The sequence below is a fragment of the Burkholderia humptydooensis genome (assembly GCF_001513745.1).
Classification (GTDB): domain Bacteria; phylum Pseudomonadota; class Gammaproteobacteria; order Burkholderiales; family Burkholderiaceae; genus Burkholderia; species Burkholderia humptydooensis.
The window spans coordinates 2,056,197-2,286,882 of the sequence record NZ_CP013382.1; the positions used below are offsets into that span (position 1 = coordinate 2,056,197).

At 64.6% G+C, this 230,686-nt stretch carries 150 protein-coding genes and 21 pseudogenes (2 of these 171 only partly in view); 61 read left to right on the forward strand and 110 right to left on the reverse strand.

Translation table 11 applies throughout. The features are described 5' to 3' along the window. From tssC to scpC, 4 genes are all read right to left on the reverse strand, one after another. On the reverse strand, positions 1–1,037 hold the 5' portion of the coding sequence (gene tssC / locus AQ610_RS28075; RefSeq protein WP_006029764.1) for a type VI secretion system contractile sheath large subunit. 466 nt of this gene lie to the left of the window's left edge; only the first 1,037 of its 1,503 coding nucleotides appear in the window; its start codon is at positions 1,035–1,037; its stop codon lies beyond the left edge, outside the window. A 2-nt stretch (positions 1,038–1,039) separates the two neighbouring features. After that, the gene (tssB, locus tag AQ610_RS28080; protein ID WP_009914448.1) at positions 1,040–1,591 is read right to left on the reverse strand and encodes a type VI secretion system contractile sheath small subunit; all 552 of its coding nucleotides are present in this window, start codon (positions 1,589–1,591) and stop codon (positions 1,040–1,042) included. A 33-nt stretch (positions 1,592–1,624) separates the two neighbouring features. Beyond that, positions 1,625–2,551: a type VI secretion system protein TssA gene (locus AQ610_RS28085; RefSeq protein ID WP_006029766.1), complete on the reverse strand. Its 927-nt coding sequence runs from the start codon at positions 2,549–2,551 to the stop codon at positions 1,625–1,627. 1,313 nt (positions 2,552–3,864) lie between these two features. After that, complete coding sequence (gene scpC, locus AQ610_RS28090; protein WP_006029767.1) at positions 3,865–5,379, reverse strand: succinyl-CoA:acetate CoA-transferase ScpC; 1,515 nt, start codon at positions 5,377–5,379, stop codon at positions 3,865–3,867. Between the two features lie 363 nt (positions 5,380–5,742). On the opposite strand from scpC, the gene AQ610_RS28095 reads away from it, so the two are divergent. The 8 genes from AQ610_RS28095 to AQ610_RS28130 all read left to right on the forward strand — a co-directional run bounded on the left by AQ610_RS28095 (position 5,743) and on the right by AQ610_RS28130 (position 14,278). Then, entirely contained in the window at positions 5,743–6,432 is a 690-nt protein-coding gene (locus AQ610_RS28095; protein ID WP_006029768.1) for a CDP-alcohol phosphatidyltransferase family protein, read from the forward strand. Then, on the forward strand, positions 6,429–7,202 hold the full coding sequence (locus AQ610_RS28100; protein ID WP_009914447.1) for a HalD/BesD family halogenase: 774 nt from the start codon (positions 6,429–6,431) through the stop codon (positions 7,200–7,202). The genes AQ610_RS28095 and AQ610_RS28100 overlap by 4 nt, the downstream gene beginning before the upstream one ends. Further along, positions 7,199–8,200, forward strand: coding sequence for an HpnL family protein (locus tag AQ610_RS28105; protein ID WP_006029770.1), 1,002 nt, complete (start codon positions 7,199–7,201; stop codon positions 8,198–8,200). The genes AQ610_RS28100 and AQ610_RS28105 overlap by 4 nt, the downstream gene beginning before the upstream one ends. 41 nt (positions 8,201–8,241) lie before the next feature. After that, positions 8,242–9,009 (forward strand): phosphocholine cytidylyltransferase family protein, encoded by a 768-nt coding sequence (locus AQ610_RS28110; protein ID WP_006029771.1) that lies wholly within the window; start codon positions 8,242–8,244, stop codon positions 9,007–9,009. Beyond that, entirely contained in the window at positions 9,006–10,694 is a 1,689-nt protein-coding gene (gene aepX / locus AQ610_RS28115) for a phosphoenolpyruvate mutase (RefSeq protein ID WP_006029772.1), read from the forward strand. Before AQ610_RS28110 ends, aepX begins: the two co-directional genes overlap by 4 nt. Next, positions 10,691–11,872 carry a phosphonopyruvate decarboxylase gene (gene aepY / locus AQ610_RS28120; protein WP_006029773.1) on the forward strand — a complete coding sequence of 394 codons (1,182 nt, stop codon included), beginning with the start codon at positions 10,691–10,693 and terminating at the stop codon, positions 11,870–11,872. The genes aepX and aepY overlap by 4 nt, the downstream gene beginning before the upstream one ends. 14 nt (positions 11,873–11,886) lie before the next feature. Next, entirely contained in the window at positions 11,887–12,954 is a 1,068-nt protein-coding gene (locus AQ610_RS28125) for a 2-aminoethylphosphonate aminotransferase (protein WP_006029774.1), read from the forward strand. Positions 12,955–13,204: 250 nt separating this feature from the next. Then, complete coding sequence (locus AQ610_RS28130) at positions 13,205–14,278, forward strand: FUSC family protein (protein WP_009914437.1); 1,074 nt, start codon at positions 13,205–13,207, stop codon at positions 14,276–14,278. Between the two features lie 30 nt (positions 14,279–14,308). On the opposite strand, the pseudogene AQ610_RS37720 reads toward AQ610_RS28130, so the two are convergent. Then, a pseudogene (locus tag AQ610_RS37720) lies at positions 14,309–14,541 on the reverse strand (MFS transporter); the annotation flags it as partial. 161 nt (positions 14,542–14,702) lie between these two features. Here AQ610_RS37720 and AQ610_RS37970 point away from each other — a divergent pair. The 3 genes from AQ610_RS37970 to AQ610_RS28145 all read left to right on the forward strand — a co-directional run bounded on the left by AQ610_RS37970 (position 14,703) and on the right by AQ610_RS28145 (position 16,538). Next, positions 14,703–14,831 carry a hypothetical protein gene (locus AQ610_RS37970; RefSeq protein WP_006029776.1) on the forward strand — a complete coding sequence of 43 codons (129 nt, stop codon included), beginning with the start codon at positions 14,703–14,705 and terminating at the stop codon, positions 14,829–14,831. Positions 14,832–14,997: 166 nt separating this feature from the next. After that, on the forward strand, positions 14,998–15,810 hold the full coding sequence (locus AQ610_RS28140) for a DinB family protein (protein ID WP_009914434.1): 813 nt from the start codon (positions 14,998–15,000) through the stop codon (positions 15,808–15,810). After that, the gene (locus AQ610_RS28145) at positions 15,807–16,538 is read left to right on the forward strand and encodes an alpha/beta fold hydrolase (protein ID WP_006029778.1); all 732 of its coding nucleotides are present in this window, start codon (positions 15,807–15,809) and stop codon (positions 16,536–16,538) included. The genes AQ610_RS28140 and AQ610_RS28145 overlap by 4 nt, the downstream gene beginning before the upstream one ends. 156 nt (positions 16,539–16,694) lie before the next feature. Here the strand turns inward: AQ610_RS28145 and AQ610_RS28150 are convergent, their stop codons facing one another. Next, positions 16,695–17,900 (reverse strand): multidrug effflux MFS transporter, encoded by a 1,206-nt coding sequence (locus tag AQ610_RS28150; RefSeq protein ID WP_009914432.1) that lies wholly within the window; start codon positions 17,898–17,900, stop codon positions 16,695–16,697. Between the two features lie 105 nt (positions 17,901–18,005). On the opposite strand from AQ610_RS28150, the gene pdxR reads away from it, so the two are divergent. Next, entirely contained in the window at positions 18,006–19,586 is a 1,581-nt protein-coding gene (gene pdxR / locus AQ610_RS28155) for a MocR-like pyridoxine biosynthesis transcription factor PdxR (protein WP_009914430.1), read from the forward strand. On the opposite strand, the gene AQ610_RS28160 is transcribed toward pdxR, so the two are convergent. The 7 genes from AQ610_RS28160 to AQ610_RS36555 form a co-directional block, all read right to left on the reverse strand. Beyond that, positions 19,535–20,563, reverse strand: coding sequence for a transglutaminase family protein (locus AQ610_RS28160; RefSeq protein WP_015603888.1), 1,029 nt, complete (start codon positions 20,561–20,563; stop codon positions 19,535–19,537). The two genes, pdxR and AQ610_RS28160, sit on opposite strands and share 52 nt — an antisense overlap. Beyond that, positions 20,554–23,163 (reverse strand): circularly permuted type 2 ATP-grasp protein, encoded by a 2,610-nt coding sequence (locus AQ610_RS28165; RefSeq protein WP_231749076.1) that lies wholly within the window; start codon positions 23,161–23,163, stop codon positions 20,554–20,556. Before AQ610_RS28165 ends, AQ610_RS28160 begins: the two co-directional genes overlap by 10 nt. Positions 23,164–23,436: 273 nt before the next feature. Further along, positions 23,437–26,853, reverse strand: a complete 3,417-nt coding sequence (locus AQ610_RS28170; RefSeq protein WP_006029783.1) for a transglutaminase family protein — start codon at positions 26,851–26,853, stop codon at positions 23,437–23,439. 113 nt (positions 26,854–26,966) lie between these two features. Further along, on the reverse strand, positions 26,967–27,932 hold the full coding sequence (locus tag AQ610_RS28175; protein WP_006029784.1) for a transglutaminase family protein: 966 nt from the start codon (positions 27,930–27,932) through the stop codon (positions 26,967–26,969). Between the two features lie 8 nt (positions 27,933–27,940). After that, positions 27,941–28,882: an alpha-E domain-containing protein gene (locus AQ610_RS28180; RefSeq protein ID WP_009914420.1), complete on the reverse strand. Its 942-nt coding sequence runs from the start codon at positions 28,880–28,882 to the stop codon at positions 27,941–27,943. 92 nt (positions 28,883–28,974) lie between these two features. After that, a complete protein-coding gene (locus tag AQ610_RS28185; RefSeq protein WP_015603545.1) occupies positions 28,975–30,390 on the reverse strand; it encodes a circularly permuted type 2 ATP-grasp protein in 1,416 nt (471 codons plus the stop codon). A gap of 22 nt (positions 30,391–30,412) precedes the next feature. Then, a complete protein-coding gene (locus tag AQ610_RS36555; protein ID WP_144411873.1) occupies positions 30,413–31,039 on the reverse strand; it encodes a hypothetical protein in 627 nt (208 codons plus the stop codon). Here AQ610_RS36555 and AQ610_RS28190 point away from each other — a divergent pair. The 3 genes from AQ610_RS28190 (at position 31,029) to AQ610_RS28200 (ending at position 33,751) form a co-directional block, all read left to right on the forward strand. After that, on the forward strand, positions 31,029–31,652 hold the full coding sequence (locus AQ610_RS28190; RefSeq protein ID WP_006029787.1) for a nitroreductase family protein: 624 nt from the start codon (positions 31,029–31,031) through the stop codon (positions 31,650–31,652). The two genes, AQ610_RS36555 and AQ610_RS28190, sit on opposite strands and share 11 nt — an antisense overlap. 70 nt (positions 31,653–31,722) lie before the next feature. Further along, positions 31,723–32,214 (forward strand): hypothetical protein, encoded by a 492-nt coding sequence (locus tag AQ610_RS28195; protein WP_006029788.1) that lies wholly within the window; start codon positions 31,723–31,725, stop codon positions 32,212–32,214. 439 nt (positions 32,215–32,653) lie between these two features. Continuing rightward, positions 32,654–33,751 (forward strand): lytic polysaccharide monooxygenase, encoded by a 1,098-nt coding sequence (locus tag AQ610_RS28200; RefSeq protein ID WP_006029789.1) that lies wholly within the window; start codon positions 32,654–32,656, stop codon positions 33,749–33,751. 618 nt (positions 33,752–34,369) lie between these two features. On the opposite strand, the gene AQ610_RS28205 is transcribed toward AQ610_RS28200, so the two are convergent. From AQ610_RS28205 to AQ610_RS28230, 5 genes are all read right to left on the reverse strand, one after another. After that, a protein-coding gene (locus AQ610_RS28205; protein WP_374189343.1) for an IS3 family transposase occupies positions 34,370–35,505 on the reverse strand; the annotation gives its coding sequence in 2 pieces (ribosomal slippage) (positions 34,370–35,241 and positions 35,241–35,505; 1,137 coding nt in all). A gap of 111 nt (positions 35,506–35,616) precedes the next feature. Further along, the gene (locus AQ610_RS28215) at positions 35,617–37,845 is read right to left on the reverse strand and encodes a hypothetical protein (RefSeq protein WP_231749003.1); all 2,229 of its coding nucleotides are present in this window, start codon (positions 37,843–37,845) and stop codon (positions 35,617–35,619) included. Continuing rightward, complete coding sequence (locus AQ610_RS28220; RefSeq protein ID WP_144411872.1) at positions 37,800–39,458, reverse strand: hypothetical protein; 1,659 nt, start codon at positions 39,456–39,458, stop codon at positions 37,800–37,802. Before AQ610_RS28220 ends, AQ610_RS28215 begins: the two co-directional genes overlap by 46 nt. A gap of 52 nt (positions 39,459–39,510) precedes the next feature. After that, on the reverse strand, positions 39,511–40,788 hold the full coding sequence (locus tag AQ610_RS28225) for an IS256 family transposase (protein WP_006026243.1): 1,278 nt from the start codon (positions 40,786–40,788) through the stop codon (positions 39,511–39,513). A 108-nt stretch (positions 40,789–40,896) separates the two neighbouring features. Then, positions 40,897–43,359: a hypothetical protein gene (locus AQ610_RS28230; RefSeq protein ID WP_006029793.1), complete on the reverse strand. Its 2,463-nt coding sequence runs from the start codon at positions 43,357–43,359 to the stop codon at positions 40,897–40,899. Positions 43,360–44,182: 823 nt separating this feature from the next. Here AQ610_RS28230 and tnpA (AQ610_RS28235) point away from each other — a divergent pair. From tnpA (AQ610_RS28235) to AQ610_RS28245, 3 genes and pseudogenes are all read left to right on the forward strand, one after another. Further along, on the forward strand, positions 44,183–44,611 hold the full coding sequence (gene tnpA, locus AQ610_RS28235) for an IS66-like element accessory protein TnpA (protein WP_231749004.1): 429 nt from the start codon (positions 44,183–44,185) through the stop codon (positions 44,609–44,611). Further along, entirely contained in the window at positions 44,608–44,898 is a 291-nt protein-coding gene (tnpB, locus tag AQ610_RS28240; protein WP_043283433.1) for an IS66 family insertion sequence element accessory protein TnpB, read from the forward strand. The genes tnpA (AQ610_RS28235) and tnpB (AQ610_RS28240) overlap by 4 nt, the downstream gene beginning before the upstream one ends. Before the next feature lie 30 nt (positions 44,899–44,928). Beyond that, positions 44,929–45,717 (forward strand): annotated as a pseudogene (locus AQ610_RS28245) (IS66 family transposase); the annotation flags it as partial. Between the two features lie 23 nt (positions 45,718–45,740). On the opposite strand, the gene AQ610_RS28250 reads toward AQ610_RS28245, so the two are convergent. From AQ610_RS28250 to AQ610_RS36565, 5 genes and pseudogenes are all read right to left on the reverse strand, one after another. Continuing rightward, the gene (locus AQ610_RS28250; protein ID WP_043283406.1) at positions 45,741–46,775 is read right to left on the reverse strand and encodes an IS481 family transposase; all 1,035 of its coding nucleotides are present in this window, start codon (positions 46,773–46,775) and stop codon (positions 45,741–45,743) included. A 39-nt stretch (positions 46,776–46,814) separates the two neighbouring features. Next, positions 46,815–47,186: pseudogene (locus AQ610_RS28255) on the reverse strand (helix-turn-helix domain-containing protein); the annotation flags it as partial. A gap of 75 nt (positions 47,187–47,261) precedes the next feature. Further along, the gene (locus AQ610_RS37975; RefSeq protein WP_080595291.1) at positions 47,262–47,444 is read right to left on the reverse strand and encodes a transposase; all 183 of its coding nucleotides are present in this window, start codon (positions 47,442–47,444) and stop codon (positions 47,262–47,264) included. Between the two features lie 108 nt (positions 47,445–47,552). Next, positions 47,553–47,987 carry a transposase gene (locus AQ610_RS28260; RefSeq protein ID WP_059213620.1) on the reverse strand — a complete coding sequence of 145 codons (435 nt, stop codon included), beginning with the start codon at positions 47,985–47,987 and terminating at the stop codon, positions 47,553–47,555. Positions 47,988–48,292: 305 nt separating this feature from the next. Then, a complete protein-coding gene (locus tag AQ610_RS36565; RefSeq protein ID WP_009917408.1) occupies positions 48,293–49,711 on the reverse strand; it encodes a hypothetical protein in 1,419 nt (472 codons plus the stop codon). A 355-nt stretch (positions 49,712–50,066) separates the two neighbouring features. On the opposite strand from AQ610_RS36565, the pseudogene AQ610_RS36570 reads away from it, so the two are divergent. Then, a pseudogene (locus tag AQ610_RS36570) lies at positions 50,067–50,207 on the forward strand (IS701 family transposase); the annotation flags it as partial. A 105-nt stretch (positions 50,208–50,312) separates the two neighbouring features. Here the strand turns inward: AQ610_RS36570 and AQ610_RS28270 are convergent. The 7 genes and pseudogenes from AQ610_RS28270 to AQ610_RS28295 all read right to left on the reverse strand — a co-directional run bounded on the left by AQ610_RS28270 (position 50,313) and on the right by AQ610_RS28295 (position 67,667). Then, positions 50,313–52,004 carry a hypothetical protein gene (locus AQ610_RS28270; RefSeq protein WP_006029827.1) on the reverse strand — a complete coding sequence of 564 codons (1,692 nt, stop codon included), beginning with the start codon at positions 52,002–52,004 and terminating at the stop codon, positions 50,313–50,315. Positions 52,005–52,157: 153 nt separating this feature from the next. Continuing rightward, positions 52,158–52,357 (reverse strand): annotated as a pseudogene (locus AQ610_RS38530) (IS6 family transposase); the annotation flags it as partial. A gap of 252 nt (positions 52,358–52,609) precedes the next feature. Continuing rightward, positions 52,610–54,637 carry an immunoglobulin-like domain-containing protein gene (locus tag AQ610_RS28275; RefSeq protein WP_144411871.1) on the reverse strand — a complete coding sequence of 676 codons (2,028 nt, stop codon included), beginning with the start codon at positions 54,635–54,637 and terminating at the stop codon, positions 52,610–52,612. 20 nt (positions 54,638–54,657) lie between these two features. Then, positions 54,658–57,873, reverse strand: a complete 3,216-nt coding sequence (locus AQ610_RS28280) for an RCC1 domain-containing protein (RefSeq protein WP_144411870.1) — start codon at positions 57,871–57,873, stop codon at positions 54,658–54,660. A 101-nt stretch (positions 57,874–57,974) separates the two neighbouring features. Beyond that, on the reverse strand, positions 57,975–60,881 hold the full coding sequence (locus AQ610_RS28285) for an RCC1 domain-containing protein (RefSeq protein ID WP_231749005.1): 2,907 nt from the start codon (positions 60,879–60,881) through the stop codon (positions 57,975–57,977). A 12-nt stretch (positions 60,882–60,893) separates the two neighbouring features. Further along, positions 60,894–65,516, reverse strand: coding sequence for an RCC1 domain-containing protein (locus AQ610_RS28290; RefSeq protein ID WP_006029831.1), 4,623 nt, complete (start codon positions 65,514–65,516; stop codon positions 60,894–60,896). Positions 65,517–65,720: 204 nt separating this feature from the next. Beyond that, entirely contained in the window at positions 65,721–67,667 is a 1,947-nt protein-coding gene (locus AQ610_RS28295) for a hypothetical protein (RefSeq protein WP_099975922.1), read from the reverse strand. Positions 67,668–68,733: 1,066 nt separating this feature from the next. Here AQ610_RS28295 and AQ610_RS28305 point away from each other — a divergent pair. Next, the gene (locus AQ610_RS28305; RefSeq protein ID WP_231749006.1) at positions 68,734–70,881 is read left to right on the forward strand and encodes an autotransporter outer membrane beta-barrel domain-containing protein; all 2,148 of its coding nucleotides are present in this window, start codon (positions 68,734–68,736) and stop codon (positions 70,879–70,881) included. Between the two features lie 175 nt (positions 70,882–71,056). Beyond that, a pseudogene (locus AQ610_RS35210) lies at positions 71,057–71,280 on the forward strand (integrase core domain-containing protein); the annotation flags it as partial. A gap of 46 nt (positions 71,281–71,326) precedes the next feature. Here the strand turns inward: AQ610_RS35210 and AQ610_RS37730 are convergent. Beyond that, positions 71,327–71,602 carry a hypothetical protein gene (locus tag AQ610_RS37730; RefSeq protein WP_156436743.1) on the reverse strand — a complete coding sequence of 92 codons (276 nt, stop codon included), beginning with the start codon at positions 71,600–71,602 and terminating at the stop codon, positions 71,327–71,329. 444 nt (positions 71,603–72,046) lie between these two features. Next, positions 72,047–73,267 carry an ISL3 family transposase gene (locus tag AQ610_RS28310; protein ID WP_045554815.1) on the reverse strand — a complete coding sequence of 407 codons (1,221 nt, stop codon included), beginning with the start codon at positions 73,265–73,267 and terminating at the stop codon, positions 72,047–72,049. Between the two features lie 74 nt (positions 73,268–73,341). On the opposite strand from AQ610_RS28310, the gene AQ610_RS28315 reads away from it, so the two are divergent. The 5 genes from AQ610_RS28315 to AQ610_RS28335 all read left to right on the forward strand — a co-directional run bounded on the left by AQ610_RS28315 (position 73,342) and on the right by AQ610_RS28335 (position 80,156). Continuing rightward, complete coding sequence (locus tag AQ610_RS28315) at positions 73,342–75,984, forward strand: ATP-binding protein (RefSeq protein WP_144411869.1); 2,643 nt, start codon at positions 73,342–73,344, stop codon at positions 75,982–75,984. Between the two features lie 193 nt (positions 75,985–76,177). Next, positions 76,178–76,885, forward strand: coding sequence for a response regulator (locus tag AQ610_RS28320; protein WP_043283410.1), 708 nt, complete (start codon positions 76,178–76,180; stop codon positions 76,883–76,885). A 769-nt stretch (positions 76,886–77,654) separates the two neighbouring features. After that, the gene (gene istA / locus AQ610_RS28325; protein ID WP_043283420.1) at positions 77,655–79,184 is read left to right on the forward strand and encodes an IS21 family transposase; all 1,530 of its coding nucleotides are present in this window, start codon (positions 77,655–77,657) and stop codon (positions 79,182–79,184) included. Beyond that, a complete protein-coding gene (istB, locus tag AQ610_RS28330) occupies positions 79,144–79,944 on the forward strand; it encodes an IS21-like element helper ATPase IstB (RefSeq protein WP_043283419.1) in 801 nt (266 codons plus the stop codon). Before istA ends, istB begins: the two co-directional genes overlap by 41 nt. Continuing rightward, positions 79,941–80,156 carry a hypothetical protein gene (locus AQ610_RS28335; RefSeq protein WP_006029858.1) on the forward strand — a complete coding sequence of 72 codons (216 nt, stop codon included), beginning with the start codon at positions 79,941–79,943 and terminating at the stop codon, positions 80,154–80,156. Before istB ends, AQ610_RS28335 begins: the two co-directional genes overlap by 4 nt. Positions 80,157–80,610: 454 nt before the next feature. Here AQ610_RS28335 and tnpC (AQ610_RS28340) read toward each other — a convergent pair. From tnpC (AQ610_RS28340) to AQ610_RS37735, 10 genes and pseudogenes are all read right to left on the reverse strand, one after another. Continuing rightward, positions 80,611–81,621, reverse strand: a pseudogene (tnpC, locus tag AQ610_RS28340) (IS66 family transposase); the annotation flags it as partial. Between the two features lie 30 nt (positions 81,622–81,651). Continuing rightward, positions 81,652–81,942: an IS66 family insertion sequence element accessory protein TnpB gene (tnpB, locus tag AQ610_RS28345; RefSeq protein WP_043283433.1), complete on the reverse strand. Its 291-nt coding sequence runs from the start codon at positions 81,940–81,942 to the stop codon at positions 81,652–81,654. Continuing rightward, the gene (gene tnpA / locus AQ610_RS28350; protein ID WP_009917387.1) at positions 81,939–82,343 is read right to left on the reverse strand and encodes an IS66-like element accessory protein TnpA; all 405 of its coding nucleotides are present in this window, start codon (positions 82,341–82,343) and stop codon (positions 81,939–81,941) included. The genes tnpB (AQ610_RS28345) and tnpA (AQ610_RS28350) overlap by 4 nt, the downstream gene beginning before the upstream one ends. Before the next feature lie 300 nt (positions 82,344–82,643). Then, positions 82,644–83,197: pseudogene (locus AQ610_RS28355) on the reverse strand (IS5 family transposase); the annotation flags it as partial. A 55-nt stretch (positions 83,198–83,252) separates the two neighbouring features. Continuing rightward, a pseudogene (locus AQ610_RS35215) lies at positions 83,253–84,070 on the reverse strand (IS5 family transposase). 395 nt (positions 84,071–84,465) lie between these two features. Next, the gene (locus AQ610_RS28360) at positions 84,466–85,563 is read right to left on the reverse strand and encodes a cupin-like domain-containing protein (RefSeq protein WP_043283345.1); all 1,098 of its coding nucleotides are present in this window, start codon (positions 85,561–85,563) and stop codon (positions 84,466–84,468) included. 137 nt (positions 85,564–85,700) lie between these two features. Further along, positions 85,701–85,922, reverse strand: coding sequence for an MbtH family protein (locus tag AQ610_RS28365; protein ID WP_006029593.1), 222 nt, complete (start codon positions 85,920–85,922; stop codon positions 85,701–85,703). Then, positions 85,919–87,529: a cyclic peptide export ABC transporter gene (locus tag AQ610_RS28370; RefSeq protein ID WP_043283344.1), complete on the reverse strand. Its 1,611-nt coding sequence runs from the start codon at positions 87,527–87,529 to the stop codon at positions 85,919–85,921. Before AQ610_RS28370 ends, AQ610_RS28365 begins: the two co-directional genes overlap by 4 nt. A 2-nt stretch (positions 87,530–87,531) precedes the next feature. Further along, positions 87,532–96,813, reverse strand: coding sequence for a non-ribosomal peptide synthetase (locus AQ610_RS28375; RefSeq protein WP_080595278.1), 9,282 nt, complete (start codon positions 96,811–96,813; stop codon positions 87,532–87,534). Continuing rightward, positions 96,810–97,187, reverse strand: coding sequence for a phytanoyl-CoA dioxygenase family protein (locus AQ610_RS37735; RefSeq protein ID WP_231749007.1), 378 nt, complete (start codon positions 97,185–97,187; stop codon positions 96,810–96,812). The genes AQ610_RS28375 and AQ610_RS37735 overlap by 4 nt, the downstream gene beginning before the upstream one ends. Before the next feature lie 59 nt (positions 97,188–97,246). Here AQ610_RS37735 and AQ610_RS37740 point away from each other — a divergent pair, with 59 nt between their 5' ends. Next, the gene (locus tag AQ610_RS37740) at positions 97,247–97,702 is read left to right on the forward strand and encodes a hypothetical protein (RefSeq protein WP_231749008.1); all 456 of its coding nucleotides are present in this window, start codon (positions 97,247–97,249) and stop codon (positions 97,700–97,702) included. On the opposite strand, the gene AQ610_RS28385 is transcribed toward AQ610_RS37740, so the two are convergent. The 9 genes from AQ610_RS28385 to AQ610_RS28425 all read right to left on the reverse strand — a co-directional run bounded on the left by AQ610_RS28385 (position 97,696) and on the right by AQ610_RS28425 (position 122,754). Next, the gene (locus tag AQ610_RS28385; protein ID WP_231749009.1) at positions 97,696–99,288 is read right to left on the reverse strand and encodes an amino acid adenylation domain-containing protein; all 1,593 of its coding nucleotides are present in this window, start codon (positions 99,286–99,288) and stop codon (positions 97,696–97,698) included. The two genes, AQ610_RS37740 and AQ610_RS28385, sit on opposite strands and share 7 nt — an antisense overlap. Beyond that, entirely contained in the window at positions 99,272–102,658 is a 3,387-nt protein-coding gene (locus AQ610_RS28390) for a non-ribosomal peptide synthetase (RefSeq protein ID WP_006029588.1), read from the reverse strand. The genes AQ610_RS28385 and AQ610_RS28390 overlap by 17 nt, the downstream gene beginning before the upstream one ends. A gap of 159 nt (positions 102,659–102,817) precedes the next feature. Then, the gene (gene asnB / locus AQ610_RS28395) at positions 102,818–104,710 is read right to left on the reverse strand and encodes an asparagine synthase (glutamine-hydrolyzing) (RefSeq protein WP_009917097.1); all 1,893 of its coding nucleotides are present in this window, start codon (positions 104,708–104,710) and stop codon (positions 102,818–102,820) included. A 24-nt stretch (positions 104,711–104,734) separates the two neighbouring features. Continuing rightward, positions 104,735–107,992 carry a non-ribosomal peptide synthetase gene (locus AQ610_RS28400; protein ID WP_006029586.1) on the reverse strand — a complete coding sequence of 1,086 codons (3,258 nt, stop codon included), beginning with the start codon at positions 107,990–107,992 and terminating at the stop codon, positions 104,735–104,737. Then, the gene (locus AQ610_RS28405) at positions 107,989–108,969 is read right to left on the reverse strand and encodes a nitroreductase family protein (RefSeq protein WP_006029585.1); all 981 of its coding nucleotides are present in this window, start codon (positions 108,967–108,969) and stop codon (positions 107,989–107,991) included. The genes AQ610_RS28400 and AQ610_RS28405 overlap by 4 nt, the downstream gene beginning before the upstream one ends. A 3-nt stretch (positions 108,970–108,972) precedes the next feature. Next, the gene (locus AQ610_RS28410) at positions 108,973–109,434 is read right to left on the reverse strand and encodes an antibiotic biosynthesis monooxygenase family protein (protein ID WP_006029584.1); all 462 of its coding nucleotides are present in this window, start codon (positions 109,432–109,434) and stop codon (positions 108,973–108,975) included. A gap of 57 nt (positions 109,435–109,491) precedes the next feature. Further along, positions 109,492–111,033: a serine hydrolase domain-containing protein gene (locus AQ610_RS28415; RefSeq protein WP_006029583.1), complete on the reverse strand. Its 1,542-nt coding sequence runs from the start codon at positions 111,031–111,033 to the stop codon at positions 109,492–109,494. After that, positions 111,030–111,635, reverse strand: coding sequence for a c-type cytochrome (locus AQ610_RS28420; protein WP_006029582.1), 606 nt, complete (start codon positions 111,633–111,635; stop codon positions 111,030–111,032). The genes AQ610_RS28415 and AQ610_RS28420 overlap by 4 nt, the downstream gene beginning before the upstream one ends. 1 nt (position 111,636) lies before the next feature. After that, positions 111,637–122,754: a hybrid non-ribosomal peptide synthetase/type I polyketide synthase gene (locus AQ610_RS28425; RefSeq protein WP_006029581.1), complete on the reverse strand. Its 11,118-nt coding sequence runs from the start codon at positions 122,752–122,754 to the stop codon at positions 111,637–111,639. Between the two features lie 324 nt (positions 122,755–123,078). Here AQ610_RS28425 and AQ610_RS28430 point away from each other — a divergent pair, with 324 nt between their 5' ends. After that, complete coding sequence (locus tag AQ610_RS28430) at positions 123,079–123,456, forward strand: VOC family protein (RefSeq protein ID WP_015602511.1); 378 nt, start codon at positions 123,079–123,081, stop codon at positions 123,454–123,456. A 129-nt stretch (positions 123,457–123,585) separates the two neighbouring features. Beyond that, positions 123,586–130,188 (forward strand): MupA/Atu3671 family FMN-dependent luciferase-like monooxygenase, encoded by a 6,603-nt coding sequence (locus AQ610_RS28435; RefSeq protein ID WP_006029579.1) that lies wholly within the window; start codon positions 123,586–123,588, stop codon positions 130,186–130,188. Here the strand turns inward: AQ610_RS28435 and AQ610_RS37745 are convergent. Further along, positions 130,166–131,512, reverse strand: coding sequence for a hypothetical protein (locus AQ610_RS37745; RefSeq protein ID WP_231749091.1), 1,347 nt, complete (start codon positions 131,510–131,512; stop codon positions 130,166–130,168). The two genes, AQ610_RS28435 and AQ610_RS37745, sit on opposite strands and share 23 nt — an antisense overlap. On the opposite strand from AQ610_RS37745, the gene AQ610_RS28440 reads away from it, so the two are divergent. The 3 genes from AQ610_RS28440 to AQ610_RS35220 are packed head-to-tail and all read left to right on the forward strand — an operon-like array spanning position 131,441 to position 139,266. Further along, complete coding sequence (locus AQ610_RS28440) at positions 131,441–136,285, forward strand: non-ribosomal peptide synthetase (RefSeq protein WP_231749078.1); 4,845 nt, start codon at positions 131,441–131,443, stop codon at positions 136,283–136,285. The genes AQ610_RS37745 and AQ610_RS28440 overlap by 72 nt on opposite strands. Before the next feature lies 1 nt (position 136,286). Next, the gene (locus AQ610_RS28445; protein ID WP_006029577.1) at positions 136,287–137,582 is read left to right on the forward strand and encodes an NAD(P)/FAD-dependent oxidoreductase; all 1,296 of its coding nucleotides are present in this window, start codon (positions 136,287–136,289) and stop codon (positions 137,580–137,582) included. 10 nt (positions 137,583–137,592) lie between these two features. Next, the gene (locus AQ610_RS35220; protein ID WP_006029576.1) at positions 137,593–139,266 is read left to right on the forward strand and encodes a formyltransferase family protein; all 1,674 of its coding nucleotides are present in this window, start codon (positions 137,593–137,595) and stop codon (positions 139,264–139,266) included. Between the two features lie 22 nt (positions 139,267–139,288). Here the strand turns inward: AQ610_RS35220 and AQ610_RS37890 are convergent, their stop codons facing one another. From AQ610_RS37890 to AQ610_RS28455, 3 genes are all read right to left on the reverse strand, one after another. Further along, positions 139,289–139,843, reverse strand: coding sequence for a thioesterase II family protein (locus tag AQ610_RS37890; RefSeq protein ID WP_080595277.1), 555 nt, complete (start codon positions 139,841–139,843; stop codon positions 139,289–139,291). Continuing rightward, positions 139,774–140,058, reverse strand: a complete 285-nt coding sequence (locus AQ610_RS38460) for a thioesterase II family protein (protein ID WP_080595276.1) — start codon at positions 140,056–140,058, stop codon at positions 139,774–139,776. The genes AQ610_RS37890 and AQ610_RS38460 overlap by 70 nt, the downstream gene beginning before the upstream one ends. A 139-nt stretch (positions 140,059–140,197) precedes the next feature. Then, positions 140,198–141,304 carry a FecCD family ABC transporter permease gene (locus tag AQ610_RS28455; protein ID WP_050802903.1) on the reverse strand — a complete coding sequence of 369 codons (1,107 nt, stop codon included), beginning with the start codon at positions 141,302–141,304 and terminating at the stop codon, positions 140,198–140,200. A 621-nt stretch (positions 141,305–141,925) separates the two neighbouring features. Here AQ610_RS28455 and AQ610_RS35230 point away from each other — a divergent pair. Continuing rightward, positions 141,926–142,704: pseudogene (locus AQ610_RS35230) on the forward strand (helix-turn-helix domain-containing protein). Positions 142,705–142,923: 219 nt separating this feature from the next. Here AQ610_RS35230 and AQ610_RS28465 read toward each other — a convergent pair. The 11 genes and pseudogenes from AQ610_RS28465 to AQ610_RS38255 all read right to left on the reverse strand — a co-directional run. Next, a complete protein-coding gene (locus AQ610_RS28465; RefSeq protein WP_009914221.1) occupies positions 142,924–143,907 on the reverse strand; it encodes an ABC transporter substrate-binding protein in 984 nt (327 codons plus the stop codon). Next, positions 143,900–144,757 carry an ABC transporter ATP-binding protein gene (locus tag AQ610_RS28470; protein WP_006029573.1) on the reverse strand — a complete coding sequence of 286 codons (858 nt, stop codon included), beginning with the start codon at positions 144,755–144,757 and terminating at the stop codon, positions 143,900–143,902. The genes AQ610_RS28465 and AQ610_RS28470 overlap by 8 nt, the downstream gene beginning before the upstream one ends. Continuing rightward, positions 144,754–145,794 (reverse strand): FecCD family ABC transporter permease, encoded by a 1,041-nt coding sequence (locus AQ610_RS28475; protein ID WP_006029572.1) that lies wholly within the window; start codon positions 145,792–145,794, stop codon positions 144,754–144,756. The genes AQ610_RS28470 and AQ610_RS28475 overlap by 4 nt, the downstream gene beginning before the upstream one ends. Beyond that, complete coding sequence (locus tag AQ610_RS28480) at positions 145,791–146,798, reverse strand: FecCD family ABC transporter permease (protein WP_009914223.1); 1,008 nt, start codon at positions 146,796–146,798, stop codon at positions 145,791–145,793. Before AQ610_RS28480 ends, AQ610_RS28475 begins: the two co-directional genes overlap by 4 nt. Positions 146,799–146,836: 38 nt before the next feature. Next, positions 146,837–148,213 carry an MATE family efflux transporter gene (locus AQ610_RS28485; RefSeq protein WP_006029570.1) on the reverse strand — a complete coding sequence of 459 codons (1,377 nt, stop codon included), beginning with the start codon at positions 148,211–148,213 and terminating at the stop codon, positions 146,837–146,839. Positions 148,214–148,290: 77 nt separating this feature from the next. Then, positions 148,291–150,783 (reverse strand): TonB-dependent receptor, encoded by a 2,493-nt coding sequence (locus AQ610_RS28490; RefSeq protein WP_231749010.1) that lies wholly within the window; start codon positions 150,781–150,783, stop codon positions 148,291–148,293. A gap of 352 nt (positions 150,784–151,135) precedes the next feature. After that, the gene (locus tag AQ610_RS28495) at positions 151,136–152,149 is read right to left on the reverse strand and encodes a FecR domain-containing protein (protein ID WP_009914225.1); all 1,014 of its coding nucleotides are present in this window, start codon (positions 152,147–152,149) and stop codon (positions 151,136–151,138) included. Between the two features lie 3 nt (positions 152,150–152,152). After that, positions 152,153–152,680: a sigma-70 family RNA polymerase sigma factor gene (locus AQ610_RS28500; protein ID WP_006029567.1), complete on the reverse strand. Its 528-nt coding sequence runs from the start codon at positions 152,678–152,680 to the stop codon at positions 152,153–152,155. 805 nt (positions 152,681–153,485) lie between these two features. Then, positions 153,486–153,965, reverse strand: a complete 480-nt coding sequence (gene bfr, locus AQ610_RS28505; protein ID WP_006029566.1) for a bacterioferritin — start codon at positions 153,963–153,965, stop codon at positions 153,486–153,488. A 195-nt stretch (positions 153,966–154,160) separates the two neighbouring features. Further along, positions 154,161–154,556, reverse strand: coding sequence for an HpcH/HpaI aldolase family protein (locus AQ610_RS37750; protein WP_231749093.1), 396 nt, complete (start codon positions 154,554–154,556; stop codon positions 154,161–154,163). Further along, positions 154,553–155,169, reverse strand: a pseudogene (locus AQ610_RS38255) (IucA/IucC family C-terminal-domain containing protein); the annotation flags it as partial. The gene AQ610_RS37750 and the pseudogene AQ610_RS38255, both read right to left, overlap by 4 nt. A 114-nt stretch (positions 155,170–155,283) precedes the next feature. Here AQ610_RS38255 and AQ610_RS28520 point away from each other — a divergent pair. From AQ610_RS28520 to AQ610_RS28535, 4 genes and pseudogenes are all read left to right on the forward strand, one after another. Then, positions 155,284–155,673, forward strand: a pseudogene (locus tag AQ610_RS28520) (porin); the annotation flags it as partial. 135 nt (positions 155,674–155,808) lie between these two features. After that, complete coding sequence (soxC, locus tag AQ610_RS28525) at positions 155,809–157,068, forward strand: sulfite dehydrogenase (protein ID WP_043283352.1); 1,260 nt, start codon at positions 155,809–155,811, stop codon at positions 157,066–157,068. Continuing rightward, positions 157,061–157,618 (forward strand): c-type cytochrome, encoded by a 558-nt coding sequence (locus AQ610_RS28530; RefSeq protein ID WP_006029561.1) that lies wholly within the window; start codon positions 157,061–157,063, stop codon positions 157,616–157,618. Before soxC ends, AQ610_RS28530 begins: the two co-directional genes overlap by 8 nt. 107 nt (positions 157,619–157,725) lie before the next feature. Further along, complete coding sequence (locus tag AQ610_RS28535; RefSeq protein ID WP_009916984.1) at positions 157,726–158,925, forward strand: LLM class flavin-dependent oxidoreductase; 1,200 nt, start codon at positions 157,726–157,728, stop codon at positions 158,923–158,925. A 2-nt stretch (positions 158,926–158,927) separates the two neighbouring features. Here the strand turns inward: AQ610_RS28535 and AQ610_RS28540 are convergent, their stop codons facing one another. The 20 genes and pseudogenes from AQ610_RS28540 to AQ610_RS28635 form a co-directional block, all read right to left on the reverse strand. Then, a complete protein-coding gene (locus AQ610_RS28540) occupies positions 158,928–160,280 on the reverse strand; it encodes an LLM class flavin-dependent oxidoreductase (RefSeq protein ID WP_006029559.1) in 1,353 nt (450 codons plus the stop codon). Positions 160,281–160,345: 65 nt separating this feature from the next. Beyond that, positions 160,346–160,967, reverse strand: a pseudogene (locus AQ610_RS28545) (acyl-CoA dehydrogenase family protein); the annotation flags it as partial. A 173-nt stretch (positions 160,968–161,140) separates the two neighbouring features. Next, the gene (locus AQ610_RS28550) at positions 161,141–162,028 is read right to left on the reverse strand and encodes an ABC transporter permease (protein ID WP_006029557.1); all 888 of its coding nucleotides are present in this window, start codon (positions 162,026–162,028) and stop codon (positions 161,141–161,143) included. Further along, the gene (locus AQ610_RS28555) at positions 162,025–162,969 is read right to left on the reverse strand and encodes an ABC transporter ATP-binding protein (RefSeq protein WP_374189338.1); all 945 of its coding nucleotides are present in this window, start codon (positions 162,967–162,969) and stop codon (positions 162,025–162,027) included. The genes AQ610_RS28550 and AQ610_RS28555 overlap by 4 nt, the downstream gene beginning before the upstream one ends. Positions 162,970–163,096: 127 nt before the next feature. Next, the gene (locus AQ610_RS28560; RefSeq protein ID WP_006029555.1) at positions 163,097–164,152 is read right to left on the reverse strand and encodes an ABC transporter substrate-binding protein; all 1,056 of its coding nucleotides are present in this window, start codon (positions 164,150–164,152) and stop codon (positions 163,097–163,099) included. A gap of 44 nt (positions 164,153–164,196) precedes the next feature. Beyond that, entirely contained in the window at positions 164,197–165,126 is a 930-nt protein-coding gene (locus AQ610_RS28565; protein WP_006029554.1) for a TauD/TfdA dioxygenase family protein, read from the reverse strand. Between the two features lie 78 nt (positions 165,127–165,204). Continuing rightward, on the reverse strand, positions 165,205–165,468 hold the full coding sequence (locus AQ610_RS28570; protein WP_006029553.1) for a hypothetical protein: 264 nt from the start codon (positions 165,466–165,468) through the stop codon (positions 165,205–165,207). A 10-nt stretch (positions 165,469–165,478) separates the two neighbouring features. Continuing rightward, entirely contained in the window at positions 165,479–166,549 is a 1,071-nt protein-coding gene (locus AQ610_RS28575) for a substrate-binding domain-containing protein (RefSeq protein ID WP_006029552.1), read from the reverse strand. Positions 166,550–166,715: 166 nt separating this feature from the next. Further along, positions 166,716–167,771 carry an ABC transporter permease gene (locus AQ610_RS28580; RefSeq protein ID WP_006029551.1) on the reverse strand — a complete coding sequence of 352 codons (1,056 nt, stop codon included), beginning with the start codon at positions 167,769–167,771 and terminating at the stop codon, positions 166,716–166,718. After that, on the reverse strand, positions 167,768–169,321 hold the full coding sequence (locus AQ610_RS28585) for a sugar ABC transporter ATP-binding protein (RefSeq protein ID WP_043283338.1): 1,554 nt from the start codon (positions 169,319–169,321) through the stop codon (positions 167,768–167,770). The genes AQ610_RS28580 and AQ610_RS28585 overlap by 4 nt, the downstream gene beginning before the upstream one ends. A gap of 105 nt (positions 169,322–169,426) precedes the next feature. Further along, the gene (locus AQ610_RS28590; protein WP_043283337.1) at positions 169,427–170,809 is read right to left on the reverse strand and encodes an LLM class flavin-dependent oxidoreductase; all 1,383 of its coding nucleotides are present in this window, start codon (positions 170,807–170,809) and stop codon (positions 169,427–169,429) included. A gap of 26 nt (positions 170,810–170,835) precedes the next feature. Next, entirely contained in the window at positions 170,836–171,603 is a 768-nt protein-coding gene (locus AQ610_RS28595; RefSeq protein ID WP_006029548.1) for an ABC transporter permease subunit, read from the reverse strand. Further along, a complete protein-coding gene (locus tag AQ610_RS28600; protein WP_006029547.1) occupies positions 171,600–172,331 on the reverse strand; it encodes an ABC transporter permease in 732 nt (243 codons plus the stop codon). The genes AQ610_RS28595 and AQ610_RS28600 overlap by 4 nt, the downstream gene beginning before the upstream one ends. A gap of 4 nt (positions 172,332–172,335) precedes the next feature. Then, complete coding sequence (locus AQ610_RS28605; protein WP_006029546.1) at positions 172,336–173,139, reverse strand: transporter substrate-binding domain-containing protein; 804 nt, start codon at positions 173,137–173,139, stop codon at positions 172,336–172,338. Next, positions 173,136–173,579, reverse strand: a complete 444-nt coding sequence (locus tag AQ610_RS28610) for a hypothetical protein (RefSeq protein ID WP_006029545.1) — start codon at positions 173,577–173,579, stop codon at positions 173,136–173,138. The genes AQ610_RS28605 and AQ610_RS28610 overlap by 4 nt, the downstream gene beginning before the upstream one ends. Positions 173,580–173,918: 339 nt before the next feature. Next, on the reverse strand, positions 173,919–175,067 hold the full coding sequence (locus tag AQ610_RS28615; RefSeq protein WP_009917538.1) for a porin: 1,149 nt from the start codon (positions 175,065–175,067) through the stop codon (positions 173,919–173,921). A 155-nt stretch (positions 175,068–175,222) separates the two neighbouring features. Further along, positions 175,223–176,728: an amino acid permease gene (locus tag AQ610_RS28620; RefSeq protein WP_009917539.1), complete on the reverse strand. Its 1,506-nt coding sequence runs from the start codon at positions 176,726–176,728 to the stop codon at positions 175,223–175,225. Positions 176,729–176,947: 219 nt separating this feature from the next. Continuing rightward, positions 176,948–178,375, reverse strand: coding sequence for a gamma-aminobutyraldehyde dehydrogenase (locus AQ610_RS28625; protein WP_009917540.1), 1,428 nt, complete (start codon positions 178,373–178,375; stop codon positions 176,948–176,950). A gap of 77 nt (positions 178,376–178,452) precedes the next feature. Next, positions 178,453–179,262: an ABC transporter permease gene (locus AQ610_RS28630; RefSeq protein WP_009917542.1), complete on the reverse strand. Its 810-nt coding sequence runs from the start codon at positions 179,260–179,262 to the stop codon at positions 178,453–178,455. Further along, the gene (locus tag AQ610_RS28635) at positions 179,252–179,809 is read right to left on the reverse strand and encodes an ABC transporter permease (RefSeq protein ID WP_006029539.1); all 558 of its coding nucleotides are present in this window, start codon (positions 179,807–179,809) and stop codon (positions 179,252–179,254) included. Before AQ610_RS28635 ends, AQ610_RS28630 begins: the two co-directional genes overlap by 11 nt. Positions 179,810–179,918: 109 nt before the next feature. Between AQ610_RS28635 and AQ610_RS28640 the strand changes: the two genes are divergently transcribed. Continuing rightward, positions 179,919–181,139 (forward strand): ISL3 family transposase, encoded by a 1,221-nt coding sequence (locus AQ610_RS28640; protein ID WP_045554815.1) that lies wholly within the window; start codon positions 179,919–179,921, stop codon positions 181,137–181,139. Here AQ610_RS28640 and AQ610_RS28645 read toward each other — a convergent pair. From AQ610_RS28645 to AQ610_RS37060, 5 genes are all read right to left on the reverse strand, one after another. Further along, entirely contained in the window at positions 181,102–181,527 is a 426-nt protein-coding gene (locus tag AQ610_RS28645; RefSeq protein WP_045554725.1) for an ABC transporter permease family protein, read from the reverse strand. The genes AQ610_RS28640 and AQ610_RS28645 overlap by 38 nt on opposite strands. A gap of 2 nt (positions 181,528–181,529) precedes the next feature. Then, complete coding sequence (locus tag AQ610_RS28650; RefSeq protein ID WP_009916928.1) at positions 181,530–182,555, reverse strand: ABC transporter ATP-binding protein; 1,026 nt, start codon at positions 182,553–182,555, stop codon at positions 181,530–181,532. Positions 182,556–182,657: 102 nt separating this feature from the next. Next, positions 182,658–183,818 (reverse strand): ABC transporter substrate-binding protein, encoded by a 1,161-nt coding sequence (locus tag AQ610_RS28655; RefSeq protein WP_230479310.1) that lies wholly within the window; start codon positions 183,816–183,818, stop codon positions 182,658–182,660. 400 nt (positions 183,819–184,218) lie between these two features. Further along, positions 184,219–185,136, reverse strand: a complete 918-nt coding sequence (locus tag AQ610_RS28660; protein WP_009916926.1) for a LysR family transcriptional regulator — start codon at positions 185,134–185,136, stop codon at positions 184,219–184,221. A 201-nt stretch (positions 185,137–185,337) separates the two neighbouring features. Further along, on the reverse strand, positions 185,338–185,943 hold the full coding sequence (locus AQ610_RS37060) for a hypothetical protein (protein WP_197417882.1): 606 nt from the start codon (positions 185,941–185,943) through the stop codon (positions 185,338–185,340). Between the two features lie 358 nt (positions 185,944–186,301). Here AQ610_RS37060 and AQ610_RS35250 point away from each other — a divergent pair. Further along, positions 186,302–186,460, forward strand: a pseudogene (locus tag AQ610_RS35250) (extracellular solute-binding protein); the annotation flags it as partial. A gap of 664 nt (positions 186,461–187,124) precedes the next feature. Beyond that, positions 187,125–187,430, forward strand: a complete 306-nt coding sequence (locus AQ610_RS32045; protein WP_009916980.1) for an H-NS histone family protein — start codon at positions 187,125–187,127, stop codon at positions 187,428–187,430. Positions 187,431–187,727: 297 nt separating this feature from the next. Here the strand turns inward: AQ610_RS32045 and AQ610_RS28665 are convergent. The 3 genes and pseudogenes from AQ610_RS28665 to AQ610_RS37980 form a co-directional block, all read right to left on the reverse strand. Next, positions 187,728–188,909: pseudogene (locus tag AQ610_RS28665) on the reverse strand (DUF4158 domain-containing protein); the annotation flags it as partial. A 30-nt stretch (positions 188,910–188,939) separates the two neighbouring features. Beyond that, positions 188,940–189,110: a hypothetical protein gene (locus AQ610_RS37065; protein WP_006029533.1), complete on the reverse strand. Its 171-nt coding sequence runs from the start codon at positions 189,108–189,110 to the stop codon at positions 188,940–188,942. Positions 189,111–189,251: 141 nt separating this feature from the next. Further along, positions 189,252–189,374, reverse strand: coding sequence for a hypothetical protein (locus tag AQ610_RS37980; protein WP_009916978.1), 123 nt, complete (start codon positions 189,372–189,374; stop codon positions 189,252–189,254). Positions 189,375–189,904: 530 nt separating this feature from the next. On the opposite strand from AQ610_RS37980, the gene AQ610_RS28670 reads away from it, so the two are divergent. The 8 genes and pseudogenes from AQ610_RS28670 to AQ610_RS38535 all read left to right on the forward strand — a co-directional run. Beyond that, positions 189,905–192,691, forward strand: coding sequence for a type VI secretion system Vgr family protein (locus AQ610_RS28670; protein WP_045554724.1), 2,787 nt, complete (start codon positions 189,905–189,907; stop codon positions 192,689–192,691). 35 nt (positions 192,692–192,726) lie between these two features. After that, complete coding sequence (locus AQ610_RS37070) at positions 192,727–194,664, forward strand: Tle4 family T6SS lipase effector (RefSeq protein WP_006029531.1); 1,938 nt, start codon at positions 192,727–192,729, stop codon at positions 194,662–194,664. Positions 194,665–194,738: 74 nt separating this feature from the next. After that, the gene (locus tag AQ610_RS37075) at positions 194,739–195,698 is read left to right on the forward strand and encodes a T6SS immunity protein Tli4 family protein (RefSeq protein WP_080595272.1); all 960 of its coding nucleotides are present in this window, start codon (positions 194,739–194,741) and stop codon (positions 195,696–195,698) included. Between the two features lie 11 nt (positions 195,699–195,709). After that, positions 195,710–195,997 (forward strand): PAAR domain-containing protein, encoded by a 288-nt coding sequence (locus AQ610_RS35265; protein WP_009916304.1) that lies wholly within the window; start codon positions 195,710–195,712, stop codon positions 195,995–195,997. 11 nt (positions 195,998–196,008) lie between these two features. Beyond that, positions 196,009–196,581 (forward strand): hypothetical protein, encoded by a 573-nt coding sequence (locus tag AQ610_RS28685; RefSeq protein WP_009916307.1) that lies wholly within the window; start codon positions 196,009–196,011, stop codon positions 196,579–196,581. 106 nt (positions 196,582–196,687) lie between these two features. Then, complete coding sequence (locus AQ610_RS28690; protein WP_006029529.1) at positions 196,688–198,313, forward strand: AcrVA2 family anti-CRISPR protein; 1,626 nt, start codon at positions 196,688–196,690, stop codon at positions 198,311–198,313. A gap of 91 nt (positions 198,314–198,404) precedes the next feature. Beyond that, on the forward strand, positions 198,405–198,701 hold the full coding sequence (locus tag AQ610_RS28695; RefSeq protein WP_006029528.1) for a hypothetical protein: 297 nt from the start codon (positions 198,405–198,407) through the stop codon (positions 198,699–198,701). A gap of 88 nt (positions 198,702–198,789) precedes the next feature. Then, positions 198,790–199,427: pseudogene (locus AQ610_RS38535) on the forward strand (transposase); the annotation flags it as partial. A gap of 72 nt (positions 199,428–199,499) precedes the next feature. Here the strand turns inward: AQ610_RS38535 and AQ610_RS36590 are convergent. The 6 genes and pseudogenes from AQ610_RS36590 to tnpA (AQ610_RS28730) all read right to left on the reverse strand — a co-directional run. After that, a pseudogene (locus AQ610_RS36590) lies at positions 199,500–199,619 on the reverse strand (transposase domain-containing protein); the annotation flags it as partial. A gap of 43 nt (positions 199,620–199,662) precedes the next feature. Continuing rightward, positions 199,663–200,940 (reverse strand): IS256 family transposase, encoded by a 1,278-nt coding sequence (locus AQ610_RS28710; protein ID WP_006026243.1) that lies wholly within the window; start codon positions 200,938–200,940, stop codon positions 199,663–199,665. A gap of 120 nt (positions 200,941–201,060) precedes the next feature. Then, positions 201,061–202,497, reverse strand: a pseudogene (tnpC, locus tag AQ610_RS28715) (IS66 family transposase); the annotation flags it as partial. 142 nt (positions 202,498–202,639) lie between these two features. After that, a complete protein-coding gene (gene ltrA, locus AQ610_RS28720; protein WP_009916752.1) occupies positions 202,640–204,004 on the reverse strand; it encodes a group II intron reverse transcriptase/maturase in 1,365 nt (454 codons plus the stop codon). A 446-nt stretch (positions 204,005–204,450) separates the two neighbouring features. Continuing rightward, positions 204,451–204,783, reverse strand: coding sequence for an IS66 family insertion sequence element accessory protein TnpB (gene tnpB, locus AQ610_RS28725; RefSeq protein WP_045554722.1), 333 nt, complete (start codon positions 204,781–204,783; stop codon positions 204,451–204,453). Beyond that, the gene (gene tnpA / locus AQ610_RS28730; protein WP_231748938.1) at positions 204,780–205,223 is read right to left on the reverse strand and encodes an IS66-like element accessory protein TnpA; all 444 of its coding nucleotides are present in this window, start codon (positions 205,221–205,223) and stop codon (positions 204,780–204,782) included. Before tnpA (AQ610_RS28730) ends, tnpB (AQ610_RS28725) begins: the two co-directional genes overlap by 4 nt. 31 nt (positions 205,224–205,254) lie before the next feature. Between tnpA (AQ610_RS28730) and AQ610_RS28735 the strand changes: the two are divergent. Further along, positions 205,255–205,832: pseudogene (locus AQ610_RS28735) on the forward strand (transposase); the annotation flags it as partial. 104 nt (positions 205,833–205,936) lie between these two features. Here the strand turns inward: AQ610_RS28735 and AQ610_RS36595 are convergent. Continuing rightward, entirely contained in the window at positions 205,937–206,077 is a 141-nt protein-coding gene (locus tag AQ610_RS36595; protein WP_009916038.1) for a hypothetical protein, read from the reverse strand. Positions 206,078–206,200: 123 nt separating this feature from the next. Then, a complete protein-coding gene (locus AQ610_RS35275) occupies positions 206,201–207,112 on the reverse strand; it encodes a LysR family transcriptional regulator (protein ID WP_009916037.1) in 912 nt (303 codons plus the stop codon). Positions 207,113–207,257: 145 nt separating this feature from the next. Here AQ610_RS35275 and AQ610_RS28740 point away from each other — a divergent pair, with 145 nt between their 5' ends. From AQ610_RS28740 to AQ610_RS32050, 3 genes are all read left to right on the forward strand, one after another. Then, positions 207,258–208,562 (forward strand): MFS transporter, encoded by a 1,305-nt coding sequence (locus AQ610_RS28740; RefSeq protein ID WP_006027786.1) that lies wholly within the window; start codon positions 207,258–207,260, stop codon positions 208,560–208,562. After that, positions 208,559–210,037 carry a M81 family metallopeptidase gene (locus tag AQ610_RS35280; RefSeq protein ID WP_006027787.1) on the forward strand — a complete coding sequence of 493 codons (1,479 nt, stop codon included), beginning with the start codon at positions 208,559–208,561 and terminating at the stop codon, positions 210,035–210,037. Before AQ610_RS28740 ends, AQ610_RS35280 begins: the two co-directional genes overlap by 4 nt. Positions 210,038–210,565: 528 nt before the next feature. Then, complete coding sequence (locus tag AQ610_RS32050; protein ID WP_009916035.1) at positions 210,566–210,871, forward strand: H-NS histone family protein; 306 nt, start codon at positions 210,566–210,568, stop codon at positions 210,869–210,871. Between the two features lie 255 nt (positions 210,872–211,126). Here AQ610_RS32050 and AQ610_RS35285 read toward each other — a convergent pair whose 3' ends face one another. Then, the gene (locus tag AQ610_RS35285) at positions 211,127–211,567 is read right to left on the reverse strand and encodes an NADPH-dependent FMN reductase (protein WP_080595144.1); all 441 of its coding nucleotides are present in this window, start codon (positions 211,565–211,567) and stop codon (positions 211,127–211,129) included. A 249-nt stretch (positions 211,568–211,816) separates the two neighbouring features. Between AQ610_RS35285 and AQ610_RS28745 the strand changes: the two genes are divergently transcribed. The 4 genes and pseudogenes from AQ610_RS28745 to AQ610_RS35290 form a co-directional block, all read left to right on the forward strand. Continuing rightward, positions 211,817–214,642: a non-ribosomal peptide synthetase gene (locus AQ610_RS28745; protein WP_080595145.1), complete on the forward strand. Its 2,826-nt coding sequence runs from the start codon at positions 211,817–211,819 to the stop codon at positions 214,640–214,642. A gap of 61 nt (positions 214,643–214,703) precedes the next feature. Next, a complete protein-coding gene (locus AQ610_RS28750) occupies positions 214,704–216,041 on the forward strand; it encodes an LLM class flavin-dependent oxidoreductase (RefSeq protein ID WP_009916032.1) in 1,338 nt (445 codons plus the stop codon). Positions 216,042–216,113: 72 nt separating this feature from the next. After that, positions 216,114–216,683 carry a methyltransferase family protein gene (locus AQ610_RS28755; protein WP_099975895.1) on the forward strand — a complete coding sequence of 190 codons (570 nt, stop codon included), beginning with the start codon at positions 216,114–216,116 and terminating at the stop codon, positions 216,681–216,683. Between the two features lie 85 nt (positions 216,684–216,768). Continuing rightward, positions 216,769–216,909: pseudogene (locus AQ610_RS35290) on the forward strand (chromo domain-containing protein); the annotation flags it as partial. Positions 216,910–217,692: 783 nt separating this feature from the next. Here AQ610_RS35290 and AQ610_RS35300 read toward each other — a convergent pair. Next, the gene (locus AQ610_RS35300; RefSeq protein ID WP_231749011.1) at positions 217,693–218,790 is read right to left on the reverse strand and encodes a multidrug effflux MFS transporter; all 1,098 of its coding nucleotides are present in this window, start codon (positions 218,788–218,790) and stop codon (positions 217,693–217,695) included. A gap of 130 nt (positions 218,791–218,920) precedes the next feature. Here AQ610_RS35300 and AQ610_RS35305 point away from each other — a divergent pair. From AQ610_RS35305 to AQ610_RS28775, 3 genes and pseudogenes are all read left to right on the forward strand, one after another. Next, positions 218,921–219,214: pseudogene (locus AQ610_RS35305) on the forward strand (transposase); the annotation flags it as partial. Between the two features lie 424 nt (positions 219,215–219,638). Next, the gene (locus AQ610_RS28770; protein ID WP_009916024.1) at positions 219,639–220,178 is read left to right on the forward strand and encodes an MFS transporter; all 540 of its coding nucleotides are present in this window, start codon (positions 219,639–219,641) and stop codon (positions 220,176–220,178) included. 180 nt (positions 220,179–220,358) lie between these two features. Then, positions 220,359–221,054 (forward strand): TetR/AcrR family transcriptional regulator, encoded by a 696-nt coding sequence (locus tag AQ610_RS28775; protein WP_015603725.1) that lies wholly within the window; start codon positions 220,359–220,361, stop codon positions 221,052–221,054. 224 nt (positions 221,055–221,278) lie between these two features. Here AQ610_RS28775 and AQ610_RS28780 read toward each other — a convergent pair whose 3' ends face one another. The 6 genes from AQ610_RS28780 to AQ610_RS37760 form a co-directional block, all read right to left on the reverse strand. Beyond that, on the reverse strand, positions 221,279–222,781 hold the full coding sequence (locus AQ610_RS28780) for a DHA2 family efflux MFS transporter permease subunit (protein WP_006027793.1): 1,503 nt from the start codon (positions 222,779–222,781) through the stop codon (positions 221,279–221,281). Between the two features lie 488 nt (positions 222,782–223,269). Continuing rightward, positions 223,270–224,649 carry an MmgE/PrpD family protein gene (locus AQ610_RS28785; protein WP_006027794.1) on the reverse strand — a complete coding sequence of 460 codons (1,380 nt, stop codon included), beginning with the start codon at positions 224,647–224,649 and terminating at the stop codon, positions 223,270–223,272. Then, a complete protein-coding gene (locus AQ610_RS28790) occupies positions 224,646–225,467 on the reverse strand; it encodes an ABC transporter ATP-binding protein (protein ID WP_009916022.1) in 822 nt (273 codons plus the stop codon). Before AQ610_RS28790 ends, AQ610_RS28785 begins: the two co-directional genes overlap by 4 nt. Then, positions 225,467–226,492 carry a FecCD family ABC transporter permease gene (locus tag AQ610_RS28795; RefSeq protein ID WP_009916021.1) on the reverse strand — a complete coding sequence of 342 codons (1,026 nt, stop codon included), beginning with the start codon at positions 226,490–226,492 and terminating at the stop codon, positions 225,467–225,469. The genes AQ610_RS28790 and AQ610_RS28795 overlap by 1 nt, the downstream gene beginning before the upstream one ends. A 112-nt stretch (positions 226,493–226,604) precedes the next feature. Continuing rightward, a complete protein-coding gene (locus tag AQ610_RS37755; protein ID WP_231749012.1) occupies positions 226,605–227,579 on the reverse strand; it encodes a TonB-dependent siderophore receptor in 975 nt (324 codons plus the stop codon). Beyond that, positions 227,543–228,871, reverse strand: coding sequence for a TonB-dependent siderophore receptor (locus AQ610_RS37760; protein ID WP_231749013.1), 1,329 nt, complete (start codon positions 228,869–228,871; stop codon positions 227,543–227,545). The genes AQ610_RS37755 and AQ610_RS37760 overlap by 37 nt, the downstream gene beginning before the upstream one ends. A 342-nt stretch (positions 228,872–229,213) precedes the next feature. On the opposite strand from AQ610_RS37760, the gene AQ610_RS37765 reads away from it, so the two are divergent. Both AQ610_RS37765 and AQ610_RS28810 read left to right on the forward strand, forming a co-directional pair. Further along, positions 229,214–229,495 (forward strand): hypothetical protein, encoded by a 282-nt coding sequence (locus AQ610_RS37765; RefSeq protein ID WP_009916018.1) that lies wholly within the window; start codon positions 229,214–229,216, stop codon positions 229,493–229,495. After that, a protein-coding gene (locus AQ610_RS28810; protein ID WP_006027798.1) for an AMP-binding protein crosses the window boundary here: on the forward strand, positions 229,495–230,686 show its 5' portion. Its footprint extends 431 nt past the window's final position; only the first 1,192 of its 1,623 coding nucleotides appear in the window; its start codon is at positions 229,495–229,497; the stop codon falls past the right edge of the window. Before AQ610_RS37765 ends, AQ610_RS28810 begins: the two co-directional genes overlap by 1 nt.

Consider the following 230,686-nt stretch of genomic DNA (forward strand, 5'->3'; position numbering starts at 1 on the left):
TCCGACAGCTCGTGCTCGCGGCGGTCCGAGATCGCGATTTCCGTCGGGCAGTGCAGATCGACTTCGCGATCCTGCGACGGCAGCACGAACTTCGGCAGCACCTCCACCGCGCCGCCCGACTCGACGCCGCGAATCTTCGTGCACCAGCCGTAGGTCTTGAATGCGCGCGTGATGTTCGCGCCCATCGCATAAGCGGAGTTCGCCCAGCAAAAGTCCTCGGCGCGGTTCGGATCGACCTTCTCCTCGAAACCGAACTCTTCGACGGGCTGCGTCTTCGGGCCATACGGCACGCGCGCGAGGAAGCGCGGCAGCGTGAGCGCGAGATAGCGCGAGTCGTTGCTCTCGCGCAGGCGCCGCCAGAATGCGTATTCGGTCGCGGTGAAGATCTTCGACACGTCGCGCGGATTCGACAGCTCGCTCCAGTCGTCCATCTGCAGGAGGCCGGGCGCGGCGGCCGCGATGAACGGCGCGTGCGCGGCCGCCGAGATCTTCGACATCTCGGTGAGGATCGACACGTCCTGCATGCTGTGGTCGAAATAGAAATCGCCGATCAGGCAGCCGAACGGCTCGCCGCCGAACTGGCCGTACTCCTGCTCATAGATCATCTTGAAAATCGGACTCTGGTCCCACACGACGCCCTTGAAGCGCCGCAGCGTCTTGCCGAGATCCGCTTTCGAGATGTTCAGGTAGCGGATCTTCAGGTTCTCGCTCGTGTCGGTGTTCGACACGAGGTAGTGCAATCCGCGCCACGCGCCTTCGAGACTCTGAAAGCGCTTGTTGTGCAGCACGAGAGTCAGTTGCTCGGAGATCTTCTTGTCGAGCTCGGCAACCAGTTGCTCGATCGTCTGCGCGACATCCTCGCGAACCACGACCCGGCTGCGCCGCGCATACGTGAGCAGCGTTTCGACGGCGTTCTGCACCGCCTCGGCGGCTTCGTTGGTGCGCGGCCGGAACGAGCGGCGCAGGATGTCCTTCAGATCCTCGTTGACGTTCTGATCGACGACCACCTTCTCGGCAGACGATTCAAGCTGCTGCATACTCATTTCGCACCCTCTTCCGGTTGATGGTCTCCACCCTCACCGGCGCTGCCGGATTGCCCCGGCGCCGCGTCGGCCTCGTTCGCCCACTGCGGGCTCTTCAGCAATTCCTGGATCACGTCTTCCGCCGCCGCCTTGCCGTCCATGTAGGTCAGCAACTCCTTCAGGCGGTTGCGGGCCTCGAGCAGCGTCGACAGCTCGGGAATGCGCTTGACGACCGCCGCGGGCTCGAACGATTCCATCGACGAGAACGTGAGATCGATCGGAATCAGCGTGCCGTCGTTGGTGAGCACGTTCTTCACGTGATAGCTGAGCGACGGTGCGATCTGCGCCATCCGCTCGTCGAAGTTCTCGACGTCGATCTCCTGAAAGCGCCGATCCTCGACGGGACCGAGCGGCTCGACGTTGTCGCCCGACAGGTCCGCCATCACGCCCGCGACGAACGGCAGCTCGACCTTCTTCTGCGAGCCGTACACCTCGACGTCGTATTCAATCTGCACGCGGGGCGCACGACTCTCCCCGATGAATTTCTGTCCATCCTTTTGTCGAACCATGATGAGCAAACCCTCTACACGAAGTTGTTCACGTTACTTGATGGAGCTCTGCGGCCGGTTCAGTTGGGCCACGAGAGATGCCGCCTCGGGATAGAGCTCCGCCATCACTTCCTCGAAACCCGCCCCCAGCATTCGTTGAATCCGCGACAGGAAGATCGGCGCCGGATGGCTCGGCTCGTGCAAGCGGAAGTATTCGACGATCCGCTCGAGCGCCGCGCCGACTTCCTGCCTCGACCTCAGCCCGCCGCCCGGCCTCGCGGCGGGCTGCTGCGCGCCGGGCGCCGCATCGGCCGGCTTCTCATCGGCGACGCTTGCGGTTGCCTCGCTCTCCGATCCCGTTTGCGCGAGCCGCGACGCCGCGACGCTCAACAGGTCGAGCGCGCGAGAGAGGTTGAGCTCCTGCTCCACCACTGCAATCGATTTCCTGATTCGCGATAAGGAATCCTGAATGTCATGTACAAGAGTATTCGCTCTATCGCGATAGTCGCGATCCTCCACGATCGCGGCGGCGCGCCCGCCGATCAGGTCGTTGAGCGTCGCATCGCGGTCTTCGAACCGGGAACCGCCGAGTTGATGCAGAAACTGCGGCCCCGCAAGCCAGCCGAGATGAATCAGGAGCGTCTCGCCCGGCGATTCGTCGGGCAGCGCGCGAGGATGCAATGCCTCGACGGGCGCGCTCATCAGATCGGCCAGCAATCGAACGCCGTCGGCCAACCCGCTCAATCCGCGCCGCGCGATACATGCGCGCAGATGCCAGATGGCGACCCGAACGTCCTTCGCCTTTTTCAATAGCGCGAGACAAGCCGTTTCGACGGACGCCCACTGGAACGCACTCTCTCCCTTGCGTTGCGGCGCATAACCGACGGAATCGTATTCGCAGATGGCTGCGTCGATTTTGATAAAATCCTCGTCGAAATCCAGCAAATCCGGCGAATGGCCCGGCAGTGCATCGTCGTTCATGGTCTGTCCACAAATCACAGGCGTCAGGTACCGACTGCGCAAAACCAGATTAGCTTGCGCTTTGTCAAAATACCCGAATTTATTTCTTCGAATGTATTAGCGACCACATAACTCGATGCCGACCATCAGTCAAAGCGGCTTGGGGAATTAGATTGGCAATCGCCGACAAAGGCAAACAAACGGCCGTGGGTTTCAGGAATATATTCCACGGAAACCGTTTACGCTGCTGTTTTTTCTCAGCGGCATTACCCCCCCTTCCGCCCAGCCCAATCCCTGCGAACCGGCATGCGCCGGCTTTCCGCATCGGTAATCGGTAAGATGCGCTTCCGTTAAATCAAATACAGCGTACACATAAATCAATACGCCGTTGCGATTGCGGCGGAAACAGCATCCAAGCATCGGGTTTTATCTGAAGCGTCACACCTTAGCGGCCCTCAACGACAGCGGCGTGACAATCGTTCATATCGTTACAGTCTACGCTGTAAACTTATAGAACGCTCGTGAATTTGGCAAGTGGAAATAATTTTTTCTTACAAACGGGACTGTAAGTTTGATTCAATGAATTTGAAATAAGAGGATTCTCTCCGATGCGGAGCGAGTGTCGAACGGCGCGGAGATTTTTATCTTGGGTGATCCTTCCGGCGACATTTCCTCGCCTGGCTGCCAATTTACTCAATCACTACTTCATAGCGCCCGGCCTGATTTCTCAGACTACTTAATATGTATTCGCAATCGTTTGCGCGGCCTGTTGTCCCACAGTAATCCCACCTCGAAGTAATTGCAATCCGGTTGAAAATATTCGCCGCATGCGAGCAGAAGCCGGCCGGGCGAGCGGAGAGTCCGAATGCACGCCGGAACGTCGGGCGAAACATCTTTGTTACATCAGGTTCATTTTAACTCGCACAAGAGACAACTTTTCTGCATGTCCCATCATATGTCCGCTCAATAATCGAAATCGATGCAATAACGATTGAATCGACCAGACAGACGAGCCGTCCCGGTCGATGCCTGACGAATCGATGCCCGCTCGCCGCGCAACGGCAGCGCCATCCATTCGACGAGAGCGGCCGTCACCGCATTCAGTAGTATCACGAACTGTTTTTAAGAAGACTGTGCATCCGCAGTTTCTCGACGGAACCGAGTACATCCTCGAGACTCCCTCGCCCGAACTCGACACCGCGCCAAGCCTCTACGCACAACGTTCCACAACGGCGCCACAACGAAACGGCGCGGCCACCTTCCGGTGCCGCGCCGTTTCATTCGCCTGTCCGGGCGGGAGCTGCCGCCCGCCCGGCGCCTTGCCGTACCGGAAGTCAGGCTTTCATCGAGCCGGTCCGCACGTAGCGCTCGTGCCACGACAGCGCTTCGCCGAGCAGGTGCGGCGTCTGCTTGCCGAAGCTCTCGCGGCTCGCACGCTCGAAGTAGTCTTCGAGCATCGGCCGGTAATCGGGGTGCGCGCAGTTCGCGATGACCTTGCGCGCGCGCTGCTTCGGCGACAGCCCGCGCAGATCCGCGAGCCCCTGCTCGGTCACGACGACCGCGACGTCGTGCTCGGTATGATCGACGTGGCTCGCCATCGGCACGATCCGCGAGATCGCGCCGCCCTTCGCGGTGCTCGCCGACATGAAGCACGACAGATAGCCGTTGCGCGCGAAATCGCCGGAGCCGCCGATCCCGTTCTGGATCTTCGTGCCCATCACGTGCGTCGAGTTCACGTTGCCGTAGATGTCGGCCTCGATCATCCCGTTCATCGCGACGATGCCCAGACGCCGCACCAGTTCCGGATGGTTGCTGATCTCCTGCGGCCGCAGCACGATCTTCGAGCGGAACGTGTCGATCTCGTCGGCGAAGCGCTTCACCGCGTCCGGGCTCAGCGACAGCGCGGTCGCCGACGCGAAGCTCAGCGTGCCGTTCGCGAGCAGATCGAGCATGCCGTCCTGGATCACTTCCGTATACGCGGTCAGGTTCGAGAAGCCGCCCTCGCCGAGGCCGGCGAGCACCGCGTTCGTGATGTTGCCGACGCCCGACTGCAGCGGCAGCAGGTTTTCGGGCAGGCGGCCGCGCTTGATCTCGTGGCGCAGGAAATCGATCAGGAGTCCGGCGATCTGCTTCGACGTCTCGTCCGGCGCGGCGAACGCGTTGCTGCGATCGGGCGCGTCGGTCTCGACGATCGCGACGATCTTCTCGGCCGGGCAGCGCAGATACGGCTCGCCGATCCGGTCGTCGCTCTTCACGAGCGGAATCGGCTTGCGGTTCGGCGGCAGCGCGGTGCCGTAATAGATGTCGTGCATCCCGTCGAGGCCGAGCGGCTGCCGCGCGTTCACTTCGAGGATCACGCGCTTCGCCTGGTCGAGCCACGTCTTGTTGTTGCCGACCGACGCCGACGGAATCAGGCGCCCGTCCTCGCGAATGCCCGCGACTTCGACGATCGCGACGTCCAGCTCGCCGAACAGACCGAACCACGCGTACTGCGCGACGTGGCTCAGGTGGATGTCCTGGTAGTCGAGCTCGCCCGCGTTGATCTTGTCGCGCAGCGTCGGATCGGACTGGTACGGCAGCCGCATCGAGATGCCGTCCGCCTTCGCGAGCGCGCCATCCAGTTCGGGCGCGGTCGATGCGCCCGTCAGCACGTTGATGCGGAAGTCTTCGCCGCGCGCGTGGGAAGCCGCGATCCGCGCGGCGAGCGCGGCCGGCACCGCTTTCGGATAGCCGGAGCCGGTGAAGCCGCTCATCGCGACGGTCATGTTCGGGCCGATCAGCGCGGCGGCCTCGTCGACGGTGCGGACGAGGGAGCGCAGACTGGGGGCGAGGATACGAGAAGTTGGCATGGCTGAATGTCGAACGGTTGTATTAGATCTGGCGACGCAGCGCCGCAGGGGTGTCTCCGGAGTGGCGCGCGCTCCCGGCGCCGGCGGCAGTCGTGGCCGGGTAGCGGAAGCACGGCCGGAGTATCGCAGACCGCACCGCGGCATAGTGTCCGCCCCGTGCAAAAGTAACTTGCCGGATTTGCTGGCTATTTGCCCGAAATCAAATCCGTGCGCGACTTGCGGCGCAGCCCGCTCGACGTTCGAGGGTCGGCGGCGGCCTCGGCGAGACGGCACGGAACCTTACACTTTTCTTTCTGTTGCGCGCAATCTGCACGTTCCAGTCATGAAAAAGCAACAAATTACAATTCCGTATATATTTCGCCGATGGACCCAAGAAAAACCGCCGCCAACCGTATTTCGAGCCCGCCGCCCCGCACCTGGGACGCCCGGCTCGCGCGTCGGCTCGTTACGCCGCTCGTCGGCACGCCGGTCACGCCGAACCACCTCACCACGCTGCGCCTCGCGATCGGTCTCGCCGGCGCCTGGTGTCTCGCGCAGCCGGGCTTCGGCTGGATCAACGCCGGCGCGTTGCTGATCGTGCTGTCCAATTTCGTCGATCACACCGACGGCGAGCTCGCGCGGATCAGCGGCCAGTCGAGCAGGCTCGGTCACTTCTACGATCTCGCGAGCGACGCGCTCGTCACGATCGCGCTCTTCGTGAGCATGGGCGCCGGCGTCGTCGCGGCGGGCGGCCAGATGGCCGCGTCGCCCGTGCTGCTCGGCACCGTCGCGGGCGCGGCCGTCGCGCTCATTTTCTTCCTGCGGATGCGCATCGAGTCGCTTGCCGGCAAGGCCGGCACGAAGCAGGCGTTCGTCGGCGGCTTCGAGACCGAGGACGTGCTGTATCTGCTGCCCGTCGTCACGCTGCTCGACGGCGTCGAGCCGTTCCTGCTCGCGGCAGCGATCGGCGCGCCGCTCTTCGCCGCATGGGTCGTGATCGACTATTGGCGCATCGTGCGCCGCGGCGCCGCCGCTGGCGCGCCCAACTCAACCGAAATCCAGCCCTCGAAATGACGATGGACCTCGAAGCACCGGCGGCGCACGGTTCGGCTGACGCTGCCGTCGCCGCGCGCGTGGCCGCGCTCGACCGCGCACGGCTGCGCGACGACTTCGCCCGCCAGGATGCGTTCCTCTATCTGGACGAATTCCTGCCGAAGGATCTCGCCGGCCGCCTCGCCGACTGCGCCCGCGCGCTCCTGCCCGACATCAACCGCAACTATCTGCCGGGCCACAAGCAAGGCGGCAGCGTGAGCCGCCACACGATCGACGAAAAGGCGCCGCTCATCGCCGAGCTGTACCGGTCGAAGGCGCTCGTCGGCCTCCTCGAGACGCTGACGGGCGACAAGCTGCTGCCGTCGCCGGACGACGATCCGCACGCGTACGCGCTGTACTACTACACGAAGCCGGGCGATCACATCGGCTGGCACTACGACACGTCGTACTACGACGGCCGCCGCTACACGCTGCTCTTCGGCGTGATCGACGATTCGACGAGCCGGCTCGACTACGAGCTGCACACGCGCAATCCGGACGCGCCCGACGAGCCGGGCTCGGTGCAGATCGCGCACGGCGGCATCGTGCTCTTCGACGGCGACAAGCTGCGCCATCGCGTGACGCCGCTCGGCGAGAACGAGATTCGCGTGTCGCTCACGTTCGAGTACGTGACCGACCCCGGCATGCGCCCGTGGAAGCGCTTCGTGTCGAACATGAAGGACGCGATCGCGTACTTCGGCTTCCGCCAGGTATTCAGGCAAACGGCAGCACGCCGCCCGTCGCGCTCATGACGCGCACCGGGATGATCCTGCTGTCGCTCGGAACGGCGGCGTTCGTCGCCCTCCTCGCATGGCAGGGCCTCGGCGCGGTCGCGGCGACGCTCGCGTCGGCCGGCTGGGGGCTCGCGCTCGTCGCGGCGTTCCATCTGGTGCCGCTCGTCGTCGACGCGACGGCGATCGCGGTGATGTTCCGGCCCGGCGAGCCCGGCAGCCGGCTCGGCGACGCGCTGCGCGCGCGCTGGGTGGGCGAGGCGGTGAACAGCCTGCTGCCCGCCGGGCAGATCGGCGGGCCGGTGCTGATGGTCCGCTATCTCGCGCAGCGCGGCGCGCGCCTGGCCGACGCGGCGGCCGCGATCACGGTCAGCACGACAATGCAGGCGCTCGCGCAGATGGTGTTCGCGCTCGTCGGCATCGTGGCGTTCAGCGCGTACGCGACGCACGATGCCGCCTCGCATCTGCGCACGCCGGCGCTGGTCGCGACCGCGGTGCTGGGCGGCTGCGCGGCGCTCTTCTATTTCGCGCAGCGCCGCGGCCTGTTCGGGCGCGGGCTGCGCGCGGCGTCGAAGCTGCTCGGCCCGCGCGACTGGTCGTCGCTCGCGACGCGCGCGGACGCGATCGACGACGCGCTCGGCCGGCTGTACCGCGAACGCGCGAAGGTGCGCACAACGTTCGTGCTGAGCTTCATCGGCTGGGTCGTCGGCACCGCGGAAGTGTGGCTCGCGCTGCGCTTCCTCGGCCACCCGGTGAGCTGGCTCGACGCGCTGCTTCTCGAGAGCGTCGGGCAGGCGATCCGCGGCGCGGCGTTCGCGATCCCCGGCTCGCTCGGCGCGCAGGAAGGCGGCTATCTGCTGCTCGCGCCGCTCGTCGGCCTGCCGCCCGACGCGGCGCTCGCGCTGTCGCTCGCGAAACGCGCGCGCGAGCTCGCGCTCGGCCTGCCGGGCCTACTGTACCTGCATTTCAGTGAAAGAAACTGGCAGCGGCGGCGCGCGCCGCAGCCGATCGCCGATTGATCCGACGACGAGACGGTCGGCGTCCTTTGCGTGGAGAACTCATGCGAGCCATCATTCTTGCGGCGGGCCTAGGCCTGCGCCTGCAACTGCCTCCCGAGGCTCAATTCCCGAAGTGCCTGCTGCGCTTCGACGACACGTCGCTCCTCGAGCGGCACCTGCGCGTGCTCGACGCGGCGGGCGTCGACGAGATCGTGCTCGCGCTCGGCTTCCAGTCCGAGAAGGTCGAGGCCGAGCTCGCGCGGCTGAACCGCAGGGCCGAGATCGTGCTCAACCCGCGCTACGACCTCGGCAGCGTGCTGACCGTCCACACGGCCGCCGGCGCGCTCACGCGCGGCGGCGACGTGCTGCTGATGGACGCCGACGTGCTCTACGACGACGCCATCCTGCACGCGCTCGTCGCCAATCCGTCGCGCGCGATCGATCGCCTGCTGATCGACCGCGATTTCGAAACGGGCGACGAGCCCGTCAAGCTGTGCGTGAAGGACGGCGTGCCGGTCGAGCTGCGCAAGCAGCTCGCCGCGGGCCTCGAATACGACACGATCGGCGAATCGGTCGGCTTCTTCCGCTTCAGCGAAGGCGCCGCGCGGCGGCTCGCCGAGATCGTCGCGGGCTACGTCGACGGCGGCCGCGCGAACATGCCGCACGAAGAGGCGGTGCGCGACCTGCTGCTCGAAGGCGGCCGCACGTTCGACATCGCGGACGTGACGGGCTCGCCGTGGATCGAAATCGACTTTCCGGGCGACGTCGCGCGCGCGTGCGACGAAGTCCTGCCGCACATCCAACAACGCACGATAGGGGCCATCCGATGAATGCACGCGAACCGAACTTCACCGAATCGCGCAGCGCGCGGCTGCGGCGGATGCTGACGAGCCCGTCGCTCGAATTCCTGATGGAGGCGCACAACGGCCTGTCCGCGCGGATCGTCCGCGAGGCGGGCTTCAAGGGCATCTGGGCGTCGGGGCTCGCGATCTCCGCGCAGTTCGGCGTGCGCGACAACAACGAAGCGAGCTGGACACAGGTCGTCGACGTGCTCGAATTCATGGCCGACGCGAGCGACCTGCCGATCCTGCTCGACGGCGATACCGGCTACGGCAACTTCAACAACGTGCGCCGGCTCGTGAAGAAGCTCGAGCAGCGCGGCATCGCCGGCGTGTGCATCGAGGACAAGCAGTTCCCGAAGACCAACAGCTTCATCGACGGCGAGCGCCAGCCGCTCGCCGAGATCGACGAGTTCTGCGGCAAGATCAAGGCCGGCAAGGATTCGCAGAGCGATCCGGATTTCTCGATCGTCGCGCGCGTCGAGGCGCTGATCGCCGGCTGGGGGATGGACGAGGCGCTGCGCCGCGCGAACGCGTATGCGCAGGCCGGCGCCGATGCGATCCTGATCCACAGCAAGCTGTCGCGCCCCGACGAGATCCTGCAGTTCGCGCGCGAATGGAGCGGCCGCGCGCCGCTCGTGATCGTGCCGACCAAGTATTACAGCACGCCGACCGATGTGTTCCGCCAGGCGGGCATCAGCACCGTGATCTGGGCGAACCATCTGATCCGCGCGTCGGCGTCCGCGATGCAGGCGGTCGCGCGCGAAATCCAGGACAGCGAAACGCTCGTCAACGTCGAGGAGCGCGTCGCGAGCGTCAACGAGATCTTCCGGCTGCAGGACGCCGACGAATACTCGGCCGCCGAGCGGATCTATCTGTCGTCGAGCGCGCGCGCGTCGAGTGCGGCGCTCGTGCTCGCGGCGAGCCGCGGCAAGGGGCTCGAGGCCGTCACCGAGGACAAGCCGAAGGTGATGCTGCCGATCGCCGGCAAGCCGCTGTTGCGCTGGCTCGTCGACGGCTTCAAGAAGCAGGGCGTGAACGACATCACGGTCGTCGGCGGCTATCGCGCCGATGCGATCGACACGTCCGGCGTGAAGCTCGTCGTCAACGAGCGGCATGCGCAAACGGGCGAGCTCGCGTCGCTCGCGTGCGCGGCCGAGCGCATGACGGGCGACACCATCGTCTCGTACGGCGATCTGCTGTTCCGCAGCTACATCCTGCGCGACCTCGCGGAGAGCGAGGCGGAGTTCAGCGTCGTCGTCGACTCGTCGCAGACGCAGCCGTCGAACCAGAGCGTGCGCGACTTCGCGTTCTGCTCGGCCGCCGACGACCGCGGGCTGTTCGGCCAGAAGGCGCTTCTGCGCCGCGTGTCGAGCGACGCGAGCGAGGCCGGGCCGCACGGCCGCTGGATCGGCCTGCTGAACGTGCGCGGCGCGGGCGTCGCGCGGCTGAAGGCGATGCTCGACACGCTGAAGGCGCGCGACGATTTCGATGCGCTCGATCTGCCGGCGCTCCTGAACGCGCTCATCGACGCGGGCGAGCAGATCGAGGTGCAGTACGTGCACGGCCATTGGCGCGGCGTCAACGATCTCGACGACTTCCGCCGCGCGGGCGATTTCGCGCACGGCCAGACGCCGTATGCGGAGCAGAACGCGGGCAACGGGGACGCGCGATGATCGAAGCCGCACAGTTCGTCGAGGCGGCGCGCGAGCGCGGCTTCGACTGGTACGCGGGCGTCCCCTGCTCGTACCTGACGCCGTTCATCAATTACGTGCTGCAGGATCCGGCGCTGCATTACGTGTCGGCGGCCAACGAAGGTGATGCGGTCGCGCTCGTCGCGGGCGCGACGCTCGGCGGCCGGCGCGGAATCGCGATGATGCAGAACTCGGGGCTCGGCAACGCGGTGAGTCCGCTCACGTCGCTCACGTGGACGTTCCGGCTGCCGCAACTGCTGATCGTCACGTGGCGCGGCCAGCCGGGCGTGCCCGACGAGCCGCAGCACGCGCTGATGGGCCCGATCACGCCCGCGATGCTCGACACGATGGAAATTCCGTGGGAAACGTTTCCGACGCAAGCCGACGCGATCGGTCCGGCGCTCGACCGCGCGATCGCGCACATGGACGCGACGGGCCGCCCGTATGCGCTCGTGATGCAGAAAGGCAGCGTCGCGCCTTACGCGCTCGAACACGCGGCGATGCCCGAGCGTCGCGCGCACGTCGCCGCGCGCGCGACGCCGCGCGCCGCCGCGCCCTCGGCATGGCCGACGCGCCATGACGCGCTCGCGCGTATCGTCGCGCGCACGCCGGCCGACTCGACGGCCGTGCTCGCATCGACGGGCTTCTGCGGCCGCGAGCTGTACGCGCTCGACGATCGCCCGAACCAGTTCTACATGGTGGGCTCGATGGGCTGCGTGACGCCGCTCGCGCTCGGCCTCGCGCTCGCACGGCCGGACCTGACCGTCATCGCGCTCGACGGCGACGGCGCCGCGCTGATGCGCATGGGCGCATTCGCGACGCTCGGCGCGTACGGGCCGTCGAACCTCGTGCATCTGCTGCTCGACAATGGCGCGCACGAATCGACGGGCGGCCAGGCGACGGTATCGCAATACGTGTCGTTCGCGAACGTGGCGGCCGCGTGCGGCTACGCGACGGCGATCGAGGGCGACGACCTCGGCGTGCTCGACGCGGCGCTCGACGCGGCGCGCGCGGGCGCGCAGGCGGCGAAGCAAGGCGGCGCGCACTTCGCGCGCCTGACGATCCGCGCGGGCGTGCCCGACGGCCTGCCCCGCCCCACCGTGACGCCCGTCGACGTGAAGACGCGCCTGATGCGCCACCTCGGCGCGACGCCAGCCTGAGAAGGAGTACGAAGATGCTGTTGCTGAACCCCGGTCCCGTCACGCTGACGGAGCGCGTGCGCAAGAGCCTGCTGCAGCCGGACCTCTGCCATCGCGAAAGCGAGTTCTTCGATTTGCAGGACGAGGCGCGTGTGCGGCTTGTCGCCGCGTACGCGCTCGATCCGGCCGAGTGGAGCGCGGTGCTGATGACGGGCTCCGGCACGGCCGCGGTCGAGAGCATGATCGCCGCGCTCGTGCCGGAAAACGGCAAGCTGCTCGTGATCGAGAACGGCGTGTACGGCGAGCGGATCACGCAGATCGCGACGCAGTACCGAATCGCGCACGACGTGCTGAAACATGACTGGATGCAGGCGCCGGATCTCGCGCGCGTCGCCGGGAAGCTCGACGCGGATCGCGCGATCACGCACGTCGCGGTGATCCATCACGAAACGACGACGGGCCGCCTGAACGACCTCGCCGCGCTCGCCGCCGTGTGCCGCGCGCGCGGCGTGCGGCTGCTCGTCGACGGCGTGAGCAGCTTCGGCGCGGAGGCGATCGATTTCGCGGGCGGCGACATCGACGCGGTCGCCGCGACCGCGAACAAGTGCCTGCACGGCGTGCCGGGCGCGGCGTTCGTGATCGTGCGCCGCCGCGCGCTCGCCTTGGCCGAGAGCCGCACGTATTACCTCGATCTCGGCCGGCTCGCGAAGCTGCAGGACGCGCGCAACACGCCGTTCACGCCGTCGGTGCACGCGTACTACGCGCTCGTCGAGGCGCTGCGCGAGTTCGACGAAGCGGGCGGCTGGCGCGCGCGCCACGCGCGCTACGCGGCGCTCGCCGAGCAGGTGCGCGCGGGCCTCGCCGCGCGCGGCATGCCGCTCGTGCTGCCGGACGGCGAATCGTCGGTCGTGCTGCGCGCGTACCGGCTGCCCGCCGGCGTCACGTACGAGCAACTGCACGACGGCCTCAAGGCGCGCGGCTTCGTGATCTATGCGGGCCAGGGCGGGCTGTCGAGCGCGTTGTTCCGCGTGTCGACGATGGGCGCGATCGAGCCCGCGGACGTCGAACGGCTGCTCGACGGATTCACGGCGCTCACGCGCTGACGCGCCTCCGTCGCCGGGCGGCGCCTCGCTCGAACCCCGCGGCACCGCTTTTTTCGCGAGCGGTGCCGCGCCGCGCGGTGCCGGCTGTCGCGCCACGCATCGATGACGGCCGGCCCGCGTGCGAACGATCCGCGGCACTGCGTGCTCATCGCGATGGACAGCGCATCATGCTTAGGTTAGCGTAACGATCGATCCCGCCGCGGCGCGCATCGCGTGCGGCGGTCAGCGTTTTCGCCCACTCCGCTGTTTCATGACGTCGACCTTACAATCCCGCCTGCCCGGCTTCGCCCGCAACGCGTTGCGTCCGGTGCTCGATCCCTATCGCCGCTATCGGCACGCGAAACTGATCCATGCGGCGCGCGTCGCGCTGAGCGTGCTCGCCTCGATCGCGCTGACGACCGGCCTGCACGTTCCGCACGGCGAATGGGCGACGATCACGGTGCTGATCGTGATCGGCGGGCTCCAGCATCACGGCAACATCCGCAAGAAGGCCGCCGAGCGCGCGCTCGGCACGCTGATCGGCGCGATCGCCGGCCTGTCGCTGATCCTGCTGCAAACCACCGTGCATCTGTCGCCGCTCACGTTTCTCGTGATGAGCGTCGCGTGCGGCGTCTGCGCGTATCACGCGATCGGCAAGGCCGGCTACATCGCGCTCCTGTCCGCGATCACGATGGTGATCGTCGCCGGCCACGGCGACAACGAGATCGCCGACGGCCTCTGGCGCGCGGTCAACGTGCTGGTCGGCATCGTGATCGCGCTCGCGTTCTCGTTCGCGCTGCCGCTGTACGCAACCTACTCGTGGCGCTACAAGCTCGCCGATGCGCTGCGCGGCTGCGCGGCCGTCCACGCGCGGATCGCGGACGAGCGCTACGTGAGCGACAACGAGCACCTGAAGGACATGGCGAAGCTCAACGCGCTGCTCGTGCAGCTCCGTTCGCTGATGCCGTCGGTATCGAAGGAGATCTCCGTGTCGATGCCGCAGCTCGAGGCGATCCAGCGCGGCCTGCGGCTGTGCATGAGCTCGCTCGAGATCCTGTCGAACCTGCAACCCGGCGAGGACGACGAAGCAGGCAGACGCTTCGTCCAGATCCAGATGAAGGCGGACAACCGGCGGGTCCAGGAAATGCTCGTCGGCGCCGGGCGCGCGCTGAAGTTCGGCACGCCGAGCCGGCTCGGGCCGCCGCACCGGCAGGCCATGCCGGCCGGCGAGCAGGTGCCGCCCACGCACTTGTCCGGCTACGTCTCGCTGACGGCGAAGCTCTCGCACGAGGTCGAGCAGCTCAGGCAGCGTCTGCACGACACCGCGCCGCAATGGAATATCTGAGCGCGCCGTCACCGCCACGGCGCGCCCGATCAGGCGTCCGAGCACGAAGCACACGCCGATCGCGCCGCTGAACAGGCCGAGCTGCGCGCTCGTGTAATGGAAACGCGTTTGCAGCAGCAGCATGATCGTCTGCAGATGGAGACCGTGCCGACCTGCATCAGAAAGAATACGGCCGACAGAAACGCGACGCTCGGATGGATCGCCGCCTGATGGATCGCGCGCAGCGGCATCAACGGATCGACGCGCAAGCGGCCGTCTCGCGCGGCGGCTCGGGCACGTGTCGCGCGTGCTCGCCGCGCATCCGTTCATCCGCGTGCTCGGCCTCTTCGACGCTCGAGCGATTGCGCCTCCTCGACGCGAAGCGCTCGAGCGTTGATGCGCCCGATCGACGCCGCGATCGGCACGAGCCATTGGCCGCCGGTCTATGAGCTGCTGCGCGCCGGCGGGCTTCGATCTGCATGCGCTCTATCCCGCCGCGCGGCCCGTGCCCGCGAAGACGCGGATGATGCTGTCGATGCTCGGCAGGCATTTGCCGGAGGCGATCGTGCGATGAGGCGGCGAGGCGGTTTCGGCGCGCGGCGTTACGAAACGCCGCGAGTGAATACCGAGCATCCGAGCGCCCGAGCGCCCGAGCATCACGACCGTCGAAAATCCGGGTTGACCGACATCCGCCTCATAACGTATCGTTTTGATACGTTACATCGCCGGGTACGCCGCCCATGCATTCCCGTTTCGACCGCTTCAGAACCACCCCGCTCGGACAGCAGCTCGCAGCGTTGATCGAGCAGCCGGAGCGTTACATCGAATTCGCCGCGCTGTCGCGCGTCGGCATTGCCGCGATCGCCGCCGTCGCCGACGAAATCGCGCGGAAATTCCCCGAGATCGAGCACGATACGACCGCCAGGCAGTTTTGCGGCGCGATGGTCGCCGACGTGATGCGCCGCCACGGTCACGAGGTCGTTCAAGCGCGGGGGCGCGTCGGCGGCGCGTTGTTCAGCTACGGCGCGGTATTCGGCCCGCAGCCGAATCGGCCGCCGTTCGCGGAAGTCGTCGGCCTGCTCGCACGGATGCCGGCGGCACTCGCCGATGCGATCGCACGCATTCCAGCCGAACAGCGTGCGCAACGGCCGCCCGGGACCGGCTTCGCGCTCGTCGAACACGCATGCCACCTGCGCGACCTCGATGCGATCTTCGCCGAGCGGATTCGCGCGGTCCGGACCACGCCTCTGCCGGCGATCGAATCGGTCGACGGCACGGCGCTTGCCGAGCAGCGCGGCTATCTGCGGGAGAATCTCGACGAAGCCGTTCGCGCATTCCGCGAGTCGCGACAACGCCTGTGCGCGTCGCTGCGAAAGCTGCGGCCGGATCAACTGACGCGCTGCGGCATCCGCGACGGCGTGCGACGAATGACGCTCGAAGAACTCGTGCGCGAGTGGCTCGACCACGATCGCACGCATTGCCTCGAACTCGACGAACTCCGTGCGGAGCTGAACCAGGCCGCCGCGCCTCATCGGCATCGGGAACGCTCATGAACGCCTCGCCGCCCGTCGTCTTTGTCCACGGATTCATCGGCCGCCTCGGCACGCATGGCAGCGCGTCGCAGCGCACCGCGCCCGATCTGCTCGGTTACGGCGAGCATCGCGCCGCGCCGCCCGAATCGATCACGCTCGGCGCACAAGTCGAGCATCTGCGCGCGTTCGTCGATGCGCATGCCGGCGGGACGCCCGTCGACATGGTCGGGCACTCGGTCGGCGGCGCGATCGCCATGCTGTTCGCGCACGCCCATCCGGCACGCGTTCGGCGCATCGTCAACGTCGAAGGCAATTTCACGCTGGCCGACGCGTTTTGGTCGGCGTCGGTCGGCCGGATGAGCGAGCCCGACGCGCAAGCGATGCTCGACGGCTTTCGCGCCGATCCGCTCGGATGGCTCGGCGGCGCGGTCGATGCGCCCACGCCCGCGATGCGGGAGACGGCGATCCGCTGGCTCGATCATCAGCCGGCGTCGACGCTTCGCGCGATGGGGCGATCGGTCGTCGAAACGACCGGCGACACCGGCTATCTCGCTGCGCTCGCGCAGGTGTTCGAACGCCATCCGGTGCATTTGATCGCAGGCGAACGCTCGCGCGCCGGATGGAACGCGCCGGATTGGGCGCTCGCGCAATGCGCAGGCCACCACGTCATCGACGGTTGCGGCCATCTGATGATGATCGAGCGGCCCGATGCGTTCTCGACATTGATCGATCGATGTCTCGCGTCCTGACGATCGCGACGTCACGCCACGCGCCGCCGCTCGCGACGAATGTCCGTTCGCCGCTCGATGCGCGGAATTCGCCACGGACGTTCAGTTCGTCACGCGCATTCCTTCGGATTGCTGACCGCGCATTCGCGCATTTCATAGCCTGCGACGCCGGCAATGTCATGCCGCCCGCGGCAAAGAGCGGCGACAGCGCACCGCGGCGGCCATGAACGCCGCGCTCGATGCGGCGGTGACGACGGCCATCGGTCGCGCGGAGCCATCGGACAGCCCGCTCAGCATCCCGCCGCATGCGGCCGTCATCGCCATCTGAATGAAGAAGAACAATCCGGAAGCGGTGCCCGCGATCTTCGCGAACGGCTGCAGCACCGCAAACTGGCAAGCCGGAATCGAGACGCCGACCGACACCATGACGACGAACATCGGCAACGCTATCGACCAGACGGACGGCGATGCGGCGGACGTCCAGATCCACAGCGCGGCCGCGCCGCACAGATTGACGACCGCGGCCGACGCGACGATCGCGTCGATTCCGAATCGCCCGCTGGCTCGGCGAAACACGCTCGAACCGATCAGGTAGCCGAGCACGGTGATTCCGAATATCGCCGCATAGACGGCGCCGGATACGTGAAGCGTCCGTTGAAACAGCGCCGACGATTCGGCGATGAACGGAAAATACGTGCAATAGACGAAGCCGATCGCGAGCGAGTAGCGAACGAACCGGCGGTCGCGAAGCAGCGACAGGTAAGTCTTCGGCAGGCTCGCATCGCGCTCGCTGCTCGTCGCGCGCACGCGCGTCTCCGGCAGGTAGCGATGCACCATCAGCGCGGCCGCCGCCCCGCCGAACGCGAGCAATGCGAAGACGCCGCGCCAGCCGAGCCAATGCGCGACGCATTGCCCGGCAAGCGGCGCGACGACGGGCGACAACGCCATGCCCGCTGATATCCGGCTGAGCATCGTCGCCTGCATCGCCGCATCGAAGCGCTCGCGAACGATCGCGCGGCCGATCACGGCGCCGCTGCAGCCGCCCAGCGCCTGGCAGACTCGCGCGACGACGATGGCCGGCATGCTCGTCGCCATCGCGCACGCGACGGTCGCGCCGAGATACACGAGCATGCCGGCGAGCAGCACCGGCCTGCGCCCGTAACGGTCGGACAGCGGGCCGGACACCAGCATCGACAGCGCGTAGCCGACCATGTACATCGTCAGCGTCAGTTGCATCTGCGCGTCGGTGCCGTGAAGCGCGTCCGCCATCGCGGGCAGCGACGGCAAGTACGCGTCGATTGTCGCGCGCGGCAGGCAGACGACGAGCATCAGCAAGCATGGCCAGCCCCAGTCGGGCAGTGTGTTTTTGTCGGTCGCGTTCATTCGGGCAAGGTCCACGCGGCCCGGATCGAATGGCCGCAGGCCAGAATGTAAAGGCGATGTGGTATAAACCGAAGAACCACTTGATCGAAACCTGAATAGACCACTATGACGCGAGGGAAAACCGCGATCCCGCTCGACCTGCCGCGCCCGCCCGGCTTGTCCGAGCGCTCCGCGCAATCGAAGCAGGACTGCATCGGCGACGCGCTGCGCGACGCCATCTTGCGCAAGCTGTTGCCGGGCGGCAGCCTGCTGCCTTCCACCCGGACGCTCGCCGCGCGATGGGGCGTCGCGCGCGGCACGGTCGAGGCGGCGTTCGACCGCCTCTGCGCGGAAGGCTACATCGCCCGCGCGCACGGCTCGGGCACGCGCGTGAGCGCCGTCGTCCCCGACGACTATCTGGCGCCCGCGCAACGTCCGGCGAAGCACGCGTCCCGTCCGCGCAGCGAGCCGGCCGGCAAGATCGCGCGAAGCCGCGCGGCCGAACCGGCCGGTCCGGATGGTCCGGTCCGCGCCGGCGTGCCGTTCGTCGCGCGTCTGGCCGACCCCGCCCTGCTGCCGATGCAAACCTGGAAGCGGCACGTCGGCAAAGGGCTGTCCGAAGCGACGCCGGCCGAGCTCTGCGCGTTACCGCCGCAGGGCGCCGAGCCGCTGCGCGCGCGGATTGCCGACTATCTCGGCCAATATCGCGGCATCGCGTGCGGCGCGGCCGACATCTTCATCACGACTGGCATCCGGCATTCGATCGATCTGATTGCCCGCACGATCGCCGGCAACGAGAGCCGGATCGCGATCGAGGATCCCGGCTATCGAACCGCGCGGCGAATTTTCGAGCTGGCCGGCGCCGAATCGATCTGCGTTCCGGTCGACCCGGAAGGCATCGACACGAACGCGTTGAGCGCGCATCGCCGTGTCGCGGCCGCGTATGTGACGCCCGCGCATCAATCGCCGCTCGGCGTGACGATGTCGGTCTCGCGGCGTCTCGACCTGCTCGACTGGGCGCATGCGCGGCGCGCGTGGGTGATCGAGGACGACTACGACGGCGAATTCGGCTATCAGTCCGCGCCGCTGCCTGCGCTGAAATCGCTCGACGTGCGCGATCGCGTGATCTACTGCGGCTCGTTCAACAAGACGCTTTTTTCGGGAATTCGCGTGGGCTTCATGGTCGTGCCGGCGGCGCTGCGCTCGGCGATGTCGGCGCTCGCGCAAGCCGTCGGGCGCTCGGTCGGCACCACGGAGCAACTCGCGCTGGCGAGCTTCGTCGGCAGCGGCGATTTCGCGAAGCATCTGCGGACGAGCCGCCACGCGTACCTGCAGCGCCGCGATGCGGTGCTCGAGCAGCTTCGCCGGCACGCGCACGGCCAGTACGCGATTTCCGGCGAGCATGCCGGATTTCATTTCGTGCTGTGGCTCGGACACGGAATCGACGAACGCGCGTTCGTCGCGGATGCGGCAAAAGCCGGCCTCGCGCTCGAGCCGCTGCACGCGTTCCGCACGCGCGCGGCGCTGCCCGCGGGCGTCGTCGTCGGCTATTCGGCGTTGAGCGTCGCGCAAGCGCGTTACGCGGGGAAAAAGCTCGGGCAGTTGCTCGCCGGCATGCGGCGCGACGCCGCTGCGCCGCGCACCCTTCGCGCGGATCACGACGCCGGATCGAGCGGCTCCACCGTCACGCCGACGGTCAGCACCTGATCGGCGCCGCCGCCGCGAATGACCCCGCGCAACGGCGTCACGTCCGCGTAATCGCGGCCGATCGACAGCATCACGTAATCGTCGCCGGGCGCGCGATCGTTGGTCGGATCGAGCTGCAGCCAGCCGGCGTCCTCGGGCCAGGCCGGATCGTAGACCTCGACCCACGCATGCGACGCGTCTGCGCCGATCAATCGCGGCTGCCCCGGCGGCGGCTGCGTCAGCAGGTAGCCGCTCACGTAGCGCGCGGCGAGCCCGAGCGAGCGCAGCGCGCCGATCATCACGTGCGCGAAATCCTGGCACACGCCCTGGCGCAGCGCGAGCGCGTCGAGCGCGGTCGTGCCGACGTCGGTACTGTCCGGCGTATACGCGAAATCCGCGTGAATGCGGCGCATCAGCTCCCACGCGGCCTGCACGAGCGGGCGGCCCGGCGTGAAGCTCGCCGCCGCATAGGCGGCGAGATCCGGATGGCATGCGACGTGCGGCGACGCGAACACGAATTCGCTCGCCGGATCGAACGGCCGCCCCGCGCGAAACGTCAGGCACTCGCGCACCACTTCCCACGCGCTCGCGCATCCGTCGCTCGGCGCAGCGATCGCGGGCGGGGGCTCGCCGCGCTTGCCCGCCGACAGCGCGGGCGGCGCGACGCGCACGACGCTGCGGCTGCGCACGAACAATGCTTCGTGCGGCTGATTGAGCGCGAACGACGTGCGCTCGTTGCCGAACGAATCGGTATCGACGACGAGCCCTTCGGCGCGCGGATCGATCTCGAGCGAGAACTCGAGCACGCGCTGCCGCGGCGTCTCGAGCGGCCGCAGACGCGCCTGATGCTGCGCGGATTCGACGCGCGCCGCATAGCGATAGCGCGTGTCGTGCGTAACGCGCAGCAGCGCGCCGCGCGCCGGCTCCGCGCGCACGGCCGCCTTGCGCGCGCGGGCGCCCGTCTTCGCGTTCGCAGGCGATTGCTTCGTCATCCCCATAGCGACCTGCCCGCGTCGCGCACGTGGCTGAAATAGCGCTCGCCGATTCGGTTCGACACATCCCGCGCCGCCTTGCAGCACGCTTGCAGGCGCGCGAGCAGCGCCGCGTGGCGGCCGTCGCCGTCCGTCTCGCACAGCACATGCAGCGGCCAGCCGGCGATGTCCGGAATGCCGTCGGCAAGCTCCGACAGCGCATAGCCTTCGCTGCGCTCGACCTTCGACAGCCGGCCCCGCAGCGCCTGCGCGACCCACGCGAGCGAACGCGGATTGTCGGTATCGAGCACGACGAGCGACAGCAGCGGCGCGACATCGAAGCAGCGCTGGAAGCGCGAGCGGAACGTGATGCCGCTGTCGAACAGCTCGAGCACGAGCTCGAAGCCCTCCTGCTTGTGGATCGCGCCGCCGTCGAACGCGTGGCCGAGCACGTCGCCCAGGAATTCGAGGCGATCGATCTGGCGGCCGATCGACAGCAGGCGCCAGCCGTCGTCGCGCGTCATGTTGTCGGTCTGCGCGCCCGTGATCGCCGAGAGCAGCAGATTCAGCCGCTCGAGACGCAGCAGCGCGTCGTTGCCGAGTTGTTCCTCGGGCTCGGCGGCGGCGTCGCCGGCTTCGTCGAACAGTTGCGTCGCGTCGTCGATCAGGCGCCACTGCTCGCGCGACAGCCGCTCGCGTATCGCCGCCGCCGCGCCGCGCATCCCGAACAGGCACGACGCGATCCCCGTCGAGCGATCCGCGCGAGGCGTGAGCGAGAGCGTCAGCGCCTGCTGGAACGCGCGCGGCGCATCGACGGCCGACGGCGCGTCGGCAGGCAGCAGGCCGTTGTCGCGGCACAATGCATCGAGCAGATGCAGGTGGATGGGCGTCTCGACGTCGTCCTCGCCGCGCAGCCGCTCGAGCGCCGCGCGCGCGAGCCGCGTCAAATTCGTCGCGCGCTCGGTATAGCGGCCGAGCCAGAACAGGTTCTCGGCCGCGCGGCTCGCTATCGCGCGCGATCGCTCCTGCAGGTCGTCCGGGCCCAGGTGCGTCTGCAACAGCGTCGTCGGATCGACCGCGCCTTCCGTCATCACCCAGGTATCGACGCTGCTGCCGCCGCGCGGCATCGGCGCGTTGAACAGTTCGTCGCGCGTGCCGACGCGCGCGAGGCCGCCCGGCAGCACGCGCCACGAGCGCGCGCCGTCCGCGAGCGCGAACACGCGCAGCAGCAGCGGCCGCGGCACGATCCGCGCGCCGCCGTCGCCCATGCCCGCGCCCCCCGCCCATGTCGGCGCCAGCGACGGCGGCAGGTCCGCCTGGATCGTGTAGTGCGCGGGCTGCGCGGCGATCCGCGCGCGCCATTCGGCGAGCTGCGGCGGCGCAAGCCGCGCGCCGATCACCGGCTCGAACACGCCGCCCACTTGCACGCTCGCGGGAAATGTCGGCTTCACGATGCCGCGCGCGAGAAGCGGCAGCGCTTCGTCGCACGCCGCCTGCTCGCCGCACCACCACGACGGCACAGCGGGCAGCGACAGCGTCTCGCCGAGCAGGCTCTGCGCGAGGCGCGGCAGGAAGCCGAGGATGCCGGGAGATTCGAGGAAGCCCGAGCCCGGCAGGTTCGCGAGCAGCACGTTGCCCGCGCGCACCGCCTGCATCAGCCCCGGCACGCCGAGCAGCGAATCGGGGCGCAGTTCGAGCGGGTCGAGCCATTCGTCGTCGACGCGCCGCAGGATGCCGTGCACCGGCTCGAGCCCGCGCAGCGTCTTCAGATAGACGCGCTGGTCGCGCGCCGTCAGGTCGCCGCCTTCGACGAGCGTGAGGCCCAGGTAGCGCGCGAGATACGCGTGCTCGAAATAGGTCGCCGCGTGCGGGCCCGGCGTCAGCAGCACGATGCGCGAGTTCTTCCGCGCGGGGCTCAGCGCCTGCATGCTCTGCAGCAGCGCGCGATAGCTCGCGGCGAGCCGCTGCACGTGCAGGCCGCGAAACGCGCGCGGGAAGAGCCGCGACACGATCAGCCGGTTCTCCAGAAGATAGCCGAGCCCCGACGGGCCTTGCGTATGCTGCGCCATCATCCGCCACGCGCCGTCCGGCCCGCGCGCGAGATCGAACGCGACGACGTGCAGCCACGTACCGCCCGGCGCGCGCGCGCCGCACATCGGCCGCAGATAGCCCGGATGCCCGGTGACGAGCGCGGGCGGCAGCAGCCCGCGGCGCAGGATCGTCTGTTCTCCGTAGAGATCGGCGAGGATCGCGTTGAGCAGGCGCACGCGCTGCAGCACGCCGCGCTCGATGGCCGCCCAGTCGTCGGGCGCGACGATGAGGGGCAGCAGGTCGAGCGACCACGGCCGCACCGCGCCGCCGCCCGCCGCCCGCTCGTGCGGATGATAGGCGAGCCCGTTCTCGCGCATCCGGCGCTGCAGCGCATCGGCGCGGCGGTCGAGATCGGCGAAGCCGACGCTGCCGAGCTGCGTGAAGAACGCGCGCCACGCGGGCGCGAGCGATGCGCTCGACAGCGCGGCCGCGCCGCCGCGCAGTTCGTCGTAGCGGCCCGTGACCGCGGGCGCGGCGAGCGCCGCGCCGAGCTCGGCCGCGTCCTGCTGCGAACCCGTATCGAATAGCGTCTGCATCGCGTCGGCGGTCAGATCGTCGTCGGAGGAAAGTGAAAGCACGATTCGATTTTTCAAAGGCGGCGACGCCGGGCCGCCGTCGCGTCGCGAACGCCGCGCGCACGCGGCGCGCGCCGCCCGTCGATGTCGAATCCTAACATTCCTGCCCGGTACCATATGCCCGGCACGCCTGGCGCGCTACGTCCGCACGCTGCGCGTCGCGGCGACGCGGGCGCCGTTGCCGCGGCCTTCGACGCGCCCCGCACCCGCACCCGCACGCGCTCGCGCATCCGCTCAGCCACGCCGCAAATCCAGCGTGAACGGGAACTCGCGGCTCGGTGCGGCCGGCTCGACCGTCATCGTGCCCGGCGTATGCCCCATCGACACGAAGCGCGCGAGTCGCCGGCTCTCGGCTTCGTATGCGTTCACCGGGAACGTGTCGTAATTGCGGCCGCCCGGATGCGCGACGTGATACCGGCAGCCGCCGAGCGAGCGCCGCATCCATGTGTCGACGATGTCGAACGTGAGCGGCGCGTGCACGCCGATCGTCGGATGCAGCGCCGACGGCGGCGCCCATGCCTTGTAACGGACGCCCGCGACGTATTCGCCGGCGGTACCCGTCGGCTGCAGCGGCAGCGCGCGGCCGTTGACGGTCACGACGTAGCGGCTGTCGTTCAGCCCGCTCACCTGGACTTCGAGCCGCTCGAGCGACGAATCGACGTAACGCACGGTGCCGCCGATCGCCCCCTCCTCGCCCATCACGTGCCACGGCTCGAGCGCGCCGCGCAGCGCGAGCGCGACGCCGCGCGACGCGATCCGCCCGAACAGCGGAAAGCGGAATTCGAGGTGCGGCGCGAACCACGCCGGATCGAACGCGAAGCCCGCGTCGCGCATCTCGGTCAGCACGTCGTCGAAATCCATCCCGACGAAGGTCGGAAGCAGGAAGCGATCGTGCAGCGCGGTGCCCCAGCGCGCGAGCGGCGTCGTGTACGGCGCGCGCCAGAAGCGCGCGATCAGCGCGCGCAGCAGCAGTTGCTGGACGATGCTCATCCGCGCGTGCGGCGGCATCTCGAACGCGCGCAGTTCGAGCAGGCCAAGGCGCCCCGTCGCCGAATCCGGCGAATAGAGCTTGTCGATGCAGAATTCGCTGCGATGCGTGTTGCCCGTCACGTCGATCAGCAGATTGCGCAGCACGCGGTCGACGAGCCACGGCGGCATCTCCTCGCCGTGGCGCAGTTTGTTGCGGCGGATCTCGGCGAACGCGACGTCGAGCTCGTGGAGCTGATCGTCGCGTGCCTCGTCGACGCGCGGCGCCTGGCTCGTCGGGCCGATGAACAGGCCCGAGAACAGATAGGACAGCGACGGATGGTTGTGCCAATACGCGATCAGGCTCGCGAGCAGATCGGGACGGCGCAGGAACGGGCTGTCAGCGGGCGTCGCGCCGCCGAGCACGAAGTGATTGCCGCCGCCCGTGCCGACGTGCCGCCCGTCGACCATAAACTTCTCGCTCGACAGCCGCGATCGATACGCGGCGTCGTACAGGAATTCGGTGTGCTGAACGAGCTCGTCGAAATCGTGCGCGGGATGGATGTTCACCTCGATCACGCCGGGATCGGGCGTCACCTGCAGCATCTTCAGCCGCGCGTCGCGCGGCGGCGGATAGCCTTCGAGCACGAGCTTCGCGTCGAGCGACTCGGCGGTGAGCTCGATCGCGGTCAGCAGATCGAGATAGTCGTCGAGCGCCGCGATCGGCGGCATGAACACGTAGAGCACGCCGTTGCGCACCTCGACGCACAGCGCGGTGCGCGTGATCCACGCGGCGGATTCGAAGCGCTGCGGATAACGTGCGGCGTCGGCCGCGCTCACCGCGCCTGCATGCTCGCCGGCGCGCGCCTGCATCACGGTCCGCGCGGGCGCCGCGGCATCGCGCGCGGCCGCGCCCGGATCGCGCGGCACGCCGTAGCCGCCACCCGCATAGCGGGCGCGCAGTGCGCTCGCGTCGGGCAACGCGTCCTGCGGCGCGAACGGATCGCGCTCGACGAGATACGGATAATCGCCGCGGCTCACCCAGGGCAGCGAATCGAGCGGCAGACGATAGCCCATCGGCGAATCGCCCGGCACGAGATACATCCGCTCGTCGCGGAAGAACCACGGGCCCGTCTCCCAGCGCGGCCCCGCGAGCGCGGGGTTCGGCGCGAGCGGCTTGAGCGGCAGCACGTAGCCGATCACGCTGTCCAACTGCTGCGAAAACACCTTGCGCAGGCGCGCGCGCTCGAGCTCGTCGTCGAGCCGCGCGTCGAACGGATCGACGTTCACGGGCAGCCGCCGCTCGCGCCACAGGTAGTACCAGACGTCTTCGTAGCCTGGCGTCACGTAGTCGCTCGTCAAGCCGAGACGCGCCGCGAGCGCGCGGATGAAGCGCCCGGCGTCCGCGGTCGTGTACGCGGCGGGCTCGCGCTCGTCGGCGAAGCGCGCCGGATCGCGCCAGACGGGCTCGCCGTCCGCGCGCCAGAATACGGACAGCGCCCAGCGCGGCAACTGCTCGCCCGGATACCACTTGCCCTGGCCGAAGTGCAGGAAGCCGCCCGCGCCGTACTCGGCGCGCAGCTTCTGCACGAGCGACGTCGCATAGCCGCGCTTCGTCGGCCCGAGCGCATCCGTGTTCCATTCGGCGCCGTCGCGGTCGTCGATCGACACGAACGTCGGCTCGCCGCCCTGCGTGAGGCGCACGTCGCCCGCGTTCAAATCGGCATCGACCTGCGCGCCGAGCCGCAGCACGCGCTGCCAAGCTTCGTCCGTGTACGGCTTCGTCACGCGCGGCGATTCGTGGATCCGCATCACGCGCATTTCGTGCTCGAACTCGACCTCGCATTCGTCGACGAGCCCCTCGACGGGCGCGGCGCTCGTCGGCTGCGGCGTCGCGGCGAGCGGGATGTGCCCCTCGCCCGCGAGCAGCCCCGACGTCGGGTCGAAGCCGATCCAGCCCGCGCCCGGCAGATACACCTCGCACCATGCATGCAGATCGGTGAAGTCGACCTCGGTGCCGCTCGGGCCGTCGAGCGACTTCACGTCGGGCGTCAGTTGAATCAGATAGCCGGACACGAAGCGCGCGGCGAGGCCGAGATGGCGGCAAAGCTGCACGAGCAGCCAGCCGCTGTCGCGGCACGAGCCCGACGCGAGCGCGAGCGTCTGCCCGGGCGTCTGCACGCCCGGCTCGAGCCGCACGACGTAGCGGACGTCGCGCTGCAGCCGCTGGTTCAGCGCGACGAGGAAGTCGACGGTGCCCGCCGGCGCGCGGTCGATCGATTCGACATACGAACGAAACGCGTCGGACGCGCTCGTGTCGGGATCGCACGCGAGATACGGCGCGAGCTCGCGGCGCAGCGCGCCGCCGTAGTCGAACGGAAAGGTTTGCGCATGCTCTTCGAGGAAGAAGTCGAACGGGTTGTAGACCGACATCTCGGCGACGAGATCGATCGCGATCTCGAACGTGCGCGTGCGCTCGGGAAACACGAGCCGGGCCATGTAGTTCGCGAACGGGTCCTGCTGCCAGTTGACGAAGTGCTGCACAGGATCGACCTTCATCGAATACGAGAGGATCGGCGTGCGGCAATGCGGCGCGGGCCGCAGGCGCACGATCTGCGGCCCGAGATGGACGAGCCGGTCGTAGCGATAGCGGGTGACGTGGTGAAGCGCGACGTGAATGGACATGACGTGGGCCGTTCGGTGCGGTTGCGGGGACGGTCGGGTGCGACGCGCGGCGGCGCGGCGGCATCGCGAGCCACGCGCCGCCGTTGGCCGCGCCGCTGCGCGCGGCGCGCGCGTCAGACGAGTTCCGGGGACTGGATCACGCTGATCTCGACGCCGACCGGCTTCGCGCCCGGACCGTACACCGGCATCGCGTCGCGATAGTCGAGACCCGCCGCGAGGCGCACGTAGCGCTCGTCCGGGCAGCGGTTCATGAACGGATCGAAGCCGACCCAGCCGAGCCCTTCGACGTACGCCTCGGCCCACGCATGGCCCGATTGCGGTTGCGTCGCGACCGCGGTTTCCTGCATCGCGACGCTCGTGCGGCGCGATGCATCGCCCGGCGCCTCGTGCACGCCATCCGCGCCATCCGCGTCATCCGCATCGTGCCGCATCTGCATCGCCTGCTGCGCGACGCCGCTCGCCTGCTGGAGCGCTTCCGCGATCCGTCGCATCGGGCCGTCCGTCAGCAGATAGCCGGACACGTAGCGCGCCGGAATCTGCAGCGCGCGCACCGTGGCGACGAACACGTGCGCATGATCGCGGCTCGCGCCGGCGCCGCTTCGCAGCGCGGTCTCCGCGTCGCGCGGCGCCGATTGCGCATGCGGCTCGTAGGCGACGCGGCTGTGCACCTCGGTCATCAGCCAGTGCAGCGCGTCGAGGCTCTTGTGCTCGATCGGCAGCGCGTCGGCGAGCGCGCGGATCGCGTCACCCGCGCGCGTCAGGTCGGTCGTGCGCTCGTAGATCCAGGGCGGCGCATACGAGACGACGTTGCCGAGAATGCCGGCGCGATCCTGCGTCTCGACGACGCCCGCCGCGACGATCGCGAACTCCGGCTTGTCGCGCTCGTGCCGCACGAGGTCGACATGATTGCCGAGGCCGTCCGCGTAGGTGAGCGTCGGCTCGACGCCGTCGATCGTCACCTGCCACGCCCGCACGGTCTGGCATGGGCCGCTTTGCGGGCGCAGCCGCAGGCGCTGCAGCACGTGCGGCGCGTGTTCATCGAATTGGAAGCGCGAGATGTGGCGGATGGCAAGGCGCATGGCTGACCTCAATCGAAGTTGTAGGCTTGGGCGATTTCGAGGCCGAGACTGTTGTTCTTGGCGATGAAATCCGTCAGAAACTCGTGCAGTCCGCTCTTGAAGACACGTTCGACCGTGTTGCCCTCGAGCGACTGCCTGATTTTGGCGGCGGTTTCGTGACAACCGTGCGTGAGCCCGTAATCTTTCGCGAGATGCTCGAGGCTCGACACGACACGCCCGTAGCAGTAGCGCAGCGAGCGCGGCATGCGCCCGTTGAGGATCAGATAGTCGGCGATGTTGAGCGGCTTGTACTGGACGTCGTAGACCCAGCGATACGACCGGTGCGCGGCGACGCAGCGCAGGATCGATTCCCACTGGTAGTTGTCGAGGATCGTGCCGACGTGCGACACCGACGGCAGCAGCAGGTGATATTTGACGTCGAGAATCCGCGCGGTGTTGTCCGCGCGCTCGACGAACGCGCCGATCTGCGCGAAATCGAAGATCTCGTTTCGCAGCATCGTGCTGTAGAAGCTGCCGAGGATCAGCGCGGTCTCGCGCTTGATCTCGTCGAGGATCGCGGGCAGCGCGCTCGCGCGGATCGGCTGCGCGAGCGCCCGCTTGATCGCGAGCCATGCGCCGTTCACGCTCTCCCACGCCTCGCGCGTGAGCGCCGTGCGCACCATCCGCGCATTCGAGCGCGCGTACTCGATGCACGAGAGCACGCTCGACGGATTGTCGCGATCGCGCAGCAGATAGTCGGCAACCGTGTCCGCCGCATATGTTTCGTACTTCTGTCGATAGCCGTCGTCCGCGCCCGAGCTGACGAGCACCGACGACCATTCCGCGGGCGCGTCCGACGTGCGCGTGAGCGCCATCCGCAATCCGGCGTCGACGATGCGCGCGGTGTTTTCCGCGCGCTCGATATAGCGGTACATCCAGTAAAGACCGCTTGCTGTGCGTCCGAGAAGCATGTTTGCCGTCCACTCCGATCGTTGTTCGGTGCGGCGCGCGCGAACGCGCGCCGCAAGCGCGTGCGTTCGCATGCGCCGTCTTGCGCGTGCGTTCAGTCGGCGAGCACCCAGGTGTCCTTGGTGCCGCCGCCCTGGCTGGAGTTGACGACGAGCGAACCCTCCTTCAGCGCGACCCGCGTGAGGCCGCCCGGCGTGATGCGAATCCGGTCGGACACGAGCACGAACGGCCGCAGATCGACGTGGCGCGGCGCGAGCCCCCGCTCGGTCAGGATCGGCGTCGTCGACAGCGCGAGCGTCGGCTGCGCGATGTAGTTCGACGGCTTCGCGCGCAGCTTCGCCGCGAACGCGTCGCGCTCGGCCTTCGACGCCGCGGGGCCGACGAGCATCCCGTAGCCGCCCGAGCCGTGCACCTCCTTCACGACGAGTTCCTCCAGATGCTCGAGCACGTACTTGAGACTGTCCGCTTCCGCGCAGCGCCAGGTCGGCACGTTCTCGAGCATCGCGCGGCGGCCGGTGTAGAACTCGACGATCTCCGGCATGTACGAATAGATCGCCTTGTCGTCGGCGATGCCGGTGCCGGGCGCATTCGCGATCGTCACGTTGCCCGCGCGGTAGACGTCCATGATGCCGGCCACGCCCAGCACCGAATCCGGCAGGAACGTGAGCGGATCGAGGAACGCGTCGTCGAGGCGGCGGTACAGCACGTCGATCGGCCGGAAGCCTTCGGTCGTGCGCATCGCGACGCGATCGCCGATCACCTGCAGGTCGCTGCCCTCGACGAGATGCACGCCCATCTGGTCGGCGAGGAACGCGTGCTCGTAATACGCGGAGTTGTGAATGCCGGGCGTGAGCACCGCGACGGTCGGATTGTCCGCATTGCCGCCGGGCGGGCAGACGGCCGCGAGCGACTGGCGCAGCAGTTGCGGATATGTCTCGACGGGCCGCACCTTCACCCGCTGGAACAGCTCGGGGAAGAGCTGCATCATCGTCTCGCGGTTCTCGAGCATGTACGACACGCCGGACGGCGTGCGCGCGTTGTCCTCGAGCACGTAGAACTGATTTTCCGCGGTCCGGACGATGTCGACGCCGATGATGTGCGTGTAAACGTTTCCGGGCGGCCGGAAATCGATCATCTCCGGCAGGAACGCATCGTTGTGCGCGATCAGGTGCTTCGGCACGATTCCCGCGCGCACGATCTCCTGGCGGTGATAGATGTCGTCGAGGAACGCATTGAGCGCCATCACGCGCTGCTCGATCCCCTGCGACAGCCGGTTCCATTCGCTTGCCGAAATGATCCTCGGCACGATGTCGAACGGAATCAAGCGCTCGGCGGCCTCGGCGTCGCCATACACGGCGAACGTGATGCCGGTCTTGCGGAACACGCCTTCGGCGTCGTGCGCCTTCTGGGCGAGGCTCGCGGGATCCTGCGTGTCGAGCCATTGCTTCAAGCGCTCATACGGCGCCCGTACAGTATCGCCGGGTTGCAGCATTTCGTCGAACGGCTTCATCGAAAAATTCTCCATCCATCATTCACTCGGCATCTCTCCATGCCGAACCGGCGCAATGTCTGATGAGCAAAGAGCGTGCCTTGCTGGAATCCTCCGGCCTCCCGTCTGATTTGGCACTTTTGCGCGGCACACCGCACCACGAAGGTGCGAAGGCCGGCGGCCAGCATGTGCCGATTCGGCGCAGCCGGTGTCGCCCGCGTGGCAGATTTCCCGCGCGTCTGTCTATGCGGGCGATCACTTCGGTATCCGATCGAACCATCGGCTCTTTCTGGATTAACCGGATAGTTATGACTGCGCGAACCTCGGCATCGAGGGCGCTCGAACCGCTTTCCGCGCGGCAGCCCGGCGCCGCGATAACACACTGCCAGGAATCGATCAGCCGATGCATCACCCCGAAGCTTCCTGGCGTGCACGAATTGAGAACGCGCGCTGCAAGCGGCCGGTTCGGGGGAATCGATGCACGCGCCTTGCTCGCCGCCGGAATCCCGCGAACCGCACGGCCGCCGGTGACGCGCTGCCCCACCCGAATCGTCACGCGGCCCTCGAATCGCCTCATTCGCAAATGAGAATCGTTTGCATTTAAAGCGAATCTGTTCGATGATGTATTCCGTTCATCGCCCGATACCGGAACCTCGACCATGAATGCCATCGCCTCCGCGGCGCCCGCGCGCGCCGCCGTATCCGACGACCCGCGCGGCCCGCTGCGGGGACTGCTGTCGCGCCGCTCCCGCTGGCCGCTGACCGAACCCGCGCCCCGCCCGCGCGAGCTCGACGCAATCTTCGACGCCGCTCTGTGCGCGCCCGATCACGGCAACCTGCGTCCGTGGCGATTCGTCGTGATCCGCGGCGCGGCGCGCCACGCGTTCGGCGATCTGCTCGTCGAGCTCGCCGATGCGCGTGCGCCCGGCGATCCGCCCGGCTCGCACGAGCACCGCCGAGCCAGGGCGCTCGCCGCGCCGCTCGTCATCGCGCTCGGCGCGGCACTGAATCGCACGTCGAAAGTACCGGAGGTCGAACAGTTGCTTGCTGTCGGCGCAGCAGCGATGAACATGCTCAACGCGATCCATCAGCTCGGCTACGGCGGTTTCTGGGCAACGGGCGTCGATTCGCACGAGCCGGCGATGCACGCCGCGCTCGGCTTCGGCGCCGACGAGCGACTCGTCGGCTTCCTGTTCGTCGGCACGCCGGCCGCGCCCGCGAGCGACGCGCGACGTCCGGATCGCGGCGCGCACGTGCGCGAATGGCTCGGCCCCGCACGCTGACGGCCGCGCCGACCGACATCCATGCGCGGCCCGCCGCTTGCGTGCCGCATCGAACTCCGGAGGTTCCGCCATGCATTTCCCTCACGCCGCCCCGAACGGCGCACCGCTCGCCGAAGCCGACGTCGAACCGCGCGATGCCGATGCGGCGCGGATCGTGCTGACCGCGATCCGCAGGTGGCTGCATCCGTCCAAGGTCGCCGCCGACGACACGCGATGCCGCCGGCAATCGTGGCGCGACGTGCTGACCGCGGCCGGCTTGCGCGCCGACGGGCTCGTGCATTTCGACATGCTGATGCGCTTCCTCACGTGCAACACATGCCACCCGCTCGACACGCACTGCCGTTGCGCGTGCGGGCCCGCAAACGACGAGGCGCAGCTTCTGCAGGCGCTCGCCCACCTGCAATCGGCGCGCAGCGAAGCGGCGCTGCGCGCGCTCGCCGACTGGCTGCCGCGCTGTGCGGACAGCGGCGTGCTGAAGATCGCCCGCTGGTTTTCGATCGCGCTGCTCGACGCAGGGCTTGCGATTCGCACGCCTACGCAGCCCGCCGCGTATCTGCATTGACGCGCGCGTCGAACGCGCGGCCGCTTGACCGCTTGACCGCACGCGGACGAGGACGAGCGGGCGAGCGAATGAGCGCGCGCCCGGTTCGACCGCCGCCGCGCGATCGTCGCGCGCCTCGCCGGTCAACCTCCCAAGTTTCGTGGTAACGCCCACCTCCGCACTGGCGATAGGCTGCGATCTCTTTGCTTGCGACGCGCCCTCTTCGAACGGATCGGGCAGACAGAAGGCCGCCTGTCGCCCCGAACGCCCGGCATCGCGCGAATTCGCCGCGCCTGCCATTTTTGGTAGGCCGTGCTGGCGTGCGACGTCATCTACCATCGTGACGGAATCCTCGGAAGAAAGCGCCAACGCCGTACATTTCGACATCCAAAACAATCGACGCATCTCCATCACGCTGCGGAACGCGAACCGTGTCATTTCTCACCAGGAGGAACGCTACATGAAGTCGCTCTTCGATGCGCCGTCACCCCGTCAGCGCGTGCGCGCCGCAGTCGCGCTCGGTGCCGCCGCCACGCTGGCCGCTTCGCTCGCCGCGCTGCTCGCGCCCGCCGACGCCGACGCGCACGGTGCAGTCGGCTTCCCGATCGCGCGTCAATATCAATGCCGCCTCGAAGGCGGCTACTGGGACCCGCCCGACGGCTCGGCGATCCCGCACGACGACTGCCGCGCCGCCTATCGCGCCGGCAACAATTCGGCCTACCCTTTCACGCAATGGAACGAGGTGTCCGCGAATCCGGTCGGCCAGGGCAACGATCTCGCGCAACTGAAGGCCGCGGTGCCCGACGGCCTGCTGTGCGCGGGCGGCGACACGTCGAAGGCGGGTCTCGACAGGGCGCCGACGACGGTTTGGCGCAAGACGCAACTGACGCCAAACAACGGTCATGTCGAACTTCAGTGGGAAAACACGACGTCGCACAATCCGGCGCGCATGCGCGTGTTCATCTCGAAGCCGTCTTACAATCCGTCGCAGCCGCTGCGCTGGGACGATCTGCAACAGATCTACGACGCGCCGGCTCCCGCACCCGTCCCCGCGAACGGCGCGGGCCATCTGCCCGGCTCGATCCAGTCGTTCTACACGCTCGACGTGACGCTGCCCGCCGGCCGCACCGGCGATGCTGTGCTGTACAGCTACTGGCAGCGCATCGATGCCGGCAACGAAGGCTTCTTCAATTGCAGCGACGTGACGATCGCCGCCGACGAGCGCGCATCGGGCTTCCCGTGGGTCGCGACGCGCGCGTTCGTCGAGCCGGGCATCGCGCCGCAAGCCGGCCAGCAGGTTCGCTTCCGCGTGATGGGCGCGGATGCGCGCGGCGCGGAAGTCGTCGACGTGCGCCAGCCGATCACTCCGTACAACGCCGATCGCGGCGTGTGGGCGAAACAGCTCGCCGATCAGGTCAACGGCCGTTACGGCAACGTCGCGAAAATCGGCGTGCGCTCGGGCAACACGATCTATTTCGACACGACGAACCTGAACGCGAACAAGGTCTGGCTGCAGCCGAACTACAGCAGCGCGCTCGGCGTCGTCGGCGCAAAATAGCCAACTGACGGGCGACGCGCGCGGCACACCGGTGCGCGCATCGCCTCACATAGCGTGCTTGCGGATATTCCCTCGATATCCGCATTGGGCGACGCATCTCGATCCTCGATGCGCCGCCTTTTTTTTGGATCTCCTCGCAATAACGTGACTGCCATCTTCGCCGGATGGATGCTCGGTGTCGCCTTCGAGTCCGAGATATCTCACCCTGGCAGCCTTTGCTGCACGCAATTTAGTCACTGGCACCATCGGCCGCGATGGCAGACATCACAGCACCAAATACCCCCTCCGACGTGCTCAATGAGCAGGAACTCCTGGTCGCAGCTGTTAGTTTCGCCCCGGTCTTCGCGTCCCTCGTTGACTACCCGGATATGACCATATGAACACGTTTTGTCGCCGGCATGGCACGGCACCTCCAACGGCGTACTCGGAGGCGCGATCGGTGTTTTCGCATTCATCGTCCCGAGCTTCGAGACGGCGAGCAGCTACGCCTAACCGCGCTTGGCAAAGAGCAGGCCCCAAGCAGCCCCCCTTGACGGCATAGCTTGCGACCTGCAGACAGAGGTGGCTTCGCTCGTTCGGACAGTCTTCTGAGATTTTTAAGTGGAACGTCCGAGGCAATTATGCTGCCGATTTGATCGCAGGCAGCGTCGCGAAGTATGCCTCATCCGGCGTCTGATCCGCCAGGCTCGAATGGGGCCGTTTCCGGTTGTACAAGCTGATGTACTCGCCGATGGAGCGCCGGGCATGGCTGACCGACTCATACGCCTTCAGGTAGACCTCTTCGTACTTGATGCTCCGCCAGACCCGTTCGACGAATACGTTGTCGCGCCAGCTTCCCTTGCCGTCCATCGACAGCCGGATGCCCCGACTGAGTACCGCCTCGGTGAACGCGTTGGCCGTGAACTGACTGCCCTGGTCGGTGTTCACGATGTCCGGCCGCCCGTAGCGGGCGAACGCTTCTTCCAGCGCCTCGACAGCATGTACGGCTTCCAGCGTGATCGCCACCCGATGCGCGAGAACCTTGCGGCTCGACCAGTCCACCACCGCCGTCAGGTACACGAAGCCTCGTGCCATCGGAATGTAGGTCGTGTCGAGTGCCCACGCCTGATTCGCCCGGTCAATCTTCATGCCGCGCAGCAGGTACGGCCAGATCTTGTGCTGCGCGTTGCGACGGCTCGTGTTCGGCTTGCAGTACAACGCCTCTACGCCCATGCGCTTCATCAACGTCCGCACTCGGCGACGGCCAACCTCATGGCCTTCCCGACGCAGCAGGCGCGCCAGCATCCGCGCCCCGGCAAAGGGAAACTCCATGTGCAATTCGTCGATCCGTCGCATCAGCAACTGATCCGCTTCACTCACCGGCTGCGGTCGGTAATACACGCTCGATCTCGCCACGCCGACGAGACGGGCCTGCTGCGAAATCGGCAAAGCGTGCTTACGGTCGATCATTTCTTTGCGCTCAGCAATCCCGCCTTGTCGAGCGCGCCGCTTAAAAAATCATTTTCCAGCGTCAGTTGCCCGATCTTCGCGTGCAGCGATTTCAGATCAACCGGCGGCTCGTTCGACGGCGCACCGCCCACGCCGAACACGTCCGCCGCGCGCTCCTGCAATTGCCGTTTCCATTCCGTGATCTGGTTCGGGTGTACATCGAACTGCTGCGCCAATTCGGCCAGCGTCCGCTCGCCTTTGACCGCTGCCAGTGCCACCTTCGCTTTGAACGCCGCTGAGTGCGTCCGTCGGGTTCTCTTCGTCATCTTCCAGGTTCCTTTGCCGGCATTATCGCTGGCTCAGGCCCCGGTCGCTCCACTTATCCGACTGTCCAAATTCGCGCAGCCACATCTGACTTCATGCTTGCGACGCAGATTTCAGTTTTCGAGTGCCAAGCGGGCCAACTTCTCGAGTACGCTCATCTTCGAGTTACCGCCACCGACCAAGACCCCGTTGGTCATTGTATGCAGATACAACTGAACGAGCGGCAAATCTAGCAGCCCTGCGCGCGTTGGCGCCCCATCGGCCCCATAGTGCATGAGGTCACGCATCCCCGACATGGCGTCTCCAGACCCGGCAATTCCCCCCTCTGGCGGCACGAATATTCGAATGAACGCCCCACAGTCCTGGATCGGCATCTTCGATCCGATACGCTCACCGCGCACAGAATGTTCCGGCTTGAACATGGAGATGTAATACGGGAGCAGGTTGAACTCACGCCCCTTTGACAGATATTTTCCCTTGCTCCCCTCTTCACGACGTGCGGCCAAATAGCTGTCCTGCACACCGATTGCATGTTCGATGCCTTCGTAAGCGTCACTCAAGATGATTTTGGGCACGAATGTGCCAGCCCAAACTGTCAATCGCTCTCCAGAGCTTGGGTCGAGGACCCAGAATTGCCCATCGCGTATAACGTCCTTGCCCTGTTCCCGCAGGAACTCATATTCGAAGACAAAATCGAGCACCGCTTCACCGCTACCCCACGGCGTACGCCGTACCCGGATGACCTCGATGGAGCTGCCCTCAACGCGAACATCCACGGCCGCGATACTCTGTTCCGGAGCCGCGCGACCTGGCATACGCGCGCGACGCGTGGCCAGCAGCGTTAGGTGGACTGGAATACTGTCAGGTATGGCTGGGACCGCTATCGCCTTGTGCCCGAGCAAAGCCTCCTTCAGCGACATCTCGACCAGGCACCGCTTAAGTGCCTCCTGCAGTTGCCTATTTTCGCCCCCTCCTGCTTTACCTGGGCGCAGTAACGCCAAAGAGTTGGGACCATAATCCAGGCCCTGCGTCGACACTTTGAATCTGTCTTGCGCAAGCAGATGCCGGTACTTCACTTCCGTATAAGGGTCAGTTCGCCCCTCACCTTTCGAAAGGGCTAGGTACGCTACCAGCGGCGTCACGGCTTGAGATTCCGTTGATCCACCTTTTGCCAAGCGGACGCTCCCTGATTCATCGTCCCCTTTGCCATTCAAAAACAGGTAGTTCACTGCAGAATCAAGTTGTTCTGGCACTACCGATACGGCCCTAACGTCGGGGGCAGGAAAGTGCACCTTCTTGTTACCGGCCACGTGATAACCAGGAAGGTACTCGGGAAACCGCACTAGCGGGGCGAGGGCATCATGGTCCAACGGCTCCTTGGTCGTGTTCACGACAATAATGGGATGCTTCAACTGGGCCAAGGGCTCGAGAGGAATATATGCGTCGTCGACAAAATGCGTAGCTGCGAATGTCTCACGTGCGAAGGGCACTCTAGCCTTTGTGAAGAGTCGCATCGCAAATTCGGTCAGCAGGTTCAGGTAGTAGAACCGGGTACGCCGAACCTTGTTGAGGTCTAGACTCAGGCCATCCATCGGAAATTTGCGTCCGTCTTGCTCGTGGAAGTCGTCTGGCACGATGCGAGTGACACCAACCAGAAATCCCTCGCCCGCATTCGCTAGTCGCGTTGCAGAAGCATTCTCCGCGGAAGTCTTCAGCTTGCGCGAGAAGCGCTTAGCAGTCATGTCACACAGCAGGAATCCATGTTTCGAATTGACCGTGTACTCAACCTCAGCAAGTTGGAGGTGGCGTTTTGAAGCCTGGCTGGCGCTCCCTAGGTAAACGCCCGGTCCAAATCCCCCACCGACAAATGTGTCCTCCGCATCAATAGCTGACGACTCAATCAACTCCTTCAGCAACATGAGTTCGATAAACTTGGCGGGACTGGCAGCAACTGCGTCGAGCATGCTCTGAGCGTCCAGTTTCGGACGAGGTCCAAGGTACCACGCATCCTTCCAGGTCATTGTGAACGACAATTTCAAGGCAGCGTCGCCCACGAGTCCCAGTTCCTGGGCAATCTGGGCGCGAACTAGCTTTGCGCGATGGCGAAAAAAGCTAACGCCCTTCGGAGAGCCTTCAGTAGCTTTTGGAAGCGGCATCGCCATCGGAACAAGCAGACCGCCTTGATCTACCTGCCAGTTGGCGAGCGCGCGCGCCGCTTCTGCTACTGGTGCTGTGAATCGAAGTGCATTCAATCGACCGTGTGCGACAGTTTTGGAATCGAGACTACGGATCGGCATCAGTTCCCCAAAATAGATTCGCGCAGGTTCGTATTCGGCATCCACATGTCTGTGCCGGTATTCGGCACATATAGGGACATGAACCGAATAGTCCCTGTCGGTGGTTTTGCGACAGTGAACTTATGCGCACCGTACAAGTTCACATAGAGCGCATGTATGGTCTTGTCTGGAAACAGCTCTCGCAGACGCTGATGCTTCTTCTGCGCCCCCATTTGAAGCTGGTGTTTCTTGAGGCTGTCCGTGCTTCGTGCCCAGTTCTTCAGGTCCACTGCCACTAGCACGTTCGGCCGCGGCACTAGATAGTAGTCGAACAACTGGTACAGATCGGGATACAGCGGATGCTCAGTCACCTGAAGGTACTCTACAGGATAACCGCCTAGCGCATTCTTCCGAGGCCAGACGTTAAATTGATTACCCACGTACTCCTCAAACTCCAGTTCAGCGATGTATCCCTTCATGATTTCGGTGACAAACCATGGCTGGGGAACGAGCTTCGTCGCCTTGTCAACCAATTTGAATCCGCGTGACTCCTTCAGAAGATCTCGCGTAGGAGACGAGAGCTGGCTAATAAGCCCTTCGGGTGCCACCATGCCGATCCAATTGTACGCGTCAGATCCATCCGCAGCATCCGTGATGACGCGCTCGAGTATCCCAGCCGCACCAAATTCAACAGTATAGGTATCAGCATTCGCAGGCACTTCGGTGAAGCATCCGTCACAGTAGTCTAGTGGAACTCCTGCCGCAGATAGCTTTCCCAGGTATTTGAGCGGGTCACGGAACATCATCGCGTCGAACAACTTGTCCCATAGACTGCGAGCTCCCGCGTCGGAGCGAAACCGCGCCGGAGTCTGGCTAGTGAAGCGACGGAGCGCAACTGCCCTTTTTAGACTCTCTCGATGATGCATTTGCCGATCTCCATCCGATCGGAAAATACTTACATCAATATTATGCCGAGCAATCGCGGCGAGCACGGCCCGTTGCGCCGGCGAAGCACGCCTACGTAACTCTGGCGCATGACCCAAACCTAGATGGACCATACGCGCCGCCTCCGAGCTAACATAGAGATGTTGTGTCGACATTTGCGTTTCCGGCCGTCGCTCGCCACGGCCCAGTGCCTGGAACACCGTTCGAGTAATATCAATGAAATGCTCTTTTCTCAGGCGCTTCCATTTGTTGCGTGAGTACTCGAACAGCAGGTCCCCCTTAGACATAGACGCCCAGTTCTCGTTTTCGTCGCGCAGCACCTGAGCAAAGCTCTGAAACATCTCCATGGAGAAACCGCTGGAGCTCAGCCGGGTGTGTTGCGTGTAGTATGGGTCGTTCAACAAGCAAAACAATTCGAAATCACGCTGTACCCCGTGCTGCCGAGTAAGAAAATTGATACCGCGCGAGGCTGACTTATAAGCGCTCCATAGCAGCAGCTTCTTTTCACTAATGTCCAGTGCGTCCTCTAGGTCACTACTGAACTGCCCCTTGTCGTCGTCCTCGTCCAACACCCCCGTCTTGGTGCGATCGCGCTTACGAAAGCGTGAGGCGGAATAAAGTACCACCATAATGTCTTCGGTCACCCCAAACTCACGGTAGCTTGGAAGCGCTTTCGGGCTGACAACAAACAGCTCACCCGTAGTGTCCATTTGGGTAACGAATCGGGTATTCATGTTCGACAAGGAGCAGTTGTCAAATCTGGTGTATCAGCAGTCGGCGGCATGATCAGGCGGCGAGCGGTTGCTGAGCCGGTGTGCTTTCGATCACCGGGGTACCATCCTTGAAGGGAATGCCCTTCATGAGCTGTTCGATCTTGTCCACGCCGCGGATACGGCGCCACGACTGTTCAGCCGATTCGATCAGCTTGAATGCCAGACCAAGGAAGGTCGCGCGCGACAGACAGTTGCGCGTACGCGTTGTGCGATGACGTACCGTCGCAAACGTCGATTCGATCGGGTTGGTCGTTCGCAGATGCTGCCAGTGTTCAGCTGGAAAGTCGTAGAACGCGAGCAACTCGTCGCGGTCCTTCGTGACCTTCTCAGCGGCCTTGGGATATTTGGCCGAATACGTCGCAACGAACTGGTTGAACGCGACGATGGCCTCGGCTCGCGTTGCCGCATTCCAGATTTCAGACAGGGCAGCCTTGGCGCGGCCGTGCTGCGATTTCGGCAGAGCGTTGAGCACGTTGCCGATCTTGTGGAACCAGCAGCGTTGTTGCCTGGTCTGCGGGAACACTTCTTCAAGCGCCGCCCACAGGCCCATCGCGCCGTCGCCAGTAGCCAGCAGCGGGCCGGCCTGCAGCCCGCGTGCCTTCAGGTCCAGCAACAGGTCACGCCACGAATCCTTCGATTCGCGATAGCCGTCGGCGAGCGCCACGCGCTCCTTGCTCCCGTCCGGCTTCACGCCGATGATCACCAGCAGGCACTGGCCATCGGAGTCTTCGCTGCGCGCGCCGGTGTGAATGCCATCAGCCCACCAGTAGACCCAGCGCGAGCCCGACAGGTCGCGTTTGTTCCATCGCTCGAACTCGTCGGCCCATTGCGCCTTCAGGCGCACCACGACATTGGGCGAGAGGCCTTTGGCTTGTTCGCCGAGCAGCACGCTGAACGCTTCGCTCATGTCGCCGGTGGAAACACCGCGCAGGTAAAGCCACGGCAGCGCCGCGCTCACCCGGGGCGACTTGCGCACGTAGGGCGGCACGATGTTCGAGTTGAACTTCACGCCCGAGCCCGAACGGTCACGCACCTTGGGCACCTGAACCGGCACGGGCCCGACTGCCGTGACGACCTCGCGTTCGGGCAGATAGCCGTTGCGCACGATCGCGCGCCGTCCGTCCAGCGTTTTCACGTTCGAATACTGCTCGAGCAATGCCGCCAATTCCGCCTCGATCGCCTGCTGGATAATCTGCCGCGCGCCCTGCTGGATCAGGTCGTCCAGACCGGGCAGGCCCTTCACTTCCGTTGCTGCTTGACTGCCGTTTGTTTCCTGCGTACGTTTCGCCATGGTGGTGGAGTTCGGTTGCTGGGTGTTACCGTGGAAAGCAACATTTTCAGCTAACCGCCACCGCCTTCTCATTTCCCGCCGACCACCCGCCGTACACCAAATTCGACATTAGCTCTTCGACAAGCGCATCAGGCACTTGCGTACATGCTGGGTCGTCTGACACAGCACAAGGCCTGAACGCATCGACGTTGAAAGCAACTTGTCCAGACTAGCTACCAAGCCAGCAAGCTCGCAGCGTTTGTAGCTGTTCATCTGTGCATAGTCGGATTCCTCCTTCGTCGGCCTGGCATCTTCAAAGGTTTGGAGAAGACCTTTGAAGCTCTTAGATACTTCGAAGGTACGCGCCGGGTCGCGGTCATCCAGAATGACGACCTTGCGTTCCCGTTTGCCCATTAGTTTTTCAGATTGAGAAGAAACAACCTGCAATTCATTCTCAGTCATATCGCTAAAATAGCCGCCACGGGACTCCAGGCAACGCTTGAGATACCGCGTATTAAACGCGCCTGAGGACGCTGATGCCAAACCGCCCGTTGCGCTCATCAGGTACACGCCGTTCGATCGCCCAAGCGCACGAACGATGTCTTCTTCCGGGGTGGCACGAAGGGACGTGATCGTCAGCGTCAGGCTGACATCAGCAGTCATATTGTATTCTTCAGCTTGGTTTCGGCTTTCCTCGAGAGTCACGACGTTCTTCGTGTCCTTGAACAGGAACGTGTCGGTCAGGAGCTCCCTATCACTGGTCTCTGCGGCCAAACCCTCCTCGGTTGCACGCCCGTCAAATAATCGCCGGACGTCCGAGCGAAATTGGTCGAGGCTGGGATACCGTTCCTGGTCCGCCTTCGACATCTCGATGGCGTTGTCCCCTGCTGTCACCGCTAGTACGGACGCCATGAATACGACCAAATTCAGGTAATCCAATAACGTGAACGCGTCGGCCGGCACATCGCTATCGTGGTACTCAAGCCGGATGGTCTGATGCGCCGTGTCACGCGACATTTCCACTCGGCGCAGGAACTCCGTATCCATGACACTGGCGGATTCAGTAAAGAATGTCTGCCCAGGCTGATCCAACACCTCGCCATACGTGGAGCGACTCATGGTGAAGTACTTCTTGTTTGCCACTAGCTCGTGCAGATCGCGAAAGGTTTCGTAGGTTGTACTTCCACGGCGAGTGATGCTCAGGACGTAGTCGCGCATTCGCCTGAGTACTCCGGCCTTCTGCCGAAAACGCTTGAATGCGGCATGCACATCACTACGGTCATGCAACTGATTTAGGATGATCAAGAGCTCCGCGTCATCGAAACGCTTCGCCGTTGTCGGAAACTGGTCGGATAGATGACTACGCAGAATTTCTGCCCGACGGGTATCGTTAATGTACTTGGCACCAGTTCGCGATACCTCAAGCAGAAATTCATCCTCTACCGCCTTGCTCACCTTCGCGAAATCTTCGAGATGTTCGTAGACCTTCGTTGCCAATGCGAGGTCCGTGGGGCCGTCACGGCGGAGCTTTTCGAACGCCATCGGCCAGCGCAAATCGAAGTACTGAAAAAACTCCGAGATGACGTGATTAAGGTCACTGTCACCATCCGAATTCACTATCGACTTACGCCGCTCAAATAGATACCAATAGGAGTCTTCCTCTTCGTCGATAAACGTGACTACGCGAGCCGAATCCGGCCGGCGGGAGACCATGCGTCCGAACGGACTCCCATCACTATTGAGTTCTTCGAGGAACAGTGGCAAATTCTCGAACTGATGCTCTTTAAAGCCATTTTTTCCATCAGAGCCGTAAACCTTGTGCCCCACCTGCGCCTTCGAGGCGGTACAGACGATGACGCCTGGATTATCCAGGAACTCTTGAAGGGGGTGAAGCCGACGAACAAGCTCAGCGACTTCGTGGACGCGCATGAACCGATGAGCTTCCTGCTTCAGGTGACGACTGTCAACGTCTAGCTTGATGAGGCGCCAGACCAAGCTATCAGCCAGACTACGTGCCCGCCGGGCGGCCTTTACGTAAGCCGCCCTAGTGTCTTCGTACGTGTCGTCAGTGGTTGCCATCATGAGGAAGTTGGATTCCGCACAATAGGTTGCCTTTTGGCGCAGCTCAGTCACGCGAGCGCGAACGCTCTTGTCGGTGTCCGCAAGCTTGGTCGATACCTCCATACTGATATGAGGGTGGCGCTCTAGCCAACTGACGAAGGCCAAGCAAGCCTGGAAGAAGCTTCTATCGTTCAGGTGATACTCAATGGAGTAAAGACGATGCACCGGAACGGCTGCGCCACGGGCCCGGATGGCATCTTCGATTTCGTCCGCGTATGCGCCGGCCTTCTGATGCTTGTGTATTTCATCGGTGAACCCTGATACCAAGGACTGGAGGGGCGCAATGAATACGGGAATGACATCGCAGTTGATATACAGATCAATGCTGAACGCCGCAGCGTTATATGTCTTACCGAAGCCGGTGTACCAATTCAGAAGTTTGATGAATGGTCGCCCATCGGAGCATAGATATGGCTCTTTAAATCCTTCGAGAAATATCGATGTTGCGGTGCGGGATTGCTTTTTTGTCATTGGTCAAGCGCCTCAGAATCGTCTAAATGCTTCTCGCAAGCTATATGCTCGCACCCACATTCGCTGCACGGAGCCGGTCGATCCTCGACAGAAAAGTGACGAGGGCATACGCCGTGAGATACGCGCAGAGACCTTGGATGTCAGTCGCATCATGCCCCCTCCGCGCGGCAATCAATGTCAATATAGATGCTGTGACAGCCAAGGTGAACTTCCCTTTCGGCACCGCTGTCGTGCGCTTACGGGCGCACCTATGCGAATAGCCAAGAACGCGGGAGGCGATATCCGGATCTGATATGTGCTTAAGGGAGACGCCAACGTCGCTCAGTGCCTCGCGCAATCGTTTGGCGAGCGCTTTGTTATCTTTGTCGGGCCTTGGTTGCGATCGCTCGACTAACTTTGGCGCGGTGCCCGAGGTGAAACGCGTTACCTTGAGATGGACGAACGTCCGGAGGATTGCTGTAGAGGCCTGCAAGTCTCGGGAAGAAGCGTCGCGCGACGACGGCGCACTAGTGGCTGCCATTGATGAACTCGCATCGAAGGACGGCACGCTCTGTCCGGCTCTCCAATTAGAGGCCATCAAGTCAAGAAAGAGTCCCACAAGCAAGACTGGCGTCGCCGTCCCGGCAAATGTCTGGTGCGTACACCGAGGGCTGCCAGTTTGCCCAGGATTCGACTTAAACCGCACGCAAATCGTAAGCTAACGCGTCGAGAAGTGTCAACCGCCCCAATACAACGAATTCCGACCAGCTCAATCTAAGAGCCCGTTTGGAAAGTAAGCACCTCACGACGGCCGTCGTAGACGGCGACGAGGAGCGACATCAAAGTGGTGGCCATCATTTTCGATTTGATGGACATCACGGTGACAGAGGCGGAAGCCAAGCCGGGTAGCCGCAAGGGACGCCCGAACCATGATCCTGAGTTTCGGCGCCGACTGGCGGCCGCGGCCTGTGAGCCCGGTGTGTCGGTCGCAAAGCTGGCGCGGGGGAATGACATCAACGCAAACATGCTGTTCACCTGGCATAGTCGGTATCGCGCGCAATTGCAGGCCGAAACGACATCCCTGATTCCGGTGTCGGTGGTTCATGAGACGCCGCCGGCACGGGTAGCGATGCCACCGGACGCACCCGGCGTCGGCCATCCGACTCCGCGAACCGGGACGATCGAGATTCGGATCGGCGGCGTAGTCGTCAAGGTCGACGGCGTTGTTGACGCCGAGACGCTGCGGACCGTACTGGGGAGCTTGCGATCGTGATCTCTCTGCCCACGGGTACACGCGTCTGGCTGGTGGCGGGCGTCACCGACATGCGCTGCGGGTTCCAGGGGCTGGCGGCGAAGGTGCAGACGGCGCTCGACGAGAATCCGCTGGGCGGCAACGTGTTCATCTTCCGCGGTCGTCGCGGCGATCTCGTGAAGGTTCTGTGGGCGAGCGAGGACGGGCTCTGGCTTCTCGCGAAGCGGCTTGAGCGTGGCCGCTTCGTCTGGCCACGGGCCGACGGCGGCAAGGTCCATCTGATGGCGGCACAACTGTCGATGTTGTAACCCGCGAGGAAGGCTCGTAAACTGCGCCACATGTCGAACGGCGCGGAACTTCCTGATGATGTTGAAACGCTGCGGGCCTTGCTGAGCGAGGCCCGTGCGCAACTTGCCGAACGCGACCTTGAGATTGAGCACCTCAAGGTGCAAATCGACAAGCTCAAGCGCATGCAATTCGGACGCAAGTCCGAACAGTTGGATCGAGAGGCTGCGCGACTCGAGACGCAGCTCGATGATGTGACGGGTGGGCGTGGCGTCGCTGATGTGCGACGCGCCCGCCAATCGAGCGCGCGCACGCCGGTCAGCGACGCGTCGCCGAAAGAGGCGCTGCCGCCGCATCTGTCACGCGAAGAACGTGTGCTGGACGCTGATGCGACCTGCCCAAAGTGCGGCAGCGCCATGCAGCCACTCGGAGAAGACGTGTCCGAGCAACTCGCCCGGGTCGCGGCGGTGTTCAAGGTGATTCGCACGATCCGGCGCAAGACAGTCTGTCCGTGCGGGCACCATGTCTCGCAGTCGCCGATGCTGGGCTTGCCGATCACGCGCAGCATCGCCCATCCGAGCCTGCTGGCCGATATCCTCGTCTCGAAGTACGCGGACCACACGCCGTTGTACCGGCAGTCGCAGATTGCCGCGCGCGACGGCGTGAAGCTCGATCCGGCCAGCATGGGCCGCTGGGTCGGCCAGTGCGAGGCGCTGACCGAGGCGTTGCGCCGCTACACGATGGCACCGTCCAAGCTGCACACGGACGACACGCCGATCCCGGTGCTCGCGCCGGGCAACAAGAAGACGAAGACCGGACGGCTCTGGGTGTATATGCGCGACGTGTGCGATTCATAGACATCGTTTCACTTTTTGGGGCGCCGTTTTCGTTGCGTGTTGGAGTTCGCGTCTCCGGTGGGAGATGCGAACTCCAACACGCGCCGGTGATGCTCGGCGAGGGCTTTGTCGACGCGCCATTCGCGGTGCCGAATTCGCTCTTTCGTTTCCTCGTAGGCACTTTCCACCTTCTCTGCGAGAGGTGTGATTTCGGTCAGTTCCGCGATACGATCGACGGGCGTCTTGCCACCAAGTGAGCCGTGCGGCCGCCGCCAGTTGTAGCTGAACTGCCACTCCTCAATTCGTTCGCTGATCGCATCCTCTGTCGGCTGATGATGCATCCAGAATTCGTTTAAATCGGTGAGCTGTGAACGCTCGACTTTGCCATTGAGGTGTGGCGAACGCGGCGGAATCGGCCAGAACTTGATGCACTCGCTCATCAAGCGCCGTTGTACCGCTTCGGCGAAGAACTCGCCGCCTCGGTCGGTCTGGATGCGCTGGATTCGGAACGGCATCTCCTCGATAACGCGATCAAGAAAGAGCAGCGTATTTCGGGCATTTCTGCGTGGATAGAGCGCTAGTACCCGGAACCGCGAGCAGTCGTCGATCGCCGTGTACTGATACACACCTCGAGCGATCTTCATCGTGTCCATCTGGACGCGGTCTCCCGGCACCGGCCGGCTGTAGCGTTTCGGCTGCACCGGTCGCCTGGATCGAATCAATGGTTTTACACACGCCTCGCTCAAGATCTTGTGAATGGTCGCGAGGGACAGTTCTCGTTGCTCGTGCAGTCGCAGTTCATTTTGGATTCGCCGCGCGCCTTTGTGCTCGGTACGCAATCGAAGGATCGTTGCCCGATCGGCGTCGGAAACCTTCCGGTTTGGGCTGCGGAGTGGACGACGACTTTGGGACTGGAGGCCGGCTTCACCGGCCTCCTGATAGCGACGCAGCCATTTGCGAAGCGTCGGTCGGGATATGCCACACCTCGCACACACGAGACCGGCAATGCCGGTCTCGTGATACATGCGCACCCACCGTAATCGCGCGGCGATCTCTCGATCCATCGCCTCATTCTAGTTGAAACGATGTCTATGAATCGCACACGTGAGGTTCATCTCACGGGCCATCGTGCGCGTGCTCCAGGGAGTGGCCCCGGCTGGCACGCTCTCAAGCGTCTTCGCAATGACCGCATCAACGCGGCTGTCGTCGATCGTTCTGGGTGCGCCGGGCCGCGGCGTATCGAGCAGACCATCCAGCCGATCGGCAACGAAGCGCGCACGCCACTTCGAGACCGTTTGCTGTGTGACTCGCTGCTTCGCCGCGACCGTCTTATTGTCCATACCCTCGGCACAGGCCAGCACGATGCGCGCTCGCAACGCCATCGCTTGTGCGGTCTTGCGGCGCATGGTCAACGCCTTGAGTTGTTCGCGCTCCGATTCGCTCAGCACCAAATCCGCCTTTGGTCTTCCGCTCATTGTCGCCTCTCGTATCCGTGCAATTCCATCACACAGTACTACAGGCGACCAATAATTCAACGAATTTTTAACTCATCACACTAGCTTGCCTTCACGATATTGCTTACGCCAGCCGAACACCACGTTGGCGTTGATGTCATGCCGTCGAGCAACAATCGACACCGACATACCGGGTTCCAACGTCTCTCTGATCACCTGCTGCTTGAATTCCCGCGCATACGTGCGACGGGGATGGGCTCGGCCCGCTGAATTCGACATGGATGATCGTCTCCGTCAATCTGATCGCGCCCATCATGCGTCGGCGCAATCAGCAGTGGGGGACGACCATACCGAGCCGCTTACCCATTTACCAACCCAAGTCAGCACCTACCGCTTGACAAAACTCATAGCCCCCAGCAGCCACGTTACACAGTCGCTCGCGGCCGACAGTGGCCAGCGCACCGTGATTGCCCTCGCGCCCCTGCGCACTTCGATCTCGATGTGCGTCGCCCCTGCAACATCAACACCATTCTGCATCTGCAGCAGCACAAATTCCGGCGACGAGACATTCAATTCCTGTCGGGCCGCCTCAGCGGCATCGCGTTCCTCCTGCGCTGCAACCCGGCTGCGCAGCAGGTTGGCGTTCAACCGGTAATGCAGTGCCATGGCCGCAATCGATACGTTCGGCTGCATTGCCGCACGAATGACCGTCTCCTTGAATTCCTTGCTATGCCGCCGGCGCCGGTTCGGCTGAACCACATCCTGGACAACCTCGACTTCGTCCATCATGTATACCTGTCCATTTAAAATTTGAATGGACATGATCATCGGTCGGCACGACTTATCGATCAAGATGCCTTAGCCAGGTGCTTACATTAAAAGTTGTTGATGGACACGATGCTCGCGTCAGAACTCCCGCGCTTCAAGGCGTCTTCGCCGGATGCTTACGTATCGCGACTAACACCCGCCGACCATCGGGTCGACGCGTACTCCCGCGACACAATCGCAGACCAATCTCGGCCGCCGCGATGCGGCTACGCTCGTCCATTCGTTGCATGCCACGCCTCATGAGGTATGCGAAATTGCGCGGTTCCGATCGACCGGTCCCAACATCTGCGCCAATCGATCTACCAGCCGGGATACGGCCCACCGTCGCCCGGGATGGCAAATACCGACCCCGGCTGTATGGCGCCATTCTGATCGGCGGGGTTGTACGTAAAAATCGAGCCTGCGGGCTTCGTCAGATCGACCGACAGAATCGGCATGAAGCGGCCCGTGGTCGCCATGTAGTCCTGCTGGATGTACTCTGCCCCGGGCTTGGCGCTTGCTGCCGGGTAAAAGAGCGCCTCGAGAGGTATCTGCACGGGAATGTCTTGCGGCCAGGCAGCGATGATGACTTCGTTGTGTCCTGCGGTTAGCGTCTGACGCAGGTCGACCAGAACACCAAATTGCGCCACGGTCGGTGCCAGACCGCAGGCGATGTTGGAGTTGCTGCCAAACGCCGCTTGCCATTGCGCCGCAGTGTTGATCCCTCTCGCATCACACAACCGATGGTCGCTCGCGACGTTGCAACTGTCCGAGCGGCCCGACGTCGCGGCGTTCTGTGGAAACGCGCAGCGCCATTCGAGCGGATGCGCGGTGGGCGACTGCAACTCCCGCATGACGACGCCCGGCCCGCCGCTGACCGTCGTCGTCATCTTCATATCGATACGCGCGAACGAAAAGGAAACCCCGTTGCGCGATACTGAATTCGGACTCGGGTTCCACGACTTGAAAGTGGTGCCATAGCCCGTCACACGGATGAGTACACCAGAGCAGTTGTAGGCCGGCGTATTGCCGGGACAGGTCATGCGCGTATCAATGTAGCGAGCTTCGAGATTTCTTGCGACCGTGTAGCCCCAGTCGAGCTGATCGCGTTCATCGAAGCCGAATACGGTCGCCAAACCAGCACCAAGCTGCGATCTGAGTATTGGTACCCACTGCCCCGCTCCGTCGAAATATTGCTTCTGATAGCGCAATGCCTGCGCAAGTTGGCCGCCATGCGCGACATCATAGTAAATTGCTTGCACCGCCAGTGTCCCCGGCATGTTGACGTCCCACAGGCTCACACCGACTGCATCGGGATTCGACGGGCAAGGTGGCAGATTTTGGCCCTGAGCGAGCCCGCCGCACGTCAGTTGATACGGCCGTCCATCCCCCGCCGCCGTCGGCCTGTCGGCCAATATGAAGCCGACCGAATCAGGCGGACTTACGGGAGGTAAGTCGGTCCGCGCGTAACTCAGTTCCGCATACCCGGCATCCATCTCCGCCGGACTCAGCCGCCAGAAGCTCGTCCCGGTACCATCACGCGGCGCGGTGCGCAACAGCACGCCCGCACACTCATACACTGGACTGTTGACGAAGCACTTTTTCGCTGTTTTTTGATAGCGCTGGTTGATGAGATACGCCGTGTCGGCGCCGGAAAGCGCGTGAGCGGGCAATGGCAGCAAACATAGCCAGGCGGTGACCACCGTGAGCGTCTGGGTCAGAAAGCGACGGCAGAACATGAGTTACCTCATCAGAAAAAAAGAGATTCGCAAGCATTGGCTGTATTTCATTGTTGTGCGGGCCACGTCGTATCGGACGGTGGCGGCGCGCCAAGTGCGCCATTGAGCTTAAAAGACTGCGCCGTCGGCGATAGACGAACGCCTGCGCACCCTGTGCAGCCCCGACTACGACCTCGATTCGGGGCATCAATCGCCCAGTCGTTTGCAGATACTTTGATTTCCGCTTCCGCTGCTTGACTGCCGTCCGCTTCCCGATTACGTTTCGCCATGGTGGCAGATTGACTGCTGTGTTTGTTACCTTGGAAGGCGGAATTCTCCTGCAATCACCACCGCCTCCCTCCGTTTCCGCTCCTGACTTGCTGCCTACGGGTTTCTTGTTGCTCAACACCTCATTCAAGGCGACAGTAAAAAAGACTCCGCGATCCGCGACTCATTTGCCCTACCCTCGGATTACGTACCACGCGGTTCCCCAGCGTGCGCAGCGCCACGTGGCTGATTCCATCACCACGCTGCGCTGGCGCATCGCTGCATACATCGCGCGCCGGCTCCAGCGATGTCCGTTTTGTTCAGCGGCCAATGCTGATTTATTGACACAGTAATATTAGTAAGATCTCCCTGCGACGCCATATCCCGACGGCGCAGGCACGCTTCCCACTCGCGGGGTCTGCTGATCGTCGGGCCGATACGTGAACGGCTTTCCGGTCGGGGACATCTCATTGACACCCACTATAGGCAGAAAACGGCCCGTGGTCTGCATATAGTCCTGCTGGATGTATTGCGCACCAACAAGAGACGACTTCGTGTAGAAAACGGCTTCGATCGGAATTTGGAGCGGTACATCCTGCGGCCACGGTGCAATGATCAGCTCGTTCCACATCTCTGTTCTGATGGTCTGGGGCGTTGGGAGTGTCCTGCGTGCCTCAATGCTGAGGTTGAACGCTGCCGCGTCCATGCCAAGCGAGCATGACTGGGACCATCCGGTCTGGTTATAGATGGCACGCCACTGGTCGACCGTCGTCACACCCTGCTCTGCACAGGGACGGCTCAGTGGGTTGGTGCGAATACCGCATTTGTCGGCCCTGCCGTCAGTGCCGGCGTCAGTCGGATATATGCAGCGCGCAATGATAGGGGTCTGCGTGGGCGCGCCCAGCTCGCGCATGATCAAGCCCGCACCGCCCTCGTAAGCGACCGCGGTAAAATTCGCATCGGCCCGCATGTACGAGAACGACACGCCATTGAGCCTGATCGCTGTCGGGCTCGGATTCCACGAATGGAATCCCGCGCCGTATCCGGTCACGCGAATGATGACACCGTTGCACATATACGCGGCAGCGTCACCGGGGCAAGGTGCTGTGTCCTGAAAGCGCGCGTTGAGCAGGTCCGCAACGGTGAAGCCACTGTCGAGCTGGTCGGTCTCGTCAAAACCAAATGTGGCACCACTCGCCGGCACGAACGCCATGCGCAGAATCGGCACCCATTGTCCGGTGGCGTCGAAATACTGCTTCTGATAACGCTGCGCCTGGCTCAATTGGCCGCCGTTACCGACGTCGTAAAACAAGGCTTCGATCGGTATCGTCGCAGGCTGCGACGGGTCCCACGCAGCCACCAGGACTGTCGTGGGTTGATTGGAAAACGTCGGCGACACTTGCTCGTGTGCTTCAAGACTCGCTCTGAACTGCGCTGCGACCTGCGCGCTCAGGGAACACTGGCGCTGCACGTCGTTGTCCTCTCCTGCAAAATGTGCGACCCAAGATGCGGCGTCCGTCACACCCTGCGTGCTGCACGAACTCAAGTCCGGCGGATTCCGTGTAGCGCCGCCAGCCAGATCGCAGCCATGACTCCCTGTCGTCGCGCCTGGCTGCACTTCGAATGGATACGCACAACGCACCTCGTATGGCTTACCTTGTCCGACGGCGCTCAAGGCATCCGCCAAAATATAGCCTGCGCTCGACGACAGCGCGTTTGTACTCAGATCACGCCGCACGTAGGCGAACGGCACCGACTGCAAGGCGGTCTCAGTGGCGTCGAGCTGCCAGAAAGTCTGCGCGGAACCGCCCGGCAATGCCCGCATTAGTACCCCAGAGCAAAACCAAGCCGGCTTGTCCACGGCGCACTTTTCGGATGCCTGTTGATAACGTTGATTGACAAGGTACGCAACGTCGGCCCCCGTCAGCGCCAATGTCGGCGTGGCTGACAAGCCCAACCCTGCCGACAAGGCAAGGACGGCGGCATATCGGTGGCCCAAGCCGCGAACGCGGAACAAGATTGCAGAACAAGTGGCTAGCCAACGCATGATGTTTCCCCTAAGGAGTGTCCAACGGTGCTGTCAAGTTGTTCGATGGGCGGGTGAGCGATGGTGATTGGAGGTGGCAAGCGATCGCCTTAAGCACGCATACCGGCGCACGACGCCCTCTCTCAGACCGCAAAGGCCTGGGGTGCCCACCTCGCGTTTGTGTTGAGCATTGCGGTTGTAGCGGCACGCCATGAACAGATTCGCAACCTGCCCGTGAATCAAGGCGAATCGCTGAAGCGCCGCATCACCTTCTTGCGCACCCGTGTGGGCTGGTGGGAATTTTCCGCACGCTTGTTCAGCCCTTTGCGCTACCGATGCTCGACGTTCAGGCCCAGTTCGGTATTTGCCACCGCCACAACCGCACCGCTGACCTTCAAAGTAACGGCTGGCGCGGCCTGCGCCATACGCGCGGCGACAAAGACGTTAGCGGCCGCAGGTGTGCCATTCCATGTGCACCCCGCTAAAAGCCACACTTCGCAGCACTGCGCAGCCCCCCGTTTCTGGTCCGCATGAAACACGTCCCAAGTAAGTTCGCGAAGGAATGCGCCGGTCCCTCTCCCAAGGGGGATTGGGCGCCATTGGCAGCGCAAGCGTTCAACCCGGCATCACGGGGCGATACCAACCACCTGCAGGAAGTCCGCCTCGTTGCGCCCTATGGCGTTGCCCTGCTCCGACGCGCCGTTCAGGTCGTACGCGTAGGCGGTGCCGGCGCCAATCTGCGTGCCCGTCCAGAAGAGGTAGCCCAGCCACCCCATGTAGCCCGCCACCGGCCCCGTGCTTGGGAAGTACCCGCGCCAGAACGATTTCATCTCATCGAGCGTGACAGTGCGCAGCCCTGCGGCGGCGCAGGCGGCCTGTGCGCCGGCGAAGTTCGCCGAGGCGCTCACGAAGAACAATTGCTTCACACCCTTGACAGTGATCGGGTAACTCCGGCCGACGCCGAGACTGTCGGTCGCCGAAATGGTCGCCGTGCCGTTGCCGGTCGCCACCACACGCCCCGTGTTGTCCACGGTAGCAATCGACGCGTCGTCCGTCGCGTACGTGTAGGGCTCTGTCCCGAACTTGGCCTCGCGGGTATAAGAGCCGAAGTCAGGCACCACCAGCGGCGGCTTCTCGGCCACGATGTAGTCCTTGCCGGTAGCGTCGAGCGTTGCCGCGGCCTCGAAGGGCGCACCGATGTATAGCGTGAGATCGCCCGAGGGCTTTGCCGGCGCACCGCCGCGCACCACGGTGTACGAGAGAATGGCCCACTTGTCGATGTTCTGATCGACATGCGCGCGGGGCACCTCGAACACGTAGTCCTGCTGCGGGATGGCACCGACCGTCTTCACATCGGTAAAGGGGGCGGGGGTGCCGCTCGTATTGCGCCACGTGAACGTAATCACATCGCCCTCGGCAATGCCCTGATACGGCTTGACGACCACTTCCACTGTGGGCGTGACCACCTGTTCCGGGTCAAGTGCATCGCCATCGGCGAGCGGCACGATCACTTCGGGCAAGGCACCGACCGGCTCCAATATGCGGAACTTCACCTCGTTCGAGCGAATGGAATCGCCGCCCGACGCCGGAATCACGGTCGTTCGCATCGACACTTCACGCCCCGAGAACATTGCCAACACTTCGCGTGGAATCGTGAACGCGACCGGCTGTCCAATCTCAGCCTGCGTGGCGATCTGCTTGCCGTCCTCCCATTCGCCGCCGTTGATGTCGATGAACACCACGTCGTAGTGGGCCATGCCCTCGTATGCCGCCACCGTGGCGGGCGCACCGCCCGCCGGCACGTTCTCCAGATTTAGCACCCCGTTTTGCACACCCTCGACTGCCGGGGGATCGACGAGCCCTGGCTCACCCGCCTGCTCACCGACCTCCAGCATGATATGGATGGAGCCGTCGTTGCTGCCATTCGCGCGGGCGGCCTCGTAGTACACCTCAACCGTCGTCCGGTTGTTGGCGGCGATGTATTGACCATCGACATAGAACCGGATCACGCGCCCCTGATTGGTTGACGTCACCCGGAAGCTGTCGTTAGTCGAACTCGCGGGGTCCTTGCCGACCCAGTACATCGTCACCACGTCGTTCGGGGCTTTGCCTGCATAGAGCGGCACGACAACGGTCCCCTGATCGAGCGTCGGGTCCAGTTTGTTGCCGACGGACTCCTCGACGGTCGGCTCTTCGAGCGTCGCCGCGGCGTCTCGCCTGCTGCCCGAGTCTTGATCCAGATACATGGTTGTGCTCCGGTAATGTCGTCTGCGTTTGCCGATGGAGAGCTTCAGCGGCGCCGAGTTGCGAATGGTGCCACCGCTTCCTGGCTGAATCACGTAGTCAACGTCCACGTGGCAACCCGCAGCTGCCGCAACGGCGTCCTTCGGAACCCAAAGGACAATGTCCTTGCCAGCCCAGCCCTCGGTCACATTAAACTCGGCCGATGCTTCGTTCGGCCCGCGTACGTCGAATCGCAGCGTGATGAAGTCCCCCTCGACCATGCCTTGGTACGCGCGGACCACGAAGCATGCGCCATGCACGTCGAGCTGCACACCGTCGAGCACGCCCCCGGTGGCATCAAGGCAATCCGGCGGGGGGGCGCCGGCATCGCTGCCGCCGGCCTCCCCTCCCTTGCCGTGGCTGTCATTCACGCCGTTCACTTCCGCGCCCGTCACAGATGCCGCGCCGCCAATGCTCGGCCGCGCACCGCCGCCGTCGCCTCGTAGGTCAGGCCGGTATCGAGAATCGGCTTGACCAACGAGCTGTCGCCGCCGCCAGCAGGCACGCCCCAGGTTACGACACCGCCCGTGCCCAGAATCGCCACGAACACCTCAGTATTGGCATAAAGCGCGCGCACGTCGACCAGGAGCGGGGCGACCGTGGCAGTATTGCCGCCCAACTGCTGGTCGCCCCAGGCGACGACCGTGCCGTTCTTGCGAAGCGCCGCGAAGGCGCCGCCCGTGCCGGTCACCTGCACGATGTCGTTGAGCACGGCGATGTCGAGGGGCACCGTGCCCCCCTGATTCGCGTTGCCCCACGCCACCACACTGCCGTTGCTGCGCCGTGCACAGAACGCCCCCCACGTCGCCGTGACCTCCTCGATGTCGGTCAGTGCCTCGATTTCGGCCGGTACGGTCGCCCCATGGGTGGCGTTGCCCCATGCCAGCACCTGCTTGCCTTCAGTGCACACGGCAAAGGCCCGCGCACTTGCGCTCGCCAGTTCGAGGATGTCGGCACGTGCGGCAATGATGGCGGGCACTTCGCCCCCATCGGCCGCCGCCCCCCAGGCGACAACGGTCTTGTTCTTGCGCCGTGCTGTGAACGCCGTGAAGTTACCGCGCACCTCGGCGATATCGGTGAGCGCTGCGATCTCGGGCGGAACGATAGCCGCCGAAACGCCCGTCGTGGGCGCCCCCCACGCCACCACCGCACCGTTGTCCCGCAGCGCCGCAAACGCTGTCCCCGTCGCCCACACCGATCTGATGTCGGTCAGGCCGGCGATATCGGTGGGCACAGTCCCGCCAGAAGCCGCCGTGCCCCACGCCAGCACCTGCCCGTTGGCGCGCACCAGCGCGAACGCCATGCTGTTGCCGATGATGCGCACCGCGTCGATGACCGAGAACCCGTCGGGCAGCGCCCCGCCTTGCGCGGTGTTGCCCCACACCGCAATCCGGCCGTTAGTGCGCCGCACGGCGAACGCGCTTTGCGTCGCGCTCACCTCGACAACGTCGTCATACGTGATGATTGTCGGCGGTACGCTGCCGCCGTAGGCCGCCACGCCCCAGCCGATGACGTTGCCTCGGTTCAGGTGGGCAACCAGCGCAGACGCGCCACGCGTTGCCGCGTCGGTGCCCGATCCCGAAATGTTCGCCGGATTGAGCGTGACGCTGTCGTCTTGCGAACGCACCTTGAGCGGCATCCACGGGCGCGTGTCCTTGAAGCTGTGGGCGAGCTTCCAGTCGGTCTCGTCTTCGTAGCGCCACTGCGCGTTCAGGTTCTGTAACGTGGTCTTCTGGAACGCGCTCAGATATTGCGACATGCTCGACGCTCGGTAGATGCTGCTGTTGTTGCGCGCACCGAACACGAGCAGCTCGCCGCTGCCGGGCACGGAGATCACGTCGAACACCGCAGGCGGCGCAATTTCGTCGGGGGCCCCATTTGTGCGCTTGATCGTGTATTCGAGCGACACCGAATGATTAACGTTGGCCTGTACCGTGGTGAGCGGCACCACGATCTCAAGCGGACCGCCGGCCTCCTCCGGTTTGACGGTAACGGTCCTCGAGAACGTACCGTCACCGGGCTGGCCACGCCAATAGAAGATCACCTGATCGTTGGCACGGAACTTGGCCGATGCGCCCAGTTCCACGTGTGCGCCGTTCGGGCAGTCGTCGGGGTTAAGCTTGTCGCCCTTGGCCTCGTCGATGGTCGCCTGCGGGGGCTCGACCTGACGCACCGTCAGCTCGAGCGCCGAGCTCAGCACGATAGGCGTCCCCCCCCGGGTGACTTCATAGTGCACGTCAACGCCCTTTTCAGACGACACGACGACGATGGCAAGCGGCACATGAAAGCTGACCGGGTTGCCGACATCAATCGATTTGACGAGATAGGGATCACTCGTGAAGTCGCCAAGACCGTTCTCGCTCGTCCAGTACACGACAATGCTGTCGCCCTGACGCATACCGGCATATGACGGCACGATCACTTCGAGTCCAGTGGACGGATCGATGTCGCGCGGGTCGACCTGCCCGTTGCTCGACGCCGGCACCGACGGCGGGTCGGCCTTCGCCGACTCGCGCTTGACTTCCAGCGTGAGCCGTTTTGACGGTTGCCACGTGGCGTCGGGCAACTCCTTCTCGTAGTACAGCTCCACCGTTCGGTCGATGAACGGCGTGATCTTGTTGGCGGGAATGCGAATCGGGTACGGTTCCGTCAGATACTTCTGGGTAATGTCGATGCCCCACTCGGCGCCGGTCGGCGGCCCGCCGCCCCACACCACGAGGACATAGTCACCGTCCTCGATGCCGGTGTACGGGCCAATGAGCGCCTGTGCGCCGTTGGGCACGAGATCCGGATTGAGCACGCCGCCCGTCGCCTCGGCCACCACCGGCGTCTCGAGCAAATCGTCGTCTTCCACGTCGCCGATACGCAGCGTGAAGACGTTCGACGGCTGCGTCTGTCCGTCACGCAACACGTCGTAGCTGATCGGGACCTTCTTGTCGAGGTACGGTTCGAGATTCTCCGGCGGGATCGGGAACGTGATCTCGCGCACCGCGCGTACGGTGATCTTGTCGGTGTAGTAACCGGGATCGCCCGATACCCCCCAGAACAGGTGAATCTCATCGCCGATCGCCATGCCGTCGTAGACGGGAATGCGCACACGCGCGCCGAACTCGATGTATTCCGGATCGAGATGGTCACCGTCGGCCTCGTCGACCGAAGGGGCCTTGAGCTTCACCTCTTCGCGCACGCCGATGAAGAGCGGCAGCGGATCGGAATTGATGATTGTGCCGCCGTTGCCGGGTTCGACGACGTAGTCCACATCGACGTCGTTGCCCAGCGCCGCCTGCACTTTCGCTTTTGAGATGATTAGGCTGATCGGTTTCCCCACCCAGTTGCTCGAGACGTCAAAATCCGCAGTCGCTTCATTCGGTCCACCTTGGTCGAACCGGAGTGTGATGTAGTCTCCATCGTCCATGCCGGCGTAGGGGGCAACGACGAACGTCGCGCCGCGCACCGGCAGATCGTCGGGATTAAGCGCGCCATTCACAGCCTCGTTGCTAATTGGCGGATCCGCGTTCACCAGCGCGGCGTTGCGACCTGACGTGGTGCCCGCCGCACGTGTTTTCGCGGTGGCCGGCTGTTCAAGGGTTGTATCTTGCTGAGCCATTAGAGTCTCCACATCAATAGGACATCAGTAAAAGTCGCACGCCGTGTGCCCGGCTCGTCGCCGGCTCGCACGCCACGGTGGGAAGTCAATCGCTCGAACTGTTACGACACCCGCTCGGTGTATGTCAGGCCAGTGTCAAGAACGGGCGCCGCCGCCGTACTCGTGCCGCCGCCAGCTGCCTCCCCCCAAGAAACAATGCCGCCGTTCGCAAGTACCGCGGCGAACGCGCCCGCATTACCGTAAATGGCACGCACGTCGAGCAACGTGTCGTGTACCGCCGTCACGTCGCCGCCTCGCGCCGCGTTGCCCCACGCCACCACGCTGCCATCGCTGCGCAACGCCGCGAACGCCGACGACGTTGCCGAAACCTGCACAATGTCGCGCAGTGCGGCAATCGTCATCGGAACCACGCCCCCGTTCGCTGCGCCTCCCCACGCCACGACACTGCCGTTGCGGCGGCGCGCGCAGAATGCGTCAGCCGTGGCAACGACTTCTTCAATATCGGTCTGTTCGGAAATTTCTGGCGGCACCGTTGCGCCGATCGCGGCGTCTCCCCACGCAAGCACCTGTGCCCCCGACGTCAGCACACACACAGCGCCGGCCGTGGCCGCAGCCAACTCTACAATGTCGCGTCGAGCCGCAATACGGTCGGGCACCACGCCGCCCGATTCTGCCGCCCCCCATGCCACCACGCTGCCATTGCCACGACGTGCGGCAAACGCCGTCAGCGTGCAAATGACATCTTCGATGTCAGTGAGCTCACCGATGTCGGCCGGCACCTGCGCCCCCGTGCCGGCGCTTCCCCAGGCCACGACCTGTCCGGTTGAGCGCAGGCCCGCAAACGATGCACTGCTCGCGTACAAATTGACTAGGTCGCGCAACGCCGCGATGTTCGCGGGCACCGTCGCGCCAGCATCCTCCGCGCCCCACGCCGACACGGCGCCACTCGCGCGCAGCAGCGCAAAGGCCGTGCCGTTGCCAACAATGCACCGAGCGTCGGTGACAGTCGCGGCGGTGGCATAAGTGCCACCCTGCGCCTCGTTGCCCCATACCGCCACGCGTCCGTCGTGACGGCGCACGGCAAAAGCGCTTTGCGTTGCGCTCAGCTCTGCGACATCGTCATAGGTGATAAGCGTGGGCGGTATGTTGGCGCCGTATGCGGCGTCGCCCCAGCCGATCGGGTTGCCTCGATCGAGTCGTGCGACGAACGCGGCGTTGGCCGGGGTGCCCGGCGCGGCCGTGTCGGTGCCGGTGAAGGCCACGTTGGCCGGCCGTACGACTACCCAGTCGCCCAGCGCGCGCACTCTGAGTGCGGCCCAGGGACGCGTGTCGCGAAACGACTCGGCCGTAGTCCACAGGGCGGCATCGTCGTAGCGCCATTGCGCCGCAACCCGCCGACGTGTCGTCGTATCGAACGCGCTCAGCCGGCGCGGTAGACGTGACGCGCGTGTGATCGTGCCGATGTAACGCGCCCCCATGACGGTGAGCGCACCGTTGCCGGGCGCGCGCGCCAATGTCAGATAGGTCACCGGGGATGTCGTCGTCGCCGTCGCGCCCGTCCTGCGCAGCTTCCAGCTCACGGCAACGGCCGCGGCACTCGCCGACGCTCCAGCGGCAACGACACTCGCCGGCACGCGGATGAGAAGATCCCGCCCGACGTCGACCAAGCTCACGACACGCCTCACGTTAGTATTCGTTGCGGCCGATGCACTGCGCCACGTCACGGTCACTTCATCACGTTCGCGCAAGGCGGCCGACGCCGGAATACGCACCACCGCACCGCTCGCGCAATCGTCGGGGTCGAGCTTGCCATCCCGCACGCCGTCGACGCTTGCCTGCGGCAAGGGTGGTGCAGACGACTGCGCGCGCCCGATACGCACACGGCGAACGGCCGACCGTTTGACGTTGCCATCGTCAAGCGCTACTTCGTAGTAGATCGGCACGGTCATGTCGCGCCATGCCGTGAGCAGCGCATGCGATACATGTAACGGATAAGGCTGCGTGACGTAACGATCCGTGACATCGCATATCCATGCGTACGAGCCGGGCGCGTCCACTTCACCCCAGTAGACATGCACCCGATCGCCGGAGCGAATGCTCGCGTAAGGCCCGAATTCCAGCACCGCGCCGCGCGTGGACTGATCGGGATCGAGCGCGCCGTCGACAGCTTGCTTGATCAACGGCGCCACAAGCGTGCCCGGGTCGACGTCGTCATCGCCGGTCCCTTCGTCGCCAGTGCCCACGCGCACAACAACCACCTGCGATTGCTCGGTTACGCCGTTGCGCAGCACGACATAGCGTACCGCTACGCTCTGGCCCACGCAGGCGCGCACCGATTCGCCCGGCACGAGCAGCACGGTCTCGCGTACCGCCGGAATGTCGATACGGTCACGAAAGTGCCCCTCGTTCGGCGTTTCATCCCATTCGAGCCAGACCGCGTCGCCCGCCGTCATGCCGCGATACAAGGGAATGGCAATACGCACGTCGATCACGTCGTCGCCGAGATCGTCCGAATCGATGCTATCAGCGCCGCTCGTCACATTGAGATAACCCGCCACCGCATCGATGACGCGCGGGGCCGCGAGCAGCACGTCGGCGCCAATCCAGAGATCAAGCGCATCGGAGAGCACCGTGCCTCCGCCGGCCGCGGGCTCGATGCCGTAGCGCACCGACGCCCACTTGCCCGTCGCGGCCTGCAACGCCGCACGCTGGATTCGCAACGTGATCGGCCGCCCGACCCATGCCTGCCCGATGTCGACGTGCACCTCACCTTGCGAATTTCCGCCGTAGTCGAAGTAAAGCGTGACGCGGTCGCCATCGGCCATGCCCGCATATGGCGGGATGGTGAACGTCGCCCCGTGGGCATCGAGCGACGACGGGTCGAGCCCGCGCCCGACGACCTGTTTGCACACCACCCGCGCCGGGGCGGCCGCCAGCGGCGGCATGCCCGGGCTACGTGCGGTGGCGGACGTGGCGTCAAGCGTCTGCATTGCCAGATTTTTCGCCACGATAGTCTCCGCTCAGCCTGCCATCGCCAGAATGGCCCGTCCTTTTTCGCTCGAATACGACAGGCCACCTGCGGTCGCCTGATAGAACAGGTTGGCGTCGAGAATCGTTCTGACGGAACTGCTGTCGCCTCCGCTGGCAGCGATACCCCACGTCACCGCACCGCCTGCGGCCTTGAGTGCGACAAATGCCTGACTGTTCGAGTACACCGCGTGGATGTTGACGAGTTGCCCGACCACCGACGACGAATCGCCGCCGGCAGCCGCTAACCCCCATGTCACAACCGTGCCGTTGCGGCGCAACGCCGCAAACGCCGCCCCCGTGCCCACAACCTGCACAATGTCGGTGAGCACCGCGATATTGCCAGGCACTGTTCCACCTCGCGTGGTATCGCCCCACGCCACTACCGACCCGTTGCCGCGCCGCGCGCAGAATGCGCCCCACGTCGCGGTCACTTCCTCGATGTCAGTCAATGCGGCGATGTCGGCGGGTACCGTGCCACCATGGTTCGCGTTTCCCCATGCAAGCACCTGCCCGCCTTGCGTACGCACCGCAAATGCGCGGGCCGACGAGCTTGCCAGTTCAATGATGTCGGTACGCGCGGCGATGACGCCGGGTACCGTGCCACCATCGGCCGCAGTGCCCCACGCCACCACGGTACTGTTGGCACGCAACGCGACGAACGCCGTGTAATTGCCTCGTACGTCAGAGATGTCGGTCAGCGCCTTGATGGCATCTGGCACGTTGCCGCCGCTGGCCGCCGTTCCCCACGCCACCACCTGACGATTGCGCCGCAACGCACAGAACGCCGTGCCCGACGTCGCGACGAACGCCACGTCAGCCAGCCCTTGCGCCTCGGTCGACAAGGTGCCGCCGGCCGCCGCCGTTCCCCAAGCCGTAAGATAGCCGTTGCCGCGCACTGCAACGAATGCCGAACCGTTGCCTTGGATACGCACGGCGTCGACGATGCTCCCCCCGCCATCGGGAATCGCCCCACCCTGCGCGGTATTGCCCCAGACTGCCACACGCCCGTTGGTGCGCCGCACCGCAAAGGCACTTTGTGTCGATGAGACTTCCTCAACATCTGTGTACGTGATGATCGTGGGCGGCACGTCTCCCCCATAAGCTGGAACGCCCCAACCGATCACATTCTTCCGTGCGAGCAGCGCAACGACTGCCGCCACGCCCGTTGTGCCTACGCTGTCGGCCCCCGACCCGACGATATTCGCGGCGTTAATGGTGATCTGATGTGTCTGTGAGCGCACACGCAGCGCCACCCACGGTCGGGTGTCCTTGAAGCTCACGCCCGTCGTCCACGTGGGCTCGTCCTCATAGCGCCACTCGGCCAGCAGGTCGGCACGCGTGGTGCGGTTGAGCGCCCTCAGGTACTGTGCGGCGCCCGACGCCCGGTAGATGCTGCCGTTGTAACGTGCACCCATGACGAGCAGATCGCCGCTGCCGAGCTCGCGTCGCACATCGTAGATGTTGTGGCCGGAGTACTCGGGCGGCCCGCCGGCGGCGCGCGTGACCGAGTAGGTCAGCGTGACAGTGCCACCGTTGTTCGCCTCGACCACCGACTTGGGCACGGTGATGTTGACGATGCCACCTTCTTCGGCCGCTGACACGGTGTGCGGGTATGTCCCCGAACCGCCACCGGGCGCGCCAGCCCACGTGAGCAGAATCTGATCGTTGCGCTTGAACAACGCACTCGCCGCGAGCATGACCGTCGCGCCCCCGGCGGGCACGTCGTCCGGGTCCAGCGTCTGGCCGTTGGCCTGCGTGATGACAGGCAACGGCAGGTCAGACTGCCTGATCGCGAATTCAAGCGCATCGCCCGTGCCAATCAACGTGCCGCCACGCAGCAACTCGTACCAGGCATCAACGCCGCCATTCACGCCAGCATGAACATTCGCCGCCGGCACGGTGAACGACACTGGGTTCTGCGAACTGCCGACGAGTTCATCACTTGTGTAGCTACCCGCCGGAATTGTGCAATCCCAGTGCAGTCGAATCGTGTCGCCCTGTTGCATACCGGTCTGCCGGTCGACGAGCACCTCTGCGCCTTGCGCCACATCACGCGGATCGAGCACGCCGTTGTTGACGGCCGGCACGCGCGGCGCGGCGAGCTGCAGCGACTCGCGCTGCACCCGGACCGAGTAGACCTCCGATTCGCGAACCGGCGGCTGACCGGTGTCAACCGTGTAGACGAGCTCGACGTTCCGACCTTCGAACGGCGTGATGTTGGCAAGCGGAATGTCTCGCAGGATCGGACGGCCCACCATATTGCCCGTCACATCGATGAACCATTCCAGACCACCGCTACCAGGGCCGCCCCCCCAGGTCAGGTGGATGTAGTCGCCACTGGCCATGCCGTCGTAGACTGGAATTCTTGCCGTCGCCTTGGTCGTGAGCTTCGACGGATCGAGAATGCCGTTCACGGCTTCGACCACGCTCGCCGCCTCGAGCATCGGCAATTCTGCCGCGCCGATGCGCAAAGAAAAGATTTCCGACGGATACTGCTGCACACCACGCTCGATCCGGTACCAGATCGGCACTGTGCGCCCGATCCATGGGGCGACGTCAGCCGGCGTGAGCAGAAAGGTGTAATTGCGTACCGTGGTGATCGTGATGCTGTCAGTGTAGAAACCGACATCGCCAGGGTTGCCCCAGTGCATGACGATCCGGTCCCCGCTTTGCATCTGTGAGTAACTGAATACGCGTGTCGTCGCCCCCAGCCTGGCGAGTTCGGGGTCGAGATAGTCTCCCTGAGCCTCGTCCACGCCGGGGGCGGGCCACTTCGCAACCGTGCGGACGTTGAGTGTAAGGTTTTCAGAGTTCTGGGTCGTGTTGTCGTACCGCTCCACGGTGTAGTTGACAATCACCTGTGAGCCCAGGTGGAACTGCACCTTCGCCTTCGGCACGCGCATCACAATGTCCTTACCGACCATGTTCTGCGTAACGTCGAATGACTGAATGTGTTCGCCCGCACCGCTGCCGGGCGCGAACCTGACTGTCACATAATCACCGTCGTGCATGCCGTCGTAAGGTTTCACCCGCACCGTGGCGCCGGCGGCCGGCAACGGCTCGGGGTCGAGCACCCCGCCCGACGCCTCGTCAACGCTTGGCTCGGGCAGCATCACCGGCTTTCCGACCACCGTCAGCGGCAGCCGCGCCGACTCCCGCGCCAGCAATACCGCCTGCGCCCCGCTGGCGTTGCTGACCAGGTAATACACCTCCACCTGGCCACCCGCCAGCACCGCGATCTGCGTCGGCCCAGGTACTCGGAACTCCACCGGACGGCCCACCGCCCCACCGCTCACCGGGAAGGTGTCCCGGTAATCGGTCGGGGTGCCATCCGCCTTGGTGCCTGCCCACACCAGCGTTACCACATCGCCAGCCGCCATCCCCAGGTAGGGCTCGATGTCCACCGTCGCCTCCACCACGTCCGCGTCAAGCTGGCCGTCCTGTGCCTCCCTGACCGCCGGCGCCGGCAACGGCACCACCTCGCCCACCACCGTCACGGTGGTGCGCTTGGAGCGCAACTCCCCTCCGCCGCTGCCCTTGCGCAGCACGTACGACACGCGAGCGCTCCCTTGCGCGATCGCGGCTACCTTCGCGTATGGAATCAGGAACTCCTCGATCTTCTGCGCTGTGACCTCTCGGCTTGCCGTGTGCTCCACGCTTGCGCCATTGGCCGTGCGCCCCGCCCATGTCAGCATGATCGTGTCGCCCACGACGAAGTCGCTGCCCAGTGCCGCCACCTGCACCGTCGCATCCTGCCCCGCCAGTCCCGCCAAGTCCAGTTCGCCATTCTCGTCGGCCTCCTTGACCACCGGCGCCAACAGCGGCGCATTGCCCGCCACGACCTCCACCACGGTCTCCAGCGACCAATGGCTTTTATCCGTGGTGTTGGCCGCCGCGTCAATCAACCAGTACTCCAGCACGATCGGCCCATCCCCCGCGGCCAGGATCTCGCCCTCGGACACATGGATCACCACCGCCTGCCCCACCTCGCTCAACCGCACCAGGTGCACTTGGCGCTGGCCGCCCCAGCTGAAGTCAATGCGGTCGTACTCGGCCATGTTCTCGTAGGGGTCGATCGTCACGTCCACCCCGAGCTTGGCGCGATCAGCATCCACGCCGTCCTGCGCCACATCGTCCGGCACGCCCGGCGCGGCCAGATTCTCATGGCGCGGCGTGCTCGGTATCGGGTCATACCCGCCCGGTCGTTCCAGCTTGACCCAGATGTCCCGCGGGTCGCTGTCCGTATCCAGGTCGCTGACACGCCGGATCCGATAGAACGGTTCGAACCGTCCATCTCTGAAACGCTCCTCCCGTAAATTCAGCCCCAGCCGCTGGTTCAGGTTGTCATTGGTCACCTCCACACTGTCAAACGGCACGCCCGTGTCGTCCCAGTGCACCTCGACCAGGTCGCCGATCGCCATGGCGTCGTACGCTTCCACGAACACCTTGAGCCCGTCATTGATGGCGCTTATGCCCACTGCATACAACAGCGAGGCCGGGTCGTCGTACGGCACCGGCACCGCATCCGGGATATACAGCGGAATCAACGCGTGCACCTGCTCCGCAGCATGCTCCAGGCCCACCGTGCCAGATTCCATGTACAGGGTCTTCATCGGTTATGTCCATTAAAAACGGCGCGCCTCGATCGGAATGTCAGCACGAGTCGCGCTGGATGCCACGCTTACGCACCGGTTGACTTTTCACCTCAATAAGGCCGATGCAGCTACGCCAATCCGGACAATCATCGAATTCGCGCACACGCCGCAGCCGGGGGGCTCACTGAGACGCCCCCGCCAGCTATCCTGACTCATCGGGCACTATGGTTGACCCAGTTCGACCTTCACCACCGCAGGCTCGATCGACGTGAAGGTGTCACCGTCCTGCTCAACCGTATAGGTCACGCGGCCCGAACCCTGTTTGCTAGGGACGCCTGAGATCGGCTCAATCTTGTCCGCATAGGGCACCACGAAATCCACTCCGTTCGCCAATTCCGGTGCCCCTACTGTTACCGGAAAGCTATAGTCGGTGCCCGTAATCTCCGAGCCCGGCGCAGCGTTGGTGGTGGAAAATGCTTGCCAAAATAACGTTACCTCATCGCCTTCCTTCATGAGCTCGTACACATTCACCTTCACCTTGCCGCCATTGATCACTTGCGCGGGCAACCACCAGCCTCTGTCCGAAGCCTCGGGGAATACCGCCTTCTGCAAGCCCAAGTCGCCGCCTGGCCCGGTCAGCTTCACTTTCACCGAGCGCGCTGGCGCCAACACTGGGTTCGGCGTTGGCGCGGTGGATGGACGGCTGAGCGTGTAGTACACCGGAAAGGCTGGATTATTGGCCGTCGCATTTACGATTGCTTTGTCCACCGTGAAGTCCGGAAACGCCTGATTGTCGATGTCGTCCTGATCTACGGTATGTTCGCCGATCGTGACCACAGGAAGCGGTGCCTGCCCCCAATAGAGGGTGATGATGGTGCCGAGCACTGGCAGGTCGGGCAGCCCGCCTGGATCACCTATCCGCTCGTAATAGGGCACCGTCACCGTTGCATCCTGCCCTCGATCGGGCTGCAGCAATTCGTTGTTTGGCGACGTGCCGCTGCCACCTATGACCGTCACTGGGTCAAGCGCGCCATTCTCCGGGTCTGTCGGATCTGGATCCACCGGTGCCACCGTATCCACGTCCACGTTCACTGTCGTCGAAGCTGGCCCATAACGCTTGTTGCCCCGCTGGACCTCATAGCTGACGTTGATGGCGGTTCCAGAGCCTGTCGCGAGTATGGTCTGGCGTGGCACATCCACCGCCACCGGGAAAACGCCGGGCACTACTGGTACCGGCGTCAGCGGGGTAGCGCCCCACACTGCCAGCACCAGATCACCCGGTTCGACATTGTCATATGCGTCGACTTCAATCGCCACGCCCGCATCGGCATCCACCAAGTCGATCAGACCGTCCGCAGCCAATGGCACCCGCGGCGTCTTCAGATTCGCCGGCACTGGCTTGAGCAGCACGTTTACATTCGATGGAATCGAACGTTCGCCATCAAAGCCTGCCCGACTCGTCAAATGGTAGATTGCCGTTCTGGTGCCTTCCCCGGTTGCCCGGATCAGTTCGCCCGGGATCGGTACTGGCACCTCCCTGTTAGTCACGTGTTCGGGCGTCACTTCTATCTCTTGCAATAGCTGCGTCATCCATTGGGGATGAACCGTTTGCCCTACCTCCATGTCTCCCCAATCGGGTACCGTCGCAATCACTTCGTCGCCGTTCGCATCCAAGTATTCCAGAGTGATACCGTCGCGCACCACGTCCGGCGGAAACACCATTGCATCGGGAATATTGCCCTGATGCGGCGGCCGGCGGTCGATCTTGACTCTCGTCTCGTCTGACGGCGAGGGCTGGCCGGAGTCAGCTTCGACTATGTACTTTAGTACGAAGGTCCCGTCGGTCGACAGCTTGTCGACAGGGATTGTGTGCTCGATAGGGAAGACCTGATTGTCTGGGTCCGTAACCGTGTATGTGTAGACGATCTCTTCCCGCCATGACACCGTCAGCACATCGTCGAGCAGCACCCTGTCCCATCGCGGCACCTGCACGCGCATCCCGGCAATCAACACGTCCTTGGGCAACAAGTTGTCGTCGCCCAAGGCGTCCGGCACGGTCGGCGCTCCCAACGCTAGCGGTGCCCGGGCCTTCATTCGCTGGTAGCGTACTAAGCGTATGCTGCGTTGCAACGCGCGGGCTTGTTCCGCAGTAATGCGCGACGTCGTCATGACCTTCTCCCAAAGAGATATCCGAAGGGCTGTCTGAAGGGAGCTGACGACGCGGTATCGCGGTCTCCCACGCCCCCAATTGAGACAGCTCGTTAATGCGAGCCACATCTTCTGGTTTCCTTTGCCGGAATGATTCCCGGGTCAGTGACCAGCGAGTCCACTTATCTCCTTTCCAAAATTCCCGGCGCCACCTCTCACTGGCTTTATCATTACGTACTCCCAAACAATTTCATGACCCATCATCCGATAAAAAAAGTTATGCGATCAACCGGCGCGCAAACTTCCCGGCATCGCCAACTGCATCGGGATACTCGGAAAATCATGCCAGCCTATCAGGAGTGCGACGACTGAATCAAAAAATGTGCAACAGCGACTAGGCTACTTGCGGGAAGTGCAGAAGTACGACGGGATCGACATTTTTCATTGTGCATTCCCGATGGATGTCTATCGTAGGGATCCGCTCGACGCTCCCTTCTACCCTCGCTGCCCCAGATATCCACGAACTACCACGGCGCGCCAAAAATACTCTCCATACATCAGCGCGCTCAACCGTCCCGCATTGTCATTCGTCTTAAAAGCGAAACAGCAGAAGGGATCGTAGACAATTCTTTCTCGATCTTCAAGACAAATTGCGCTTCATAAAAAGTGCACGATCCGACGCATTGTTTTTGAAAGCGAAACCATATTCCAACCCCGCCCAAAGTCCACTCCGCCCATCACTGCCTGAATCAGACACTCATTTTCTTACATTAATTACAATTTAATTGCCTACCTAATAATTCGACATGCACCACAACCACTTAATAATTTCCATATCATCAACTATGCTTGGAATTGCATTTCAGGACGCCTCAGGTATCTCCTATGCATCAGTTGAGCCGCAGGAGACGATCGATCCCCCCAACAATTTCTGACTTGTCAAATAGCGTGATGCGGTATCGATACTCGAAAATCATGGCCGTGCCGTTCCCCTACGGCCCAGCATTCGCACCAGCCACAGAAATTTCTATGTTCCGTCCCTATGAGCCCTCATCTTAGATCGATACACACCGCCCCAGGTCGCAGCATGACACCGTCTCCCCTGGCGGTAGCCATCGGGCTAGCTATCGCCAGCCTCTCCTCCCCCGTCGCGGCGCTCACGACCGTGGACGGCACTACGCTGACGATCGATGCATCGACGCCCATTGACAGCTATCGGGTCGTCAATGGCGGCACGTTGAATGCCACCAACGCGCGGACAACCGGCATCACGGCCATTTCCTCCACCGTCAACCTGACAGGATCGTCGGTCAGCAACAGTGCCGGACGTGGGCTGATGCTGAGCGCGAATCTCGACCCCAACCAGCCAGCGTCAGCCACGCTCATTGGCAGTGCCATTAGCGGCACCACGGCCGGCGCGTCGGCCGGCGCGTTTACTACGCTGGTGGTATCGAATAGCCAGCTCGCCGGCACCGCCAGCAACAGCCAAGGCCTGACACTGTTTGCCGGTTCCGCCACCGTCCAGGACAACAGCCATGTCGTCGGGGGCGCGAACGGCGTCCGTTTCTCGACGGACGCAGCGCCCGCCGGTGGACCGGTTTATACCAATGGCACGCTGGTGGTCGATCATGCCATCGTCGAAGGGCAGACCGGCAGTGCAATCCTCGTGAATGGCACCGCGCTCGAGGGGGCAAACGCCAGCATCACCATTCAGAATCAATCCACGTTGCTGAGCGGCAACGGCACCTTGCTGGAAGTCGCGAACAACAGCACCGCCGCGTTCACCGTGGATAACAGCAGCCTTACGGGTGACGTCCAGGTGGGCCAAGGCAGCAGCGCGCACGTCAACCTGCAAAACCACGCGACGCTGACCGGTCAGCTGAACAACGTGGGGCAACTCGCGGTGAACTCCGGGGCCGTGTGGAACATGGTCGGTCCTGCGTCGGTCGCCAACATCGCACTGGCCGACGGCACCATCAACCTGAGCCCGGACGGTGCGGCATTTCATCGTCTGGATATCGGGAATCTCTCGGGCAACGGCACTTTCGGCATGCGTGTCGATCTGGCCCAGTTGCAAGGCGACTTCCTCAACGTATCGGGCAACGCGTCGGGCCAACACGGGCTCGCGATCCGCAACACCGGCGTCGAGCCAGTCAAGGGAGCCGATCCGCTGCATGTCGTGCAGATCGCTGGCGGCGATGCGAAGTTCGAGGCGATCGGCAATAACGGCATGGTCGACGCCGGCACTTTCAAGTACGTGCTTGAACAGCAAGGCAACGGCTGGTATCTGGTGCAGGCGCACGACGACGAAGGCAACCCGATCGTGACACCGTCCACGCAAGCCGTGCTCGGCCTGTTCAATACGGCACCGACGATTTGGTACGGCGAAGACGCGTCACTACGTAGCCGGATGGGCGAACTGCGCTTCAATCAGTCTGCCAGCGGAGCATGGGTGCGATCATATGGAACGCGAGTGAACGTCGACGGCCGCGCCGGTCAACCGTATCGGCACACCCAGTACGGTTTCACTGCCGGAGCGGACAAATCCATTCCCGTCGCGACCGGCAAACTGTTCGTCGGTGCCCTTGGCGGTTACAGCCGCAACGATCTTGATTTCGGCTCGGCGACGACCGGTTCGATCGACAGCTTCTACGCCGGCGGCTATGCGACCTGGCTCGGCAACAACGGCTACTATGTCGACGGCGTGATCAAGGGCAACATGTTCCGCAACGACGCCAAGGTACGGATGAGCGATGGCAGCGCAGCCAACGGATCGTACACCAATTTCGGTTTGGGGGCGTCGGTCGAATTCGGCCGCCAGATCGGCTTGGCGAACGGCTGGTTTATCGAGCCGTCCGCCCGGGTATCGGCATTCGTGTCGAGCGGCGCCACCACGAGACTCGACAACGGGCTGGAAGCGGCGGGGAGCCCCAACAAATCGTTCCAGACGCGCATCGGGGCAGCGCTGGGCCGCAACCTCGAGTTGGCCAATGGCAGCACCCTGCAGCCGTATGTGAAAGTCGGCCTGGTGCAAGAGTTCGCGCGCGGCAACGACGTCAACGTCAACGGCAACCGTTTTGACAGCGATCTGGCCGGCACTCGGGTGGAACTCGGCGCGGGCGTCGCCGCGCGAGTGACCAAGACTTTGCAGCTTCACGGCGACGTCTTGTATGCGAAGGGCGCCAAGCTCACGCAACCTTGGGGTGTTAATCTCGGCTTGCGATATCTGTTTTGATCGCGGAACTCGGGCTCGTCAAGCTTGCTCAACCTAGCGAGCCCTCTGCCACAAATCGGCTATCGATTCCGTGCGACTTTCGCAACGAGACCAATCTGGTGTCGACGACGTAAAATGCGAAAATACGCCCACTGTGATCGCATGTGCCCCGCCCGTCAGAAGCAGCGTCCCGTTTCGCACGAGCGGGATCGCCGAGAGCTTCGTGAAGACGATGAAGCGTGATTCATGCCGAAGCCTGACGCAGCGACGGCTACCAGGAACCCGGCCATTGCGTTCGAGCATTACAACGAGAAGCATCTCCATAGCGCACTGAAATACCGCTCGCCTCGCGAGTATCGACGTCCGTTCCCATACTGCTCGCAATCTCTTGTGGACATGCATAATTGGTATTGGCAATAGCGCGATCAACTAAGTCTGGGTTATGTCCAATCCTTTGTCCCATTCTCTAGGACAATTCTGGCGTTATCAGCGCGCGCTGATGTACGGCGGGGGCGCGCTGGTCACCTTCGCCATCACGGCAGCACTCATTATCCACGTCGTATACACAATTCAGCACTATGTCGCGCGTGAGCGTCAGGATCTTGCGGTCGAACTCAGGCGCATCGCGGACGAAACGGCGCAAACCGAAGCAAGTTTGCGAAATCACGCACTGTACGCCGACATCGCGTGGGATCGTGGGTCTCCAGTTGCCGAAGGACTCGTCCGTCAATTCCGTGCACAAGGCGACTCCTTGGTGCTTCCCGGGCAAACACCGCTCCTGATCGTCGGTGCCAAAGCCGGCACGGCACCCTCCGAGCGCATAACGAAGTTCATCGGACTCGCCACGCAGATGGCCCCGCTGTTGTCTGTAATCACTCAGCGACGTGGTGCCCCGCTAGCAGCGTACGCCGTCGCATCGGATGCGTCGCTTGCAATCATTTCACCTGCGGCATGGCCCAACACTACGCAATTGACCAAGCTCCTGGATGACCGCGCGATGCTGTTCCGGTACTTGACGGCACAACTGCCTCTCCCAAGCTCGCTACATCCGAATGGACCATCGGCGACTCAATGGGGGCGGCCAGTGACATGGCTCGGCCCCGTTCTCGATCCTTTTGTCGGTGAGCCCATGATTCGCGTGGTAACTGCCACCGGTGACGACAAACGCACCCCGCTTTTTTTTGGTTCATCGCGGATTACCGGGGAACGCGGCGCGGATCTTGAGAAAGAAGTATTCCTCGTCGCGGTACCCGTAAGCCCGACGCTTGATGACCTTGATGGTGTTGTTGATGCCTTCGACGATGCTGGTATTAAGCGGATGTCGGCAGCGGGCCACGATTCCGTGCCAGTAACCCTGCAGGCGCTGCGCAAACAGTTGCAGCGCGGCAATTCCGCTTTGCCGGGCTTGCTCGATCCATTGTTCCCAGGCCTTTTCCGCCCAGGCAGGCTTGCGGTAGAACCAGAGCCGCTTGAGTTCGTCACGTAGCACGTAGACGCACAACAATGGCTGATTGGCGGCCAGCAGTTCCTTCAGATGCACGGACTGCTCGGGCTTCAGGTTGTGGCGGTTGCGCAGCAGCAACCAGCGGCTGGACTTCAGGACCTTCCGGGCCGGCCGGTCATGGCGCAACTGATTGGCCTGATCGACCCGTACCCGATCGATCACCTCACGCCCGTACTTGGCCACGACGTGGAACAGGTCGTAGACGACCTCAGCCTGCGGACACTGCGCTTTGATCTCCAACTCGTAGGCCGTGGTCATGTCGATGGCCACTGCTTCGATGCGCTCGGCAACACCCGGTGGAAGCTGTTCGAAGAAGGCTCTGGCCGTCTCGCGCGAGCGTCCCGCTCCAATCCAGAGCACTTGCCGACCAATCGGATCGACCACCACCGTGGCGTAGCGATGACCTTTATGGAGCGCGAACTCGTCCATCGCCAGATAGCGGATCGTCGACCAGTCAGGATCAGCCACACGCGCTCGCAAGCGCATCTTGTCGATCGATTTGACCGTGTGCCAGCCCAAATCGTAGAAGGCGGCGACCGCCTGCACGCTGGCCGCCTGCAGCAGTTTCTCGCAGGCCTTGGCAAATCGCTCCGTCACTCGCTGGTAACGGCCCAGCCACGCCAGTTTCTCCAGTCGCGGACCGCCGCAGCGTTCGCACCAGACTCGGCGGCGGGGGACGTGCAGTACCACCCGGTACTCGAACAGTGGCAGATCGCGCACCCGGCGAACCGTCGTCTCATGAATCTGCTGGCAGCGTGCACCGCACTGTTCGCAGTACATGACCTTGCTGACCGGCTTCAAATACAGCGACAGCGTACGGCCTTCTCCTTCCGGCCATTCCACCCCCTCTAACCGATAGCCGGTCCAGCAACCCAGTGCTTGAAGTGCCTTGCGATCGAGCAATTCTGCCTCCTGACCTCCTTAAAGTCAGGCGTCAGGTTACGCAATCGCCATCAAACCCTCCACGGTTTCCTGCGATGAACCTTTTTTTTGTAGTCGGCGAAGTTCCCGTTCACCTCGTTGCTGCGTCATTACCCCGGGAACGTTTCGGTGGCATGTTTGCAGTTGTGTCGAAAGATGGGACGGTGATCACAACTGCGGCTCCACAACAGACTGATCCTGGGACCGTTGCCCGCACCATGTCGGTATATCGTCATTGGCGACGGGACGATAACGGTGCATTCCGATGGATGCTCGGCCAGTTGATCATCCGAGAGCGCTTTGGCGTGACCGACTGGGATCTGCTTTACATTGTGCAGTGGCGCACGATGCTTGCAGAGCTCGACGCACCGCTCGCGACGACGTCGCTTGTGAGCGTGGGTATCATTGTGATGATCTGGACGTTTCTGTTGCTATTCGACCATCGGATCTTTCGGCCCATGCTCACACGCTCGGTACGCGTCTTTGAAAGCGAACACCTGAGCCGCACGCTAATCGAAACCGCACCGGTCGGTCTCGCGCTCATCGATTTGCACTCCGCCACCCCTCTGATACGAAGTCTGGCAATGACCGACCTGGAGTCGGCGGTCGACGCACCGACTCCTGATCTCGCTAAAATGCTCGTCGCCCGCTACGTGAGAAGGCAAAAAAAGCGGCCCATAGTGGGCAGGCTTGCCCGAAATCGAGTCATCCACGATACGCTTACGCTCGCCCGGCGTGACGGCCGCGATACGATCGCCGCACTACGATTGACGCAGGCGCGGTATCAAGGTAAGGACGTGTTGGTCGTCGCGCTCACCGACGTGACGGCCGAGCGCGAACTGCAGCGCAAGATGCTCGAGGCCCGACGAGCTGCGGAATCTGCCAACGCGGCAAAATCAGCGTTCCTCGCCGCAACGAGCCACGAAATCCGCACCCCGCTCCACGGCATACTCGGCAATCTTGAGCTACTTGGCCGTACCCCCTTGAGTATCGATCAATTGGATCGGCTCAACCTCGTCCGGCAGACCGGGAAACACCTCGTCGCGCTGATCAACGATATTCTTGATTTTACCAGGATCGAGTCGGGCGAAATGTGGTACGAACGTATCCCATTTGACGTCTTCGATGTTGCGGAGCGCAGCTTGATGCTGGCAGCCCCCAGCGCACTGGAAAAGTCGCTCGCCTTGTTGTGCGAACTTCGGATAACCAACGCGCGGATGCTGATCGGCGATCCGAATCGGATCGAACAAATCCTCCGGAATTTGCTTTCGAACGCCATCAAATTCACGCACACCGGGAAGATTACACTGACCCTCGAGGTCGTTCATGCTGAGCCAGAATCGCAAGATCTCGTGCTTTCCGTAACGGATACTGGAATTGGCATCTCACCGGAACAACAAGCGCACGTATTCGAGGCGTTCCGGCAGGCGGACGAGACGATTGCACGTCGATACGGCGGGACCGGATTGGGACTTTCATTATGCAAACGGTTTGCCGAGGGGATGCACGGTACGTTGACGCTCCGCAGCACTCCGGATATCGGCAGCCGCTTCACCGTGCGGATTCCGCTATCCAGCGCGCCTGCCGACGCGATTCTCGATCGGGCCAACTCGTTTCGCGGGTGGTCCGTCATATTCGTCGCAACACCAAGCGAATGGCATCGTCACATCTTGCCCCAGCTTGCCGAGTGGGGGCTTGTCGCAACGACCTTCCACCGGCTCGCTGAGGTTTCGGACGACGCGCTAGCGAACGCAGACGCGGTCATCGTCTACGGCGATCGAGCCGATTGGTCCGCCGACGATGAGACCCGCCTCCTTGAGCAAGCGTCCAACGTAATTGTCGCGTTCCCGGCTGGAGCGGCACGCCCGATCCGCACCGGGCGTCTGGTCTCGCTATCGTGCTACAGCGTAGACGGCCTTTATGAGGCCCTTTGCCTCATCGCTACAGCGCCCTCAGTGCCTGATGGTTGCAACTTCGGCCACGCGCATGAGCCCGCTGACAGACGACCTCCTCTTGATCTTTCGGTGCTCGTGGCAGAGGACAACGCCGCGAATGGCCACTTGATCGATGAACAATTGCGGGCCATCGGTTGCCGCGTCCGCGTCACCGGGAACGGTGCAGAGGCGCTGGCGCTTCTGGCTCACGACAGCTTCGATATCCTGCTAACCGACCTGAGCATGCCGATCATGGACGGCCACCATCTTGCACGGGAAGCTCGTCGTCGCAACGCTTTGATCCCTATCATCGCGATCTCTGCCCACGTTTCTCAAGACGAACATGCTCACGCACGGGATGCGAGCATCGCCCATACCTTGATCAAACCGGTGTCGATCGAAAATCTGTACGAGGCGTTGCAAATCTACGTCCCGTCAGGACGCATGGATGCCACGCCAACTCTGGTCAGCCAAGAGTCGCAACCAACGCGCTCGCCTGAGCTTCACGAGATCTTTGCGGCATCCGTCCGGCGAGATCTGACGGCATTACGTACATCTTGTTCCGCCAACGATCGAACGGCGTTTTGCTCGAGCTTACACTCGCTCAAGGGGTGCCTGGGTGCATATGGCTGGACGCAATTGGCGCTCCGCGGCCAGGACATCGAGCGCAAACTAGACGAATGGCAATACCTGGTTGAGAAAGATGATTTTGAGGCGTGGCTACAAGACGTCGAAGCTCTCATTTCGACGCCTCCCCCGCGGTGACAGCGGCCTTGTCCGTCAAAGACGTCAAAGATGTGCAAGCGTTGCCACAAATAAATAGCTTCGACACCAAATAAATTCGCTCGCTACCGTTTGCCTGTCCGAAGCAAACATGAACGGGACACCCTAAGGTCGGCAATAGCGGAGTAGGATGTTCTTAGTCGCTAAACGGCGGACACGTGTAGGTCTCGTATAAATGAAGCCAGTCAACATCGTAATTGCTGATGATCACCCCGCCGTGATCAGGGGAATGCGAGCCGATCTCGATGCGCTACAGATGATCAATGCCGTCGGAGAGGTTAGCAATTCGACAGAATTGGTCGCCCTTTTGGAGCGCCAACCGTGCGATATCTTGATCACGGACTATGCGATGCCGGGTGGAAAATTCGGCGACGGCTTGTCGCTGCTGGATTTCCTGCGCCGCCGATATCCCGACCTCGTCATTATCGTTTATACCGCGATCGACAATGCTGCCCTCCGCGCGGCCATACTGCAGTGCGGCATTTATGCGATATTCAATAAGGTCGAACCGCCAACGAAAGTAATTCATGCCATTCGCGACGTGTGCACCCACCTAGCGGCACATCACGCGCCCCACGCCAGAGCGACCTCGTTGGGCAAGATCACAGAACGCAGCATTCCGAATGCGCTGCCGAAACTTACGCGCCTGGAAGCAGAAGTCGTGCGATTGTATGTCTCTGGGTTGTCGATCAAAGAGATCGCCGAACAACGGAATCGAACCAAACAGACCATCAGCTTCCAAAAGGAAAGCGCCAAGCGTAAACTGAATATCAAGCGCGACATCGACCTAATACGATACATGAGCGAGACTGGATTCGTGATCCTAAGTGATTCTGCAAGCTCGACCGAGTGTCGATGGCGATCTAAAAGCGCGGAAATCTGACGACGAGACCGAGCGACGACAATTCGCCCTGCGAAAAGCACGGAATTGATGCTGCGCGCGTTTCCGGGAGCCCGGAGGGCGAGCGGATACGCGCGCAGCGCGCGCTCCGAATACTGGGGCGGGATGTGATAGAACGGCGAAACACCGAGGAAACAGCAGGTGCGACGCCGCTCCGACCGGCAAGTTAGCTCGGCGCCGCACCTCCACTGGACCCGTAGACCCGCCCTTCGGCGTGGTCGGGGGACTCGTGTGGCCCAAGTATCGCACCGCCCACGCGTCGCGTCGACTTCGTTCGACTCCCTTTCTTCGGCGTTTCCCGGGAACCGCCGATGTCCGAGGCCACTGGCCGCCTTTACCTTTGTGCGCGTTGTCGCGCTCAGGTTGTTATCTGCAAACCCTGCGATCGCGGGCAGCGCTTTTGCACGCGCGAGTGCGCTCGAGCGACGCGTCGCGAGCAGATGCTCGAGGCCGGTCGACATTACCAGGACAGTCGGCGTGGTCGCTTGGCTCACGCGCTTCGGCAGGCCCGCTACCGGGAGCGTCGACAAAAAGTGACGCATCACGGTTCACTCGCTCCGTCCGCGAATGATGTACTGCAGTCGTCCTCGAATGATGTCGCCGTCGTGGTGGGAAACGTCGTCGAAGTTGCGGCGACATCTTGCGCTTTCCAGTGTGCGCGCTGCGGTCGGTTATTGCCACCGTTCGTGCGGCGCGACTTCATCCGGCGCCGAGGACGTGATGTTCGTTCCCTCGGCTACGGAGATACTTCGTGACGATCTCAACTGATCTGGTGGCGCAGATCCTGCGCCTGTATCACGTGGAAAAGTGGCGCTGCAACACCATTGCGCGGCAGTTGCACGTGCATCACACCACGGTGTCGCGCGTGCTGGCTCAGGTCGGGCTGCCGCTGCATGGAAAACCGCCCCGCAGCACCTTGATCGATCCGTATCTGCCGTTCGTGCGGCAGACGCTGGAGAAATTCCCCTCGCTCACGGCCAGCCGCCTGTACGAGATGGTGCGCGAGCGTGGCTATCGCGGCTCGCCGCATCACTTCCGACATCTCGTATCGTTGCATCGACCGCGACGACCAACGGAGGCTTACCTGCGTCTGCGCACGTTGCCTGGTGAACAGGCACAGGTCGACTGGGGCCACTTCGGCTACATCGAGATCGGCCGTGCGCGCCGACCGTTGATGGCGTTCGTGATGGTGCTGTCGTACTCGCGCGACATCTATCTGAGGTTCTTCCTTGATGCCCGGATGGAAAACTTCTTGCGCGGACACATCGGCGCGTTCAACACGTGGTGCGGCCTTCCGAAGGTCTTGCTGTACGACAATCTGAAGTCGGCCGTGCTCGAACGTCAGGGCGATGCAATCCGATTCCATCCGACGCTGCTTGCGTTCGCCGGCCACTATCGGTTCGAGCCGCGTCCGGTGGCGCCGGCCCGAGGAAACGAGAAGGGGCGCGTGGAACGCGCGATTCGCCATATCCGTGAAGCCTTCTTTGCAGCACGCACGTTCACCGATCTCGCTGACCTGAACGCGCAGGCCGAACGTTGGTGCCGCGGCCAGGCCGCCGATCGGCCGTGCCCCGAGGATCGCGAGATGACGGTACGCGAGGCGCTGGCTCGCGAGCAGCCGTTCCTGCTGCCATTGCCCGACAACCCGTACTCCGTCGAAGAACAACTCGCCGTCACGGTCGGCAAGACGCCGTACGCGCGCTTCGATCTGAACGACTACTCGATTCCTCATCGGTACGTTCGCCGCACGCTGACGATCCGCGCCGATCTCGATCAGGTTCGCGTGTTCGACGGCGCCGAGATGATCGCCAGTCACCGGCGCAGCTACGATCGCGGTGCGCAAATTGAAGACCCGACACACATTAAAACACTGCAGTCGTTCAAGCGTGCCGCCCGTCAGCACCGGGGTGTTGACGGGCTGACCAAGGCCGTACCGATATGCCAAACGCTGCTCGTGCGGGCTGCCGAGCGCGGCGCGAACATCGGCGCAATCACCACCGCGCTGCTGCGCCTGCTCGACCGGTACGGCGCAGCCGAAGTCCGAGACGCCGTCGAAGAAGCCCTGCGCACGGGTTCCCCACACTCGAACACGGTACGCCTCGTGCTCGAACGGCGGCGGATCGCGCGTGGAGCGCCGCCACCCGTCGAAATCAATCTGCCCGAGCACGTGCGGAACAAGGACAGTCCCGTCCAGCCACACCGCCTCGACACTTACGACCAACTGAGCTCTGGAAACCGCGATGACGACACCGATACCGAACCCCGTCCCGAATCCTGCTGACCTGCTGTACGCGCGCGTTAAGGCGCTACGCCTGAATGGCCTCGCCGAGCACTGGAACGAAGCTGTCGGCGCCCCATGGGTCGAATCCCTGGTGCGCTGGGAGGAAGCCGAACGGACCAACCGCTCGCTGCAGCGGCGTATCCGCAGCTCCAAACTCGGCAAGTTCAAGGCGATCGCCGACTTCGATTGGGAGTGGCCCAAACGCATCGATCGGATGGCTGTCGAGGAGCTCATGTCGCTTGGCTTCCTCGAGAACGCCACCAACATCGTGTTCACCGGACCCAATGGCGTGGGCAAATCGACGCTCGCTCTGAACGTGGCGCATCAGGCGCTGATTGCCGGCAGCCGGGTCATGTTCTGCTCGGCCGGCGCGATGCTTGGCGAGCTGGCCGCACTCGACAGCGATTCCGCGCTGCGCCGCCGACTGCACTACTATACGTCGCCGGACGTTCTGTTGATCGACGAGGTCGGCTACCTGTCCTACTCGAATCGCCATGCCGACTTGCTGTTCGAGATCGTGAGCCGTCGCTACGAAAAACGCTCGACCATCGTGACGACCAACAAGCCGTTCAAGGAATGGTCGGATGTGTTCCCGAACGCGGCCTGCGTGGTCTCGCTGATCGACCGTCTCGTGCATCGATCGGAAGTGATCTCGATCGAAGGCGAATCCTACCGCCTCAAGGAAGCTCAGGAGAACAGCGAAGCGCGAGCGCAGCGGCGCGGCACGAAGAAATCCTCCCGTCCGGACAGCGAGCCATGAAACCCTTACTGCCTTCGGGTCGCCGGCGCGGTCTGTCGTTCCTGCTGCCCGACGACTGGACGCCCGAGCAGGCGCTCGCGGCCTATGAGTTGCTCGACGACCTGCTCGCCGTGATCGGCGACTTCTACGGCATCCAGTTGCACGAGCAGCTTCGTCAGCAACGCACGTCGGCGCCGATCCCCGTCACCGACGATCCACTCGATCCGTTCTGATCCTTCCATCACCACGATCAACAAGGGGCCTTGCAGGCCCCTTGTTTGTTGATCGATTCGCTCAACCTTCCGTCGTCATTTACCCGCGCTTTTAGATCGCCATCGACACCGAGCCACCTCCAATCGACCCGTGATAGCCAGCGACTTATATCCGATTTACTTTACCCTCCGAAAAACCGATGAAATCAGAAGTCGAATTTTCTCGATGAGGGGGTTCTACGAAATGAATAGATCAAGATTCACGGACAGCCAGATCATGGGCGCGCCGAAGCGCGTGGAGTCAGGGCTAGCGCTTCCAGACCTGCGCTGGGGACTGGGCATCAGAAGCATCCAAAATGATTAGTTGTCCACTACAGATAGGTCAGCACCTCGCGACGGCCGTCCGCAACGCGACGCCCGCGTGAGGCATGATCGGGAATCGGGCTACCCGGATCTCACTGGCTGGCAATCATGCAGGCGATGATTCGTGAACCTCGTAGATGTACCGTCTCGCGTGGTCCCAACATGCAGCTTCACGGATCTTGCCGCTCTCGTACAGCTCGTTAAAGCCGCCGTAGGCGTCGGCCTGCAGGATGCCCGCGAATCCGGCGAGATGGGTCTGGGGATGGATGCCTTTACGGTCGGGCGAGTAGGCAAACCACACCGCAGCCGGTTCCGTCGAGCCCGAACGGCTGTCGTCGCGCATGTACACCCAGAGCCGTCCGGTTTTCGTCTTCTTGTTGCCCGGCGCGAGCACCGGGATCGGCGTGTCGTCCGTGTGCAGCTTGGACGGTGCCATCGTGTAGCGGCGCAACGCCTCGGTCAGCGCCTCGCACTGGCCGACCCAGCGGCCCATGCTGGCCGGATCGAGCTTCACGCCGTCGCGCGCGGCAATCTGCGACTGCCGGTACAACGGCGTGTGGTCCGCGTACTTCGAGACGAGGATATCGGCCAGCAGGCTCGGATGGGCGATGCTGCGCGTGATCGGCAAGCCCAGCATCGGCGACTGCGAGACATGGTGCCCGCACGGACAGACTGTCTTGCGCCGGATCGTGCGAATCACCTTGAACACCGCCGCGACCCGGGCGAGTTGCTCGGACACGTCTTCTCCGAGTGGCTGCATGGCGCTGCCGCACTTTGGGCAGGTCGCATCAGCGTCCAGCACACGTTCTTCGCGTGACAGATGCGGCGGCAGCGCCTCTTTCGGCGACGCGTCGCTGACCGGCGTGCGCGCGCTCGATTGGCGGGCGCGTCGCACATCAGCGACGCCACGCCCACCCGTCACATCATCGAGCTGCGTCTCGAGTCGCGCAGCCTCTCGATCCAACTGTTCGGACTTGCGTCCGAATTGCATGCGCTTGAGCTTGTCGATTTGCACCTTGAGGTGCTCAATCTCAAGGTCGCGTTCGGCAAGTTGCGCACGGGCCTCGCTCAGCAAGGCCCGCAGCGTTTCAACATCATCAGGAAGTTCCGCGCCGTTCGACATGTGGCGCAGTTTACGAGCCTTCCTCGCGGGTTACAACATCGACAGTTGTGCCGCCATCAGATGGACCTTGCCGCCGTCGGCCCGTGGCCAGACGAAGCGGCCACGCTCAAGCCGCTTCGCGAGAAGCCAGAGCCCGTCCTCGCTCGCCCACAGAACCTTCACGAGATCGCCGCGACGACCGCGGAAGATGAACACGTTGCCGCCCAGCGGATTCTCGTCGAGCGCCGTCTGCACCTTCGCCGCCAGCCCCTGGAACCCGCAGCGCATGTCGGTGACGCCCGCCACCAGCCAGACGCGTGTACCCGTGGGCAGAGAGATCACGATCGCAAGCTCCCCAGTACGGTCCGCAGCGTCTCGGCGTCAACAACGCCGTCGACCTTGACGACTACGCCGCCGATCCGAATCTCGATCGTCCCGGTTCGCGGAGTCGGATGGCCGACGCCGGGTGCGTCCGGTGGCATCGCTACCCGTGCCGGCGGCGTCTCATGAACCACCGACACCGGAATCAGGGATGTCGTTTCGGCCTGCAATTGCGCGCGATACCGACTATGCCAGGTGAACAGCATGTTTGCGTTGATGTCATTCCCCCGCGCCAGCTTTGCGACCGACACACCGGGCTCACAGGCCGCGGCCGCCAGTCGGCGCCGAAACTCAGGATCATGGTTCGGGCGTCCCTTGCGGCTACCCGGCTTGGCTTCCGCCTCTGTCACCGTGATGTCCATCAATCGTGGACGAAATGTTTGTGTCTGATTGCGCCGCGCCGTGGGCCGGATATACCCCTCGCCGCACTGGCACAGCCATAACGCGCGCTGCGGAACCAGCCGCGCGCGGCTGCCCGACCCGGCTGCGGCCGCAACGCGCGGTCGGTGGGCTTTTCTCTTGTGACCGTGGTGGCAGGCGCTATCGTCTTTCGAGCGCGCACGGGGAGCCGCTGAACGCCGCGGAGGCAGGCGGTATGTGAGACTCCCAAACATTCGCCCAGTGGAGCCACGGCTCTCGGAACGCTCATCCCGGCCGACCTTCGTATAGCCCTGGTCGGCAAATGCGAGTTTCACCGTCTGGCCAGTAGCTTGCTGGACCTGCTGCGCCAGTTGCTGCACCGAGCGCGCTCTTGCTCGTTGGCCGGCGTGATATGTACCACCAACAAATGACCCAACGTGTCGACAGCCATATGCACTTTGCTACCGCGTTTGCGTTTGTAGCCGTCATATCCCGCCCGTGGACCGCTCTCACACGTCGATTGCAACGTCCGCCCATCGAGAATCACCGCGCTGGGCTGGCCCTGATGCCCCGGTGCGACACGAAGGAGCGAGCGCAGGTCGTCGGTCATCGCCTCAAAGCAGCCTGCGTGCAGCCATCGTTGGGTTTGCTGGTACACGGTCTCCCACGGCGGAAAGTTCGTCGGCAACAGTCGCCACGGCGCACCCGCATGGGCCAACCAGCGCAACGCGTTGTAAAGCTCGCGCAACTCGTACTGCCGTTGTGGCGCATCTTCCTTCATCAGCGTTAGATACGGCACAACGAAGCTCCATTCTTCGTCCGTTACATCACTCGGATAGGGCCTGCGTTTTTCCATCCTCCTTCGACAGTTGTGCCGACAAAAAGTGCATAACACGCTCTAAGAGACGGTTTCATAAAGACTGCTGGGCTCGCCGCAGGGTATTCCAGCAGATCAGGCAGCAGCCGAGTTTGAGGAACGCTTCGTGAATGTCGGCGCGACGTTCAAAGCGAATACGTAGACGGCGGAAATGATGCAGCCAAGCATGAGTACGTTCGACGACCCAACGGACTTTTCCAAGGCCACTACCGTGCGGCTGACCGCGCCGCGCAATGCTGGTGGGGATGTTGCGCTCGTGAAGGATGCGTCGGTATTTGTCGTGGTCGTAACCACGGTCGGCGTAGACGCGGGCAGGACGGCTCAGAGGCCGTCCACGCACGCCGCCGATCGGCACAATGGCCTCGATCAGCGGAACCAGTTGGGTGACGTCGTTACGATTGGCGCCGGTCAGGATTGCCGCGATCGGCGTTCCGTTGGCGTCGGTGGCGATGTGGTGCTTCGACCCGGGTCGAGCTCGATCGGTGGGGTTCGGGCCAGTTTTTCGCCCGCCCCAACCGCACGAATCGACGATGAGTCGACGACCACACGGGAGAAGTCGATCTTCTCGGCTGCTCGCAGTTTCGCCAGCAGCACCGCGTGCAGTCAATCCCACACACCGGCTTGCTGCCAATCGCGCAGCCTGCGCCAACAACTTACGCCTGAGCCGCATCCCATTTCGGACGGTAAGTCGCGCCAACGAATGCCCGTCTTCAGCACAAAAAGGATGCCCGTCAAAGCCGCACGGTCCGCTACCGGCTTGCGACCGGGGTACTTGAAGCGGCGCGGCTTTGGCGGAGGTAGCAGTGCTTCGATCAGTGCCCACAGTTCGTCATCAATGATTGGCTTACCCATCTCCTTGGCCCGTCTGTCACGACGGCCAAGGTTAACAGGATGCTGAAAAAGTTAACAGCCCCTTGGACTCTTTTTGAAACCGTCTCTAAGGCGCTCGGCATCGGCCTCGCCGCTGGAATGACGCATTTTTCGCTGCTCGGCGGAGTTGATGGTAGACCAGTTGTGATACCAGTGCCTCCCCGCTCGGGATGCTTTCTTCATCACTCGGAATGCGTAACGGCGTTCGATGCCACTTGGTGTCCAGTACCGGAAGATTATAGTGCCTGTGTTGCTTAGTCTCGAAAGGCATTCTCTTTGTGAAATGATTGATCGAACCCCGATGCGGTCGAAGCGATTCGCGCACTTACGTTCGTAGCGGATAAGCCTTGGCGCCAGATCTGCATACCTATGTGGATTCAACGCTGCCGCGCCTCCAATCCGCCGCGCGTTGATAACGCCGCCCACGCATCCTCACGCATGAAGCGATTCACCGACATTACCGCACCATCACCTCTTACCGTGTGAAACCATCCAACTGGCAAAATGAGCAACTCACCGGGGTGTAATTCACACTCGATCGATTTTGCTCGCCTTGCGAGTGGAAACTTCGTCAGATCTGGCCGGAATGGATCAAATCTCGCAATCTGGAACATATTGAAGCAGGCGCCTGGATATAGATATTCTGCGTCGTCCGGTCTGTATAGGACGAATCTCTTTGAGCCTATTACTTGGCCAATAAATGCATGTAAGAAATCACGATGCAAGCGAGTGCATGCGCGGAAATCCTGGCGCCCCATCCATAATTGCGGCCGCGTAAAACACTTTCGGCTCAGCAACGGGAGCTCGAACATTTCATGCATGGGCCCGGGCAATGCGCACCCACCGCTGTAGACGCCGGACGCGTCGCCATCCAAAGTGGCATCGATCAACGCCCCCAAGGTCGATAGGCCCAGCGTGGCCCCAAGAATATCGGCATCCAGTCCAGCGAGCGGCAGGTGGCCAAACCTTTGCTGAAGTTCGTCGAACGTCGTCCGCCAGCCTGAAGCATTGAGCATCGCCGTTAGAATCACCGGCGTCCCTCCATGCAATATCTGCATCAATTGCCTTGCATCGACGGTCGCCATTCGATGCACCTCGGTCTCGGGCAAAGCCAGATCTGTCACCTGCAAAGTCAGATCGCGCAAGCGGGTCCGGCCGCTATCCACTTCCGGCTGCGCAGCATGAGCGATGAGAGAAACCAAAGCGCGATTCCCAGTCACCTTGACGGCATCCTCCAAGGTTGCGTATGGCTGCTCGATCAGCATACGAAATACTGCAGCGGACATTTCGACCACAGCGTCCGGCGCTTCGCATACGCCATCAAGAAATCTGATGTTTTCTGAAATATCCGCATAAAACTTCCCATCGGTTTCGTCGGACACGATGAATTGCACGATGCCACCCTGATATCCCGGCAAAAAATTTCGACTGATATGTCGACAAAGAATTGACTTGATGTTGCAAAATAATTCCATTTTTTGTTGATTGATTTAACCATATGGAGCGCCGGCCGCGCAGCCTTTCGCAAGATCAGCATGCGCAGCACAAGCGCTTCAAATTCACCCTATGAGAACGATGGTCAATCGGGATGAACATCGACTCAAATCAAAGCTCACTTCGATTCGCGCGCGTTTTCCTCAAGCGCGCGCCTCAGGCTCAACGGACGCATGTCTATCCACGTCTTTTCTATGTAATCGAGACACACCGCTTTCTTGCCACTCACGCCCACTGTTTTCCAGCCGGCCGGCACTTCCTTGTAAACCGGCCAGATCGAATACTGCTCTTCATGATTGACGACGACGTTAAATTCGGTATCTTCATGATCCCAACTCATTTTTCATTCTCCTTGACAAAGCTAATTTGCATATCTTTCATATGCACGATTGTGTCGGCCACATCGAAATAGTCACTGTCATGCGTCACAACGATGACCAGTTTCTTCATCGCCGCCAGTTCGGGCAGGAACCGTCGATAGAACAATTCCCGACGGCTCCTGTCTTGATCCGCAGCCCATTCATCGAAAATACAAACCGGCTTATCGTCGGCCAGCAGATTGACCAGCGCCAGCCGCTTTCGCTGCCCCTGGGAAAGGCGCGGAGCCGATTGCCAGCCGCCCGCCGCAGACAATTTGTCCTCGAGCCCAAGCAGTTGAATCCATTGGCTCAACATCGGGCTTCGTGCCGAAGCGGCCGTCTCAAAGGGCATGACAAAAAAATCGCTATGGATCGCGCTGACGCACCGCCGCAGCATCAAGGCCGAATCCAGGCCGAGCGCGACATCGTTCAGCAGCACAGATCCTTCGCTCGCCGCATAAAGCCCCGATAGCAATTTCGCCAGCGTCGTCTTGCCCGAGCCATTGCCGCCTGTGACGAACACGATTTTTCCGGCGGTCAACTGCAAATCAATCGGGCCGATCGATACGGGCTGCTCGTCCGCGTCGACGGGATAGCGAAAACGCAGGGCCCGCAGCGCGAGGCTCCGGACTGTGGGTTCAGTCACGTCGGCACGCTCGCTCGGCAATCGAGGCTGTTCAAACCGGGCGAGGCGCTCAAGGGCAACTTTACCCGCGACGAGGGTCGGCACCATTTCCATCAACGCCATCATGGGGCCGCGCAACAGCAGCAACACGAGCGCATACGTCGTCAACGTGCTGGCGTTGCCGAGCGACAACTGGTTCGGCAACACAGCCGCCATGGCAAGAAGCATAAAGAAAACGAAGTTGTTCCATTGCACCGTCGCCCCCCAGAGGATGCCGCTCGCCCTCTTGCGCGAAGCAAGCCGCAGACTCAACGGCGCGAACGTCGACTCGATGAAGCGTTGCCGACGACCGGCGCTGAGCCGGAACTCCTTCGCGCCTTCAATGAGCGCGCGATACAGCCCCTGCATCTCGTCCTCGTCGGTCCGCGCTTCGCGAAGCGTTCGGCCAAGGCGCGCGGACGCGTATCGCGCGACGCTCATCCCGACCAGCAGAACCGCGGCCACCCCCACGAAATGAACGGGCGAAAGCAGCAACAGATACCCGAATCCGAATGCCACGAGGCCCGCGCAGACGACGAAAGACGGCAGCGTTCCGAGCGCGGAGGATGCCTTGGCGACGTCCTCCGACAAGATCGCATGCATGTGGGACGCCCCGAGCCGCTCGTGCGTCTCGTACGGCAGATGCATGATGCGCGCCACAACCTGGCTTCGCAGATCATGCATGATCCGCGCGCCGATATGGCTCAGCGTAACCTGCGAACACAGGCCGCCCAGCACGGTCACGACAAGCGCCGCGATGAATACGGGCCACGCGAAATGCTGACCGGCGACGCGATCCGTCAACGCAAAGGCGATCTCGCGAATCGCCACGATGACGGCACACGACGACGCCAGCCCGGCGAACACGCATAGCGCGAGAAACAGCGCCCGTTCACGGCGCAACAACAGAATCCTGACTGGCATGTTCAGATCGACTCCGTCACTGGCATCCCATGTGCCGCATCGTGATCGAGGGACGTCATGATCCACGACGCCACCTCCTGCACCCAGGGCCGGCGCAGCAGCGCGTAGTGATGCGCGTCAAGCGCATGCACGTGCAACAAAGCCGTCCTCGGCCAGCTCGACGACGCGCTGACGTGCGCCGGACCCGCGCTTTCGAGGAGCGCGATGCAGGGCGTCGTTACCTCATGTCCGCCTGTCGCGCCCACCTGCAGGAGAGCGACGGATGCCTCGCGCAATTCGGCCAGGGCTGCACCGTCGATCGCATCGGACAGCAATCCCGCCACCGCGTCGAACGTCTCGCGCGCCGCGTCGGGCTGCCCGGCCCCGCCGCCGACCGCATCCATTACGCCGAACGCATCGATCAGCAGCGCGGGCGACGACAGCGTCAACCGAGACGCATCGGCCCAGCCCAGCAGATTCGCCGCCAGCATGCCGCCGAACGACCATCCGCACGGTATCGCGCGTTCGATTCCGGCCTCCGCGAGCGCGGCCGCCATCAGTCGGCACAGCGCGCCCACCGACTGCTCCGCGCCATCGCGCCACCGTCGCAACAGCGGCAACGTGAGCGCAACCGTGCCAAGCCCGCCTGGCCAGGCCCGCAACTCGTCCATCAACGCCGCATAGCAGGCGCCGTCGGTCCCAGGCGGCGCGATGAAGATCAGCATCGGCGTGCGACCGTCTCCGGCCTTCCAGACGCTGACCACCGCCGGGTCGGCGGGCGACGCCGGCCGGGACGGCGGCTGCGCGTCGGGCGCGGCGATCCGCATCGCGAGCCGGGTCGGCGTCGGATAGCGAAAGACGTCGATGACCTGCAATGCCGCGCCGAGCCGTTCATTGACGAGACCAATTATCCGCACCGCCATCAACGAAGTTCCGCCGTAGTGGAAGAAGCTCTTTTCCATGTCTTCAACGGGGGTGCCCAGCACTTCTTCCCATAGCGTCGCGAGCCGGCCCGCCAGCGTACTGAACGCGGTTCGCGGACTGCGGCTGGCCGCCCTGCCGTGATCGGACGCAAGCCGCTCGCGGTCGACCTTGCCGTTGACCGTCGTCGGCCATGCGTCGATGAAATGAACCGACGCCGGAACCATGTAGTGCGGCAGCCGCGCGCCGAGATAACTCAGCACCTGCGCGTCGTCGAGCGCGCCCGGCCCAGTGAGTTGGACATAGGCGCGAATCTCCTGCCGGTCGGCGTCCATCAGCGCCAGCGCGGCGCGCACCTCCGGCATCCGCTGGATGGCGCTTTCGACTTCGCCGAGTTCGATCCGATAACCGCGCAACTTGATCTGCGTATCGGTCCGGCCCAGTATCCATAGCGTCCCCGATGCATCGCGCCTGACCCGGTCGCCGGTGCGATAAAGCCGCCCGGACGCCGCGAAGGGATCCGGAATGAATCGCTCCGCAGTCAGCGCAGGGGCGCCGAGGTAGCCATCCGCGAGACAACCGCCGCCGATATACAGCTCGCCTTCGACGCCGTCCGGGCAGATCCGCAGATCGTCATCCAGCACGAAATACGCTGCCGCGCCGAATGCGCGCCCATAGGGAACCGCGCGCTGCCAGCGCATCGCCCGCGCCGCCTCCGCCCGGCCGATGTCATGGAAGTTCGACCAGATCGCCGCTTCGGTCGCGCCGCCCAGCGCGTACCAGTGCGCGTTCGGAAAATGCCGGCTGCCGTCGGCCGGCAACGTGACCGGAATCCGGTCGCCGCTCAGCATGACGAGCCGCATCGTCTCGCTGCGGAATGCGTCTCCCAGCACTTCGCAGCCAGCGAGCGCGAACTGCAGCACGGCCGGCGCGGAATCCCACATCGACACGTTCCAGTGCGTCAGATAGGCGGCCAGGACGGTCGGGTCGAACAGCATGCCGCGATCGGCCACGCAAACCGTGGCGCCCGCCCCCAGCACGCCGAACACGTCGTAAACGGACAGATCAAACCCTGGCGACGCGCACCACATCAGCCGGTCGCCGGCGGCGACCTGGAACCGCGTGTTGATCCAGTCGAGCGTGGCGCACGCTGCCGCGTGCCCGATCATCACGCCCTTCGGCGCGCCGGTGGAGCCGCTCGTGAAGATGACATAGGCGGCGTGCGACGCATCGTGCGCGACGGAGACGGGCAACGGGCGCGCGTCGGCCCAGTCCCGCGCGGTCACGACTGCCCCGAATTCGCCCGGCGCGGACGGACCCCGTTGCGTCCCGACGTCGTACAGGCAGACATCGCGCATCGACTGCGTCGCTTCCGGCGACCAGCGCGCGACGATCGCGTGGGTCGACACGAGCCGGGTGATGCGATGCTGCGCAATGATGCCGCGCAGACGCAGCGCCGGCACGTCGCTGTCGAATGGCACGAAGCAGCCCGCCGCCTTGCTGACGGCCAGCAGCGCGACGATCAGCGGATAGTCGCGCTCCACGCAGAGCGCGACGCACTCGCCCGGTTGCAGGCCATCCGCCAGCAAGCGGCGCGCGAGTCGATTCGAATCGGCGTCGAGCGTCGCATAGCTGAATTCGCCCGAGACGGTCTTGACCGCGATCGCATCGGGATTCGCCTTCGCGTGGCGTGCGAATCCGTCGGTCAACCGGGCGTCGCGCACGGCCGGCGCGGCCACGGAGGCGCCGACATCGACGCCCGGCAACGCGGCGAGCGGCACGTCGAGATGCGTCGCCAGACAGCTCAGCAAGCGCCGCAGGTGCGCGCCAAACGCGGCGATGCTTGCCGGTGCGTACAGCGCGGTCTTGTATTCGAGCGTCACCCACATGCCGTCCGGCGTTTCGTTGCAATGGCAGGTCAGGTCGAACGGCGTCGCGTAACGGCCACCCTGTGACACACGCCAGCGCAGCCCGTGCGCGTCGTTTGTCGCGAGCGCCTCATCCGTATGCGCGAACGCGAGCTGGAACAACGGGTGATATCCGGGCACGCGCTCGGACTGCCGGTCCGCGACAATCGCCTCGAGGCCGGGCTCCTGGTGACGGAAGGCATCGACCCAGACGGCATGCACGCGCCTGATGAAGCCGGCCAGCGTATCACTCGGCGAAAAGCGCGTGCGCAGCGGCAGCGTATCGACAAAGAAGCCCTGCATCGCGCGGGTCGACACGACCTGACGATTCGTCACGGGTGTGCCGATACAGATGTCCCGACTGCCCGCGTAGCGATGCACCGCCAGCTTGAACAACGCGAGCAGGCCGACAAAGCGCGAGACGCGCAGCCCGGCCAGCAGGCCGCCCACCTGCTCCAGCTCGTCCCGTCCGATCAGGAACGCATGCGTCGCGCCATCGTGTCGCATCGTCGCGTCGCGCGGGTAATCAGCGGGCAGCGACAGGAACTCGGGACAGTCGCGCAACTGCTCACGCCAGTACGCCAGATGCGCATCGTGCGCGGGGCCGCGCGCACGCGCGCGCGCCCATGCCGCGTAGTCGACGTATTGAATGGCGGGCGCGGCGAGTCTGGCCGGTTGCGCATACTGCTGGCCGATCTCGTCGACCAGCAGCGAGATCGAATCGGCATCCGTGATGACGTGATGCAGCACCAGCGCCAGCAGCCGCGTCTGCTCGGACAGACGCGCCACCTGCAGCCGGAACAGCCCCGGACGACGCAAATCGAAACGATGCGACGCCTGCATCGCGCGCCATGCGGCTTCGTTCTTGCGCTGCTCGAGCTCCGTCAGCGTCGACCAGTCCTCACACGCCAGATCGGGAACATGCGTATCGTCGAGCTGCGCGACGACCTCGCCGTCGACGAAATGAAATGACGTCCTGAACACCTCGTGACGCTGAAGGCACGCGCGGATCGCGCACAGAAACCGCGCATCGTCCGTCACGCCCTGCACGCGCAGGACGACCGACACGTTGTAGTGCGTCGCGCCCGGGTCGAGTTGATCCAGAAACCACATGCGCCGCTGCGCGCTCGTCACGGGGAGATGTCCGCCGCGCGCGATCGGGCGGATGCCGTCCCGTCCCGGCTGCGACGCCCCGCCGGCTCGCGCGAGCGCGTCCGCCTGCGCCGCGAACTCGGCAAACACGGGGAATTCGAACACGTGCACGAGCGGCAGCGCGAGCCCCGTCGCCCGTTCCAGTTCCGCCAGCATGCGCAGCGCGAGCAACGAATGACCGCCCAACGCGAAGAAATCATCGGTTTGCGCAATGTCGTCCCGCTTCAGCGCGTTTCGCCATGCGTCGCGCAGCAGGTGTCCGAACGGGTCCGACGGCGCGAACGGCACCCGTGGCTCGGGCCTCGCGCGCCATTCCCACTGTGCGAGCAGGTGGACGTCGACCTTGCCGTTCGGCGTCAGCGGCAGTGCATCGAGCGCGATGAAGCGATTGACGAGGCGGCCGTACGCGAGCGGGCGGGTGCGCGCCACGCGCGCCCGGAACGCCTGTCGCAGCGTCGTTTCATCGAGGATCGCGCCCGCTTCGGGCACGCAGAACGCGATCACGCGCGCGTCGTCCTCGTCGTCGCCGGATGCGATCGGCAGCACCACCGCGTCGCTCACGCCGTCGCACGCGCGCACGTCCGCGGTCAGATCATGGAAATTGACCCACACGCCGCGCAGTTTCCGGACGCCATTGGCGCGCCCCAGATAAGCAACATGGCCGCGCTCGTCGACCCGGCCCAGATCGCGCGTGCGGTACATCCTCGCGCCCGGTTCGCCGGCAAAGGGATCGGGAATGAAGTGCTCGGCCGTGAGCGCGGGTTGTCCGGCATAACCGTGGGCGAGCCCGCTCCCGCCTATGCAGATCTCCCCCGGCACGCCCGCGGGCATTTCCGACAGAGCGTCGTCCACGAGATACAGCGCGGCGTGCGGATGGGGACGGCCGATGCCCACCGCGCCGTCGAATGTGGCGCGCCGGATATCCTCGACGCTCGCGTAGATCGAGCATTCGGTGGGACCATACAGATTGACGACGCGCTGTACGTCCGTCTGCGCAAAGATCCGTTCGACCAGCCTGCGCGGCAGCGGCTCGCCCGCGACGTTCAGCGTCGCGGCGCCCGCCGGGAAGTCTCCCCGGTCGAGCAGCATCGCGACGTGCGACGGCGTGCCGCTCACGCAGGTCAGCGGGGCGTCCGCCTCTGGCACGACCTGCAGACTCTCCAGCATCGTCGCGCAGCCGCCCAGCGCCCAGGGCGTGAACATCTCGAACAGCGACACATCGAACGTCAATGCGGTCGCGAACGTGCTGTTGCGATATTCGCGCGCGGCATACGCGCCACACGCCCACGCAATCAGCGCGAGCACGCCCTGATGCGGCACCGTCACGCACTTCGGCCGGCCTGTCGATCCCGAGGTGCGAAAGACCACCGCGCTCGCCTGAGCGGTTCCCGATGCAATCACCGCGGCCGGTCCATCGGCCATCGGCGCAACCAGATAGTCGAGCGCGATCGTGCGCACGCCGTCGAGGCCCGCGCCAGCCGGTCCGGCCAGCACGATCGCGTGGAGGCCAGCGTCGCTTGCGTGCTCACGCCAGTCCGACGCGCAGGCCTGCATGTCCATCGGGCTGTAAGCCGCGCCCGCGCGCAAAATACCGAGCAGACAGACGATCGCATCGGCCGAGCGCGGTACGCCCAGGCCGATGCGCGAACCCGCGCCCACACGTTGCGCCCGCAACCGCGCGGCCACGCGATTCGCGCCAGCATCGAGTTCGGCATAAGAGAGTGTCGTCGCGCGATCGCGCAGCGCCGGCTGGTCCGGCACACGGCGCGCCTGCCGGCTGACGATCTCGCACAGCGCGCGCACGCCGCCCAATCCGGCCTCATCGGCGGAAACCGGCGCGACCGGCGACACGCGCGCCGTGTGCGGCGTCAGCGCCAGGATTCCAGCGTCGGGATGCGCTGCCCATTGCTCGAGCATCGACACATAATCGGCCGCCAGACGCCCGATCATCGCCGGATCGAGCAGATCCTCGCGGAACTCGAATTCGCCGTAGCCGATGCCCGCTCCGAGCGTCACCGTGCCGCTCAGCTTGAACTTCGCCTGCTGCGTGCGTTGCGCGATACCTCGCAGCGTCAGGCCGTCCGGCGCCGACACCGACGGCGGAAACGCCTGAAACGCGAACATGGCCTCGAACAGCGGCGACGCATCGAGATGCCGCTGCGGCTGCAGCGCCTGCACGACTTCCTCGAACGGCGCGCCTGCGTGCGCAAGCGCATCGATGACCGTGTCCCGGGTCGCCGCGAGCAGATCGGCGAGCGAGCGCCCCGCATCGATCCGCATCCGCAGCACGACGGTATTGACGAACAGCCCCACGATCGGCGCGGTCCCTTCCTGATCGCGGTTCGCGACCGGCGCGCCGATGCACAGATCGCTCTGGCCGCTGTATCGCGACAGCACGATCGCAAACCCGGCCAGCAGGATGGCGTGAATCGACGCGCCGTGCGCGGCGGCGATCCTGCCAAGCCCCTCGCACAGCACTGCGGACAAGCGGAACGAATGATGACCGGCGCGCGGGCCGGCACCCGGCTCCGCCGTCCGTGCCGGCAACGCCAGTTCGCCGCGCGCGCCGCCCAGATGGTCGCGCCAGTAACGCAGGTCCGCATCGACGGCCTGCCGCGCCTCGTCCGAGCGCCGCCAGCAGCAATAGTCCCGATACTCTGCGGGCAGGACGGGAAGCGCGTCGCGGCCCGAGTAAAGCCGCAGCCAGTCGTCGACGATCACCCCCATCGACCAGCCATCCGCCACGATGTGATGAAGCGCGACGTACAGGTAATGCACCTTCGGATCGTTGGTGTGCACGAGCCGCGCCCGGATCAGCGGCCCGCTGCCCAGATCGAACGCCGCATCGAGGTCCTGGATCAGGTGCGCGGGCGGCGCATCGCCTGAAGGCGTCTCGCCCTCCCAGCGCGCTTCATCGAGGCGCACCGCGCCGGTCGGCAGCAGGCATTGCCGGATCTCACCGCCCACCGCCCGAAACACCGCCCTCAACTGTTCGTGCCGCCGCACCAGCGCCGCGAACGACGCGCGCATCGCGCTCACGTCGAGCGCGCCGTCGATCCGGTAGGCGGTCTTCATCACGTAACGGTCCGACACATCGGGCAGGCGGTCGAGCACCCACATCCGCGCCTGCGCCTCGGAAACCGGGTACGACAGGCTGCCATCCTCTTCGATGCGGGTCCACTCGTCACTGCGTGCGTCCGGCTGCATGTACCAGGCGCCGCGGGCGGCGTCCTCTCGGCGCTGCGCGGCCATGACGGCAAAGCGCGCGACCGTGCGTGCGTCGAACAACTGCTGAAGCGTCGACGTACAGCCGAACTCCCGGTTGACCTCGGCGACGATCAGCGCAGCGGACAGCGAGTTGCCGCCCACAGCGAAGAAATCGTCCTCCGCGCCGAGTTCGGGAAAGCGTAGCGCGTCCGCCCAGATGCGCAACACCGCCGCCTCGTGCGCATCCCTCGGCGGGCGCTTGCGCGACGCGTCGTCCGCATCGCGCCCGACCCGCCACAATTCATCGAGGTCGGGCGCGCCGCCGACCTGCTCGACGATCCACGGCACGACGCGAAATCGCGACGGCACGCCATGCATCGGCAACGACGCGAACAGCGCGCGACGCAGCACGGCGAGCGCGAATGCCGCCTCGTCCACCATGAGATGCATGACCAGCCCGTGTTCGACATCGTGCGTCAGCAGCGCGCGACGCACCCCCGTCACAGCGCGCGCGCACCGTTCGACCGCGTCGATGTCGATGCGGCCGCCGTCGACGTCGTAATGCGCCGGCCGCGTGTCCAGCGTCCGCACACTGAGGTCCGCCAGCCGCCGCGCCGGCACGCCCAGGCGCACCGGCGCGGCCGACGGATCGTCGAACCGGCACAACTGCCCGACAAAACCAGCGGGCACCGGGACGCCCCAGTCGTCCAGCACGTCCGTATCGCCCGCCATCCTGGACGCGATCGAATCGCGCCGCGTCCAGCCGAGATGAGTGAGCGGCGTATCGGGTTCCCGCGCGGCATCCATGAGCATTCGCAGATACACGTCGAGCCAGGCCTGCGCCGTCGACGGCTCGACGACGCTCGCGTCGTATTCGAACACCACCTCCACGGCCGCGTCTTTTTCATACGCGGTCAGCTTCAGGTCGTAGGTCGATCCCGCGTCGATGCCGCCCAACTGCGCGAGCGCCACGTCGCCGAGCCGCAGACGCGGCCCCGACGCATTCATGAACGCGAACAGCGCCTGCGTAAACGGCACCCGCGCGGGATCCCTGACGGGGCACAGCCGTTCGACGAGGTACTGGAACGGAACCTGCTGCCGCGCCATGCCTTCGAGCGTGATCTCGGCCACTCGCGCGGCGAAGTCGCGGAACGGCTGATCCGGCCGCACGTCCGAGACGAGGACGATCGTGTTGAAGAAAAGGCCGACCGTATCGTCGAATTCGCCGTCGCCGCGATTCGCGACCAGCGTCGCGACCGGCACGCGTTCGCAGCGGGACAGGCGCCACAACAGCACGTCGTAGGCGGCCAGCAGGATCGAAAACAAGGTCGCATGCGTGGCACGGGCGAGCGCGTGCAACTGGCGCGTCGCCGTGACGGGCAGCACGCCCGTCAGGGTCCGCTTGCGCGGCGCGCCCGCGACGCTGCGCTGCCGATCGACCGGCAGCGCAAGCTGGGCGGGCAGCGCGCCAAGGCGGTCGGCCCAATACGCGACCGCGCGCGCGCCCTCGTCGGAGCGCAACCACGCGTGCTGGCGCCGGGCGAAGCGTAGATAGCGCGCGCCGCCATCGTCCCGCGCGGGGCGCGCCGGATCGCGTCCGGCATAGCGGGCCGCGAGTTCCCGGTGCAGCAGTCCCATCGACCAGTCGTCGGCCAGCAGATGATGCACCGTGAGCAACAGGCAACTGTCGCGCGATGACAGGCGCACCAGCGCGTATCGGAACAGCGGGGCGGCGGCCAAATCGAAAGGCGTTTCCCGGAACCGGACGCGCAGCGCCGCGAATCGCGCCGCCGCCTCGCCGGGCGGCAGGCCGGACCAGTCGTGCACCGGGCACTCGATCGGCGCGATGTCGTCGAAGCGCTGCGCGACGCCGTCGTCGTCGTCCGCGCACGGCACGAAGCGCAGATGTAGCGTCGCATGGCTGGCAAACGTATCGGCCAGGCTGCGCGCGAGCCGCGGCAGATCGACGTCGCCCTGCAGCGCCAGCACATCGGTCATGTGGAAATGGGCCGCGTCGCGATCGATCCGCATCGCGCGGTACATCTGCTTTTGCCCCCAGGACAGGGGCGCTTCGTCGGCGTGGCGGGAACCGAAAGACGGGCTGTTTCGCTCGTTCATCGTGATTGGTCTGGTGCGAAGTTGTCGGTCAGCGTGAGCGGGCTCGACAGCGCCCACGACAAGGGGTTTCCGCGTACCGGACGCCGCTTCCCGGTACGCGTGAAATAGTCGGCCCCGAAGCCGGGCGACGTGAACACGCCGTTGAACACCCAGCGTTCGCCCTGCGTGAAATCGCCCGCGCGGTGATAGCCGCGCGTATCGGCGAAAACCAGCGTGCCCGCCGGGCCGTCGCACGAGACGGCCTGCCGATCGAGGCTCGCCGGCGCAATCTCGATCCGGCTGCCCTGCGCGCCCTTGCGGTGCGTGCCGCGCGCGTAGCGCATCGCGCCATTGCCTGCGCCGACATCGGCGAAGTAGGCAAACAGACGCACCACCGACGTATCGCACCGTCCATCGCGATGCCACTTGCCGTTCTCGGACAGCCCGCCCCCGAATGCCGGAATACCGCGTACTTTCTCAACTGAACGAACATGTCGAAGTACGCGTTGATGATTTCGAGGAACGGGGCCTGGCACGCGAAACGCGCGTACACGCTATCGGGATTGAAGCGCGGGTACGAACCCAGCACGTTCGACATGAATGCATAGACCCGCGCCTGGTCGGAGTTCGCGGGCACGCGCTTGCGGCGTTGCGACTCGGCCCGACACGCCTGCTCGCGCAATGCGTCGAACAGCGGCTGCATTCCGGCGAAGCGGCTCACATGCGAGATCGCCACGCCGTCGTCGTTCAACGCCTTCAGGATCCGGCGTCCCTCGTCGCACAGCACGGCGCGGTGATGGCGGTACTCGCGCGTCGGACGGCGATTCAGGACGTTCCGGTACAGGAAATCGCATTCGACAAGGCGATGGAAGATGCGGTCGAACAGGTTCATGGATTGGACTTTCACTGAAACGGATTCAACGCGCGCAGGAGTCGCGTCGCCGCGGCCCGGTCCGTCTTGCCGCGTTCGTTGAGCGGTATCGCAAACACGATTTCAATCAGTTGCGGCGTCATGTACGCGGGCAGCGCCGCCGCCAGACGCGCGCGGCACGCTTCGCGCAGCGCGTCGACGGGCAGATCCGGCTCCGCGCGCTCGACGAGCGCCGCCAGCTCGGCACGCTCGCCATCGCGGTAAAGCATCACGACAGCCGCGCGCACGTGCGGGTCCCGCAGCAGCACCGCTTCGATTTCCTCGGGTTCGATCCGATGGCCGCGCAGCTTGATCTGCAGATCGAGCCGACCCAGGAATTCATAGACGCCACCGCCGCGTCGCCTGACCCGGTCGCCCGTCCGATAGAAGCGCCCCCGCGCGAACGGCACCGCGACGAATGATGTGGCCGTCTGTGCCGGCGCGTCGATGTAGCCGACGCCCGTCGCCACGCCGCCGATCAGCAGCTCACCCGCGTCGCCGTCCGCCACGGGCGCAAGATCGGCATCCACGACATGCAGTTCGGCGCCCGGGATCGCGCGGCCGATCGGCACGGCGTCGCCGTCCGGCGCGCATGTCATCACGTGATGCGTGACGTCCACGCCGCACTCGGTCGGGCCGTACGCATTGACGAGCGGCGCGTCGCTGACGTCGAACCAGCGACGCGCTACCGCGATCGGCAGGCTCTCCCCCGCCGTCACCATGATGCGCAGCGTGTCGGGCGCGCGCGCGCGATGCCGCGCCACGACATCGAGCAGCGTCGCCAGATAGCTCGGCACCGCCTGCAGCACGGTCACGTTCGCGCGCGCCAGCGCATCCAGCAGCGCCGGCGGATGCGCGACCGCGTCCTGCGCCACGACCGTCACGCGCGCGCCGACCAGTCCCGCCGCCAGAAACTGCCAGACCGACAGATCGAACGCGCACGGCGCGGTCTGCGCGATCCGGTCGCCCGCATGAAGGCCGAGATCGTCGATCTTCGCCCACAGGTGATTGACCAGGTTCGCCTGCGACAGCAGCGCGCCCTTCGGCTCGCCGGTCGAGCCCGACGTGAAGATCACGTAGGCGGGATCGTCGAGGGTCACGTCGGGCAGCGCGTGGCCGGCTTGCGGACCCGACGCCAGCCACGCCGCGGGATCGACGACCGTGACGGCGCGATTCGGATCGATCGCGTGGTCTGCATGCGCATCCGCCAGCATCAGCGTACATGCGCAACGTGCCAGCATGTACCGCTTGCGCTGGGCGGGCGCGCCGGGATCGATCGGCAGATAGGCCGCGCCGCACTTGAAGGTCGCCAGGATCGCGGCAAGCATCACGACATCGCGCCCGCGCGAAATCGCGACGATCGCACCGCGCCCCGCGCCCAGCCGCCGCATTTCGTGCGCGAAGCGATTCGCCAATCCGTCCAGCTCGGCGTAGGTCACGCGCCGGGCCGCGTCTTCAGCCGCGATCGCCGACGGGTGCGTCCGCGCCGTTTCCTCGAACCGGTGAATGTACGGCACGCGCCGCGCCGTCCGGTTGCGGTCCACGTTCGTCAGCATGTCGCCCGCCCGCTCACAGCTCGACGTCATCGAAGCTGTCGGCGCCGACCGTCCACTCGATCAGGTCGCCCAGCCCCGCGATCGTGACCGCTTCGAACACATTGCGAATGTCGAGCTTCACGTTCAGTTCCGCCTGGATCCGACGCACGATCTTGACCGCGCTCAGCGAGTGGCCGCCCAGTTCGAAGAAGCTGTCATAAATGCCGAACGGCCGGTCGGCGGGCAGGTCGAGCACGTCGCGCCAGATCGCGACCAGCACGCGCTCGTGCTCCGTGCGCGGCGCCCCTTCGGGCGTGCTCGTCGGCGCCGCCGGACCGGCGCCGTATGCGGCCAGCGCGACGCGATCCACCTTCCCGGTCCGACCGCGCGGCAGCGCATCGAGTTGCGTGATGCGCGCCGGCACCATGTAGAACGGCAGTCGGGCCTGCAGGATGGCGCGCAGTTGATCGGCGAGCGGCGCCTGCACATCTTTCCGGCGCACCGGGAAACGCGCCTTGAGCAGTTGCGCGATCCCCTTGCGCTGTTCCACCGGCAGCGGCCGCGCGCGAATGAAAGCGGCAATCGCCGGCTCGCCGCGCAGATCGGACGACACGACGGCCGCCGCCTCGTCGACGCCGTCGATCGACATCAGCGCATGCTCGATTTCGCCGAGATCGATCCGGTAGCCGCGGATTTTCACGCGCTGGTCGCTGCGCCCGCGCAACGCAAGTCGCGCTTCCTCGTCCCATGAGCCGAGGTCGCCGCTGCGATACATGCGGCTGCCCGGCGCGCCGAACGGATTGGGCACGAACTTTTCCGCCGTGAGACGCGGATTCCCCATATAGCCCCTCGCCAGCAGGTCGCCCGCAATCGCGATCTGTCCGGTCACGCCGGTCGGCACCGGCCGCAGGTACGCATCGAGCACGTAGACCGCTGTGTGCGGCGCAACGCGGCCGACCGGCGCGAGCCCCGCGTCGGCCGCACCGTCGCACGAATGGAACGTCACCGGGCACGCTTCCGTCTGCGCATAGCTGTTGTAGAGCGTCGCGCCCGACATCGCGACAAACCGCGCCGCCAGTTGCTGCTCAAGCGACTGTCCGACGCAGTACACCAGCTTGAGATCGGGGCAACGGGCCAGCACCCGGTCGTCCAGCAAAGCCGTCAACACCTGGGGCAATACGCTGAAGTGGGTGATCCGCTGCTGTTGCAGAAGCTCGCCCAGATAGACGGGGTCCTGATGCCCGCCCGGGCGACACATCACTACAGTCGCGCCGTTGAGGAGCGGCCACAGCAATTCGCCGACGAGTCGCGCCGAGCTGGTCGGCGCGGTCATCAGCAGCCGGTCGCCGGGACCAATCGGATGCGGGCACGTCTGCGGCAACTGCCCGTTCAACACGCCCGCATGCGTCAACTCAACCGCGTTCGGCACGCCGGTCGAACCCGACGTCATGAAGACGAAGGCCGTCTGTTCGGCGAATACGCGGCGTGCCCCAGGCGCGGGCGCGGCGGACGCGCGCGCGGCCAGCGCATCGAGCGTGATCGCGTCGCCCGGCAGGTTTCCCGCGGCTTCCGGAAGCGGGTCGCACAGCAGCGTAACGATGCCGTGCGCGCGCACCGCATCCCCGATCCGGAGCGCCGGCGCGCTGTGATCAAGCATCGCGCACACGCCGCCCGCGCGCAGCACCGCGAGCACTGTCTCGACCATCGGGATCGAACGGTCCGCGAGCAAGCCGACCCGCTGCTCCGGCGCCAGCCCCGCGAGCGGCGCGACGCCGGCGAGCCTCGCGCTGGCATCCGCCAGCGCCTGGTATGTCACGACCCGCTCGCCGTCGATCAGCGCGGGGCGATCGGCCCAGCGCGTCGCCATCCGCTCGAACCACGCGTGGATCGCCGCCGGCGGCTCGGCGTCGCGCGGACCGGGGCGCGGCGCCGGACACAGCGCGCGAACCTCGTCCTCCGAGAGCATCGCAAGCGCGTGAATCGCCGTGCCCGGGTTTGTCACCCCCTGTTCGAGAATGCGCAGGAAATGCCGGATCATCCGCTCGATACGGCTCGGCGCGAACAGTTCCGTGTCGTACTCGACGCCCCCCAGCACCTTGCCGTCGCGCTCGCGCAGGTACATATAGATGTCGTATTTCGTGGTCGGGTGCGGCACAGTGAAGCGCGGCTTGTCGTGCAGCTTCCCGGTATTGATCTGAGGCAGGCCGATATCCGCCCACTTGATGTTCTGAACCGAAAAGAACACGCGCAACAGCGAATAGCGGCTGAGCCGCTCGCCCTTGCCCCGCACGCCCAGCGCCTCGACCACCGACTGGAACGGCGCCGCCTGGTGCTCGTACGCTTGCAGCGCGCTCGTGCTCACGCGCCGCACCGCGTCCTCGAAGGTCGGATTGCCGTCGAGTTCGGTGCGCAGCGCGAGCGAATTGATCGTGAAACCGATCACGTCGCGCATCACATCCAGTTCGCGGTTCGCATGTGGCGTGCCGACCACGATATCGGACTGTCCCGTATGGCGCGCCAGCATGATCTTGAACGCGCTCAGCAAGACCATGTAGAGCGTGACGCCATGGCTTCTCGCGTACGCATTGACTTTCTCCAGCAGATCCGGCTCGATCAGCACGAGGCTGTTGGCCGCCCGGTGACTGCGCCGCTCCGGCGCGGGGAAATCGGTCTCGAGCTGCAGCGGCGGCGCCTCGGCGAGCCGCTCGACCCAGTAGTCGACATGCTGCGCGTGCGCGCCGCGCGCGATCTGCTCGCGCTGCCAGATCGCATAGTCGCCGAACTGTGCCGCCACAGGCGGCAGCGAGCACGGACGCCCGTTCACGATGTCATCGTAATGCGTGCGGATCTCGCGATCGATGATCGCCACCGACCATGTGTCGCATACGATGTGATGCAGCGACACGATCAGCACATTCTTGTTCGGCGCGACGATCAGCAGCGTGAAGCGGATCAGCGGGCCCTGTTCGAGATCGAACTGGTGGGCCGCCTCCTTGTCGACGAGCTTCCATCCCGTTGCTTCCTTCAGCGCATCCGGCAGCGGCCGCAGATCGACGCGATCGAGCGCGGGCGGCCAGCTCTCATGCACGATCTGCACGGCGCCGGCGTCGTCCTGCCGGAACGTCGTGCGCAGGATCTCGTGGCGCTCGATCATGCGGCCGATCGCCTGCAGGAGCGCCGGTTCGTCGATCTCTTCCTCGGGCAGGCCCATCGGATACACGACGTTATGCGCGGTATCGCCGCCCTCGTACCGGTCGATGAACCACAGCGGTTCCTGGTAGCTGGTGAGGGGGATGCGCTGGCCCGGCGCGCGCGGGGCGATGCCCTGCCCGCCGGGATCCGCGAGGCGTCGTTCCGCGAGCAACGCCCGGTAGCGTTCGCGCTGGTCGGCAGACAACAACAATGTATCCAGATTGCTCATGATCGATTCCCAATGAGGCCGCGCCGAACCCGCCCGGCCCGCGCGCGACCAATCCAATCAATTCGACGGGCGATGCGCACCACCGCCCGTATTCCCCTCCAGGATCGCCGTCCGCCACGGCACAACGACGCGGCGGCAGCGCGGTCCCCGGTCCGTCCCTCAGCCGGCCACGCCGAAACATCGCTGCAACGCGAAGAAGCTGAGCGCCATCATCAAAAAGCTGTCGACCCGTTCCTGCGATTTTCTGGACAGCGACGGCAGCAGGCTGTCCAGCCACAGCAGCCGTCGATGGTCGAAAATCGACGAGTGCCGCGCCACGTCGCTATGCAGCACGTCCTGCCAGTAGCGCTGGAACGCGCCGCTTCGCCGCGCCGAGATCGGCGGCGCCTCGAACGGCCGCTTCGGCGCGCGACGCGCGCACTCGGGCGTCAACGACGCGACCGCGGTCCTGAGAAAACGCTTGTCGCGCGCATCGTCGGCGAGCCACGCATCCGGCAGCGCATCCGCGACAGCGGCGACGCGATGGTCCAGATACGGGTAGCGCGTCTCGAGTCCATGCGCCATGTCCAGCCGCTCCGATACCAGGATGTGATTCACGAACAGCGACTTGCGCCATAGCTGCAGCGACCGGCGCATGGTTGACCTCGACGGGTCGCTGAAGCCGCCCGTCGCATCCAGCAGCATGTCGTACGGGTTGTGCTCGCGAAACTGCTCGAGAAACGGCTGCGCGAGCAGCAGGCGCATGCCGCTGCGCTGATAGTTCCAACTGGTCACGAGGTAAGGCGCGATATCGCCATGGCGCGCGACGTCCAGCCCGAAGAGCGGCAGAGCCTGGCCAAGCTCCGCCGCGAGCGCCGCGCGACCGCTCTCGAGTACATGCGTGATCAGGTCGCGCTGACGCGGCGAGCCGCTGAACAGGCCGTCCATCACGGAGAAGCCATACCCGCCGAACAGTTCGTCGGCGCCGTCGCCCGCGAGCACGGCCTTGTAGCCGCTCGCGGCAACCGCCCGGCCGAGCATCCAGCGCGCGGACCCGATGAAATTGAAACCGATGGTCTCCGCGTGCCGCACCGCGTCCTCGAAATGCGCGACGAGTTGCTGTTCGTCGAACGGCAGGACCTGATGCTGGATGCCGAGACTCGACGCGATCGCCGCCGCGCCGGCCGCATCGTCGGCATGGGCGCCGAAATCCACGGTGAAAGCCGCCAGTCCGTCGGGCCGGTGGCGGACCGCCAGCGCCGCAAGCGTCGCGGAATCAACGCCGCCGCTCAGATAGCAGGCAATCGGCGCGTCGCCCTCCAGCCGGTCGCGCACGGCATGGTCGAGCCGCGTGCGCAACGCCGGCATCAGCGCGCGCACGGGGTCGCGCGGATCGCGCGGCAACGCATCGTCGGCCGCCGGTTCGTAGGGCGTCACGCGCCAACCCTGCGCATCCCATTCGAGCACATGACCCGGCGGCACCTGATGAATGCCGTCGAACAAGGTCTGAGCCGGTCCAAGCGACGCGAAACAATGCTGGAACAGCGCGCCGTGGTTCCAGCGCAAGTGCGCGCCGAGCGCGGCCAGCGCCCTGATCTCGGACGCGAGAAGGATGCCGTCGCCGTCGATGCGGTAATAGAGCGGCTTCACGCCCCATTGATCGCGCATCGCGTATAACGTCCGCGCGCGCTGGTCCCAGATCACGCCGGCGAATTCGCCGTTCAGCCGCCGCACGAAGTCGATGCCGTCGCGCCGGTAGCCGTGCAGCATCACTTCGCAATCGGATTGCGTCGAGAACCGCGCGCCGCGCGCGGTCAACTCGCGCCGCAGCGCCGCGTGTCCGTACAGTTCGCCGTTGACCACGACATGCACGTCGCCGGCGTGAAACGGCTGCATCTCGTGAGCGGGCCCGACCAGCGCGAGACGGTGGAATCCCATCGCGCTGCGCGCGTCGTCCGCGCGCCATAGCGCGCGACCGTCGGGACCGCGATGGCGCAGCGTGTCGAGCGCGTGGCCGATCCGCTCGATCGGCACGGCTGCCTCACGATGACAGACGACGACGAATCCGCACATGGTGTCCGCTCCTGTTCATCTCAATCATTCCGGTCGGTTCCGTGCGAGCCGTGAACGCCGCGTGTGCCATTGGGACGGCGCGCGCGTCTGCGGCGCGGGTGCGTCGCGCTCGCCCGATGCAAGCCAGTGCGCGAGCCGCCGGGCCGTGGGAAAGGCGTATAGATCGGCCAGTTCGATGCGCGTCGCAACGCGCGGCGCGAGCCGCGCGTACACCCTCGACAGCACGATCGACGTCGCGCCCAGTTCGTGAAAATTCGCGTCGACGGTCACGTCCGAGCGGCCCAGATCTTCTTCGAGCGCGTGCACGATATCCGCCCGCAACCGGGCTTCGTCAAGCGACGGGGCATCGGACGCCGACGCACCCGCCGCCCGCTCCAGTTCGGCCTGGATCGCATCGAGATCGGGCTTGCCGTTGCGCGTCAGCGGGAACGTCGGCCGATGAACGAAACGTATCGGCAACAGATAACGCGGCAAGGTCTCGCGCGCGAAGCCGGCCAGCGTCGCGAGTGGAATCGGCTGGCCATCCGACGACGTATACAGTGCGCCGACGCCGTCATCCGGAAGATGCGCGCAGCCGACCTGCGCGATCCCGGGACACGCCGACAGTGCGTGCGACACGGCATCAAGCTCGACGCGATAGCCATTGATCTTGACCTGCCGGTCTGCCCGTCCGACGAACAGCAATCCGCCGTCGCGCGAATAGCGGACGCGGTCGCCGGTGCGATACATGCGTTCGCCCGACCGCCACGGATCGGGCACGAACGCGGCTGCTGTCGCGCTGGGCGCGCCCAGGTAACGCGTCAACTGCGGCCCGCCAAGATAGAGCTCGCCGGTCTGACGCTCCGGCGCCCACCGAAGTCGTTCGTCGAGCACATAGGCGCGCATGCCCGCGAGCGGATAACCGATCCGCGCGTCCTCGTCGTCGGCGCGCAGCCGCGCGCACGTGGCCCAGACCGTCGCTTCCGTCGGGCCGTAAAAGGTCCACGCGTCGACGCCGAGCGACGCGAGCCGGTTGACGAGCGCACCGTCGACGGCAGCGCCGCCGACGCACACGACCTTCAGGGTCCGCACGCCGCACCGGTCCAGCACCGGCAGCAGCAGACGGCAGGCGGCCGGCGTCAGTCCCATGTGCGTGATGCCGTCGCGCACGAGCGCGTCGTACAGCGCGTCGGGCGAGGCCGCTTCCCGCTCGCCGAGCACGGTCAGCGCGCAGCCGTGAGCAAGCGGCCCCCACAACTCCCACATCGAAAAATCGAAGCTCGGATGATGCGCGAGCGTCCAGTGCGCATCGGCGACGTCGAACATGAACCGGCTCGCCGCCAGCAGGTGCTGCAGGCTGTTCCGGCTCACCGCGACGCCCTTGGGCAGGCCAGACGACCCCGACGTATGGATCACATACGCGGTATCGAGCGGATCGGGGCTGGGCAGCGCGGCGTCGCTGACCTGCTCGGCCAGTGCCCGCCACCGCGAATAAGCGAGCGTCGGCGCCGGCATCGACGCGGCCAGTCCGGCGTGCGCGGCCGAACACACGAGGTGGCGCACGCCGGCATCCCGGCATGCGCGGGCCAGCCAGGCGGCGGATTGATCGGGATGCAGCGGCGCGACGGCAATCCCGGCCCGGAATCCCGCGATCACCGCCAACGCGGCATCGACGCCGCGTTCCATCAGGATGCCGACGGGACCGCGCGCCGGCGCGAGTTGCCTGAGCGCGAGGGCCATGCGATGCGTGACGCGCATCAATTCGTCGCGCGACAGGCGCTGCTTGCCGTCGCGCAGCGCGATCGCATCCGGCGCGCGGCGCGCATGCGCGCGCAACGCGGCTTCGATGAAATCGGCCGGCGGCGCCGGCGCGACCGGTTCCCGGCGATGCCAGTCCGGCGGCTGCACGAACGCAAGCTCACCACATGGCGTCGCCGGCGCGCCGGCGAGCAGCAACGCGAAACGCGGCAGGTCGGCGACGCACCGCTCGACGAAATGCCGGGGCACCATCGCGGCGTCGTGCTTCAGTCCGCAGGTCCACCCGTCGCTCCGCACGTAGACGGTCAGTGCCAAATCGTATGGCGTCCCATGCTGCTCGACATGCTGCGTGTCGAGCCATGCGTCGGCATCCGGCTCCGGCATCACATTCCACACCAGCCCAACCTGCGTGAATGCGGTCATGCCGGGGCTCACCTCGCGCACGCCGGCGCGTTCGCACAGCGCGGGAAACGGCACCGGCGCCGCACGCAGTCCGCCGCGCAACGCATCGCGATTGCGCAGCAGGAGATCGGCAAAGGTGTCGCGCGCGTCGATGCGCTGGCGAACCGGCAAGGCATTCGCGAAATAGCCGATCGTCCGGCTGAATGCGCGGGTCCGGCCATGAACCGGCGTGGCCACGCTGACGTCGTCCGACGCGCAATGAACGTGCAGCAGCAGTTGAAACACCGACAGCATCGCAACATATGGCGTCACGCCGTGCGTGCGCGCGCAGACCGCCAGCGCATCACGGACAGCGTTCGGCAAGGCGAAGCGGTATTCGCGTTCGGTTCGGTTCGCGGGCCGCGCCGCGGGCGCGCCGCCGAACGACAGCAGTTCTGCCGGCTGAACCAGATGAACCGCGTACGCGTCGGCGCGCGCGCGCGCATCGGCGCTGTCGAGCCAGTCGCGCTCCCAGGTCGCGAGCCGCCGGAAATTCGCGTCGGCCTGGAAAGCGCGCCGCGTCCGCGACGCAGCCGCGGTCTCGTCCGCGTAGTGCGTGTCCAGCTCTCGCAGAATCAGCGGAAACGACAGGAAATCCACCACGATGTGATGCGCGGTGAACACGAGCAGTGCGACTGTCCCGGCCGCCGGATCGCCGAGCGGCGCGCACACCCGCGCGCCGTTCAGAGTCAGGCCGTCCGCCGCCGCGCGGGACGCAAGGACCGCCACGCAGCGAAACAACGCCACGTCGCCGACGGCGTGCGCGCGCGCAAAGCGCGCGTCGATGAAGGCCGCCAGGCGCTCGCTGGACCAGTCCTGCGCCGGTTCGAGCGGCAACAAATCGTCATCCCCGATCCGCCCGAGGTCGAGCGGATACGCGGCGAGCCCGCTCGCTCCGTCGCCGATCCGGCACCGGAGAATCTCATGACGTTCGACGAGGCGCCGATACGCGCGCCGCAGCGACGCGATGTCCGGCACCGTGCGCGCACGCGCAATGCCCAGCATCGCGTACGTCGCCGCGTCCGGAAACATGGACTGATAGCGCCACAGCAATTGCTGGTTGACGGAAAGCGGATAGCCGTCCCGCGTCTGCGCGTGATTCACGGCGCCAAGCCTCCGAGCAGCGTGTGCAGACACGCCTGCCCCTCGTCGAGTTCGAACCAGCCGCGCACCGGCTCGAACGCGAAATCGCCGATCGCGCACAGGCCGATGCCGCAGGACGGGGCGCGCATGCGCAGCAACTGCGCCATCGCCCCCGCTTCGAGCAGGCTGTAGTCGCGCGCGCGTGCGCCGTACATCGGTTCGATGGCGGCCGGCCGCGACACCAGATGAATCGAAAACGCGGCCTGCCGATGAATCTCCGCGTTGAGCAACGGGTCGTACAGCGAGCCATCGATCACGAGATCGGGCGCCAGCAGCCACAGCTCTCCGCGCGTCGGATGGAAGTAATACAGGCCGCATGACAGACCCGCGACGGCGCCAGCCTTGACGTACAGATAGGCCTGCACTGGATAGCGCGCGCCGGCCGACGCGTAGGCGGCGCGGCGCGGCGAGTTCGCATCCGTTTGTGCGAGCACGCCCAGCAGCCGCGCCAACTGCGCGAGTTCCAACGGCGTCTCGCGAAACGTCCGGACGCTGCCGGCGCACGGACTGTCCGATGCATCGACCGCGAGACGCACGACCGGCCAACCGGCGTCGTCGCGAAGCGCGTCGATCACCGGCCCGACGCGCCGCTCGTCCGCGCCGCCGATGTCCGCCGCATCAGGAGGCGCCGGCGGCGCGACCGCGTCTCCTCGCGCCGCATCGACGCTTGCCGCCAGCATCGCGACGGACGGCGAGAAATTCAGCGCGTCGAAGCCGATGCGCACGCCGGTGCTGTCCTCGATGCGGTTGATGATGCGCACCAGCTCCATCGAGTTGGCGCCGAGGCCGATGATGTTCGTGTCGTGGTCGGGCACGGCCACGCCCAGCACCGATTCGACGATCTGCCGGATCTGCGCGAGGGTCGACGACGCGCCATCGGAACCTTCGCCGACGATGGGCGAACCGGCCGACGGCGATGCAAGCGATGCGTCCATCATCGCTCAGTTCGCCGCGCCGGCGGCGGTCGCCGTGCTCGCCGCGTTGCGGTGAACGGGCACCGCGTACAGTTCGTAAATCGGACGCCGCGTATACAGGTCGCCTTCGCCGCCATAGCTGCTTTTCGCACCGGCCGGATGCTCGCCGCTCGTCACCTTCGCGAAGAACTTGTCGTAGGACGCCCGATCGCGCCAGATCGTAAAGTGCTTGAAGGGCGCTGCGTTGTCGTCGGCGAGCGGCGCCAGGAGATAGGATTCGAGCAGGCCGTCCGCGCGCCCGAGGGCGCCGGCGTAGCGCTGTTCGTACAGTGCCTCGAATTGCGCGCGCTTGCCAGGCGTCACGTAAATGCTGGCGATGGAAGCGACGGGCGCGTTTGAATCGGCCGCGCTCGTCGCGGTTTGCGCGCAGGCCGGAACGCCGGCGAGCGCGGCCAGCAGCAGAATTGCGTTGCCAATGCGGGTCTTCATGGTTTTCTCATGACGTATCGAGGGGTGACGGAATACGATCGGCGACGATGCGCCGGATCAGTCCAGGCGGGGCACGATGTCCTCCAGCACTTTGCGGGCCATCCAGTTGCCGTCCGCCGAGGTCGCACCCAGCCTCACCACCACGAGATCCTGGTCCGGAACGACGATCACGAACTGGCCCTGGAAGCCGCCGAGATAGAACGCGCCGTGCGACACCTCCGGACCCAGGGAATTGAGCCAGTAGCCGGCGCCGACTTCCGTGCCGATCGGCATGTTCCGCGCAAGCGTCGGGCGCAGGCTGTCCTTCAGCCAGTTCGCGGGCAGCAGTTCGCCGGCGCGCGCGCTGTTGCGCGACTGATCGAGCAGGAACTGGCCGAGCCGGCCCCAGTCGCGGGCGGTCGCGAGCATGAACGACGACAGCATGTAGTTGCCGTCCGGTGCCGCTTCCAGCACCGCGCTCGTCATGCCCAGCGGACCAAGCAGCGCGCGATATGGATAGACGAGCGGGTCTTCCCGGTGTGCGCGCAACGAATCCGCAAGCACGGCCGACAGGATTTCGTACGAGCCGCCCGAGTAGCGCCATGCCTCGCCGGGCAGCATAGTCCGCGCAACGTCGCGGGGCGTCAGACTCTTCGCCGGGCCGAGCACCGATTCGAAACGCTGCGCGTCCGGGAGCGGCTTCGGCGCACCGGCGGCGTCCTCGCGCGCGGCCAGCGGCTTGGCCGCCGCGTACGCCGCGGGATCATGCGCCGCGGTCAGCATCTTCATCAGATCCGAGCGCGTGCCGAGATAGCTTTCGCTCCACGCGAGTCCCGACGTCATGCGCAGCAGTTGATCGACGGAAATCTGCCGGCGCGCGTCGTCGGGCGCGCCGCGCCATTCCTGCCGAAGATCCTGTTGCGCGAGCGTCAGCCACCCGCGCAGCACGAGCGTCCCGGTCAGCAGATTGGCGACGCCCTTCACCATCGAATAACCCGGCAGCGGCGTATCCATCGTGACGCCCTGCGCATATCGCTCCGCGACGATCCTGCCGCGATGCATGACCAGCACCGCGCGCGTATTCTTCAGCAGCGCGGAATCGTTCTCGTCGAACGCATGGTCCAGCGCGGGGATCAGCGCCGGGAGCGGAGCGGCCGCGAGCGGCGCGGGATGGGTCGCGCTGGCTTCGCCCACCTGCGGATAAGGTTTCGGCGACGCCGCGCGCGTCAGCGCGGGGGACACCGCGTTGTCGAGCGTGCAGCCGAGCCCGTCCCGATAGCGGGCGGTGCGCTTCACCGGGCCCAGGCTCGCGGAGACCGCGCGGCGGTCGCGATCGATCTCCACCGGGATCGGCGGCAGATCGGCCAGATCCTGCGTGCGGATCTGCCGTTCGTCGAGTCCGGCAACGAAGAGACCGGAGCACATGATCTTGGCGTAGGTCGACGCGCCGATGAAGGCCGGGCTGGGGCCGTCCGGCGGGTTGTCGGCGGCGAGCGCGGCAAGCGGCGCGCCGGACAGCGCGGCGCTCAGCGCGACACCCTGCAAGTAGCGCTGCGCCGGCAGCCGGTCGAGGAGACGCGGCGCGCGCGGCGAGCGGGAGGCAACAGACGAACGTTTCACTGGTCTTTCCTGTTCGAAGAAGTTGTCAGAAAGCCGATCACGGCATTCAGATCGTCGGCCGACAGCGCATTCAGGCTGTCGCGCATCCTGTCGGGCATGCCGCGCCGACCGTAGACGAAATCGCGCAGCGCGCCGACGAGGTACGCGCGGCCCTGCCCTCGCAGCAGCGGACTGTCGGCCGCCTGCTCGTGGCAAACGGCGCAATGCTGCTGATAACGCGCAAAGCCGACGCCAGCGGTGCCGGCGCCCGCGCCAGTCGACGGCAGCAGGCCGAAGCGCTGCGACGCCAGATACGTCGCTAGCTGGTCGATTTCTTGCGGCGTGAACGCCGGCATCAGACGCGGCATGAGACTGCCGTCGGCCCCAGGGTGGCGAAACGCGTCGAGCCGGCTGACGAGATAGCCTTTTTTCTGCCCGAGAATGACCGGTATCGCCCTGTCGTGTCCGCCCGCCGTATCGTGACAGGACATGCAGTCCTTCACGTGATAGCGGTTATCGTCCGCGACCGCCGACTGCGACGCGCAGACGAGCAGGCTCGCGTACACCGCGCGGCGCAGCGCGCCGTGCGTCCGATGAATCGTCCAGTGCGCGAATCGCGCCATGTCATTCAGCCTCCATGAGTGCCGCTTCGATGCGTTCGCGCATGACGCGCCGATCGAGCTTGCCGTTGTCGTTCAGCGGAATTGCCATGTCGCGATGCCAATGCCGCGGCACCATGTACGCCGGCAGTCGTTCGCCGCAATGCAGCCGGATGCGCTCCGTCGACAGTGCGTCGTCGGCCTGCAATACCGCATGCAGTTCGACCACGCCCGCGCGGCCCGCGACCGGCACCACGACGGCGCGGGACACCCCGCCGCACGCGCCGATCACATGCTCGATCTCCGCGCACTCGATCCGATGACCGGCGATCTTGACCTGTGAATCGATGCGTCCGAGCAGTTCGATCACGCCGTCGGCCCGATAGCGCGCGAAGTCGCCCGTCCGGTAGCGGCGTTCGCCGGTCAGCGCGTCGACGACGAAGGCCTGCGCGGTCAGATCGTCGCGCTGCCAGTATCCGTCGCTCAGGCTCGCGCCCGCGATCGTCAGTTCACCGGCGACGCCATCCGGACAGGACAGGCCAAAGCTGTCCACGATGTCGCAGCGCTGTCCGCGCAGCGGCATGCCGTATGGGATGCGGGTCCAGTCGGGGGCCACCGTGGCCACGGGAAAGGACACCGACCAGATGCCCGCCTCGGTCGCGCCGCCGAGCGACAGGAAGCGCGCGCCCGGCGCGAGCTCTCGCAGCGCGTCCGGCAGATGCAGTGCGATCCAGTCGCCGCTCAGCATCACCCAGCGCAGCGGCAGCGTGCCGATCCGCGCGGTCTTGCCCTTCGCATAGTCGACGAGCAGTTCGAACAACGCGGGCGCGGTGTTCCAGATCGTGACCCGATGTTCGACGCAAAGCGCCCACCAGGCCCCCGGCTCCATGCGCGCCGACGCATCCGGCATCACCAGCGCGGCGCCGGACGACAGCGTGCCGAACAGGTCGAACACGGACAGGTCGAAGCCGGGATCGGACAAACCGAGCACGCGGTCGCCCGCGCCGAGCCGCAGGCGGGCGCGCAGGTCGTCCAGCGTGTTCGCCACGGCGTGGCGGCGCATCATGACGCCCTTCGGCTCCCCGCTGCTGCCTGACGTGAACATCACATACGCGAGCGCGGCGGAATCGAAGACCGGCTGGAATTCGCCCAGATCGATCTCGTCGTCGCGCTCGGGAACGTGGAACGTCCGGACCGCCGGCCGATCCGGTCGCGACGGCAGGTCCGCGCCGTCCGAGAACGCATACCGGATGCCGTACCGGTCGATCACGCGGGCCACGCGCTCGCGCGGCCAGCGCAACGACAGCGGCACGTACGCGAAACCGGCCAGTTGCACGGCGAGCGCCGCTACCGCATAGCGCCAGCCGGGCGTCATATGGAGCGCCACGCACGTCGCGCCGTTGGCTTCGCGCGTCAGGCGCGCGGCAAGCCGCGTCGCGCGCGTCCACAGCGCGCCGTAGGTCAGCGTGCGGTCCGACGCAATGACGGCCGCCGCATCGGGCGCCTCACGGCATCGGCGCGCGAACCGGCTCAGATAGTCCTCGCCGGGTTCGCTCTCGCGTTCGGTCGCGCGACGGCGCGCGCGTTGCGCGGCGGGCAGCCGGACGGACGGCGCGTTCACTTCGTCCGGCGCGGCGGTCAGCGCGATCACCAGATCGCGGTAGGCCGCGAACATGTCGTCGATCACGCCCGGCGCGAACCGCTCGTCGACGCTGTCCCAGTGCAGGCGCACCAGACCGCCCTCGCCCACCACCTGGTTGTCGATCCACACGCCAGCCGTGCGCGTGATCCGGTGGCGCTCCGTGCCCAGCGACGCGAAGGACGCCGCGCCGCCGTCGAGCTCCGGGATATGCGTAAAGACATAGCGCATCGCGTCCTGAGTCGCCGACGCGTGCCGCGCTTCGCGGGCCACTTCGACGCCGCCATAGTCGCGATGGTCCAGGTCCGCAAGCAGGCGCGCGTGGACCGCGCGCGCGAACGCAAAGAACGACGCGGCGGGCGCGCCGTCGATTTCGAGCCACAGGACCGACGTGAAATCCCCCGCCACGCGATTGACGTGCGGGTGAACGGGCGGCCGGTCGAACCAGGTCAGCGTGATGGAAAACGCCTTTCGCTCCGACCAGCGTTGCAGCACCGCCACGTAAGCGGCGAGATACAGGCTGCTCGCCGGCACGCCGACGCGGGCGGCGAGCGCCGCGAGCGCCCGCTGCGCATCGGCATCGAGCGTGAGCGCGCGCCGCCTGACCACCGGCAAACGCGCATCGGCGTCGTTGCGCACCGGCAATGCCGGCATCCCCGGCAACGACGCGAGCCGTTCGCGCCAGTACCGCCGCGCCGCGTCCCGTATGGCCGGATCGGCATGCCGGCGCCGGTGCTCGAGTACGTCGCGGAATGAAATGTCGAGCGCCGGCAGCGCGGCGTCCGGATCACGATAGAGCGTCGCACATTCGCGCGCGAGCATGCCGAGGCTCCACGCATCGGCGATCAGGAAGTCCACCTTGACGACGAGAATGTCCATCTCGGCCGAGAGCCGGAACACGCGCAAATCAAACAACGGCCCGCCATCGAGCGGGAGCGGCGCAAACGCGTGCCGCTCGCGCCATTCCAGCAGCACGGCCGCCTGGCGCGCCGGATCGAGGTCGCGCAGGTCCCGGCAAGCGATGCGATACGGCCGCGCGGGCTGCACCGACAATTGGCCGTCGCCATCGAACCGGGCGCGCAGCATGCCGTGACGCACAATCAGCCGATTCCACGCATGCGTGAGCCGGTCGGCGTCGAGGCGCGCGATTTCCCACTCCTGATACAGATGGCTGCCACCGCCGTCGGATCCCGCCTGATGGCGCGCGATCCAGTACGCCTGCTGCAACGGGGTGGGCGCGAACGGAACGGCCTCCGCGGCCGGGTCGCCGACGAGCGGCGTCGCGGCGGGCGCCGAGGTTCGTTGCGCGCGCACCAGTTGCGCCTCGTCGGCCAACGTCGGCGCGGCCAGCAGCTCCGCAACGCTCAGCCGGCAACCGAACCTGCGCTCGATCAGGCCGCCCAGTTGCAGCAGCAACAGCGAATGACCGCCGGCTTCGTCGAAGCGACTGTCCCGCGTGACGTCCGCGTCCGGCAACAGTTCGCGCCACAGGCCGGCCAGCGCCGCCTCCACGTCGTCCAGCGAGGTCGCGGCGGCGCTTTCGAGACGGCGCGCGCTCGTCGTGCGCAATGCCGCGCGATCGATCTTGCCGGTCGGCGTGAGCGGCATCTGCTCGAGCCGCCAGAACTGCGCGGGCCGCGCCTCCGCGCTCAACTGCGCGCGCAGCGCCTGCCGCCACGCGTCGGGATCGCATTCCGGCGCACACTGCAGGAAAGCGATCAGCACGCCGTGCTGCTCGATCACGGCGGCGCGCCGCACCCGCGGCAAGCGCTCGAGACATGCCTCGACACCGTCGAGATCGACGCGCACGCCGCGCACCTTGATCTGCCGGTCACGCCGGCCGACGATCTCCACGCCGTGCGGACCGACCCGTGCGAGATCCCCGGTGCGGAACAGCCGGCTGTCGCCGCGCTCGCGCGCCCAAGGATTCGGCATGAAGCGCTCGGCGGTCAACGCGGGCTGCCCGAGGTAACCGTGCGCCAGCGCCGCGCCGCTCACATACAACTCACCCTCGCCTCCCGGCGGCGCCGGGTCGAGGTTCGCATCGAGGACATGAAGGCACAGGTTGTCGAGCGGCGCGCCGACGGGAACGCCCGGTCCCGGATCGTCGGAGTCAGCGCACGCATCCAGTGCGAAAGCGCTGACATCCGCCGCCACCTCGGCGCTGCCATACAGATTCAGGCATTGCACCGTGGGCAGCAGCGCGCGGACGCGTCGCACGAGACCACGCGTCAGCGGCTCGCCGCTCACCGCGATGCGGCGCAACGCCAGCCTGGGCCGCGATGGGCGCAGTTCGAACTGCGTCAGCAGGGATTCGAGCAGGGTCGGCACCACGACGAGATGCGTGATGCGGTGCTGCTGCAACAGCTCGGCAATACGCCCGGCATCGCGGCATTCGGCATCGTCCGGCAGGACCAGCAGCGCGCCCGCGCACAATGGACCGAGTACTTCGCAGAACACGTCGACAAAGCTCGCCGCCGTCTTCGCCAGGCAGACATCGCCCGGCTCGAGCGGATAGCGCTTCAGTTGCCACGCGATGCGGTTGCTCAATCCGGCGCGCGTGCCGACGACGCCCTTCGGCTCGCCCGTGCTGCCGGACGTGAAGATCAGATAGGCCGGCAGCGCGCCTGCCGACGGCCAGCGTTCGAGGACCACCTGGTCCGGGTCCGAGACGCCGTCGACCGGCGCAACGTGCCGCCCGGACGGGAACGCGCAGCCCGCCCCTAGTTCGTCCGCGATGACGAACGCGGGCTGGCTCGCACGCAGCATTGCGTCGATGCGCACGGCGGGAAGCCGCGGGTCGATCAGCACCGCCGTCGCGCCCGCCTTCATGACGCCGAGCAGCGCCACGACCCAGCGAAACGAGCGCGGCACGATGATCGCGACGATCGCGCCGCGTGCGTCGCCGGCATCCAGCAAGCGCCGGGCCATGACCTGCACCGACGCGGCGAGCGTGCGATAGGAGTACTCGCGGTCGCCTTCGCGTAGCGCGATCCGCGCGGCATGTGCCGCCCACGCCGGCTCAAACAGGTCGCCAAGTTCCGGCACGGCGACCGGCGCGCCCGCCAGCCGCGAAGGCGTCATCTCCAGCCGCGTGACCGGTGCGACGCCGATCGTCAGCACATTCGCGTCGGGGGTCCGCGCGAACGCGCTCAGGATCGCGTCGAACTGCAACGCGAACGCGTCGGCCTGCTCCGGCGCGACGCGCGCGCGATCAAACGCCAGATAGAGCCGGTACGCACCCGTGGCGGCATCCCGGTCCACCCACAGCTTGAACGGATAGTGGGTCTTCTCTTCGCCGAAGTAGCCGCGAAGCTGCAACGCGCGGCCCAGCGCACCGGTGTCGGCGATCGCCTGCAGTTTGCGAAAGTGCGTGTAGTTGAAGCAGTTGTCGAACAGCGCCACGGACCAGGGCCGCTGAATGTCGCTCAAGGGCAGATGCCGGTGCGCGATCACCTGCGCCTCCGTGCGCATCAGCGCCGCGAGATAGCCGCCAACCGGCATCGATGCAAACACATGACGCAACGGCACCGTGTTCAGATGCAGGCCCAGCACCTCCGCGCCGCCATCGGTCTCGACGCGGGTGTGCGTCTCCAGCCCGACGACGACATCCAGTGTCCCGCACCAGAGCGACAGGGCTCTCAGATAGGCGGCGAGCAGCACGACCTTCGGCGTCGCGCCATGCGCGCGTGCCACGGCGTCGACGGAACCGGCCGCGCCGAAGGGCATTTCACGGATCACGATGTCGGGCGGCGAATCCCCCGCGGACGGCGCGTTGCGCGTCACGCGGCTCGGCGCGCAGTCCTTCAGGTGTTCGCGCCAGAATGCGCGCGCGTCGTCGCGCGCCACGACGTCGCGTTCATGGCGCACGTAATCATGGAAGGTGAGCGCAGGGGGCGCGGGACGGACTGGCGCGTCGCCATCGAGGAGGCGACCGTAGTGCGCCACCAGTTCCGCCAGCAGCGACGTGGCGCTCCAGCCGTCGAGCAGCGCGTCATCCAGCAGCAGCAGCACATGCAGGACGGGGCCGGCGGGCAGCGCGAACAGGTGGACGGCCCGCCCGATCGGATAATGTGCGGCCGGCGTCCGTTCCGCCAGCCAGTCGCGCACGGTCCGCCCGTGCAGCGCCTCGACGGTCACGGACGCGTCGCCCGCGGGATAGACGATCTGCATCGGCTCGCTGTAGCCCGACGCGTCGATGACGGTGCGCAATACCGGATGCCGTTCGACACAGTTCGACCATGCCTGTTCGAGCAGCGCGGGCTCGAACGCCACACGGCTTTCGAGTTCCGCCCACAGCACGTCGCGGTAGATCGTCGCATCGCCGTAACGGGACCGGTAATACACGATGCCCTGCTGCAACGCCGACAGCGGAAAGGCATCGACGGCCGCATCGGGCACGCGCCGGCGATCGTCGCCCGACAGCAGCGCGAACGGCTCGGCGCGCCGCGCCGGACCGGCGGGCGGCGCGGCCGCGTTCAGTCCGGCGAGTTGCGCGATCGTGGGCGCGCGATACAGGTCGGCGAGCGACATCCGGAACCCCGCCTTTTGCGCGCTTTCGATCACCAGCAGACCGCTGAGCGAATCGCCGCCCAGCGCGAAGAAGTTGGCGTCGGCGGCGACCGATTCGAGGCCGAGGTGCCGTGCGACGATGTCGCGGAGCATCGCCTCCCGCTCGCTCTCGGCGAGTCCGTCATCGTTCGGCCGGTCGGCGATGCGGGTGCGGAACCGCTGCGCGCGCTGCTCGACCCGGTTCGCCAGATCGGCGACCGGCGCTGCGGCTACGATCAGGCTTTCGAGCGCGCATCCGTCGATGAGGCGTTCGAGCGACGCGAGCGCTGTCGACGCCGGCAACCCGTGAGAAAGCGCATCGCCCGCGATCGCCAGCGCGGGCAGCACGCGTTCGTCGAGCGGCGCGAAACGCACGCCGGCCATCGCCAGCAAAGGCACGTCGTGCGCATCCGTCACGCAGACATCGGCGAGCACGAACTCTTGCGCTACGTCGCGAATCGCGACGTAGCTATAACGCGCGGCGGCTAGCGATGCCACCGCTCGAATCCGCCCGAATGCGACCGGCACGGAGAACGTGGCCGCGCATGACTGGATCGGCGCCAGCGCGGCATCCATCACCGCGGGATGCATGGGCCATTCGTCGAAGTCACGGTCCAGCGCGTCGACCCGCAATTCGACGCGATAGAGGCCGCCGCACCGGCGAACCTCGCCCAGGCAGCTCCAGCGCGGGCCGACGCTCAGGCGCGCGGGAAGCCGAACCGCGCACGGCGCGGCGCGCCCGTCCGAACAGGCCGCGATCCAGCGCGCCGGAACGTCGTCCAGAATCAGCTCGTCGGGCTGCGTCGCAACGGCCGTGCAGACCACTGCGCCGCTCGCGTCGCTGACGTCGAGCTTCCGGGACGCATCCGCGCGCGACACCGACAGCGCGACCCCGGCGCCGTCCGGCGCCAGCACAGGCGCAAGCAGCGCGACGTCGCTCAGATCCGCATCTGGCGCCACGCGCAGCAGCAGTGCGATATGGGCGGTTCCCGGCAACAGCGCGACACCATCGACCCGATGTTCGCGCAACAGCCATGCGTCGCGCGGCAAGACCACGTGTGCAGCGACGCTGCCGGCGTCGCGGGACCGGCCGGCCAACGCGGGTCGCGCGCCGCACCAGCCGCGCAACGCGCGCGCCATGCCCGTGTCCAGCCAAGTGTCCCAGGCAATCGACAGCACGCGCCACGGGGTCGCGCGGCTTCGTGCGAACGCGTCGAGATACGCGTTCGCCGAACAGTATTCGGCTTGCCCCACGCCGCCGAGCCAGGCGTTGACCGAGCTGGCCAGCACCATGAAATCGAGCGGCACGTGCGCGAACACCCGGCATAGCGCCTGCACGCCGCGAACTTTTGCCGCGCAGCGTCGCCAGGCCTGGTCGGGATTCTTGGTCAGCAGCACGCCTTCGCCGCTCGCGCCCGCGCAGTGGAAGACACCGTGAATCGCGTGCAGCCCGCCGTCGATCCCGTCGCCCAGCCGCGCGAGTTGCGCGTCGCTTTCGACGTCCGCCTGAACGTAGACGACGGACGGATGCTGCTCGCAAAAGGCGCGCCAGTCGTCGAGCGCCGTCTGCGCGCGTCGCCCGCACACGAGCACGCGCGCGCCATAGGCGCTTGCCAGCCATGCCGCCAGCGCTCGCCCGATTCCGCCCGCGCCGCCTGTCACCAGATAGGTTCCGCCGGTGCGCAACACCGGACCGGGCGTCGCGGTCGCTTCGTCGAACCCTCCCGGCATGGTTTCGATACGCGGGGCGTACACGCGCGCGCCGCGCACGGCGAAGACGGCGAACGCGCCGTCAGCGTCCGCGTCGGCCGCGATCAGGGCCGCGGCGGTTCGCCAGCCCGCATCGTGTTCGATGCCATCGGAATCCCCCGCGACGTCGTACACCCGGCAGACGACGCCTGACGTTTCCTGAGGCAGCACGCGCGCAGGCCCCCACATCGCGGCCCGGTCGGCACTCGGCGACACGCCTTCAGCGTCAGTCAGTCCCGACGAGATCCAGTGAATGCGCAGCGCCTGTTTCGCGTCCGTCGGCCCTGCCGCGATCGCGCTCGCGAATGCGAGCGCACAGGCGAGCGACGTGTCGAACGGAAGCGCGGTCGCACCCGCGCCGTCGAAATAGATCAGCGACGCGGGAACGTTCGCTGCCGCTTGCCCGGCCCACGCGCGCCGCCACGCTGCGACGGAGGTGAAGTCGAAGCACTGCGAAGCGGCCCTGCGCGCATCGTGCGCGACGCCGTCGGGCACATGCATCCATACGTCGAGCTCGCCCATCGCGGCGAGACTGTCGCGCAACGTATCGGGCAACGGCGTCGCCGCGACGCACAGGAGCCGGCCTGAACTGCGAGCGGGAACCCGGCGACGCGAATCGCGCACCCAATGCAGATGCGCGACGTGGGCATTCTTGCCCGCTTCGGGGCGCGGCACGTCAGGTTTCGCCTGATACGTCAGCGTCGTTCGCTTGAATGGATAGCCGGGCGCCGACGTCGGACGCGGACGGGACCGATGCAGCCGGGTCCAGTCGACATCGACGCCGCGCGTCCACAGCTCGGCTAGCGGACGCACGCCTGCCGCTTCGTCGAACCCATCCGCGATGACCGTACACGAGGAAAGCGCGTCGAGGCACCGTGCAAACGGCGAGTCCGGCGCGGTCCCGACGCCGATCCGTTGAAGAATCGCCGCGCCGCCGGACAGTGCGCTCAGCACCGTGTCTGCCAAGCGCGCGGGCGCGTGGGCGCGCATCGCCCAGTGCGACGGCTGACGCGCGTCGTTTCGCGTCAGCCAGCCGCCCGTGACGCACGATGCGACGGGAATCGCCGGATGAGCCGTCTCGACATCCAGCAGACCCTCGGCAAGCGAGGCGGCGGCCCATGACGGCGACGCGCGCCACGCGTCCGCCTCGTCAACGTCGCGTTGCCGGCCGGCCCCGCCATCGGCATCCGCCGAGGTCGCCGAGGTTGCCGCGGACGGCGCGAGCCGGTTCGCGCAGCACTGCGCCAGTTCGAGCGCATCGTCCGGCGAGAACATCCCGGATACGGTCGCGGCGATCAGTTCGCCGATCCCTTCGCCCAGCAGCGCGCGCGGCGCCACCCCGCATGCCAGGTAATGCTGCGCCAGCGCGTAGCCATGAACGAACGTCGCCAGATACGCACTGCGCGCATCGTGCACGCGCGTCTCGTCCGCCGCGTGCGCGTGGCCGCCGAGCAACCATTGCCGCACCCGCGCCGCCGCGCGTGCATCGAGTCGGCCGAGCAGCCGGTCGAGGTTCGCCGCGAACACCGGCGCATTGCGATAGGACGTCGCGCCAGCGCCGGCGAACGGCATGCATTCGCCGGCAAACGCCCAGATCACACCCGGTGCGACGTCCGGCGCCGGTTCGGCGCCCTCGGTGCGCAGACAGGAAAGATCGCCGCGCACGCCATCGCGCCGCGCGAGCAACACGCCGCGATGACGGCCCCGCCCGCGCCTGCGTTGCAGCGTGTAGGCGAGGTCCGGTAATCCGGCCGATGGCGCGGCATGCGCCGCCTCGACGAGCACGTCCAGGTAACGCTGCAGCGAATCGACATGCGGCGCGACGAGCGGCATCGCCTGCATCGCATCGTTGAAACCTGTACATACCGCGTCACCACTCGTGTCAGGCGCTTCCTGCAGCACGACGTGCGCGTTCGTGCCGCCGATGCCGAACGAACTGACGCCAGCCAGCCGCGCGCGCGTTCCGCGCAGCCACGGCGCGACTCGGTCGCAAATCGAGAATCGTCCGTCGGTCGGAAGGGCCGCGGTTTCGCTGGAGACATTCAGCGTCGGCGGCAGCACGCCGTGATGCAGGCTCAACGCGGTCTTGATCAGCCCGGCGATGCCGGCCGCGTTGTCCGTGTGCCCAAGATTGCCCTTCACCGAGCCGAGCAGGCAGCGCCGCCCAGACGATCCGGCCGCGCCGAACGCCTGATCGAGCGCGCGCAATTCGATGCGGTCGCCGACCGCCGTGCCGGTGCCATGCGCTTCGACGTAATCGATGTCGTCGCCGCTCACGCCCGCCACCGCGTGCGCCATGCGAATCACTTCGGCCTGCCCGCGCTCGCCGGGCGCGGTGTATCCCGCCTTGTCGGCCCCATCGTTGTTGACGGCCGACCCGCGAATCACCGCGTAGATGCGGTCGCCGGCCGCGCGTGCGTCCGCGCATCTCCGCAGCACGACCACGCCGACGCCATCGCTGAAAACCGTCCCGCCCGCATCGCGCGCGAATGGCCGGCACACGCCGTCCCGCGCCTCGATGCCGTCCGCGAAATGGCGATAGCCCTGCTGCAACGGAAAATGAACGCTCGCGCCGCCCGCCAATGCGACATCGCAATCGCCGTCGAGAATCGATTGGCACGCCAAATGCACGGCGACCAGCGACGTCGAGCAGGCGCTCTGCACCGTGACTGCCGGGCCATCTAAATCGAGTTTATAAGCCACTCTTGAAGTGGCCGTATCCTTGTCATTGGCAATACCGGCGCGCCACCGGTCGAGTCCACTCCATTTGCGCAGATCATTTGACAAATGCGTGACAAGATAGGTGTTAAAGCCGACGCCGCCATATACGCCAATCCGCTCGTCTTTATCATTCGCGAGCGCGGCGTCTTCGAGAGCATGCCAACAGGTTTCGAGAAAGATGCGCTGCTGTGGATCCAGCAAGGCCGCTTCTTCGGGCGCATAGCCGAAAAACGCGGCGTCGAAATCGAGCGCATTATCAAGGCTGCCATTCGCCCTGACATAAGCGCTATCGGCAAGAACTTCCGGCGTAACTCCGGCGGAACGCAATGCGTCGTCGGACAGCAGGCGAATAGCGCTGCGACTTTCCAGCAGAAAACGCCAGAATGCCTGGACATCGCTCACGCCCGGAAAGCGGCACGCGATGCCGACAATGGCGATCGCTCCATGCTCGCCGGACAGCGTAAGCCCCTGATTCTCTTGCATTCTGACTCGATCCCGCTCGTATCGTGTCTACGCCCGCACACGCCGCTCTGCCGCCCCGCGGACATTGACTGCCCGCGCCTCTCACCGTCGGCCGTTCACTCAAAAAATAAGGCAGCCGCTTCTTTCCCCCATGCCGCCGCCCCGGTTTTACGCGGTCGCTTACGACATGTAAGTCGCGCAGGAGTATGACATAGAGGCTCCAAGAAACGCAAATCATTCTCGCTACCAATAGCAATTACAAATTGAATCGGCTACTCTATCGTGGCATTACGTCTCCCTGACATACGACTGCCCACCCTCTTATCTGATGAAGCAGGAGCTCCAATGACCCTTCCCATGACTCGTGTGATTCTTTACGTCCACGACGTGGCGCTGCTTAAGTCGTTCTATCAAAAGTATTTCGATCTGCCGGTCGTCGAGGAAATAGACGGCGAATGGGTGGTATTCAAGGCGGGAGAAATCGAACTGGCTCTGCACCTGGCCGGCGAGGCCTATCAGAAGAAGCCCGCGGCGCCCGCTCGACGGCGCACCAACACGAAATTCGTGTTCTTGATCGGAACGGGCATTGCCGAGCATCACGATCAGCTCGCGGCGGACGGCGTCGTCGTGCAGCCGATGAAGCGTTACGACGGCTTCGCTTATCAGATGTACGACGGCGTCGATCCGGAAGGCAACGTATTCCAGGTCATGCAGTTCGACTGACGCCGTCCGCTTTCCCGTTTCTGCCGTTGCTTTCGATCATCCGCGATTTCACAGGCCCGAGCGCCATTCATGACTACGCCCTCCCTGCTGGCGCACGCCCCGGGCCCGACGTGTTCCAGAACGCTTCCCATGACGCTGGGACAACGGCGGCTGTGGACGCTCGAACAACGTCATCCCGGCAGCGCCGCCTACCACCACCTCAGCGCGCTGCGACTCGCGGGTCCGCTGGACGAGGCCGCGCTGCGCGTGTGCCTGCAGCAAGCCGTCGACGCGCACGACAGCCTGCGCATGCGCTTCCCGCGCGTGAACGGCGAGCCGGTGTGCCGGATCGACGCGCGCTGCGCGCTGCCGTTGCGGCGCTACGATCTGAGCGGAATCGATGCGGATGCGTGCGACGCAGCGCTCCGGCAGTTGGCGCACGAAGAAGTCCGGCGCGCGTTCGATCTGGAAGCCGGGCCGCTGCTGCGCGCGAGTCTGCTGTCGATCGCGCCCGGACAAGCCGTTCTGCTGCTCTGCTTTCACCACATGATCACGGATGGCTGGTCATTAGGCATCCTGGTCAATGACATCGCGACGCGATATCGCGCCTATATATCGAACGACGCGCCGCCCCGGGACACTGCGCCCCGCCCCGCGCGCGAGACGATCGACGACTATGTCTCCCAGACGCTCGGCGCGATCGGGACGCCCGCCCATCTCGCGTCGCTGAACTACTGGCAACAGCAGTTGGCTGGCCTGAGATGGACGCGGATTCCGGTCGACGCCGCGCCGGCGGCACACGCGCCGGTCTCCCGGCGGGGCCGCACGCTGCGCCGCCGTTTCGACGACGTGCCGACGGCGCTCGACGCGCCGGCGCGCAAGCTGTGCGTAACGCGCTATCAGTTGTTGCTGACCGCGTTCCTGCTGTACCTGTCCCGACGTTGCGGCAGCAACGATGTCGCGATCGCGACGCTGCTCGCCAACCGCAACACGCGCGCCCGGCAGCACCTCGTCGGCTACCTCGCCAACACGGTCGTGGTTCGGCATCGTTTCGCGCCGGAACAGCGGGCGGCCGAACTCGTCTCCGGCGTGGCGGCCACGGTCCGCGATCTGCTGCGGCACGGCGAGGTATCGCTGTACAGCATCGCGGAGCACATCCCGCAAGCGGTATCGCGGGAGCCGTCCATTCTGTTCGCTTTCCAGAACAACCCGTTGCCGCCGATGCAGCTCGGCGACGTGGCGCTGACGGCGCTCGACCTCGAAACGGGTTGCGCAAAATTCGATCTCAGCGTCTATGTCGCGGAAAGCGAAGGCAGTCTCGATCTGTGGATCGAATACGATACGGGGCTTTATCGCGACGCGAGCATCGCGTCGCTCATCGAGGGCTTCCGCGCGACGATTGACGCACTGTGCGCGGCGCTCGCCGATCCCGGCACGAGCGTCGAGCGGCGGCTCTCCGGCGTCGTCGCGCCGTCCGCGCTGCTCGGCGCCGATCCGGTCGCGAACCCGGACGCGTCGCTGCTCCGCGCGCTGCTGGACTGCGCGGCGCGCACGCCGGACGCGGTCGCGCTCGAAGCCGACGGCCAGATCCTCACCTTTGCCCGCATGCGCGACGGCGTCGCGTCGATCGCCGCCGCCCTCGATCGGCTTGGCGCGGCGCCGGGCGAACGCGTCGCGATACTTGGCGAACGCACCCCGGCCACGCTGTGCACGATCTGGGCCTGCCTCGCGCTCGGTCTCACCTACCTGCCGCTCGCGCGGGATCTACCGAACGCGAAGCTGCGGCTCATTCTCGACGATGCGGCGCCCGACTGGCTGCTCGCCGACGCGCCCGTGCACGATCTGCCGGGCGCGTGGCGGGTGGTGTCGCCCTGGCTCGCGGGTCCGCCGGCGCACGCGGCGCTCGCGCGCGCGGCGTCGTTGCCGCCGATGCTGCCGGCCTACCTGCTCTACACGTCCGGATCGACGGGCCGCCCCAAAGGCGTCCTCGTGTCGCGCGCCAACCTGGACGCCTTCTGCGCGGCGATGGACCAGACCGTGCCCCGCACACGCTCGGATGTCTGGCTCGCGGTGTCGAGCCTGTCGTTCGACATTTCCGCCGTCGAACTCCTGTGGGCAATGAGCCGGGGCTTCCGGGTCCGGGTCGACACCCTGGCGGCGCTCTGCGCGTCGCGCGCGCCGAGCACGCGCGAGGACGCCGGCCCGATCCCGTCGCTGAGCGCCTTCTACTTCGGGTCCACGGACCTGTACGCGCCCGACGAGCACCTCCGGATCCTCGAGCACACGGCCCAATGGGCCGATCGCCACGGCTTCCACGCGCTCTGGACGCCCGAGCGTCACTTCTCGTCGTTCGGCGGTTTTTTCTCGAACCCCGCCCTGACCTGCACGCATCTCGCCGCGCTCACCGAGCGCATTGCGATTCGCGCCGGCAGCGTCATCGGTCCGCTGCACCATACTGTCCGGCTGGCGGAGGACTGGGCCGCCGTCGCGCGGCTGTCGGGCGGCCGCGCCGGCCTCTCGCTCGCCCCAGGCTGGAATCCGGCCGATTTCGTGCTCGCCGGGCGACCGGTCGCGGAACGCGCGGACACCGTGGCACAGCAGGTGCGCGACCTGAGGCGGCTATGGAACGGCGAGCCGATCGCGTTTCGCGATCCCGACGGACGCTATTTCAACGCCCGCATGCCGCGTGTGTCGCGCGCCGACGTCCCGCTCGCGTTGACGGTGTCGAACCGCCCCGAGCAGTTCGAACTCGCGGCGGAACAGGGACTCGACGTACTCACGCATTTGCTCGAACAGGACGTGACGCAGCTATCGCGCAATATCGAGCGTTACCGCCAAACCTGGCAGACCTGTCACGGCGAGGCGAGCCCGCCGGGCCGCGTCGTGCTGATGCTGCACACCTACCTCGACGCCGCCGACGACACGGCGTCCGCCGTCGCCCAGCCATTTCTCGCCCGCTATCTGGCCAGCGCGCGCAACGCGCTGCGCAGTCTCGCGAACGGCCATGAGACGCCCGAGCCTCACACGGAAAGCGGACTGCTCGACAGCGCCGCCCGGCGGCTCATCGTCGAGCGCAGCCTGATCTGCGGCGCGGGGACGGCGAGGCGGCGGCTGCGGCAACTGCAACGGCTCGGCGTAGACGAAATCGCCTGCCTGATCGATTTCGGTCCCGATCGCGCAGCCATCCTCGCCAGCCTGGAGCGGCTCGCAACGGTGCGCGACACCGCCTGCCAGCCGCGCGCCGAACCCGTCGCGCCGCCGCCCGCGACCCACTTGCAATGCACGCCGTCGGCCGCACGGCTGCTCGTCGCGCGTGCGGATGGTCTGCCCGCGCAACTGGACAGACTCGCCTGCTGGGCGATCGGCGGCGAGGCCCTCGACGACGCGCTGGCGCGGCAGTTGCGCCAGTCGACCGACGCGACCCTGCTGAACCTGTATGGCCCGACCGAAGCGACGATATGGGCCACCTGCGCCGCCATTCCCGCGCGGCGCGTCGGGCCGCTCAGCATCGGCCGGCCGCTGGCGGGCACGCGCGTCCATCTGCTGGACGACGCGCTGCGCCCCGTGCCGCCGGGCGTCGAAGGGCAGATCCATCTCGGCGGCGCGGGCGTCTCGCAAGGGTACTGGCGACAACCCGCGCTGAGCGCGGCAGCCTTCATCCCGGATCCGTTCGGCGGGCCCGGCGCGCGCCTGTACGCCACGGGCGACTACGGCCGCATCACTGCGTCCGGGACGCTCGAATTCACTGGCCGCCGCGACAGTCAGATCAAGCTTCATGGCCATCGCGTCGAACTGACGGGCCTGCGCGACACGCTGCTGCGGCATTCCGCCGTGGCGGATGCGTACGTTCATCCGAGTGCGGACGCGGCGACGCACAGCGGGCCGCGGATCGTCGCCTTCGTCGTGCCGCGCGAGCCGGCGGGCGACGCACTGGCCGCCGATTTGCGCGACCACCTCGGCCATTACTGGGAGCTCGGCAGCCAGCCGCACGACATCGTTCTCGTGCCGTCGATCCCGCTCACCGCCAGCCAGAAGACCGACACTCGGCGTCTTGACGCCATGCATCGCGCGCACCTCGAACAAGCGTCATCCGTCGCGCCGACGTGCGTCGACGATCCCCGGTCAGCCGCGGCCCGCGCCGAACTGATCGACATCTGGCGGACGGCGCTGCCCGGCTTCGAGGCCGGCGCGGATTTTCATCGCGCGGGCGGCAATTCGCTGATCGCGGTGCGGCTGCTGGCGCAGGCGAACGCCCGCTTCGGCGTCGACCTCACGCTGCAGGACTTTTACCGCTCGCCGACGCTGGCCGGTCATCTGCGCGCGATCCTCGCGAGCGGCGCCCGCGCGCCGGCAGGCGCGCTGACGCGCATCGCACGACGCGGCGACTATCCGACCTCGTTCGCGCAGCGCGCGATGCTCATTCTCGACGCGATGGGCCATGCGCGTCACGACGCCTATCACGATCATGTCGTGCTCGAACTCGACGGTGCGCTATCGGTCGACGCGCTCCGGCGAGCCTATGCGACGCTGTTGCAGCGTCACCGCATCTTCACCACCGCCTACCGCTTCGAGGCAGGCGACTACCTGCAGGTATGGCGCGACGATGTCCCGCCTGATTTTCGTATCGTCGACGCCCCGGCGTCCCGTCACGAAGCCCTCCTGAGCGCTTTCGTCGAGGAGCCGTTCGATCTGGCCGGCGGCCGGGTCGTGCGCGCGCTGCTGCTGCCGATTGGGGGCTCCGCGTCGCGCCTGTGCGTCGCCATCCATCACGTCGTCAGCGACGGCGCGACCTTGCGGATGATGCTGGAAGAATTGCTGCACCACTACCAGCGGGCCGTGGACGGCCAGCCGGTGAACGCGGCCGAGGCCGACTGGCAGTACGTCGATTTCGCGCACTGGCAGCGCCAGCACGTCGATGCCCGCCGCGCGGAACTGGAAGCCTTCTGGAGCAGCCAGCTCGCCCGCGGCCGCTGCGCCACGCGCATCGGGCCGGCGCGCGCGCCGGTCGACGCCGGCCCGATGCCCGCGGCCGGACACCTGCACATCGAAATCGACGCCGCCGCAACGCGGATCATCGACGAACAGGTCGTCACGCATCGCATCGGCGAACTGACCGTGCTGACCGCGCCCCTCGTTCTCGTGCTCGAGCAACCCAGCGCGGACGCGCCCGTCGCGATCGCCACCGATGCGCGCAACCGCGAACGTCCGGAGTTCGAGCGCATTCCCGGCATGATGGTCAACCAGTTGCTGCTGGCCATGCGCATGCCCGACGCGGGCGACCTCGACACGGTCCTGCAAGCCTGTCAGCGCCAGATCGCCGATGCGTTCAGCCATCAGGCGTATCCGTACGAGCGGCTGGTCGCGCTGTCGCGCAAATCGCCGGCAGGGCCCGACGGCACGGCGCTGTTCGACGTCAAGTTCGTGCTGAACGATGCGCGCACACCGGTCGCCGCACCTGGCTTTCACATCGTCGAGCGCACGCTGCCGCCGCGCGTCGCGAAGTTCGGCATGCTCATCAACATCGCGCGCGACGGCGACCGCTTCACGGGAAGCATCGTGTTCGACAGCCGCCGCTACTCGGCCGATGCCGTCCGGCAACTATGGGACGACTACCGCTTCATGCTCGAACACCTGCCGCGCATGCGCGACGTGCGCGACGCGCGACACGCGCTGGCGGCGCGGCGCAGCCGCGGCGACGCGCCACGCGGCCCGACGCCCGAAGCCGCGCGCGCTCCGGACATGCCGTCGCTGCTGATGCAGTTGCGCAACGCGCGCCGCCAGCCGTTGGCGCCCGCGCGCGCGATGCTGCGCGTGCTCGCGGAGGACGCCGGCTGCCCCGTGCCCAGGATCGAACCGGAGCGTCCCGGCACGCCGCTCGCGACCGTGATCGCGGAAGCGAGAAGCGCCATCGTCGAACACGTTCAACGCGATGGCGCGGTCTTGCTGAAAGGTTTCGCCGGCGTCACCGCCGCCGAACTCACGCGGGTCGCGACCGACCTGTGCGGTGAACTCGTCCCGTACATCGAACGGTCGACGCCGCGCATCCGTCTGGGCGATTCGCTCTACACGGCGACGGAATACCCGGCGCACCAGCGTATCGACCTGCACAATGAAAATGCCTATGCGCATCGCTGGCCGGGGACCCTGTTCTTCTGGTGCGCGCAGCCCGCCTCGTCGGGCGGCGAAACGCTGCTGGCGGATTCCCGCCGCATCCTCGCCCGGCTTCCGGACGCGCTGCGCGACACGTTCCTGCGCAAAGGCGTGCTGTACCGGCGCGAGCTCGGCCCACCGCTCGGCATGGCGTGGCAGTACGTGTTTCAGTGCGACCAGCGCAACGAAGCCGACGCCCTCGGCCGCGCCGCGGGCTACCAGATCACCTGGCGTTCGGACGAACGCGTCAGCCTGGCCCGTGTCGCGGACGCAGTCGCGACGCATCCTGTCACCGGCGCCGCGTGCTGGTTCAACCACGCGCTGTTCTTCCACGAAAGCAGCCTGCCCGACGGCATTCGCGACGGTCTGCGCACGCTGTACGGGGAAGACTACCTGCCTCATCAGTCGTTCTACGGGGACGGCTCGCCGATCGATCAGCCCGCGCTCGATGCGCTCCGCTCGGCGCATCGGCATTGCGAACGCACGCTGCGGCTGGAACAGGACGATGTGTTGATCATCGACAACCTGCTGATGGCCCACGGCCGTTGCGCGTATGAAGGCCCGCGCGACATCCGGCTGATCATGGGAAAAACAATCGAATGACATCATGAAGATCGACTTGCGAAACGCGTCGCCGGGATACCGCCTTTCTCCACAGCAACAGGCGCAATGGCCGGGCGACGGCACCCGGCGCGCCTACGTCGTCACCCTGACGCTGGACGGCAGACTGGATTCGCATCGCCTCCTCGACGCCGCCAACGCCGTGGCGCGGCGGTACGAAATTCTTCGCACTGTCGTCCGTCCGCTTCCTGACGGCGCAGGCGCGATACAGATGGTCGGCGCGCATGAGCCGGCGACGACGCTGCCGGCGCGCTTGCCGTCCGACGACGCGCCGTTCGGCGTCGCGCTGCGCGATGACGCGGCGGGTTGCGTCATCGACGTGAGCATCGATGGTTCGTGCGCGGATCGCTGGTCGGTCGCGACGATCCTCGAGCGCCTGGCCGATGCATATCGGGATGCGCGGTTGCCTGACGCGCGCCCCGTCATCGAATATCCCGATCTGAGCGAGGGCTACCACACGCTGCTGCTCGACCCGGCGGGACGCCGCTATTGGAACCAGCGTCTCGCTTCGACGCGCGCGGCGACGCATGACGCCGCACCGCCCGCCCCGGCGAGCGAGGTCGCGCACAGCACGACGCTCGCGTGCGACGCCGGATTGACGGAAACCGAGTGCTTCGCGCGCTGGGTGCTGTTCCTGACGAAATGGACGCGCAGCCGCGCGGTCATCGCGGGCTATCTCGCGCCGGGCAACCGGTTCGCCGAGCATGCTGATCTGGTCGGACCCATCGCGCGGCCGCTCGCGCTGCCATTCGAAGTCGATTGGTCGTCGGACGTCGATTCGATCCTCCGCGCGATCGCCCGGCAGATCGATGCCGATCTCGCGCAGGCCGATCATTTCGACTGCACGGCGCCCGGGCCTGTCGCCGGTCCGGCGTTCATGTTCGAGCCATCTTGCGCGCTGCCCGCCGTCTTCGCCGGCCTCCGCGTGCTTGATGCGACGTTGCGGACGCCACCTTCGTCGGCCGTTCTGCAACTGTCCATGATTGCACCCGGCGTGCTGCGTCTGAGCGCGCGCGATCTGCCCCATGCGCGGTTCGAAACGATGATCGCGCAAGTGCGCGGCGTGTTTGACCCCGCCGCGCCCATCGGCGGCATGCGGCCCGGCGCCGTCGCCCCGCGCGGCAACGACGCCGCCTTGGACCAGGCGCACGACATGCCGTGCGTCGCGGATACCGTGCGCCACTGGGCGCGGCATCGTCCCGAGCACATCGCGCTGCGCGATGCGACGCAGTCGATGTCCTATGCCGCGCTCGACGTCGCCGTGCGCGACGCGGCCCGCACGCTCGCCGCGCGCGGCGTCTCGCATCGCGATACCGTCGCGCTGCAAACGCGCCGAGGGGTGGAATGGGTCGTCTGGTGGCTGGCGATATGGCGCACGGGCGCGGTCGTGTTGCCGCTGCCGGCCGATGCATCCGCCGAACGCACCGCGCAAGGGTGCGCGCAGGCCGGCGCGCGCTGGCTCGTCTCGACCACGACGCCTGCCGATCACACCGCGGGCCTGCCGCCCGTGATCACGCCGACGGCCGAGCGCGCGTGCGTCGAAGCGACCGCCCCGGACCATCGCCCCGCCGCCAATGAGCCCGCGTACATCCTGTTTACGTCGGGCTCGACGGGCACGCCCAAAGCCGTCACGGTCAGCCATCACGCGTTGTCGACCTATCTCGGCTGGGCGCGGACGCGCTACGCAAGCGAGCGCCACGGCGGCACGATCGTGCATTCCGAGCTCACTTTCGATTTCACGCAAACCTGCCTGTGGCTGCCGCTGCTGGCGGGCGAAACGGTGCGCTTCGCGCCCGATCCCGTCACGCCCGCCATGTTGTACGACCTGCTGCTCTGCGAGCCACCGCTATCGTTCATCAAGCTCACGCCCGCGCACCTGCAAGGGTTCGCGGCACTCGAAACACTGAATCCGCGCGCCGTGCCGTGGCCGGATCACGTGGTGGTGGGCGGCGCGGCGCTCGCGGGCGCGATGTTGCCGCCCTCGCTGCGGCGCGCACGCGCGATCATCCACAACGAATATGGTCCCACCGAAGCCACCGTCGGCTGCTGCGTGCAGAGCGAGCCGGCCGAGGGCATCTCGCCGGGATCTGTCTCGATCGGCGCGGCCACGCCGCGTAGCGCGCTCCTGGTGCTCGACGCCGAATTGCAGCCCGCTCCGGCAGGAGAAGCCGGCGAGCTGTATCTCAGCGGCGATCAACTGGCCCTCGGCTATGTCGGCAATCCAGCGGAAACCGCGCAGCGATTCCTGCCGAATCCCGCCCCCGGCAGCCCCGGGGAACGGGTCTATCGCACCGGCGACCTGGTCCGGCGCACGCCTGACGATCACCTTGTCTTCGTCGGGCGCGTGGACGACATGATCAAACGAAACGGCGTGCGCATCGAACCTGGAGCCATCACGGCGCACGTGCTGCGCCATCCGGGCGTATCCGGTTGCCACACATTCGCGCAGCGGCCCGCGCCCGCGTCGGAACCGCTGGTCGTTTGCGCCGTCGTCGGCGACGGGGTCGACGTGCATGCGCTGCGCGCGTGGCTCGCGTCGCAGTTGCCGGCGCACACGATGCCGAATCGCATCGTGCCGGTCGACACGCTGCCCTGCACGCCGCAAGGCAAGATCGACGAACGGGCGCTCGCCGCCAGCCTGTCCGTCGCGGCCCCCGCCCCGCCTTCGCTCGCCACGCGCGCGGAAACGGTGCTCGGCGCCATCTGGCGCGCCACGCTCGGCGCGACGGAGATCACGCCGTCCAGCCATTTCTTCGTCGAAGGCGGAGATTCGATCCGGGCAATCACTGTCGCCGTCGAAGCGCGCAAGCAAGGCCTCCTGCTGACCGCGGAACACCTTTTTCAGCATCCGGTGCTGCGCGATCTCGCGGCCGCGGCCACGGCCGCCGGCCCCGTTCCGGACGACGCGGCGCCGACGATGCCGGACGCCCGCCCCCCGGATGCCGACGTGGAGGAGACCTGTCCGGCGTCCTACCTGCAACTCGGCATGATTTTCCAGAATCAGGCCCATGGGCACGACGGGCGTTATCACGACATCTTCAGCTACCGGCTCGGCCTGCACGTCGACGAAGCCTGCCTGCGCGAAGCGGCGCGGCGCGCCGTCGCGCGTCATCCCGCGTTGCGCACGACTTTCGATCTGGCCGCCGACGGCCAGGCGGTGCAGCGTATCTGGACGCGCGGACCGGACGTGCTCGACTACGAGGACCTGACCGCGCTGTCGCCCGCCGACCAGCAGCGGACCATCGACCAGTGGATCGCCGGCGAACGGGCGCGCGGCTTCGATGTCCGGGTGTTGCCGCTGTTGCGCTTCAAGGCGCACCGGCTGGGTCCGCGCACGCTCCAGTTCACCACCAGCTTCCATCACGGCATCATGGACGGCTGGAGCGACCAGCAGATTCACACGGAACTGTTCGCCGACTACCAGGCCCTGCTCAGGGGCCGGGAGGCCCGCCTCGCGCCGCCCGTCAGCCGTTATCGCGACTTCGTCGCCGCCGAGCGCGCCGCCGTCGAATCGCCAGTGACGCGCGGGTTTTGGCGGGACTATCTGGAGGACGCGGCGTCGACCCGCCTGTCGCCGGCGAGCGAGGACCCGCCCGCCTGCGCCGAACCCGACGCGCCGACGCACCACCACCGCACCGGGACCGTATCCGCGCCGGTCTGTCAGCGCCTGCACGATGCCGCGCGGCAATCGCGCGAGCCTCTCGCCGTCCTGCTGCTGAGCGCCCATCTCGTCGCGCTGCGTCTGCTGACCGGGGAGCGCGAGCTCCTGTCATGCAGCGTAACGGATTGCCGTCTCGACGAAGACACGGGCGAGCGGGCGGTCGGCCTGTACATCAACACGCTGCCCGTGCGCGCGCGCGTCGACGACGACACATGGCGAGCGCTCGTGAATCGGGTGGGTCATGACCGGCGCGCGGCGTTCGGCCATCGCCGGCTGCCGTATGCGGAGATCTGTCGCCTCGCCGGCGAGGCCCGCCTGTCGGATTCACTGTTTTACTTCACGAACTTCCACAACGGCATCGCAGCGACCGACGATCTCGTGCAGTATGGCAAGTCCTCGCACGAGGTCACCAGTTTTCCGCTGACGGCCAGCTTCAACGTTGCGCCGTCCACCGGCGAGATGACCTACAGCCTCGCGTTCGACACGCGGCACTTCACGGCCGCCCGCATCGAACAGATCGCACGCTGCTACGACGCGGCGCTCGATGCGCTCGCGCGCGGCATCGACGCGCCGCTGCCGACGATCGACGCGATGCCGGACGTGTCGCGCTCGATCCTGTTGAACGACGACGCCAGCAGCGCCAGCGCGCCAAACCTGCCCGCGCTATTCGCCGCGCAAGTTCGGTCGCACGGCGACGCGCCCGCCGTTCGCGACGCGCACGGCGTCCTGACGTATCGCGAACTCGACGCGCGCGCGCGCTCCGTCGCGGCCGCGCTCGCCCGGCGCGGCATGGGCGCCGGCTCCGTGGTCGGGATCCGGATCGCGTATTCGGCGGCATTGCCCGTCGCGCTGCTGGGCGTGCTGATGAGCGGCGCCTGCTTCGTCGCGGTGGACCCGGATGAACCTCACGCCCGCCTCGCGCATGTCCTCGCGAACGTGGCGCTCGTCCTCTGCCCCAACGGCGACGACGCGCCCGCATCCGCCGTTCCCCACCTCGACCTGCACGCGCTCGAAACAGAGGGCGCCGGCGCGCAGACGTTCGAGCCGCCCCCCATCGCGCCCCTCCTGCCCGCGTACCGGATCTATACGTCTGGAACGACCGGCATCCCTAAATGCGTCGATGTCCACCACGCCGCCTACGTCAACGCCATCGCTCACTTTCGCGACATGCTGCGCGTCGGTCCCGGCGATCGCGTGATGCTGACTTCGGCCCTGACGTTCGACATCAGCCTGCTCGAAGTCGCGCTGCCGCTCGCGAGCGGCGCCGTGCTGCACGTCCTGAACCGCGACGAGGCGCTGACGCCCGCCGCCTACGACACGACCGGGCACGCAGCGGGCCACACGATCATCCAGGCCACGCCGTCCGTCTGGTCCGTGCTGCGTCTGCGCGGCTGGTCCTGTCCGCCGCGCGTAACGGCCCTCGTCGGCGGCGAAGCATTGCCGCGCGAACTCGGCGACTGGCTGTCCGACGCGACAGAAGCCGCCTGGCAAGTGTATGGACCATCCGAGACCACGATCTGGTCGACCGCCGCGCGGCTGGGCCACGCGTCGCACACAATCGGCGCGCCGATCGCGCAGACCCGCTGTTACCTGCTCGACGAGCGGCTCGACGCGGTGCCGTCAGGCAGCGTCGGCACGCTCTACATTGGGGGCGCCGGCGTCGCGCTCGGCTACGCGGGCGCGACGGGCGCGACGGCCGCATCGTTCCTGCCCGATCCGCACGCCGCGACGCCAGGCGCCCGCATGTACCGCACGGGCGATCGCGCGCACGTCGATGAGACGGGCGCGCTGGTGTTTCTCGGTCGCGTCGACCGGCAGGTCAAGCTCGCCGGGCATCGGCTCGAACTCGACGAGGTGGAAGCGCGGCTCGCCGCCCACCCCGACATCGCCCACGCGATCGTGGTGCTGCATCCCGAGTCGCAAGACCGGCTGGCCGCTTACCTCGTGGCGCGCACGCCTCGCGCGCAGCCGGACGCCGCGCAGTTGCGCGACTGGCTGTCGACGCACGTGCCGCCCTACGCGCTGCCGGCCAGCTATACCTGGATCGACACGCCGCCGCGCACGCGCAACGGCAAACTCGACCGGCGCGCGCTACCCGTCCCGGCCCGTGCGCACGCCGCGTCCGCCGCCCGCCAGGCCGCCCCGTCGCGCCCGCTGGAACGCGTGCTCCAGCACCTATGGATGAAGGTCCTGACGGTGGAGTCGATCGGCGTGCACGACAACTTCATGACGCTCGGCGGCTATTCCCTGTCCGCCATCCGGATCGTCGCGCAACTGCGCGATCTGTTTGGCGTTCCGGTCTCGGCGTCGGCGCTCTTCACCGCGCCCACCATCTGCGAACTGGCCGATCATCTGCTGGACACCTACCCGTCAGCCGATATCGATGCGAAATCCGATCTCCTTCTCTCGTTAATCTAATATGTCCACGCGCCCTTTCGACCGCACCCGCCGCACTTTTCTCGCCGCCCTGTTAAGCGCGACGGCGGCCGATCTCGTCTCGGCCGCCGGCCTGCCGACCGGCGGCGGCGTCCGGATCGGCATCGTCGGCGCGGGCGTCGGCGGCCTGACGGCCACCCGTTATCTGCACATGCTGATGCCGCGCGCGCATCTCGTCGTGTTTGAACCCGATCGGCGCTATCACGCGTGCTTCAAGTCGAATGAAGCGCTCGCGGGCATCCGGCCGGACAGCGACCTCCTGTTTGGCTACGACGCGTGGGAAAAACGGACTGAGTGGATCGCCGAAGCGGTCGCATCCGTCGAAACCGGCGTGATCGTCACTGAGCGCGGCAGCCGTCATGCGTTCGACTGGATCGTCGTGTCGACCGGCGTGCAGTTCCGCTACGACCGCATCGACGGGCTGTCCGCCGCGCGCGCGCTGGACGTTCCGCATGCGTGGGCGGGCAAGGCGCAGTACGACGCGCTGCGCGCGCAGCTCGTCGCGATGCGCGACGGCGGCGTGGTGCTCATCGCGCCGCCCAAGGCCCCGTACAAGTGCCCGCCAGGGCCGTTCGAGCGCGCGAGCCTCGTCGCGCACTATCTGCGTCATCACAAGCCGAACGCCAAGATCATCATTGCCGACGGCAACGAGAACTTCTCCAAGCAGCCGCTCTTTCAGCGGGGCTGGGAACGGCTTTACGGCTTCGGCACGCCGCAGAGCCTCATCGAGCGCATCAGCGGCGGCAAGGGGGGACGGGTGGTCAGCGTCGACGTCGCCAGCCGGCGCGTCACGCTCGAAAACGGCGAATCGATCCGCGCCGACGTGTGCAACCTCATTCCACCGCAATACGCGGGCGCGATGCCCGAGCGCTCGGGCCTGGCCGACGAAAGCGGCTGGTGCCCCGTCGACAAGGCCACGATGGAATCGACGCGCGTAGCCGGCGTCTATGTGGTCGGCGACGCATGCGACGCCGCGAGCATGCCGAAATCGGCGTTTTCCGCGACCTCGCAGGCCAAAGCCTGCGCGTTCGCGATCGCCGCGGCGGCCGCGTCGGCGCCGCCGCCCACCCCGCGCTTCATGAACGCCTGCTTCAGCCTGCTGGAACCAGGCTATGGCATTTCGATCGCCCATCACTACGCGTACGAAAAGGCGGGCAATCGCATTACGCAGTTGTCCGGCGGCACGACATCGCTCGATGCATCGGACGAGGATCTGTCGAGAGAGGCCGCATTTTCCGAGGACTGGTTCAACATCGTCACGCATCAGCTCTTCGCTTGACACGGTCACCATGCCCCTACCTCACCCATCACACGCTGACCCGCTGCGCACCGTCGATCCAGGAAAGCAACAGTGCGTCGTGGTCGGCGGCGGCACGCTGGCCGTGTCCTGCTGCGAACAACTGCTCGCATCGGGCCGCGTCGTCGCCGCGCTGCTGCCGACGGATGCCGCGCTGCATGCATGGGGCGAGCGCGAACACATCGTTCGGCTGGACTCCATCGCGTCACTGTCCGAATGGGTCAGGGACCATCCGGTTCACTGGCTGTTTTCCGTCTCGAATCCGCTCATTCTTCCGTCGACACTCGTCGACGACATCGGCTGCGGCGCATTCAACTACCATGACGGTCCCCTGCCGAAATATGCCGGCAGCCATGCGACGTCGTGGGCGTTGCTGTCTGGCGAAACGGAGCACGCAATCTGCTGGCATTGTCTGTCCTTCCCGGTAGACGCGGGACATATTGCCATTCGCCGCAAAGTGCCGATCGAAGCCCGGGACACCGCGTTGTCGCTGAACCTCAAATGTTACCAGGCGGCCCGCGATGGTTTTGCCGAGTTGCTCTCCCGTCTCGATTCGAACGCGCTCACACTTGAACCGCAGGATATGGCGCAGCGAAGCTTCTACGCAAAGTGGCGCCGACCAGAATCCGGCGCGCACCTTCGCTGGTCCATGCCAGCCCATGCTCTGTCAGCGTTGGCACGCGCGCTCGATTTCGGCGACCATTACCCCAACCCCCTGACTTCCCCGAAGCTATGGGTCGCCAATACCGCGTTCGCGATTCGTCAGGTTCATCCTTTGAGGCAATGTTCCGGCAAGCCGCCGGGCACACTAATCGGTATCGCCTCTGATGCCTGGCAAGTTACCACTGGCAGCACCGACGTGCTCGTGCGGGGATTCTCCAGTCTCGAAGGCGTTCCGTATGTCGCAAACGAACTCGCTGACGCGTTGGCTTTGGGCCGAGGCTCGTCGCTACCCGTCCTCACGCAAGAGGAGACTGAGTTGGCGAGAAGCACGCTTGAGACCTTGGCTCCGAGCGAGGCATTCTGGCGCGAGCATCTCGCCCGGTCCGGCGCCGGTCGTCTGATCTTTCCGTCACCGCGCGATCACGGCGGACAACGCGCGCGTGCGACGACCGATTGGTTCTCCCCACATCCTGTAATGCGCTGTGAAGACCCCGCTGTTGTCACGCTGAGTACATTCCTGGGTTGTATCCAGCTCGAATTCAATCAATCGTGCGTTCAAGTCGGATGGAGAATTGACGAGGCAGCGACTTTGTCCGGGCGCATGGCCGGACTAGCGGAGATCGTCCCGTTGGAATTTCAGGTCGAACGGAGAAGCGATTTTCGTTGCCACCACCAGTCTGTCACGAGGGCATTGGGGCTTATGAAACAACATCGCACGCATCCACGCGATATTGTGTCTCGATACCCGGAATTAAAAACGATGCCCGCTCTGCGGACCCAGCATCCATGGGAAATTGGCATTTCCTTGGTTCGAAGCAACATCGGTTCGACGAATCATACGCTCACTCCGACTTGTGGTGTCGGTAGAGTCGCCACTTTGGAAATCGGGGAAGAGGGACGTTTCCGTTGGATATATGACGCACAACAAGACAACCGAGACATTATCGAACGGTTGAATGGCAGGATGAAAGACCGTGGTTCATTTCCGGGATCCGACTTCTGAGCGAACAGTGCAATAAACCGCTTCATCTATCTCTGAAGTTCATAACTGCAAACGTCTGCCAAGGTGAGAGACGATATATTCGATGGCCTCGCGAGCGGATTCCCGATGAAAGAAGTGTCCACCGTGAACTGCCTGCGGCGTGAAAGCTACCACGGGTATGGAGGCCCCATTGTGCCATGCTCGCGCAATCGTGATGGGCGCCGTGTGTGTCGAACAGAGCTACGACGGGACAATCGAGCCTGTCTTGCGCCGCGTCGTAGGCATACCGATTGAACAACGTGAGGTCGGCTGCCATCACCGGCAGGAAGTACCTCATGAATTCGGGCTCCGCAGCAAAGCTGTCGTCGACGCCGCCAAAGCGACGCACGGTTCGCAGCAAGCTCTGGTCATCTTCAAACAGTGTGTTCGCCTTGCGCAACGCCGACGGCGCATACAAGGCGCCAACGAAGAGCATTCGCGGCCCTGCGACGCCGCGGCGTCGCAGGGCAATCGCCACCTCGTATGCGATTAAGCCGCCGAGGCTGTGTCCATAGAACGCGAACGGTTTGTCATGCCAGCAGTCGAGCGCATCGCAAATTTCCTAACGAGCGGCACCCAATCGATGCGCGGCGGCTCATCCCTGCGCTGCTCGCGTCCTGCGAGTTGAGCGGCATGAACGCCCACGTCAGGAGGCACCAACGGCTCCCACGCGTAGTAGATTGACGCCCCCGCCCCTGCATGCGGAAAGCAGACCAACCGCACGGCGCGGTCAGTGTGTCGCGATACGGTATACATGCAACGCGCCTTCGTCATCGGCGCTCGCCTTGCGAGGTTGCAGAGAATCTCCGGCCAGCGTGCTCTGAAGCATTCGCCGCACAACCGGCACCAAGCGGTTCGTACAATTCCTCGTCCAACCAGTGGGCGGCCGCCCGCAATCTCTTGCAGGATTCAATCACATCCCCCATACGGCCTTCTTCTTTAACAATAAGGCGAGAAAGAACGGCGCGCCAAACAGGGCAGTTAGAATGCCGAGAGGAATTTCGGCGGGGGCGTGCAAGGTACGCGCGCCGAGGTCCGCGAGTAGCATCAGGATCGCACCGAACAGCGCGGCTGCCGGCATAACGAAACGTTGGTCGGGCCCGCCAAGCAGCCGCATGCAGTGCGGAGCAACGAGGCCGACGAAGCCGATTACTCCCGTGCACGCGACTAGTGTACCAACGCATAGTGCGACGCCGAAGAGCACGACTCGCTTGACGCGCAACACCGGGACACCGAGATGCTGTGCTTCAGTCTCCCCCAACTGCAGCGCGTTAAGTGCCCGTCGATGACCTAGCAGCAACCCACCACCGAGCGCGATGATCGGAGCGACTGCCGCGATAATTGTCCAATTCGCACCCGCTACGCTACCGAGGTTCCAGAATGTGAGTGTCCGCAACTGCTCGCCGTTGGAGACATAAATGAGCAGACCGATACCGCCGATAGCGAGCGCGTTGACCGCAATACCTGCGAGCAGCAGCAGGGGTATGGCAAGTCGGCCGCTTGATGCCGCGAAACTATACATCAGCAATGAAGCGGCGAATGCACATGCGAATGCAGCCACCGGAAGGTAGCCGAACACTACCGGGTGGGGAAGGAAGAGAGATCCCAGCACGATCATCGCCGCGGCACCGAATGCAGCGCTGCTCGATATGCCAAGCAACCCGGGATCGGCAAGAGGATTTCGAAAGAGAGCCTGCATGGCACTTCCCGACAAGCCCAAACCCCCTCCCACCAGAATCGCCATGATGACCCGTGGAGCACGGATTTCGAGCAGCACGTAGCGCATTTGTCGCAACTCGGGATCATGGAGCAATGACGCGTCGCTTGCGAACATCGCCGCTAGAACCCGCTCAAGCGGGAGCCGATAGGGACCAATGCATAGCGCGGTGACCATGATGGCGATGAGACCAAGAGCCAACGTAGCCAACGCTAGTCGGCCGGTAAATACAGCAGACTGGGACCTTGAAATATTCCTCACAGTGGACGCATAAAGGGAATTTAGCAGCGCGTTGAATTTCATATATACAAGGCGAATTGAATTTCAGTCGGGAAGACTACGTCTACGTTATGAGTCTACCTTCAGAAAACATAATTTCGGAATCACGCTTTGGTCATGGGAATCCTTGGGTTGCGGGGATCTCGCCGTTGTGCTGAGGACCCTCTTTTCTAGAAGAGATCAAGACAAGTCCAAGACTGCGGATAACGGTACGCCAGTTCGTCGAACAGGACACAGGTTGCGAAATTGGTGATTTACATTCGAGACGACTTGCTCGACGCCGCATGCGGTAGGCTAGTGCATCTCGCTCACGCCGAGTCTTGGCATGCTTCGGTTTTGTCGATGAGCAAGACAACGTCAACGCGATGCGCGCTTGCTGAACAGCGAGATAAAAGCGACCACAGCAACGCAGGATGGGTACAAATTCACCGAGAGTCTCCAAGTACGTATCAACTGAAGGCTGGCTGGGCGGACATCTGCACCTGGCTGGAGTACCCATGATATGGGCGTCATCGCGAACCGCGTGATTTTTGATCGACAGTGTAATCGGGGATGTTCATCATTAGCAATGGCGAATCGGACTAGTAAGTCTGCCACGCCCACCGTTTCCGAGACACGGCCTGATGAATTGTGTGATCCACGGACATCACACGTTCTGGTGTCTCCAGGCCGACGCTTCGCAAGTGGTTGGCTGCTACCAAGAGACGGGAGAGGAAGGCCTTCGCTCTCAAAGCCGTCGCCCTCTGACCAGCCCGAATCGAAAGGTCTCTGACGCTGATCGGGCAACGATTCTTCGACTGCGGGCAGAGCGCAAGGGGGCACGGCGAATCCAAAACGGATTGCGTCTGCATGAGCAAAGAGAACTGTCCCTTGCGACTATTCACAAGGTTCTGCGCGAGGCGTCTATCAGTACACGGCCATCGACAACTGTTCACGCTTTCGTGTGCTGGCCATCTACCTGCGTAGAAATGCCCGAAATACGCTGCTTTTTCTTGATCGTGTCATCGAGGAGATGCCGTTTTCGATTCAACGTATCCAGACCGACCGCGGCAGCGAGTTCTTCGCTGAATCCGTGCAGCGGCGCCTGATGACCGAGTGCATCAAATTCCGGCCAATTCCATCACGTTCGCCGCACCTCAATGGCAAGGTCGAACGCTCGCAGCTTACCAACCTGAACGAGCTTTGGTCTCACCATGGCCCGACGGAGCAGGCAACCTTGTTGACCGCATCGCGGAGCTGAGGAAGTCACACCTCTCGCCGAGGAGGTGGAAAGTGCATACGACGAGCGGAAAGAGCGAATTTGGCACCGCGAATGGCGGGTCGACAAAATCCTCGGCGAACATCATCGGCGCGCGTCGGAACCCGCGTCTCCTACCGGCGCCACGGGTTCCGACGCGCCAAAGAAACGGTCGTCAACAAAGTGAAACGATGTCTGCGAATCGCACAGATGAATGAGATCCCAACGTGCAATGGCTAGAACCTTGGCTGCATCCAAGCATTGTGACCAGATCCGCAACTACTTGAGGGGCGCTGCTGTTTCGGATGCGCATTCTGCTCCGGACGGCTAGTCGGCGATGCTGTACGCCTTGCGCCGCATAAATATGTCGACGCAAGAATGCAGCCACTCAAGGTCAGACAACACATCAAGCCACGCGCCTGAAATACGACAACGTGATTTCGCGCAAGTCCGGCAACGCGAACACTTCCGGGTGCAGGAACGCGGCCGCTTCGGCCAGCACCGCATGTCGCGCGATCGGCCCGAGCGATTCGATCCAGTGATCACCCACGCTCACGATCCTCACCCGGCGCGTCGACACCAGGTGCTGCCACACCGGATTGGTCTCGAAGCCGCGCCGGCCGCTGTCGTCGTACACGAAAATAATGTCGGGCTTCGCCAGCAACAGCGTCTCGAGGCTCATCTGGAACGCCGTATTGTCGCGCTGCGACGGCAGCGGATTGCGCCCGGCGATGTTGACGCCACCCAGCGCATTCAGTAGCGAACAGGTCATGTTCTCGTCGTAGAACGCCCACGGCGCAACGCCCGCTCCCCAGACGAACAGGTACCGCGACGCGCGGCGCGATCCTGCCCGCGTGCGGAATCCCGCGAGCACGTCGGCAAAGCGCCGGTTGAGCGCGGCGGCCGCCTCGGCGTGACCAAGCGCCGCCCCGACGAGCGCGATGCTGCGGTCGCTGTCGTCGCCGGTCTCCAGATCGAGTGCAAGATACGGCGCGATCTGCCGAAGCTGCGCCGCGTTCGCCTCGGTATAGCGACGGATCGCGACGACGAGGTCCACATGCGCGCTCGCCAGCAGTTCCAGGTTCGGGCTCGCACGCTGCCCAAGGTCGATCACGCGATCCATCCTGTCCAGCAGATGGGCGGGCCGCCGATTGCGCACGAGAAACGTCGACGCGATCGGCTGCACGCCGAGCGCCAACGCGGTATCAGCCCCGAAATACGAAATCGCCGCAAGCCGGCTCGGCGCGGTATCGAAGTGCAGCGTCACGCCGCGATCGTCCACGACGCTGTACGGCCGGGCAACCGACTCCGCGCGAACGGGCCGCGCAAGTCCCGTCGCCAGCGAAGCCAGCAACGCGAACGACAGTGCACGACGCTTGCGGTCAATCATCCCCGGCTGTCCCGATCGACGGCACGGCATCGCGAACGGCCTGCCCGGCACCGTTCTCATCGCCGCCGGGCGCCGCATAGCCGAGCGGATGGCAGACCGGCACACCGTCGCTCGCGCCATGCAGCCGCTCGCTGCGCACATGGAATACGTCCGCGACGAACGCCGGCGTCAGCACGTCGACTGGCGCGCCGTCGGCCACAAGCCGGCCGTCGCGCATCACGATCGCCCGGTCCGCAAAACGCATCGCCTGGTTCAGGTCGTGCAGCGACATCACGAGCGTCAGCCCGAATTCCTCGTTGAGCCGCCGCAGCGTCTGCATCACGTCGAGCTGATGGCCGAGGTCGAGATAGGTCGTCGGCTCGTCGAGCAGCAAGATGTCCGCGCGCTGCGCGAGCGCCATCGCGATCCATACGCGCTGACGTTCGCCGCCCGACAGCGCGACGAGCGAACGATCGCGCATCGTGACGAGCCCGGTCATCTCCAGCGCCCATTCGACCGCTTCGCGATCGTCGTCAGTTTCGCCACGCAGCCAGGTTCGGTACGCAAACCGTCCGTGGCGGACGAGTTCCTGCACCGTCAGGCCGGACGGAATGTCCTGCGCCTGGGCCAGGAACGCGACGCGACGCGCGAGCTTTCGGCGTGGCCATTGCCGCAGCGACACGTCGTCGAGTAGCGCATCGCCGCCGCGCGGCGCGAGCAGGCCGGCCAGCGCGCGCAACAGCGTGCTCTTGCCCGAGCCGTTCGGACCGAGCAGCACGGTGATCCGACCTGATTCGATCGACAGCGACAGGCTGTCGACGATGCGGCGCGGGCCATATCCGAGCGAAAGATTGTGGGCGACGAGTGTCATCGCGACGACCGGGACAGCAGATGGAGAAACAGCGGCGCACCGAACAGCGCGGTGACCGCCCCCACCGGAATCTCGGCCGGTGCGACGACGACGCGCCCGGCCAGATCCGCAAGCGCGGTGATCAATGCACCGCAAAGAAGCGCGAACGGTGCCTGCCGCGCGAGCGGGCCGCCCACGGCAAGCCGCGCGAGATGCGGCGCGATCAGGCCGACGAACGCGACCGGGCCGGCAATCGCTACGGCACCGGCTGCCGCGAAACCTGCATAGACGATCGCTGCGAGACGCCACCGCTCGACGTTCAGCCCGACGCTCGTCGCCGCGTCGTCGCCGAGCGACAACACCTGCACCGCCGGCAGAACGACCGGCAGCAGCACGATCGTTGCCGCGGTCCACGGCGCGAGCAGCAGCACGTGCTGCCAGCCGCGCGCGTACAGGTTGCCCGCGAGCCACGTCAGCAGCACCTCGATGCGGCTCGAACCCCAGCCCGCGAGTATCGTCATCGCGACCGCATACATCGCCGCGCTGACCGCAACGCCCATCAAGGTCAGCCGGAACGGCGCCGTGCCGCTGCGCCACGCGAGCGCGTAGACGCCCAGCGCCGCGCCGATGCCGCCTGCCTGCGCGACGAGCGGCATCCACGTGATGTCGTATGCGTCGAGGCGGCTGCCGTCGAGCGCGCCGGCGAAGTTCGCGACGAGCAGCAGGAGCATCACGCCGAGCGTCGCGCCGGACGACACGCCGATCACGCCGGGCTCCGCGAGCGGATTGCGCAGCGCCGCCTGCAGCACGAGCCCGCTCGCCGCCAGTTGCGCGCCGATCATCAGTGCAAGCAGCACGCGCGGCAGGCGCAGATCCCACATCACGAAGGCAACATCGCGCGCGCCGTCGCGATGGATCAGTGCCTGAGCGACCGCCGTCAACGGGAAATCAGCCGCGCCGAAACGCACCGACAGGACGACCGTGAGCATCAGGATCGCGGCCCATCCTGCGCGACGCGCGTGCGGCGTGCCAATCGGCCGGCTCGGCCCGCCCTTCATGTCGATACTCCTTCGTCGCGGCGAATCACCGCGATCAGCAGCGGCGTGGCGACCAGCGCAGTCAGAAAGCCGACCGGCAGTTCGCGCGGCGCGGCAACCGTGCGGGCGACGAGATCCGCGGCCGACACGAGCAACGCGCCCGCCAGCGCCGTCACGCCCAGCGTCCGGCGATAACCGCCCCCGAGCGCGACACGCGCGAAATGCGGCACGCACAGTCCGACGAAGCCGACCGGCCCCGCGATCGACACCACCGACGCCGACAACGCGACCGCGATGCCGCCGAGCACCAAACGCCAGCGCAACAGGTCGAGGCCGACGCTCTGCGCCGCTTCGTCGCCGAGCGCGAGCGTGTCGAGCACGCGCGCACCGGCCAGCGCGGCGGCGAGCCCTGCGACGGTCCACGGCGCGACCATCGCGACCTGCTGCCAGCCGACACCCGCGAAGCCGCCGGCCAACCAGTAGAACAAGGGTCCCGCCTGCGGACCCGCCACAATCATCAGCGAAATGACGCCCGCGCTGCTGAGCGCGGCAATCGTCGTTCCGGCCAGCGACAAACGCAACGGTGACAGCCGCGCGCGCCACGCCAGCGCGAACGTGAGCGTCGCCGCGATGCCACCGCCGGCCAGCGCCACGAACGGCAGCATGCTTGCGGACCAGGCTGGCGCCAACACGGTCGCCGCCACGACCGCTAGCGCCGCGCCGCTGACGACGGCTGTCAGCGTCGGGTCGGCGAGCGGATTGCGCGTGATGCCCTGCATCAGCGCGCCTGCGACCGCGAGGCTCGCCCCGACCATCAACGCCGCGATCAGGCGCGGCAGCCGCAGCGTGTGAACGACCTGCGCGGCGGGCGTGTCGCCGCCGGCCAGCGCATCGAGCGCAGCCGCGGGACTCAGCACGAGGTTGCCGGCGCACAGGCTCGCGAGCGCGATCGCAACGAGGCCGCCGATCAACACGAGCGCGACCGCGCCGACCCGTGCGCGTCCCCCGCATGCCTTCCCCGGCAACGGAGAACGCGGGCGCTTCGCCGTCACGGGCCGTCCGTTCACGAGCGTGCCGCGCCGGCCTGTTTCGCCAGCGCGTCCAGCCGGTACTCGAACTTGCGCAGCAGCATGGACGAGGTCGCGGCCAACCCGATCGCGAGTCCGATCCAGATGCCGTAGATGCCGTAGCCGAGCATGACGCCGGCGGCCCACGCGACCGGCAGCCCGATCATCCAGTAGCCGACGATCGAGATGCGGAACGAACTCGTCACGTCGCCGAGCCCGCGCAGGATGCCGACGCCGATGTTCTGGCTGCAATCGAAGATCTGCAGCAGCGCCGCGATCGTCAGCAGCCCCGCCGCGAGCCGCAGCACGTCGGCATTCGCCGCCGAGCCGCGCGCCAGAAAAGGGGCGAGCACACTCGTCGGCGCGACGAGGTACGGCAGCGCGACGATCAGCATCGCGCCGACGCCGAGCGCGAGCCCCGTATAGCCGAGCCGCCGCGCACCGCGATAGTCGTGCTGCGCGCATGCGTGGCTGATGCTGATCGACGACGCGTGCGACAACCCGACCGAAATCATGAACACGATGTAGATCACCTGATTGACGACCGTCTGAGCCGCCAGCGCATCGGTGCCGAGCGTGCCGATCACGAGCGTGAGCACGGTGAAGAATGCGGCCTCCGACCCGTAGGTCGCGGCAATCGGCACGCCCATCTTCAACGTCTGCCTGAACGCATCGGCGTCGGCCCGCCAGAAGGCCAGCGACAGGTGCTCCCGCAGTGCCGCCCGGCGCTTCGCAATCGTCAGAAACGCGACGAACGACAGCAGGTACACCACGCTCGTCGCGCACGCGACGCCGGTCAGGCCGAGTTCGGGGAACCCGAGGCGGCCGAACATCAACGCGTAGTCGAGCACCGCGTTGACCGCGATCGACACGACCGTGATCGCGAGCAGCGGCCCGGGCTTGCGCAGCCCGACTGTGTATTGGCGCAGCGACTGGAACCACAGGCACGGCAGCATACCGGGCGCTGCCGCCGCCAGATAGAGCGCGGTCTGCCGCGCGACGCCGGGATTCTGGCCGAGCCACACGAGCGGCCGCTCGACGGCCAGCATCAGCAGTACGAACGCGAGCGCGGCGAGCGTCGACAACGCAAAGCTCGCTCGGACGAGACGCATGATCCGCGCGGCGTCGTCCTGCCCGTTCGCGAACGCGACCAGATTGCCGGTGCCCGTGACGAGGCCCGTCCCCATCGTGCGCAACTGGTTGAACAACGTGAGCGCGAGACCGCCGGCAGCGATCTCGCGCGGACCGAGCATCCCCATCATCACGATGTCGGTCGTGGTCAGCGCGACCTGCGCGAGCTGGGTAAGGATGAGCGGCGCGGCAAGCGCGCCGATGTGCCGGGCGTCGAGCCAGAACTGTCCGTGAGGTTTCATGCAATGACGGTGAAAATCGGAACGGCAAATCGTCGGCAGGCCGGGCGGCACATACGCCCCCGGTCTGCCGACGTCCGTCACAGGTCGGTCGACACCGACAGCCAGAACGTGCGCGGCGCGCCCGTGAACAGATACCCGGTCGGATTTGCCTGCCAGTAGTCGCGGTTGAACAGGTTCGTCACGTTCGCGCGCAGCGTCACGTCGCGGCCAGCCACTTTCGTCGTATAGCGGCCGCCGAGATCGAAGCGCGTCCAGCTCGGCACGTGCTGCGTGTTGTCCTGGCTCACGTAGGCCTTGCCCGTGTAGATCATCCGGCTCGTCAGCGTGACGCCCGGCAAGAACGGCGTATCCCATTCCGCGCCGAGCGTCGCCTGCAGCGACGGCGCGCCGATCGCGTGATTGCCGTCGTACGTGCCGCCCTGCGTGCGGCGAAGCCGCGCGTCGAGCCACGTGAAGCCGCCGAGCAGCCGCACGCCGCGCGTCACCTCGCCGAAACCGGACAGTTCGAGCCCGCGATTGCGCTGCAACCCGTTGAGGCTGTACAGCTTGCTGACCGGGTCGACGATCCCGCTCGGCACGTCGATCTGGAACAGCCCGAGCGTCGCGCCGAACTTGCCGAGATCGAGCTTGGTGCCGACTTCGTATTGCTTCGACTTGAACGGCGCGAATACCTGATTCGGGTTCGCCGCGTCAGGCGGCGGCGCCGAACCGGGCGTCAGTGCCTCGATGTAGTTCGCATAGAACGACAGTTGGTCGAGCGGCCGGACGACGAGCGCGACGGACGGCGTCGTCGCACCCTGGTCGTAGTGCGACGTTTCCGCTCCGGACGTGTCGAAGTTGCGGGTGCTCACCTGCTGGCGACGCACGCCGACCGTGAGCTGCACGAGCCCGCCGGCGGCGGACAGCGTATCGGCCACGCCGATGCTGCGCAGAATCTGCGCGCTGTCTTTCGCTTCAGGCGACACGGAAACCGGCGCACCCGGCCCGGCAAGGCGGGTCGGCATATAAATGTTCGTCGCGTAGCTGCCGTAAGCGGTCTGGCCGAACCACGTCGTCTGCTGCAGGTAGTCGCCGCTCACCACGAGCTGGTGATCGATCGGGCCCGTCTTGAAGCGTGCGCGCGCACCGGCCTCGGCCGACAACGCACGCGACGCGCCCGACTGGTATCGCGACAGCGACGTCGCGTCACCTTGCGCATTGACGATCGTCGCACCCGGGTCTTCCAGCTTGTCGTAGCCGAACCGGTTCATGCCGACCGCACCGAACAGCGTCACATTCGACGACAGGTCGTATTCGGCACGCCCGAGCGCCGTCAGACTGTGGGAATTCGAATAGGAAAACGTCTGCGCGAGATTGGTCCGCGAATCGGGCGCCGCCGGCACCGCGATGCCGGCGATCGGCGTGTAGCCGCGCACCGGCGCACGCATGAAGTCTTCCTGGTAGATCACGTCGCCGGACGCGCGCAGGCGGCTGCCGCGGTAGTCGAGCCCAACCGACAGCGACGTGTTCCGCCGCGATTGTTCGTCGATCGGCGTATCGCCTTCGCGGTGGGCCGCGTTGACGCGCACGCCGAACTCGCCGTTCTGGCCGAAGCGCCTGCCGATGTCGGCATGGCCGCCGAACACCGAGCTCGACGCATATTCCGCCGTGAGGCGGTTGAGCGACGTATCGTCGGCGCGCTTCGTCACGACGTTCACGCTGCCGCCGACGCTGCCCTGCGGCATCATCCCGTTCAGCAAGGCACCCGGCCCCTTGAGGATTTCGACCCGTTCAACGGGATCGGCGCCGACACGATAGGCGGGCACGAGCCCGTAGAGTCCGTTGAGCGCGATTTCGCTGTTCTCGACGCGCAACCCGCGGATCGTGATCGCGTCATAGCGGTTGGTGCTGTCGATCGCGGCGCGGACCGACGGGTCCGTGGTGGTCAGCAGGTCCGCGACGCTCGTCGCCTGCTGGTCGCGGATCAGCTTTTCCGTATAGCTGGAGATGCTGAACGGCGTATCCATGTAGTCGCGATTGCCGAGCATGCCGACCTTCGCTCCCCGTGCCACCTGACCACCCGCATAGACCTCGGGTACTGCGTCGTCGATTCGCTTGCCGAGGACCTTCACGGCCGGCAGTACGGCAGCTTCGGCACCTGCTGCTGCAGAAGCCGGACGCAGCGAAAAGCTGCCGTCGGACTGCCGTACGGGTTCCAGACCCGTACCATTCAACAGCGCCTGGAACGCGCCCTGCACCGAGTAGGTGCCGTGGATGCCCGCGCTGGTCTTCCCGGCCGTCAGGTCGCCCGGCACGCTCAGCATCACGTTGGCCTGATCGGCAAGACGGTTCAGCGACGCCGACAGCGGGCCGGCCGGAATGTCGTATCGCCGGGTGGCGGCTTGCGCCGCCGCGCCGGCGGCCGACTGCGCAGATGCCGCCTGCCACGCGCCGCTCCCGGCGAGCGCGATGCCGAGAACGGCACACCGTACCGCGTGCGCGGTGGGACGGCGGGCGGTGCGCATCCGTGCACGGTTACACGCTGGCAACGAAATACCGGGGGGATTCGACGAACACGACGGGCGATGCATGGACGGCATTCCTTGAGAATGAAGTGAGCAAGGGGAGGTCCATCGCGCGTCTAACAGAGCCGGATACCTTGGCTTGATAGCGGCCGCGCCCGATCGTTCGGGCGGCGCCATGCTGGCTGCGACTGTCGCCATCGCACGACGCCTGCTTCCGTCCGGAAACAGGCGCCGTCAGGCCGGAGCTGGTGCTCCGCCTCGTGGCGCCGGGTCGGCATTCAGAGCACTGATTGATCTCCGAATGGTCCTCTTTCATCTGTTAATCGGATGACGTTCGGAAATGCGAACCAGAATTGGAAATTTTTTTAGTGCAGGTGAGATAGCGCTCGGACGCGCCGGCTCGGACCGGCATCGCGCCTCACCGGGCGTCGATTGTGACCCACCACGGCAACGTGCGACGTACCCGGATCGGCAGATCGCGTTCGAGCATCGCGAGCATCCGGCCGGGGTTGTCGGCCGGAAAACGGCCTACCACACGAATGCCCGCCACCGACGGATCGACGCCGATGTGCCCGTGCTGATAGCGATCCAGCTCGGCGATCAGCGCACCGAGCGTAACGTCGTCAGCCAGGATCACGCCGCGCGACCACGCTTCGCGTGCCGGATCGGCCCGCTCCGGCGCGAGGATCGCCTCCGCCGTGAACTGCCGCTGCTGTCCGGCCGGCACGATTTCGACATGACCGGCCCGGTTGCGAATCTCGACACGGCCGTTGAACACGGCCAGCAGCGTGTGCGTGTCGGACTGACGTACAGTGAACCGGGTGCCCAACGCCTGCATCCGGCCGTTCGGCGTGTCGACGAAGAATGGCCGCCCCTGGCGGTCCTTGGCCGTATCGATGAGGATTTCGCCCATCGTCAACGTCAGCAGACGCCGCGTATCGTCGTAGTGAACATCGAACGCGCTGTTCGCGTTCAGCCAGACGCGCGTGCCGTCGGCGAGCTGCACGTCCCGCCGCTCGCCGATCCCGGTACGGTAGTCCGATCGCAACGCGACGATGCGCTCCGGCAGCGGCGTGAAATGCCATGCGAGCCATCCGGCGAGACCGGTTCCGGCCAGCGCCGCGAGACTGCCCAGCACATGGCGCCGGCTCGCCGCGCGCGTCGAGGAAACATGCACGGCCGCCGCGGCGGCATTGCGCTCGGCTGCGCTCTCGCCTCTCAGCGGCTCAAACCGGAGGCTGACCGCTTCGACATGCGCCCACGCACGCCGATGCTCCGGCCGCTCCGCCAGCCACTGCGCCCACGCGGGGCGATGCTCGCCGCTTCCGCCATCGGCATGCAGGAGCGCATACCAGTTGGCAGCTTGTTCGAGACTTTCGAAATCCGCCTGGACGCCGGATTCGGCAGCGGACGAGGACGACGGGACAGCCATCGGTCAGTGCTTGATGCCGGCGTCGAGCAACGCGAGCTGCAACATCGCCTGGGCGAGATACTTCTGCACCATTCGGTCGGAAACGCCGAGCTCGGCAGCAATCTCGCGAGTGGAGAGGCCGTGGATCTGCGCCATGACGAATGCGTCCCTCGCTTTATCCGACAGCCGGCTGATGAGCGCGCCGACTTCCATCAGCGTCTCGATGACGATCGCGCGATATTCGGGCGAGGGCTCGCAAGGTTCCGGCTGGGCGGCAAGCGCGTCGAGCCACGCCTGCTCGACCTGACGGCGGCGGAACAGGTCGATGCACATGCCCTGTGCCATCGCACGCAAGTAGGCGCGTGCCTCGGCGTCGCTGTCGAACCCCTTGGGCGCCGGCTTGAGGATCAGGCGGAGAAACGCGTCCTGGGCAAGGTCCGCAGCATCGAAAGCGTTACCCAGCCGCCTGCGCAACCATCCCTGCAACCAGCCGTGGTGGTCGCGATAAAGAGCCTGCACATCCTGGTGGAGGGCGAGTTGAGCGGCGGACATGGAGCACCCCTTCTGCGTCAAACGTGAATGACAAGAAGCCAAATACGAATCATTCGCGTTTATAAACCAATTCAGTCGGTTTACGCAATATTTCGCAATTAGGGGCCGCATCGATAGGCCACGATATCAGCGCCTTCTATTCATCAGACATTTTCATGGGCGCCTTTCGTTTCCCGCTTCGGCATGTCGCACGTCATTTCGCCTTGGGATTCGCGACACACTCAGACGACGACAGTTGTAGCCCGTGATCCAATGCCCTTCGCCAGACATTCGGGACACACTCCGTCGATCACAAGAGACGCGGCGTGGAACTTGAAGCGATGTCCCGAAACGACGCGCTCGAACTGCTGGTTCAATTCGTCTTCGTAGAGATCGCAAATCGCTCCACAGTACCGACTGACGTTGCCCGCGAATTTCGTATCCCCGCCCGAGCCAGTTCCGAGTAAATGGCTTTATGGTCTTACGTAAGGATTCCCTGCTACATCACGTGCCGCGAATGCTTGAGCGTTCGTTAACGTTGGCATAGATCAACTCGGGGCACGGACGCGAGGTATGGTTTTCCCTGCGTCCGAGAAGCGCGGCGTGCCTTCGCGCGTGTGAGCATTCATTCGAATGCCGGAGATCGCAAGCGTGTCATGAAGGCGCCCGGCCTCGTCGGGGACAATCGAACGAGCGTCACCCCGCTCGCGATATTTGCGTCTTCGAGCAAATCAGTCGAATCGGAAGGTACCCGAACGGCGGTGTCGGCGGGCAAGCAGTCTCACGCAATGCGCAACATTGCATCCGGCAACGGCGTCCTGCACGCTCATGAGTCGAGCGAAGTCATGCCCGATTGCAGGTAGTTCTGGATGCCGACCTTCTGAACCAGTTCCAACTGCGTTTCCAGCCAGTCGATGTGCTCTTCCGTGCCGTCGAGAATGTTCTCGAGAATTTCGCGCGACACGTAGTCCTGCACCGATTCGCAGTACGCGATCCCTTCCTTGCAGGTTGCCTGTGCAACCCGCTCGAGCTTCAGGTCGCATTCGAGAATCTCTTCCGTGTGTTCGCCGATGAGAAGTTTGTGCAGATCCTGAAGATTCGGCAATCCGTCGAGCATGAATATGCGCTCGATGAGTGCGTCCGCATGTTTCATCTCGTCGATCGATTCCTCATATTCATGCTTGCCCAGCTTGTTGAGCTGCCAATGACGATACATACGAGCGTGCAGGAAATACTGGTTGATCGCCGTCAGCTCGTTCTTGAGTTGAGCGTTCAGATAATCGATGACATTCTTGTCGCCTTTCATCACAGCTCTCCCGTTCAGCCTGTACATGCACACGACATATCCAGAACCTACAATAGTCGGCGACCGGGCCACTCGCAAACGACTTCTCAGCGAAAGAGGCCAATCAAGCATGTCAATCGTCGTGTAGTGCGAATGATTTCAATTCCTGTTCAAAACCCTCTGTGCAGCGAAGCCTATCGGGCCACTGCCCCGGAATCAAACCCCGCTCCGCATATCGCCCTGACACAAAACCAGGGAGATATTGCAGTTCGGTATCGGCGAATGAAGGTCCGCATTCTGCGACACCCCGACAAACTTGCGCTCAGGATGCGGATGGCTCAGGAAATCATGATGCGATATGTGATAGGCACCGCCAGTCTGAACACGATACGGGCCACCGACACGCAAATGCGCAATCTCTACATCGCGCGCAAGCACGTCGTCGATCAGCGTGTGTTCAAGGTCGATCACGACGAAATCGAAACCTGCGGCAGCGATGAGCTCGACGGTCAGCGGCGCCGGCGTCGAGCACAACAACCCGACCAGCGATGGTCCGTCGGAATCTCCGATCCGCGACTTCAGCGAACGCGGCGGTAGCGTGTTCGATGTCATGCGTACTCCGGCTGTGCGAGTGGATTCGCCGTCGCGCGTGTCCGCAGACGAATCTCGGGCAGGAAGCGGCGGCTGGCAAGCAGTTCGATCTCCATCTCCGGTGCCAAGCAGTCGAACAATACGAAGCGTTCCGCGAGATCCGGACACTGCACCTAATACTCATGGATCGCGCGAGAGACGATCGCCCAGAATTCAGCCTCCTTCCGATTGAAATGGCAGGAGAAGAACCAGGCGATCTCCGCGAGATTGACGAAGAACAGCGCATCGCACGTGAAATCGCGCAACTGGTCGGCGTCGTCGGTCTCGATGAACGAATTGGGATTGACTCGCGCGTGCTCGGCAGGCGGAGCGTCGAGCGCCGGCGGAGCCACCGACAGCCATTGCTTCGAGTACCGCACGCCGTCGTGAAAGTCCTTGGCGACACGCGTGGGCATCCCGTTGGCGTGCAACAGCACCATGTTCTGGGCGTGCGACTCGAGCGCGGTGCCGTTACGCCACCGGCAGCCACGCCCGCTCCACGAGCCGGCGAACCCATGTCCGCACACCATGCCGTGCAACCCAGTTCCGCGATCAGCGGTCGGCCGTCGGCATCGATGTGTGTGAGCGCGGTTATCTGACGCTGCCGGACACGTACCGGCAGATCGCGCGCCTGCTCGTTCCCGAGCTGACGCGGCGCGGGCGCTACCCGGTCGCCGGTGTGCCGGGATCGTTTCGGGAAAAGCTGTTCGGCTTCGCGTGGAGCCACACGCAACTCGACTACGTCGACGGCTCGTCACGCAAGTTCAACAACTACGACGTGAACGGGCGTTACCAGATCACGCCGGCGGCGACGCTGATCGGCGTCTACACGTTCACCGACGGACGCGCGAGCGGCCTGCCGGGCACCGGCGGCCAGACACTGAAGCCGCGCTGGCGCCAGTTCACGCTCGGGTTCGACTACGCGTTGTCGAAGCGCCCCGACATCTATCTGTCCGGCATCTACCAGCTCGCGGCCGGCGATGCGAGCACCGCGACGTCGGGCGGCTATCGCAAGATCGCAGCGATCTCGAACATCGGCACCGCGTCGTCGACGAATCGCCAGGCCGCACGCGTCAGCGGGCTGCGCGTGAAGTGCTGATCGCGCACACCGCGGGGGCGACGGGCGCGGCGCGATAAGCAAAGCGGGAATCGTTGTTTGTCGCGCTGCGCCCGGTTGCCGAGAATGTCCGTTTTTCCGCATGGTGCCGCGCCCGCGCGCGGCACGGCTTCGATCATGACCGACTCTCCTTCCCGCCCACGCCGCACCGGCCGACGCGCGGCGCTGCGCCAGCTCGCCGGCGGGTGGGCGGCGGCGATGCTGCCGGCCGGCGGCGCGCTCGCAAGCCCGCCGCCTGCACCGCTGGACGTGCCGCCGTGGACGCGCACGCCCGGCGCACCGTTGCTGTCGCCCCCGTATGGCCTGCCGGGCGCGCACGAACGCGACGTCGTCCGTCGCAGCGCGCGCACGCCGACGCTGCCCGGCGCCGGCTCGTCGATGACGCCGCTCGCCGACCTGTTCGGCGACATCACGCCGAACGGTCTCGTCTACGAGCGCCATCATGCCGGCGTGCCCGACATCGACGCGCAACGCCATCGCGTCGTCGTGCACGGCCTCGTGCGCGAACCGCGCATCTTCACGCTCGACGACCTGCTGCGCTTTCCGTCGGAGTCACGCATTCACTTCCTTGAATGCTCGGGCAATACCGGCAGCGAATGGAACGGCCCGAGCGGGCTGCCCGTCCAGTTCACGCACGGGCTGCTGTCGTGCTGCGAATGGACGGGCGTGCGGCTGTCGACGCTGCTCGACGAAACGGGCATCGACCCGGCCGCGCAGTGGCTGCTTGCCGAAGGCGCGGACGGCGCGGCGATGACCCGCAGCCTGCCGCTCGACCGGATTCTCGAACGCGCGCTCGTCGTCTATGCGCAGAACGGCGAGCGGCTGCGCCCCGAGAACGGCTATCCGGTGCGGCTGATCGTGCCGGGTTTCGAAGGCAACACGAACATCAAGTGGCTGCGGCGGCTGAAGCTGGTGCGCGCGCCGGAGATGACGCGCGAGGAAACGTCGAAATACACGAACCTGCTGCCGAACGGCTGCGCACGCCAGTTCGTATTCGAGATGGACGCGAAATCGGTAATCACGCGCCCGTCGGCCGGCCACCGGCTCGCGTCGCACGCCTATTACCCGATCAGCGGCTATGCGTGGTCGGGGCGCGGTCGGGTTCGCGCGGTCGACGTCTCGACCGACGGCGGTCGCACCTGGCGCGCCGCGCGGCTTGCGAGCGACGTGCGCGATCGCGCGCTGACGCGCTTCGAAGCGGACTGGGTCTGGAACGGCGAGCCGGCCGACCTGCAAAGCCGCGCGACCGACGATACGGGCTACGTCCAGCCGACCCGGGCCGCGCTCGTCGCCGCACGCGGCGTCAACTCGCAATACCACTACAACGGCATCCAGAACTGGCGCGTCGGCGCGGACGGCGAGGTGCGCAATGCGTAAGACGATTGCGCGACGGCTCGCGTCGCTCGCGATTGCGTCGGGAACGATCGGCGCAATCGCGCCGCCAGCGTTGCCCGCGTTCGGCGCAGGCTTCGGCCTGGGTCAGCCGGTCGACCGCGCGGCGCTCGCCGCATGGGACATCGACGTGGCGCCCGACGGCAGCGGCCTGCCACGCGGTGCGGGCACGGTCGCGCGCGGCGCGCACGTGTTCGCGGACAAGTGCGCGATGTGTCATGGCACCGGCGGCCAGGGTGGTATCGGCGATCCGCTTGTCGGCGGCATCGGCTCGCTCGCCGGTGCGAAGCCGAAGAAGACGGTCGGCAGCTACTGGCCGTATGCGACGACGCTGTTCGATTACATCCGCCGTGCGATGCCGTACAACGCGCCGCAATCGCTGAGCGCGGACGAAGTCTATGCGGTCACCGCGTACGTGCTGCGCCTGAACGGCATCGTGCCCGACGACGCAACGCTCGACGCACGCACGCTGCCGCGCGTGAAGATGCCGAACCGCGACGGCTTCGTGCCCGACCCGCGGCCGGGACAGCTGTGACGCGACGCGATCCGCCGGCCCGCACACCGGCTATCGCCATTCCGCGCCCGCCGGCATCGTGCCGGATTCTTTCGTTCGGCGCCAGCGCGTCCCGTATGGAGCCCACCTTGACCGACACCTCCGTCGCCGCCCAGGCCGATGCACCGCTCGCGCCAACGCCGTTCGTCAACGTCCGTTCACCGGCCGATTTCCCCGACAGCCCCGTGTCGCGCGTGCTCGCGCAGCCGCTGATGCTCGGGCTGTTCCTGCCGATCCAGGCCGGCGGCTGGAGCGCATCGACGCTGCCGCGCTCGACCGACTGGACGTTCGACTACAACGCCGACCTGGTCGCGCGCGCCGAAGCACTCGGTTTCGATCTCGTGTTCGCGCTGTCGCAGTGGCTGCCGAAAGGCGGCTACGGCGGCGTGTTCGACGGCCAGGCGCTCGACTCGTTCATGACACTGGCGGCGCTCACGGCGCGCACGGAACGAATCATCCTCGTCGCGACGAGCCACGTGCTCTACGGTCCGTGGCATCCGCTGCATTTCGCGAAGTTCACGGCGACGCTCGATCACATCTCGCACGGACGCTGGGGCATCAACGTCGTGACCGGCCACCGCGCGATCGAGCACGAGATGTTCGGCTGGAACCGGATCGAGCACGACCGGCGCTACGAGATGGCGGCGGAATTCGTCGACGCGGTCAGTCAGTTGTGGGCGCAACCGGACAACTTCAGCTACGCGCCCGCGCTGTCGAGCTGGCGGCTCTCCAGCGCGTTCGTCACGCCGAAGCCACGCTACGGCCGCCCGCTCCTGATCAACGCGACGGGCTCCGACGCGGGCATCGATTTCGCGGCCCGCTATTCGGACATCGTGTTCATCACGAGCCCGGCCGGCCCGGACGTCGATCTCGCGCTCGACGCGCTGCCCGCGCATACGGCCCGAGTCAAGGCAGCAGCCGCCGAGCGTGGCCGGACGATCCGCACGCTGCTCAATCCGCTCGTGATCTGCCGCGAGACGACGGCCGAAGCACGCGCATACCGCGACGCGATCGTCGCGCATGCGGACGAAGGCAGCTTCCATCGCTTCGACAGCGACGCGCATGCGTGGCGCGGCGGCTTCGAACAACGCGCACAGGCGGCCGCGCGCGCGATCGGCGGCAACATCTCGATCACCGGCTCGCCCGAGGAAGTCGCCGACTACATCGTGCGACTGCATCGGGCCGGCATCGACGGCATCCAGTTGAGCTTCTACGACTTCAAGCCGGATCTCGACTTCTTCGGCGCGCGCGTGCTGCCGCTGCTGCGCGACGCCGGCCTGCGACGCTGAATTCAGGCGGCCGGCGCGGCGAACGTGCGCCACGCGGGCCGCTGCAGTCCGAGATGATCGCGCAGCGTGCGACCGGCGTACTCGCTGCGAAACAGCCCGCGACGCCGCAGTTCGGGTAGCACAAGTTCGATGAAATCGTCGAGGCCGCCGGGCAAGGTCGGCGCCATCACGTTGTAGCCGTCCGCGCCGTAACGCACGAACCGTTCCTCGAGCGCGTCGACGATCTGCTCCTGCGTGCCGACGAGCTGCCAGTGACCGCGCGCACCCGCGATGCGCAGATAGAGTTCGCGTATCGTCAGGTTCTCGCGGCGCGCGAGTTCGAGCGTCAGCGTCTGCCGGCTCTTGCTCGCATTGGTTTCCGGCAGCGGCGGGATCGGGCCGTCGAGCGGATACGCGGACAGATCGACGCCGCCCGTCAGGCCGGACACGAGCGCGAGCCCGACCTTCGGGTCGATCAGCGCCTGCAGCGCGTCGAATTTCTCCTTCGCTTCGCTTTCGGTGCGGCCGACCACCGGAAAGACGCCCGGCATGATCTTCAGCGTGTCGGGGTCGCGGCCGAACGCGGCGAGCTGGCCCTTCACGTCCGCGTAGAACGCAATCGCGTCGTCGAGCGTCTGCTGGGCGGTGAAGATCACCTCGGCCGTACGCGCGGCCAGCCGCGTGCCGGCCGGCGACGAACCGGCCTGCACGACAACCGGATGCCCCTGCGGCGCGCGCGCGACGTTCAGCGGCCCGCGCACCTGAAAGAAGCGGCCGCGATGATCGAGCACCTGGCGTTTGTCGGGATCGAAGAAGCGGCCGCTTGCGCGATCGCGCACGAACGCGTCGTCGTCCCAACTGTCCCACAGCCCGCGCACGACGTCGGCAAACTCCTCCGCGCGTGCATAGCGTTCGCCATGATCGAAATGCGCGTCGCGGTTGAAGTTGCGCGCTTCGTGCGCGCTCGACGACGTGACGAGGTTCCATCCTGCGCGGCCGCCGCTGATGTGATCGAGCGACGCGAACTTGCGCGCGATGTGGAACGGCTCGTTGAAGCTCGTCGATGCGGTACCGACGAGGCCGATGCGTTCGGTGACGGCCGCGAGCGCGGCCAGCAGCGTCAGCGGTTCGAACTGCGCGACGTAGCTGTGCGCGGTGCGGCTCAGGAACTCGACGTCGTCGCCGCGCGTGCCGACGCCGTCCGCGAGAAACACGAGATCGAACTTCGCGGCCTCGGCCGCCTGCGCAAGCCGCACGTAGTGACGAAAGTCGACGCCGGCATCCGCCTGTGACCCAGGGTGGCGCCATGCGGCGATGTGATGGCCGGTCGGATACAGGAACGCGCCAAGGTGCAGGTGGCCGGTACGGGTCGTCATCAGGAGGTTTTCCGGGAAGTGGGCTGCGGGCGCAGCGGGATCAGAACACGCGTCCTTCGGTCGGGTATCTGCTGGATGAAGTGATCGTCGCGCGCGGTCGGCGCCGGGCTGTGCAGCACCGGCCGGCCGTGCGCGAGCACATAGCGGCGCGCGTCGGCCACCACGTTGCGCACGATGCCCGCGGCCGTCGCGACGAGATGCAGTTGCCGCAGCGCACCGCAGTGGCGCCCGACGAGCGTCGAGCCGTCGCGCGCCGCGATTTCGTCCGCGAACACCTGCACGTCGTGCAGCAGCAGGCTGCCGCTCGCGGTCATGCGCTGGCCCATGCCGTCCCAGTCGTCGAGCACCTGCACGCCATCGCGCGCGACCGGAATGATCAAGGCGAGCGGGTCGCCCTGCTCGCTCTCGACGTTGATGCGCGCGAAATCGGCAAACGCGGTGCCCGTCGAATAGTATTTGCGGCCCGTCACGCGATGATGCTCGCCGTCGCGGCGCAGCACGGTCGTGTTCTCGCATCCGCAGCACGCCGAGGGCGGAGCGGCGAAAGAGCGCGAAACCTTCGAATGGCAGTTCGCGACGTGCTTCGCGTTGGGCGGCATCGCGCCCGATCCCGATCGCGAGGTCGGGCAATGCGGCGAGCGCGGCGTGCAGTGCGTCGCGCGTATCGGCGCCATGACGGGCATTCATTCAGCGGTTCCTCATCCCGAAAGGCGAGGGCTCGCCGCACGATTGCGCGATCCGCCGCCGCAGCCCGCAGGCGGCACCGAAAAGTATAGGGACGCATCCGGCGTGCGTGAAAAACCGATTTCAGCTTTGGTTATGCGTGCGCCGGGAATGCGCAGGCACTTGCAGCGATGTGCTCAGTGCTGGATGCCCCAGCGGCGCACGGTCACGCGTTCGAGCGTATCGAACACGAGGTGCTCGACGAGCAGGCCGATCACGATGACGGCCGCGAGGCCCGCGAACACGCGGTCGGTATACAGCTCGTTGCGGTTCTGGAAGATGTACCAGCCGAGTCCGCCCTGCCCCGCGCTCGCGCCGAACACGAGCTCCGCCGCGATCAGCGTGCGCCACGCGAATGCCCAGCCGACGCGCAGCCCCGACAGGATCGACGGCAGCGCGGCCGGCACGAGGATCAGCGCGATCTGGCGCAGGCCCGTGAGGCCGTAGTTGCGCCCGGCCATCTTCAGCGTGGCCGGCACGCCGGCGAAACCCGTGTACATGCTGAGCGCGAGCGGCCACAGCACCGCGTGCACGAGCACGAACAGCAGGCTGCCGGTGCCGAGCCCGAACCACAGCAGTGCGATCGGCAGCAACGCGATCGACGGCAGCGGATTGAACATCGACGTGAGCATCGACAGCACGTCGCGGCCGATGCGCGTCGACACCGCGAGCGACGTCAGCACGAACGCGAACAGCACGCCGAGCGCATAGCCGCGCAGCAGCACCGAAATCGAGATACCCGTCTTCACGAGCAGTTCGCCCGACGCGATGCCTTGCACGAACGCGGCCAGCGTCGCGCCGAAGGTCGGCACGAGCAGATCGTTCGCGACGATGCGCGCGACGATTTCCCACGCGGCGATCAGCACGAGCGCGATCGCGGCGCGACGAAACCCGCTCGCGCCGACGATCCGACGCAACAGCGGCGCGGGTGTCGCACGCTCGGCGGCGGGCGGTGTGTCGAGCGCGTGCACGTATTCGGCGCGAACGGGCGGCAGCGGCGGCAGGACCGGATCGATCGCGCTCATGATGCGGTTGCCTCGGTGGCCGGCGCGGCACGCGTTTCGTTCGCCACGCCGGTATCGAACAGCAGGCGATGAATGCGCGCGACGCTGTCGCGGAAGTCGCCGCTGCCGACGCTGTCGAGCGAATGGTCGTGGCTGTTGAGCTCCGCGCGCACGCGGCCCGGATGCGGCGACAGCAGCAGGATCCGGTTGCCGATCACGAGCGCCTCCTCGATCGAATGCGTGACGAACAGCAGCGTGAAGCGGAACTCGTCCCACAGCCGCAGCAGTTCTTCCTGCATCTTGCGGCGCGTGAGCGCGTCGAGCGCGGCAAACGGCTCGTCCATCAGCAGCACGCGCGGCTGCATCGCGAGTGCGCGCGCGATCGCGACGCGCTGCTTCATGCCACCGGACAGCGTATGCGGATACGCGTCGGCGAACGCGGCAAGGCCGACCTTGTCGAGATAGTGCAGCGCGCGCTCGCGCGCCTCGGCGCGCGACAGCTTCGCGGCCGCACGCAACGGAAACGCGACGTTCTCGACGACCGTCTTCCACGGCGGCAACTGGTCGAATTCCTGGAACACGACGATGCGGTCGGGGCCCGGCCCGTGCACGGGCCGGCCATCGAGCGCGATCGAACCCGACACGGGCTCGATGAAGCCGGCGATCGCCTTCAGCAACGTCGACTTGCCGCAACCCGACGGGCCGAGCAGCACGAAACGGTCGCTGCCGTACACGTCGAAGCTGACCTGGTGGGTCGCGCGGACGATCCGCGCGCCGGTTCGGTATTCGAGGCTCACGCGCTCGACCGCCAGCAGGCGCTCGCTGTGCGCGCCGGCCGGCGCGGCCTGCGGCGCGGGCCGGCTCGCGGTGCGGGCCGCGTCTGTGGCGGGAGGCGCGGCCGGCGCAGCGGCACCGCGCGCCGCATAGGGCGGCAACCCGATTCGGGGAGAAGTGGCGTTCACGATCGAAACTCTTGCGGGTAAAGCATCAACATACGGCGGCGCGGTGCGCGGCCCAACCAACGATTGCGCATATCGAAACCGCGTCGACGCATAAGCGTCGATCGCGACGTCGCAACGCCACCGCCGCTCAACTGCCGCCGGCCGTCGCCGGATCGTCGAAGAAGTAATCGCGCCACGACTTCGGCTCGTTGCGGATCGCACCGGTGCGATACATGAACTGCGCGAGCTTCAGCGTGTTCTGCGGTGCCGTCTTGAACTGCACCTGCGGATTGCGCAGGATCTTCAGCAACAACGCGCGATCGATCTTCGAATCGTTTACGCGAATATAGGTGTCGGCCGCGCGCTCGGGGTCGGCCGCGATCTGGCGCGCCGCATCGGCGAGCGCGGCGACGAACGCGCGATACGTCTTCGGGTTGTCGTCGCGGAATTTCCCGGTCGCATACAGCACCGTCGCGGAGCTCGGGCCGCCGAGCACGTCGTAGGAATTCAGCACGATGTGCGCGTTCGGATTGCCCGCGAGTTCCTGCTCCTGAAACGGCGGATTGCCGAAGTGGCCGGTAATCACGTTGCTGTTCGCGAGGATCGCGGCCGTCGCGTCGGGATGCGGAATGGCCTGCGTGAGCGGATCGAGCTTGTCGAACTGCTTGTCGCCCCATTGCTTCGCGGCCGCGTACTGCAGCACGCGCGACTGCACCGACACGCCGACGGCCGGCACCGCAATGCGGTCCTTCGCGCCCAGGTCGGCGATCGTCTTCACGTTCGGGTTGCTGCTGACGAGGTAGTACGGAAAATTGCCGAGCGACGCGACGCCCTTCACGTTCTGCCGGCCGCGGGTGCGGTCCCACACGGTCAGCAGCGGCCCGACGCCCGCGCCGGCGATGTCGACCGCGCCCGACAGCAGCGCGTCGTTCACGGCCGCACCGCCCGACAGCCGCACCCAGTCGACCTTGATGTCGAGGCCGGCCTTGCGCCCTTCCTTCTCGATCAGTTGCTGGTCGCGCGCGACGTTCAGCATCAGGTAGACGACGCCGAACTGCTCGGCGATGCGGATGCGGCCTTCCGCGTGCGCGGCTTGCGGCGTGCCGGCGGCGGCGAAGGCCAGCGCAGCGGTGAGCGAGGCGGCCAGAGCGCGGCGCGCAAACAGGGTCGTGCGGCGCAGTGCCGGCGAAAGCGGAAACGACATCGGAACTCCAGTGAGAATGACGCTGCGAAGCGAAGACGTGACGCTCAGAACGGCGCGTCGCCTTCGATCGTCGTGCGGTACAGCTTGCGGCGCAGATGGTCGGGGGTGCCGGCCGCGAGATGCATCAGCGAGCGGTTGTCCCAGAACACGAGGTCGTGGTCGCGCCAGTGGTGCCGGTGCAGATGCTCGGCGCGCACGCTGTGCGCGAACAGTTCGTCGAGCAGCGCGCGGCTTTCGTCCTCGGGCACGTCGACGATGCGCGTCGTGAAATGCTCGCTGACGAACAGCGCCCGGCGTCCCGTTTCCGGATGCGTGCGCACGACCGGGTGCACCACCGCTTCGACTTGCGCGATCTGCTCGGCCGACAGGTTCGGCCGCCACGGGCTGCGCGCCTGCAACTCCGCATAGCGCGCCAGATACGTGTGCTCGGCGCGCCGTCCTTCGACCGCGCGACGCAGATGCGCGGGCAGCGTGTCCCAGGCGAGATGCATGTTTGCGAACAGCGTGTCGCCGCCCTCGGCCGGCAGCTCCTGCGCATGCAGCAGCGAACCGAGGCTCGGCTTTTCCTTGTACGACAGGTCGGAGTGCCAGAAATGGCCGGCGTCGCCGAGCCCGATCGGCTTGCCGTCCTCGACGATGTTCGACACGATCAGCACTTCCGGATGCGCGGCCAGCGCGAACTGGTGCAGCACGTGGATCTGCAGCGGGCCGAAGCGGCGGCTGAATGCGATGTGTTTGTCCGGCGTGATGCGCTGGTCGCGAAACACCAGCACGTGATGGTCGAGATGCGCGCGGTGGATGCGCGCGAAATCCGCGGCGTCGAGCGGTTGCGACAGGTCGATGCCGACGACTTCGGCGCCGAGCGGCGCATCGAACGGGACGATGTCGAAGCGCTGCGCGCCGGCCTCGGGCGGCAACGCGGGGCGATGGCCGGCGAACGTCGATGCTGCGGTGCGGATGGCGGGAGTCGTCACGATACAGCCCTTGATTCGGTAAAGATGCGAATCTACGAGCGCGTGCCGGACTGCGTCAACGAAGCGATTCGGATACGTTTATCTGCTGCAGCGATAAAGATCGCTGCTCGGGCGGCGGGCCTGTAAAACGAGCCGCCGGCCGCCCGACGCGCCGTCGATCCGTCCGCTCACATCACCGGCTTGCGACGATGCCGGCTCGACATCGAGCGACGACAGCGGCCACGGCCGATCGCCCGCATCGTCGTGCGCGTCTTGCGCGTTCGGCCACCGCTTGCCGGTCGGGTCGCGCCCGGCGGTTCGCCCGAATCGTCCGGCACGCCCTGGTGCGCGCGGTCGCTGCATTCATGGGCGCTCAGTCGGCCGCCGGAATCCATGCGGCAGTCGCCGCGTCGCTCGCGCGGAACGCAGGAAACTTCGCGCCGAGTTCGGCCACGGTGCGAATGTCGTTTTTCACGAGATCGTCGCGCGTGATCAGTGTCGGCTTGACCGCGATGCGCGCGCCCGGGTCCTGGCCGGCGACCAGCAGTGCCGCCGCGCGCACCGACACGGCGCCGACGACCGCGGGATTGGTCGCGGCCGTCGCGACCCACGCGCTGTTCGGCGCGCGGATCGCCTCGATGTCGGCCGTCGAGATGTCGGCACTGTAGATGCGGATCTTCGACGACAGCCTCGCTTCGTCCGCGGCGAGCTTCGCGCCGCGCGCAAACTCGTCGTAAGGCGCAAAGACGACACGGATATCCGGATTCGCGCGATACGCCGCGGCCGCCTGATTCGCGACCGATTGCGCGATCGGATTGTCGACGGTGCCCCAGCGCGCCTTCTCCCGCACCTTCGGATGCGCGCGCTTGAAGTCGCGCCACGCGGCATCGCGCCGGTCGAGCGGCGCAAAACCGGCCACGTAGACGTAACCGGCCGAGAACGCGTCGCCGTTGTCCTTGACGGCCTGCCCGAGCAGCAGGTTGGCCAGGTCGCGATCGTTCTGCTCGATCTGCGGCACCTTCGGATTGCCGAGGTCGACGTCGAACGCGACGACCTTGATGCCTTTGTCCAGCGCACGCTGCACGACGTCCTTCAGCGATTCCGGCAGGCCGTGATTGACGATGATCGCGGACACGCCGATGCTGATCGCCTGCTGGATCTGCTCGCGCTGCTCGGCCGCATCCTGCCGGCCCTCGTAGATGCGCAGATCGACGCCGAGCGCACGCGCCTGCTTCTGCGCGCCGGCCTCGTAAGCCTGGAAGAAGTCGCCGGTCGACAGATAGTTGACCAGCGCGATCTTCACGCCGCCCTTGTCGAACGGCGCGGGCGCGCCCTTGAGCGGACCGGCCTGCGCGGCGGGCGCGCCCAGCACAGTCGCGAAACACAGCATGAGCGCACCGATCTTCAGATCGACGCGCGATTTCCGGCAAAGCAACGAGCGCATGGCGGGCCTGTCTCCACATGGGACGATATGGGCGCCAATCTATCAGCGCGGCACGCGAACGCAAACCGAGCGATTCGGAAATGGATATTACTTCGGATGGCAAACCGTTACGCATAACGATCCGGCGGACAGACTCCGGCCCACGCGGCGCATCACGGCATGCGCATCACGCGCGCGCATCCGTACGGCGGCCAATGCCGAACGTGAACGCCAGCGCGAGCACGAGCAGCGCCCCCTTGATGAAATCCTGCATGTAGTACGGCGCGTTCAGCATCGTCAGCCCGTTGAGCAGCACGCCGACGAATACCGCGCCGACGACCGTACCGAACACGTTGGGCCGCTTCGCGCCCCATACTGCATAACCGATCAGCGCGGCGGCCACCGCATCGAGCAGCAGCGAATGGCCGGCGCTCACGTCGCCGCGACCGACCCGCGCGGCGATCAATACGCCGCCGAGCGACGCGATCGCACCCGATACGACATACGCGGCGCCCCGGTAGCGCGCGGCGGGCGCACCGGCAAGCCGCGCGGCCGTCTCGTTGCCGCCGATCGCATAGATCACGCGGCCCCACCGGGTCGCCTCCATCGCGACGCAGGTCGCTGCCGTGACCGCTGCGAGCAGCAGCACCGGCAACGGCACCACGTCGAACACGCGCAGCCGGCCAAGCGCAAGAAAAGCGTCGGGGAACACGCCGGTCGCATCCGTGCCGTCGGGCAGCACCGAGCCGGTCGCGAGTGAACGGCCGCCGGTCGGAATCAATTGCAGGCCGGCCATCAGGAACAGCGTGCCGAGCGTCGCGAGCTGGTCCGGCACGCGCAGGCGCGTAATCAGCACGCCGTTGAACAACCCGGCGGCCACGCCAAGCGTCACGCAGGCGATCACCGCCGCCAGCGTGCTGCCGTGCCACACGACCAGCACATAGCTGGCGGCCATCTGTGCGGTCGCGGCCACGCTGCCGACCGACAGGTCGAAACCGCCGGCCGCGAGCGTGATCGTCACGCCGATGCCGAGCAACGCGACGATCGACACCGACTGCAGGATGCTGAACAGATTGTCGACGTTCAGGAACGCCGGTTCCCTGAGCGCAAATCCGATCACCAGGAAGATCAGCACCAGCAGGATGCCCGTGCGCTCGAGGGCATCGCGAATGCGGGCTGCTGCGGCACGCGGCCGTTCGACCGGCGCGGCATGGTGGTCGACGGAAGAAGTCACGATTTTCATGAGCAGGCACGCAAGGCGGAGGACGTTGGCGGCAAGTCATCGATCGTCGCGCGATCGAACCGCACGATACGATCCGCGATCTCGGCCGCTTCTTCGAGATCGCTGACGAACACGATCGTCGCGCGCGCATGTGCATGACGCCGCAGCGTATCGACGATATCGGCCCGCGCGCCGGCATCGATGCCCTGAAACGGCTCGTCGAGCAGCAACAGCCGCGCGGGTTCGGCATGCCAGCGTGCGAGCACGACCTTCTGCTGATTGCCGCCGGACAGGCGGACCACGCGATCGTCCGGACCCGTGCAGCGGATGCCGAACCGCTCGATCGCCGCCGCGGCGGCCGCGCGTTCGCGCGCCCTGCCCACCGGGCCGCGCGCGAACCAGCGCGACAGGAACGGAAAGCCGATCGTGCCCGCGATCGAAGCGAACGGCACACTGTCGGGAAACAGCGACGTGCGCCAGCGGTCCTCGCCGGCCAGAAAGACGCCGGCGCGAATCGCGTCGGCCGGCGAACGCGGGCGCCACGGCCGCCCGTCGAGCGTCATGTCGCCGGCCGCCGCGCGCGCGGCGCCGAAGATCGTATTCGCGAGGCGCGACTTGCCGCCGCCGACCGGGCCCGCGATCGCGACGATCTCGCCGCGCCGGACATCGAGGTCGAACGGCGCACTGGCCGGCGTCAGCCGGATACGCCGCATGCTGAACGCGGCGTCCGACTCGCGCGACGCGGTGCGAGCCGGCACCGGCTCGCGCGTTTTCGGCAACGGCCGCCCGATCATCGTCTCCACCGCCGCATCGAAATCGACGGGCGCGGGCAGATCCGCGACGATCCGGCCGTCGCGGACGATCGCCACGCGATCGGCGATGCGGCGCAAATCGCCGAGCCGATGCGACACCAGCAGGATTGCCACGCCATCGCCGCGCAACGCGTCCAGCAGCACGAAGAGCCGTTCCGCCTCCGGCGCGGACAAGCTGGCGGTCGGCTCGTCGAGTATCAGCAGCGACGGCTGCCCGCCAAGCGCACGCGCCAGCGTCACGCGCTGCTGGTCCGCCAGCGACAGCGACGCCAGCGGCGCGGCCAGGTCGACGTCGAGCCCGACCCGCTCAGCGAGCGGCCGCGCCGCGGCCCGCCGCGCGGCAGGCGTCGCGCGCCACGGCGACGCCCGATCGCACAGCCGGTCGAGCAACAGGTTGTCGGCGATCGACAGCGTCGGCACGACGGCGTCGGCGACCGACTGGTGCACGGTCGCGACGCCGAGCCGCTTGGCCGCGTGCGGCGACGCCGGTCGATACGGTTCGCCGCGCAGCATCAGCGTACCTCCGTCCGGCCGCAGCACGCCGCTCAGGATCTTGACGAACGTCGACTTGCCGGCGCCGTTCGCGCCCATCAACGCGACGACTTCGCCCGCGTCGATCGACAGGTTCAGCGCCGACAGCGCGACGGTCGCGTCGAAGCGCTTCGCGATGCCGGCGGCGCTCAGGACGGGCGGCGACGCCGATCGATGCGATCGATCTTCACGCGTCGCACCGGCGGTCTCATTTGCCGTCATATTCATGCCGGAAGCTCCTGCTGGCGGGCACGGCGCGGTAGCAACCGGAACAGCGCGTCATGGTTCATGTCACGCAACTCCCCCGATAATCGTTCCGTATCGACCGGCGCATCAGCGTCCGTCAGAGGCGGCTTGCCGGAACGACGCGCCATGCGCGGTGTCCGGCAGGCGGTCGCGGCCGCTCAGCCGCGAGCGGAAGGTACCGGCCGGCGCCGTCGTCCGGTACAGTCCGCGCTTTTTCAGTTCCGGCACGATCAGTTCGGCAAAATCGTCGAGCGTGCCCGGGCTGATCAGCGGGTTGAGCATGTAGCCGCTCGTCGTCGACTGCCGTGCATGCTCGGCGATCCGATCGGCGACTTCGTCGGGCGAGCCGACGAGGATCAGGTCGGTGCCGCGCGTGACGCTCGCGAACTTGCGCCGCACGTCGCCGGCAGTGAGCGGCTTGCCGCTGCCGTCGGGCCGCACGACGTACGACGTGAGCCCTTCCGTCTGCGTCGTTAGCGGTTCGTCGTCCGCATAGCGGTCGATGTCGATGCCGGTGTCGCCCGCATAGCTGACGAGTTGCGCGTGCTGGTGATAGTGCTGCTGCAGCGTGTGGTATTTCTCCTTCGCGTCGCTCGGCGAGCGCGCGGTCACGATCCGCAGCACGGTCAATGACTTCACGTCGTCCGCCGCACGGCCGCGCTCGGTCGCCAGCCGGCGAAGCTCGTCGAGCCCCGCACGAATTTCGTGCGGATTCGACTTCGCGACGAACACCACCTCCGCGTGCTTCGCCGCGAACTCACGTCCGCGCCCGGACCAGCCGGCCTGGATCAGCACGGGCGAGCGCTGCGGCGACGGCGCACAGACGTGCGGCCCCTGCACGCGATAATGCGTGCCCTCGTGCGCGATCGGCCGCACGCGGTCGCCGCGCGCATAGCGCGGCGCGTGCTTGTCTGCGACGACCGCATCGTCCGCCCAGCTCCCTTCCCACAGTTTGTACACGACGTCGAGAAACTCCTCCGCGCGCGCGTAGCGTTCGTCGTGGCCGATCATCCGGTCGAGCCCGAAGTTGCGCGCCGCACTCGTCAGGTAGGACGTCACGATGTTCCAGCCGATCCGGCCGTTGCTCAGATGATCGAGCGTGCTGAAGCGGCGCGCGAGCGCGAACGGATGCTCGTAGGTCGTGCTCGCGGTCACGCCGAACGCGAGCCGCTCGGTCTGCGCGACGAGCGCCGGAATCAGCATCATCGGATCGTTCGCGGGCGACTCGACCGCCCATCGCAGTGCCGCGTCGGCCGACCCGCCATATACGTCGTACAGGCCGAGCACGTCCGCGAAAAACAGCATGTCGAGATCGGCCTGCTCGGCCGTGCGCGCGAGGTCCGACCAGAACGCGAGCGTATTCGCGCGCAGCCGTTCGTCGGCCGGATGGGTCCACAGGCTCGGCGCGCCGCCGCAGCCGACGCTGGCTTGTTCATACAGGGAAAACAGCAAGGGACGAGGATCGGACATCGTGGAATTCGTTACCAGGGCAGGAATCAGTTGGGTGTCGCCCACGCGCCCGACGATGCGCGGCGGCGTCGGGCACGCATGCGAGCGTCGGGCGCGCGCGTCAGATAGCGATTGACGCGCTTCTCGAGACGGGCGGCCGGAATGGTCAGCAGCGCGACCAGCACGACATAGACGACAGCCGCGCCGGCCAGCGGTTCGTACACGCGCAACGTCTCGAAACGCAGCGTATTGGCCGTCCCCATCACGTCGAACACGGTAACGGTCGACGCGAGGACGGTCGATTTCAGCAGCAGGATCGCCTCGCCGGTGAGCGCGGGCAGCGCGAGCCGCCACGCGCGCGGGCCGACGATCCGGCGCAGCACCTGCACGCGCGTCATCCCGTATGCGTGCCCGGCTTCGATCTCTTCGGCCGGCACGCCGGCGATCGCGCCGCGCAGGATCGTCGCGACATACGCGCTCTCGTTCACGCTCAACGCGACGATCGCGTACCAGAACGCGTCGCGCAGCAGCGGCGATGCCCAACTGTCGCGCATCCATTCGCGCGGGACGATCTGCCCGAATCCGTAGTACAGCAGATAGAGCTGAACGAGCAGCGGCGTGCCGCGAATCAGCATGAGCCAACCGCGCGCGGACCAGCGCAGCGGCGCATGGCGCGCACCGGCGGCGAGCGCGAGCGGCACGCCCAGCAGCACGCTCGCCGCGCCAGAAACGAGCGTCAGCGCGAGCGTCGTCGGCACCGCGGCGAGCAGCTTCGGCATCACCGTATCGAGCAGGAACGGCAGCGAGAAGATCATGCGGCGCGCCTCGTGCCACGGCTCGCATGCCGCTCGAGCGCCGCGAAGATGCCCGTCGACGCGATGCTCAGCAGCAGGAACAGCGCGGCCGTGACGAGATAGAAGAATACGTAGTGCCGCGTCGCGCCGGCTGCGAGCTGGCTCGCCTTCAGCAGATCCGTGAACGAGCCGAGCACGCTGATGAACGACGCGTCCTTGGTCGCGTTCAGCCACACGTTGCCGACGCCCGGCAACGCAAGCCGCGCGGCGGCCGGAAGCCGGATGCGCGTCAGTGTCTGCCACGGCGTCATCCCGTACGCGTGCGCGGCTTCGACCTGGCCGGCCGGCACGTTGACGAGCGCCGCGCGGAAGATGTCGGTCAGATACGCGCCCTGGATGAACCCGAGCGACAGTGCGGCGACGACGAACGGATCGAATGCGAAGCCGTCGGACACGATCCCGCTGTCGCGAAGCGCATGCTCGACGGCCGGTGCCACCGCATAGAATGCGAGCAGCAGGCACAACAGCTCGGGCAGCGCGCGCACGAGCGTCGTGTAGAGCCGCGCGAGCCATGCGAGCGGCGCGTGCCGCGACAGCTTGCCGAGCGCGCCGGCGATGCCGAGCAGCACGCCGGCGCAGAACGACGCTGCCGCGACGCCGAACGTCAGTGCGAACGCGCCCGCAAACACGCGGCCATAGCCGCCGTCGCCGAATGCGAGCAACGCGAGCAGCGAATCGTCCGCGGCCATCGGGTCAGCGGCCTTTCTCGATCGTGCCCTTCAGGTTCGGATAGCGGGCGGTGATTGCATCCCACGTGCCGTCCTGCTGCAGTTGGGCGATCGCGGTCGACAGCTTGCCGCGCAATGCATCGCCGTGACGGACGCCCGCGCCGATGCCGAGGCCCAGCACCGGATTGTCCGCGCACGTGGCCTTGACCTCGAAGTCCTTGCCGTCGCGCGACGCGAGGAACGCCGTGAACAGCCCCTTGCCTTCCTGCACGTAGTCGACGCGGCCGGACGCCAGATCCGCGAGCGCATTGTCGAACTTGTCGAACGCCTTGATCTGCGCATCCTGCTTGAAGCGGGAATCGAGGAACGCCGAGAAGTTCGTGCCGGCCTCGACGCCGATCACGCGGCCCTTGAAGCTCGCGGGCACCGCGCAGTCGACGCGGCGCCGGTCGCTTTTCGCGCCGACGAACACCGTCGGCGATTCGTAATACGCACGGCTGAAATCGATCGCCTTCTGCCGTTCGCCGGTGATCGTCATCGACGACCAGATCACGTCGATCTTGCGATTCTGCAGCGCCGGAATCAGGCCGTCCCAAGCAATGTCGGTGAGTTCGCACCGCACGTTCAGTTTGCCGCACGCGGCATCGAGCACGTCGATTTCCCAACCCTTCCACTTGCCGGCTGCGCCCTTCGAAAAGAACGGCGGATACGACTCGGCGTCGATGCCGACGCGCAACGTCGGCTGGGCCGCATGGGAAGCCGGTACGAGGCCGAGCACGAACAGCGCGGCTGCGGCACGGCGGCCCCTGGAACGCATCAAACGATTCATGTGGCGAATTTCTGAAATAACGTCGGAACGACCGGCGTCGCAGCCGGCAGGAGGCGAGACTGTAATGCGCGCCGAAGCATGTACCAAATGGTTATTTGTTCGATGGATATCTGATCGCGCGATATGGCGGAACAGCGCACCGTCGAACGCGGAGCACGGTGCATCGTGCGACCGTTCGCCCGCTCACGCCTCCACTGTTTCGTGCTGCAACGCCGGCAGCCACGGATGATCAGCTCGCGCAGCGTCAGCCGCTGGCGTGCGTAGCCGACGAAGATCGCCACGCGTCCGCGCCGGCGATGCACGCTGTCGATCGCCAGCAGCAGCGATTCCGGCAACGGCTGGTCGAGCGGCAGCTCGCGCAGGTCGACGCCGCCGCCGAGCATGTCGGCGAGCTTCAGCCGGCCCTGTTCGTAATCGATGCGTTCATGCTTGTCGCGCAACCGTCGAATGCGACGGCCTGCCGATGCAGCTCGGCGACGAACGCGCGCGCTTCTTGCCCGCGCTTTCCGCTTCCGCAAAGCTCATTTGCCGTTTCATCGTCGTCGTGGGATCGTTCCGTGAACTATCTTCCACAACGTCCTCGGCGGCATCGGAGATGACCACCGAGCCAGATAAATCAGCTTTCCCCAACCCTTGTCGCCGCTATATCGACGTACGCCGGCAAATCTGCCTCGAAATCGAGGGGCCGCCGATTCGTGCCGCGGACGGGCGTCGGCGCGGGCGAACGAAGCAAGGGTCGCAGTACAGTTCGACCTCTGTGCGCCCGCGCCCGCGCGGCCTCAGAACTTGTGCAGCAGACCCACGCGATAGACCATCTGGTTGCCGCTCGACGACAGATCCGCGGAACCCACGATATGCGCTGCATCCAGCGCCGTCCCGGTACTCCCGTTGGTGTGCTGCCACGCGCCCTGCGTATAGACCGACGTGCGCTTGCTCAGGTTGTAGCTGAGCGCGAGCGCGCATTGCAGCCAGTACGGACTGGTGCTGCCCTGCGCGTCCTTGAACGAGCCGTGCGTATAGGCGACTGCGCCCGCCAGCGACAGATCGGGCTGGATGAAATACTGGCCGTTCAATTCGAAGTTATCGAATTTCCACGACTTCCACCCATTGCCGCCGATGTCGCTCACATAGGCGTTCGCGGCCGGATCGTAGACATCGACGTGCGAATATGCGAAGCCCACGTTCGAGCCGTTGGAGAAGGTCCATTTGACGCCCGCGTCGATGTTCTGCTGCACCGAAGCGGCGAACACCGCGTCGCTGCCCACGGCGCCGCCCGCCGTCGTGCCGCCGTTGTTCGTGCGCATGTAGGCCGCCGCCGCGCTCAGCGAACCGGCCGACCACGTCACGCCAGCACTGTAGTTGCGGTTGTCGGCGAAGCCCGTCGTGTTGCTGAAGCCATAGGCCGCTTCGACCTGCGCGCCGCCGAAGACCGGCGACAGATACTTGACCGCGTTGTTCACGCGCGTGTCGTAGTCGGCGTTGTCGTTGTCGAACGGATGCGCGGCCAGATCGCCGATGGTGCTGCCCGCCGCCGTGAACGGGCTCCACAGGTCAACGGTGGCGTCGTACTGGCGGCCGAGCGTGAGCGTGCCCGCCTGCTGCGACGCGAGCCCCACGAAGGCCTGACGTCCGAACAGGCGGCCGCCCTGATTCGCCGCACCCGTGGAGGCGTTGAAGCCGTTCTCGAGCGTGAAGACCGCGCTCAGTCCACCGCCCAGATCCTCGACGCCCCTGAGGCCCCACATCGACTCCTGGCTGTCGCCGCTGACCATCGCGAAGGCATGATGGCCCGCCGCGTTGGTGGTGAAGTTGATGCCTTCGTCGATGGCGCCGTACAGCGTCACGCTGCTCTGGGCATGGGCCGCCGTGGCGGCGATCAGTGTGATGGCCAGGGTGGCGCACGCGCTTGCGATGTCGTGTTTTTTCATGGAGTGGTGGCTTGTCGTTGTGGAGAATCCGGCAAAAGCGCTGGACGAAGTCCAGCCTCCATCCATCAGGATGGCTATTTATTTCCAAGCGAAGTGCGATGCGTGCTTTTCTGCGCGGCGCGGATCAGACCTGCGCGCCGCGCCGCATCGCATCGTCAGAGAGGGGCCACCGCTTCCGGGGCCGTGCTCGCGCCGCGCACGTCGGGCGGACCGGCAAAGCGGTGGCGCACACCCAGAACGAACCACAGCAGCGCCATCACGCCGATCAAACCGAGGCTCACGTAGAGCACCTTTTCGTTCGGCGGCTGGCAGCCCACGTACACCAGCACGGAGCCGCCCAGCACGGCCAGCATCGCCACCGGCTTCGACCACTTGCGCAGATCGAACGGGCCTTTGCGCGTCCACGTGCGGTCTTCCGCGTTCAGGGCCGCCGCGATCGGCATGACATAGGAGACGTAGAGGAACACCGCACTGCCCGTCGAGAGCACCGCGAAGGCGTCGCCGTACAGCGTCGCCGCGATGGCGAGAATCGAGCACACCCAGATGGCCGCGCCCGGCGTGCCGTAAGCGTTCACTTTCTTGAGCCACGCCGATGCGGGCAGGCCGCCGTCGCGCGCGAACGCATAGGTCATGCGCGAGCACGACGTCAGGCAGGCCAGTCCGCACAGGTAGTTTGCGAGGAAGATGCCCACGCCGAGCGGCACGCTCAGCCAGCCCGGCAAGGTGCCCAGCAGGATCGTAAAGAAACCGCTGCCCGCCTTCACGCTGCCTTCGAGGTCGGGCAGCACGAGCAGGAAGGTGCAGACCATCGCGTAGCCGAACAGGCTCGACCACAGCACCGCGCGCAGCATGCCGCGCGGCACGTTGCGCGGCGCATCGTGGGTTTCCTCCGAGGTATGCGCGGACGCGTCGAAACCCACGATCGTATAGATCGTCAGCAGCAAGCCCGAGAGGAACGCGGCCACCGCGCCCTGATGCGGCCACGCGCCCCCCTCGAAGCCGGTGAAGTTGCGGAACGTGACGAGTCGCGTGAAGTCCAGCGGCCCATGCGCCGAAACCAGCAGACCGAGCGTGAGCACCACGGCGATCGCGAAGATCAGATAACCCGAGAGGTCGGTGAGACGCGTGGTCAGATGCACGCGATAGTGATTGAGCAGCGCCTGCGACATCGTCACGATCACGATGAACGCGGTTTGATGCGCAAACGTGAGCTTGTCGGGATCGATATGGAACAGCGGCGCGATGAAAGTCTTGAAGAACGGATCGTAGACGCCGAAGTTCACCGAGGCGACCACGAAGATCAGCCCGAGCAGATTGAACCAGGCCGTGGCCCAGCCCCAGCCCTTGTTGCCGAGAATCGAGCTCCAGTGATAAAGCCCGCCCGCCGTGGGATAGGCGGACGCGATCTGCGCCATCGAGAGCGCCACCACCAGCGCGAACAGCGCGCCCACCGGCCAGCCGATGCCGATGGACGCACCGCCGCCTGCGCTCAGCCCCTGCGGAAAAGCCGTGATGCCGCCCGCGAGAATGCAGATGATCGCGAACGAGATGGCGAAATTCGAAAAGCCGCTCATGCGCCGCATGAGTTCCTGCGTATAGCCCATGCTGCCGAGAATGCTGGCGTCGTGATTCGCCGCATCCGCCTTCGGGGTGGGTTCCATCCTGATCTCCCGGTTGGGTCGGCCCGCGTGCGTCAGGCGCGCGCGCCGATATGCCTGCGTTGCCGTGCGTGTCGTTGCGCCTGCTCTTCTTGGCCTGGCGACGGCCGGAGTATCGCCGGGTGTTGCGAACTGCGCGTGCAGCGAGTTCCACAACGGGTCGCTCGACGAGTCATGCAACGGCTCATATAAAAGGCGGCCCGCCGCAGCGGGCCGTTCGCATCAGGGAAACTTCGCCATGATGTGGCGCGCGCAGGTGTACTCCTCGAGCGCGAACACCGACATGTCCTTGCCGTAGCCCGAACGCTTCATGCCGCCGTGCGGCATTTCGCTCACGAGCGTGAAGTGCGTGTTGATCCACGTGCAGCCATATTGCAGTTCGGCCGCCACCTTGAAGGCCTTGTTGACGTCGCGGGTCCAGACCGAACTCGCAAGACCGAAGTCCGAATCGTTGGCCCAGTCGATGGCCTGCGCCGCGCCGTTGAAACGCGTGACCGACACCACCGGCCCGAACACTTCGCGGCGCACGATCTCGTCGTCCTGACGTGCGCCCGCCACCACGGTCGGCTCGTAGAAGAAGCCGCGGCCCTCGGCGAGCTTGCCGCCCGTCGTGATCTCGATGTGCTTCTGGCTCGCCGCGCGCTCGACGAAACTCGCCACGCGTCCACGCTGGCGCTCCGAGATCAGCGGCCCCATCTCCACGCCTTCCATGTGCTGCTCGCCGTAGCGGATCGAACTCACCGCGCTGGAAAGGTCCGCGACCAGGCGATCGTAGATCTTGTCTTCCGCATAGACGCGACACGCAGCCGTACAGTCCTGCCCGGCGTTGTAGTAGCCGAAGGTGCGCAGGCCGGCGACCACTTCGTCGAGGTCGGCGTCGTCGAACACGATTACGGGCGCCTTGCCGCCCAGTTCCAGGTGCGTGCGCTTCACGGTGTGCGAGGCGGCTTCGAGAATGCGCTGGCCCGTCGAGACGTCGCCGGTGATCGAAATCATGCGCACCTGCGGCTGCGTGATGAGCGGCGCGCCTACGGTATCGCCGCGCCCCGTCACCACGTTGATCACGCCCGCCGGGAAAATGGCGGCGATCAGTTCGGCGAGCTTGAGCGTGGTGAGCGGCGTCTGCTCGGACGGCTTGAGCACCACGGTATTGCCGGCCGCAACGGCGGGCGCGAGCTTCCACGCCGCCATCATCAGCGGGTAATTCCACGGCGCGATCGACGCGATCACGCCCAGCGGGTCGCGGCGAATCATGCTCGTATGGCCCGGCAGATATTCGCCCGCGAGCGGACCGTGCTGCGTGCGGCACGCGCCCGCGAAGAAGCGGAACACGTCGGCGACCGCGGGGATTTCGTCGTTGAGCGCGCCCAGATACGGCTTGCCGCAATTGAGCGATTCGAGCCGCGCGAATTCGGTGGCGCGCGACTCGATGGCGTCGGCGAGCTTGAGCAGCAGCGTCGCGCGATCCTTGGGCGTGCTGCGCGCCCACGCGGGCCACGCGCGGCTCGCGGCGGCCGTTGCCGCCTGCACCTGTTCGAGCGACGCTTCGGCCACGCGCGCGATCGCTTCGCCCGTCGACGGATTCAAGATGTTTTCCTTGCTGCCGTGGCCCGGCATGAATTCGCCGCCGATCATCAGGTTCGTTTGCATCGATTTTTCCATTTGCTCTCTCTTCGTTGAGCCTACGCTCTTGGGTGTCGGTCCTGTCCGCGATGGCCGCGCGCCGTTCAGCGGCTGCTGCCCGCGGTACTTTCGGTGTCGCGCGTGAGATACCACGCGCCCAGAATCGGAATCATGGTGATGGCCATCACCATCAGCGCGACCACGTTAGTCACGGGCACGTCGCGCGGCCGCGATAGCTGGTTCAGCAGCCAGATCGGCAGCGTGCGTTCCTGTCCCGCCGTAAACGTGGTGACGATGATCTCGTCGAAGCTCAGCGCGAACGCGAGAATCGCGCCCGCCAGCAACGCCGTGGCGATCTGCGGCAGCACGACGTGACGGAAGGTCTGCCAACCATCCGCGCCGAGATCCATCGACGCTTCCACGAGGCTCGCGGGCATGCGCCGCAGCCGCGCGACCACGTTGTTGTAGACCATTACCACGCAGAACGTGCCGTGCCCGACCGCGATGGTCCAGAAGCCCAGGTCGAGATTCGCGGTCTTGAACGCGGACAGAAGCGCGATGCCGGTGATGATGCCTGGCAGCGCGATCGGCAGGATCAGCGCAAACGTCATGGCTTCCTTGCCGAAGAAGTTGCGCCGGTACAGCGCACCCGCGGCGGCCGTGCCGAGCAGCACCGCCAGCAACGTGGCGAGCGCCGCCACCTTCACCGAGAGCCACGCGGCCGCGAGCATGTCGTCGCGCGCGAAGGCGTCGGTGAACCAGTGCAGCGTGAAGCCCTTGAGCGGGAAACTGAACGCGCTGGTTTCGGTGTTGAACGCGTAGAGCGCGACCACGAGAACCGGCAGATGCAGGAACGCGAGGCCGCCCCAGGCGGCGCAGCGCAGCAGGCGCGAAGGCTGGGCGTCAGAATGCATCGAAAGCTCCCAGGCGTTTGGCGATGACGAGATACACGCCGATCAGCAGCATCGGGACAACCGTGAAGGCGGCGGCCATCGGCACGTTGCCGATCGAGCCTTGCATCGTGTAGACCATGGTGCCGATAAAGAGGCCGCTCGGCCCCACGAGTTGCGGAATGATGTAGTCGCCCAGCGTGAGCGAGAACGTGAAGATCGAGCCCGCCGCGATGCCGGGAAACGCCAGCGGCAGGATCACGGTGCGGAAAGTCTGGCGCGGATGCGCGCCGAGGTCGGCGGACGCCTGCAGCAGATTGGCCGGAATGCGCTCGATGGCGGCCTGGATCGGCAGGATCATGAACGGCAGCCAGATATACGTGAAGACCAGAAAGCGGCCGATGTTCGAGGTGGACAGCGAGTCGCCGCCGATCACCGGCACGCGCAGCAGCGCATCGAGCGCCGCGCGCAGATGCAGCGTGTCGATGATCCAGTAGAGCACGCCGCCCTGGGCGAGAATCACGGTCCACGCATAGACCTTGACGATGTAGCTGGCCCACATCGGCAGCATCACGGCCACGTAGAACAGGCCTTTTTTCGGTTCATCGCAGGAAACCGTGGAGGGTTTGATGGCGATTGCGTAACCTGACGCCTGACTTTAAGGAGGTCAGGAGGCAGAATTGCTCGATCGCAAGGCACTTCAAGCACTGGGTTGCTGGACCGGCTATCGGTTAGAGGGGGTGGAATGGCCGGAAGGAGAAGGCCGTACGCTGTCGCTGTATTTGAAGCCGGTCAGCAAGGTCATGTACTGCGAACAGTGCGGTGCACGCTGCCAGCAGATTCATGAGACGACGGTTCGCCGGGTGCGCGATCTGCCACTGTTCGAGTACCGGGTGGTACTGCACGTCCCCCGCCGCCGAGTCTGGTGCGAACGCTGCGGCGGTCCGCGACTGGAGAAACTGGCGTGGCTGGGCCGTTACCAGCGAGTGACGGAGCGATTTGCCAAGGCCTGCGAGAAACTGCTGCAGGCGGCCAGCGTGCAGGCGGTCGCCGCCTTCTACGATTTGGGCTGGCACACGGTCAAATCGATCGACAAGATGCGCTTGCGAGCGCGTGTGGCTGATCCTGACTGGTCGACGATCCGCTATCTGGCGATGGACGAGTTCGCGCTCCATAAAGGTCATCGCTACGCCACGGTGGTGGTCGATCCGATTGGTCGGCAAGTGCTCTGGATTGGAGCGGGACGCTCGCGCGAGACGGCCAGAGCCTTCTTCGAACAGCTTCCACCGGGTGTTGCCGAGCGCATCGAAGCAGTGGCCATCGACATGACCACGGCCTACGAGTTGGAGATCAAAGCGCAGTGTCCGCAGGCTGAGGTCGTCTACGACCTGTTCCACGTCGTGGCCAAGTACGGGCGTGAGGTGATTGATCGGGTGCGGGTCGATCAGGCTAATCAGTTGCGCCATGACCGGCCGGCCCGGAAGGTCCTGAAGTCCAGCCGCTGGTTGCTGCTGCGCAACCGCCACAACCTGAAGCCCGAGCAGTCCGTGCATCTGAAGGAACTGCTGGCCGCCAATCAGCCATTGTTGTGCGTCTACGTGCTACGTGACGAACTCAAGCGGCTCTGGTTCTACCGCAAGCCTGCCTGGGCGGAAAAGGCCTGGGAACAATGGATCGAGCAAGCCCGGCAAAGCGGAATTGCCGCGCTGCAACTGTTTGCGCAGCGCCTGCAGGGTTACTGGCACGGAATCGTGGCCCGCTGCCGACATCCGCTTAATACCAGCATCGTCGAAGGCATCAACAACACCATCAAGGTCATCAAGCGTCGGGCTTACGGGTACCGCGACGAGGAATACTTCTTTCTCAAGATCCGCGCCGCGTTCCCCGGTAATCCGCGATGAACCCTTTTTTCCAGCCCTTCGCGTAGCGCGCCATGTAGTACGCCACCGGAAACGCGAGCAGCGCGCTCGCGAGCGTCACGCAGCAGGCCATGCCGGTCGTGCGCAGCACCACGTCCAGATTGGCGGGATCGTGCACCAGCGCCAGATAGTTCGCAAGCGTGAAATCGGGACTCACGGCCATCGTGAAGTCGTCGAAGCGCCAGACGCTTTGAAGCAGCAGCGTGAACAACGAACCCAGATACACCACGCCGAACCACAACAGCGGCGGCAGAAGCAGCAGCGACAAATACAGGTTCGCGTGCCGGTGCAGGAAGCCGCTTGCGCGGCGCATCAGGCCGTCGCGCGGCGGCGCGGCGCGCGTCACGGCCGCATTCGATGTCGTGGTCATGCTCACCCCCGCGGCTCCAGCGCCACCATCGCACGGCGCGCCCACGCGAGCGTGACGGCGTCGCCGACCGCGGGCAGCGCCGTGGCCGCATCGTCCTGATTCGCAACCGTCACCGCGAGGCGCTGCCCTGCATCCGAACGCACCTCGAAGCGGCTCGTCGCGCCGTAGTACTGGATGTCGATCAGCGTGCCGGGCAACTGCACGTCATCGGTGCTCGCGGGCGCAGCACCGATGAAGCGGATGTGCTCGGGACGGATCGCAAACGGTTGGGTCGCGCCCACGCGTTGCAGCAAGGCAGCGTCGACGATCACGTTCGATGTGCCGACGAAATCGGCGACGAACGGCGTTGCCGGACGCGTGTAGAGATTGCGCGGCGTGTCGACCTGCTCGATGCGGCCTTTGTTGAACACGGCCACGCGGTCCGACATCGACAGCGCCTCGCCCTGATCGTGCGTGACGTAGATGAAGGTCACGCCGAGCTTGCGCTGCAAGGTCTTGAGTTCGATCTGCATCTGCTCGCGCAGCTTGAGGTCGAGCGCGCCCAGCGGTTCGTCGAGCAGCAGAATGCGCGGACGCCGCACGAGTGCGCGCGCCAGCGCCACGCGCTGCCGCTGTCCGCCCGACAGTTGGCCGGGACGCCGCGCGCCATAACCGCCGAGCGCGACGAGTTCCAGCGCCTCCTCCGCCTGACGATGACGCGTGCGTTTGTCGGCGCCGCTCACCAGCAGCCCGTAGGCCACGTTGTCGCGAATGTTCATGTGCGGGAACAGCGCGTAATCCTGGAACACGGTGTTCACGTCGCGCTGATACGGCGGCAGGCCGGTCGCGTCGCGGCCATGCAGGACCACGCGGCCCGCGCCGGGCTGTTCGAAGCCCGCGATCAGACGCAGGCATGTGGTCTTGCCGGAACCCGACGGCCCGAGCATCGAGAAGAATTCGCCGTCGTTGACGACGAGCGAAACGTCGTCCACGGCGCGCACGCCGCCGTAGTGACGCGAGACCCGGGAGAATTCGACTGCGCTATTCATGATGTTTCCTGCCTGTTGTTGCGACTTGCCGCATCGTGCCGCGGAAGGGCTGCCCCCCGCGCCACGCACGTCGGCGTGGCGTCCCGTGGTTTTCCCGTAGCGCTATCGACCACCCATGATCGAAATGAAATCCTGGGTCCAGCGGCCGTACGGCACGCACTTGCCCTGCGAACCGCAATTCGCCACCGGCGTCTTCCAGAAGTGAATCTGGTCGAAGCGGTCATAGCCGTTCGCCGCGCAGAAGTTCGAGCCGCCCGCCGCCGCCTGCTGGCAACCGCCCTGAATCACCGGATTCGAGCCGAACCATTCGGCCAGATCGGCCTGCAATTTGCGGTTGAGCGACCAGTTCATCCACTTGTAGGCGCAGACGGGATGCGGTGCGTCCGCGTGCATCATCGTGGTGTCGGCCCAACCCGTGGCGCCTTCCTGAGGAATCGTCGCGGCGATCGGGAATTTTTCGGCTTGCAGCGAATTCACCGTGTAGCCCCAAGCGCTCGACACGGCCACGCCTTCGTTCTTGAAGTCGTTCATCTGCACCGTGACGTCGTGCCAATAGCGATGCACGAGCGGCTTTTGCGCGCGCAGCACCTTGAGCACTTCGGCGTATTGCGCTTCGTTCAGCTCGTATGGGTCCTTGATGCCGAGCGCGGGATTCTTGCGCATCAGATAGACGGCGGCGTCGGCCACATAGATCGCGCCGTTATAGGCCTGCACGCGGCCCTTGTTGCTCTTGCCGTCGGGCAGCGTCTGCTGCTCGAAGACGACCGACCACGAGGTGGGCGCCTTCGGGAAAATCTTCGTGTTATAGGCGAGGAAATTCGCGCCCCACTGATACGGCACGCCGTAATGCACGCCATTGACCGTATGCCACGGCGCGTTCTGGAGGCGCGGCTCGATCGTGTTCCAGGCGGGAATCAGCGCGGTGTTGATCGGTTGCACCTTCTTGCCGTATACGAGCCGCAGACTCGCATCGCCCGAGGCCGTGACGAGGTCGTAGCCGCCCTGGTTCATCAGCGAGACCATTTCGTCGGAGGTCGCGGCCGTCTTCACGTTCACCTTGCAGCCCGACTGCTTCTCGAAGCCGGTGACCCAGTCGTATTTCTTGTCAGTGTCGCCGCGTTCGATGTAGCCCGGCCACGCGATGATGTTGACCTGGCCTTCCGGCCTGCCCAGTTGCGCAAGCGGCCCGGCCGCGCTGGCGAGCCCCGTGTTGACGAGCGCGGCAAGGGCGATGGCGGCAGCCATGTAAGGGGTGTGCGACATGCTCCGATTCCTCGTGATTGTGGCCCGGGCGGCGTACCTGAAAGCCCCGTGGGCAAAGGGTTTGAGGCGATGCGATGATGGTCGGAGCTATTCTAGGAGGGGGTCTTTTTTGACCGATAGGCCGAAACCCAGATACGAGCTATCTTAAATTCCGAACGCTCGAGCCGCAGAAGTCGACGAAAACGCGCTCGAGCGTGGCCGCGCGGCGTGGGAGGAATCGCGGCTGTCCCGCATGACGCGGAGCTTTCAGGCACGACGCAAAGCGGCGGATGCGCCGTCCGGCGCGCTTTTGCGAAACCCTCGGCGCCGCAAGCGGTGTCCGTGAAAACCCGAGCGGTGATGCGTATAAGAACCTGAATGTTTCGGCGGAATGGAATGATCTACGTGTAATATCGGAAATTCAGATCGACGATTTGCTGTGCGTGCGCGAATACTCGCGTGCGACGCTGAGGAAATGCTGCACCATCTCCGGCAAAGTGAGGCTGCGCCGCCAGGCGATGCCGATGTCGACGGTCGGCATCTCGCCCAGAATCTTGCGCACCTCCAGCCGGTCGCCGTCGAGCGACCAGGGGCGGTACAGCACGTCGGGGAGAATCGACAGGCCCGCGCCGGTGGCCACCAGACTCCGCACCGCTTCCACCGACGCCGTGCGCATCACCGTGTTGGGCCGCAGCCCCGCCGCGCGCCAGAACGCGGTGGTGTTGTCTTCCAACTCGTCCACTTTCAGCATGATCATGCCTTCGTTGGCGATCTCCTGAAGCGAGATGCTGCCCAGGCCGCGCAGCGCGTGATTGGCCGGCAGCCACAGACGCCACGCGGCCTTGATCAGCGATTCGGTTTCGATGGCCTGGCTGTTCTGCACGTTCGAGACGATCAGCACGGCCACGTCCAGTTCGCCGTTGACGAGCAGATGTTCGATGTAGTCGCGCTGATCCTCGACCACCTGCACTTCCACCTTGGGGAACACGCGTTTGTATTGGTCGAGCAGGTAGGGCAGGAAGTAGCCGGTCATCAGGCTCGTGACGCCGACGTTCAGGCGGCCGGTTTTGGTGTCCGGGCGCGCGGAGAGCGCTTGCTGGGCGTTGCGCACGGCTGCGAGGATCTGATGCGCGTGACGCAGGAATTGATGGCCCGCGTGCGTGAGCACCATGCCGCGCGCGTGACGCACGAAGAGTTGCGCGCCCAGTTCGCTTTCGAGACCTTTGATGGCCTCGGTGATGACAGATTGCGAAATGTTGAGCGTCTGGGTTGCGCCCGTCACGGACTCGGCTTCCGCCACCGCGATGAAATAACGCACGCTTTTGACGGAGAGGCTCATGGGGACGTCGGGCGGTTTTTGAGATCGGGGGGAGTATATATCGCGGTACCCTCAGGAAACGGATTCTTACGGACGCGTGCGACGTGAAGTCGCGCCAGTTGTTGGCTCGACCCGTACCCCCTCGCTACGGTGAGCTTGGCGCTTTCGCCCTTCGCCGACGCTTTCGCGCCCTTCACATCCGCCTCGTGAGCCGCGGCAATATCAGCGTCGACGAGTTTGTCCGCATGCTCGTCGTCGAACCCTGCGATGTCGCCGGGTGTACGCGTTGTTGATGATTTCGAAACCGCCGCCATCGCGCGCTCGAAGGTACGTGCTAACGTCTTGGCCATCTCGCCAGTTTCTAAGCTGGAAGTCCGCCTGCCAGCCTTGTTTAATGAGCGCTAAGCGGCCGCCAACGATTTCGCCGGACGTGTTCAGCTTCGAGTTTGGGTCGAAGTTACCAGTGTCCCAAGGCGTCGATCCTGCGAAACTCGGTCGAGCCGGAAGGTTCATTACGCCGTTCTCATCGATCACCGTGTACTTGTACGCGTTCGATGGACCAGTTCGGAAAACAACGTTTCTGACGGACGGGTCGTTGTAGATCATCGGCTTCGTGCCGTCGTTGTCCGCATACCCCTGGCTCAACTGAACCTGTGGCACCGCCAACGTACCAGTCATTGCCCCTCCGCCCTTGGGAACGGCGTTGTTCAGCACCCACTGCTGCGATGCATATGCAGCAAGTTGACTCGCGAACGCGACCACGCCGACGTCGGTTGTATCGACCGTCACACGCAGACCTGAACCATCCGTCGCCCAACCGATTTTCACCACGTTTTGGCCTTGCAGCGCGCCAGTACCCTGTTGAACCGGGGTGTATCCACCCGATTACAGGACGGCCTTCGCTTTTTCCGCGTTCTTTTACCCGCTATGCCATCAGCCTTCCTTGCGGTTGGCCTGCCATCGCTGGCAGCATGTCGGGCTTACCGTGTTCCACAAACATCACAACGAGTGGGTTAGGTCCTGCCTGTACACCGGTGGTCTTCCTGTCCGTGTGCTCCGTAGCAAAGGGAGGAGCAGCCGACCACGTACCGTTTGGTTCAAGCCTGTCAGCATCTTTGGCTTATCGTGCCTAACGATGCCTGCGGTAGTTCACATTCGTTGACCATGTCACTCAGCCTGGGATCCCATCGGCTCCGAGCGGCATATCGATGCTGCACTATTGAAGAACCCTGCGATTAAAACCCCGGAGCAATACAAAGTAAGGCTCCGTCCTTACAAGATATGTTCGCCGGCGGCGATTCAGTTACGAAACAAAGTCTGGCTAAAGTTGAAGGGAAATCGCTGACACACCATAGGCCCAACGAGTTCCAAACCGGCGAATAGTCGAAGGAAAGAAAAATACAAGCTTAAGACGGCATGCCTGGTTGTTCTGGAAAAGGCCGTCGATCCTGGCGTACCGAAATGATGCGGCCGTGGGTAATGCTGCGAACATTACCCACGGCCTGACCTAGGTGTACACATTGAGAGACCACCATGGCTGACTCTATTCTACGGGAACATCGGGACACTTGTCGTTTCGATATCTCAACGTTTCCTTTTGTGACGACGCAAGCACGGCCGCACACCATGAATCGCCCGCGCCCGTGCTCGTCGCGCACGAACATTAGGCCTCCATCGGAAAACCAAAAGACCTCAGGCAGTCGGATGTTCGGGCGCCGTTTAACGCTTCACAGTGGCCGACCTTCGATCGACAATTCGATCATTTCTCCGAACACCGCTCGCTGTAATTCAATCCGATACGTGAGCGACACCTGATGGCTAAAACCGTTTAGGCCACCTCCTGCTGCCCTTCGATCTGCCTCGGAGCAGGCAGCTTTTGCGATCGTCGATATCGACGATCGCCTTTTTACTCTCGTCGTGTCGTCGAATGCATGGCACACGATACGCGCCCCTGATGATGCACGGTGCTCGGATGTGCACGTTTAACGTAATTCGATTGGAGAGGCATTGTGGCAACTTACGAGGAACTGAAAGCTCAACTCGATGCACTCAATAAGGAAGCCGAAGCAGCCAGAGCGCGCGAAATCTCGACGGCGCTTTCTCGGATTCGGGAGGCCATCCTGATGTACGAAATTCGGCCCGACCAGATCTTTTCGCAATGGAGGCGCCTTCGCTCACCGGACAAGCGGCGTGGTCCACTGCCTCCAAAGTATCGGAACCCGATGACTGGCGAAACATGGTGCGGCCGAGGGCGAGCACCGAAATGGATGTCTGGCTCGCCGCGCGAAGCTTTCCTGATCGATCGGCTTGCTTGATCGACAATCGAGCTCTCGCTCTCGCGCTCATGGAACGAGCCAGTAGGCCAAGATGGTTCCGCTTGGAAGGTCCATTTCGTGGCTTGGGATGCCGCGGCCCATGCTGAGCGCACCCAAAGACGGTATTGGCCGGTCAATCTTGACAGGTCGTCTCGACGTTGTCGAACCGTCCACCGCCAACATGATCGTGAACCTTCGTTAATTTGGCTGCCGCCTTTTCTCTCTCATAGCCGCCCGTCGAATGCCGGACTATCTCCGCGAATTTGCTATCCTCCCTGTCACAAGTCGGTGGTGCGCCTCAACGCACTGGAGCAACAACGACCAGAGGTTTTTGTACGGCGCGAGCAGGAACGGAAAGATGTGATTGCCGGCCTGCGCGATATGCTCGTTACAGCGGATCAGGACGGCGTCCGGATCGTTGTTCAGTGCGGCCCGCATCTGCGTGATGCGCACGGCCGCAGGCGTTTCGTCGTCCTGCAGCACATTCAGGACGTCGCGAAACTGGCTGACAAGCGACTGCAACTGGTCGGCATGCGCGAGCTGGTACTGCTGAAGTCGCAGCTTGGCGGTGTGCTCAAGATTGCGCACGATCTTGATGAAAATCTCGACGACGTCGTTGAGCGCCTTCTGGCGTTGCGCGAGCATGAACAGCACCGCGAGCGTGTAGCGCTTGGCGGGCTTGGGCGCCCGCATTTCGTGGACGTCCAGCGCACGCGCTTCGGTGACGAACTGCATGCGCTTCGGGACCAAGAGCATGTTCGGCACGGGCGGCAAACCATCCGCCAACGCGTTCATCGCCTGAATGTGCTCGAGGAAACTTGCGATTTCGCGCGGCCCGGGTCGCTTCGGCTCGCGCTTGAGCTCATCCCACGGCGTTCGGCCGCGTCGAACCTGAAAGAGCGTGTCGATCCGATCCTTCAATGCGTCGTCGAGCGAGTCGACGAAGGCGCGATAAATCGATTCATGGAGCTGGCTGCGAGCGTGGCGGGCAATCCGGGTGAGCGTCGCAAGCGGCGGCAGCTCGTAGCGGCGCCGAACCAGCTCTTCTAGCATCACGTTGACGATGTCCGGTAGTTCCGCCTTGGTCCGGGCCGTGAGAGCGGCTAATTCGGCCAGCCATGCGTGGACTGCGCTATCGACGGGGAGAATCCGAACGAACTCGCGAAGGATCTTCTGATGCCGGGATTTGCTGCCCGAGCGGTCGTAGCGTGCGAGCGTTGTGCGCGGCAGCGGGCGGACGCCGAGCACCGTACATAGGTGCTCGATGATGGCGGGCGGCACATCGGAGATCACCGGCATGTATCCGGGACGCTGCAGCAGCTTTAGTTGCGCGAGGATCAGCACGCGCGTCGGCGCCTGGCGGAACTGACCAAAAACGAACCGGATCTCGGCCGCGCTGGACGTGTAGATCGTCCGTAATTCCGCTTCGTCCAGCTCAGCCGGGAGTACCGGGTACGCGGGTTCGTGAATTTGGGTCATCGCAGCCTCCGTCCTGGCGGTCCCCGTCGTTCAGCGCTTCGGCAGTTTGAGCCGTCCCGACAGTACCGCTGCGGCGAGGTCGGCGTCGCTCATCCCCATGATCCGGTCGATGGTGCCCGATGACAGTTCGTCAACCAGCCGGAGGATCTGGTCCTGCAGCGCCGACAGTTGATCCGCGCGTGCCGTCAGATGCGCGAGCATTTCGCGCTGTCCGGGCGTCGAGAGCTCGGACCGCTACCGCTCGAACTGTTCACATTGAACTGGGAGGAATTCACGTTGCTCACCGTATACCTGCCTGATTCGCACGAGCGTGGCGTCGTCCAGTACGTTGGGCTGTGCGCTTCACGACGTCAGCTTGTCGTGAAGCGCCTGCGCCTCTTCCAACTGTCCGCCAAACAGGTCGAAGACGATCGGCAGGTAGCTGATCGGCCGCCAAACGGGCTTTCGTGGCTCGGTGGTTTTCATGGGGCGATTCCCTCCGGCGGACTAATGAGCGTGACAATGCCGGCTAGGTTGATCGGCGTCGTCAACGGAATTGATCATTGTAGCGCGCGGCTGTGTCACCTTCGAGGCATGTCCTGGACTGGACGATGAGCTGTGTCAAACCCCTCAATCCCGAACAATGCGCGGCCGACCGTTATGCGATAATCGAGCCCTCTCAGGTTCTGGCGAAGCCATCCCCGGATTGCCGGAACATTCAGGTCGACATTGCCCGGTCGGCCTTTTTTTCGTCCGCACAGCGCCAATCCCGGAGGGTGCCGGTTTGACCATCGATATCCGGACGATCCAGGCAACCGGTTAGAATAGTCCAGTCATTGCGGAGCGCTGATGTTGATGGAAGCCATATCAAGGCAATGATCGTTGACTGGCAGCGCCCTCCTTTTTAATTGGGGCACGATTATTTGACAATCGCTGTAGTTTGATGTCATTTGCTCTGCCTAAAATGAGCTTGCCGCCTGTTCGGCAGAAAATTCTAGAAAAATATTGAGAGATAAATGGTACTCAGACCACCTGCGCTCGGGGAGCTGACATATCGCGATCTGTATAACGCGATCCACCGGGGCCTATTGCAGCGAAACCGCCTGTTGCGGCTGGACACGCCGCTCGGCCAGAACGCGCTGATTCCGCTGCGCGCACGCGGATCGGCACGGATCGGCCGCGATTATCACTGGACACTCGATGTCGCGTCGCTGCGCGATGACACCGCGTTGTTGTCGCTGATGCATCAGCCGGTGACGTTGTGGCTGCAACAGCCGAGCGCCCCGTATGACGATCCGGTGTATCGCCCGATCCACGGCTTCGTGCACAAGGTCGGCTACCTGGGCGGGGATGGTGGGCTGTCGACGTACCAGCTCGAATTTTCGTCGGCGCTGGTGTTCCTGGGCGGCACACATAACGACGAAGGCTGGCTCGAACGGACGGCGCAGGAGATCGTGTCCGACCTCCTGAATCGCTATCCGCAACTGCAAGGCCAATTCCGTTTCAATCTGAACCGCGAGCCGGCGGTGCGCTCGTGGTGCCGGCAGAGCGAAACGGATCTGCATTTTTTCCACCGGCTGCTCGAAGACGAAGGCTGGTATTGCTACTGGGTTCACGCGCCTGTGAAGGACGGCGAGACGCCGAAGTCCATGCTGGTGATCGTCGACCAGATCGCGGCGCTCCCCGACGCCAAACCGGCCGACTTCGCGCGTGGCGCTGGCGCTGACGAGGCGGTGAACGGGTTCACGCACTGGGCGGCGATGCAGACGATGCAAAGTCTGCGGTACGAGTCGAGCGCGTTCGATTACAAACGCCCCGCGTCCCGCTTTGAAGCGGCGAGTACGCTCGCGTCGATCAGCTACGTGACGGACGACGGGCGACACCAGGCGCAGCAGCACCGGATTCCGAGCGTGCCGATGACGGTCTACGAGCCGACCGCGTACGGCTACCCCGATTCCGATAGCGGCGCGGCCCGCGCGCGCCGGCGCGTGCAGGGCTGGGATGCACGTGCCCGGCGCTACTTCGGGGTCGGCAGTCTGCGCTGGCTCGATGCGGGGTCGCGCTTCGTGCTGAACGACCATCCGCGTCATCCGGAGCGCGATGCCGCCGACCGGACGTTCCTGGCGGTCGAGGCGCGCTGGTTCATCGAGAACAACGTGCCGATCGGCCAGCCGATGACCGAATTCCCGCTCAGCCTGCGCGCGACGCTGGCCGAGCAGCAGGCGGCACACGGCGCACGCTTCGCGACGCCGGGGCACGCCGAGGACGGCACGGCCGGCTTCTTTGTGCTCGAGGTCGAGGCGCAGGATGCGCGGGTCGAGTTTCGTAGCCCATTCGAGCATCCGAAGCCGGCGATGTCGATCGAGCACGCGCTCGTCGTCACGCAGCAGGGAATCGAGGCCTGGTCGAACGAGCGGAATCAGGTTCGCGTCCATTTCGCATGGGACCGGAAAAACCCGGACGGCGCGTTCAATGCGTCGCCGCTGCTGTCGTCGATGCAGGCGGACACGGGCAACGGTTACGGCGCGGTGCACGTACCGCGCGCGGGCGAATGGGTGCTCATCGGCTACTGGGGCAATGACTGTGACAAGCCCTTTATTCTGGGGCGTGCCAGCGGCGGCACGACGCCGGCGCCGTGGCATACGAACGTGCTGCTGTCGGGCTTCCAGTCGCTGGGCTTCGGCAACACCGGCGCGTACAACGCGTTCGTGCATGACGACGCGACGAACCAGGGCGGCACGCGGCTCATCAGCTACACGGGCAAGAGCTACGCGGCGCTCACCCAGGGCTATCTGATCCAGCAGGACGGCAACACGCGCGGTCGGTATCTCGGCCAGGGGTTCATGCTGCATGCCGACGAATATGGTGCCGTGCGGGCGAGCAAGGGCCTGTCGATCAGCACGCACCCGAAGGCATACGACGACGAGCAGCTCAGTGTCGACGAGGTCCGCGCGCAGTTGCAGAAGACCGGGATGCTGGTGGAATCGCTGTCGAGCGCCAGCGCGACCGCGCAGGCCGAATCGCTGCAGGCGGGTCAGGACGCGCTCAAGGCGCTGACGGCGGCCGCGCAGCATGCGGTGTCGGGGCAAACCTCGGGCGGGGTGACCGCCGGCGGCGGCACGGGCAGCGCCAACGGGTTTGCGAAGCCGGTGATCGTGATCGCGACGCCCGCGGATTTTGCCGCCGTGGCGGACCGCTCGGCGCACGTGGTAGCCGAAGCGGAAGCCAACGTGATCAGCGGCGGGAACACGCACCTGGCGAGCGGCAAGTCGCTGATCGCGGCGGCCGCGGAGAAGATCAGCCTGTTCGTGCACAAGGCCGGCATGAAGCTGTTCGCCGCCAAGGGGCCAATTGAGGTGTCGGCGCACACCGATGAAATCAAGCTGAACTCGGCCAAGGATACATCGCTGTTCAGCAAGAAGCGGATCGTGATCGAGGCGACCGAAGAGCTGATTTTGAAGTGCGGCGGCTCGTACTTGCGCCTGACGAAAGCCGGCATCGAGGACGGCACGCGCGGCGCCCGAACGATCAAGTCGGCGTCGTTCAGCCGGCAGGGGCCCAGTTCGGTGGCCGAGCACATGAACAGTTTGCCGCAGGCGCAGTTCAACGATCCGTACATACTGCGCGATCGCGTCACGGGCGAGGTCCTGAAAAACCACCCGTACGAACTGATCCGCGGGGACGGCACGCGCCTGACCGGGATGACGAACGAGCTGGGGCATATCACCGAACAGAAGAGCGAGGATATCGAGAAGCTGGCGGTGCGCGCGTTGCGGCCGACGCCGAGCGGTCCCGCGGCATGAATTCGATAACCGATGTGCGAATTTGAAAAACGACGATGACCGATAACACGAATCAAACCGGCGGCGGTTCGCCGTTCGACGATGGCGCCGAGCAAGAGGTCGTGCAGCAGATCGGGCGCACGGACAAGGACGGCGCGTCGGTCGGCCACTTCACGTTGACGCCGGCGAGCGACACGCGACGCAAGGAACTGCTGTGCGACGTTCGGCCGATCATTCCGGTGATCTTCCTGCCGGGGGTGATGGGCTCGCCGCTGGTGAACACGGAAACAGGCGACGAGATGTTCTTTGCGCCGAACACGGACGGCTGGCTGGGGGACGCGGGCGCATTGCCGACGTTGCTCGGCATGTGGTTCAAAGGCGCGTCCACGCGGGAAACGCAGTTTGATCCGACCGTGGCCGCAGTGACCCCGTTCGGCCCGATCCGTGCCGGCAAGCTTCAAAAGGATGACACGGAAAACCAGTATGTCGACGAGGCAGAGGCGCGTCGACGCGGCTGGGGCTCGGTGTACCGCTCGAGCTATCAGCCGGTGCTGGCGTGGCTGGAAGAGCAGTTGAACGATGTGAAGCACCTGAACGAGGTGCAGGGGCAATGGGTCAAGCCCGACCCCGACGGCAAGAAGTGGACGCTCAAGCCCCTGCTGGATACCGAGCCGGCCGACTATGGGGCGACCGATGCCGGCGCGCAAGGCCGGGGGCAGAAGCTCACGGAAAAATCCGAGGCTTTCCAACACTTCCTGAAATACCGGTACCGGGTGTATGCGATCGGCTACAACTGGCTGCAATCGAACGAGAAGTCGGCCCGGGACGTGATCGAGGGCATGGATTTCAAGGACAAGAAATCCGGCAAGTCGATGCGGCTGATGGGGATCAAGGAGATCATCGCGGAGAACGACAGCGGCAAGGCGATCATCCTGACCCACTCGATGGGCGGCTTGGTCGCACGCATGGCGATCGCGATGCACGGTGGAGCGGACCTGATGCACGGCGTGTTCCACAACGTGCTGCCGGCAACCGGCGCGCCGATCGCGGCGAAGCGATTCCGCACCGGTGGCGGCAGCGAAGGCGGGCTGAACGGCTTCATCAATGGCGCGCTGCTCGGGAGCAACGCGGACGAGTTCGTGGCGGTGGCCGCGAACGCGCCGGGCGCGCTCGAACTGTTGCCGATGCCGGATTATCACAACGGTGAACCGTGGTGGATCTTTGCGCGGCTCAACGGTGAACCGGTGATGAAGTTGCCGAAAGAAGGCAACGTTTACAAAGAGATTTATGCCAATTCGAAATGGTACGGTTTGGTCCCAGAACAATCGTCTTCGCTGCTCGATCCGGCGGGAATCGTCAAGAAGCGTCTCGACGCCCTACCAATAAAGACGAGTGTATCTGAGAATTTCAGCAATGTTATGGGTGATGTGGTGGATAACCAGAAGAAAATAATAAATACCTACCACGATAAAACATATGTTACCTATGGGGACGGCGCTTTAAAACCTAAGAGCTCGACCACATCGAGCGAAAGCCACGGCAAACGCACGATCGAACAAGGCAAGAATCTCGACGACCTGTTGGCATGGGGCACGGTAATCTGGAAAGGCATCGTGCCGCCGGACGTGACGGAGGAAGAACTGCGTGCGGCGCGGTTCATGCACGATTCGCATAGAGGCACGGTGCGCGTGCACCTGGACTCGCGCAACGTCACCATCGAATTCGAGGTGCAGAAGGTGACGAAGTTGCCATCGGACAGCGACGTGCCCGATCCCGAGAAGAATGGCATCGTGGCGGGAGACGGAACGGTGCCGGTCTGGTCCGCGGAAGCCCCCGCGCGCGGCGCGAATGGTGGAGCGGCCCCAGGCGTTCAAATGGTGTTTGACCAAGGAGGCTATGTGCATCAGGAAAGCTACAACCATCCGTGGGCGCGCTGGGCGTTGCTCTACAGCATCGTGCAAATCGCACAGGATGCGCCGGAGCCGAAATGCTGACACGTCTTGGCCGACTTCTGTTTCTAGTAGCGGGCGTGTGCGCCTGTTCGATAACGTTTTCTGTGGAACCGACGATGACGAATCCCTTGTTGACCAAGCCGCGCCCGTGGTGCATCGGCCGCTTTGTATTCGAGCGACCCACGGCGAGCGAGATCACGAACCAGCGATACGCGTATTGGGGGGAGAAGCTGGAGACACAGCACAACGTATCGTCTGCAACGTATCAGGCCAAGGTTGACGGCCTCGAAAGGGAATTGAAAACAAAGAAACGCACTGATCCGGGTAGTAGAGATAATAAAACGTATAATCCGTGGTTAGAAAAAGTATTGTCACCAAAGACTGACTCCAGAGTTTTTGCTTATAAGAAATTTTATACTGAAGGGGTCGCTTTACCGTTTCAGACGGAAGGTTACATTTACGAAAACAAAACCTTGTTCCATATGACTGGGTCATTTGGCTCAGGGGGTCTGGATAAGTTTGAGCCTGTTTACACCGATCTCTATCGTCGCATCAAGGCACGCGATAACTGGTCCGTGCCGACGGAGTCGGGATTCTGCTTCGACGGCGGCATTGCCACAGGCTCGTCGACTTATCCCGAAGAAGTGAGCCAGTCGTTCGCGCTGATGCCGGGACGGCCGGCGCTGCTGGTGATCCAGATGCGGGATGCAGTTGACGTCGACCAGAAAGAGCCGCTGACCAAGACACTGCCCGCCCTGCGCGCGCAGATGGACCGCGTGTCGAGCGGCAGCTACCGCATTCTGCGGCAAGGCAAACGCACGGTGGCCGGGATGGACGCCGAGGAAGTGCTGTTCGCGCTGAAGGAGGGCGAGATCACGTCGTACCGCTTCTACCTGCTCGCGCCGGGTGATCCGAGCACGTTGGCGAAGCCGCATACGGCCATCCAGTTGCTGCTCGGTGCGAGCAGTCCCGATTTGAAGCCTGAAGAAGCGACTTCTCCGGTCGACGAGGCCGGCGCTCTGCAAACGTGGGACACGCTGCTGAACAGCCTCCGGCTGCGACCGGGTGCCGTCTGAGCGGAGTTGACATGCGACGCTACGACATCGTGAAGGGTGACACAACGACCGTCGGCGGCATCGTGCAAGGAGGCGATGGCGCCGATCTGATCGGCGGCCGAGAGCAAGCCTACGAGCACGATCCGGTGTGGTGCCCCGTCTGCAAGACAGTGGGTACGATCGGCTGCACCGGCCCGCGGATCTCCACTACCGGACCGGATGGGCGAGAGGCGGCGCTGAGCGATGATCTCTGCCTATGCGCGTGTCCGACGCCGCCGAAACTGGTGGCGTCGCAATCCGTGTCATATATCGAGGTCTGAACAGGGATCCTATGCACTTGCACCGTATTGTGTTCCTGGTCCTGCTCACATCCTTTGCATTTCTTTCCGGATGTGCGGCATTGCACATCTGCGGACCATTCGATAGTTACGAGGAAGGCACTGGAACGTACATTGACTGGCAGGCTGATACTTTGTCAGCCTATCATTTGGGGGTAGAGCAGGCACGGGATCAGTGCAGGGATGAGCTGATAGAGCAATGTGTCGCCAAGTATGTTGAACTGTGCCGGAATCGCTCGGACGAGCGTTTCAGGAACATGAGCAAAGCGGATGCTGATCACGCTTGCGCACGTGTCGATCCGTTTATTCAAGAGCCCGGCATGACGTGCGAACGATTTCAGGAACGCGCCGACGCTGCCGGAATATGGAGGTCCGTCAAATTGCCTTGGGAAGACGCGTGCGGGAGTTGCGCCTACGAGCCCAACGCGCAACATCGCGATCCGTTCATCCCACGTGCTGACGATCGCATGTTCGACGCGTGTATGGTCGACAAGGAATTCAAGCTGGTTACCAAAACAAGCCGGGGGACATGCGAGCCCCGTGGGATTTTGAACGGAGTCTTGTAACAGAGCACTGCGTGGGCGAGGATGCGACGCTACGACAGCGTGAAGGGCAACCAACTATCGATGTCTGAATCGAATTCTAGCCAATACCCCTGATCCGAGCATCGCAATGACGACTCCCCATCTCCTGGAACCCGGCGGATTTACCTTGTCCGACGGACAGCTTTTCGCCGAGGGACGCGAGCTGGACGTGTTTGGCGATTCGCTCGACACGCAGGACATTTTCAGCCTCGCGATGTCGGCGTCGCTTGACCTGCACGGCAAGCCTGTTGTCTGCCAGGACCTCCTGCCAGAACTGTCAATGCGGATCGAGGCGCACCCGCTGCCCGCCGGCAGCGACCCGGCCGAGCGGACGCAGTACATCGGCCAGGCGTGGCATTCCGTGGCCGAGGTCCTGATCCAGCGGCACGGTCGTCTGGAGAGGGATGAATGCGTGACACTGACGGCCCCGGCGGGCGTGCAAGTGACACTGGCGCGCACAAGCGGACAAACCGTCCTGCCGCCACACGCGATGCGCCTCCGGGTCGAATATAGTCCTGTCATCCTCGCCCGGTTTCTCGTCGCGCGGCACGAGCTGCCGCTGATCCAGCAGTCGCATCGCACCACGGCTCCCTTCGCGAGCGTGAAACACCCGCGCTCAACCCGACTCGCGCCCAATACGCCGCCGATCGCGGAGCTGATTCGCGAGGCGCTGCTCAAAACCGAGCAGGCCGCGGATGACCGATTCGCGCGCCTGCCGATGCCGGTACGTTACCGCGCCAGTGGCGCACTCGGCGCCTGGTCCCGCGTCAGGGCGGCCGCCGGCCAATCCGGTGCCGAGTTCACGCAGCGACTGCGGGCCGATCCGATTTCGCTGATGCGATCGGATTTCGGCACCTATCTGGAATGGTGGAGCAACGGCAGCCCAACCCTGTTTAGAAGCACTGACGATCGCGCCCGCAGCCACGGCACGCTGTGCTGGCAGATGTTCGACGCATGCCAGGGCGTCTTGTTCGAGCCGACTCCGCCGCTGCACCACCTGCTCGACGATGCGTTCATTGCCGACGACGTGCCGGTTGGCACGATCGAGTTGCCGGCCGAGACGATGTGCATTATTCCCGATCCGTCGTGGTGGGGGCATCGCGGCGGACTGGACGCCATCATGCTGTTTCGCCGCGGGCCGGCGTCACACTCCGGGTACGCGACGAGCGACGTGATCAATGTGTTGTTCTGGACCGAGGTCCGGGCGGAATCCTGGCTCGAAACGGGAAACCTTGCGATCCCGCTGGATGATCCCCAACGAACCATCCGCCAGTTCCTCGATGGCATCGGTGCCGATCTGACGCAGAAGCAGGAAGTCGACACCGACACGATCGCTGCCACGGTGCAACATTGGCGACGCGTGCTCGACTACGCGATCAAGATGCTGCTCTACCTGGCGACCGGCGAGGCCCAGGTCGTCCAGGATCGCGCTTACACGAACGCGCCGCGTGATTTCGGCGGATTGGGCAAACGAAAGCGCACCGAGCGACTCGCGCAAATCGAAATGCTGTACGACCGTCACGTGATCGGGCCGGCCGTGCTTGATGCGTCGTCCCTCCCCTCGTTACCCGCTGAAGGCGCGCATCGGGAGGTCCGAGGCCACTGGCGCCGGCCGCACTTCAAGATGCAGCCGCACGGGCCACGACGGTCGCTGCGCAAACTGGTCTTTATCGGGCCCACCCTCGTGCGGGCCGATCGCCTCAGTCTGGCATGATGGCGCGGTCGAGATTCATTCACGAGTGGACACGATGGAAAGCAGGAAACGTGCGTTGCGCCGCACCGGCCGATAGGGCCTGACGAGAGAAATGCTGTTGCCGCTACCAACAGAAAAGGTCCGGGCGCTGTCGCTCGAGAACCATCTCGCACTGGCTACCGTGCGCGGCGGCCGCGGCGACCTCGATCAGGTCAGTTGCCTGTTGCGCGTGGTGTACCTCGCCTTCTATCTGCGGGAAGCGACTTTATCCGGCGCGGATTTTGACCTGTACCGGCGCGCCGAAGCGGCGCTCAATGCATGCGTCAAGCGTGTCGACCAAGGCGAGCGGTGCCTGCTGCTTGACCACGAACTGGCGCTCGTTGAACGGATTCGGTTCTTCACGGATTAGCATGAAGGCTCGCCCAAAAGGAAAGCGGTGCCCGAAGGAATAGACTGGTTGTGCGACCAATCAGACGATTCCAACGACCACCTCTTTCATGGCCGATCATAAACTCGACCTCCTGTTCTGGGAAGGTTTTACCGTTACCGAGCTTGAGCGCACGCCTGGCGTGACGCGCATCACCTTGCTGCCGCAGGTCGGCCATCCCGCGCAATGCTCGAGTTGCGGCCAGCACAGCGAGCGCGTGCACGAACACGGCTGGCGCACGATTCGCGACTTGCCGATGCTGGGCAATGCAGTCTGGCTGCGCGTGCGTCTGCGCCGCGTGCGGTGCGACGGCTGCGGACCCCGTACCAAGCGGGTGAGTTGACTGGATCGCCACGCCCGGATCACCCGGCACCTGGCGGAATTCGTCGGGCACTGGTGCGAGAAGCTGCCGGTTGCCCATGTCTGCCAGTTGTCGGGCTGCACTGGGAAACCGTTCGGCGCATCGATACGCGGCGCTTGCAGGCGCGGCTTGAGGCGTTGCCCGAAGCGCAGCCGCGTCGGCTTGTGATGGATGAGTTTGCGCTCTACAAGGGCCATCGCTATGCCACGGTGGTGATGGATGCCGACACGCGCCGGGTGTTGTGGGTCGGCGAAGGCCGCAGCCGGGAAGCGATTCGCCCGTTCTTCGACTGGCTCGGTGCCGAGCGGTGCAAACGTATTGAAGCTGTCGCGATGGACATGAATAGTAAGCGCCTCGCGACGGCCGTTCGCAACGCGATGCCTGCGTGAGGGATGATCGGGAATCGGGCTACCGAGGTCTCACTGACAGGCAGTCAATGAGTCGGCCTGCCGAGGCAGTTTCCCGGCCACGTTCCAGGGCAGCAGTGCATCGATGCGGTTAATCGGATGGTCAGCGATATGGGTCAGGACATATTCGAGGGAGCAGTTGTCAAATCTGGTGTATCAGCAGTCGGCGGCATGATCAGGCGGCGAGCGGTTGCTGAGCCGGTGTGCTTTCGATCACCGGGGTACCATCCTTGAAGGGAATGCCCTTCATGAGCTGTTCGATCTTGTCCACGCCGCGGATACGGCGCCACGACTGTTCAGCCGATTCGATCAGCTTGAATGCCAGACCAAGGAAGGTCGCGCGCGACAGACAGTTGCGCGTACGCGTTGTGCGATGACGTACCGTCGCAAACGTCGATTCGATCGGGTTGGTCGTTCGCAGATGCTGCCAGTGTTCAGCTGGAAAGTCGTAGAACGCGAGCAACTCGTCGCGGTCCTTCGTGACCTTCTCAGCGGCCTTGGGATATTTGGCCGAATACGTCGCAACGAACTGGTTGAACGCGACGATGGCCTCGGCTCGCGTTGCCGCATTCCAGATTTCAGACAGGGCAGCCTTGGCGCGGCCGTGCTGCGATTTCGGCAGAGCGTTGAGCACGTTGCCGATCTTGTGGAACCAGCAGCGTTGTTGCCTGGTCTGCGGGAACACTTCTTCAAGCGCCGCCCACAGGCCCATCGCGCCGTCGCCAGTAGCCAGCAGCGGGCCGGCCTGCAGCCCGCGTGCCTTCAGGTCCAGCAACAGGTCACGCCACGAATCCTTCGATTCGCGATAGCCGTCGGCGAGCGCCACGCGCTCCTTGCTCCCGTCCGGCTTCACGCCGATGATCACCAGCAGGCACTGGCCATCGGAGTCTTCGCTGCGCGCGCCGGTGTGAATGCCATCAGCCCACCAGTAGACCCAGCGCGAGCCCGACAGGTCGCGTTTGTTCCATCGCTCGAACTCGTCGGCCCATTGCGCCTTCAGGCGCACCACGACATTGGGCGAGAGGCCTTTGGCTTGTTCGCCGAGCAGCACGCTGAACGCTTCGCTCATGTCGCCGGTGGAAACACCGCGCAGGTAAAGCCACGGCAGCGCCGCGCTCACCCGGGGCGACTTGCGCACGTAGGGCGGCACGATGTTCGAGTTGAACTTCACGCCCGAGCCCGAACGGTCACGCACCTTGGGCACCTGAACCGGCACGGGCCCGACTGCCGTGACGACCTCGCGTTCGGGCAGATAGCCGTTGCGCACGATCGCGCGCCGTCCGTCCAGCGTTTTCACGTTCGAATACTGCTCGAGCAATGCCGCCAATTCCGCCTCGATCGCCTGCTGGATAATCTGCCGCGCGCCCTGCTGGATCAGGTCGTCCAGACCGGGCAGGCCCTTCACTTCCGTTGCTGCTTGACTGCCGTTTGTTTCCTGCGTACGTTTCGCCATGGTGGTGGAGTTCGGTTGCTGGGTGTTACCGTGGAAAGCAACATTTTCAGCTAACCGCCACCGCCTTCTCATTTCCCGCCGACCACCCGCCGTACACCAAATTCGACATTAGCTCTATTCGAGGTAGGCACGCGGGTTGATCCCGTTGAGCTTGCACGTCCCGATCAGACCATACATCGCCGCAGCCCGCTCGCCGCCGCTATCGGAGCCGGCGAACAGGAAGTTCTTGCGACCCAGACTCACGCAGCGCAGCGCGTTTTCGGCCAGGGCGTTGCTGATCTCGGCGCGGCCTTCTTCGCAGTACAGCACGAGCGCATCCCATTGGTTGAGCGAGTAGCGGATCGCTTTGGCCAGCTCGGATTTCTTCGACAGCGTGGCAAGCTTGTCCGTCATCCACGTCTTGATGATCACGAGCAGCGGCGCGCTTTTCTCCCGCCGCACGCGCAGCCGTTCAGCGGCAGGTTGGCCACGGATGTCTGCCTCGATGCCGTAGAGTTCGCCGATCAATTCGAGTACCTGTCGGGTCGCGTCGGTCGGCGTGCGGTCGTGAACCTCGTAGATGTACCGTCTCGCATGGTCCCAGCATGCCGCCTCACGGATCTTGCCGCTCTCGTACAACTCGTTGAAGCCGCCATAGGCGTCGGCCTGCAGGATGCCCTCGAATCCGGCGAGATGGGTCTGGGGATGGATGCCTTTGCGGTCAGGCGAGTAGGCGAACCACACCGCAGCCGGTTCCGTCGAGCCCGAACGGCTGTCATCGCGCACGTACACCCAGAGTCGCCCAGTCTTCGTCCTCTTGTTGCCCGGCGCGAGCACCGGGATCGGCGTGTCGTCCGCATGCAGCTTCGACGTTGCCATCGTGTAGCGGCGCAGCGCCTCGGTCAGCGGTTCGCAAAGCGCCTCGCACTGGCCGACCCAGCGGCCCATGCTGGCCGGGTCGAGCTTCACGCCGTCGCGCGCGGCAATCTGCGACTGCCGGTACAACGGCGTGTGGTCCGCGTACTTCGCGACGAGGATGTCGGCCAGCAGGCTCGGATGGGCGATGCTGCGCGTGATCGGCAGGCCGGGCATGGGCGGCTGCGAGAAGTGGTTGTCGCACGAACAGACCGTCTTGCGCCGAATCGTGCGAATCACCTTGAACATCGCCGCGACGCGAGCGAGCTGCTCGGACACATCTTCTCCGAGCGGTTGCATGGCGCTGCCGCACTTCGGGCAAATCGCGTCAGCGTCCAGCACGCGTGCTTCGCGTGGCAGATGCGGCGGCAACGCTTCTTTCGGCGACGCATCGCCGACAGGCGTGCCCGCGCTCGATTGGCGGGCGCGCCGCACATCGGCAACACCACGCTCGCCCGTCAGATCCTCGAGCGCGGTTTCGAGCCGCGCTATCTCCCGATCCAGTTGCTCGGACTTGCGCCCGAACTGCATGCGCTTGAGCTTGTCGATCTGCGCCTTCAACTGCTCGATCTCGAGATCGCGTTCGGCAAGCTGAGCACGGGCCTCCAGGAGCAAGGCCCGCAGCGTTTCAACATCGTCAGGAAGTTCGGCGCCGTTCGACATGCGGCGCAGTTTACGAGCCTTCCTCGCGGTTTACAACATCGACAGTGCCGCGGTACGGCGCGGCTGCCGATCGCGGTAGGGACGTCCCTTTCGGGACGCCCCCCGCACAGATCCGGACGTGCCCAATTAAGGCATCCGGCTCCTACCGTCGGTGTTTGACGAGGAAGCGTTGTTCCAGCCATGGGTGCAGGACGCGTGGCATGGGCAGGTACTTCTCAACGATCACGTTCATGCGACGCCACGTAAGCCGCCGGCGCTGGCTCCGCCTCAGAAGGCTGAGATACCAGCGAATCTTGACCAGGTGGCGAACAGCACGAACAGCCTGAAGGTTGGTCGGCACCGCAAAGTAGGCGTAATGCCCCCGCAGTACCTGAGCCAGCCACCGGCCTTGCTCGTCGATAGGACTTGACCTCATGTGCCGCAGTTCTGTCGCGATTCGCTTGACCGTCTCGGTCTTACGCTTGCGCTTCGTCTTTCTCCAGAGCTGGAAGCCTTTGCCCCCTCGCTTCTTCCCGCAAATGTGCGTGAAGCCGAGGAAGTCGAAGGTCTCGGGCTTCGAGAGCCCTTGCGCCGCGCGCCGTTCGGCAACGAAGCGCCCAAACGCGATCAATCGCGTCTTCTCTGGATGCAGACTCAGCCCAAACTTCGCCAGTCGGTCTCGCAACTCACCCAGAAATGCGTGTGCATCTGATACATACTGGAAACCAACAATGGTGTCGTCCGCGTAGCGGACAACAATCATGTCAGCGTCTGCATGACGTTTCCGCCATGCCTGAACCCACAGATCGTACACATAGTGCAGGTAAATATTCGCAAGCAGGGGTGATATCACGGCTCCCTGCGGCGTTCCCTGAGATGTATCGATCCGCGCGCCTTGCTCCAGCACGCCCGCCTTCAGCCATTTCTGGATCAGGCGGATGATTCGTCGGTCGCCAATACGGTGCTCCATAAACTTGACCAGCCATTCGTGGTTGATCGTGTCGAAGAAGCGACTGATATCGGCGTCGAGAATCCACCAGATGTTGCGCCCCTTGATTCCGTACGCGAGCGCGTCCAACGCATCATGCTGGCTGCGCCCGGGCCGGAACCCATAACTGAAACCCAGAAACTCCGCCTCGTATATCGGCGTGAGGATCATGACCGTCGCCGCCTGAACGATTTTATCCTCCATGGCGGCGATGCCGAGTGGCCGTTGTTTGCCATCTGCCTTGGGGATGTACACCCGCCGCGAAGGCAACGCCCGATACGCTCCTGCGTGGAGCCGCTGATGCAGCCGCTGGAGATTCTCTTCCAGTGCTGCCTCGTACATTCCCCACGTCATCTGGTCAACGCCCGCTGATGCGCTCTTCTTCAACGACAGGAAGCCCGCACGCAGGACGTCAACGTCAATGTGATGCAGGAGCGCTGTCAGTTTCTCCTTCCCGTTTCTGTTGACAGCTTCCCGTATGCGACTCTGCGCCTGTGACACGGCTTCCCAGCTCTGCGTCCGGACCATGCTTTGCATCATCGCATTCCCTTCGGTCCCGCTCCTTCCCTCCCCCAGCTCCGCTGCGGCTGACGCCGCTTTGTTCGCCGGTTTCCCTGGTACTACGAGCGAGTCTGACTTCTCCGGACCGTGCATCATGGTCTACGGCTCCCAGCCTTCACCATGCGGCCCATCGCCCGGCTGGCGAGGGCGGTCTGGAGACCTCGCGGTTCCCGCTCAAGAGACGTACACGCATGCCAGGGTCTACCGACGACGCGGAGCCGCCCACCGCTCGCGATATCGCGGTGGGACGTATTGCCTTCTGCTGACTGGAAAGCATCAGCACTCCGATTGGGAAGTCTTTCGTCGCTCAATGGCTGGCCTACGTGCGCCCCTGTCAACGCTTCGGTGACACTCTCGCGAGTGCCCCCGCATGACTCGGGGTCGATGTGATTCGCTAGTTCTTCATCGCAAAGGACTTTCACCTTCTATCTCTTGACGGTCTCCCGTCGCACCCAATCGATGCCTTCGAGCAACATCGACAGTTGTGCCGCCGTCAGATGAACCTTGCCACCATCAGCCTGGGGCCAGACGAAACGGCCACGCTCAAGCCGCTTCGCGAGAAGCCAGAGCCCGTCATCGCTCGCCCACAGAACCTTCACAAGATCGCCGCGACGACCGCGGAAGATGAACACGTTGCCGCCCAGCGGATTCTCCTCGAGCGCCGTCTGCACCTTCGCCGCCAGCCCCTGGAACCCGCAGCGCATGTCAGTGACGCCCACCACCAGCCAGACGCGTGTACCCGTGGGCAGCGCAATCACGATCGCAAGCTCCCCAGTACGGCCCGCAGCGTCTCGGCGTCAACGACGCCGTCGACCTTGACGACTACGCCGCCGATCCGAATCTCGATCGTCCCGGTTCGCGGCGTCGGATGGCTGACGCCGGACGCTTCTGGCGGCATGGCCACACGCGCCGGCGGCCTCTCATGAACCACCGACACGGGAATCAGCGACGTCGATTCGGCCTGCAATTGCGCGCGATAACGGCTCCGCCAAGTGAACAGCATATTGGCGTTGATGCCATTCTCCCGCGCCAGCTTCGCGACCGACACGCCGGGCTCACAGGCTGCGGCCGCCAGTCGGCGCCGAAACTCCGGATCATGGTTCGGGCGTCCCTTGCGGCTACCCGGCTTGGCTTCCGATTCCGTCACAGTGATGTCCATCAAATCGAAAATGATGGACATCACTTTGAGGTCGAGCATCGGTGCCGTCTAGGATGGTTGTCGCGAGGTGCTTACCATGAGCACCGCGTTCGATCTGGAGGTGCAAGAGCGCTGCCCGAATGCACGGTCGTGTACGACCTGTATCACGTGGTCGCCAAATACGGCCGGGAAGTGATCGACCGGCTGCGCGTCGACGAAGCCGATCGGCTCAAGCATGATCGCCCGCAGCGGCGCGTGGTCAAGCGGGCGCGTTGGCTGTTGTTGCGCAACCGCGAGAATCTGTCGGCCGAAAGCCAGATCAAGCTGCACGAACTGCTGGAAGCCAATCAGGCCCTGATGACCGTCTACGTCCTTAAATCGGTGCTCAAGGAACTCTGGCAGTCGATGACCGCGTGGCAATGGCGTCGCGCCTGGCGGAACTGGCTGGCGCAGGCTCGCGCGAGCGGGATCGAACCGCTCCAGCGCTTTGCTAACAAACTGGCCGCTTACTGGCGCGGCATCCTCTCGCGGGTGCGCTGGCCGATGCACACCGGCCAGCTCGAAGGCATCAACAACCGCATCAAGGTCATCAAGCGTATGGCCTACGGCTACCGCGACAGCGCCTACTTCTTCCTCAAGATCAAGGCCGCCTATCCAGGTAATCCGTGAAGAACCTTTTTTTATGATGACGGCCATGCCACCGACGAGACCCTCGCTGAGCTCGCCTTTGCATCGGATCGCCTGAGGTCGCAAGAACGCAGGGGAGTTACCGATTACGACGCAGTTGAACTCGACGGAGTCGTTACGCTCACTACCTGGTCCTTGTCCTGAAGCTCGACGGTAGCCTGCTTCTCGGTCACTGGCAACGACTTGTACAGCAGAGTGACCAGAGTCTCGCGCGAAAAATCGCTCATCTGCATTTCCTTGTGTGGGCCGTGCTTCGCGCAGCATGGCTACATGCCGATTCCTGCTCGACGCTGCTTCACAACTAGCCCACGCGAGCCGCTTACGAATGCTTCGTGCATGCCAATCCACAGTTATTGGCAGAATACGCTTATATTAGACTCAATCCGCCTCAACAACTCATCCGCAGCGGCTGAGAGTACACGGCGCGATTTTACAACGATGGACGTCGATTGCTTACCCAACGCCGGATGGTCAATAGGCATCGCAACTAAAGTTCCTGCTTCGACCTCTGGCTTGATCGTAAAGGTGGAGACAAAAGCGACCCCGAGGCCCTCCAATGCAAATCGCCGAAGCACGTCAAGCGTATTCGCAACAACTAGCGGCTTGAACTTGACTGCTTCGGTATGTGCTACGCTCTCCATCAGCCCGCCCAAGCCGTAAAGCGAAGGCATTGTTGCGAACGGATATGAGACTGCGCGTGCAAAAGGAATAGGTCCTACATGCTTAGCCAACGGATGATCCGGATGAACCGCGGCGATCAGCCCGTCCCGAACACTGCGATAGACGGAGATTCCATCGGTAGGAGGGGGATTATAAACGAGGCCGATATGAGCAGCATCAGTAAGGACGTCTTCGATAATCTCCCGAGTCGCACGTTGATTCAATAAAACTCGAACATTCGGGTAGTCTCGACAATATCCCCATAAGACCTCGTTTACAAACGGAACCATCATGCTCTCGCTGGCAGAGATCGAAACAATCCCCGTCTTTAGTGAGTGGAGCAAATCAATCTGTCCCCTGAAAACCTCGAATTGAGATTCACAGCCGCGGCGATACTCCAAATACAATTCTGCTTCACGTGTCGGCACTACTCCGGAGGGCTCGCGATCAAATAGTCGAAGCTTCATTTCTCCCTCTAGCTTACGAATCTGTCGACTGACTTCTGAGACGGACATCTCAAGGCGTTCCGCAGCCTTTCTAAGCGAGCGTTCGATCATGACCGCTTCAAAACATTGAACTTGCCGTGATTTGCTAAATTCCATGACCGAATCCTAGCGCGACTCGTGGGTGACAAATTTCCGCACAGGGTGTCTCGTATATTGACAACCAGCCGGGATAAATCTTCTGTATAGTCGTTATTAATTTGACTGCACAATAACTCGATAACTTATCGCCACTGAGGCCAGAATGTCCACTTCATTTATAGAGGCGTCAACCCCACGAGCCAGTGCGTTCAGAAAAATCAATCTGCGGATACTGGCATTTCTGACAGTATGCTACTGCATCGCATATGTGGATCGCGTAAACGTGGGGTTCGCGAAGCTGCAAATGCAGCAGGAGCTCGGCCTCAGTGATGCGGCCTACGGCCTGGGTGCCGGCATCTTCTTTCTCGGTTACGTTCTGCTCGAAGTGCCCAGCAACCTGCTCCTCGTACGTATTGGCGCGCGCAAAACGTTAAGCCGGATCATGGTGCTATGGGGCACCACAACGGTGGCGACAAGCATGGCGTCTGATGTTACGACGTTTTACATTCTTCGCTTCCTTCTTGGCGTTTTTGAAGCAGGTTTCGCCCCAGGAATCATCTACTTTCTGACTCGTTGGTATCCAAAGCAGCAGATGGGTCGAACGATGGCGATTTTGATGTGGGCGTTGCCGATCGGGTCAATCGCTGGCGGTTTGGCGTCCGGCACGATTATTGAGTATTCCGATGGTTTGGCGGGCTTATCGGGATGGCAGTGGATGTTCATTCTCGAAGGCATCCCCGCGCTGATTATGGGGTTCGTCACGTTCGGAACGCTTTGCGAGTCGCCGGCTGAGGCAAGCTGGCTCACGTCACACGAGAAACGGGCCGTCCTGACGGAACTGGGCCAGACGCCTCCGGCACGCCCGGCCCATGGAGCATTGATGCGTGTCGCCACCGACCTGCGCGTTCTCTTATTGGCGCTGACGTATTTCGGCCTCATCAGTGGAATCTATGCTGTCGGGTTCTGGCTACCGACCATTCTCAAAACAGCCGGGTTACACAGTTACATCGAAATCGGCGCGTATTCGGCTGTGCCGTACGTGCTGACTATCATCGTGATCTATGTGGTTGGTCGACTCTCCGACCGCAACCGTGAACGACAACTTCATGCTGCGCTGGCAACCGCAGTGGGTGCAGTCGGCCTCATGGCTACAGCCCACTTCTCCGACCAGTTTGTCGTGGCGCTTGCAGCCATCTCTATTGCGACGGCGGGAACGTATGCCGGTTACACCGTCTTCTGGGCCATACCAGCCGACTATTTTTCGGAAGACACCGCCGCTGTTGGCATTGCATTTATCAATACGTTAGGTCTGTTCGGCGGATTTTTTAGCCCAACCGTGATCGGCTGGATGAAAACCGCAACGGGAAGCAGCGAGGCAGGTTTTCTTGCGATTGCGATGCTTCTGCTCACAAGCGCTTTCGTGCTCGCTGCGCGTCCCGCACGGGACGTCAAGGTGACCGCATCATGAAAATCTATGTTGGCGGATTCTTGCACGAGACCAACACGTTTGTTGAGACACACACGCAGTATGCCGATTTCGCGAATGGCGCAAACGGTCCAATTGCGGTTGGCGACGCTATCTTTGCAATGCGTGATGCGAACCTTCCGATTTCTGGCTTTTTGCAATCGGTCGCGGATACGCCGAATGTTGTTGTCCCTGGGATATGGACTTATGCGACGCCATCTGGCCTCGTCATGGACGACGCGTATGAACGAATCGTCAACGAAATCCTGCGCCGCGCTACTGAAGTACGTCCAGATGCAATCTACTTGGACCTGCACGGGGCAATGGTGTCCGAACGCTACGAGGATGGGGAAGGCGAATTGTTGCGGCGACTACGCATGCAAATCGGTCCGCGGCCGATAATCGTTGCGTCCCTCGATTTGCACGCAAACGTCACCGAGCAGATGTTCGAGCATGCCGATGCACTCGTACCGTTTCGTACCTATCCGCATGTCGACATGGCGAAGACTGGGGCTCGCGCGGCTCGGACTTTGTTTCGAATCGCCGAATCGGGTAGACGCTCGCATCGCGCGTTTTGGCGTGCTCCATTTTTGATTCCGATTGAGGCGATGTCTACCTCACAGTCCCCCGCTGCAGAGATTTATGCCCTCGTTGCGGACGTAGAGCGAAGGTATGACGTCGACCTTGGTGTTGCGCTCGGGTTTCCTGCTGCCGACATCCGCGAGTGTGGGCCGGCCGTATGGGCGTGCGGTTCTAGCAAGCGTGGGGTCGAGAGTGCACTTGACGAACTCAAACTGCTGATTGTGGAGAGCGAAGGAAAATGGAAAACGACGTATTTCAGCCCTGATGAAGCAGTCCTCCGAGCCAAGAAGCTCGCAGACTCAGCGCTGCACCCAATCGTGATCGCGGATACGCATGACAATCCCGGTGCTGGCGCGGCTTCCGACACGACAGAAATGCTCGAGGCGCTACTTCGGCATCGAGTGAGACGTGCCGCTATCGGGATCGTCTGCGATCCTGCTGCGGCACGGAGGGCTCACGAGGCAGGCGTCGGCACTCGCGTAAGCATGGCACTTGCAGAGCACACGAATCATCCGCTGCGTGGTGACTTTCTCGTCGAGTCGATATCTGACGGCCGGTGCAGACTCGAAGGCCCGATGATGCAAAACTTGGAACTTCACCTCGGTCCATGCGCGTGTTTAAAAATCGATGACGTGCGTGTCGTGGTCAGTACCGTGAAAACGCAGCTTCTGGATCGCAACCTGTACAGAATGGTCGGTATCGCTCCAGAGAAAATGGCCATCTTGGTAAACAAGAGTTCCGTCCACTTTCGGGCGGCATTCGAACCTATAGCTGAAGCAGTCCTCATCGCGCGAACGGCAACGGGTATTGTGACCGACCCCGAACGTTTACCGTGGAGAAAAATCGATCCTCGAATGCGCCTTGGGCCGGGTATTCAAACTAGAAGAGTGTATTAACCGAAAGCGGCTTCGCCGAGTGCTGCAACACGCGACGAAGCCTAATCATAGATTCTTCAAAAAAGAGAGCGAACCCTATGACTGAGTACATATTACTCGAAAATTCGAGTGCGTTGTCGATTCTATTTCCCTCAGCGTCGTTGCCTTCACGCGCCAAGCCCTCGCGGCCAAACTTCGCGTATTTGCCAGCCACCGCTGTCCGACCTACTTCCTAGAGGCTACCGGGAACTCCAGGTTCTCGGTGCCATAGCGGTGCAGAAATGCGACCTACGTCATTTCTCAAAATATGCCTATGGCGTATTGCGTATGTAAGTCACTCACAGAAAGAAATTTTGTAGACCCGTTACACGATTGTGGCCGCGCCCTGCCTCCGATCTGCCTCGGAGCAGGCGGTTTTGCGATCGTCGATATCGGCGATCGCCCTTTTATTCCCGTCGTGTCGTCGCATGCATGGCACACGATACACGCTCCTGACGACGCACGGCGCTCGAATGTGCACGTTTAACGTAATTCGATTGGAGAGACATTGTGGCAACTTACGAGGAACTGAAAGCTCAACTCGATGCACTCAATAAGGAGGCCGAAGCAGCCAGAGAGCGCGAAATCTCGACGGCGCTTTCTCAGATCCGGGAGACCGTCCTGATGTACGAAATTCGGCCCGACCAGATCTTTCCTCAATGGACGCGCCTTCGCTCGCCGGACAAGCGGCGTGGTCCACTGCCTCCAAAGTATCGAAACCCGATGACTGGAGAAACATGGTGCGGCCGAGGGCGAGCACCGAAATGGATGTCTGGCTCGCCGCGCGAAGCTTTCCTGATCGATCGACCTGCTTGATCCTACGCGCTCCACGAACGACGCCCCTCAGAGAAGGTGGCGGAGTGTGTGAGGTGTGGTAACGCTGCAGGTCAGCATTGCCGGGCGGTGGTAGTACGCTTCGATGCTCATGTCTGTTCCTTCCCCCCGTCACCTGGCGGGATAGAGTTCCAGACAATGCCGAACGGAAAAACAGAGCGTGTCGTTCAGCAAGCGCCTGTGTACTTCGACTCGGCGTAGCCCGGGACTCGGCATGAACGTGCAAGCTCAACGGGATCAACTCGAGCGCATCGCAGCGAGCGTCGCGCCGCCCGCCTGCGGACCATGCGACCTCACGATGCAGCCTACCGCGCGTCCGTCGAGATAAGGCCGGTCATCCGATCGCAAATCGTCCAGCGTGTCAAGCGCATTCTTGATCACGCCGGACATTCCGCCGTGGTAAGCGGGGCTGGCGATAATGACCGCATTCGAATTTCTTACTATCTCGACAAACGCTTTCTGGATTTCATCTCTCAGCCCACACTGTGGCTTATAAAACGACAATTCGTAAAGTAGCTCTGCTCCGATATGCCTGATCGATGCGTCCATCGATTGCGTTACGCTTAATGCAACCGCAAGTGCATATCCGGTCGAGGATGTGGTCAGGCCCGTGCCGCCGATGCCGACGATGAGTGGCCCGCCACGGCATTGTGTTGAATTGGTCAAATGTTCCTCCATTTATTAATCAGTGCGGCTGCCTCGATGCGGGAATTCGTAATACTCATCGACAGTAATCTACGGCACGAAAAAATCAGATACGGAGTCTTAAATTTGATCTGCACGATAAATTTATTAGTGATTTATTTTAAATAAAATACATCCGATTGAGCTTGGGTGTACGCAAATGAATCGAAAACCACAAGTCCTTCTTGTATTTGACGACGACTTTTGTTCAACGAACGAGAATTCCCTCGATAAGGAGCGGATATGAGAGTGACGTTGGCCGGGCAGTTTGACACGGACGAGATCGAGTTCCAGGACAAGACGCTAGACTTCTTCATCCGGCGCGTCGTCGAGTGTGACAGCATCTCGCAGCTATTTCTGCAAGCGGTCGAACAGCACTCCGAGGCCGGCTACGTCATCTTCGATCGCGAATTGCGCGCGCGTCTGATCCGCTACCCTATGATGCTCGCTGACGCGCGTCGTGTTCTCGCAGGCTTGCAGTCGTCGGGCATCTCACGCGAAGCCCGCGTGGCGATCCGACTCGACGAGCCGCGGGAGTTCTTTCCTGTCTTCTGGGCGTGCCTGCTGGGCGGCTATGTGCCTTGCCCGTTGCCGCCGCTACGCGGCACCGACATGGACCGCGCGGCCTACGTTGCCCACGTGTCGGCGCTGCTCGACGGACCGCTCTTTGTTACGGCTGACAAAGACTCCGCATTGCTCGGCGACGTGCGCACGACCAGCGTCGAATCGCTGCGCGCGTTTCCGCCAAGCATCGCATTCCAGCACGCGAGCCGGGACGATCTCGCGATGCTGATGCTGACGTCCGGCTCGACCGGCAAGCCGAAGGCCGTGATGCTCAGACATCGCAACGTGCTCGCGTCGATGGCTGGCAAGATCGCGCGCCAGCAGCTTGTGCCTTCGGATATAACGCTAAACTGGATCGCGTGCGACCACGTCGCAAGCTTGCTCGAATGCCACATGCTGCCGCTGGCAGTTGGCGCGGTTCAACTGCACGTGCCAACCGACGCGATCATCGGCTCGCCGCTGAACTTCATCAAGCTGCTCGGCCGCTATCGGGTCGGCATGACATTCACGCCGAACTTTCTGCTCGGCCTCATCAATCAGGCGCTCGCGCGCAGTGCCGAACTTGAGCCGCTCGATTTGTCGCACCTGAAGATCATCGTCTCGGGCGGCGAAGCGGTTGTGAACGCAACCGCGCTACATTTCCTAGATCGGCTTGCACGCTTCGGCCTGCGCCGGAACGTGCTCGCCCCCGCGTTCGGCATGACCGAGACCTGCGCGGGCAGCGTCTATGCGCGCGACTATCCGGCGTCAGGCATCGACAAGGAGTTCGCGCCGCTCGGTATGGGGATCGACGGCCTCACGATGCGCATCGTCGACGCGGAGGGCCGTGTCGTGCCGGACGGTGAGCCAGGCGAGTTGCAGTTGCGCGGACCGATGATCTTCTCCGGCTACCTGAAGAACGACGATGCGAACGCGGAAGCCTTCACACTGGACGGCTGGTTCCGCACCGGCGATTCAGGACGCCTCGACGACGGCGTGCTAACGCTTGTCGGGCGCACGAAGGAAAGCGTGATCGTGCACGGGGTCAATTACCACGTACACGAGATCGAAACTGTGCTCGAGCAGGTGGACGGTATCGCAGAATCCTATGTGGCGGCTGTGCCGATCCGGCTGCCCAGACAGGATAGCGAGCACCTCGCGATCTTCTTTCATCCGACTTTCCCGGTCGACGACGCAGACGCGCTGTATCGGACGCTCACCGAGATTCGCGAGCGGGTCGTGCTGCACTGGGGTTTCCGACCATCGATGATCTTGCCACTCGATGTCACCGACATGCCGAAGACGAGCCTCGGCAAGCTGCAGCGCATGAAGTTGCGTAAGCGCTTCGAATCAGGCATGTTCACCGCTCCGCTAGTGCGCGTGAACGCCGCGCTTGCGCATCGGCTCGGCGCGCGGACGCCGTTGGAAGGCGACGCCGAGTACATGCTCGCGGACATCTATGCGGAGATCTTCGGGCTCGACGCATCGATGCTTGGCGCTGCGATGAACTTCTTCGAGCTGGGTGGCACGTCGCTCGACATCATCCGGTTCAAGGACAAGGTGCAGCGGCGATTCGGGCTCGACACGCTGCCCACCGTCACGCTTATGCACCACCCGACGATCCGCGAGTTCGCGGCCTTCCTCGCGCACCGCCACGCGCGCGAAGACGCGACCTACACGCCGCTCGTTCCGTTCCACCGCAGCGGAAGACGGACGCCGCTCTTCTGCGTTCACCCAGGCCTCGGCGACGTGTTGGTGTTTGCGAATCTCGCGAAGCACTTCATCGGCGAACGGCCCTTCTATGCGCTGCGCGCCCGCGGCTTCAATCCCGGCGAGCGCCGCTTCAACAGCTTCGACGAAATGGTCGAGACCTATCTGCTCGCAATGCGCGACGTGCAGCCGTGCGGTCCGTACGCGATCGCCGGCTACTCGTACGGCGCCGCGGTGGCATTCGAGATCGCCCGGCGCCTGGAAGCGCGTGGCGAGCGGATGGCATTCGTCGGGATCATCGATTTCCCGCCGGACATGCTCGCGCGAATGCCGCAGATGGACGATGCCGACGCACTGCTGAACCTTGCGTTCTTCCTGTCGCTTGTCGACCGGTACCAGATGGTCGAGTGGGCGCCTTCCCTGCGCGCGATGAGCCGGCGCGAGCGTGCCGAATGGCTGCTGTCGACCGTGCCGGCGCGCAAACGGATTGAGCTCGATCTCAATGCGAACCGGATGCTCGCGTGGGCCGATCTATCGCGTGGGCTCATCGACATCGGCCGCGCGTATCGGCCGGCGGGCCGCGTGCGGACCGTGCAAGTGTTCCATGCGACACCGCTGCCCTGGATGACGGAAAACGGCATCGATAGGCATGCATGGCGCCATCGCGAACTCGAAGCGTGGCACGACTGCGTAAGCGAATGCGCGACCTTCGTCGATGTGCCGGGCGAACACCATACGATAATCGCGCCGCCGCATCTCGACACGTTCCAGGCACGCTTCAAGGCGGCGCTCAATGCCAGCGAGCGATACGCGTGACGCATACGGCCCTCCGGGCGGACGGCCGACGATCCTTCGATCTCCTTCATTCAGGAACGCCATGACACAGCGCACGACGAAGATGAAGCTGGGAGTATTCCTCTATCAACCCGGGCACCACGTTGCCGCATGGCGCCACCCGGACGCGCGCGCGGAGGGTGGGATGAGCTTTCGGCACCACGTCGACATGGTGCGGCTCGCCGAGCGGGCGAAGTTTGACATGGCGTTCATCGCCGACACGCTTGGCGTCTGGGGAACCGACATCAAGGAGTTGAGTCGCAGCGTGAAGTTCGTCGCACAGTTCGAGCCGCTGACGCTGCTTTCCGCGCTGTCGTCCGTGACGGAGCGCATCGGCCTCGTCGCGACCGCGACGACCACGTACAACGAGCCGTTTCACGTTGCGCGCAAGTTCGCGTCGCTCGATCACTTGAGCGGCGGGCGCGCGGGATGGAACGTCGTGACGTCGTCGAACGAATCCGAGGCGCTGAATTTCAGCCGCGACGTGCATAGCTCGCATGCGGATCGCTACGCGCGCGCACGGGAATTCGTGCACGTCGTGAAAGGCCTCTGGGATAGCTGGGAGGACGACGCGTTCCTGTACGACAAGGATGCCGGCCTTTACTTCGACGAGCGCAAGCTGCATTTGCTGCATCATCACGGCGAGCATTTCGCGGTGCGCGGGCCTCTCAATATCGCGCGTGCGCCGCAAGGTCATCCGGTGCTGTTCGAGGCGGGCCAGTCCGAGGCGGGCAAGGCGCTCGCGGCCGAAACGGCGGAAGGCATTTTCACGATCCAGCAGTCGCTTGCGGACGCGCAGGCGTTCTACGCGGACCTGAAGGCGCTCGTCGAGGCGGCCGGCCGCTCGCCGCGGCACCTGAAGGTGATGCCTGGCGTGTTCCCAATCACCGGGCGCACGGCCGACGAAGCCGAAGAAAAATATGCCCAATTGCAGGCGCTAGTGCATCCGGACGTCGGGATGGCACTGCTGGCGGCGATGCTCGGTGGCGCGGATCTGTCGGGCTGCCGCCTCGATGATCCGTTGCCGGAGCTTCCCGAAACAAACGCGGGCAAGAGTCGGCTAGCGCTGCTCGTGCGCACGGCCCGTGAGCAGAAGCTCACCGTGAAGGAACTCTACCTGTCGGTTGCGTGCGCGCGCGGGCACTGGATCGTTCGCGGCACACCGCAACACATAGCCGATCAGCTCGAGGAACGCTTCACGCATCACGCGGCGGACGGCTTCATCGTGATGCCGCCGTATTTCCCGGGCGGATTTGTCGATTTCGTCGAGCAAGTAGTGCCCGAACTGCAGCGGCGCGGCCTGTTCCGCACCGAGTACGAAGGCAGCACGCTGCGCGATCACCTCGAATTGCCACGCCCAGCGCACTGGTTCGCGCGATGAGCGGCGTGGCCGCTTGCCCTCGAACGAGTCCGACCTTTCGATTTCCACCGGTCACATTTCAGGAGAATTGAAATGAATACACTCTCAACATGGTTGCCGATGATTGTCTGGAGCGGCTTCATCGGCTACTGGCTCGTCGCCGCCCGTCACGCACGCAAGACCGTCCGGCGTGCGACGGGGCCCGCGCAGACGGTTCACATCGCACTCGTTATGGGCAGCCTTGTGTTAATGGCGATGCCGCTTCAACTCTTGGGACTGCCGACGCACCGCATGGTGGCGGTTGCCGAAGCGCTCTGGATCGGGCTACTGCTGTGCGTCATCGGCATGAGCTTTGCGGGCTGGGCTCGATACTGGCTCGGCCAATACTGGGCGGGCGCGGTCGCGCTGAAGGAAGACCATCGCCTGATCCAGGGCGGGCCCTATGCGATCGTCCGCCATCCGATTTACACGGGTGTGCTCGCGGCCGCGCTCGGCACGGCGCTGATGGCTGGCGACCTGCGCAGCTTCGTGCTGTTTGCGGTCGTAGCTGGATGCTATCTAGTCAAGATCCGCCGCGAGGAGCGCTGGCTGTTGGATGCATTCGGCGACGAATACACGCAGTATCAAGCCAGAACGGCCGCCCTGATTCCCAAGGTATATTGAGCGGGGCCGCCGAAGATGCGGCCCCCGCGAACCTATCCGAAACATTGTGTGCGAGGCATAAACTGACGGCCAATGAGCCACTTTTATGCCACGCAAACGCAAGGAAGAAGATACGATAGAACCGGGCAAGGGCTTGAACCTGTGCCCGGAACTGATCAAGCAACTGCTCCCTGGAACGCTGGACCGGGCGACGCTCAACGAGCAGCTCGCCGCGCTCAAGAAGGCGTCTTCGCGCGGGCCGCCGACCAACTGGCGATCGCGTACCCGAACGCGGCCGCGGATCTGCACTACGCGAGCACGCACTGGCTGGGTCACACGTTCGCGAACTATGGGCCTGGACGCCGGCGCCGACATCCTCGACATGCGAGAGCTGCTCGGCCACGCGAGCCTGGGCACGAAGACGCTCTACACCAAGGCGAACGCGGTGCGTCGGTTCCAGTCGGTCGAGGCGTTGTTCAACGCGGCGCTCGATGGCGCGGATCCGCCGGCGCCGGCGGCCGCCCGCGCGCGGCGCCGAGCGCGGTGTCGCACGCCTTCAGTCCGGAGGCCGTCAGCGCTTCGGCAACTTGAGGTGCCCCGACAACACCGCCCTAGCGAGATTGGCCTCGCTCATGCCCATGCATGATCTGGTCGATGGCGCCCTGAGACAGTTCGTTGACCAGCATGAGAACTCCTCCCTCGACGCCGACAGTTGATTGGCATGTACCCTCGGCAAAAGCTGGCCACCAGCCGGATCAGGGCCGCAGGCTTCCCGAGACGGCGGGACTGGTTTCATGGACGCGATGGTGTGACCACGACTCGTCATCAATATGGGAACGAAGATTGGTGTTCTGAGCGGTTAGCGGACCTCAGATCCCACGTGACGTTACCCGCTCGTCGCCAATCAACTAACGAAGTTAAACTTGCGAGCGTCGCTCTTCCAAATGGAAGACATAGACAGATGCCGCAAGTGCAAGCGCGCACGCAAACAACATCATGCCAAATGGTGAATATCCAGCATTTTTCGCAGTCAAGATAACTCCAGTTCCGGAAGAAAACAGGAATCCCCCCCTATCGTGATGCAACCTGCGAGACCAGCTGCGCTTCCCGCTAGTGTTGGATGCACCGAGACGGCGCCAGCATTCGCACATGGACTCGAAAGGCCATTGCCGATTCCGACGAGCATGCAGGGTGCGAGCACCCAGAATACTTCCGAAGTGCCGAGCAGGGCGATAGTAAGACTGATCAATGGACCGAAGCACGCCAGAATACGTCCCCAAACCATGGTTCTCGCAAGCGACCATCGTTTCGAATAGCGTCCGGACAAAAAACTCCCTGACATAAACCCCAGTGTAATGGCTCCCATGTATGCGCCTAGTGCCGCAGGCGATAAGTTGAACGATATTTTTGCAGTCGTGGGTACACCGGTGAGGAATGCATAGAATGCACCGGTGGAACAAGCGAGGCAAACCGTATAACCCCAGAAACGGTTCGAGCGGAGAAGAATCGGATACGCTTCGAGCTGCGCTTTTATCGACCTGGAAATATTGGTCTTGGTCTCGTCAAGGTCGATCCAGCAGAACACGAACAACAGCGCCCCCACACCGGCAAGCACCCAGAAGTTGGCGCGCCAGCCGAAGATTTCATCGAGAAAACCACCCAATGCTGGCCCTAACATAGGTGCTAGCGCCGCGGCCGTCGCCGCGTAGCCGATCTTTCCTGCCGCCTCCTTTCCAAAGACGTCTCGGACTGCCGCTATCGAAACTGGGTAACTAGACGTTACTGCAGCCTGAACAAACCGGGACGCAAGAAATGACCATGCGTTGGTCGCGAGGGCACACCCTAGTGACCCAATCGTGAACAAAGCAAGACTCAATAAAATAATCGGCCGACGACCGAAGCGATCCGACAGCGAGCCCATGAAGAGCTCAAGAATCGCGGAGAGTCCCGCGTATCCGGCTAGCGAGAGGCTCATGACCGCATAGTCAACGTGTAGATCGCTGAAAATATTAGGCAACGACGGTAAAAATATACTCAGAGGCAGAACCGAGCACGCGCAAAGAAGAGAGACGACAACCAAGTTCAAAGACGGCGCTGATTTTGAAATACCTATTTCTTTGCTTTCCATCGCTTTCTTTCCTTGCAGTTTGTAAACAACGCGGTGGCATACGCCAACGCTACCGGTTGGAAATGCTGACAAGAGGGCGTATAGAGCACCGGCAGGTTCCCGCAACCGCGTAGAAGTCTCCAAAAATTTCCTCGATCGCAAGCAGATCAACGTCGTCTCCGAGATGCTCGAGCAGTGGTGTACCAACGTGATGCGCTCCAAGGTCGAACCCATGAAGGAGGTTGCGCGCATGATCCCCAAGCACTTCGACGGCATCGTCGCCTGGACCCAGACGCGTCAGACCAACGGCTTCCTGGAGGCGCTCAACGGCCTGTTTCAGGCCGCCAAGCGACGCGCGCGCGGCTACGCCAACCTCACCGCCATGCGTACCGTGCTGTTCCTGATCGCCGGCAAGCTCGACTTCGCTTCGATCAACCAGCATGCTGGCGTAACCCACTCAAATTTCAACAGAGCCAATTTTCTCGACCTGCAACGGCGCACCATTTTCTTCATCAACGTCCCCATCGGCATGGTAGCGCTGTATTTTTCTCGCCAATTGAAAGACGCACGGCCGATGCGGAAACAATCCCTGGACTGGATCGGCATTGCGCTGTCGAGCATCGGGATCTCCATCGCATTGCTCCCGTTGCTGATGATTTCCGCGTGGAGTTGGAATTTTGAAGCAACGTGCTGATATTGACAGACCTCTTCACCCTATATTTTTCTGCATTCCATGAAAACCGGTACGCGGCAACGGACACGTCCCACTCGTGGACATGAAACTCCTTTGAAACATGCCATTCGCGAAAGAATCGCTGCTGGTTATGTGAATCTATGTAAACGCAGGCTCATTTACGCTGAGCTTCTTCATGCTTCTCCAATTTGACCTGAAAATGAATCCGTTTCAGGCCGGCATGATTTATGTTTCCACCAGTATCGGATTTTCGCTTTCTCCCCTGTTGATGCCGAGACTGGTCAATCGCCACGGCCCCTGGTTCATTTCTCTGGGCGCAATCTTGTATGCCGCGAGCTTCGTTCTCTTGATGATCGTGGTGATGCATATCCCGATTCTCCGGTTCCCGTGGCTCTTGCTGCCCGCGCTGTTTGCACTGGGGCCCACTCAAGGTATGGTGATGACGCCGCTCCTGAGCATCAGGATAGCGACCGTACACGGCGAGTGCGCGGGCATGGCGGCCGGGGGTTCTCTCCACTTTGCAGCAGTTGGGAGCCGCGTTCGGCGTGACTCCGCCAGCACGATCATGCAAATTGCGCTCAGGAAACTGTTGGACCTGGACGCGCTTCCTCAGCTTCAGAGTGCATTCGTCTACAGCATGCTGTTCAACCTCGCGGCCGTCGTGATCGCCAGCCTGCTCCTGCGCACGTTGCCGGAACGGCCACAGCGCGTCTGAAGCGGCAGCGTTCCCCCGCCTCCCGACCTGGGCGTACAACGCAGCGTTGATGCACGGAACCTCACCGGAACTGATTTTCATGCACAATTCGACCTGCGAAGGGTCATCAACGACAGGTTGGTTACAACCGTTTCATGGCCTAGACTTCTGACTTTTGCATACGAGCTTCCAATCTGCATGATGAGATACAAGACCAGCCAGCGCGAGCAGGGAACGCCGAAATCTCCCCGCACCAAGCCAGCCGAAGTACGTTTAGACGAATTGATGGCCGCGGCGGAAAAGTTGTTCCTGGAGCAAGGCGTCGAGGCCACCACGATCAACGATATCGTCGAACTGGCTCAGGTTGCCAAGGGCACCTTCTATCATTACTTCGCATCCAAGCACGAATTGCTGACTGCCATGGGCCAACGCTACACGGCGCAATTCCTGGACAGCCTGAAACAAGCCGTCGACGCGTGCGCCGAGGACGATTGGTTAGGTCGACTTTGCACCTGGATCCGCACGAGCATCGAGGTCTACGTCGAGACATATCGCACGCACGACATCGTGTACACCGACCATCATCATCACAACCGCAGCAATCGCGAAAAGAACGCCATCCTCGACCAGTTACAGGACATTCTTGACGGCGGCGCGCGGGCAGGCGTATGGCAACTTGCGCAATCACGCGTCACCGCCCTCCTGATCTACACGGGCGTGCACGGCGTCACGGACGACGCGATCGCAGCTCAGGAGACGGATTGCTCCAAATTCGCCCGTGATGTCATCGCGGTCTGCCTGCGCATGGTCGGCGTTGCCGACGACGGGCAGCCGCCCAAGCCGCGCCGCCGGTCGCGCCAGGCAGCCGGCCGTGAAAATCCGGCCGACAGTTCCTGAACGCTCATGCATGGAAAGCGTGCCCGGTTCAGTCAGGCGTGCGCCGCGTCAACCACGATCAAGCAACAACGCGCCAGACTCGCCCTTCAGCCCCTTGGTGGTTCCAGACAGTGTCGATTATTCGATATGCCAACGTTCTGTTGCACGCATAAGCTGTCGTTCCTCGGCTACTGCGGCGAAGCAGCCGAGGTATCGCAACCATAACTGGAGCCTCTATCGACGCACTACTTGTTCGTCGGCGCCACCTGGAGAGCGGGTCGCTCGGTATGAAAGAAGAGCAATAGGCATGCTATCAACAGGCAGACCACACCGGCGCATGCCATGGCGAGTGCGAAACCGCCGGCCATGGCAGACCGATACAGATCGGAGACCCATGCTTGCTGCGTCGGCAACATATGGTCCAGCACTGCACTCCTCGCCATTCTTGCAGGATCGCTCGCGCCCGCCGCCGCGACCGAAACCGTCAGTTGGCGGACAGCGCAAACGCTCATAGCGCTGCCCAGCATGGCGATCCCCAAGGTCATTCCGGTTTGGCGCAAAGCGTTCATCGTAGCCGACGCAATGCCCGAGCGCTCCGAAGGCGCATACCCCATGACCATCATGCCGGTTGCGGGCACGGACAGCCCCATCCCCAGCCCCAGGACCGCAAAGACCAGCTTGATCACGGCATCGGACGTCCATGGCGTGAAGGAAACCATGATGCATAGCGCCAAGCCGACCAACGCGTAGCCCGCAACCATCAGCAATTTCAGCGAAAAACGCGCTGCGAGGCGACCGAACAAGAGCGATGCCGCTGCCATCACAGCGAACTGCGGCACGAGTTGCCAGCCAGCCAGCGCGGGCGCACTTCCTTTCGCTTGCTGAAGGTAGAGAGACAGAAAGAAGAGACTGCTGTAGGCCGAGAAGCCAAGCGCAAACGACGCCAGATTCGCCAGTGCCAACGAGCGGTTGCGGAACAACTGCACGGGAAACAGCGGCCGCGGCACACGCGTTTCGATCCAGACGAATGCGACGAACCCCACCAGGGCGATGCTCAAAGGCTTCATCACCTTATCCGGAGAGGTGCCGTGCTCACCGATCCCGATCAGGCCGTAGCTGAGCATCCCCAACCACACCATGCTGAGCACCTGCCCCACCGGATCAAACGCCGCGTGATCGGGATGCTTGCGTTCCGGGATGCCCCATGCGCCGAGCAATGCTGCGGCGATGCCCAGAGGGACATTCACGAGGAAAACGCTCTTCCAGCCAACATGCTCGACCAAGAGCCCACCAAGCAACGGCCCGGAAATCAGCGCAAGCGCATTGAAGGCGGACCATCCGCCGATCGCGCGAGCGCGTTGGCGCGGATCCGGGAACGCATGAGTAAGGATAGGCATGGCGCCGGGAATCAGCAACGCACCGGCGATGCCTTGAATCGCGCGCCCCCACAGGAGCATATCGAGGCGGCCTGCCGCCGCGCAGGTAATTGATCCAAGGACAAACAAAAGAACACTGCCAAGCCACACTCGCTTATGCCCATAGCGGTCCCCCAACGGCCCGGCCGACAGCATCACGGCCGATAGGGCTATGGCATACACGTTGACAACCCATTGCAGGCCGGCCAGATCGGCCCGCATTGCCAGTTGAAGGGTCGGCAGCGCTACGTTCACGATACTGATATCGATAGAAGCAAGAAATGTGCCCAAATAGGCAGCCGCGACTAAGGCGGGAAGGCGATATCTGTGCATGGCGATCCATTAGATAGTCTGAAAGCAGTTCCCATGCTATATATTGACCGACCGTCGGTCAATAATAATCGCTCGCGATACCGTGAGCGTTGTCAAGACTGCAAACTCTTGTGCGCCAGAGGCGGCGGTCGATGCGGGTGAACCAGATGAGTGATTGAATCGGCGGCGCACCTGGATACGCACTAGTGTCACAGCCTGCGTCGAAACGTACCGCATCCCCGCCATCGTTTAACTCACCGCCATCATGATCGAAGCAACCGCGGAACGAACGCCATGCCGGATCTGCCGGAAGCGATGCAGGAGGGTGGGACACAGGCCGGCACGTGGCAGCACTGGCAGTGCTCGTATCACGGCCCTGCCGGCCCACTCGGGCACGCACGGCGTCATCGACGACGCCATTGCAGCCCGGCAGAGGAATGTGAGCAAGTCGCTCAAGGCGTCGCCAGCGTGGCTGCACCTGGTGGGTAGAACAGGGGAGCCCTGGCTCGTCAGCCGTTACCGCCGATCATGCCGACGAGCATGTCGATGCTGGGAGCCCGCTCCAGGTCATCGACCAACGCCGCGATTTCTTCATGATGCGTGTGGAATCCCGCGCATGCTGACTGGCCGCAGCAGACCCGGAACTTGTTGAGCAGTTCTTCGATCCCCAGCGGGTTTTCCGGCCAGCCCTTCCCATAGGCAGCGTCGATCGAGAAGCACTCTACCTGCTGCTCCGTGATACTGAGGCGGCATTGATCGAAACGCTCGAATTCCGGAACTTCCACCAGCTCGATGCGCTGCGCCAGCTCGACCACCATGGTTTCGCGTGCGGCATCTGCATGGAATTCACTGGGCGTGGCACTTCCGCGCAGCAAAGCGTTGGCCGTGACGTACTGCGCGCTAAATTGGGCATCGATTTGCGCCGTATCCGACGGTTGGTAGTGAGCACCGCACACCATGCGCATGGTCGGCGAGACTTCGAGGCGGATGTCGCATGCGTCGAGCCTCAGTCCCAGTATGTCGGATTTGGCGGCCAGCAGTGAGTCGGTCAACGCGAGCAGAATGCTGCAGTGGGGGTATGCCTTGAAGCATGTCTCCGCTCGTCCCAGGAACCGTACTCCCAGGTCCGCCGTGAGAATGGACAGATCCGGCTCGCCAGGGGCATAGAGATTGAAGAACCCGTTTTCGCCAGCCAATATCCGGCGCGGCCCGGTCACGCCCGCCTGTGCCAGAATGGCCGCCTCGATGGCATGGCGCGCGATCAGCCCCTGTCCGAAGCGCACCGACATCACCTTATCCTGATAGTGCTGGAATGTGCCGACGCCGTAATCGAACGCGAGTCCGATGGCGTCGACATAGCGCTCCGAAGGCAGGCGAAGCAGTCGCGCTGCGATGATCGCCCCCGAAAACAGGCCCAACACATTGGAGTCGAAACCCCGGTAGAAAAAGCCATTGCTCTGCGCGGCGAGATTGATCCGTTGGCCGATGTCCTGACCGATTGCCATCGCGGCCAGCATCTCGCGCCCGCTGGCCCCGGTCATCTCCGCTATCGCCAACGCAACCGGCAGGTCCGACGAGCTCGGGTGCCAGCCGGGAGAAACGACGTCGCAGTAGTCCAACGCGCGGGCGCGCACCGCATTGACGAACGCAGCTTGACCGGCAGCCAGCCGCAGGTCCGAGCCAAGTACGGTTGCCTCCGAGCAGCCACTGTAGCGTTGCGCGAATTCAATGGCCTGCTGCACGCCAGCCGCATCGTAACCGGCTGCCAGGCATGCCAGATGATCCAGGAGACGCAGGCGCTGGAACGCCATCACGTCTTGCGGGATTTGCTCGACATCGGTCGAGAAGGCACTCTGCGCGAGTATCAGGATAGGGTCGACGGTTGTCATGTCAGGGTCTTCTCTAGGACAGGCGAAGGGAAAGCAACTGCAGGTTCGACGTGCTGTCCGTCGACAATCACGTGCAGGTGACCTTGAGAGCAGTGCTCGACCCGCGCACGCACGCCGTAGACCTGCGCGAGAAGCGAAGGCGTGATGACTTCCCCGGGGACACCGAACGCCAGGACACGGCCCTCGTGCAGCACGGCGACGTAGTCGGCAAACCGCAGCGTGTGGTTGAGGTCGTGACTGGCCATCAGCACGCACAACCCGCGCTCACGAGTCAGCCACTGCAACAGCGCCAACAGTTCGAACTGCCGCTGCAAATCGAGCGCGCTGGTGGGTTCGTCCAGCAGCAGAATGCGAGGGTTCCGAATCAGCGCTTGCGCAATCGAAACCAACTGACGCTGGCCGCCGCTGAGCGTTTGCAGTTCGCATTGCGCGATACCTTCGATCCGCAGCTGTCGCAGAAGCACGGCCACAGCATCCAGTTCATCCGCGGCGATGCGCCAGCCACCCTGCTGCTTGCACGCGAGCAGCATGGCTTCAAGCACGCGCAACGCAGCGCCAGCAAAAATGTCCTGCGGCACGAACGCCGGGCGATTGGAATGCTGAGACGGCCAGAACTTGACGGGACGACTGTCGACCTGGATCAAGCCCGGTCCGTCGAGATCCCCGGCGATTCGCCGCAGCAAAGTGGATTTTCCGGCGGCATTGGCGCCGAGCAGCGCGGTCAGGCTGCCGGGTGGCAAGGGGCCGATGTCCACCCGGTCAAGCACCCTCCGCCCATCAAGCGTGGCGCCAACGTTTTCGATGCGCAGCAGTTCCATCAACGCATCCCTTTGCGCACGATCAGTACAAAAAACAATGGCACGCCGACCAGCGAGGTGACGATGCCGATCGGCAACGTCTGCCCCGCAAGAACCACCTTGCTTGCCACCGAAGCCGCCGACAGCAACGTCGCCCCGCACAGCGCCGCGGCCGGCAGCAGGAACCGCTGATCCTCTCCGACCAGCATGCGCGCAATATGAGGCCCGATCAGCCCAACGAAGCCGATAGCACCGACGAAGGAAACGCAGACGGACGCCAGGAGGCTGCTCAGCACGATGATCCGCAACCGGAGTTTCGCGACCGGGACGCCCAGCGCGCCGGCACGGGCGTCCCCCAGGCGCAGCGCCGTCAAGGCCCACGCATCGCGCATGAACGCGACGAGTACCAGCAGCAAGGCGCCCGCCATGATGGCCAGCCGGATGCCATTGGTACGGGTCAGGCTTCCCATGCTCCAGAACACCACAGCGGCCAGAGCCTGGTCCGGGGCCATATATTGCAGCCCCTGAAGCAACGCCGTGAACGCAAAGACCAGCGTGGTCCCCAAGAGGACGATCAACTCACTGCTCATGCCCCGCCATCGTGTCACGCGGTCGATGAGCAGAACCGCGCCCATGGCCATCACAAAGGCATTGACCGGAATGATGTACGGAACCAGTGCGGCGGGAAGGACGCTGACGCCCAGCACCAGGCCGAGTGCGGCACCGAAGCTGGCCGCGGCTGACACCCCGAGTGTGAACGGGCTCGCCAGAGGATTGTTCAGCACGGTCTGCATCTCCACGCCGGCAACGGACAAGCTGGCGCCCACCACCAGGGCGGTCAGCGCCGCCGGAATGCGGATGTCATGCAGCACCACCCGTACTACCTGGGGGGCATGCGGGCTCCAGAGCGAGGAGAACACCTGGTTCATCGGGTAATGCGCTGGCCCTACCGACAGATCGGCAAAGCTGCACAGCAGCGCCAGCAGGCCCAGCATGGCAAGCCACAGCAGGCGTCGCTGCACTGAGCCGGCGTACAACTGCCACATGCCGGATTGTTGAGCCCCTTGGGCATGCTTACCCGCATGCGCCCGACTCGCCGACCAGGACGACGACTGCCTGCCCTCAGGCTTGGCAACTGCTACTTGAATGCGCGCCATGTCACCACCGATAGGAGAGCGTTGCGTTGATCACCCGGTCCTGACCGATGAAGCAGTACATCTCCGAGGTGCAACTGGCCACGTAGGACTTGTTGGTGAGATTGCTCACGTTGAGCGAGAGCGTCGCATCATGTCCGATGAGGTATCCAAGATCGTAGCTGGCAGCCAGATCAACCAGCGTTGCCGACGACACCTTGAACGTGTTGCGCGGGTTGCCCCAGGTCGAACCAAGATACCGCACGCCGCTACCTAGGCGCAGCCCGGCGAGCGCGCCCCTGAAACTGTAGTCCAGCCAGGCACTGGCAGAGTGGCGCGGTGTTCCGGCGGGTGATTTGCCTCGGTAGAGCGAATCGCTGACCAGGCTGCTGTCCAGGTAGGTGTAGCTGGCGATAAGATTCAGGTCGCGCGTCAGCCTGGTAACCGCCTGCATGTCCAGCCCGCGCGAACGCAACTCGCCAGCCTGCGTCCAGTAACCCAGGTGCAGTACGTCGCTCGACTTCACGTTGGTCTGGTTGGTCTGGAATAGCGCGACGGCCAGCATGGTGGTGCCGCCTGGAGACTGGTACTTCACCCCCACTTCCGTTTGCCTCGCCTCCATCGGAACGAAAGCGCGTCCCTTGAAATCGGCACCCAGTTGCGGATCAAATGAAGTGGCGTAGCTGACGTAAGGCGCAAGGCCACTGTCGAAGACGTAGCCGAGCCCGACACGTCCCGTCCACTTACTGTCTTCTTGCCGGTGGGACGTCCAGACGGGCGAGTAGGTCCGCGAGGTGTCGTCGGTGCGGGAGCGGTCGTAGCGGCCGCTGAGCGTCAGCCGCCAGCGTCCGTAGACAATTTGATCCTGTGCGTATACGCCCACGCGCTGGAAATCCTGGCGCACGTTGTATGGCCAGTTGACGCGACTGTCGGTGAAATCCGGTGTCGCGTGGGGCCGATAGTTCACGGGGTCGTACGGGTCAAACAGTACCGGAGCCATCCGATACGAGTCGCTTTGCAGCCGCCCCGTCGCATAGTCCCCCCCACGAGCAACCGATGGGTGGTGGCTCCCAGAGAGACCTCACCGGTCAGGTTGTTGTCGAGTTGAAACGTGTGAGAGCTGGCCGGGGCGAGGCCATAGGTGCCCTCCAACCAGAGGTGGCCGCCCCGGTCCTGGTAGCCGTAGATCGACGTGCGCCGAATGTCCGAGTTGATGTACATGTAGCGCATGTTGCTGTTGAACGCCCAGCCGTTGCCAAGCCGATACGTAAGCAGTGAACTGACCGAGTCTTGCTTGCGTGACGACCCTTCGAAGTCCATGTCGGTATAGTTGCGATTCCGCATCACCCCCGGATACCGGCTGCCGTTCAGCCCAAGCGCGGCCGCAGGCACGCTGTTGTAATTCGGTATGTCCGGCTCCCACGAATGCGTCGCCAGGATCGTCCACGAAAACCGGTCATCGGGGCGCCAGGTCAGCGCAGGTGCGAAGTAGATGCGCTTGTGGCGCACGTCTTCCACCTGCCCGTGCTCATCCAGGCCCGTCGCGGTGAAGCGGTACAAGAACGTGCCGTTGGCGTTCAGGGGGCCCGTGCTGTCGACACCAATCTGCAGGTGTCTGAAGCTGCCCGCTTGCATCATGATTTCGTGCGCGGATTCACGCTGCGGCCGTCGGCTGACCTGATTGATCACGCCACCGCCGCTCCCCTGTCCATACAGCGCGGATGACGGCCCGCGCAGCACTTCCACACGCTCCAGCGTGTACGGATCGATCTGCGGCGTCCAGGTCGACGTATTGCTGATCACGCGCAGCCCGTCCAGGTAGTAGTCCGCATCGATGCCACGGATGCGCGTGAGGTCCAGTTGCGTTCCAAAGCCGCCGTAGCTTTCGCTATTGACGCCGGCGGCATAGCGCAGCGCCTGGCTCGTGGTGGTCGGCTGTTGCGCCTCCATCTGCCGGCGGGTAACCACGGAGACCGACTGCGGTGTTTCCAGCACGGATGTACGCACCTTGGTCCCCACAGTGGCGGCCTCGGCCACATAGCCTCGCTCCGGCCCATTGTCTGCGCCGGGCTGCCGGCCGGTGACAGTAATGGTCTGCAGTGCAGGGGAATCCTCCTCTTGAATACGGGTAGTCGATGGATTGCTTCCTGCGGCCTCCCGCGCCCACGCGCCGGAAACACCAGCGCAAGTTGCCAGCATCAGCGAGAGCGCGAAACGGCGGTGCGAAGACGTGTAGCGGGCCCGAGCCCCTCCATCCGGTCGGCGGGGCCTGGTTTGAAAATGGCGTTGCATGTTTGTTTGTCAGTGCTGTCTCGAGTCAAAGGGTCGTTCGCAATGGGCGCCGGGTTGAGAGCGCATGCGCACCGCTGCAACCGACGGCCTTGACGAAAGATCTTCTGACAGGCGCGCGCCGGGAACGGGTGTACTTGCCATCCGGATAACCGTAACGGGAAGGAAGCGGCTCAAAGGGCTATTGACCGACCGACGGTCGTAGTTAATAATAACCATTTTCATTTGTAAGTCAAGCAATGATGCACTACGCCGCGAGCAATAATTTGAGTCTCAATTGCAATTGACCGACCGACGGTCATATGTTAATAATTCTCACTCATAAAACAAACACAGAGGTGGGGAATGACATCTGGACGGATCATCGGCCTACTGACCGAAATAGGGCTGCAGCCCGAACTACTTCGAACAGCGGCGAGTGACTGGCAACTGCGAGCAGACCTCGGGTTGAGCTCGGCGGAAACGTTCAAGCTGCAACGGATGCTGGAGCAGTTGGGGTGCGTCGGCTTTTCGCTTTGGGGGACCCACGATCACTCGCTGCAGGAGTTGGAGCAACTGATCGACTCGGCACCTGCACTTGCCCGGCCGTCTGCCGTTGCCGCGAGCGACGCGGCGAGAGGCGCTTGATGAACGGCCACCCTGCCCTCCTGAACCAGCGGCTGGCGGCCGCCCTGCAAACCGGCGAAGACGCTCCCGCACTGGTTGCCGCCGGCACTGTGATCTCATACCGGCAGTTGATGGTGCAGGTCGCCGCTACCGCGGCACGGCTTCGCACTGCAGAGACCGGCAAAGGCGACCGCGTCGCGTTCCAGTTGCCCAATTGCGCCGATGCCGTCGTGTTGATGCTTGCGGCACTGATGACGGGAGCCGTCCCCGTTCCCATGCTCCCCGCATACCGGGAACGGGAACTTCGACACGTACTCAAGGCGACGCGTCCCCGCGTCATTGCGCTGACCAAAGGCAATCGGCGCTTCAGCGCGGCGCGCGTCGTGACCGACTTTCTCCGCGACGAGAACCTTGATGTCGCGCTTCGGCTGCTCGACGGTTCGCCGGGCGATGAACATGCGGGCTGGCGCGACCTTGGCCTCTTCTGCTCCGCGCCCTCCGACGCGACCGCGTTCAGCGAATGCGCCGCTGCCGAAATGCTTGCCGAGGATACGGCGATGATGCTGCTATCCAGCGGCACGACGGGCTTGCCGAAAGCCATCGCGAGACTGAACGGCGGCTACAGCTACATGATCGCGAAAGCCTGTCGGGTATTTGAGCTCAGCCGCCAGTCCGTCTACCTCGCGGCCATGCCGATCTCGCACGGCTTTGTCATCAACTGTCCCGGCATGCTCGGCACCCTGATCTGCGGCGGAACCGTCGTCCTGGCATCCGATACGTCGGTTCAAACGGCCCTGGAGCTCGTCAGCGCACACGGGGTAACTCACACCACGCTCGTTCCGGCATTGCTGACGCAATGGCTCGAGCAAAGCGATGACCTGCCCGCCAGACCCGGCACATTGCAACACGTCCAGGTGGGCGGGTCGCGCCTGTCCCCGGACCTCGCCGCTCGCGCCGAATCGAAATTGGGCATCCGCATTCAGCAGTGCTACGGAATGAGCGAGGGGCTGCTTTGCTTCACCCGCAGTACCGACACCGATGCAGTCCGCTTCCATTCACAGGGGCGTCCGCTGTCCGAGCAGGACCAGGTGCTGATCGTCGATGAAAGCGGTACGCCAGTGCCCTGCGGCGCATCCGGCGAACTGATCACCCGCGGTCCGTACACGATCAAGACCTATTACAACGACCCGCTAGCCTCTTCCCGCGCCTTTA

Bases quoted from the DNA above. Each gene is read 5' to 3' on its own strand.
- AQ610_RS28660 (WP_009916926.1), bottom strand. From the start codon at position 185,136: ATGAGCCTCTCCGTCAAAAGCGTGCGTTATTTCATCGCGGTGGCGGAA.
- AQ610_RS28655 (WP_230479310.1), bottom strand. From the start codon at position 183,818: ATGTCGCACACCCCTTACATGGCTGCCGCCATCGCCCTTGCCGCGCTC.
- AQ610_RS28625 (WP_009917540.1), bottom strand. From the start codon at position 178,375: ATGCAAACGAACCTGATGATCGGCGGCGAATTCATGCCGGGCCACGGC.
- AQ610_RS28775 (WP_015603725.1), top strand. From the start codon at position 220,359: ATGAGATACAAGACCAGCCAGCGCGAGCAGGGAACGCCGAAATCTCCC.
- AQ610_RS28490 (WP_231749010.1), bottom strand. From the start codon at position 150,783: ATGCATCGCCCGTCGTGTTCGTCGAATCCCCCCGGTATTTCGTTGCCA.
- AQ610_RS28570 (WP_006029553.1), bottom strand. From the start codon at position 165,468: ATGCAGCGACCGCGCGCACCAGGGCGTGCCGGACGATTCGGGCGAACC.
- AQ610_RS28540 (WP_006029559.1), bottom strand. From the start codon at position 160,280: ATGACGACCCGTACCGGCCACCTGCACCTTGGCGCGTTCCTGTATCCG.
- AQ610_RS28465 (WP_009914221.1), bottom strand. From the start codon at position 143,907: ATGATTGACCGCAAGCGTCGTGCACTGTCGTTCGCGTTGCTGGCTTCG.
- AQ610_RS28375 (WP_080595278.1), bottom strand. From the start codon at position 96,813: ATGAACGAGCGAAACAGCCCGTCTTTCGGTTCCCGCCACGCCGACGAA.
- AQ610_RS28260 (WP_059213620.1), bottom strand. From the start codon at position 47,987: ATGTCCATTCAAATTTTAAATGGACAGGTATACATGATGGACGAAGTC.
- pdxR (WP_009914430.1), top strand. From the start codon at position 18,006: ATGACGCGAGGGAAAACCGCGATCCCGCTCGACCTGCCGCGCCCGCCC.
- AQ610_RS37975 (WP_080595291.1), bottom strand. From the start codon at position 47,444: ATGTCGAATTCAGCGGGCCGAGCCCATCCCCGTCGCACGTATGCGCGG.
- AQ610_RS35280 (WP_006027787.1), top strand. From the start codon at position 208,559: ATGAAAATCTATGTTGGCGGATTCTTGCACGAGACCAACACGTTTGTT.
- AQ610_RS28270 (WP_006029827.1), bottom strand. From the start codon at position 52,004: ATGCGTTGGCTAGCCACTTGTTCTGCAATCTTGTTCCGCGTTCGCGGC.
- AQ610_RS28250 (WP_043283406.1), bottom strand. From the start codon at position 46,775: ATGGATCGAGAGATCGCCGCGCGATTACGGTGGGTGCGCATGTATCAC.
- AQ610_RS28230 (WP_006029793.1), bottom strand. From the start codon at position 43,359: ATGACAAAAAAGCAATCCCGCACCGCAACATCGATATTTCTCGAAGGA.
- AQ610_RS28370 (WP_043283344.1), bottom strand. From the start codon at position 87,529: ATGCCAGTCAGGATTCTGTTGTTGCGCCGTGAACGGGCGCTGTTTCTC.
- AQ610_RS28125 (WP_006029774.1), top strand. From the start codon at position 11,887: ATGCTGTTGCTGAACCCCGGTCCCGTCACGCTGACGGAGCGCGTGCGC.
- AQ610_RS28605 (WP_006029546.1), bottom strand. From the start codon at position 173,139: ATGAATCGTTTGATGCGTTCCAGGGGCCGCCGTGCCGCAGCCGCGCTG.
- AQ610_RS35285 (WP_080595144.1), bottom strand. From the start codon at position 211,567: ATGGAGGAACATTTGACCAATTCAACACAATGCCGTGGCGGGCCACTC.
- AQ610_RS28100 (WP_009914447.1), top strand. From the start codon at position 6,429: ATGACGATGGACCTCGAAGCACCGGCGGCGCACGGTTCGGCTGACGCT.
- AQ610_RS28180 (WP_009914420.1), bottom strand. From the start codon at position 28,882: ATGCTTCTCGGACGCACAGCAAGCGGTCTTTACTGGATGTACCGCTAT.
- AQ610_RS28500 (WP_006029567.1), bottom strand. From the start codon at position 152,680: ATGTCCGCCGCTCAACTCGCCCTCCACCAGGATGTGCAGGCTCTTTAT.
- AQ610_RS28590 (WP_043283337.1), bottom strand. From the start codon at position 170,809: ATGTCCGATCCTCGTCCCTTGCTGTTTTCCCTGTATGAACAAGCCAGC.
- AQ610_RS28165 (WP_231749076.1), bottom strand. From the start codon at position 23,163: ATGCAGACGCTATTCGATACGGGTTCGCAGCAGGACGCGGCCGAGCTC.
- AQ610_RS37765 (WP_009916018.1), top strand. From the start codon at position 229,214: ATGACATCTGGACGGATCATCGGCCTACTGACCGAAATAGGGCTGCAG.
- AQ610_RS28095 (WP_006029768.1), top strand. From the start codon at position 5,743: ATGGACCCAAGAAAAACCGCCGCCAACCGTATTTCGAGCCCGCCGCCC.
- AQ610_RS36565 (WP_009917408.1), bottom strand. From the start codon at position 49,711: ATGTTCTGCCGTCGCTTTCTGACCCAGACGCTCACGGTGGTCACCGCC.
- AQ610_RS28435 (WP_006029579.1), top strand. From the start codon at position 123,586: ATGACGCTGGGACAACGGCGGCTGTGGACGCTCGAACAACGTCATCCC.
- AQ610_RS28170 (WP_006029783.1), bottom strand. From the start codon at position 26,853: ATGTCCATTCACGTCGCGCTTCACCACGTCACCCGCTATCGCTACGAC.
- AQ610_RS28185 (WP_015603545.1), bottom strand. From the start codon at position 30,390: ATGAAGCCGTTCGACGAAATGCTGCAACCCGGCGATACTGTACGGGCG.
- AQ610_RS28105 (WP_006029770.1), top strand. From the start codon at position 7,199: ATGACGCGCACCGGGATGATCCTGCTGTCGCTCGGAACGGCGGCGTTC.
- AQ610_RS37760 (WP_231749013.1), bottom strand. From the start codon at position 228,871: ATGCAACGCCATTTTCAAACCAGGCCCCGCCGACCGGATGGAGGGGCT.
- AQ610_RS28595 (WP_006029548.1), bottom strand. From the start codon at position 171,603: ATGATCTTCTCGCTGCCGTTCCTGCTCGATACGGTGATGCCGAAGCTG.
- AQ610_RS37065 (WP_006029533.1), bottom strand. From the start codon at position 189,110: ATGCTCGCGCATCTGACGGCACGCGCGGATCAACTGTCGGCGCTGCAG.
- AQ610_RS28430 (WP_015602511.1), top strand. From the start codon at position 123,079: ATGACCCTTCCCATGACTCGTGTGATTCTTTACGTCCACGACGTGGCG.
- AQ610_RS28225 (WP_006026243.1), bottom strand. From the start codon at position 40,788: ATGGCGAAACGTACGCAGGAAACAAACGGCAGTCAAGCAGCAACGGAA.
- AQ610_RS28290 (WP_006029831.1), bottom strand. From the start codon at position 65,516: ATGAAGACCCTGTACATGGAATCTGGCACGGTGGGCCTGGAGCATGCT.
- AQ610_RS28740 (WP_006027786.1), top strand. From the start codon at position 207,258: ATGTCCACTTCATTTATAGAGGCGTCAACCCCACGAGCCAGTGCGTTC.
- AQ610_RS28425 (WP_006029581.1), bottom strand. From the start codon at position 122,754: ATGCAAGAGAATCAGGGGCTTACGCTGTCCGGCGAGCATGGAGCGATC.
- AQ610_RS28790 (WP_009916022.1), bottom strand. From the start codon at position 225,467: ATGGAACTGCTGCGCATCGAAAACGTTGGCGCCACGCTTGATGGGCGG.
- AQ610_RS28175 (WP_006029784.1), bottom strand. From the start codon at position 27,932: ATGCGCCTTGCCATCCGCCACATCTCGCGCTTCCAATTCGATGAACAC.
- AQ610_RS28550 (WP_006029557.1), bottom strand. From the start codon at position 162,028: ATGAGCGCGATCGATCCGGTCCTGCCGCCGCTGCCGCCCGTTCGCGCC.
- AQ610_RS28360 (WP_043283345.1), bottom strand. From the start codon at position 85,563: ATGGAATTATTTTGCAACATCAAGTCAATTCTTTGTCGACATATCAGT.
- AQ610_RS28470 (WP_006029573.1), bottom strand. From the start codon at position 144,757: ATGACACTCGTCGCCCACAATCTTTCGCTCGGATATGGCCCGCGCCGC.
- AQ610_RS28390 (WP_006029588.1), bottom strand. From the start codon at position 102,658: ATGAGCAATCTGGATACATTGTTGTTGTCTGCCGACCAGCGCGAACGC.
- istB (WP_043283419.1), top strand. From the start codon at position 79,144: ATGACGACACCGATACCGAACCCCGTCCCGAATCCTGCTGACCTGCTG.
- AQ610_RS28560 (WP_006029555.1), bottom strand. From the start codon at position 164,152: ATGTCGTTTCCGCTTTCGCCGGCACTGCGCCGCACGACCCTGTTTGCG.
- AQ610_RS28190 (WP_006029787.1), top strand. From the start codon at position 31,029: ATGAATGCCATCGCCTCCGCGGCGCCCGCGCGCGCCGCCGTATCCGAC.
- AQ610_RS35275 (WP_009916037.1), bottom strand. From the start codon at position 207,112: ATGGAATTTAGCAAATCACGGCAAGTTCAATGTTTTGAAGCGGTCATG.
- AQ610_RS28085 (WP_006029766.1), bottom strand. From the start codon at position 2,551: ATGAACGACGATGCACTGCCGGGCCATTCGCCGGATTTGCTGGATTTC.
- AQ610_RS37970 (WP_006029776.1), top strand. From the start codon at position 14,703: ATGAGCTGCTGCGCGCCGGCGGGCTTCGATCTGCATGCGCTCTATCCC.
- AQ610_RS28200 (WP_006029789.1), top strand. From the start codon at position 32,654: ATGAAGTCGCTCTTCGATGCGCCGTCACCCCGTCAGCGCGTGCGCGCC.
- AQ610_RS37070 (WP_006029531.1), top strand. From the start codon at position 192,727: ATGACCGATAACACGAATCAAACCGGCGGCGGTTCGCCGTTCGACGAT.
- AQ610_RS37740 (WP_231749008.1), top strand. From the start codon at position 97,247: ATGCCGGAATACCGCGTACTTTCTCAACTGAACGAACATGTCGAAGTA.
- AQ610_RS28385 (WP_231749009.1), bottom strand. From the start codon at position 99,288: ATGACGTCGAGCTGTGAGCGGGCGGGCGACATGCTGACGAACGTGGAC.
- AQ610_RS28635 (WP_006029539.1), bottom strand. From the start codon at position 179,809: ATGCTGCCGATGTGGGCCAGCTACATCGTCAAGGTCTATGCGTGGACC.
- AQ610_RS28785 (WP_006027794.1), bottom strand. From the start codon at position 224,649: ATGACAACCGTCGACCCTATCCTGATACTCGCGCAGAGTGCCTTCTCG.
- AQ610_RS28585 (WP_043283338.1), bottom strand. From the start codon at position 169,321: ATGAATATGACGGCAAATGAGACCGCCGGTGCGACGCGTGAAGATCGA.
- soxC (WP_043283352.1), top strand. From the start codon at position 155,809: ATGACCGACTCTCCTTCCCGCCCACGCCGCACCGGCCGACGCGCGGCG.
- AQ610_RS37750 (WP_231749093.1), bottom strand. From the start codon at position 154,556: ATGACATCGAACACGCTACCGCCGCGTTCGCTGAAGTCGCGGATCGGA.
- tnpA (WP_231748938.1), bottom strand. From the start codon at position 205,223: ATGCTCGACCTCAAAGTGATGTCCATCATTTTCGATTTGATGGACATC.
- AQ610_RS28455 (WP_050802903.1), bottom strand. From the start codon at position 141,304: ATGAAATTCAACGCGCTGCTAAATTCCCTTTATGCGTCCACTGTGAGG.
- AQ610_RS28580 (WP_006029551.1), bottom strand. From the start codon at position 167,771: ATGAAAATCGTGACTTCTTCCGTCGACCACCATGCCGCGCCGGTCGAA.
- AQ610_RS28110 (WP_006029771.1), top strand. From the start codon at position 8,242: ATGCGAGCCATCATTCTTGCGGCGGGCCTAGGCCTGCGCCTGCAACTG.
- AQ610_RS36595 (WP_009916038.1), bottom strand. From the start codon at position 206,077: ATGAGCGATTTTTCGCGCGAGACTCTGGTCACTCTGCTGTACAAGTCG.
- tnpA (WP_009917387.1), bottom strand. From the start codon at position 82,343: ATGGACATCACGGTGACAGAGGCGGAAGCCAAGCCGGGTAGCCGCAAG.
- AQ610_RS28420 (WP_006029582.1), bottom strand. From the start codon at position 111,635: ATGGCGCGATTCGCGCACTGGACGATTCATCGGACGCACGGCGCGCTG.
- AQ610_RS28130 (WP_009914437.1), top strand. From the start codon at position 13,205: ATGACGTCGACCTTACAATCCCGCCTGCCCGGCTTCGCCCGCAACGCG.
- aepX (WP_006029772.1), top strand. From the start codon at position 9,006: ATGAATGCACGCGAACCGAACTTCACCGAATCGCGCAGCGCGCGGCTG.
- AQ610_RS28160 (WP_015603888.1), bottom strand. From the start codon at position 20,563: ATGGGGATGACGAAGCAATCGCCTGCGAACGCGAAGACGGGCGCCCGC.
- AQ610_RS28145 (WP_006029778.1), top strand. From the start codon at position 15,807: ATGAACGCCTCGCCGCCCGTCGTCTTTGTCCACGGATTCATCGGCCGC.
- AQ610_RS28620 (WP_009917539.1), bottom strand. From the start codon at position 176,728: ATGGAACCCACCCCGAAGGCGGATGCGGCGAATCACGACGCCAGCATT.
- AQ610_RS28140 (WP_009914434.1), top strand. From the start codon at position 14,998: ATGCATTCCCGTTTCGACCGCTTCAGAACCACCCCGCTCGGACAGCAG.
- AQ610_RS28600 (WP_006029547.1), bottom strand. From the start codon at position 172,331: ATGGCCGCGGACGATTCGCTGCTCGCGTTGCTCGCATTCGGCGACGGC.
- AQ610_RS28440 (WP_231749078.1), top strand. From the start codon at position 131,441: ATGTCCTATGCCGCGCTCGACGTCGCCGTGCGCGACGCGGCCCGCACG.
- AQ610_RS37075 (WP_080595272.1), top strand. From the start codon at position 194,739: ATGACGAATCCCTTGTTGACCAAGCCGCGCCCGTGGTGCATCGGCCGC.
- AQ610_RS28780 (WP_006027793.1), bottom strand. From the start codon at position 222,781: ATGCACAGATATCGCCTTCCCGCCTTAGTCGCGGCTGCCTATTTGGGC.
- AQ610_RS28365 (WP_006029593.1), bottom strand. From the start codon at position 85,922: ATGAGTTGGGATCATGAAGATACCGAATTTAACGTCGTCGTCAATCAT.
- AQ610_RS35220 (WP_006029576.1), top strand. From the start codon at position 137,593: ATGCCCCTACCTCACCCATCACACGCTGACCCGCTGCGCACCGTCGAT.
- AQ610_RS28410 (WP_006029584.1), bottom strand. From the start codon at position 109,434: ATGAAGACCCGCATTGGCAACGCAATTCTGCTGCTGGCCGCGCTCGCC.
- bfr (WP_006029566.1), bottom strand. From the start codon at position 153,965: ATGAAAGGCGACAAGAATGTCATCGATTATCTGAACGCTCAACTCAAG.
- AQ610_RS37755 (WP_231749012.1), bottom strand. From the start codon at position 227,579: ATGGCTCCGGTACTGTTTGACCCGTACGACCCCGTGAACTATCGGCCC.
- AQ610_RS28445 (WP_006029577.1), top strand. From the start codon at position 136,287: ATGTCCACGCGCCCTTTCGACCGCACCCGCCGCACTTTTCTCGCCGCC.
- AQ610_RS28335 (WP_006029858.1), top strand. From the start codon at position 79,941: ATGAAACCCTTACTGCCTTCGGGTCGCCGGCGCGGTCTGTCGTTCCTG.
- AQ610_RS28690 (WP_006029529.1), top strand. From the start codon at position 196,688: ATGACGACTCCCCATCTCCTGGAACCCGGCGGATTTACCTTGTCCGAC.
- AQ610_RS28195 (WP_006029788.1), top strand. From the start codon at position 31,723: ATGCATTTCCCTCACGCCGCCCCGAACGGCGCACCGCTCGCCGAAGCC.
- AQ610_RS28770 (WP_009916024.1), top strand. From the start codon at position 219,639: ATGCTTCTCCAATTTGACCTGAAAATGAATCCGTTTCAGGCCGGCATG.
- AQ610_RS35265 (WP_009916304.1), top strand. From the start codon at position 195,710: ATGCGACGCTACGACATCGTGAAGGGTGACACAACGACCGTCGGCGGC.
- AQ610_RS28795 (WP_009916021.1), bottom strand. From the start codon at position 226,492: ATGTGGCAGTTGTACGCCGGCTCAGTGCAGCGACGCCTGCTGTGGCTT.
- AQ610_RS28320 (WP_043283410.1), top strand. From the start codon at position 76,178: ATGAAGCCAGTCAACATCGTAATTGCTGATGATCACCCCGCCGTGATC.
- AQ610_RS28630 (WP_009917542.1), bottom strand. From the start codon at position 179,262: ATGCATTCTGACGCCCAGCCTTCGCGCCTGCTGCGCTGCGCCGCCTGG.
- AQ610_RS28280 (WP_144411870.1), bottom strand. From the start codon at position 57,873: ATGGCTCAGCAAGATACAACCCTTGAACAGCCGGCCACCGCGAAAACA.
- AQ610_RS28650 (WP_009916928.1), bottom strand. From the start codon at position 182,555: ATGAATAGCGCAGTCGAATTCTCCCGGGTCTCGCGTCACTACGGCGGC.
- asnB (WP_009917097.1), bottom strand. From the start codon at position 104,710: ATGTGCGGATTCGTCGTCGTCTGTCATCGTGAGGCAGCCGTGCCGATC.
- AQ610_RS28755 (WP_099975895.1), top strand. From the start codon at position 216,114: ATGAATACACTCTCAACATGGTTGCCGATGATTGTCTGGAGCGGCTTC.
- AQ610_RS28615 (WP_009917538.1), bottom strand. From the start codon at position 175,067: ATGAAAAAACACGACATCGCAAGCGCGTGCGCCACCCTGGCCATCACA.
- AQ610_RS28645 (WP_045554725.1), bottom strand. From the start codon at position 181,527: ATGACCACGACATCGAATGCGGCCGTGACGCGCGCCGCGCCGCCGCGC.
- AQ610_RS28220 (WP_144411872.1), bottom strand. From the start codon at position 39,458: ATGAATACCCGATTCGTTACCCAAATGGACACTACGGGTGAGCTGTTT.
- AQ610_RS28575 (WP_006029552.1), bottom strand. From the start codon at position 166,549: ATGCGCTCGTTGCTTTGCCGGAAATCGCGCGTCGATCTGAAGATCGGT.
- AQ610_RS28685 (WP_009916307.1), top strand. From the start codon at position 196,009: ATGCACTTGCACCGTATTGTGTTCCTGGTCCTGCTCACATCCTTTGCA.
- tssB (WP_009914448.1), bottom strand. From the start codon at position 1,591: ATGGTTCGACAAAAGGATGGACAGAAATTCATCGGGGAGAGTCGTGCG.
- AQ610_RS28495 (WP_009914225.1), bottom strand. From the start codon at position 152,149: ATGGCTGTCCCGTCGTCCTCGTCCGCTGCCGAATCCGGCGTCCAGGCG.
- aepY (WP_006029773.1), top strand. From the start codon at position 10,691: ATGATCGAAGCCGCACAGTTCGTCGAGGCGGCGCGCGAGCGCGGCTTC.
- AQ610_RS28695 (WP_006029528.1), top strand. From the start codon at position 198,405: ATGCTGTTGCCGCTACCAACAGAAAAGGTCCGGGCGCTGTCGCTCGAG.
- AQ610_RS37745 (WP_231749091.1), bottom strand. From the start codon at position 131,512: ATGCGAGACGCCGCGCGCGGCGAGCGTGCGGGCCGCGTCGCGCACGGC.
- AQ610_RS28315 (WP_144411869.1), top strand. From the start codon at position 73,342: ATGAACCTTTTTTTTGTAGTCGGCGAAGTTCCCGTTCACCTCGTTGCT.
- AQ610_RS35300 (WP_231749011.1), bottom strand. From the start codon at position 218,790: ATGGAAAGCAAAGAAATAGGTATTTCAAAATCAGCGCCGTCTTTGAAC.
- AQ610_RS37980 (WP_009916978.1), bottom strand. From the start codon at position 189,374: ATGAAAACCACCGAGCCACGAAAGCCCGTTTGGCGGCCGATCAGCTAC.
- AQ610_RS28670 (WP_045554724.1), top strand. From the start codon at position 189,905: ATGGTACTCAGACCACCTGCGCTCGGGGAGCTGACATATCGCGATCTG.
- AQ610_RS28150 (WP_009914432.1), bottom strand. From the start codon at position 17,900: ATGAACGCGACCGACAAAAACACACTGCCCGACTGGGGCTGGCCATGC.
- scpC (WP_006029767.1), bottom strand. From the start codon at position 5,379: ATGCCAACTTCTCGTATCCTCGCCCCCAGTCTGCGCTCCCTCGTCCGC.
- ltrA (WP_009916752.1), bottom strand. From the start codon at position 204,004: ATGATGCAAAGCATGGTCCGGACGCAGAGCTGGGAAGCCGTGTCACAG.
- AQ610_RS28305 (WP_231749006.1), top strand. From the start codon at position 68,734: ATGACACCGTCTCCCCTGGCGGTAGCCATCGGGCTAGCTATCGCCAGC.
- AQ610_RS28405 (WP_006029585.1), bottom strand. From the start codon at position 108,969: ATGATGGACGCATCGCTTGCATCGCCGTCGGCCGGTTCGCCCATCGTC.
- AQ610_RS28485 (WP_006029570.1), bottom strand. From the start codon at position 148,213: ATGAAACCTCACGGACAGTTCTGGCTCGACGCCCGGCACATCGGCGCG.
- AQ610_RS28530 (WP_006029561.1), top strand. From the start codon at position 157,061: ATGCGTAAGACGATTGCGCGACGGCTCGCGTCGCTCGCGATTGCGTCG.
- AQ610_RS36555 (WP_144411873.1), bottom strand. From the start codon at position 31,039: ATGGCATTCATGGTCGAGGTTCCGGTATCGGGCGATGAACGGAATACA.
- AQ610_RS28750 (WP_009916032.1), top strand. From the start codon at position 214,704: ATGACACAGCGCACGACGAAGATGAAGCTGGGAGTATTCCTCTATCAA.
- AQ610_RS28295 (WP_099975922.1), bottom strand. From the start codon at position 67,667: ATGACGACGTCGCGCATTACTGCGGAACAAGCCCGCGCGTTGCAACGC.
- AQ610_RS28745 (WP_080595145.1), top strand. From the start codon at position 211,817: ATGAGAGTGACGTTGGCCGGGCAGTTTGACACGGACGAGATCGAGTTC.
- AQ610_RS38460 (WP_080595276.1), bottom strand. From the start codon at position 140,058: ATGACGAAGGCGCGTTGCATGTATACCGTATCGCGACACACTGACCGC.
- AQ610_RS28475 (WP_006029572.1), bottom strand. From the start codon at position 145,794: ATGAAGGGCGGGCCGAGCCGGCCGATTGGCACGCCGCACGCGCGTCGC.
- AQ610_RS28710 (WP_006026243.1), bottom strand. From the start codon at position 200,940: ATGGCGAAACGTACGCAGGAAACAAACGGCAGTCAAGCAGCAACGGAA.